We start from the raw sequence: 230,686 nt of genomic DNA, 5'->3' as shown, positions 1-230,686 counted from the left end.
TCGACACGAAGTAGTCGCCGAGGCCCCCGGTCGGCGCGCGCCCACTAAACTTGTTCGTCCTGACTTTTATCCAGGGGGGCGCGTGCACGAGACCGAACTGGACCGCGAGCGGCACGTCGTCGCCGAGCTCTACGACCGACTGGATGCCCTGCGGGACGACACCGCGCGGCGCCTGGCGGCCGTGCGCAAACAGGGTTCGGCGGGAACGCATCAGGCTCGTGGCGAGCGGGATGCCTACGCCCGGCTCTACGAGGATCGCCTCCTGCAGCTGCGGGAGGTCGATCCGCGGCTCGTGTTCGGGCGGTTGCAGCTGGCCGAGGAGCCCGCTGCGGTCCCTGAGCGAGCGCAGCGATTCGAAGGGCGTTCTGGCGGCACGGAGGGTGAGTCGATGTCGGAGGCCGCCTCTTCGACTCGCGCCGCTCGCGCCGGGAGCGCAGGGAGCGCGGCGGAAGACCGCGGCCCCGAGTCCGACCCCCTGCGCGATCTTCGGCTGCGCTACGTCGGCCGCATCGGCCTGCGCGACGACGACGAGCACACGGTGCTGCTCGACTGGCGTGCCCCCCAGTCGAGCGCGTTCTATCAGGCGACCGCCGCGAACCCCGTCGGCATGGCCGCGCGGCGTCGGCTGACGATGCGGGAGCGGAACGTGCTCCGCGTGGATGACGAGGTGTTCGACGCCGACCTCCTGGCGAAGGCGGGTGTGCGACCAGAAGAGGTCTCCGGCGACGCCGCGCTGATGGCGGCACTCGTGGCGCAGCGCACGGGGCGCATGAACGACATCGTCGCGACGATCCAGTCCGAACAGGATCGGATCATCCGTTCCGAACTCCGTGACGCGCTCGTCGTGCAGGGCGGACCGGGCACCGGAAAGACGGCCGTGGCGCTGCACCGGGCCGCCTACCTGCTGTACGCGCATCGAAAGAAGCTGCAGGCATCCGGAGTGCTGGTCGTGGGACCGACCCGCGCGTTCCTCACCTACATCGAGGAGGTGCTGCCGTCGCTCGGCGAGACCGGTGTGGTCATGCAGAGCCTCGGCGAGCTGTTCCCCGGCGTCACGGCCGACGTCGACGACCCGGTCGCGACGGCGCAGCTGAAGGGCTCGAAGCAGATGGCGAGCCTGCTGAAGCGTGCGGTCGAGTCCCGGCAGAAGACTCCGGGCGAGGCGTCGACGATCGAGGTGGACGGCGAGCGAGTCGTGGTGCGGCCCGCTCTCATCGCGGATGCCCTCCGTCGCGCCCAACGCACCGGCAAGCCGCACAACGTGGCCCGCGTCACGTTCGTGAAGCACGCGCTGTCGGCGCTCACCCAGCAGCTCGCGCAGCAGCTGCGCCGCCGCGGTCAGACGCTCGACGAGCAGGATCTCGCGGTGCTGCGAGAGGATGTGCGCACCAGCTACGACACGCGCGTGCTTTTGAACACCGCGTGGCTCCCGCTCACGCCCCAGAAGCTCCTCGCCGACCTGTACGCGCGCCCGGCCTGGCTCGCCGAGCTCACCCCGCGGTGGAGCGAGGAGAAGCGCGCGCTGCTGGCGCGGCCGCGCGACGCGGCGTTCACCATCGGCGATATCCCGCTGCTGGACGAGGCCGCCGAACTGCTCGGCGAGACCCCGGATGCCCACGACCAGGTCGCGCAGAAGGCCGCAAAGGAGCAGCGCAAGCGCGATCTGCGCGTGGCGAGGGCGGCCATCGAGGACGCCGATGCCGGCGCCTTCGTCACGGCGGAGCAGTTGGTGGACTCGGCCGACTCCCGAGGCGACGGGCTCACGACGGCGGAGCGGGCGGCATCCGATCGCACCTGGGTCTACGGGCACGTGGTCGTCGATGAGGCGCAGGAGCTCAGCCCGATGCAGTGGCGGCTGCTCGTGCGGCGCTGCCCGATGAGGTCGTTCACGATCGTCGGCGACATCGCGCAGTCGTCGTCCGCGAGCGGCGGACGCAGCTGGGAGGATGCCGTCGGCCCGTTCTTCCGTGGCCACTGGCGTCTCGAGCAGCTCACCGTGAACTACCGCACGCCGGCGCAGATCGCGCGCGTCGCCGAGGACTTCGCTCGGTCGCGAGGGCTGCCGATCACGCCGGCGCGCGCCGTGCGCGAGGGCGACTGGCCGGTGCGCGAGGTGGGCGCCGTCGGGCCGGCCGGCCTTTCTGCCGCGATCGTGGATGCCGTCGCGCACGACCGCGCGATCGACGACTCAGGCACGTTGGCGGTGATCAGCCCGGTCGCGCTCGCCGACGACGTCGCGGAGGCGGTGGCGGCCCGGTTCGGCGGGGACGCCGGGCGCGGAGCGGCCGGACTCGTGAAGCCGATCGTCGTGTTGACCGCTCAGGATGCGAAGGGCCTCGAGTTCGACGCGGTCGTGATCGCTGATCCGGATGGCATCGTCGCCGAGTCGCCGCGCGGGGCATCCGCGCTCTACGTCGCCATGACGCGGCCGACGCAGCGGCTCGCCCTCGTGCGTCCCTGACCGTGTGCTGCCGATGGGCTGCGGGTGGCACATGATCGGCGCCTGTTCTGAGGAGGTGCACACCCGGCGGCCCAAGCGGTCCGGCGGAGTTGTGCGGTGGGGCAGTGCGGCGGCGCAGCGCGGTGGGCGGTCCGGTCGGATGGGAATCCCGGTCCGACCGTCTCGGTACGATGACCAGGTGAAAACGCCGCTCGCCCCCGATGCTCCCACGCAGCAGCCCTATGAGGTGCGGTTCGACTGGGGACGCGACGGATTGCGAGGCATCGCCCAGGGCGCGGGCGTGATCGTGGTCGTCGACGCCATCTCGTTCACCACCACCGTCGAAATGGGCGTGACGCTCGGCCTCGAGGTGCAGCCTTTCGACGGGCTTCGGCACGAAGCGGAGCAGCAGGATGCCGTCGGCGCGTTCGGCGACGCCCGTCTCGCGGGCAGGCGCGGCGATCCGGGCGTCTCGCTGTCGCCCTCGAGCATGACGGAGCAGAATGTCGCCGCCTTCGGCGCGGCTCGCGCCGTCGTCCCGTCGCTGAACGGATCGCGGCTCACCGCGCTCGCCGCCACGTTCGGCGTGCCCGTGCTCGCCGCAAGCCTGCGCAATCGCACGGCGGTCGCGCAGTGGATCATCGACTACCAACGCCGCCTGGGCCGCCGCGCCATGGTCTCGATCGTCGCCGCCGGTGAGGTGCGCGCCGACGAGACGCTGCGCTTCGCCGTCGAAGACCTGCTCACCGCCGGTGCCGCGGTCGACGCTCTCGGCAAAGTGGGTGTGGATGCCTGCTCACCGGAAGCTGCAGCCGCGTGCGCCGCCTACACGGGGCTGGCGAGGGGCATCCGTCACATGTTCTCCGCGTCGGTCAGCGGTGTCGAGCTGCTCGAGGACGACCAGCGCGCCGACATCGAGGTCGCCTTCCAGACCGACGTCTCCACGACGGTGCCGGTGCTCGTCGATGGCGTCTACACGGATGCCTCGCCGCACGACATCGCGGACCGCGCCGCATCCGAGCGCTAGTGCTGCCGCCTCCGCTGCGCCGGCCGGCTCAGGCCGAGGCGGCCTTGCCCGACCAGTCGATCGACTGGAAGACGGCCTTGCCGTTCTCGAAGCCGAGGATCTCACCCGCGACGGCGACCGACACGGGCGACGGCGAGACGAGGGTGCCCGTGCGGCCGTCGGACGCGGTGGCGTTCGCCTTGTAGGTCGCCGATCCGAGCGTCTGGGTGGTCACCGTCCATCCGGTGCCGTCCCAGCCTCCGACCACGAATGTCGGCCGGGTCACGAGCGTCCACTTCTGGTCGGACAGTTGGATGTCCTGATACGGGTTGATGAGGCGGAAGCTGCAGCCCTCGGGCTCGTACGTCGCCTGCGCGATGCACGCATCGACCCAGTCGTCGACGGCCGTCGCGGCCGCCTTCATGCCCGTGTCGGTCAGTTCGGCCTTGAGCGAGACGGCGTTGGTGGAGTTGGCGACCGCCGTGAGAGAGGTCACGGTGACGCTATCGCCTTGCGCCTCGAAGTCGTCGCTGTCTCCGAGCTCGACGTCGTACCTCCCCGGCAGCGCGCGGAGCTCGGCGTCGCCGTGCACCGAGAGCCTCGCTCCGTTGACCTCCACGGGAGCGTTCGCCGGCCCGTCGACCGACACCCGCACGGTCGGCAGCGTGACGGGCGCGAGCTTCCACTTCGGGAAGAACAGCAGGTCGGTGCCGACCTTCTTCAGCGACAGCGACGAGGTGTGCGTCGATCCAGCCTGCGTGTACCTCACGGAGACCGTGGCCGTCGTCGCGTTCGTCTCGAGCGTCTTCAGCCCGAACGCCGTGATGCGGTCCTTCGTCGCCGCGTACGCGCTCTTCGTGACCAGCGGACTGGACGTGTCGATGCTTCCCAGCTTGACCGCCCGCGCGACGTCGCCGTGCGCGAGCGCCTCGAGGTACGGTGCCGCCGCGGCCTTCGGGCTGTGTGCGTTCGACTGCACCGAGAACCACACGACGCTGCCGATGATGAGCGCGAGCAGTAGTGCTCCGCCGCCGATCAGCCCGACGAGCAATCCCGTGCGCCTCGTGCGGGACCTCTCACCGGATGCCCGACCCTGCGACGACTGCACCCCCGGCTGCCCCTGAGGCGGTTGCCCGTTCGGTCTGCCGGCCGGCCGCTCCACGGGAGGTTGCTGCACAGGAGGCTGCTGCTCGGAAGGCTGCGGAGCGGGAAACTGCGGGCCGGACTCGGTCATGACGCCTCCGTCGTCGGCCGCGGAACGGTCACCGCGGGCGTGCACAGCCTAACGAACGGGGTGGCCGACCCACGATGGGAGAGCGTCCGGGTCACAAGGTCCGGCTTCCGCGTGTCACGGGACCACGACGGCGCGCACGCCGGCACGCGAGGCGTCGGCCCAGGCATCCTGGATGCGTGCCAGCGGGTAGGTCTGCGCGGGCACGACGACCGTGCCCGCGGCGATGAGGTCGAGGTACGCCGGCAACTGACGCAGAAGATCGGCCATCGACGAGCTGCCCGCGCCCGAGCCGAGAAGGCGGATGCGTGTGCTGCGCAGCAGCGATGCGGGCACGGATGCCTCGGGCGCGGCGAAACTTCCGATCTCGACATAACTCGTGTCGTCCTCGTCTTCGGTCAGGCCCCGTCGCGCGAGCGCGGCGAACGCCGCCTCGGCGGGCGCGCCCCAGACGAAGTCGAGCACGATCGACGGGTTGCCCTCTCCCAGAGCGGTGCGGAGGGCGGCCGCATCGGCTGCGCGGTCACCGGTGAGGGCGACGGCCTGCGCGCCGAGCTCGCCGGCGGCGCTCAGCCGCTCGAGGTCGCGGCCCGCGCCCACCACGCGGTCGGCGCCGAGCGCGAACGCGTTCTGCACGGCGAGCAGCCCGGCCGTGCCGGTCACCCCGATGATGAGCACGGTGCCGAGCGAGCCGAGCTCGTCCTTGCGCGCGACCAACGGCATCCACGACGAGAGCCCGGGGTTCATGCCGGCTGCCACCTGCACCGGGTCTGCGCCGGCCGGCAGCGGCAGGCGAAGTGACGCCGGCACCGCCATGCGCTCCGCGAACGTCCCGTAGGGTGCCGCGACGTAGCCGGTGTAGAGCAGTGTGTCGTCGTCGGCGCGCGCGACGGCGTCGACCCCCGGGATGAGGGGCCACCTACCCGTTGACCCGTAATGGGCGCCCGACGCGAGCCCGCGCACGATGGGATGGATGCCCGCGGCCACCAGCGAGACGACCTCGCGGCCCTCGTCGACGACGGGCTCGGCGAAGTCCGCGTAGTGCGGAGCGCTGCCCGCGGATTCGATGACTGCTGCCTTCATGACAAATCTCCTTAACGTTGTTAAGGGCAATCTTTCCTTAACGGCGTTAAGCTGTCAAGCGAGGCCGTCTCGAAGGGTCCAGTTCTCGAAGGGTTCGGGTCTGGGAGGGTCCAGGTCTCGAAAGGCCCAGGAGAACCCACCGCCTTAGTCGGTGCGACGATCGGAGTGCAGATGGCGAAAGGGCTGACGCGGGCAGCGATCGTGGATGCTGCGCTCGATCTGCTCGACGACGTCGGCATGGAGGGGCTGACCGTGCGAGCGCTCGCCGCGAAGCTCGACGTGAAGGCTCCCGCGTTGTACTGGCACGTGCGCGACAAGTCCGAACTCCTCGACGAGATGGCCACCGAGGCGTGGCGGCGCATCGGCGGCAGGCTGGTGGAGCTGCCGCACGACGCGTCGTGGGAAGAGGATCTCCGCAGCTTCGCAGACGTCTTGCGTGCGGCGCTGCTGGAGCATCGCGACGGTGCGAAGGCATTCAGCGGCACGTACCTGACCGACGCCACGGTGCTGAGCTCGCGCGAGGCCGGACTGCAGCGCTGGCTCGATCAGGGCTTCTCCTTGTCCGACACCGTGCGCGCGTTCGCGCTGGCCAACAGCTTCGTCGTCGGCTTCTGCATCGAGGAACAGGCCGTAGCACAGGCGGATGCCCGCCAGGACTACGACCTGGAGACGCGAGCCGAGCGGGTGGGCGCGCAGGAGCATCCGCTCGTCGCCGCCACGGGGCCGGAGGTGTTCGGCGACAAGGACGTGCAGTTCGCGTCGCTGATGGACCTCGTGGTGGATGCCGTGGGTCGCCTCCGCACCGGGGCCTGACGCTTCGCCTCGTCGCGGCTCGGCTCATTGCGGCTCGCCTCATTGCGGCTCGCCTCATCGCGGCTCGGCTCACTGCGCCTCGGCTTACCGTGGGCCGGCTCGCCAGCGCGGTCCAGTCAGCGCACCAGGCTCAGCGCACCAGGCGCGCCACCTCGCCGACGTGCCCGAGGTAGGCGGCGAGGTCGGGCTCGTCCGACGGGGGCAGAAGCACGACGTGGTCGACGCCGGCGTCGGCGAACCGACGCACCCCGGCGGCGACCTCGTCGACGGAACCGCCGAGCACGCGGTCGGCGGCGTCCGCCTGTTCTGCGTCGAACCACGCGGAAACCGCGCGCTCGACGCCGTCCGGACCGAACGCGGCAGCCACGTACGACACGATGTCGGGCGTGCCGTTCCGGCCGGCTTCGGCACGTCCGGCGCGAATGGCTTCCACGGCGCGAGCGACCTCCTCGACGGTGTGTTTGCTGTCGAGCACGGTGCCGTCGGCGACCGCGCCGCTCAGCGTCATCGTCTTCGGTCCCTCGGCCGCCGCATACACGGCGGGGACATCGCGCGGCGGCCACGCGAGGCGCACGCCATCGAGCGTCACATAACGTCCCCTGACCGTAACCTCCTCGCCGGCGAGCAGAGAGCGCAAGGCGGGCACGTATTCGCGCATGAGTGTGAGCGGTGAGGCGACCCGCGCGCCGACCAGCGCCATCCACTCGAGCACGCCGTGACCGACACCGGGCAGGAGCCGGCCGGGGAAGATCCGTGCGATCGTCGCGATCTCCATGGCCGTCGCGGCCACGTTGCGCAGCGGCATCGGCGCGATCCCGATGCCGATGTGCAGTCGCGACGTCACGGCAAGGGCTGCGGATGCCGCCGCGAACGCCGACTCGCGAAAGCAGTCCTCCCACAACCACAGCTCGTCGACCCCCGCCGCCTCGGCCGCTCGGGCGGCAGCGGGGAGCGCCTCGGGCGCGTTCGGATACGGGCTGAAGATGGCGCCGACGCTGGTCATGCACCGACTCTGCCACGGTCATCCGACAAACGCCGTCATCCGACAAACACGGTCATCCGACAAACAAGGGCATCCGACAAAGCCGAGAGGTCAGGGCGAGGTCGTTACAGGTGGCAGCGGGTGAGGCGCGAGACCATCGGCCTTCGCTTCGTCGCCCGCTCGGATGGATGAGCCCCTCAGGTGCCGAGCGGGACGCCACTTTTTTCGCCATGCTGCCAATTGCACAAAATGCGCATTTTGCGCAGCGACTTGTGCGTCGCGCTCTCGCACCAAGCTCGGAGGTTTGCTCTGGCTCGCACATCTCCGCCCGGGTTCAGACACCGCCGCACGGGGTTCGGGCGGCCCGCACGCGGTCCGGTGCCTCGCATCCGGTCCAGACGCCTCAACTTCCGGCGGGCTGCCCTGCGTCGCGGTGCCGGGCGCGATGCGCGCGCACCTTCGCCCGATTGCCGCAGCGCTGCATCGAGCACCAGCGACGGTTGCGGCTGCGCGACACGTCGAGATACACGAGCGAGCAGTCGTCGGCGGCGCACTCGCGGAGGCGGTCGCGGGCATCCGACCCGAACAGCGCGACAGCGTCGCGGGCGATCGCGGAGAGCGCCTGGGATGCACGGGCCCGGCCGCGGCCGGCCTGCCGGCCCCCGCCGGGCAGCACGGGCGGCAGGTCCGGCGTCGACGCGTAGAGGTTGACCACGTCCACGTCGCGAGCGGCGAGCGGATGCCCGCCCAGCGCCGCGTACGTCAGGTTCGCGATCGCCTCGCGCAGCGTGAGCGCGTCGCGCAGTTCGTGCTCGGCGCACGTCGCGTCGATCGCGGAGAAGCGCTCCCCGAGCCAGGCGGCGAGAGCGGCGGGGGAGCGCAGCAGCTCCCACTCGTCGCTCGTCGTGCGGCGGCCGTCCATCACCGGGGCGAACGCACCGGAGTAGGCGAAGTCGAGGCTGGGGCATCCCGGGTCGAACCACCAGCGCTGGTCGTCGGCGGTGTCGATCCAGCGCCCGACCGGGCCGGGGCGCATCGGCTCGGGTGCGGAGGAGGCGAGGGCGGCGCTCATCGTGTGGTCGGGCTCATCGTGTGGTCGGGCTCATCGTGTGGTCGGGCTCGGGTTCTTCGTGTTGTGGGACTCACCGTGTTGCGGTGGTTCATGGTGCGCCACCATCATGCCCGATATCGGCAACCGACGTCGGAGGTTACCCTCTGTCGGCGATGCCGGTGCGCAGCCGCTCGAAAGCCTGCACGCGCACACGGACGCGCTGCCGACGGATCTCAGCAGCGGGCATCCCGTCGGCGACAGCCTGGAACGGCCACCAGTCCACGAGGTGCACTGTCTGCGCGAGCAGCCAAGCCTCGATCTGCGCTTCGTGCCCGGGAAGAGAATCGGGTAGTGCCGAAGCGATCACGCTCGCCATGTCGGCGTAGTGCGCGTGCAAGCGCTGGGTGAGAGCGCGGCTGGGGAGAACGACGCCGGCGAACGCAGCCCAGGCATCAGCTGCCGGTGCTGAGTCACGTTCGGTCCGTGAGCCACGTTCGGTCCGTGAGCCACGTTCGGCCCGTGGGTCACGTACCCGTCGTGAGCCATCGGCGGCCAGCGAGTCACGTTCGGTCCGTGAGTCGCCTACGGCCTCGTCCGGCTGCGGCGCCCTCGCCAGCGCGCGTGACGCGCCACCCGAGTGCTCGCGATTCGCGCAGTAGCTCTCGATGGCGTCCACGGCGTCGTCGATGGAGGCGCATCCGGCCACTGCTGTACGCACCGCCACGAGCTCTGCCGCGAACTCGTCGAAGAGCAGATCTTCCTTCAGCGGGAAGTGGTTGGTCACGGTCATCTTCGAGACCTCTGCCGCCTCGGCGATGTCGGCGATCGAGACGGCGTCGAAGCCTCGGGCGAAGAAGAGAGCGGTCGCGGCATCCGAGATGCGCTGACGGCGGCGCTGCTTCGCCGAGGGCTCCGGCCACTTCTGCGCCGGAGCCTCCGCGGGGCCGGCCCCCACAGGTCCGCTGCCCACTCGTCCGGACCCCACGGCTTCAGCGCCCGAGGCGTCGGTCCCATTCGATCGGGCCCCCGACTCGCCGGTCCCATCGGATGCCGTACCCGTGCTTCTGGAGTCGGCCCTTGACGTCATGCGACGATCCTACCAAGATTAGGTCAAACATAAGAATAGGTTCGACATAATTCGGAACGCGCGAAGAGCGGGACCGAGAAGTGAAGAAGGTGGATCTCATGCACGACGTGATCATCGTGGGTGGCGGGCCGGTCGGTTTGATGCTGGCGCTGGAGCTTTCCCTGGCGAATGTCGACCCCCTCGTGCTCGAGGGGAGCGCGGCCATCGATCCGACCATCAAGGCAGGGTCGCTCAACGGTCCCGCGGCGGACACGCTGCGTCGGCGCGGCGTGGAGTTCGCGGCGGCCGCACCGGGCGGCGCGCCGCGATTCATCGGCCACGTGGCCGGCATGCCGATCCGTGCTGACCGGGTGCGATGGGAGCGGCTCGAGGGCTCGAGCGACACCGCGTTCGTCAGCCAGCAGCAGATCCAGGAGCTCGCCGAGGAACGACTCGCCGAACGCGGAGTCGAGGTGCGTCGAGGCATTCGCGTGATGGAGGTCGTGCCGCACGACGACCGGGTGAGTGTGGTGACCGACGCCGGAAAGCTCGAGGCCTCTTGGGTCGTCGGCGCCGACGGCGGACGCAGCCTCGTGCGCAAGAGCGCGGGATTCGCCTTCCCCGGCCTCGACGGGATCATGACCGGATACCAGATGCTCGTGCAGGGAACGGGACTCGACGACATCCCGATCGGGTGGCACACCACCGCCACCGGCGTGTTCCGGCGCATGCCGAACAACCTCATCCTCACCGCGGAGTTCGACGGCGCTCCTGCTGACCGTTCGGCTCAGATCACGCTCGATGATCTGACTGGGGCGATTCGGCGGGTGACGGGCGTGGATGCCACGGTGACGGCGGCACTCAGCGCCACGCGCTTCACTGACAACACCCGCGTGGTCGACAGCTACCGGCGTGGCCGCGTGCTTCTGGCCGGCGACGCGGCTCACGTGCATCCGCCGTTCGGCGGACAGGGTCTTTCGCTCGGCATGCTGGATGCCACGGCGCTCGGCTGGAGACTTGCCGGCGTGATCGGCGGTCGTCTGCCCGAGAGAGTCTTCGACGACTACGAGCGTGAGCGCCGCCCCGAGGCCGAGCGAATCCTGGAATGGAGTCGCGCTCAGGTCGCCCTGATGCGCACCGACGAACGGTCGCGAGCGGCCGGACGCTTGGTGCGCAGCCTCATGGAGACCCCCGACGGCGCCACCGAGGTCGCTCGGGTGGTCGCGGGAGGCGTCGTCAGTTACGCAGCCGGAGACTCTCCGATCGGCACGTTCGCCGCCGATTGGGCCGGAGCGGATGCCGACGGCGGCTCTCTCTTCGACGTCGCCGCCGACGGGTTCGCGGTTCTGGCGCACCGCAGGAACGCCGAGCCTCCGGCATCGCTCGACGGAAGAGTCCGCGCGTTCGCGACGGATGACGGCCCCGCCCCATTCGTGCTCGTACGACCGGACGGCGTGATCGCGTGGGCCGGTGCCGAGGCGTCCGGAGACGAGTTCGCCCAGGCGCTGTCGGGGCTCGGGCTCGTCACCGCACTGCACGCCGTTCCCACACGATGACGAACTCCTGGGAGAACCGCCGGGAGCAGGCGCCGCAGGACAGCGGCTTCGCGGGCATGCGGTACCGATAGTGCAGGTGGCCGCTCGGGCATCGCCCCACCCACGGAGCGAGGTCTTCGGCCACCGGTTTGTCGAGTGTGCGATTGCCGACGTAGCCCAGGTCGCGGGCGATCGTCTTCCAGCGCGCGCCGTGGCCCGCTCGCGGACCGGCCAGGGCGTGCGCGACCTCGTGCAGCAGCACCTGGTGGATCTCATCGTCGTCGAACCGCGCCGCCAAGTACTTCGAGACCGTGATGCGCTTCGCGCCGTGGTCGCACTGGCCGCCCCGGGTCTTGGCGTTGTCGAACCCGAAGCTCCAGACATCCGGATCGAGGTGCATGACGATGAGCGCCTCCGCCCATCGTCGAACCCGCACCAACTCAGCCACGTGACGAGGCTAGCGAGCACGGCCGTCACCCACCGACGCGCCCGGCCGGTCTGTGCACATCGTCGGCGGATGGCGGCGTGTGGACGACATCACTGCGTCGGCGCGACGTGCACGGCCAGGATTCGGTCGTCGCCCGGCTGCGGATTCCCACGGCCATCCGTGTTGTTCGTCAGCAGCCACAGCGTGTCGGCGCCGGCGGCGAGCGCCAGGCGAAGGCGACCGTACTCGCCGGCGTAATACGCCTTCGCCGTGACGGCGTGCCCGACACGCGCCGGGTCGATCACCCAGAGCCGTTCGCCGCGCAGCGAGGCCATGAAGATCGTGTCGTCGATGATGGCGATGCCGCTCGGACTCGCCGCGTCGGTGTGCCACTGGTAGACGGGATCGACGAACCTGCTGTCGTGGGCGATTCCCTCGACGAGGGGCCAGCCGTAGTCCGAGCCGGGCGTGATGATGTTCAGCTCGTCCCAGGTGTCCTGTCCGAACTCGCTCGCCCAGAGGCGCCCCGAGGAGTCCCACGCGAGCCCCTGCGGGTTGCGATGCCCGTACGAGTACACCGGGGAGTGCGGGAACGGATTGTCCGACGGGATGCCCCCGGTCGGCGTGACGCGCAGAATCTTGCCTCCCAGCGACTTCAGGTTCTGGGCGTTCGAGGTCTCGGTACCGTCGCCAGTGGTGATGTAGAGCATTCCGTCCGGTCCGAAGGCGAGGCGGCCGCCGTTGTGGAAGACGCCTTTCGGGATGCCCGTCACAAGCGGCTGCGGAGCGCCCAGCGTGCGGTGCCCGGCTGAGCCGGACAGAGGCATCCGCACCGCGCGGTTGTCGCTCGAGGTCGTCAGGTAGGCGTAGAGGTAGCGCGGGGACGGGACCGCCTGCACGGCAAGGCCGAGGAGCCCGCCCTCGCCGGAGTGGACGACGCCGGGCACCGTGCCGACGGTGTGCGTCGCGCCCGCGGCCGTGCGCTCGAGAACGCGGCCGGAGTCGCGTTCGTCGATCAGCGCCGACCCATCGGGCAGGAGCACGATCGACCACGGCGCGGCGAGCCCGTCGAGCACGGTCGTCGGTGTGCAGACGGGTGCGACCGGTCCGAGCACGGCCGTCGGTGCAGCGGTGGGATGCGGCGACGAGGCGGTCGCCGAGACCGGAGGGGTCGCCGGAACGGGGCCCTCCGGCACGCCGGTGCATGCGGTGAGCGCAGCCAGCGTCGCAGCCGTCGCAAGCCCGCCTGCGACGAACGGATGTCTCGTGCGGCGTGGTCGCGGCATCCAACGCCTCCTCGCGTGATCCCCACGGTGCCGGGGTGACCGGGGTCCTTCCACTGTGCGCACGCCCGGGAGGCCGAAGCAACCCCGGTCGGGATGCAATACCCAGCAACCCGGGCAGAATGAAAGGGATGCGTGCGATCGACCTCAACTGCGATCTCGGGGAGTCGTTCGGCGCCTGGAGCATGGGCGACGACACGGCGATGCTCGACGTGGTCTCGAGCGCGAATGTGGCGTGCGGCTTCCATGCCGGAGACCCGGCCACGATGCTCGCGACCTGCCGTGCGGCCCGCGACCGCGGCGTCGTCATCGGTGCGCACGTCTCGTATCGCGATCTCGCCGGGTTCGGGCGCCGGTTCCTCGATGTCGCCCCCGCGGAGCTGCACGCCGACGTGCTCTACCAACTGAGCGCGCTCGGGGGCGTGGCGGAATCCGTCGGAACCGAGGTGCGATACGTCAAGCCGCACGGAGCGCTGTACAACCGCATCGTGTTCGACGCCGAGCAGGCGGCAGTGGTGGCGGATGCCGTCGCCTCCTATCCCGCCGAGCTCGCCGTGCTCGGCCTCGCACACAGCGCCATCGAACGGGCGTGCGCCGACCGCGGCGTGCGGTTCGTGCGCGAGGCGTTCATCGATCGGGCGTACGAGGCCGACGGCACGCTCGTTCCGCGCGGTCGTGAGGGAGCCGTGCTCGCCTCCGGGGACGGGATCGCCGCGCGCGCCACGCGCATGGCATCCGACGGTCTGGTCGACACCATCGACGGGGAGACCATCCCGCTCGACGCGGTCTCGCTGTGCGTGCATGGAGACAGTCCGGATGCCGTCGCGATGGCGACCGCGGTGCGCGCCGCACTGGAGTCGGCCGGCATTCCGATCGAGGCGTTCGCGTGAGGTTCGCCGACCCGCAGACGGAGACAACGGACATCCGCGCGCTCGGCGACCGCGCGTTCCTCCTCGACCTGCCCGACCTGCACTCGGTGCTCGCGCTCGCCGACGCGCTACGGGCGTCGTCGCCCGCCGGAGTGCAGGACATCGTGCCGGCGGCTCGCACGGTGGCCGTGCTGTTCGACCCGCAAGAGCTGACTGCTGACGCGGCACGCACATGGCTCGGCCGCGTGGTGCGGGGCATCGGGGCTGGGGACGTCGGAGCTGGGGGCACCGGGGCTGGGGGCGCGATACATGCTGCGACCGCTGCCGACGGGACCACCGCCGGAGCCCGCGCCGAAAGCGCGCATCCCCGTGGCGCGCATGCCGAGGGCGAAGCAGAGTCGGCGGAGGTGATCCTCGACGTCGTCTACGACGGCGAGGACCTCGCCGAGGTGGCCGAGCTCGCCGGACTCAGCCCCGATGAGCTCGTGCGTCGTCACACGTCTGCCGGGTGGCGGGTGGCGTTCGGCGGGTTCGCGCCCGGATTCGGCTACCTCGTCACCGACGGCGACTGGCCCGAAGTGCCACGCCGATCCACCCCGCGCACACGGGTCCCGGCCGGGGCTGTGGGACTCGCCGGAGCGTTCAGCGGAGCGTACCCGCGAGAAGGCCCGGGCGGCTGGCAGCTGATCGGGCGCACGGATGCTGCGCTCTGGCGCCCGCGCTCGTCGCGTCCCGCGCTGCTCACCCCGGGCACCGCGGTGAGGTTCCGCGCCGTGCAGGCGCTCAGTGCCGAACCGGGCACCGCGACACCGGTCGCGACCGACGCGGCCGTGTCGGCATCATCGAAGCCCCGGGTCGCCTCCGGGGCGGCGCACGCTGGCGTCTCCGGCCCGGCCGACATGCCCGTCGAGAGGGCTGTCACGGTGCTCCGGGCGGGACCCCAACTGCTGGTGGAAGATCTGGGGAGGCCGGGGTGGGCATCCATCGGCGCGGGCCGATCGGGAGCGCTCGACCGCGGCGCGCTGCGCCTGGCGAACCGGCTCGTCGGAAACGGCGAAGGCGCCGCCGCGGTCGAAGTCGTCGTCGCCGCATCACTGCGCTTCGAACACGAGGCCTGGTTCGCGGTGACCGGTGCGAGGGGCGAGCTGAGCCTGTCCGCGCGGCAGGTCGAGCCCGACACCGCCGTACACGCCCGCGCCGGCGACGTGCTCGAGCTCGGACCGGCGACGCACGGCCTGCGGTTCGTCGTCGCGGTGCGCGGCGGCGTCGACGCGACGCTCGAACTCGGATCCGCCTCGGTGGACGTCGGGGCAGGCCTCGGCGAACCGTTGAACGACGGTGACACCCTCGCGACGGGACGTGCCGCGACCGGTGACATCCCGGCGGTCGACGCGCTGACCGTGTGGTCGCCGCCCGACGACGAGGTCGGCGTTCACGTGGTGGCCGGACCACGGCAGGACTGGTTCGCACCGGCATCCGTCGACGCGTTCTACGACACGGCCTGGGAGGTGACCGCGGCGTTGAACCGCGTGGGCCTGCGCCTGCGCTCGCCGGAGGGCGTCGTGCTCGAACGCGCCGCCGGCCGCGTGACGGCGGAACTGCCGAGCGAGCCGATGGTCCCGGGCGCCATCCAGGTGCCGCCGTCGGGGGAGCCGACGGTGCTGCTCGCCGACGGCCCGGTCACCGGCGGTTACCCGGTGATCGCCGTGGTCGCGGATGCCGACCTCGACCTCTTCGCGCAGCTGCGCCCCGGGCAGACCGTGCGTTTTCGCCACGCTCGTCGTGCTCGCTGACCTCTCAGCCGCGCAATTGGAAGATCGCCCGGCCCGGCAGCGGTGACGCGACGGCCGTGGCATCCGTCACGATCGGCGCACTGCCGACGAACTGCCGCAACTCCTCGCCCGCGACCGCCTTCGCCGGGTGGGGCCCGCTCGCCAGCAGCCGAGGCAGCCAGTCCATCGGCAACGGCGAGTTCGATCCGACCAGCACGATGTTGCCGAACCGCTTGCCCTTGAGCACCTGCGTCTCGGCGAGTGCGGCGACGTGCTCCGTCACGGAGGTGAGGGTGGATGCCTGTCCTCGCGCGAACGAGAGCGGCGGCCCGTCCGCGATGTTCACCAGCGCGACCCCGTCGGGCTTGAGCAGCGTGGCGGCCTCTCGGTAGAACTCCACGCTCGTGACGTGGGCGGGGGTGCGGGCGCCGCTGAAGATGTCGATGACGAGGAGGTCGACCGTGCCGCGCAGGCCGGCGGGCAGCTTGCGGACGACCTCGCGGGCATCCCCGTGTCGCACCCGGATCTGCGCCGATCGCGGCAGCGGCAGTTCGCTGCGCACCAGGTCGACGAGATCGCTCTCCAGCTCGATCACCTGCTGCCGAGAGCCCGGGCGGGTCGCTGCCACATAGCGGGGAAGAGTGAGGGCACCGGCGCCGAGGTGCACCGCCGTGATCGGTTCGCCGGGCTCGCGCAGCAGGTCGATCACATTGCCCATGCGCTGTACGTACTCGAAGAACAGCCGGGTGGGATTCTCGAGATCCACATGCGACTGCGGGGTGCCGTCGACGACGAGCTGAAACGCTCCCGGTACCCAGCGGTCGGGCTCGATCACAGCGCGCAGGCCGCTGTGCTTCAGAACGGCCGACGGGTACTCATCCACCGCCTCAGCCTAGGTGTTGTTCCCACTGACGGCGCGACTACCGGTGGCGCCCGCGACTGCACCCAAAGGACTCCGTTCACGCGAGCGGCCGCCAGTATTTCGGTGCACTTGCCATGGGGACCGGCAGGCGCACCGCTCGCGCTGCGCATCTCCGCCCTGCTTGCGCCCCGCATCTCCACCCTGCTCGTTCCGCATCTCCACCCTCATCTCCACCTCGGGGCGGTTCCCGGCCGGGCGGCGGCGGCCGAGAGTGGAATCACGGTTCGTCGTGCGGCGAGCCGAGGCATCCGCGACGAGAGAAGGAAGACGTGCCCCTCACCATCCAGCTCCTGACCAACGGGCTCATCATCATCGTGATCCTGGTGTGGGTCGGCTACCGCCAGCTCACCTGGAGGGCCGTCGATGCGGCCCGCATGTGGCGCATGCCCATCATTCTCGGCATCGTCGGGCTCGCCCTCCTCGCCACGACGTCGAAGGCGCACGTGCTCACCGGGGTCGACATCGCGGTGCTGCTCGTCGAACTCATCGTGGGGCTGGGGCTCGGGGCGGCGATGGGCATACTCGCGACGTTCCGGCCGATGACGGCCGACGGCATCCGTCTCTATCGGGAAGCGCACGCGGGCTCGCGCCGGCCGGTCGGCGACGTGACGCTGCAGACGCGCACCGGATGGCTCGGCATCGTGCTGTGGATCGTGCTGATCGCCGTGCGCGTCGGCGTCGACGTGCTGGCGGGAATGGCCGGATCGACACTCGCCGCCTCGACCGGCGTGATCCTCCTCATGGTCGGCGCCAACCGGCTGGCTCGGGTCGCGGTCATCCTGTACCGCGCCAACAAGGTGGCGGTGCCAGTGCTCTGAACGCGATCGGGCCGATGGGCTGAACGCGATCGGGCCGATGGGCTGAACGCGATCGGGCCGATGGGCGTCAGCCCGCGATGCGCGAAGATGGGCGGCGGAGCATCGAGAAGGGAACGCACGTGACGCAGCACGCCGCAGACATCCCGCGGCGCACCGGCTTCGCGCTGGCGCTGAATCTCGCGGGGATCGTGGTGGTCGGTGGCTACCTGCTGTGGTGGGAGTCCGGCGTCGTGCCGGCGTGGGCCGTCGTTCTCGGCGTCGTCTCCTTGCTCGCCTGGCTCGCGCTGCTGGTGCTTCCGACGAAGTGGCGCGTGCTCACGTTGACGCTCATGGTCGCCATGTCGCTCGTCGCGGCTCCGGGGGCGTGGCCGTCGAACGGTCTTCTCATCGTGCCGACGATCGCCGGCATCCTGCTCATGTTCGGATCGCCGGGCGTGCCGATTCCGCTCGGCTATACGACGGCGGTGGTCACCGCGGTCCTGGTCGCGGGCACGCCGCTGGCACTGGCGGCCGCCGGAGGAGAGCCGCCCACGGTCGAGTCGATCGTCTCGCTCGAGTTCGCCGTGCTCGTCGCGGTGCTCGGGGGCGTGAACAGACGTCAGGCGCGAGCACGCGACAGGGCGGCGCTGCAACTGGCAGAGAGTGCCGCACGCGTACGGGACGAGCAGGCGAGGGCATCCGCGCTCGCCATCCGCCAGTCGCTGGCACGCGACATGCATGACGTGCTCGCGCACAGCCTGGGCGGGCTCGTCATCCAGCTCGATGCCGTCGAGGCGCAGCTCGAGGCAGGACAGTCGGATGCCGCCCTTACTCGTCTGCACGACGCGCGTTCGATGGCCGCCTCCGGGCTCGCGGAAGCGCGCCGTGCGGTGGAGGCGTTGCGTGCCGACCCGGATGCCTCGTCTCGCGTCGCCTCCGCCGACCTCGCCGCCTCGCTCGTCGAGCTGATGGATGCCCATGAGCGGCTCAGCGGGAGCGTGGACTTCGCGCAACTCGGCACGCCGGCGGATGTCCCGGCGAGGGTCGCGACCGCCTTCCGGCGCGCGCTGCAGGAATCCCTGAGCAACGCGCGCAAGCACGCACCCGGCGAGCCGGTGCGGGTGCGGCTCGATTGGCCTGCGGGCGAGGTCGAATTGGAGGTGGTCAACGCCATGCCGAGCGGCGGGGCGGCTGCGACCGGCGGGGCTGCCACCGGTGGTGCGGCGGCCGGCGCGGCGGCGGCCGGCACGGCTGCGGCCGGTGGCGTGGCGGCCGGCATGGCTGCGACCCGTGAGGCGGCCGCCGCCACTGCGGTTGCGGCCGGTGGCGAGGCTACGGCCGGTGGTGCGGCTGCCACCGGTGGCGCGGCTGCGATGGGCGGCGAAGCTGCGACGGACGCTGAAGCTGTGACCGGCGGTGAGGCTGCGACCGGCGGTGAGGCTGCGGATCGCGCCGAGGCTGCAGCTGGCACCGAGGCGGGACGGCCCGCCGCCCTTGCCTCGACGGGTGGCGGGCACGGCCTGACGGGGATGCGCGAGCGCTTCGCCGAGTTGCCCGGAGGTGCGGTTGCGGCGGGGGCCGTCGGTGGCGAGTTCGTCGTGCGGGTGCGAGCCGCGATTCAGGGTGCCGACGGCACCCGAAGCAGCGACGGTCGGGACAGCGACGGTCGGGACAGCGACGGGCGGGACCGCGACCGGAGCGGTAGAGAACGGCGCGGCGGCGAACGGGGCGCCGACGACCGGAGTAGCGCCGACCGTAACGGCAGGGAACGCGGCGGCGACCGGGGTCGCGACGGTGGCCGCAGGGAACGGCGCGGCGATGACCGGAGCATCGACCGGAGCCGCAGCACGCGCGGCGTCGACGAACGAAGTAGCGACGAACGAAGTAGTGACGAGAGCAGCGACGAGCGGAGCATCCGATGACCGAACCCGATCTGATCATCCGCGTGGTCGTCGCGGATGATCAGGCGATCGTGCGCGACGGACTCGTCACGGTGCTCGACCTCCTTCCCGATATCGACGTCGTCGGCCAGGCGAGCGACGGCGAGCGCGCGGTCGCCGTGGTGGCCGAGACGCGTCCCGACGTGGTGCTCATGGACCTCCGCATGCCCGTGCTCGACGGAGCCGCGGCGACCGCGCGGATCGTGGCGGAGCATCCCGGAACGGCGGTTCTCGTGCTGACCACGTTCGCCGACGACGCCTCCGTGATGGGCGCTCTGCGCGCCGGCGCCCGCGGATACCTCACGAAGGATGCCTCGCGCGCAGAGGTCGCGGCCGCCGTGCGCTCGGTCTCGCGCGGGCAGACGACGCTGGCCGGTGACGTCGGTGCTCGTCTGATCGGCGGGCTGTCCGCGGGGGTGACGGGCTCCGCGCCGTCTGTGTCGTCTTCCGCCGCAACGTCTTCCGCCGCACGGTCTTCTGCCGCACCATCTGCCGTACCGCCTTCTGCCGTACCGTCTTCTGCCGCACCGTCTGCCGCGGGGCTGCGGACGCGACATCCGGAACTCACGATCCGCGAGGCGGAGGTGCTGGCTCTCGTCGCCGAGGGGAAGAGCAACACGGAGATCGCGGCATCCCTGTTCGTGAGCGTGGCCACGGTGAAGACCCACATCAACTCGCTCTTCGCGAAGCTGCACGTGCGCGACCGTGCCCAGGCGATCGCGCTGGCCCGGTCGTAGGCGACCTGACCCGGCCAGGCTCGCTCGGCAGCGTCCTTCGTGCGCTGCCCCGGTCGCGGCGGCGCTAACTCAGGCCATTTCCGGTCAGGACGCAGATATATGGATCTGACTCGATATGGCCTGAGTTAGTGCTCGTTATGGCCTGAGTTAGTGGTCGCGATACGGTCGCCGGCACCGATGGCGGCCCCTATTGGTCATTCGTCTGCGACAGCTCTCCGTCCCCGAGCAGCGGTCACCGGGGTCTTCTCCACAGATTCGGTTCTGGTGCCGACGCAGCGGCTGACTTTCGGCATCGTTGCTGACGTGCCCTTCCCTGAACCGAATCTCGGCATCATGTCCCTGGAGATGCTGCAAGCGAACGGAGCCGACCGGCGTGCGATCAACGACGCGCTTGCGGCGGGTGAGCTGTCGCGCGTACGCCGGGGTTGGTACGCGACGAGCGACGCCGATCCGGATGCGATCGCGGCCGTTCGGATCGGCGGTGTGCTGACAGCCACATCCGCCTCCCGGCACTACGGGCTCTGGACGATGGACGATCCACGATTCCATGTTCTCGTGGCCGGAAATGCGTCTCGCCTTCGAATCCAAGGCGCGCCGCTGCGCGTGCCGGATGGTGGGCGCATGCCGGATGGTGGGAGCGTCCCGGATGGCGGGCGCATGCCGGACGGCGGGCGAAACCAGATGGCCCGCGAGGTGTTTCGTCGCAGTTCGGCAGACCGGCCGGCTTTGTGTCTGCACTGGGCGTCAGCGAAGGTGCGCGAGCGAGTGGCGCTCGCAGACCCGCTGCAAACGATCAAAGATGCCGCGCACTGTCTCCCCCGACAGATGGCCGTTGCGCTCGCCGATTCCGCGTTGAACTCGAAGTTGATCCGCATGTATCAACTGCAAACCGCACTGCCCGATATCGCAGCAGCGTGCGATGCCACCTGCCAGTCGGGCACGGAGACTCTGGTGCGCGTTCGCCTGCGCGGGAAGCGCATTCGTGTGCGGACCCAAGTGGCGATCAAGGGTGTCGGCCGCGTCGACCTTCTCGTCGGCGAACGGCTGGTCATCGAGTGCGACAGCGAGCGGTTCCACGACGGGTATACCTCGGAGCGCGACTACGACCGCGACATCGCGCTGATCCGACGTGGGTACCTCGTGCTCCGACTCAAGTACAGGCACGTCGTCTACGAGTGGGATGAGATCGAGCAGATCATCCTCGAGATCGTCCGGGCGCGTCGCCACTACTGGCGGAGCGGCACGACTGGCTCAGTCATCTCTCTGTAAGTCGAGAAGCGTCTCTCCGCGAGTCGAGAAGCGTCTCTTGGTACGTCGAGAAGCGTCTCTTGGTACGTCGAGAAGCGCCTCTCCGCAAGTCACGAGAAGCATCTCTATGAGCCACGAGAAGCCTCGCCGTCCGGGGCCGCGGCGTGTAGTTGAAGACTCCGGGAGCCTGCCGCGGTCGGTGGCCGGCCGGGCGGGCCCGGGTGGGTGGGCCTGGCGAGCGGGTGGTGCCTTACCGTGCCTCGCCGGCGTTGCCTTGCCGGTGTTGCCTCGTCGACGTTGCCTCGTCGACGTTGCCTCGTCGACGTTGCCTCGTCGACGTTGCCTCGTCGACGTTGCCTTGCCGAGGTTGCCTTGCCTTGCTCGGCCTCGCCATCGAAACCCTCCGGGGCCTGTAGAAGACAGTCACGGGCCTTGACCCGAACCGCCGGAGGCCTCGCGGAGGGCGGCGGCGGGCCGGAGGGCGACAGCCGTCACTAACTCAGGCCATTTCCGATCAGACGACGGATATATGAATGTCATGTCTCAGGACATCGGTGACAAAAGTGCATCAGGACATCGGTGACACTTCTGGAGTGTTTCGTGGTGACACTTGCGCCCCTGAAACTGCAAGGTCGACGCATCACCGGCATGAGCCGTGTCGCTCGCGACGAATAGCGGTTGACGTCGAGGGCAAGGGCGGGCCCCGGCCCGCCCGCGGCAGGCATTCGCATACTTCGCGCACAGCCCACGACCGACGTCAGTCGCGCTCGGCAACACTTCCGCGCAATCATCACCCAGAAGCCGACTGTCACCGATGTCCTGACACACGAACTGTCACCGATGTCCTGATACAGAACCGTCACCGATGTCCTGAGACATCACACGACGGATATATGAACCTGACTCGAAATAGCCTGAATTAGTGCCGCGCAGGACCGTGTATCGGTACCACGCAGGACCGTGCGTCTGGACGTGTATCAGTGCCGTGCAGTACCGCGTGGAGTGGCGTACCGACGGCGTGAAATCTGCGAAAACATGGCCACTCTAGGCCCACGAAAACGCCGAGCGCGCGGGGCGCCCGCAAATACACGGGGCGCTCCAGATGCCCGCGCAAACACGGGGCGGACTGGACGCCCGCAGAAACGCGGGGCGCTCCGGAAGTCTGCGAAAACGCGGCGCGCTCTGGACGCCCGCGAAAACACGGGGGAGTAGCACGCTCGACGCCCGCGCCTACAGACCTGTACGCCTGCGCTTATACCCCTAAACGGCAACCAGGTCAAGAATCGACTGGACACGGGCGGGTCGAAGCGCATATACTCGTACTTTGCGCTCCCACACTCATGCCTTCATATTGCGGTCGGCTCTGCGTGGCTCCGGTGTGTGCATGGGCTGGGTCCTTCGTCTTCGACGGAGGCCGGTCAGATACGGGCACAACGGGACCACTTTAGCGGGAGTCCTCGTCCACACCACAACCTGACCGACAGTCACCCGTGGTCCCTTCCCGGGACCCCATGGAGGTTATTTCCTTGGCTGCTGCGCGCAACGCATCTTCCACTCCCACTCCCAAGAACGGACGAAACCACTCTCGTCTCTCGTTCGCCAAGATCACCGACACCCTGACAGTTCCGGATCTCCTCGCCCTGCAGACGGAGAGCTTCGACTGGCTGGTCGGCGACGACGCGTGGAAGGCACGCGTCGCCGAAGCCGAGGCCCAGGGCCGTCAAGATCTGCCCGCCCACAGCGGTCTGGAGGAGATCTTCGAAGAGATCTCTCCGATCGAGGATCTGGGCGAGACCATGCAGCTCTCGTTCACGAATCCCTTCCTCGAAGAGAAGAAGTACTCCATCGACGAGTGCAAGGAGAAGGGCAAGACCTACTCCGCGCCGCTGTACGTCGAAGCGGAGTTCATGAACCACATCACCGGTGAGATCAAGACTCAGACGGTGTTCATGGGCGACTTCCCGCTCATGACCGAGAAGGGCACGTTCATCATCAACGGCACCGAGCGTGTCGTCGTGTCGCAGCTGGTCCGCAGCCCGGGGGTGTACTTCGAGCGCACCCCGGAGAAGACCAGCGATAAGGATGTCTACTCCGCGCGCATCATCCCGAGCCGCGGTGCCTGGCTCGAGTTCGAGATCGACAAGCGCGACCAGGTCGGCGTGCGCATCGACCGCAAGCGCAAGCAGTCGGTCACGGTGTTCCTCAAGGCGCTCGGCCTGACCAGTGAGGAGATCCTCGAGGAGTTCAAGGGCTTCACCTCCATCGAGCTCACCCTGGAGAAGGACACGATCCTCACCAAGGAAGAGGCGCTCAAGGACATCTACCGCAAGCTGCGTCCGGGCGAGCAGGTGGCCGCCGAGGCCGCCCGCGCGCTGCTCGACAACTTCTACTTCAACCCGAAGCGCTACGACCTCGCCAAGGTCGGCCGGTACAAGATCAACCGCAAGCTCGGCCTCGAGGCCCCGCTGACGGATTCGGTGCTCACCACCGAAGACATCATCAAGACGATCAAGTACCTGGTCGCCCTGCACGACTCGACCGCACCCGGCGTGAAGCAGATCGGCGAGAACACCTACGCGATCGACGGCGTCCGCGGCGGCAAGGCCGCAGACATCCGTCTCGACGTGGACGACATCGACCACTTCGGCAACCGTCGTATCCGCGCGGTGGGCGAGCTCATCCAGAACCAGGTGCGCACGGGCCTGTCGCGCATGGAGCGCGTGGTGCGCGAGCGCATGACCACGCAGGACATCGAGGCGATCACGCCGCAGACCCTGATCAACGTGCGTCCCGTCGTGGCCGCGATCAAGGAGTTCTTCGGCACCAGCCAGCTCTCGCAGTTCATGGACCAGAACAACCCGCTCGCGGGTCTGACCCACAAGCGCCGCCTGTCGGCGCTGGGCCCCGGCGGCCTCTCCCGCGACCGCGCGGGCGTCGAGGTGCGCGACGTGCACCCGTCGCACTACGGCCGCATGTGCCCGATCGAGACGCCTGAAGGCCCGAACATCGGTCTGATCGGCTCGCTGGCGTCGTTCGCCCGCATCAACTCGTTCGGCTTCATCGAGACGCCGTACCGCAAGGTCGTGAACGGCAAGGTGACCGACCAGATCGACTACCTGACGGCATCCGAGGAGGACGACTTCATCGTCGCCCAGGCCAACGCGCCGCTGAAGGCCGACGGCCACTTCTCCGAGGACCGCGTCCTGGCCCGTCAGAAGGGCGGCGAGGTCGACCTGGTCCCCGCCGACCAGATCGGCTACATGGATGTCTCGCCTCGCCAGATGGTCTCGGTCGGCACCTCGCTGATCCCGTTCCTCGAGCACGACGACGCGAACCGTGCCCTCATGGGTGCGAACATGCAGCGTCAGGCCGTGCCGCTGGTGCGCAGCGAGTCCCCGAACGTCGGAACCGGCATGGAGGGCTACGCGGCCATCGACGCCGGCGACGTGCTCACGGCGGAGAAGCCCGGCGTCGTCGCGGAGGTGTCGGCGGATGCCGTCACCATCCAGCTCGACGAGGGCGGAACGCAGACCTACTATCTGCGCAAGTTCGACCGCTCCAACCAGGGCACGAGCTACAACCACCGCGTGATCGTCAACGCCGGGGAGCGCATCGAAGCCGGCGAGGTCATCGCCGATGGTCCCGCGACCGAGAACGGCGAGCTCGCGCTCGGCAAGAACCTCCTCGTGGCGTTCATGCCGTGGGAGGGCTACAACTACGAGGACGCGATCATCCTCAGCCAGAACCTGGTGAAGGACGACACCCTCTCCTCGATCCACATCGAGGAGTACGAGGTGGATGCCCGCGACACCAAGCTGGGCAAGGAGGAGATCACCCGCGACCTGCCGAACGTCAGCCAGGAACTGCTGGCCGACCTCGACGAGCGCGGCATCATCCGCATCGGTGCCGAGGTTCGCCCCGGCGACATTCTGGTCGGCAAGGTCACGCCGAAGGGCGAGACCGAGTTGAGCGCCGAGGAGCGTCTGCTCCGCGCGATCTTCAACGAGAAGAGCCGCGAGGTGCGCGACACGTCGCTGAAGGTGCCGCACGGTGAAGAGGGCACGGTCATCGGCGTCAAGGTGTTCGACGCGGTCGACGGCGACGACGAGCTCGGCTCCGGTGTGAACCAGCGCGTCGTGGTGTTCATCGCCCAGAAGCGCAAGATCACCGCGGGCGACAAGCTCGCCGGTCGTCACGGCAACAAGGGCGTCATCTCGCGCATCCTGCCGGTGGAAGACATGCCGTTCCTCGCGGACGGCACGCCGGTCGACGTCATCCTCAACCCGCTCGGTGTTCCCGGCCGTATGAACTTCGGCCAGGTGCTGGAGATCCACCTCGGGTGGGCCGCCAAGCAGGGCTGGAAGGTCGACGGCAACCCGGACTGGGCCGAGCGCCTGCCCGCCGTGGCCCGTGAGGCCGCGCCGGACACCAAGGTGGCGACGCCGGTGTTCGACGGCGCGCTGGAAGAGGAGATCGCCGGTCTGCTCGACTCCACGCTGCCGACCCGCGACGGTGAGCGCCTCATCGACCACACCGGTAAGACTCAGCTCTTCGACGGCCGCTCCGGCGAGCCGTTCCCGGAGCCGATCTCGGTGGGTTACATGTACATCCTCAAGCTGCACCACCTGGTCGACGACAAGATCCACGCGCGTTCGACCGGACCGTACTCGATGATCACCCAGCAGCCGCTCGGTGGTAAGGCGCAGTTCGGCGGTCAGCGCTTCGGCGAGATGGAGGTGTGGGCCCTGGAGGCGTACGGCGCCGCCTACGCGCTGCAGGAGCTGCTCACCATCAAGTCCGACGACATCCTGGGCCGCGTCAAGGTGTACGAGGCCATCGTCAAGGGCGAGAACATTCAGGAGCCGGGCATCCCGGAGTCCTTCAAGGTTCTGATCAAGGAGATGCAGTCCCTGTGCTTGAACGTCGAGGTCCTCTCGGCCGACGGCACGCCGGTGAGCCTGCGCGACACGGATGACGAGGCTTACCGTGCCGCCGAAGAGCTCGGCATCAACCTGTCCAGCCACTTCGAGTCTTCGTCCATTGACGAGATCTGAAGCACGCCAGTCCTTTACTGACACCTTTCTTACGAGGAGAGAAATTGCTCGACGCAACAACTTTTGACGAGCTGCGTATCGGCCTGGCCACGGCAGACGACATCCGTCGCTGGTCCCACGGTGAGGTCAAGAAGCCCGAGACGATCAACTACCGCACGCTGAAGCCGGAGAAGGACGGCCTGTTCGGCGAGCAGATCTTCGGACCGTCCCGCGACTGGGAGTGCGCCTGCGGCAAGTACAAGCGCGTGCGCTTCAAGGGCATCGTCTGCGAGCGCTGCGGCGTGGAGGTCACCAAGTCCTCCGTGCGTCGTGAGCGCATGGGCCACATCGAGCTGGCCGCCCCCGTGACGCACATCTGGTACTTCAAGGGTGTGCCCTCGCGGCTCGGTTACCTGCTCGACATGGCGCCGAAGGACCTGGAGAAGGTCATCTACTTCGCCGCCTACATGGTGATCGACGTGGACGAGCAGGGTCGTCACGACGACCTGCCCGGTCTGGAGAACGAGCTCCGCCTGGAGATCAAGACGCTGACCGACCAGCGCGACTCTCGCGTGGCCGACCGCCTCGCCAAGCTCGAGGGCGACCTCGCGGCGCTGGAGGAGGAGGGCGCGAAGGCCGACCAGAAGCGACGCACTCGCGACGGTGCCGAGAAGGAGATGTCGCAGATCCGCAAGAGCTACGACGAGGACATCGCCCGGCTCGAACGGGTCTGGGAGTCCTTCCGCACGCTGAAGGTGGGCGACCTCAAGCCCGAGGACGCCGACTTCAACGAGCTCGTCGACCGCTTCGGTCTGTACTTCACGGCCTACATGGGCGCCGAGGCGATCAAGAAGCGCCTCGAGGCCTTCGACCTGAACGCCGAGGCCGAGCTGCTCCGCGAGCAGATCGCGAACGGCAAGGGTCAGAAGAAGATCCGCGCCATCAAGCGGCTTCGCGTCGTCAGCTCGTTCCTGGCCACCGGCAACTCGCCGGCCGCCATGGTGCTCGATGTCGTGCCGGTCATCCCGCCGGAGCTGCGCCCGATGGTGCAGCTCGACGGTGGCCGCTTCGCCACGAGCGACCTGAACGACCTGTACCGCCGTGTGATCAACCGCAACAACCGTCTTCGTCGTCTGCTCGACCTCGGTGCCCCCGAGATCATCGTGAACAACGAGAAGCGCATGCTGCAGGAGGCCGTCGACGCGCTGTTCGACAACGGCCGCCGCGGTCGTCCCGTCACGGGTACCGGCAACCGCGCCCTGAAGTCCCTGAGCGACATGCTCAAGGGAAAGCAGGGTCGCTTCCGCCAGAACCTGCTGGGCAAGCGCGTGGACTACTCGGGCCGTTCGGTCATCATCGTCGGTCCGCAGCTCAAGCTGCACCAGTGCGGTCTGCCGAAGGACATGGCGCTCGAGCTGTTCAAGCCGTTCGTGATCAAGCGTCTGATCGACCTGCAGCACGCGCAGAACATCAAGGCCGCCAAGCGCATGGTGGAGCGCGCGAACCCGCAGGTGTGGGATGTGCTCGAAGACATCATCCGCGAGCGTCCCGTTCTGCTGAACCGCGCTCCCACGCTGCACCGCCTGGGCATCCAGGCGTTCGAGCCGCAGCTCGTGGAGGGCAAGGCCATCCAGCTGCACCCGCTCGTGTGCGCCGCGTTCAACGCGGACTTCGACGGTGACCAGATGGCCGTGCACCTGCCGCTGTCGGTGGAGGCGCAGGCCGAGGCGCGCATCCTGATGCTCGCGTCGAACAACATCCTGAAGCCGTCGGACGGCCGTCCGGTGACCCTGCCCGCACAGGACATGATCATCGGCCTGCACCACCTGACGACCGTGCGCGAGGGGGCTGCCGGCGAAGGCCGCGCGTTCTCCTCCGTGTCCGAGGCGATCCTCGCCAAGGACCAGGGCTCGCTCGACCTGAACGCCAAGGTGCGCATTCGTCTCGACAACCTCTACCTCGCGGAAGAGGACGCTCCGGAGGGCTTCGAGCAGGGCGGCACCGCGCTGCGCGAGACCACCCTCGGCCGTGCCATCTTCAACGAGACGCTCCCGGTGGACTACCCGTTCGTCGAGGACGTCGCCGACAAGGGCAAGCTCGCGTCGATCGTGAACGACCTCGCGGAGCGCTACCCGAAGGTGGAGGTCGCCGCCACGCTCGACCGCATCAAGGACGCCGGCTTCTACTGGGCCGCTCGTTCCGGTGTGACCGTCGCGCTCAGCGACATCGTCACGCCTCCGTCGAAGAAGGACATCATCGCCTCCTACGAGAAGAAGGCGGCGAAGGTCCAGAGCGAGTACGAGAAGGGTCTCACCACCGAGGCCGAGCGTCGTCAGGAGCTCATCAAGATCTGGACGGATGCCACCGACGAGGTCGCGAAGGCCATGCGCGAGAACTTCCCGGAGCACAACACCATCAACCGCATGGTGTCCTCCGGCGCTCGTGGTAACTGGCTGCAGGTGCGCAACATCGCCGGTATGCGCGGTCTGGTGAACAACCCGAAGGGTGAGATCATCCCGCGTCCGATCATCTCGAGCTACTCCGAGGGTCTCTCGGTGGCCGAGTACTTCATCGCGACGCACGGTGCCCGCAAGGGCCTGGCCGACACCGCTCTGCGGACGGCCGACTCGGGCTACCTCACCCGCCGTCTGGTGGACGTCTCGCAGGATGTCATCATCCGCGAGGACGACTGCGGCACGACCAAGGGCCTGGACATCACGATCGCGGCGCGCGACGCCGAGGGCGTGCTGGTGCGTGACGAGAACGTCGAGAACTCGGTGTTCGGTCGCAGCCTCGCCACCGACGTGGTCGACGAGAAGGGCACCGTCGTGGCGGAGGCCGGTCAGGACGTCGGTGACGTGCTGATCGAGAAGCTGATCGCCGCCGGTGTCGAGTCCATCCGGGTGCGCTCCGTGCTCACCTGCGAGTCCGCTGTCGGCGTCTGCGCTCAGTGCTACGGCCGCTCCCTGGCCACGGGCAAGCTCGTGGACATCGGCGAGGCCGTCGGCATCATCGCGGCGCAGTCGATCGGTGAGCCGGGTACGCAGCTGACGATGCGAACCTTCCACACCGGTGGTTCGGCATCCGCCGACGACATCACGCAGGGTCTCCCGCGTGTGCAGGAGCTCTTCGAGGCACGTACCCCGAAGGGTGCGTCCCCGATCGCCGAGTCCGCCGGACGCGTGCACATCGAGGACACCGAGAAGGCGCGCTACGTCGTGCTCACCCCCGACAACGGCGACGAGGAGCACCGCTACCAGGTGCTCAAGCGTTCGACGCTGCTGGTGGAGGACGGCGACCACGTGGAGCTCGGCCAGCAGTTCATCGTGGGCACGGTGGATCCGAAGGAGGTGCTGCGCGTGCGCGGCATCCGTGCGGTGCAGGAGCACCTCGTGGGTGGCGTTCAGGGCGTGTACCGCTCGCAGGGCGTGCCGATCCACGACAAGCACATCGAGGTCATCGTGCGCCAGATGCTGCGCAAGGTCACCGTGGTCGACCACGGCGAGACCGACCTGCTGCCCGGTGAGTTCGTCGACCGGTCGAAGTACAACGCGATCAACCGTGCCGCGCTCGCCGAGGGCAAGAAGACGGCATCCGCCCGCCAGGAGGTCATGGGTATCACCAAGGCCTCGCTCGCGACGGAGTCGTGGCTGTCGGCCGCGTCGTTCCAGGAGACCACGCGTGTTCTCACGCAGGCCGCCATGGAGGGCAAGCGCGACCCGCTGATCGGTCTCAAGGAGAACGTGATCATCGGAAAGCTGATCCCGGCCGGAACCGGTCTGCCCCGCTACCGCAACGTGGCCGTCGAGGCCACGGAGGAAGCGAAGGCCGAGCGGTACCCCAACCGCATCTTCACCGACGACACCGTGTTCAACGAGAACGACCTGAGCTTCGTCGACTTCGACAGCTTCAGCTCGGACGACTACACCCCGGGGACTTACAACTGATTGAGGGAGGGGAAAGCAAGCTTGCTTGCTTTCCCCGACCGATTGAAGTTGTCGAGCGGCGAAGTCGCGAACATAACTGATTGAGGGAGGGAAGAGCAAGCTTGCTTGCTTTCCCCGACCGATTGAAGTTGTCGAACGGCCGAGTCGCGACACAACCGAGTCCTCATGGATGCCTCACCGCCTGTCGGTGAGTGAACCACCGGAGCCCTGCGCCACCACCCGGCGCAGGGCTCCGTTGCGTCCGGCGCCGGCGCGATGCAGGCGGTGTGCCTCCGCGCGCCGGCGCGGGCACCTTGTTACCGTGGCAACAGCAGTGCACCGCCGACAGCAGGGGGCACCATGAGCAACGAAACACCGCAGTCTCCCGTGGATCCCGAAGAGCCGCGTCGCCACGGCGCCGATCCCGAAGACGTCACGGGCATCACGCCGCCTTCGGACGGCGAGGACCAATTGGCATCGGCCGAGCCGGGCTCGCCCGATGAGGCCGCTGTCCGTCCGGCATCCGGCGGGATGTCGGATGGTGCGCACGAGGTGCCGGATGGCGCGCACGAGGCGCCCACAGACTTTTCGGAAGAGTCGGCTGCGGCGACGGGAAACCTGACGGAGTCGCAGGAGCCCGGGACTGCCGCTGCCGACCTGCCGACGGGAGCTCCGGAGGTTGTGGCCGACGCTTCCGAGGTACCGACCGAAGCTCCCGAGGCGGGCACCGGTGCGGGCGCGGACTCGCACCTCCTCACCGGGACCGGACTGTCGGCGGCCCACGATGCGCCGGAAGCGGAACCTGTCCCCGCCGCCGAACCCGACCCTACCGCCGGATCGGCGCCGGCCACTGAACCGGCCCCTGCCGCTGAACCAGCCTCGGCCACCGACCGCACCCCGGACGCGTACGACACTTCCGTCGCAGAACCTGCAGACTCTGGGAACGTCGCGGAGACGCCGCTGCTCCTTCCGCCGGAGCCGTCCGGCATCGCAGCGGAGCCGGCAGCCTCCTCGCCGCCGGCCGCAGCACCCACTCCGGTGTTCGTCGTCGCACCGACGCCGCCGAAGGCGAGGGGCAACAGGCTGATGGGCATCCTGATCGATGTCGTCGCAACCGTCGCGTTCGCCATCGTCTTCGCCGCGGTCGCCCTGGGCCTCTACGCGCTCAACCGGCCGCACCTCGCGGTAGACCTCTGGGAGCGCTACCTGCAGACGCCGGGGTTCTGGGTTCCCGTCGTCGTCTTCTTCCTGGCCTACGCCCTGCTGATCGCCATCGTGAATCGTGGCCGCTGGGTCGCCTACATCGTCGGCTCGTTCTTCGTCGGCGTCATCGTCTACTTCGGCTACATCGGCGGCGCGCTTCTCACCGTGCACGCCTGGCAGCTCTCGCCGGAGAACGCGACGCAGTTCCTCGGCACGCTCTGGGCCAACCCGCTCACGCTGGCGGCTGCGATCGTGGCGCGCGAGGCATCCCTCTGGTTCGGCGCTTGGATCGCCGCGCGTGGCCGTCGTGTGCGCGCGGCTAACCTGGAAGCGCAGCGCGAGTACGACCGGCGCCTCGCCGCCGGACCGACCGGCGGGCAGAGCACGACGTCGTGAGCGGCGCGGTCCGGTGATCGTCGCCGGGCAGCCGCCGTTCGCGCACGGCGATCCTCGGAGCACCGGGATGCCGCGCGGCACACACCATGGATCTTCGCCGCTACGCCGCCACGCTCGCCGTCTTCGCCACGGGTCTCTATGTTGCGATGCTCATCGCGGCTCTCGGCGTGCTCAGCGTGGTACTGGCACGTGATCCGATCGACGACAAGGATGCCGGCATCTTCGCCGGTCCGATCGCCTGCGCTCTCGCCGCAGCGGTCGTGCTCACCGGTCTGCTCGTGCGGGCGTTGAAGCGCAACGTGCGGCGTCGCGATGTCGCGATCGGCACCGCCGTTCTGCTCGGCGTCGGCGCCTACGTCGGCTATGCGGTAGGCGGCGGCTTCGTCGTCGGGGTCGCGGATCCGTACCGGTTCCTGCCCTTCGTGGTGGAGCAGCTGATCGGTCCGTTCTCGGTGGCTGCGGGCATCCTGGCGCTGATCGTCGTGCTGCTCGACATGATCGTGCTGTCCGCGCGCATGGATGAGCGCGGCCGTCCGCGGTGGCCATGGGAGAAGAGCGAGCGCTGAGGCGCGTTCGCCGGCGCGCCGCTGCCGCCTCCCGCGCCTCATCGCCGGCGTGCCGTCGCGGCTCCCGCGCCCCACCGCGCTGGGCGCCGCTTCGCCGCCGCCCGTCTGCCGCGCCCCACCGGGCGCCGCTTCGCGCGCCGACCGCCGCCGATCGCCGGCAGACCGCCCGGTCCGTCCCCGCCCCCTCCGCCGGTAGGGTGTAGGGGTCGCGGCTGCCGATCCCGCGACGCCGGTCCCGACCTCTGACGGGAACCGCGCCGGTCCCGTACTGGAGCCCCTGCATGCGCCTCAAACTGACGCTCAACCGACCCTCGGGCGAGCCCGCCGACATCGTCGTCACCGCGGATGCCGCCGCCAGCATCTCCGAGATCGCCTCCGCCATCGCCCGCCTCGACCCCGCGTCATCGCAGGGGCACGCCGCCGCGCCCAGCGCCACAGCGCAGTCGCTCACCCTGCACGCCGCACTGCCCGGCCAGACCGAGTGGGTGCTGCTGCCGCCGGATGCCCCGGTCGGCGAAGCCTGGATCGCCAGCGGCGCGATCGTGCAGCTCGCCGACGCGGGACTGCACTACGCGCCGAAGAGCCTCGGCCGCGGCGCGCAGGTCGCCACCTTGACCGTGGTGACGGGGCCGGATGCCGGCACCGACTTCCCGATCACGCTCGGCACCACGGTGCTCGGCCGTGACACCGGCTGCGACATCGTGCTGCACGACGAACTCGTCTCGAAGAGGCACGTACGGTTCGAGGCATCCGATGCGGTCGAGGTGATCGACCTGGGTAGCGCCAACGGCATCGTCGTCGACGGAGGCATCGTCCCGCGACTACGCATCACCCGCGAGGAGACGCTTCTCATCGGAGACTCCGAGGTGCGGATCACCGTCACGGACCGGCAGGCGCTCGCCGGCGTGGCGCCGAAGGCCGGCCCGGTGTTCTTCAATCGGTCGCCGAAGGTCGAGGCGCGCTACGCGGGCCAGGACTTCGGGGCGCCCGACGTGCCGGCGAAGAAGGACCCGCAGCCCTTCCCGCTGCTGGCGATGATCGCCCCGCTGCTGATGGGCGGCGTGATGTTCGCCATCTCAGGCAACCCGGCCTCCATACTCTTCGTGTTCATGTCGCCGCTCATGATGGTGGGCAACGCGATGACGGCGAAGTCGCGAGACCGGCGCCGGCTCAAGAAGTCCATCGCCGAGTTCGACGAACGACTCGAGAGTCTCACCCAGGAGCTCGAAGCGGAGCGCATTACCGAGCACGAGGTACGCACGAAGGAGTCTCCGTCGACGCAGGATGCCATGGAGCGGGCGGTTCTGCGCGGCCCGTTGCTGTGGACGAGGCGTCCCGAGCACTGGTCGTTCCTCAACGTGCGGCTGGGCGTGGGGTCCATGGCGAGCCGCAACACCGTCAAGACGAGCGGTCGCGGTGAGATTCTGCGCGCCTACCAGGAGCGCCTCGACGAGGTGGTCGAGAAGCACAAGAACATCGACAACGTCCCCATCATCGACAACCTGTTCGACTCGGGCGCCCTCGGCATCGCCGGCTCGCCCCAACAGGCCATCGGCAGTCTGAACTCCATCCTCGTTCAGCTGACGGCACTGCACTCGCCCGCGGAACTGGCGGTGGCCGCGATCGTCGCCCCCCGGTGGTCGCAGGAGCTCGAATGGCTGAAATGGATGCCGCACACCTCGAGCCCGCAGTCTCCCATCGAGACGGTGCACCTCGCCGACAGCGCGGCAAGCGGCAGCAGCCTGCTCTCCGCTCTGGAGGGCCTGGTCGAGGAGAGGCTGGCGGAGGGCGCGGCGCAGCGACGAGGTGCGATCCAGACCGACACCGCAGCGTTGGAACGAGGCGCCGACGTCGGCAAGTCGGGAGCGACGAGCGGCACGCAGTCGCCGATCCCCGCGGTCGTCGTCCTCATCTCCGATGACGCCGCGGTGGACCGCGCGAGGCTCGTACAGGTGGCCGAACGGGCCGCGGATGCCGGTGTCTACCCGATCTGGATCGCATCCGACGTTCCCTCGCTGCCCGCGGTGTGCCGTACCTACCTCGAGCTCGGCGACGAGCCCGGCCGGGCCCGCGTCGGTTTCGTCCGTCTCGGCGAGACCGTCGATGACGTCTCGACCGAAACCGTCGATTCCGCGCAGGCGCTGGAATTCGCCCGTCGCATGGCGGCTGTGATCGACGCCGGAGCGCTCGTCGCCGACTCGTCGGACCTGCCGCGCAGTGTCTCCCTGGTCACCCTGCTCGGCCACGAGCTCGTCGAATCCAGCGATGCGGTGGTGGACCGTTGGCGGCAGAACAATTCGATCCACGATCGCAGCGGTGCCGTGCCCGCGCCGCGCCGAGCCGGATCACTGCGCGCGACGATCGGTTCCGGCGGCGTCGACGTGATGCATCTCGACCTGCGCTCGCAGGGCCCGCACGCCCTCGTCGGCGGAACGACGGGCGCAGGCAAATCCGAGTTCCTGCAGGCGTGGGTGCTCGGCATGGCCGCGGAGTACAGCCCCGACCGCGTCACGTTCCTGTTCGTCGACTACAAGGGCGGATCGGCGTTCGCCGACTGCGTCAGCCTGCCGCACTGCGTGGGACTCGTCACCGACCTCAGCCCGCACCTGGTGCGCCGCGCGCTGACCAGTCTGCGTGCCGAGCTGCATTACCGCGAGCACCTCCTGAACCGCAAGAAGGCGAAAGATCTCCTGGAGCTCGAGAAGCGCGGCGACCCCGACAGCCCGCCCGCGCTCGTGCTCGTGATCGACGAGTTCGCCGCGCTGGTCGGCGAGGTCCCCGAGTTCGTCGACGGCGTCGTCGACATCGCGCAGCGCGGGCGTTCGCTGGGCATCCACCTGATCATGGCCACGCAGAGGCCCGCCGGCGTCATCAAGGACAACCTGCGTGCGAACACGAACTTGCGTGTGGCACTGCGCATGGCTGACGAGTCGGACTCCGACGACGTGGTCGGCACGAAGGATGCCGCGCACTTCGACCCGGGGATCCCCGGTCGCGGAGTGGCGAAGACCGGGCCGGGAAGGCTGACTCTGTTCCAGTCCGGCTACGCCGGCGGCTGGACGAGTCGGGAACCGGAGCGCGCCGACGTCGAGGTCGCGGAACTGCGCTTCGGCGGCGAGGTGCGCTGGGAGGACGCGGGTCGCGCCGAGGATGTCGACCTCAAGCGGGATCCTGGACCCACAGACCAGCAGCGCCTGGTCGCGACCATGGTGGCCGCGCATGAGGCAGCGGCTATCCCCGACCCCCGCCGTCCGTGGCTCGATGAGCTCGCGCCCGCTTACGATCTGGGGCTCCTTCGCCAGCGCACCGACTCCGAGCTTCTCCTGGGCGTCGCCGACGTTCCGGAGCGCCAGCAACAGGTGCCGGTGTACTTCGAGCCCGACGTCGACGGCAACATCGCCGTCTACGGCACGGGCGGATCCGGCAAGTCGACAGTTCTCCGCACCTTGGCGTGTGCGGCCGCGGTCACGCCGCGCGGAGGACCCGTCTGGGTGTATGCCCTCGACTTCGGTGCAGGCAGCCTGCGGATGCTCGACCAGATGCCGCACGTCGGTGCGGTCATCAAGGGCGACGATGTCGAACGGGTGGTGCGCCTCTTCCGCATGCTCCGCGCCCAGCTCGACGATCGTGCGCCCCGATTCGCGGCGGCCAACGCGTCGAACATCACGGAGTACCGACAGCTCGCTGCGCGACCGGATGAGCCGCGCATCCTGCTTCTGCTCGACGGGTTCCCCAGCTTCCGCGAAGACTTCGAGGTGCAGGCCAACCGGTCTGTCTGGTACGAGGTGTTCCGCGACATACTGACCGACGGCCGTCAGCTCGGCATGCACGTCGCCTTCACCGCGGACCGTGCGGGTGCCGTGCCGAGCTCTGTCGCCTCCAGCGTGCAGCGCCGAGTCGTGCTGCGTCTCGCCGATGACGGCTACGGCCTGCTCGACGTGCCAGGCGACATCCTCTCGGCCGGCTCCCCTCCGGGCCGGGCGATCGTCGACGGCATGGAGACCCAGATCGCCGTGCTGGGCGGCACGTCCAGCGTGTCGGAGCAGTCGAACCGGGTGGGCAAGTTCGCCGAGGCCATGGCCCGAGCCGGCGTGTTGCCGGCACCGCAGGTCGGCGCCATGCCGACCGAGTACCCGCAGTCCTCCCTTCCGGAACGGGCCGCGGACTTTCCGGTGCTGGGCATCGGCGAGACGGACCTGCAGGCGGTCGGCTTCGACCCGGTAGGAACCATGGTGCTCGCCGGACCGCCGGCCAGCGGGAAGAGCACCGCCTTCCTCGCCATTGCGCAGGCGATGACACGCTTCGACCCGTCCATGCAGCTCTACTACCTCGGCAACGCGCGCTCGCCGCAGGTGCGGGCGTACCCGTGGGCGGACGTGGCGACGACCGTCGAAGACGTCGCCGGCATCGCGAAGGACCTGCTCGGCGCGATCACCGATCCGGCGTCACCGGACCGCTACGGCATCTTCATCGAGTCGATCGGCGACTTCCTGCAGTCGGTCGCCGATGCCCCGCTCGTGGAACTGATCAAGGCGGTGCGGCGCAGCGATCACTTCCTTCTCGCCGAGGGCGAGACGAGCGGCTGGGGCTCCAGCTGGGGACTGATGGCCGAGGTGAAGAACGGGCGGCGTGGATTCCTGTTGCAGCCGGAGAGCATGGAGGGCGACCTGCTGCTGAAGACGCCTCTGCCGCGATTCGCACGCAGCGAGTTCCCCCCGGGGCGTGGCATGTACATCGCCAAGGGCAAGTTCGAGCGCGTGCAGGTTCCCCTTCCCGACTAGTAGTCGAGTACTACTAGCGGGCATGGGGAGTCCTCCCCATCGCCTTCGATCACGGGTGCCGCATAGGCTTCTGATGCGCTCGGGATCGAAATCTCGAGATTCATCGCCCGGCGCACACGGCCACGGGCCGCCGGATCCACCGCCGACACACAGAGAGAAGCAGATGTGAGTGACCTGAAGATCTCCGACGGCATCCTCGACGAACTGCAGTCCGGGTTGAAGTCGATCGTCGACCAGCTGCGCGAGTCCAGCCACTTCTCCTCCTCGATCGGAGACCTCGTCGGACATGACGGTCTCTCTAGTCACGTGCACGACTTCGCGAACAAGTGGTCGGTGCACCGCGGCAAGATGATCGACGGCACGACGGGCATCCACGATTCGGTCGCCGTGATCAACAGCACGTTCACATCCACGGACAAGGATCTGTCGAAGACGTTCGAGGCGAAACCGGCCGAGACGAGCGGTAAGGGGGCGGGAAATGACTGAGCTCGTCGAGCTCCCGGGCGACCCGGTTGCGCTGAAGGCGAAGGCGGACGCCCTGGCCACGGCGGCCGAGCAGATCCAGAAGGCCATCAACCAGTTGCGTACGCTCGCGGACCGCGACGAGACGGTGAGCCTCGCCGTCGACAAAGTTCGCGGCAAGGCGAGCGATGTGGCCGACAACATCACGAAGGCGCACGTGCGGTACGCCGGAACCGCCAAGGCGCTGCAGGAGTACGCGCCCAAGCTGGAAAGTGCACAGGGCCGCGCGAAGCGGGCCATCGCCGCGCACAATTCCGCGGTGCAGACGGCGGGAACGGCGCAGACGCACCTGCAGAACCAGACGAACCAGTACAAGCAGGACCAGGCGAACGCGCCCAAGAACCCGTCCAGCGACGATGCGCCCACGAGCTTTGCCGAGACGCCTGCAGGGCGACGCGCGTCGCAGGCCGTCGACGACGCCAACCAGGCGGTCACGGATGCCATCAAGGAGTACAACGAGGCGAAGGCCGAAGTCGACGCGGCGGCCCAGACGGCGATCTCGGCGATCAAGACCGCCATCGACGACAGCGGGCTCAACGATGGGTTCTGGGACAAGCTCGGACACTGGGCGTCCGACGCGCTGCATACCGTTGCCGACGTTCTGCAGAAGTACGTCGCACCGATTCTCGATGTCATCCAGAGAGTCGCTGCGGCGATCGTCGATATCGGAACCTGGGTCTCGATGGTGCTCAACGTGCTTGCCGTGTTCATCCCGGTGCTCGCACCACTTGCCGCGGCCGTCGACATCATCGTGCTGGCGGCGGCCGCGATCTCCTTCCTGACCACCGCGGCGCTCGTCGTCTTAGGCGATCGATCGCTCGGCGATCTCCTCAACACCGGGATCACGCTCGTGGTGTCGGCGCTGCCGTTCAAGGCCGGTGCGGGCAGCCTGGGCAAGGGATTGTCCAAGGCGAGCGAAGAGATCGGCAGTCGCGGCGCGAGCAAGCTCACCGCGAAGTTCGGAGCCGGACTGGAGAGGGCCACCAGCAACAAACTCGGCGGGGCGCTGGAGACTCTCTCCAAGCCGTTGGACGCGCTCGCGAGCAAGGTCGGCGAGCGGGGAGCGGCGCTCGCCGAGAAGTCCGGCGTGCACGTGCTCGACCATTTCGGCGAGAAGACCGGAATGGACTTCGCCCGGCGAGCGCTCGACGGCAGCCTCGAACACGGCGCGACCATGGATCAGGCGTTGGCCAACGCGGCGAAGCAATACGAACACGGCGTCGCCACCGGCGTGGCCGATACCGTCAACCAGTTCGGACAGCAGGCGACGAACGCGCTGTCGGGGACGGTGGTCACGTCCGTCACGAACAACGTCACCGCACTGGCCGACAATCTCTACCAGGGGTCGTCGCTGCCCGGGTCGGACTACTTCGTCACCCACAGCAACGTCGACATCCCGACGCTGGTGCCGAACGTGCAGGTCATCCACTCGGACAGCAGCCCGCGATCGAGCTGGGGCGCGTTCGACGTCCACAACGACGTCGGTGCGTATAAGGCGATGTTCCACGACGTGCCCGAGGCCTGGCACAATGCGAAGTCCGGCACCGCAGTGCTGGGGTGAGCCGAGTGCAGAAGGCAGGCGCAGCGTTGGAGTATTCCTGGCTCGTTCAGGGGCAGTGGTTCGAGATCCCCCGTGCGAAGTCCGAACTCGCCGCGATCTCGGACCGGCTCGATGAGCTCGTCGACGGTGAGGATGCCCGTGCCCGGCTCGGCCGTGAGACGGAGCGATTGTTCCTCGACGTGGAGAACGACGATCATCCTGCCCGCCGCACCTGGGGTGGAGTGGGCGATCGGGAGTCCGGCTTGATCTCTGCGGTCATGGCCGTGGAGCCGCTGCGGGCGCGCGGACTCGACATCGATCAGTTCGTCGAGGCCTGGTCGCATGCCTCCGTCGACGAGGGCACCGACGTCTGGCTGCGTGAGTATCAGAAGAAGGAGCTCGCAGGCAGGCCGGCCGCCTCGGGGCACGAACTGCTTCAGCTTCCCGAGGTGGCCGGCGGTCAGCGACCCCTCACCGAGACGTATCGAGCGGTGATCTCCGCCCCCGCGCTGTCCAGCTTCGTGGTGATGTCGATCACCACCAGCGACCTCGCGGTGTTCACCGACATCGTCGGGTACGGGGATGTGTTGATGGGGACCATGGAGTTCTCGAGGGGAAAGAAGGCCGCATGAGTCGCGAGGCTTCGGCGCCGGGAGTGCAGATCGTGCTTCCCGGCAGCTGGTGGAACATCCCGGTTCACGACGAGGAAGCCTCGGCGCGCGCCATTCGGGCCCTGGCGAACAAGGTCACGAACCGCATGGACGAGTTCGCGCGCGTGCGCGGCGACCTTCGATCGGAGCTCACTGCACTGGCCGACAAGGCGCGCGAGGGCGGCACCGAACAGCTCTTCCTCGCTCTCGAGATCGTCCCCGGTGCCGTGCTTCCGATGTCGCTCGCCGTGTTCTGGCCGGATCTCGACCTGCTCGGGTCGCGACCATCGGATCCCCAGAGCGTGATCGACATGGTGCGTCGGTCGCTGGCAAGTCTTCCCGACAGCGACGAGTACGGTGATGACGAGGTAGCAGTGCTCGGCGACACGACCACCTACCGGCGGTGCACGACGATCGAACACCCTGCCGACGGCGATGTCGAAGCCTATGAAACGCTGGTCGTCGATTACTGGATCGCCGTGCCGAACACGCAACGGGTCGCCTTGTTGACGTTCTCGACGAACATCGCGGGTGAGCGGGAACTGCTGCTCCAACTCTTCCGAGTCATGGTCGAGTCGTTGCGCTGGGACGAAGATCCAGACCAGTAGTCCCGTCGCATATCCAGGGTCGTCTCCGCCCCTCTCGCGGGGAGCGAAGTCGATCGCCTGAGGACTTTCACATGTCGGCCGACCAGCTGATGTCGCATATGGTGGATGGGATGTTTGGCGCGCCGCCACTCCGATCGCTCAGAGGGTAGGAATCGACTCGATGGAGAATCAGGCCGACCGGCGGCGTCCGTCGCAGGGTGCCGCGGATGCGGTGACGAAGAAGAAGGCGGCCAAGCCGAAGCCCAAACGCCCGAAGGGCGACTACGGTTTCGTCTCCCCGACCATCTGGCTCGTGATCGGATTGATGTTCGTCATCGGCGGGGTGGTGCCTCTCATCGGCGAGATCGTCTTCACGTCGCATTCGGCCACGACCACGGCGACGGTGACCGGGTGGCACAGCTACGAGTCCAGCGGCAAGAACGGGTGTGGCGGAACGGCGTACGACCCCGTCGTCGCATTCACGACCTCGAACGGTCGTCACGCGACGGCGACCCTGTCCAACATGCTGATCTGCAACAAGCCGTCGAAGGGCTCGACGGTGAAGATCGACTACGACACGACGAACCCGTCGAACGCGCAGTTCCCGTCAGCCTCCGACAACTGGGGGTACTCGATCGGTGCTGTCGTGCTCGGTGTCGTGTTGCTCCTGCCGGCGATCGGGATGTATCGCAGCACGATCAAGACGCGAGCCCGCGGCAGAGCCGCCGCGTCGTCCGGCAAGGGCGGCAAGACCGGCAAGACCGGCGCGGGCGGCAACAGCAGCAAGGGCGGCAACAGCGGCAAGGGTGCACAATCGCGCCCCGGCCGTCAGAACCCGCAGCCATCCGATGCTGCACGCACGTATGTCGAGTCCCTGAAGGCGGAGTACGAGGCGGAGCACGGGGATGACCGTGGCTGAGAAGGCACGTCGGTCCCGTCGCCGACGCCGTTCGCCCGGCATCCTGACCCGCGACATAGTGCGGTCATGACCGATCCCGGATGGGCGTATGCCATCGGTGTGCCGATCGCGCTGGTCCTCTGCATCGGCCTGCCGCTCTGGTTCGTCTTCACTTCGGGTGTGCGTGAGCGTCGGCAGTCCGTGGTCATCCAGCATGGCACGATCACTGTCGTGGATTCCGTGTTCGGTCGAGGCAGGACTTTCGCCTCTGACCGGGTGGAGACGGCGGTGTATTTTCCGCCGAGCCAGGATCCTGTCGTGGTGGCTCCGGCGTTGTCCGCCGGCCTCGCGGTCTCCAACCAGGACTATCGAACGATGAGTGTCCGCGCACGTGGCGACGGCGGCAGCCTCTTCCGTTCGGGCGGGCTGATCCTCCTCGATGATCGAGGGCGGATGCTCGCGCACGTCGTTCATCTGGCGGGTTCGGATGCTCCGATCGAGAAGGTGTGGCAGCAGATCCCTGCCCGACGCCGTATCGAGGCTCCGTCCGCCGGAGCCGGCTACTCGCGCCGTGACTTCAAGAAGGCTTTCCCGCGCGCGCTGCGTTTCGGGCAGATGTGGGGTGCGGGGCGCTGGGCCGCGACGGTGGTGCTGCTGCTGTTCGTCGGCGTTCCCGTCACGACCGTCGTGGTCATCTTCATCCTCGCGTTCATCGTCACGGCGCTCTCGTACCTGTGACGCAGCATGGGGAGTACTCCCCATTTCACCCCTTCGCAACGCTGCGATAGCGTCGAGTCAACGAGGTCGGCCTAACGGGGTTGGCCGAAAGACCAAGGAGATACCCATGGCGAACATGAACGTCACCTACGGCGACATGACCAGCGCGGCGGGCCGCCTGACCAGCGGCAAGGACGACCTCATCTCGAAGCTCCACGAACTGCAGACGCTGGTCAACCAGCTCGTCAGCGACGGCTTCGTGACCGACTCCGCCTCCGGTGCGTTCCACGACTCGTACACGCAGTTCACCACGGGCACCACGAACGCGGTCAACGGTCTCGACGGAATGTCCACGTTCCTGACCAAGGCGGCCGACGCGCTGCAGCAGACCGACTCGTCGCTGGCATCCAGCATCGGCGGCCACTAGTCGTCGCCCCGGTTCCGTCAAGGGGCCGGGAAGAACACGAGAGCCGGGAAGCGGGCCGGGGGGATCCGCTCCCCGGCTCTCGTTCTGCCTCCGCGTCCGCGACACCGATGCCGTGCACGCTATCGTGTCGATGCACGAGACGAAGAGAGCCGAAGTGACCCGGAACGAGTCGTATGTCTGACCCCGGCGACGCCGCGAACGCGTCGGGCGAAGCCTGGCGCGAGGCGGGGCATCCGTCGCAGGCCGAACCCGTCCCTGAGGGCGTCAACCTGCTCCACACGCCCGAACGCCGCGAGGCGCGCCGCCACACTGATCGGCGGCGCTACGCCATCGGCCCTTTCGGGCAGACCTGGCTATGGACGCTCGGCGTCGTCCTGTCGGTCGCCGGCCTCTACAAGGTCATCGCCGGTCCTGCGCTGCTGGCGTCATTGCCGACGACGACGGGCACCGTGACGGGATGGGTCACGATTCCCGCCCGCACCATCACCTACGCTCCGAAGGTGATGTACGAGGTCGCCGGTCACACCTATCGCTTCATCGCCGGCACGACGGTCAACACCCTGACGGATGCGCCCACGAGCGTCGCGATCAGCTACGTTCCGTTCGATCCCTCGGTGGCGGCATGGAACGGTGGCGGCTGGTGGACGCCGTTCAGCGACGTCTACCTGATGGTCGTTCTCATCCTCGGCCTCATTCTGCTGAGCGTCGCCGTCTACCAGCGGCGCATTCGCGACTACTGGAACCCGACGGCGCAGCCGAGTCCCTCGGCCGTCCGGTGGATGCTCGGTCTCGGGGTCGTCGGTGTCGTCGCCGGGGGAGCGTGGCTCATCGCCGGCTACGCGGCCCCCGCGTCGTGGTTCATTCCGCCGAATCCGAACGCGATCGCCGCGGTGATCACGGCCTTCGGCATGGCATTGCTCGTGTCGGGTGCGCGACACCGCCGCGCGGAGTCGGTCAGCTCAGCGCGGGCATGACCTCCCGCTCGAACAGCTCCACTCCCGAGAGGTCGTACGCGAACTCCGGGAAGTAATGGATGCTGTACCCCAGCCCATGCTCGGCCCGCACGCTCAGACGCTCCACGACCTGCTCGGGCGTGCCGAAGGCATCCGAGGCGAGGTACTCCTGCTCGATCTTCGCGGTGCGCTCGTCGCCGAGGTGCGGGCGCAGGCGGGCGAGCACCGCGTCGAGCCGTTCGCGGGCATCCTTCTCGGTCTCGCCCACGATGGTGTTGAAGTTGGACGACTGGGTGATCTCGTCGGGGTTGCGACCGAGGTCGGCGCAGTGGGCGCGCAGCACGTCGCGCTTGTGGTCGAACTCGTCGAGGGTGCCCGTGAAGTTCGTGTAGTCGGCGTAGGTCGCGGCGATCTTCAGCGTGACCTTCTCGCCTCCGCCGGCGACCCAGATGGGGATGCCGCCTTGCTGCACCGGAAGCGGCCGCACGATCGCGCCGTCCACGTCGTACTGGCGCCCGTGCAGAGTGGCGGTGCCGGTCGTCCACGCCTGCTTCATGATGTCCACGCCTTCGCGGAGCATCCGCAGCCGCTCGGGTACCTGCGGGAAGCCGTACCCGTATGCCCGCCATTCGTGCTCGTACCAGCCGCCGCCGATGCCCATCTCGAGGCGTCCGCCCGAGACGTGGTCGACGGTGGCGGCGACCTTGGCGAGGTACGCCGGGTTGCGGTAGCCCATGCACGTGCACATCTGGCCGAGGCGGATGCGTGTGGTCGAGGCCGCGAACGCACTCATCAGGGTCCAGGTCTCGTGCGTCGCTTCCTCGCTCGGCACCGGCGTGGTGTGGAAGTGGTCGTAGACCCACAGCGACTCCCACGGCGCGGATGCCGCGGTGCCGTTGGATGCCGCAGCGCCGTCGAGCCGCTGAGCCAGTGCCCGCATGGTCGGCCACTGCTCGGCCGGGTCGATGCCGACGAGATCGAACCGCCAGCCTTGAGGAAGGAAAGTTCCGAAGCGCATGGCCACCACGTTAGCGAGTGCCCGCGCTCGTGGTGCGGCTCGTTTCGCGGTAGAGGTGTCTCGCGCTCCGCGGTCGTGGTGCGGCTCGCTCGCTACCCCACGCCTCGGACCGCCCCCTCCTCGAACACCGCGCCCTTCTCGAACGCCGCGCCCTTCTCGAACGCCGCGCCCTCCTCGAACGCCGCGGCGGTCGCGATCGCGTCGAAGAACTGCAGCATCACGTTCGCGATCTCGCCGAGCTGCGTCGTCATGCTCGCCAGCACGATCTGCTTCGTGCCGGGCACCGCGTACCAGTAGTCCGCACGCAGCCGCCGGAACGTGAGCTCCTGGCCGTCGTCAGCCGTGGCCACGTCGACGAGTCGATGCACCACGCGAAGGATGGCCGACCCCTCCACCTCCAGTCGCGTCGCGTCCTCGATGCCCTCCAGCTCGAGCTCGGTGAAGCTCTCGAGCAGCGTGGTGATCACGGCATCCGGCCGCGTACCGACGGTGGGCGTCATCCGCAGGCCGTTCGGCGCGTGGATCGTGATGGCGACCGGAACGGGCAGCCCGGAGATCTCATGGCAGAGGAAGACGCGCTGCGCCTGCGCCTCGCGGGCTGCGCTCAGCACACCGGCGAAATGCTCACGCACCTGCCGGCGGGCCTCGGCCGCCTCGTCGGCGGCACCGACGAGCTCGCGGGCGACGCGCTTCAACTGTGCGTCCACGTTGGCACCTTCACGGGGATCGAGCGACACCCACTGACCGGGAAGGCGGAGCATGAGCTGCGGAAGCGTGGCGGCCGGCGGTGCCGTCACCACGCGCGGTGTCGTCGCCTCATCCGGGATGCAGTCCGCCTCATCCGGAACGGCGCCCGTCACTTCTCCGCTGCAATCCGCTGGATGTCGGCGGGCGTCAGCGCGACGATCGTGCCGGGCGTGTAGTCGAGCCCGAGGCCGGTGAAGACGGCGCGCGGTATCTTCAGCTCCGGATCCGTCGAGCGCAGGTCGGGGTAGTCCGACGGCCTGCCCGGAATGACGAAGAACGAGACGTCGTGCTTCGCCGCGCTGGTTCCCGCGATGGCATCGGTGGCGGACCGGATCGCGGTCGCGATCGACTGCTCCGACTTGTCCGGGATGAAGAGTGTGACGAGCGTCTTCGTATTCCACGGCGCACCGGGGTGCGACACCTGCACGGTCGCCGCCTGCACACCGTTCGCCGATTCGATGCGCGACGTGACGGCCGAGGTGTCGATGGACGAGCATCCGGCCAGAGCCAGCAGTCCCGTGAGCGCGCCAGCCACCATGATCCCCCTGATCGTCTTCTTCATCATCGTGCGTACCTGTCGGTGTAGACCTGCTCGTAGGTGCCGTCGGCGTCGTTCGCGAAGAAGATCTCGTCGTCGTTGCGCACGGCCGGTGCCGTGGCATCCGCGCCCTGTTCGTACATTGTGCCGTCGTGGATGCGCGCGTCGGTGAACCAGTGAGTCTGCCAGTTCGCGCGGGGCGCGGTGTCGCCCGGTCCGAGTCCGAGGAATTCGAGGTGATGTACGGGGTCGACAGTGTTGTCGAACTGGGTGACGTCGACGCTCGAGCGGATGTCGCTGCGGTACTTGTCGATCGCGCTTCCCGCCGTGACGACGGAGGTCACCCGATCGGCGTACTGCGGGTTGGTCGCCATCGCGCCGGCCATCATGCCGCCGAGGCTCCAGCCGGTGAACATGATGGGAGCGTCGCTATGGTCGACGCCGGCGCGGTGCATGGCATCCAACACGGCCTTCTCGTACTCGCCCTGGAGACCCGGGAACATCGACAACGCGATGTCGGTGCTGAGGTCGTTGACGCCGCCGGCGTTGAACGGGCTCCAGTACTGCGTGCTGGGCAGCTGCACGCGCCACGACACGACGTTGCCATCGGCGTCGGTGATGGCGACGACGGCGATATCGGTGGCGTTCTTGCTGGTACCGGTGGAGTCCTGGCCGACGACCTGCCCGATGAGGTCGCCGTAGGTCTGGGCCACGTCGTCGCCGCGCCGCTCGGTCACGTTGGTGTGGCCGTCGGCTCCGCCGCCGAGGTGGGTCGGTTTGCCGAGCCACTCCTGCACGAGCACCTTCACCAGGAGCGCACCGACGGCGAGCTCGGCGAGCAGGGCGGCGACGGTCGCCAACGGCCCGAGCAGCGTGAGCACCACGCCGAGCACGGTGAAGACGAGCACGAGCTCCAACACGAAGATCAGCTCATGCATGAGCGTGTGGAGCGCTTTCTGTATGACGTCGACGATCGTGCCGACGACATCCGTCACCCACTTCGCGACGGCGGCGAGAGCCTTGACGACCTCGTCGAACTTCTGGTGCAGGTTGTCGAACCAGCTGTCCTTCTCGGCGCCGATGACGTTCTCGATCGCCGCGATCGCCCGGTCTGCGGCGTCGTCCCAGTTGCTGTCGTCGGTCTGCAGCGCGGTGATCGCGTCGTGCACGTTCGAGGTGGCGTTCTGCACGCGCTGCTGCGCATCGCGAAGGTCGTGGTGCGCTTTGTCGACGGCATCGGATGTCCCACCGCCGTACGTCTGCGTCCTCACGTCGGTCACCGCGTCGTCCACCGCGGCCTGCGCGGTCTCGGCCGACGCCGAGTCGCTCACCAGCTGGTCGATGTGGGTGCGGGCGCTGCGCTGGATCGGCTGCAGGTCGATCGCGTAGGTCTGGAGCGCGCTCGCCGTGCCCTGGTACCGGGAGTGCGCGACGGTGAGGTGGGTCGCGACATCCGTCGCCTTGCCGCGTAACGCGTCGACGGCGTCGCTGGCGGAGCCTTCGGTGAGGCTGTGCAGCGCGGCGGCGGCCTCGGAGATGGCGTTTGCGGTCTTCTGGAGCGTCGCAGCCTTGGTCTCGAGAGCGGCTGGGTCGCCCTGCAGCAGGTAGTCCCAGGCCTCGCGGATCGTCTGCTCGCTCACGGTTGCGGGTCCTGAAGCGATTGCGCCAGGCCCTGGTCCACCTCGGCGAACGTGTCGTGGATGGCCTGCAGTCCGTCGAGCACCGTCTGCATGCTCTGCACGAGCTTGCCGCGGTGGTAGTCCCAGTTGTCGGCGAAGTCGCGCACCTGGCCGGCGACCCGCGGGTTGCCGGTGAGGTCGGCGAGTTCGTGAGCGCTCAGGTGGGCGTTCTCGAACGCGGTGGTCGCGCTGCTCAGCCGGCTGCGCGCGGTCGCCAGCCCGTCGAGGTCGATCGCGAGGTCGCTCACCGGGTGCACTCCCGCCGGGGAAGGGATGCGGCGATGCTCGTCATGCGTCGTCCTCTCGCTCGGCACGCTGGCGCGTAAGCATCACCGTACTGGGTGGTCTACGGCGGGGCCATGGGGATGACTCCCCATCGTGGTCGCGACGCGTGCCAGCGGCGCCGTCTGCTCCGCCCCTACCGCACCCACCCCGGCGAGGTTTGTCGCGACACGCGGCATCGGGTAAGCTGATTCGGGTGTGCGCTCTATGCGCGCTTGAACCGTGCCCGTCGGCCGACGCGAGTCGATGGCGGTCAGGGAACCGGCTCGATGAGAAACCACACTGTTCCGGGGACTTTGCATTCGCTGGTCACCCCCACGGCATACCCACCATTCAACGAGGCCGCTGCTCTGCGGCATCCGGTGGGTCGCGATGTGAAAAGAATCATCAACGCTGTCACCGTGCAGCACAACAAGGAGAAACAGTGCCAACAATTCAGCAGTTGGTCCGCAAGGGCCGCACGCCGAAGGTCACGAAGACCAAGGCGCCGGCCCTGAAGGCCAACCCGCAGCAGCGCGGTGTGTGCACCCGTGTGTACACCACCACGCCCAAGAAGCCGAACTCGGCGCTCCGCAAGGTCGCCCGTGTCAAGCTCTCCAACGGCACCGAGGTGACCGCGTACATCCCGGGTGAGGGCCACAACCTGCAGGAGCACTCGATGGTGCTCGTGCGCGGCGGTCGTGTGAAGGACCTGCCCGGTGTGCGCTACAAGATCATCCGCGGTGCGCTCGACACCCAGGCAGTGAAGAACCGTCAGCAGGCTCGCAGCCGTTACGGCGCCAAGAAGGAGAAGAAGTAATGCCTCGTAAGGGCCCGGCTCCCAAGCGCCCCGTCGTCGCAGACCCCGTCTACGGCGCCCCCGTCGTCAGCCAGCTGGTGAACAAGATCCTGAAGGACGGCAAGAAGTCCCTCGCCGAGAGCATCGTCTACGACGCGCTCGAGGGTGTTGCCGCCAAGAACGGCCAGGACGCGGTCGCCACGCTCAAGAAGGCGCTCGACAACGTGCGCCCGACCATCGAGGTCAAGAGCCGCCGCGTCGGTGGTTCGACCTATCAGGTGCCCGTCGAGGTCAAGCCGCACCGCGCGAACACGCTCGCGCTGCGCTGGCTGACCAGCTACGCCAAGGCCCGCCGTGAGCGCACGATGACCGAGCGTCTCATGAACGAGATCCTGGATGCCTCGAACGGCCTCGGCGCCGCCGTCAAGCGTCGCGAAGACACGCACAAGATGGCCGAGTCGAACCGCGCGTTCGCTCACTACCGCTGGTAGAAGCCGCAGTCCGCTAGGTCGGCACCCCGCGGTCGCAGGCTGCAAGGTGCCGGTACCGTGCGGCACCTGTCGTACGGAACAATCGCAGCCTTTTTCGGGTTGTAACAGTCGGACGCGCGAGGCGGCTGGAACCCATACCCCGCCCCGCGCGCCGGCCGTCCGGCGCGGCAATCACACCAAATCTTTCTTTCTCCGAAAGGAATTCCCCGTGGCACAAGACGTGCTCACCGACCTGAACAAGGTCCGCAACATCGGCATCATGGCGCACATCGATGCCGGTAAGACCACCACGACCGAGCGCATCCTGTTCTACACGGGCGTCAACCACAAGATCGGCGAGACGCACGACGGTGCCTCGACCACCGACTGGATGGAGCAGGAGAAGGAGCGCGGCATCACGATCACGTCCGCCGCGGTCACCTGTTTCTGGAACAAGAACCAGATCAACATCATCGACACCCCCGGTCACGTGGACTTCACCGTCGAGGTGGAGCGCAGCCTGCGCATCCTCGACGGCGCCGTCGCCGTGTTCGACGGCAAGGAGGGCGTGGAGCCCCAGTCCGAGACCGTGTGGCGTCAGGCCGACAAGTACAACGTGCCGCGCATCTGCTTCGTCAACAAGATGGACAAGCTCGGCGCGGACTTCTACTTCACGGTCGACACCATCGTGAACCGCCTCGGCGCGAAGCCGCTCGTGCTGCAGCTGCCGATCGGTTCCGAGAGCGACTTCGTCGGCGTCGTGGATCTCATCGAGATGCGCGCGCTGGTGTGGCCGGGCGACGCCAAGGGTGATGTCACCATGGGCGCGCACTACGAGATCGAGGAGATCCCCGCCGACCTGAAGGAGAAGGCGGAGGAGTACCGCAACGCGCTCCTCGAGGCCGTCGCCGAGACGAGCGACGAGCTGCTGGAGAAGTTCTTCGGCGGCGAAGAGATCTCGGTCCCCGAGATCAAGGCTGCGATCCGCAAGCTCACGGTCAACAACGAGATCTACCCGGTGCTGTGCGGCTCGGCGTTCAAGAACCGCGGCGTGCAGCCGATGCTCGACGCTGTCGTGGACTTCCTGCCCAGCCCGCTCGACGTGCCGGCCGTTCAGGGCCACGACGTTCGCGATCCGGAGAAGGTGCTGGAGCGTCACGCGGATGCCGGTGAGCCGTTCTCCGCGCTCGTCTCGAAGATCGCGGTGCACCCCTTCTTCGGTCGTCTGACCTACATCCGCGTCTACTCGGGTCACCTCGACTCCGGCGCGCAGGTCATCAACTCGACCAAGCAGAAGAAGGAGCGCATCGGAAAGATCTTCCAGATGCACGCCAACAAGGAGATCCCGGTGGGATCGGTCACGGCCGGCCACATCTACGCCGTGATCGGCCTCAAGGACACCACCACCGGTGACACGCTGTGCGACCCGCACGAGCAGATCGTGCTCGAGTCCATGACGTTCCCGGAGCCGGTGCTGAAGGTCGCGATCGAGCCGAAGACCAAGCAGGACCAGGAGAAGCTGGGAACGGCCATCCAGAAGCTCGCCGAAGAGGACCCGACGTTCCGCGTCGAGCTCGATCAGGAGACCGGCCAGACCGTCATCGGCGGTATGGGCGAGCTGCACCTGGACATCCTCGTCGACCGCATGAAGCGCGAGTTCAAGGTCGAGGCGAACGTCGGCAAGCCGCAGGTGGCGTACCGCGAGACCATCCGCAAGACGGTCGAGAAGCTGGACTACACCCACAAGAAGCAGACCGGTGGTTCCGGCCAGTTCGCGAAGGTGCAGATCGCGCTGACCCCGCTGGAGATCACGGCCGAGACGACGTACGAGTTCGAGAACAAGGTCACGGGTGGCCGCGTTCCGCGCGAGTACATCCCGTCGGTCGATGCGGGCATCCAGGATGCCATGCAGGTCGGCGTTCTCGCCGGCTACCCGACCGTGGGTGTCAAGGCGACGCTCCTCGACGGTGCCTACCACGAGGTGGACTCCTCCGAGATGGCGTTCAAGATCGCCGGTTCCATGGCGTACAAGGAGGCCGCGCGCAAGGCGAGCCCCGTGCTCCTCGAGCCGCTCATGGCCGTCGAGGTGCGCACGCCCGAGGAGTACATGGGCGACGTCATCGGCGACCTGAACTCCCGCCGTGGCCAGATTCAGGCCATGGAGGATGCCCAGGGCGTCAAGGTCGTGCGCGCGCACGTCCCGCTGTCGGAGATGTTCGGCTACATCGGTGACCTTCGTTCGAAGACCTCCGGTCGTGCCGTCTACTCCATGTCGTTCGAGAGCTACGCGGAGGTCCCGAAGGCTGTGGCCGACGAGATCATCCAGAAGGCCAAGGGCGAGTAGTACGACTGAGGCCCTTCGACGAGCCCTGCTCCCTGAGCGAGCGAAGCGAGTCGAAGGGCCGAAGCCGGCCGAGTTGCCCACAGGGTTCAACCCGGCCGAAAGATCCCGTAACATATAACAGATCCCCGTAGAATGTCCGGTCGGTGAATGCCGCCCGCAGCTTCTACATGAGAGTCCTGAGGAGGACCCACAGTGGCTAAGGCCAAGTTCGAGCGGACTAAGCCGCACGTCAACATCGGAACGATCGGTCACGTTGACCACGGCAAGACGACCCTGACCGCGGCGATCTCGAAGGTGCTCGCCGAGAAGTACCCGTCAGATGTGAACGTCATGCGCGACTTCTCGTCGATCGACTCCGCTCCTGAGGAGCGTCAGCGCGGCATCACGATCAACATCTCGCACGTCGAGTACGAGACGCCGAAGCGCCACTACGCGCACGTGGATGCCCCGGGTCACGCGGACTACATCAAGAACATGATCACCGGTGCCGCTCAGATGGACGGCGCGATCCTCGTGGTCGCGGCGACCGACGGTCCGATGGCTCAGACCCGTGAGCACGTTCTGCTCGCCAAGCAGGTCGGCGTTCCCTACCTGCTCGTCGCGCTGAACAAGGCCGACATGGTCGACGACGAGGAGATCCTGGAGCTCGTCGAGCTCGAGGTTCGCGAGCTGCTCTCCAGCCAGAACTTCGACGGCGACAACGCGCCGGTCGTGCGCGTCTCCGGCTTGAAGGCTCTCGAGGGCGACGAGAAGTGGACGCAGTCCGTCCTCGACCTCATGGATGCCGTCGACGACTCCATTCCGGACCCGGTGCGTGACAAGGACAAGCCGTTCCTGATGCCGATCGAGGACGTCTTCACGATCACCGGTCGTGGAACCGTCGTCACCGGTCGTGCCGAGCGCGGCACGCTGAAGATCAACTCCGAGGTCGAGATCGTCGGCATCCGCCCGACGCAGAAGACCACGGTGACCGGCATCGAGATGTTCCACAAGCAGCTCGACGAGGCGTGGGCCGGTGAGAACTGTGGTCTGCTGCTTCGCGGTACCAAGCGTGAAGACGTGGAGCGCGGCCAGGTCGTGGCCCAGCCGGGTTCGGTGACGCCGCACACCCAGTTCGAGGGCACCGCGTACATCCTGTCCAAGGACGAGGGTGGCCGCCACAACCCGTTCTACGCGAACTACCGTCCGCAGTTCTACTTCCGCACCACCGACGTCACCGGCGTCATCTCGCTGCCCGAGGGCACCGAGATGGTCATGCCGGGTGACACCACCGACATGACGGTCGAGCTGATCCAGCCCATCGCCATGGAGGAGGGTCTCGGGTTCGCGATCCGCGAGGGTGGCCGCACGGTCGGCGCCGGTACGGTGACCAAGATCATCAAGTAGCTTCACGCTGCTTCGAGGGGCGCTGCTGCTGTCGTAACAGCCGCCCTATCGATCTCGAGAGGGGTCGGGCCGTCAGGCCCGGCCCCTCTTTCGGTGTGCGCTGCTGGGGTCGGGCCGTCAGGTCCGGCCCCTCTTTCGGTGTGTGCTGCTGGGGTTGGGCCGTCAGGTCCGGCCTCTCTTTCGGTGTGTGCTGCTGGGGTCGGGCCGTCAGGTCCGGCCCCTCTTTCGGTGCATGCTGCCGGAAGATCCCTCCGGCGCTCCGCTGTCACTTATGGCGGGTTCGCGCGGGGCGACTGCATCGACATTTGTGACAGCGGAGGGTGACGGTCGCCGAGCGTCGCCCCGCGGCGGCGCCGACGGCACGGAGCGCGGCGTGGTCACGGGAGGGGGAGTGCGGCAGTCTTGCCGACCGGCCACTCACGGCGGGTTGTTCATCGGGTTTGATGCCGGCCAACTCTCAGAGAGCGCATGAGTGATGCTCAGCTGTCATCTGGTTGAATTGCCCCATGTCCGGTCCGGCCGCCGCCCCTGCGCGCATGACGAAGCGCACGAGGCGGCGCATCATCGGGTGGTCGATCGTCGGCGTGGTCGTGCTGCTGCTCGCGTGCGCTGCGTGGGTGGCCGTCCGTGGGCTCCAGGCCAAGTCCGAACTCGAAGCGGCACTGCCGCTCGTGGACCGGGTCCAGTCGCAGATCGCGTCCGGTGATTCGCACGGTGCCGCGGCCACGGCTCGCACGTTGGCGCAACATCTCCACGTCGCACGCGACGACACCAGCGACCCGATCTGGCGGGCGGCGGAGATCACGCCGTTCGTCGGCTCGAACCTCACCGCGGTCCGTAAACTGGCCGAGTCCGCCTCCGACGTGGCGGACCACGCGGTCACACCCCTGACGCGGCTCGCCGGCACGATCGACCTGAAGAGCTTCACGCCGGTGGACGGCAGGGTGCCGCTGAAGCCGCTCCAGAAGGCGGCGCCCACTCTGACGAGCGCGAACACCGCGCTGCAGTCGGGTCTCGACACGGTGCGAAGCATCGACACCTCGAGCACGATCGGCGTGATCACCGACGCCGTGGACAAACTGACGTCCGCTCTCGAGAAGGCGGGGTCGGTGACCGACGCCGCGAGCCGTGCCGCCCGGCTCCTGCCCGGGATGCTGGGCGCGAACGGGCCGCGCGACTACGTGCTGGTCATCCAGAACAACGCGGAGGCGCGGTCGACCGGAGGGATCGTCGGAGCGCTCGCCCTGTTGCGGGCGCAAGACGGACGGATCTCGCTGGTGAGTCAGGCATCCGCGTCAGACTTTCCGCAGTTCACCAGCCCTGTGCGGCCCTTGTCGACAGCGACGAAGAAGCTGTACGGCGAGATCACGGGCGAATGGGTGCAAGACACGACGCTCACACCCGACTTCGCCACGTCGGGCGCGCTGGTGCGCGCGATGTGGGAAAAGCGATACGGAACGAAGGTGGACGGCGTGCTGTCCATGGACCCCGTCGCGTTGAGCTACCTGCTGAACGCGACAGGACCTGTCGACCTCGGCGATGGTGAACAGCTCACCAGCGAGAACGCCGTGAACGTGCTGTTGAGCGAGTCCTACGCGCGATTCAACCAGCCGAAGGAACAGGATGCCTTCTTCGCGGGGACTGCAGCAGCCGTCTTCGACAAGGTCGCGAGCGGGCAGTTCGATTCAGGCGCGATGCTCGCGGCGCTGACGCGGGCGAGCGAGGAGCGCCGCGTGCTCGTCTGGAGTGCGCACAAGCACGAGCCGTCGATCCTCGGTGGGACCACCTTGGCCGGCTCGCTTCCGGAGAGCTCGGGCGCCGAATCGCGATTCGGTGTCTACCTGAACGACGCGACCGGCGCGAAAATGGACTATTACCTGCACACCAGCATCGGACTGCAGAGTGCGAAGTGTCGCGCCGACGGCAGGGTGAACTATCTGGTGCGCGTCACGCTCTCGAGCGACGCACCCGCTGACGCCGCGACCTCACTGCCTTGGTACGTCACGGGTGCAGGGCTCTCGGGCGTGCCGGCCGGCGACACGCACACCACGGTCGCCGTGTACGCACCCCGGGGCTTCGTGGCGATCGGAGCGGCAAGCGGTGGCAAGGATGTCGTCGTCCAGCGCGCCACAGACCAGGGCCGCGCCGTCGCGCAGCTGCTGGTCAAGCTGACGCCGGGCCAGAGCGCGACATACGATTTCCAATTCCTGTCGGCACCGCTGTCAGATGGATCGCCCGGCTCGCCGCACGTGCAGTCGACCCCGGGGGTTTGGGCGACCGCGGTGCGGCGTGTTTCCTTCGGATGCTCCGACGTGCTGGGTTGACCGTGGGGTTCTGGAGCCTGGGGATAAGCGCCCTCTGACATCACACCCGATCGGGGGTGTGCGAGCGGCGGCTTGGTGAGGATAAACTGAGGTTTACCCGAAATTGCCTTCCAAACCCGAAAAGGTAGGCTCACCAATGAAACGCCGTATTCTGGCGTGCCTCGGCGGTCTCGGAGTGGTGGCTGCGGTCACTCTCTCCGCTCCACTCGCTGCGGCAGCCGATAGTTACGTTCCCGTAGACCCCTGCGAGACATCCTGCAGCAACGCCCCGGTCAGCGTGCCCGATGGAGGACTGGCCGACACGGGCAGCACGATATCGTGGCCTCTCATCGGTCTCGCCGGCGCTGCCGTCGTCGTAGGCGGAGGTGCGGTCGTCGTCACACGGCGACGCGCTCACCGCTCGAACTGACCAGCTCCCGTCCACGTCCGTTGGGCTGAGCGGGCTCGGCACAGGATTCGCTCCCATGCCGAGCCGTGGTGCCTCCGCACCCATTTTCTGGATGTCCCCACTTGGGGGATGCCCACAATTAGGGACATGAGAAATCCTCAGTACTCAATAGACTTCACTTAGTTGAGGCTTGCTCGTCTTTCCCGAGGGCTCCCCGAAAGCCCAGACGGGCAAGTCTCACTGCTCGTACCCGCTTACCCGAGGCGGAGGTGTGAAGTGCCTTCATCGAGCCTGGCGGCGCACAAACCCGAATTGTGCGCCGCCTCGATGAGCCGCAATGCGCGGCGCAGTCCTGTCATGAGCGTGAACCATGACTGAGCTGCACGACCGGTCGGTCGCTGTCGGCCGGCCCACGTTCGCGACCCACTCGACGAGCCGCTCCTCCCAGTTGTCGGCGGAGCAGCGCTGGAGTCGTGCATACCGCAGTCGCCTGGTGATGAGCGACGCGTTCATCGTCACGGCGTCGGTGGCCGCCGCTTTCGTTCTGAGGTTCGGATTCAAGAGCGACGACCTCGGCGGCCTCGATGAGCTGTACTGGCTCATCACGTTGGCCGTCGTCGCCACGTGGCTGATATTGCTGTCCGCATTCCGCACGCGCGATCCGCGCGTGATCGGTGTCGGGTTCACCGAGTATCGGAGGGTCGTCAGCGCGAGTGCCTTCGCCTTCGGATCCCTGGCCATTGTCTTTTTGGTGGGCAAGGTCGAGATCGCGCGAGGGTTCTTCGTGCTGACGCTCCCGATCGGTGTCGCCGCGTTGACGATCAGTCGGTGGCTGTGGCGGCAGTGGTTGTCCAAGCAGCGCGCGAATGGACGGTATCTCTCCCGAGCGCTCGTGGGCGGCTCCGCCTCCGACGTCGCCTATGTGATCGACCAGCTCCAGCGGAACAGCGGGGCGACCTACCACGTCGTCGGAGCCGCGATCGCCGATGCGGCCGAGGTCGACAGCTCACAGGACCTGGGCGCGCCCGTCGTCGCAGAGCTCTCCAACCTCGCGATGGCGGCCGCGAATCTGCATGTCGACACGGTGATCCTTGCGGGACAGCCCAGCGACGACCGCGGATTCGTGAGGGACCTGAGCTGGAAGCTCGAGGGTGCGGCGACCGACCTGGTCCTGGCAGCGGGACTCACCGACGTCGCCGGCCCGCGCATCCACTTTCGTCCGGTCGAGGGCCTCCCGCTGATCCATGTCGAGATCCCGCAGTTCGATGGCACGAAGCACGTGCTCAAGCGCGCATTGGACATCGTGCTTTCCGGCATTGCACTCGTCGTGCTGTCGCCGCTCTTCCTCGTACTCGCCCTGCTCGTCAGGATGGACAGCGCCGGTGGCGCATTCTTCTCGCAGCAACGTGTCGGCCGCAATGGCAACACGTTCACGATGCACAAGTTCCGCAGCATGGTGACATCGTCGGAAAGCGACCTGTCTCAGCTCGTCGCGGCCAACGAGGGAGCCGGGCTGCTCTTCAAGATGAAGTCCGATCCCCGCGTCACGCGCATCGGCCGCATCCTCCGCAAGTACTCCCTCGACGAACTGCCGCAACTCTGGAACGTCTTCGTCGGTGACATGAGCCTGGTGGGACCGAGGCCTCCGCTGCCGCGCGAGGTCGCGGCCTACGAGCACCACGTGCATCGGAGGCTGTTCATCAAGCCCGGTCTGACGGGTATGTGGCAGATCAACGGTCGTAGCGATCTGAGCTGGGATGAGAGTGTGCGGCTCGACCTCTACTACGTCGAGAACTGGTCGTTGATGGGAGACCTCATCATCCTGTGGCGCACGGTGAAGGTGCTCGTGAACCCCGTCGGGGCGTACTAGGGCCGCAGCCGCAGCCGCGTCCCGCCCGCCGTCTGTTCCGGCGCGCACGCGCCGGCAACGGCAGGGCGCGCGCTGGCAACAGTAGGGCGCCTCGAAGCGGATCGGTCATGGATCCGCGCACGCGATAATGATGCGGTGAGCGGAGTCGACGACGGCAAGAACGGGCGAGCCCGCGACGCGGTCACGACCGAACCAGCTCCCGGCGGATCCGTCGTGACGGCCTCTCGTGGGACGCCCTCCGCTGATGCCTCTGCGGATGAGGCGGACCGCACGCACGTCGCGACGTCGACGACGGTGATGCGGGTATGCATCCTCTTCGGGCTCTTCGGTGTTGTCTATGCGGCGTTCGTCCTCGCACCGGAGGGGCAGCGGCTCGATGCCGGTTCGTTCAGGATGCTCTCCTCGCTCAGCGGTCCCTTCGGGGCGGCCGCGTCCGTGTTCCGGCAGGCGATGCCGTTCGTGCTGGCGGCGGTCGTCCTGATTCTGGGAGTGATCGCGCTGTTGAGAGGGCGTTGGCGCGACACCGTCAGTTCAGCGGCGTTGGTCGCAGCGGCTCTCTTGGTTGCTGAGGGGCTCAAGTTCCTGCTCCCGCGTCCGGGCGTGGGCGACGTCGTCGGCATCGTCGGCAACAGTTACCCCAGCGGGCACGTCGCCGTGGCACTGGCGCTCGCCCTCGTCACCGTCATCCTGTCGCCGTCCGACGGATGGCACATCTGGCTCGCCTGGGGGAGTGGCACCGTGGTGATCGGCGTCGCGGTGTGCTCGGTCCTCTCCGAGGCGCATCGTCCGAGTGATGTGATCGGCTCTGCACTCCTCGTCGGATGCGTCGTACAAGCCGTCTTCTGGCGACGAGTCGCGATGGTCGACTCGCGTCCGGTGCTGGCGCGGACCTTCGTCTGCTGTGCCGGGCTCGGTGCGGTCCTTGTCGCTGCGGCGGCGGCGCTGGCGGGCTCGGGGGAGCGGGCAGGATCTCTGGCCGCGGGCATCCCGGGCTGGCTGCTGCTGTGCGCCGCTCCGGCAGCCTACGCCGTCATGCTGGCGCCCACCGGGCCGCTCGTGCCCGCGCTTCGCCGAGGCCCGAGCGCTCGAAGTTGAATCGAGATGTCGAAGGCGGGAGCGCTCCCGACGGATGTCTTCCCCTGGTCGCCGTCGATCACCGCGAGCCCGCGGGCTCTACCGCGTTCTCGCGCCGGGTGGCGGCGATGGCGTCGAGGCGGTCTCCGATGATCCTCATCGCCTCGTCCTGACCGGAGCTGACACGCAAGGAGTGGTCGGCGTTCTTGGCGTGGAGCACCCGGAACCGATCGGAAGACCACAGCGACCGGCCCCACGTCGCGCTCCACAGGCGAGGCGGGCGCACATCCAGAGAATCGTCGTCGCCGGCGATCAGCGTCACGTCTCCGCCCCGTCTCACTGCGTGCCTCAGCGTCCACAGGGAAGCGCGTCGCGGATCGAGAACGCTCCAGGCACGCCCGATAACCTGCGCGATTCGACGGTGGCGCACAGCGAGGTTCTCCAGCGAACGGGCGCGTCGGTGGAACACCGACCACTCGCGGGGCGTCGAGGATCCGGCACGAATCGTGAACGGGACGTTGATCGCCACGGCTTCCCGAAGCGCGTCGCGCTGCAACGCCTCCAGAGCGCTCGCCCCTGAGGAGCAGAGACCCACACCGACGACGTCGGGACGGGGTAGCGCGGACAGCTCAGCAGCAAGCTCCGGCACGTCCTGCAGCCAGTATGCGTCGCAGACGCGGTCGATCTGCTGCCCAGGATGCAGCCCGCTGTCGCCGGCGCCCGAATGATCCGCACGAAGGGAGCGGAAGCCCTGTCCGGCCCCACGGCGGGCCAACGTCAGCCAGCTTCGACCTTCGCCGACGTGCCTCTCCGCGGCGATGTTCAGATACAACACGACAGGCAACCGCGAATCCGTGGTGGGGGATGCCGTCTGCATCGCGAACAGGATGCCGTCGCGTCCGAAGAAGCCGGCAGACTCCTCGAGATCGACACCGGCCTCCACCCACCGCGCGGTCGGCTGCGTCTCCACCGAGACGGCCGTGGTGGTGCGAGGAGTCGTCGTCGTCAGCTCTTCGACCACCCGATACAGGCCGGCCTGGGGCACGGCGGCGCTGATCGTCGGGACGTCGAGAAGATTCGCCTGATCATCGACCTCCGCCCATTCGACGTTCTCGCCGGCGACCGCCTTCTCCAGGCGCGCATCCTTCTTGCGATCATTGCGTGTCAGAACGAGCATCCGTTCCGCCACGGGCGTCTCCGCCGAACGGATGGACAACGACCGCACGTCCGCAGCGGCCTCTGGCGTGAAGCGGTATGAAGGCGTCTCGACCCAGCCTTCGGGCGCGCGGTCCACGTCCGCGATCCAGGCCGCGTGGACCATCTGCCATTCTCGGAGGAAGGCCCGCCCCATCGCTACCGGATCCCACAGCACGAGGTGCTCGATCGTGGTGGACGACCTTGCGAGCGCCGTATGGGCGAGGGTCGCACCGAGCCGCATGCCGACCACGCTCACGCGGTCGACTCCGCAGGCGCGGACGGCATCGAGGGCGTGGTCGACGGAGGCCAGCCACGCCTGCGCGCGATCGTCGTCCTCGAACGATCCCGCGCTGTCACCCGTGCCGTCGTAGTCGAATCGGAGCGTCAGGAACCCTTCCTGCGCGAGCCGCTGAGACAGCATCCGGAACGTCCGATATGCCATGTTGCCCTCTTCGGCGAGTGGCTGGCACAGCACCACCCCACCGCGGACCTGCGTGTCTTCGGGATAGACGAACCAGCCGAACAGCGGACGTTCGGCCGGGCCGAACCACGTGGGCGCCTCGACGATCCCGTCGTGACGCAGCTCGACGCGCTCACCCATGAGCGGACCCGTTACGCGCCGCAACCGATGGTCGGCGGGAGGGGCCGGCACACTCTCTCAACAGCATTCCCTTCCACGTGTCCGACGAACGCGCCGTCCATTCTGCTGTCCGTGTCGGATCCGCACTGCGGTGTTCACGGCTCCCCGATAGGTTATGTCTTCCTCAGGAACCGCACACAATCCGCTCATCGAGCTGAAGGGCACACCGAAAAGGAGCAGGTCACCGCACTCACCTCGCCGTGACGACGACCCGATCGTAGAACTCTTGTCGAATCCGACTCGCCGAGGCGTGATCGGGTGCCGCGCCGAGGATTGCAGCGATGAACCCCGGCGTTCCGGTGCGCCAGCTGAACTCCTCGCCGGCTCGTAGCCCGGGGATCACTCGCTCGACACCCGGGATGTCCGCCACAGTGTCGAGCCCGTCCACGGCGACGATCGTCCGTGCGTCCGCATCGGGCTGGATCTCGAACAGAAAACCCACGTCGACCGGCCGGGGGAGATCGTCGAACGTCACCTGCTCGCCGATCGCCACTCGCATCGCCAACTGCACGACGTCGACTCCCAACGCACGCTGCATGAGGTCGCGGATGGCGCCGCCACCGGCGACGCCGTTGACCTCGATGATGACAGGCCCGTCATCGGTCAGCTTCACCTCGACGTGCAATGGACCGTCCTCCACACCGAGCGCTCGAGCCGCGTCGATCGCGGCGGCGATCGCCTTCTCGCGGACGTCTGACGAGAGGCCGGCAGGGAAGAGATACCCGGTCTCGCGGAACGGCGGAGCCAACGGCGGCCGTCCCGTTACGCCGAGCAGGCTGATCGTGCCCGCACTGGCCATGAGCTCGACCGACACGTAGGGCGCGGTTCCGGCGCTTGTCTGTGCGTCGGTGGGGTCCGGGATGTAACTCTCCACGAGCATCCGTCCCCGCGTGACGTTCGCCAGCGCCGTAGCGAGCTCATCGGCGGAACGGATCGCTTCGACGTCTTGGCTGGCGTGGCCCTGACGGGGTTTGAGCACGAGCGGAAAGCCGGCTTCGCGTGCCACAGCGTCGAGCGCGGAAGTGTCGAGCGCGGAGGCGTCGACGAGCTCGTCGGCATCCCAGAAGCCCGGAGTCGGGAGCCCGTGATCTCGCAGTGCCTGACGCTGCGCGAGCTTGTCCGTGAGGCGGTGCGCGGTCTCCGGGGTGAATGATCGCAGACCGAGTGCCTGTGCCAGTTCGGCCGCCCAGACGAGGTAGCTGTCGTTGAAACAGATCACTCCTTCGGGAGCGTGTTGTCCCAGCACGGCGGCGGCTTCGGCGGCAGGGAGCGAAGAGACGTCGACGACGTCGCCGAGGCCGCGCAGCATGCGCAGCACCGCGCGCGGCAGTTCGCGCGCATCCGGGAGAACCCAGAGAAGGGATGCCACGCCCTCGGCGGCTTCGGCGAGCAGGAGCGGCGGGTCCTCGGTGTTGAATCCGCTGTAGACGAAAGCGAGCCGCGGGAGCGCTGCGGGCATGTGTTACTCCGTTCCCTCGATCTTGATGGTGGACAGCACCTCGGTGCGGATGCGCTGCGCAGAGTCGTGGTCCGGTGCTGCTCCCGTCACCACGGCGACGCGGGAGAAGGTTCCCTTGCGCCAGGAGAACGCGTCTCCCACGCTCAGGTCCGGGGTGACCTGTTCGACCCCGGGAATCCGAAGCACCTCGTCGAGCCCGTCGATCGCCGTGATCCGCCGAAGGCGCGCATCCGGCTGGATGTCGAGTCGGAAGAGCACCTCGGACGGCAACGGGAGGCTCTCGTAGGCGATCCGTTCGCCGAGCGCCACGCGCATGGCCAGCGTGATGAGGTCGATGCCATGAGCCCGCTTCATGAAGTCGCCGGTGCTTCCTCCGCCCGGTCGGCCGTTCACCTCGATGACCACGGGACCGAGGTCGGTACACTTCACCTCGACGTGCAGCACTCCCGTGGTGATGCCGAGCGCCTCCGCCGCCGCCGTCGCCGCCTCGGCGAATGCCTCCGCCGCCTCGGCCGTCGTGTCTGCCGGGAAGTACTGGCCGGTCTCGCGGAACGGCTCGGCGAGCGGCGTACGTCCGGTCACGCCAAGCACGCTCGCCGTGCCGGCACTGACCAGAACCTCCACCGACACGTAGGGCGCGCTGCCGCGACCCGTGCACGGAACCGTCGGGTCGGGAATGAAGCTCTCGACGAGCATCCGTCCCGGCACTCGCGCCGCCACCGCGGCACGGAGATCGCTCTCCGATGCGATCGCTTCCGTGTCTTGGCTCGAGGTGCCGCGCCGGGGTTTGAGCACGACGGGATACCCTGCCGATCGGCCGACATCGGCGAGTGCGTCGTCGTCGGTGAGAGCATCGGCGTCCCAGAACGCGGGCGTCCGCAACCCGTGCTGAGTGAGGGCGAGACGCTGCTGCAGCTTGTCGGTCAGGCGATCGGCCGCCTCAGGGCTGTGGAAGGGCAGGCCCAGGCGCTGCGCCACATCGGCGGTCCAGGCGATGGTCTCGTCGATGAAGCAGGCGATGCCGTCGGGGTGGTACTCGTGTACGGCGTCGGCCGCCTCCGCTGGCGACAGCGCAGAGGCATTGACGACGTCGCCACGAATCTCACCCTCGGCTCGTAGCAAGCGGAGGGCAGAGCGCGAGTCCTTGCGATCGAACGGGAGCACCCAGAGAAGCCGACAGACCCCTTGCGATGCTTCCGCCAGGCGTTGCAGCGGCTGCTCCAATGAGAGAGAGCCGTAAACGAGCGCCAGCAGGGGCAGCGCGCGGTCTTCGACCGCTTCACCCACTGCGCTCGTTGCCGGAGGGCGCGCCGTCTCTCGGCCACTCGACTGACCGTCGGTCACGCTCATCCGGAGCCCCTTCCACGCGATCGATGATGCTCGGGTCACGCAACGTGCCATTCCACGGCGCTCGGCCGCGATCGTGGCTGTTCGGGACTCTCACGTTAGATCATGCCGTACACTGCCGACCCGTCGCAGTGAGACGCTGCGACGACGAGCCGTCGATTCAGGCGTTCGTCGTCGTGACAGACATCCGATCGTAGAACTGCTCGCGAACGCGATTCGCGGCCGCGTGATCCGGTGCCGCTCCGAAGACCGCGGCGATGAACCCGGTCGTACCCGCTCGCCAGCTGCACTCATCTCCCGCGCGCAAGCCCGGAATGACCCGCTCGACACCGGGAATGCGTGCCACATCGTCGAGCCCGTCCACGGAGACGATCCGTCGCGCGTCCTTGTTCGGCTGCATCTCGAAGAAGAAGCCCACCTCGTCAGGGCTCGGTGGCTCCTCGAAGACGATGTGCTCGCCCACCGCGAGACGCATTGCCAATTGCAGCACGTCCACACCGAGCCCGTGCTGTATCAGGTCGCGGATCGCCCCGCCTCCCGTCACGCCGTTGGCCTCGATCACGACGGGTCCGGTGTCCGTCGACTTCACTTCGATGTGAAGAGGGCCGGTTTCGACGCCGAGTGCGCGCGTCGCTGTGACGGCTGCCGCGATCGCGTCGTCGCGCGCCCGCTGCGACAGGTTGGCCGGGAACACGCATCCCGTCTCGCGGAACGGTGGTGCGAGCGGAGGGCGTCCGGTCACGCCCAGAACGCTGATGACGCCATCGCTGGCGATGACCTCGACGGAGACGTACGGCGCGCTTCCTGCGCTTTGCGACGCGCCGGACGGATCGGGAATGAACCCTTCGATGAGCATCCGTCCCGGCTCGATCGATGGCAGCGCGGCGCGGAGCTCGTCGGGCGATCGCAGAGCCTCGATGTCTTGACTGGAGCGTCCCTGCCGAGGTTTGAGCACCAGCGGAAAGCCCGCCCTGTGGGCGATGGAGTCGATCACAGCGTCGTCCACGAGTTCATCCGCGTCCCAGAAATCAGGCGTGGGCAGCCCGTGGTCGCGCAGTGCACGCCGCTGCGCGAGCTTGTCGGTGAGGCGGATCGCCGTCTCCGGCGTGAAGAATCGTGAGCCGAGCGCGTGCGCCACGTCGGCCGCCCAGACGAGATAGCTGTCGTTGCAGCACACGAGCCCCGTTGGAGCGTGCTGTCGTATCACCTCGGCCGCGGCCTCACCTCGAAGCCCGGTCACGTCCACGACATCGCCGAGACCGCGCAGCATGCGCAGCACAGCGCGCGGCAGTTCGCGAGCGTCGGGGAGCACCCACAGAAGGGACGCCACACCCTCCGCGGCCTCTGCAAGCAGGAGCGGCGGGTCCTCGGAGTTCCATCCGCTGTAGATGAACGCGAGGCGCGGGAGTTCGCTCCTCGTGCGGTCGCTTCGCATAGACAAGTCCCTTCTCGTGCCCTCGGCTGTCACGCGGGCACTGCTCGCCGGTGGGTCGGACGGCGGGACGCCTGTCCTCGAACCGACGGAGGCATCCGCGGCCTTGTCGTCCATCCGGCCATGATCTCATCCGTCAACGCGCGAGGGGCCTGTCGCGCCCCTGTTGGGCGCACAATGCGAGCGCCATTCCTCACGGATGTTCCCCCGGGGACAGCATGGAGGTCTAGTAGATGGGAGGATGATCGTGATCGGCCAGCCCACGAAGGGGAGCGATGACGACCACCATTGATCCATCAGAACTCGACCAGCAGCGTCGAACGTTCCGAGAAGAACTGATCGGGCACGGCTGGCTGCTCACCTCGCGGTCGACGGCGCTGCCCGGTCTCGGGCCCGCACCCGTCGCCGTCTACGACGGGCTCTCCGCGTTCATTGCGCGCATCACCCGACAGGAATACACGGCCGGCGTGACCCCGGTTCAGTTTCCGCACGTGTTCTCGGCACGCATGCTCGAACAGACGGACTACGTCGCGTCGTTCCCCCAGCTGCTCGGCACGATCAACTCGTTCCTCGGCGATCAAAAGGACTTCCGGCGCCTGATCGAGATCTACGACGCAAGGGAGGACTGGCAGGCGAGCCTCGCTCCCACCGGTCTTGCGCTCACCTCCGCGGCGTGTCATCCGCTGTACGCGTGGCTCGAGAACAGCACGGTGGACGATGCTGCCATCTACGAGCTCACCGGCGACTGCTTCCGCCACGAGCCCTCGGACGACCCCATGCGGTTCGTCACCTTCCGCATGCGCGAGTACGTGCGCCTCGGCACCGAAGAGCAGGCGAAGGCGCATCGGTCGACGTCGCTCGACATCTCGAAGGGCATCTTCGAGTCGCTGGGCCTGGATGTGGAGATCGTCGCCGCGAATGACCCGTTCTTCGGCCGCGGCGGCGTCGTGCTGGCCAACAACCAGCTCGCTGCGCAGGCGAAGTTCGAGCTGGTCACTGAGGTCTATCGCGGCACCGAGACCGCGATCGGCTCAGCGAACTATCACGACACGCACTTCGGCGACGAATTCACGCTCTCAGCGCCTGACGGCTCGACGGCGCACAGCGCGTGCTCCGCGTACGGTATGGACCGCATCGTGCTCGCGCTCGCGCGGCGTCACGGCTTCGATCTGGGCGCGTGGCCGCAGCAGGTGCGCTCCGCCCTCGCCATCGCCGACTGAGGTCTTCCGTCCGATGGGGTGCCTACGGGCGCCCCAGAGCGCGTTCGTTCGCCGACGGTTCGCGCATTTCGCTAAGCGGTCTCCTCGACCCCGCACGACAGCACGGCGTCGCGAAGTGCCGCGATGCTCGAAAAGGTGTCGCGCCGCAGCAGGGTGTCGGGCAGCTCGATGTCGAAGGCATCCTCGATGCCCATGAGCACGTTCACGGTGGCGTGGGATGTCAGCCCGCGCTGATAGAGATCGTCGTTCTCCCCGAACGTGGTGGCGTCTGCCGTCAGCCGCGCGACGTCATTGAGTACTTCGCGGATGGTGTCGGTCGTCGAGGGCATGGAGAACTCCTTCAGTCCTGCGTTTCGGTGAGCTGTGGCGAGGATTGCTCATCTCCATCATGCCCGTCAATGTGCACCAGGGTAGTCGTGGAGGCGATCAGATCGCGAAGTTCGTCGAAGTCGCCAACGGTGCCGGTCATGTGGAAGACGTGTGCTTCGGATCCCTCGCGCCAGTCGATGTGCTGCCCGGGCCCGCGCACGAGCACGATCTCATCGACTCCGTTCACAGCGGACAGATCGGAGAGCCCGTCGACCGTGTCGATCCACTCGACGTCGGTGGCGGGAAAGACGTACAAGAGGTAGCCGATACGGTCGGTCGGAACCGGTCCGTCGAGCTCGACGGGATCGCCGACGGCCAGACGCAGCGCAGTGCGCAGAATGCTGAAACCTCCTGTCGCGCGCTCCAGCATCTCGGACATCCCGCCGCCGGGGCGTCCATTGACCTCGATGACCACAGGTCCCTCGTCGGTGAGCTTGATCTCGGTGTGAAGACATCCGATGGTGATTCCCAGCGCGCGCGCTGCCACACCCGCGACGCGCAAAATCTCGCGTTGCAGGTCGGGCTCGATGGCGGTGGGAGTGCAGTATCCCGTTTCGCGGAACGGCCAGCGGAACGGCGTGCGCGAACTGATCGCGGCATGAGTGACGCGGCCGTGCTCGACAACGCTCTCGACCGAGACGAACGGGGCGAAGCCTTCGCCGCCCAACGGAGACGACGGGTCGGGCACGAACGACTCGAGGATGTATTCCTCCCGCGACTCCTGCCTGGATCGCAGCTCGGCGACGGTCGCCTCGAGCTCCTGCAGTGACGCGATCGGCAGCGTGTCGCGGCTGGACTGTCCCTCACGAGGCTTGAGCACGGCGGGATAAGCGAAGCCCGTTCCCGCACGAGTCACCTCGGCCGCCTCAGCGTCGGGCGGTATGACGCGGAACTGAGGAACGATGAGCCCTGCGGCCGCGAACGCCGAACGCTGCGCGTGCTTGTCGGTGAGCTTGACTGCGGTGTCGACGCTGTGGAACGGCAGATCGAGAGCCTCGGCGAGCCGTGCGGTCCACACGAGATCGGCGTCGTGCAGCGAGACCACGCCGTCGACTCCGAGGGTGCGTACCTCGGATGCGACCTCGCCGACGGACCGGCCGTTCGCATCGATGACAGTCCCGAGTCTGCGCAACAGCCGTTGCATCGAGGCGGCATCCGGATCGGACGTGTCGACGATCCAGACCAGCTCGCACACGCCGGCGGCCGCATCCCTGATCGACAGGGGCGCGAACGACAGTGGATGGTAGACGTACGCGAGTCGAGGCATCCGTGCAGGGGCATCGAAGGAGTTCATCCTGACCATCTTGCCCGTTGCGCTGCTCGTCCCGAACAGGGCCGTCGCCCGATGCGGTCAGGTTTCGGCGATGACGACCGCCACCGCGGCGTCCTCGCTGTGGCTGATGGACACCTGGAACTCCCGAAGACCCGCCTCGGCGGCGAGCTGAGCGGCGACGCCGTGCAGGTGCAGCGTGGGCCAGCCGCCTGCTTCCCGCACCAGTTCCACGTCTTTCCAGCCGGGTACGAGATCGTGCACCCTCAGCACCTTGAAGGCGGCTTCCTTCGCGGCGAATCGGGCGGCCAGGCTCGGTGCCGCGGCCGTCGGATCGGCGCCCCAGCCTCCGCTGTCTTCCACCTCGCGTTCCGTGAACAACCGAGAACGATAGCGATCGCCGAACCGGTCGAGCGAACGAGCCACATCGACCACGGGCTGGATGTCCACTCCCACGCGCATCGAACCCATTCTAGGAAGCACGGCTTCCGCAGCACGCTCCGCGACGCTCGACGGCCGCGCGGCGACGCTCAGGCGTCCGGCTCGCGGCGGTAGAGGCTCTCGTACTCGCTGACGACTCGGTCGAGGGAGAACAGTCGTGCGCGCTCAGAGCCGAGCCGGCTCAGCTCCGACCGCTTGTCGGTGTCGGACAGCACCTCTCCAAGAGCGACGCCGATCCGTTCGAGCGGCGCGAGTACGCCCGCGTGGCCGTCGTCCGTGACGTAACGCGCGCCGACATTCGGGGTGGCGACAACGGGGAGACCGCAGGCCATGGCCTCGGCGTACGGGATTCCGAACCCCTCATAATCCGAGGGCAGACAGAACGCCCAGGCCCGCTGGTACGCCTCGACGAGTTGCGCATCGGTGAGCTCTCCGAGCACGTGGATGCCGGGGCCAGGGTCGGCGGGAGCGTCTCGGCACACCATCTCGAGCCGCGCATCGGGAACGGTCGGCAGCACGTCGCGCTGGAACGCTCGCGCAAGGTCCGCGCCGCGCTTGCGGTTGTGCCAGGTGCCGACGAACAGCAGTGTGGGCGACGACGCCCGTTGCGCGTCGTCCGGCCGGAATCGGCCGGTGTCGACACCGTTCGGAATAACACGCCGCACCCAAGGCGTCCACCGGCGTGTGCGCGGCGAGACCACGACAGTCTCGTCGGCGACGACGCTGGCCAGCATCTCGCTGAAGCCGAGGGCGAGCATCCGCAGCTTCTCGCCGAACCCTTTGATGTGGATCGCCTCTTCGAAGCAGGAGCCGTGGATCGTGCGGATGTGCCGCGCCGCGCGCCGACGCCAGAGCCAGTAGTCGTCGCCGTGCGCGTGCACCACGTCGTAGGACGAGAAGTCGACTTTGCGCAGCTCGAGAGCGAAGCGGAAGGTGCGCATCCGCCCCGACAAGTGGATGCGATGGTGGCCGTAAACGGCGCCCTCGACGGGCGGGCACTCGCTGAAGACGTCAACGTGATGGCCGCGTCGCACGAGTTCGGTGGCGAGCTCGTGCACCTGATATCCGACGCCGATCTTGCTGCCGCTGGGCAGGTAGTACGAGATCATCGCGATGCGCAACGGGCGCCCCTGATCGGTCATCGCGCGGTCAGTCCGTCGCGCAGCGTGCGAAGCCATGCTCGGCCGTGCTCGAGATCCGGTTCGAGATAGTTCCCTTCCGCCCACTCGTTCCACGACTTGATCCAGAGCAGCCGTTCCTGCTCCGGGCGATCGCGGAGCGTGTCCGTCGCGGTGGCCACGTTCGCCGCGAAGGCGTCCGGGGAGGATCCGGTGAGCACGAGGCCCCGGGAACCGGCTCGCGGCGTGTTGTCCCAGTTCGGGTAGAGGCTGGGCTGGAGCCGCGGATTCGCTCTCACCGGGTCCCACAACGTCGGATCCGTCGAGTACGGATACGCTTCGGGACCGCCCAGCTTGCGCCGCGCACGCATGCGCAGCACGTCGGTCCTCGTGCGCCGTGCTGGAAGACGCACGTACACTCCGGCATCGAAGCCGTCTTCGGCGACACGCGTGTAGCGCGGCCCGCGGCCGAGCAGGTCGCTGATCTCGGCGACGAGATAGAGACCGCCGAGGCCGGCGGCGCGGGCCATGCTCTGCCAGCGGTCGACGAAGGCGGAGGCGTCGGGAAGCTCCTCCGGACGGAACACGTAGAACACGGGACGTCCGTTGACGCGCAGGTAGCGTTCGTCGCGGAACGCGTCGACGATCGTGTCGAAGTGAGCCTGATCGTCCTCCGGTCCGGGATAGGTCTGCTGCAGAAGGATGCGATCGGCGGCGCCGTGCCAGATTCCCGTCCAGGTCTGATTCGCCCAACCCAGGCAGAACGAGATCCCGGGCTCGCCGCGAGAGATCACCTCGGAGAACGGACGCTCGAGGATCCGCGAACCCGCACCGAACCAGTAGTGCCAATAGCAGAACGCCTCGACGCCGAACTCCTGCGCGAGGTCGCTCTGCGCCTGCCGGGACTCGGGAAGTCTGAGGTCGTAGAAGCCGAGGTCGGCTGGAAGGTGAGGCTGCCGATGCCCGCGGAAGAGGGGCCGAGCCTTTGCCGCGTTCGTCCATTCGGTGAAGCCCGGCCCCCACCAACGGTCGTTCTCGGGAATGGGATGGAACTGCGGCAAGTAGAACGCGACCGCTCGTGCGTTCGATCGGTCGCCGGTCACCCCGCCCACGATAGCCGATGCCCGGTCGCTCCGCCCCGCCCCTCGACCCCCAACCCGGGAGGGTATTCGCTCTGCGGAGGCGGGTAGGAGATGAGCCCCTGCTAGCCTCACAGAACCACCAACAAGCAAGCAGGTCTGCGAGAACGATCCAAGGGGCGCCGTTGATTTCCCTCGTCTCCGAGTGCCCGTGGCCCGGCTCAACGCAGGAGCGCCCATGAGCTCGGATGCCTCCGCCTCGGTGCCCGCAAGCGGACATCCCGAGATCGCCATCGCGGCGGTCGTCTTCTCGCTGAACGAGGCATCGCTGCTGCCCGCCTGCCTCGAGCGGCTCTCGGACTTCCCACAGCTCATCGTCTGCGACATGCACTCGGAAGATGAGACCGTCGAGGTCGCTCAGAAGTACGGGGCCACGGTGGTCGAGGTCCCTCGTGTTCCGATCGCCGAACAGGTGCGTCAGTTCGGCCTGGACGCCGCGAAGACCCCCTGGGTTCTCATGGTCGACGCCGACGAGTACGTGCCCGAAGGCTTCTACGGACGGCTCGTCGACTATCTCGCGGAGCATCCGGAACTCGCGGCGGTCAGCCTTCGTTACGACAATCTGAGCTTCGGCCGCCACGTTCCGCACTCGCTCGCGAACAGCCGGAAGTACGCCCTTGTACGTACTTCCGCGACACGGTACCCGTCGACGGAATCGCGGCCGCATCAGCACCCGCGGTTCGACGGCGAGGTCGCCGACGCCCCTGATGACATCCCCGAGATCGTCCACGACAACTTCCGCACTGTCGATCAAAGTCTCGAGAAGATGCTGCGGTACGGGCGCAACTCGAACGGCGAGGTAGAGCTCCTGGCGTCACCGTTCGCCGTTCCCAGGCTGTTCGTGCGCGGGCTCATCTTCAGCGGCTCGTGGCGCGATGGTCGTGCCGGGCTGGTGCTCACGATGCTGAATCTGATGGGTCGGCTCTACGGCGCCGCGCTCGCATGGGAACGTGCCGGCTATCCGGACTCGGGCTGGTCGAAGGCTCAAACCAGGACATTGCGAATGGTGACCGGAACGCAGCGTCGTCTCGTGCGTGCGCGGGACTTCGTCTTGAGGCGATCCAGATGACCACGCTCAGCGCGCGGCCGGCTACCGGGTTCCTCTATGTCACCCGGTTGCCGCCGAGCCCCAGCGGGGTGGCGCTCTACGCTCAAGATTTTCTGGAGGTGCTGAGGTCGTTGGGCCCGACGCGAGTCGTCATCATGCCGGCGCGCCCGGAGCGCTCTCAACGGTTGACCGAGTTCTTCCGCCTGTGGGGGAGGCTCCGCCGGGCCATCCGGGAACGCCCCGACGACATCGTGTTCCTGGAGCTCGCCGGCCGTGGACTGGCCGAGTTCTGGGGGGCCGTTCTTCTCGGCCGCAGTGGATCGACCCGGGTCTGGTTCACGATCCACGATGCACCAGAGATCAGCGGAGGGGCGTTCTTCTTCAGCCTTCTCGATCGCAAGGGCTTTCGACGCATCGCGGACGTGCTCTCCCGCACTGTCGGGCGCCGAGCGGAGCGATTCTTACTGCGCCACGGCGAGAAGGCGTTCACGCTCTCCGAAACGGGAGCGCAGGAGATCCGGAGACGCTTCGGCGATGTTCGACCGCGCACGGTCGCACACGTTGTCTCGCACCCGGCGCTTCCACTGGAGAAGAGGCCTTACATCTTCCTGCCCGGCTATGCGAGCGGCATGGCGAACATCGCTCCCGTGCTCGACGCGCTCGACACGGCTCCGCTCGAGTGGGAACTGGGGATCGGGGCGCTGGACGAACGCACCGCGCGCGAGCTCCGCTCGACGGTGGTGCGGCGAGGCCTCGACTCGAGAGTGCGGCTGCTCGGGTTCCAATCCGAACAGGAACTTCTGGACACATTCGCGCAGGCGAGCATCGTCGTGAGATGGCGAGCGGAGGGCTGGGCGAAGCCCGCCATGCCTCAGCACGGCGCCGTGAGCGGTCCGCTGATGCGGGCGATCGCCAATCGGTGTGCGATCGTGACCAACGACAACCGGGGGTCGGTGGCGTGTCTGCGTGACGCGGCCGCGATCCGGGTGGGTGACGGCGAGACGGGAGCACACGAGCTTCGCTCGGCGCTGTCGCGCCTGATCACCGACGATCGCCTTCTCGGGGAGTCCGCGGAGGCCAGTAGGCGACACTATGAGCGAGAGCACACTCCTCTCGCGGTTGCCCACCAACTGGAGTCATCATGACAGTTCGATCTTCGCTGCGCACGGGCCTGGAGCTCGCGTACAACCGCGTCATCACGCATGTCCCGTTCAATCCGCTGCGCATCTGGTGGCTGCGCCGACTGGGCGCCAGCCTCGGCGAACACGTCTACCTCTTCGGAGGATCGGAGGTTCTGAACGCGCGCGGGCTGGTCATCCCGAAGAACTGCCATATCGGGCGTCTCTGCCAGATCGATGCCCGAGGCGGTATCACGCTCGGCTCCAATGTGGTCATCGCGAGCCACTGTCTGTTGATCACGGCGGACCACGATGCTGACGATCCGGGATTCGGAGGTCGCTTGGGAGCCATCGAGATCGGTGATCGAGCGTGGATCGGCAGCCGCGCGATGATACTCAAAGGCGTGCATATCGGCGAAGGCGCTGTGGTCGCCGCGGGCTCGGTAGTGGTCGGCGACGTCGCTCCGTGGACCAAGGTGGGCGGGGTGCCCGCCAAACCGCTGGGGGAGCGGGACACGGACCAGCACTACACGATCGACTACGGGCCGACCTGGTACTAGGTCGCGTCGCACGGCCTGGGGGCCCGTGCGCGTTGCCTCAGATGACGTCCGCGAATCCGCGCTCGTAGCGCTGGAAGATCAGGATGCCGCCGAAGAAGACCACGATGGCGCTCACGGGCAGCGCGATGAGCTGCCAGAGCGGCGGTGCCTCCTGCCCGAGCGTCGACCACCGCACGAACTCCATGAGCCAGGTGAGCGGATTGATGTCGAACACCCAGCGGATCTGCTGTGGCACGGCATCGAGGGCGTACGCGATCGGAGTGGCGTACAGCAGAATCTGCAGCACCCACGGCAAGAGGTAGGTCACGTCCCTGTACTTGACGGTGATGGCCGAGGCCGCCACTCCGATGCCGCACGCGAGCATCAGAGTCAGCAACAACCACACGGGCGTGAGAAGCACGGGCCAGCCGGGGTTGATGCCGAAGATGATGAGCAGGATGACGAACATGACGAGTGCCACCGCGAAGTCCAGGATGACGGAGATGACGGCAGACAGCGGAACGAGCAGTCGCGGAAAGAACACCTTGGAGACGAGCGCCTGATTGGCCACGAGCGACGTCGATGCCCGGTTGACGACGTTGTTGAACGCATTCCACGCGAGCATGCCCGCGAAGCTGAACACGAAGTACGGCACTCCGCCGGAGGGCAGTTTCGCGACGCCCCCGAACACGATCGAGAAGATTCCGGCTGACATGAGCGGCTGCAGGATCACCCAGGCCACACCGATCGCGGTCTGGCGGTAGCGGAGCACGATGTCGCGGATGCCGAAGCGGTACAGCACCTCGCGCGCATCCCAGAGCTCGCGCCAGCGGGGAAGGTTGAACCGCCCGGGCGGACGGATGATCAAGCGGCTCATGATTCGACGCCGTACTGGAAATCCGCGAGCACGACGCCGTGGGACATCGCGTCATCGGAAGCGAGTTCGGGGTACGGCGACGACGGGAGCACCTCGAACACGTCCGCGCCCTCCCAGACGTCGAAGATTCCCGACTGGCACACGAACATATCGACCGTGTATCTGCCCGGTTTGAGCCACAGAGCCTTGATGGACAATGCTCCGCGCTGGGTCTCGCTCGGGTCGAACCAGGCCCCCGTCGAGCGCGAGTCGCACTGCACGATGGTGTTCCCGTCTGCGTCGTTGATGTGGCACGAGACGAAGTACTTGCCGACGACGGCGCGGTTGCCGCCGACCTCGAACTCGATGACGGTGTCGTCGATCGGGTCCTGGGTCTGCTCAGTGACCGCGACCCTGGTCAGTCGGAGTGCTCCGGTGCCCGGCCGGTTGGATGCCTCGCGCTGCGCCACCTGGAACGATTCGAAGGTGTCGCGATAACGGGTCAGTGCACCGTCGACGTCGCCGTAGTACGAGAGCCTGCCTTGCTCGAGGAACATCGCCGAAGTGCAGAGAGAGGTGACGGTCTGCGCCTGGTGGCTGACGTACAGCACCGTGCGGCCGCTCTGCGCGACCTCCCGCATCATGGCCAGTGACTTCGCCTGGAATTCGGCATCTCCCACCGCGAGGACCTCGTCGATCGCCAGGATCTCGGTCTCCAGGTGGGCTGCCACGGAGAATGCGAGCCGCACGTACATGCCTGACGAATAACGCTTGACCTGCGTGTCCAAGAACTTCGCGACACCCGAGAACTCGACGATGTCGTCGAACCGACGCTTGATCTCGCGCCGGGTCATCCCGAGGAGCGAACCGTTGAGGTAGATGTTCTCGCGGCCCGTGAGCTCGGGATGGAATCCGGTGCCGACTTCGAGCAGGCTGCCCACGCGCCCGCCCAGGTCGATCAGACCCGAGGTGGGCGCGGCCACCCGGGTGAGCAGTTTGAGCAGCGTGCTCTTTCCCGCGCCGTTGCGTCCGATGATCCCGACCGCTTCACCCCACGGGATATCGAACGACACGTCATCGATCGCTGAGAACGTCGTGTACCGGGACCGACGAAGCGGGTGGCGCATCCGCTCCATGACTGCTTCCGACACCCTGTTCGTGTGGGATGCGCCGTCGACGATGCGATAGCTCTTCGTCAGATGCTCGACGGTTATGGCGGTGTCACGCATGAATCTCGGCTTCGCCCTCGCTCGTGTCTACGCGGCGGCCGCCCGTACGACCGACATGATGCTATCAGCGGCACGGGTGCACGCCGTGTTGCGAAACTCGCGCTCGCCGCCCACTCCGTCGATGGGCTCAGCCGTCCGCCTGCTCAGGGGGCGCGGAACGGCGCGCGGCCCGCGCCCACGCGTCGGCCACGCGGTGCGCGCTGAGGCGGATGTCGAAGCGTTCGCGGGCACTGCGTCGCGCCGCCTCGGCCATGGATGCTCGCTCGACGGGATGCTCGAGCATCCAGTTCATGGCGCTGCTCAGGGCATCGACGTCGCCCGGGCGCACGAGGAGCCCGAGCGGAGTCTTCCGGACGCCGGCGACGCGTTCGCCGCCCCCACCACAGCGCGGGTCCTCGAGGATCTCCGGAACGCCGCCCGCGTCGGTGCCGATCACCGGGGTGCCGATCAGCATCGCCTCGACGAGCACTTGCCCGAATGGCTCCGGCACCGGCGACGCATGGACGAGCGCCGTCAGTGCGGACACCGTCGTTGCCGGGTTCTCGAGCCATCCCGTGAACTCGACCCGTTCGGCGATGCCGAGCGCCGCGGGCATGCCGCGCACGCCTTCCGCGAACGGCGCGTCGTTGAACAGTGCATCGCCGATGATCACGAATCGGACGTCCTGGTGAGTGGCGGCGATGCGTGCCGCAGCTTCGAGGAACTCGACCTGCCCCTTCGTCGGCGCGATCCGGCCGAGCAGCCCGAGCAGCGGTGGGCGGCCGTGATCCGCGAGCGGTTCGGCAGTCGTCGCGGCGCCAGCGACCATGTCGATGCCGGGGTAGGCGACGACGATCCTGTGCTTCGGGACGCCTGGCAGGGTCGCCCTGGTCGCCTCGGAGTTCGCGACGATCATGCGCGGGCCGAGCCGTGCGATCACGCGCATCGCCGCCACGAGAGGACGCGGGAGATAGTCGGGTGCGATTCGGTCGTGCAGGTGCCAGACCCAACGACGCCCGGTCGCCGGAGCGGCGAGCGACACCAGCACGGCGGCCTTGAGGGTGTTCGCCACCACGAGGTCGGCACGCGCCGAACGAATGGCTCTCATCAGCCGCGGCACGAGCGCGATTGTGCGTGCGGCGCTGCCGATCAGCCTCAACGGTGACGAGACGACGTCCTCGCGTCCGGCACCGGTCAGACGGTCGGATGCCGCGACCACCGCGACGGGGATGCCCAGCACCCGCAGACGCTCCGCCAGCGGCCCCTCTGCGAGCAGGAGCACACGAACGTCGAACCGCGTGGCATCCAGCTGGGCGAGCAGCCGCGCGAGCGCGACTTCACCGCCCGCGAGTTCGGCGGTGTGGTCGACGACGAGCACGCGAAGCCGTTCGGTCATGTCGCCTCCGTCCGCTCGGGGGTGGGTGTGTATCGGGGTGCCGGTGGACCAGGATGACGATCCGGCAGCGGCATGGGTCCAGCTGCGTGCACCCTGCGGGCTGCTCTCGCTGCGAGACTATCCGCATCGACAACGGCCCCTGCTCGATCCGGGCTGGGCAACCGGGCCGAGATCTTCCACAGTGCCCGGCGGTCGGCCGGAAGCCGTCGAGGCACTCGTCGCCTGCCGGCGCAACGCAACGATAGATACGATTCCCTCATGTTCCAACGTCGCGTGAGTCTCGAGGGCGTGCGGCCCGCGACGCTCGCCGTCGCCGTCGTCTCGATTCTCGTCGCAGTGCTGCTCGGCGTGTTGAGCGCAGAGACGTCGGGCTGGGCGCTCGCCGGTGCCATCGTGGTGCTCCTCGTGGGCGTCTCGCTCAGAGACCCCACGATCGTCCCGGTGCTCGCCGTGCCCGCGACATTGATCCAGGCTCGTGTCGGCGGGCTTCTGAGCGTCGCCGACGTGGTGCTCGCCGCGGCGACGCTGTTCGCGGTCTTCATGCTCCGCGATCGGGGCGCGGCGATACTCCGGCCGGTGCTGTGGGCTGGCACGTTCTATCTCGCCACGGCCATTCCGACGCTCATCCTGAACCGCTTCGCCGCGAACTACGTGGAGTGGGCCCATGAGGTCGTCCTCGTGCTCGGAAGCCTCGTCGTCGGGTTCGTGATCGGCCGCGAGAACCGGGCTCGCCTGGCGCTCTCGCTCTACCTCTTCGCCTGTTGCGGCATAGCCATCGCCGCCGCGATCGTGGTGGCGCAGTCGCTCGTCAGCACCGGGACCCTGGAACCGGCCTACCTCCCCGACCTGCAGAAGAACACGATCGGCGGGATGCTCGCGGCATCCGCCGTCATCGCCTTCGCGCGTCCCGTATGGCTGGGCTGGAGCAGATTCTGGGCGTACGGCGCATTCGCGCTGAGCATGCTCGGCGTGTTCGCGGCGCAGTCGCGGCAGGGCGTGATCGGCGCGATCATCGGGGTGCTCATCGTGAGCCTTCGGCCGAGAGCGCAGAACGGCAAGCGCGGGAAGCTGATCTGGTTCGCCTGCATTCCGGCCGTCGCCTGGGTGCTGATCTACCTGAACGCCCAGCTGAGTTCGGGCAACCAGTTCAATTCGGCGCACCAGCGCGTCGACTGGTACGCACAGGCGTGGCAGATCTGGCAGGAGTCGCCCCTCTTCGGCGTCGGCATGCGGTACTGGTACACGGATCGATTCGTCGGGGCCTTCGGGAACTTCCAGCCGCCGAACGCGGAGCTCGAGGTGCTGACCACCACGGGCGTGTTCGGTCTGATCGGATTCTTCGTGATGTTCGCGGTGGCCTGCTGGTACCTGTACCGGATGAATCCGGTCTACGGCACCGTGGGACTCGCGGTCGTCGCGACGCGCTTCGTGCAGGCGCAGTTCGATCTGTACTGGGTCGCCGGGCAGGCTTCGCTGCTCTGGATCGTCGCCGGCATCTGCTTCGGACTGCAGGCGAGGGAGAACGCGGGCCTGGATCCTGGACCGCCCGCAGGGTCGGCGATCGTGCGCGCGCCTTCGCTCGCTGCCCCTTCCGTGCCTGCCCGACGTCCCGTTCGGGGGACTGAACGCGCCGTCCCCTCGCGGATAAAGTGAGGGCGAATCATCCGAAGATCCCGAGAGTGAGCCGCGATGCACGTCCTTCGTGTTGCGCACCACGCGGTCGTCTCGGAATGGCGACAGCGCGAGCGTGAGCTTCGCGAGCAGGGCGTCGACGTCAGTCTGGTCTCGGCGAAGGTCTGGAACGAGGGCGGCCGCGACGTCGCCCTCGACGCGGAGGACGACGCGTTCGTCGTCGGCGCGCGCACCGTGGGCAAGCATCCGAGCGTGTTCGGCATGGACCCGCGGCCGATCTGGCGCGCCCTCGGGCGACAGCCGGATGTGATCGATCTGCACGAGGAACCCAACGCGCTCGTGACCGCCGAGGTGCTGCTGCTGCGCAGGATGCGCGGGGTCCGCGCCCCATACGTGCTCTACTCGGCGCAGAACATCGAGAAGCGCTACCCGATCCCGTTCCGATGGATCGAGCGTGCATCGCTGCGCTCCGCGGCCGCCGCGTACGTGTGCAACGCGGAGGCCGGCGACATTCTGAACGCCAAGGGCCTCGGCGGCGGTGCCGTTGAGATCCCGCTCGGTGTGGACGTCGGGATGTTCGCCCCCGCCGATCGCGAACCGCCGCGCGATGTCGCGATGCTCGGCTACATCGGACGGCTCGAGGAGCACAAGGGCGTCGACGTGCTGCTCCGCGCCCTCGTCGGCCATCAGGACTGGCGCCTGAGGATCACCGGCGACGGCCCCGAGCGGGAACGCCTGCGCGATCTGGCGCGGGAGCTCGGAATCGCGGATCGCGTCGAGTTCCTCGGCTTTGCGAGCGGGACCGCGCTCGCCGACCGGTATCGCGGCCTCGACGTGTTGGCCGTGCCCTCCCTCCCGCGGACCAACTGGCTCGAGCAGTTCTGCCGGGTGGCCGTCGAGGCGATGGCCTCGGGCGTTCCTGTCGTGGCCAGCTCGTCGGGGGCGATCCCCGACGTCGTCGGCGACGCAGGCATCCTGGTGCCGCCCGGCAATCCCGAACGGCTCGAGCGAGGCGTCCTCGAGGCGCTCGAACCGGCCCGCTGGAAGGAATTGCGTGCGCGCGGACTCGATCGTGCGCAGCGCTTCAGCTGGCAGAACGTCGCCGCACTCCAGCGCTCGATGTACGAGTCGATCCTGGCCGCTCCGTCCGTCGCCGCGGACCCGCACGTGCTGATCGTCGCTTACGGCGCGCCGGAGACGCTCGAAGGATGCCTCGACGCGCTCGGGAGCGGCCTCGCGGTCACCGTGGTCGACAACTCATCGCTTGCCCCGACCAGGGAGGTCGCCGAGCGCCACGGTGCCCGCTACGTCGACGCCGGGCGCAACCGCGGCTTCGCCGGGGGCGTCAACCTCGGCCTCGAGATCATCGAAGAGGCGGGCCACGGCGACCGCGATGTGCTGCTGCTCAACCCGGACGCGAGGCTCTCGGTCGAGGCGGCGCGTCGCATGCAGCGCGTGCTTCATTCGCGGCGTCGCCTGGCGGCGGTAGGGGCGACGCAGACGGAGCCCGTCAGCGGCGCGGGAGTGCGGGTCTGGTGGCCCTTCCCGACACCGTGGGGGGCGTGGATCGAAGCGGCCGGCCTCGGCGGCCTGCGACGTCGCCACGACTTCGCCATCGGTTCCGTTCTGCTCCTGAAGCGTGCCGCGCTCGACGACATCGGATGCCTCGACGAGCGCTTCTTCCTGTACTCCGAGGAGACCGACTGGCAGCGCCGCGCGCACGATCGCGGCTGGCGGATCGCGGTCGCCGATGTGCCAGCCACGCACGAAGGGGCGGGCACCGGGGGAGACCCGCGCGTGCGGGAACGGCACTTCTTCGCGAGCGCCGAGCGGTATATCCGCAAGCACTACGGCGCTGCAGGCTGGCAGATCTACCGGGCCGGCACGGTGGCCGGTGCCATTGCACGAGGCGCCGTTCTCCCGGGCGAGCGCGGCATGGCGGCTCGCAGGCGCGCGCGCATCTTCGCGCGCGGGCCGGTGGCCGGCGCGGAAGCGTCCTCGTGAGCAGCCTGCACGTCGTGCACGTGGTGTGCTCCGAGGCCTTCGCCGGCGTCGAACGCTACGTACTGGAGACCTCGCGCGAGATGCGCGCGCAGGGATGCCGCGTCACGGTCGTCGGCTGCGGACGGGAGTCGGTCGGGATCCCGCTCCAACGCGACGGCGTCGACTGGCTGCCGGGCGCCCGCCCCGCCGACGCCTTCCGGGCGCTTCGCAGGATCGAAGACATCGACGTCATCGACACCCACATGACGAAGGCGGACTTCGTCGGCGCCTCGGTCGGGTTCGTGCGACGCATCCCCGTGGTGAGCACCCGGCACTTCGCCGCACCGCGCGGGCGCGGCGGCGTCAACGGCGCGCTCGGAGGCATGCTCCGGGGCGCGTTCACCCGCCAGATCGCGATCTCCCGCTTCGTCGCCGAGCACATCGAGGGCCCGAGCACGATCGTGCACAACGGAGTGGCGGATGTGCCGAACGTGGACGATGCCGCGCGCGAGCCGTTCGTGCTCGTGCTGCAAAGGCTGGAGGCGGAGAAGCGCACGGACGTGGCGCTGAGGGCGTGGGCATCCGCCGAGATCCCCGAACCGTGGCGCCTCGTCGTCGCCGGACAAGGCAGCGAGTCGAGTCGTCTGCGCCAGCTCGCCCGCGAACTCGGTGTCGCCGCCTCCGTCGACTTCGTCGGATTCCGATCGGATGTCTCGTCGCTGCTCTCGCGGGCATCCGCACTCGTCGCGTCGCCCCCGCTCGAACCGCTGGGTCTCTCGGTGCTCGAGGCGATGGCGCACGGCTTGCCGGTGGTGGCGGCCGGCGGCGGCGGGCACGTGGAGACCGTCGGCGGGGTCGACGGGGCCGCGCTGTTCCCGCCTGATGACGTCGCCGCGGCAGCGCGAGCGCTCACCGAGCTGATCGGTGACGCCCGACGGCGACGGGACTACGGCGCACGCCTTCGCGAACGGCAGCGCGCCTCGTTCAGCCTGCCGGCGCAGACCACGGCGACTCTCGAGGTGCTGGGTGCCGCCGCGCGGCGCCGCACGACCGCCCCCTGATGGGGACTGTCGATCTCGACCTCGAAAGGTAGCCTGGTCTACGGAAAAAACTGAGTGCTGGTCAGGATGGGCGGTGACAGGCATGGACGGTGTTCGTAGAACGGCTCTGGTCACGGGGATCACTGGACAGGACGGCGGCCATCTGGCCCAACTGCTGCACGACAAGGACTATCGCGTCTTCGGGCTGATCCGCGGGCAGCACAATCCTCGTCGCGAAGAGGTCGAGCGCGATCTGCCGTTCGTCGAGTTGCTCGAGGGCGACATGACCGATCCCACCTCGCTGGTGCGCGCGGTCGAGACGTCGTCGCCCGACGAGGTTTACAACTTCGCCGCCATCAGCCACGTCGGGTACTCGTTCAACCATCCGACCCTCACCATGGAGGTCACCGGCAAGGGTGTGCTGAACCTGCTCGAGGCGGTGCGCTTGACGGGGCGCGCACAGCGCACCAAGATCTACCAGGCGTCCACCTCGGAGATGTTCGGCGGCCTCGACACGACCATGCCGGGCACCGGATACAACGAGGAATCCGGCTTCCACCCGCGCAGTCCGTATGGTGTCGCGAAGCTGTACGGACACTGGATCGCCAAGAACTACCGTGAGAGCTACGGCATGTTCATCTCGTGCGGAGTGCTGTTCAACCACGAAGGAGAGCGTCGCGGTACCGAGTTCGTGACCCGCAAGATCTCCCGGGCCGCCGCCCGCATCAGCCTCGGCCTCCAGGACGGCATCAAGCTCGGTGTGCTGTGGCCGAAGCGCGACTGGGGCTACGCACAGGACTACGTGCGCGGCATCTGGATGATCATGCAGCACGACGAGCCGGACGACTTCGTACTCGCGACGGGTGAGGCGCACTCCATCGAGGACTTCCTCTCCGCCGCGTTCGCGCAGGTCGGCATCGCCGACTGGCGCCCGTACGTCGAGTTCGATCCCGCGCTGACCCGTGCAGCGGAGGTGGACAATCTGCTCGGCGACGCGTCGAAGGCGGAGCGGGTGCTGGGATGGCGGCGGGAGGTCGGATTCGACGAACTCGTCAGGCTCATGGTCGCGCACGATCTGGCGGAACAGCGTCAATACGCCGGGCCGAGCACGAGCGCCGCCGTCGAAGGGTCGAGTGTGACGCCGTCGCGGGGGACGGTGCCGGAACTGCCATGAAATCGTTCGGCGCCGGTGCGGACAGGATCGTCGCGCGCCGTGTCTCGGGGCGTACCCGCACCACCTTCTGCTCGTCTCCCTGCACCACAGCCCTCCCCGCGACCGTGGCCTCGCTCTGCGCTTCCACACGCACTCCCCTGCACACGGTGCGACCATGACGCGCCGGCTGGTGGTGGCCTCGTTGGAGGCGTGGGACGGCGTGTGGCGCCGCAATCAATACCTCGTCGACGGCCTACTCAGGGCGGATGCCCGCCTCGAAGTGCTCTTCCTTGAACCGCCGTCCGACCCACTACACGACGCGCTGAACAGGCGCCGCCCTCGGCGCGGGCGTGGACTGCGCGTTGGAGGGTACGACGGCCGACTGTTGCTCCACCAACCCACGAAGGCGCTGCCGCGACTTGCCGGACCGGCGGCGGACGCACTGCTCGTGCGCAGCATTCGCCGAGCGGTGCGCCGGCTCGGCTGGGGCGACGGGGCGCTCTGGGTGAACGATCCCGGAGCCGCACCGCTGGCGGAAGCACTCGGCTGGCCCGTCGTCTACGACGTGACGGATGACTGGGTGCGGGCCGATCGTGGCGGGCGCGAACACGAGCGCATCGCCGCCGCCGACCGCCTGCTGCTGACAGGCAGCGCCGAAGTCGTCGTCTGCTCACCGGGCCTGGCGTACACGAAGGGAGTGAACCGCACTGTTCACTTGATCCCGAACGCCGTCGACGTGGAACGCTATCGCGTCGAACGGGCCCGACCCGCCGACCTTCCGGACGGCCCGGTCGCACTGTACGTCGGCACACTGCACGAGGACCGCCTCGACATCGACCTCGTGCTGCGCACCGCCGACGCCGCTCGCGCGGCGGGCGGCTCCGTGGCGCTCGTCGGCCCGAACGCGCTGAGCGTGCGCAATCGCGAACGGCTTGTCGGGCATGCGGGGCTCGTGATGCTCGGCCCGCGTGACCGCGACGAGGTTCCCGCCTACCTGCGGAGCGCTCACGTGCTTCTCGTTCCGCACGTCGTCACCGCGTTCACGGACAGCCTCGACCCGATCAAGCTCTACGAGTACCTCGCCGTCGGCAGGCCGATCGTGAGCACTCCCGTCGCGGGCTTCCGCGACGAAGATCGCGACGAACCCCGGCCGGCGGTCGTGGAGGCGGATGTCTTCCCGGCCGCGGTCGCGCGATACCTGAGCGCATGGCATCCGCCACGCGAGTACCGGAACGTGCCGGACTGGAAGGATCGGGTGAGCGCCTTCGACGCGGTGCTTCAGGCCGCGGGCGAGAGCGTCGCATCGGGAGCCGACGCGTGAGCGGCGTCATCGTGCACGAGTGGCTCGAGTCGGTCGGCGGTGGCGAGCGCGTCGCGGACGCGCTCGCGGCCGAGTTCCCCGACGCGTCGATATTCTGTCCGTGGGACGACGTCGACGGACGATACTCGGGACGGGTGAAGCAGAGCTGGCTCGCCGGCACGCCGCTGCGTCGGCACAAGGCCGCCGCCACGCCTTTCCTGCTCCCGTGGTGGCGCTCGCTCCCGGCATCCGACGCCGACTGGGTGCTTGTGGCCACGCATCTGTTCGCGCACCACGCCAGGCCGCGCGGAGCGGCACGAGACGCGCCGAAGTACGTCTACACCTACAGTCCGGCGCGATCCATCTGGGAGCCCGACGTCGATGAGCGCGGCAAGGGGCTGGTAGCGCGCGCCGCCTCCGGCCCGTTGCGCGCCCTCGACAGACGCCGAGCGACAGAGCCGGCCAAGATCGCCGCGGTCAGCCACTTCATCGCGGAGCGAATCGAACGCTGCTGGCACCGCGAGAGCACCGTGATCAACCCGCCGGTCGACGTCGCGGCGTATCCGGGAAGCGACGACGAGCTGACGGATGAGGAGCTGCGGCAGATCGAGGCACTGCCCGACGGCTTCGTCTTCGGGGCGTCTCGATTCGTGCCGTACAAGCGCGTCGACGTTGCGATCAGGGCTGGAGCGGCGGCCGACCTCCCCGTGGTGATCGCCGGCGACGGGCCGGAGCGGGCGCGATTGCGCGCCCTCGCCGACGAGCATCCCGGCCGTGTGACATTCGTGCATCGGCCGTCGGACGCCGTGATGCGCGCACTCTATCGCCGCGCGTCGGTCTATGTCTTCGCTGCCGTCGAGGACTTCGGCATCATGCCGGTCGAGGCGATGGCGGCGGGCACGCCGGTCGTCGGCAACGCCGTGGGCGGGGCATCCGAGACGGTGGTCGACGGCGAGACGGGAGCGCTGTTCCGATCGACAGATGCCGCCGAGCTCCTCCGCGTCGTCGAGGTCGCGTCGGCCGTCGACCCTGCCGCGTGCCGCGCGCGGGCGCGCCAGTTCGACGGCGCACGATTCGGCGCACGCATCAGGGAATGGATCGAGGCGTAGGCGCGAAGCCCATCGGCCCTCCGGCGCATCGGTGACGCTGAGCATCCCTCATGATTTTCGTGCGAGAATCGCCGCGTGGGGAGCGATGAGCGGGGACGGCCACTCACGCGCCGGCAGGTCCTTGTCGGTGTGGGGGGCGTCGTCGTCGTGGGTGCTGCCGGTGTTCTCGCGGCCTCTCGTCTCGGCAACGCGGGCGGTGCAACGGCGGGTCCGACCGGGTCCGGCAGCGACTCCTCGCGGTCGCTGCCGCAAGGCCGCGCGGTGCGTCCCGGACGAATGCTGCAGGCGAGCGCGTTCTGCGGCATCTACTACGGCCGGCCGACGATCACACTCTCGGGATCGTCCAACGCGCTGAACGAGTTCCGGCTCGGCATGACGATCGGCGCCACGAACTGGCAGGTGCTGGACGCCCGCGGGCTGCCTGTCGCGCGAGGGACGACCAAGCCGCATCACACCACGCTCACGGTCTGCGAGAACGGTGTGTGGCGAGGCGGTGCCGCGGCCGTGCCCGGTTACTACACAGTGCTGACGAACAGCGGCGATCATGGCGTCGTCACGGGCAACGTCGTGATCTGCCCTCCGACGAAGCTCCATGTTCCGACGAAGCAGCCGGCCATCGCGGCCTGGCTGGCCGTCGCACCCGATCGCGACCTCTACTCGTATGTCCCCGGCCAGATCGGGAATCTGGTGGATGTCGTCAGCCAGGATCCCTACTTCACCGGCGTGCAGGACCCGGCCCGGCCGAGAACGATGTGGGCTGCACCCCAGCCTCAGGCGCAGTCGCCCGAGCCGAGCCCGACGCCGCAGGAGTGGGGAGAGCTCGCGGCGGCGATGAGATCGGCGGGCCATTCCGGCGCGCACTACGAGTGTCCGACGAACGAGCCGGAGAACGGCGGCTGGGCGATGCGGGACCTCGTCTCGTACTGGAAGCAGTGCCGCAAGGCCATTCTCGCGGCGGATCCGTCAGCCCGGGTGATGGGCTTCGACTCCGCAGGAATCATGGACGCGACGTCGTCGGCCGCGCTGGGCGAGTTCCTGGCGGCCTGTCCCGTCGACGCCGTGACCGACCACCTGGAGAACTCGCACCAGAACCTCTCGAACATCGTCGCACTGCGGCAGCTGTTCGGTGCGATGAAGCGGCGCTTCGAGGCCTCGGGTCGTCCTGCGCTCGACCTCTGGCTCACCGAGACGGGCATCAACGGCGGTGGCTACAGCGTGCTGCAACCGCGCCGCGATGCCCGGCAACGCACGGTGCTGCGACTGGTCTTCGAGTCCTTCGGCTGGCCGAAGGAGCACAGCTACGACTTCCGCATCTTCGACGTGTTCGGATCCGGACTCACCACCTTCATGGTGGACGGTCAGAACGGCGGCACGACGGGCAATCTCCGCGCGGGCGCCTACGCGCTGCACGTCATGTCCGAAGCACTGCACGGCACGACGTGCACGCCACAGGACCCGCCGACGTCACTTCGGTTCGGACCGAAGGGCGAGCTGGGCGACAGCCTCTTCGCCGGGCTTCACTATCGAGGCGTGGAGCACGACGTCGTCGTGCTGGCAGCCAACGGCATGGAGAAGTCCGCCGTCGACCTCGACGTCTCCGCGTCGGGAGATGTCGAGGTCTGGGATGGTATGGGCGTGCGCTCCACTGCGCGCGTCACCGACGGCCGCGTGAGCATCCCGCTCGACGATCTGCTCACCTACGTCTTCCTGCCGTCCGGGAGCACCGTGAAGGCGGCATCCATGTGGTGGTCTTCCTCGACGGATGTCGCGCGCGGCAGAAGCGTGCACACGGACTCCGGAGATGCGAGCGTCCTCACCGCCGGCACGTTCGGGGCGAACCTGCAGGGCGGTTCGGTGCCGGTTCCCGCGGAGCCCTACGTCACGACGAAGCTGCCGGCGAAATTCAGGGTGCGCACGCGCAAACCGGCGAAGGGCTTCGCGCTGTTCACCGGTGGTCCGGCCTGGCAGAGTGTGGGATCGTCGCTCGTGGAGTTCGAGATCGCCGTCGACGGGAAGCGGGTCTATTCCTACCGGTGTCAGTCTGCGCAGACCCTGCCGGTCCCGTCGCCATCGTCGGCGAACAGCTCGGATCCGTGCCTTTACACGACCTATTGGACGGGGCCGTTCGCCTGGCTCGAGCGCGTCGACATTCCGGCTGGGATGGTGGAACTGACCGTGACGAAAGCGAGTTTCGGTGGTCAGCCCGATGAGCTGGGCTCGTCCGCTCCCGGAAGTGACTCGCCCGAGAAGGACAGTCAGGCCGTGCACCTCGCAGCGTGGCAGTTGCTGGCGTGATGCGCCGTCGGGTGCGCCGGACATGGCCGACGGGCTGAACGAGCCGCTTGAGACGCGTTATCGGCGTTCGAGCTCTTCCTCGATGACGGCACGAATCCGGGCGATGAAGCGTCGCTCGGAGAAGGTCTCCGCGTGAGTTCTGATGGCATCCGCGTTCCAGGTCACCGAGGTCATCCGTTCCAGGGCTGCGGCCATCGCATCGGGCTCCGGCACCTCGAAGAACACGCCCGACCTGCCGTCGACCACGGTGTCGAGGTAGCCCCCGTCGTGAAGCGCGGCCGTCGGCTTGCCGAACGTCGCGGCCTCGAGCGGGGAGAGCCCGAAATCCTCGTAGGAGGCGGCAACCAGGCCCAGGCAGTTCTCATAGAGCCACCGCAGCTCCCCGTCGCTGACCCGCCCGGCGAGCACGGTTCCGCCGATGCGTTGCGCCTGCTGCTCCAGTCGCGGGCGTTCGGGGCCGTCTCCGACGATGACGAGATCGACGCCCGGCACCCGTGCGACGGCGTCGATCACCTTGTCCACGTTCTTGTAGGGCAGAAGCCGCGCCACACAGAGCACGAACGCCTTCGTGACGGAGGCAAGTGGTTCGGGCGCGGCGCCCGCGACGAGATTCGCCGGAGGCGGAGGCAGGACCTCGGCATCGATGCCGTAGACCTCGGCGACGGCGCGTTGGATGACCGTTGAATTGACGATGTACCGGTCCGCCGACTGCGCGGCTCGCTGATCCCACTCCCGGAGGCCGGGCCCCAGCGCCCGCGTCACCGCGTTGATCGCGGCCGACCGGAGCGTCGTGCCGCGCTCGGCGCCGGCGTAGCGGTCGAGCTGGTAGAGCCATCGCGCCGGCGCATGGCAGTAGACGATCTTGCGGCCACTCGTCGGTATTCCATGGGCCCAGCCGCTCGAGCTCGTGAGAAGGACGTCCGCGTCGATCCGGCCGCGGTCCATCGCGCCGGCCAGGAACGGAAGCGCGAGGCGGTGGTGCCGTCTCAGCACGCGCCATCGATTGAGAGACAGGGGGCGCACATCCACGGAGTCGAACTCCGGGAATGTGGCTGACGGCTCATACAGGGCCGTGTGCACGGGGGAGGCGGGGAATGCCCTCGCGAGCGTCAGCACTACGCGTTCCGCACCACCGCGTTGCGTGAGGTAGTCATGCGCGAGCGCGACTCGCTGGTTGCCGATGCCGGCGGGTCCCTGTGTCATCGTCATCATCTTGCCGCATGGGCGGGAGAATGGGCGGCACGCCTCAGCTTCGCCGTGCCCAGGCCGGGTGCGAAACGTTGCGCGTGCGCGGGGCGAGATTGCCGGCTATCCGCTCGATGTAGCCGTTCAGCTCGCCCACGAGGTCGCGCCAGGCCTCCGGCGGGTCGTCGATCGGATCGGCGACGTCGTCGTCGATGTTCGAGCCGATCATGTCGGAGCGCGGCCGGTCGGCGGCCTCCTGTTCGATCCACTCGCGGATCAGCACGTGCCTGCGCGGCGGATGCTCGTCGAGCCAGCGAGCGAACTGGGGAACCGTGAACACTCGCGGCCAGAGCTCGCTGTCGGCGGCGACGAGCTCGCGGGTGTGTCTCCTGCTCATCGTGAGGATGACATCCCACCCGCGCAGGTTGCGCACGTCCGCTCGCCTGCTGATATGGCGAGATGTGTCGAAGCCCCATTCCTGCGCGACGAGAACGCCGTTCGGCGGTACCGGTCGTCCGCCCTCGATGAGCCCCGCCGACTCGAACACGAACGGAAGTCCCGCGAACCTGCGCTGCGCGATCGCTTCAGCCAGAACCGAACGGCACTGATTCGCGGTGCAGACGAACAGCACCGAAGTCACGTCGCGCCCGACGCCGGGGACCCCCACGTCGTCGTACGCCCCACCCTGCACGGTCAGACCTTTTCGTCCTCGGCCGAGCCCTGCCGGCGACCGGCGCGGCGTTCGGGGGCCGGCACGTCACTCGCCGAGTCGCCGGAGCGATCGTCGACGCCGTCGGCGCCGTTCGCGGCGTTGGTGGTCTGCTGGTCGTCGAACACCGTGTCGACGTCGATGAAGCCATCGTCGAACTCGGACGCGACCTCGTCGTTCGCGGCCTGCGCGCTGACCGCTCGGGGTGAGCCGGGCGAGGCAGATGCCTGCGGCGTTGCCTGCGCTCGCTCTGCTGCCGCGGTGCGGCGTCGATCGGCCGTGCCCGCGCCGTAGTAGGCGGAGTACGACCGGGGGATGCGCCGGCGGGAGCGGTTGGCGACGACGCCCAGCACGACGATTCCGTTGCCGAGAAGGGCGTGCACGGTTTCTGTCAGGCGACGACGACGGGTTCGCTTGACGGATGCCACGAGCACCGCGCCGTCGGAATGCCCGGCGAGCAGACTGGCGTCGACGAGGGCCAGCGCCGGGGGAGAGTCGATGACGACGACGTCGCACAGCGAGCGCAGTGAGGCGATGATGTCGCCCAAGGCGTCGACCGCCAGGAGGTCGGCGGGATCCCACGGGTCCCCGCCGGCGGGAAGGATGCGCAGGCCACGGAACTTGGTGGCCTTCAGACTCCCCGCGACCTCCTCGGTGCTCGGCGCGACGCCCCGAACGGCCGCCGCCTGCAGCAACTCCGTCAAGCCCTGCCCGGTCGCGACGTCGCCGAAGTACTTGTCGAGCCTCGGCTTGCGCAGATCGCCGCCCACCAGTACGACCCGCTTGCCGGTTCTCGCCCACGCCAACGCGAGATTGGAGGAGATGAACGACTTGCCGTCGCCCGGTTCGACGCTCGTGATGACGATGACGGCACTGTCCCGGGGAAGCAGAACCTGCAGCGTCGTACGCAACGCCCGAAGGCCCTCGTTGAGAGAGGTGCGCTTGCGTCCCGCGGTCGGCAGCCAGTCGCCTCGCCGCTGCATCCGCTTGTCGAGGCTGAGCTCACCGAGCGCGGGCACGCCGGTGAGCGTCTCGATCTCGGTATCTCCACGCAGTCGATCGTCGAACACGTCGGAAATGAGCGCGATGCCGATGCCGGCCACGAGCCCCGCCGCCAGTGCGACCAGCACGGCGATCAGGGGGGAGGTCCCTTGGAATTCACCCGGGGAGGCCGGCGTCGTGACGCTCAGCGGTTTGCCCGCGTTGTCGATCTTCTCGATCGTGGTGTTCGCATTCGACAGGGAGTTGATCGCGTTCGCGAGGTTCGACTGCGCGATCGAGTTCGCTGGGTTGGCGTTGACCTGAGCCTGATACGTCTGGGCGGCGGTGGTCCACTTCGTCACCTGTGCCTGCTCCTGGGACTTGGCCCTGGCCAGCTGGCCGGTGAGATAGGCGTCGTATGACGCCACGACGGCTTCGACGCGCTTCTGCGCCTGAGCCGCGCTGCCGCCGTCGGCGGTGATCGTGATCACGGTCGCCTTGGTGGCGGTGTCAGCGGCGCCGAGCGTATAGGTGACGTTCCACGCGGTGGCGTCCGACTGCGACTCGCCGAGCTTCTTCGCCGCCGGTCCCACGACGGGGGTCGAGGTGATGGTGGCCGGGTCGAAGTCGACTGTTGCCGTCCCGATCTGTCCGCTCGAGGACGCCGCGCTGGCCAGAGCGCTCATCCGCACCGTGGTCGACGACGTATAGACCGGCGTCTGACGGACCAAGAAGATGGCGGCCACCGCGAGGGTGACGACGAGCACCGCGACGACGATGACCCATCGTTGCCAGATGACGCTCAGAGCTTGGCGAAATGTCACTGTGTCTCCCGCTGGCGTCTCGACCGCCTGACAAGGATACCGGCGTTCATCGTGGGCATTCTGAAGATGGACTGGGACAACGGAGAACGGATCCTGTGTTGCCGGCGAACGCCAGGCGACTGATCGTGCCGCATCGTCATCCTTTACCTGGCCGGCGCTGCGACGGTTGTCGCGCCCGAATCGCCGGCCCGACGCGATCGCCGAAAGGTCGGACGACGAACGCCGATCGGACCTTTCGGAGAGGCGTGACTACAATCTACCGTCGCGGTGGCGGCACCGGCGCCCCATGCCGGAGAAGCCGGTGCCCGAGCGCGACACGCCCGAGTTGCAGACACCCTCGAAATCCGGCATACTTTTCTGGTTCAACATTTCGGTGCAGCGCGCCTGCGCGCCGTGCTCCGAATCACTGCCAGGTAGTGCATAGCCGCTCCGGGCCGGCGGATCCGCATCGGATCAGGTCCCCGAAGTTCAGGTTAGGCCGCGGGCAGAAGGACACAGCTTAATCGACACCCGATGCACATGGGCTATCCATGTGCCCGCGACGGCGACACGCCCGAGTGCGGGGGTCGGTTTCAGGCGAGGGATGCCAGTGCGCGAGCCCAAGCATCCGTCGCCCTTGACAGAAGAACAGCGGTGCGACACACGTGTGGTGCCCGAAGTGCGCGAAGGCGAGAGCCGAGCGCGACGCGTCCAATGCGGCTCTGACCGCCGTACGACGCCAGAACAGTAGAGAGAGAGTCAGATATGGCGGGACAGAAGATCCGCATCAGGCTTAAGTCGTATGACCACGAGGTCATCGACACCTCGGCGCGCAAGATCGTCGACACGGTGACCCGTGCCGGCGCTCAGGTCGTCGGGCCGGTGCCGCTCCCCACCGAGAAGAACGTGGTGTGTGTCATCCGTTCGCCCCACAAGTACAAGGACAGCCGCGAGCACTTCGAGATGCGCACCCACAAGCGGCTCATCGACATCATCGACCCGACGCCGAAGGCCGTCGACTCGCTCATGCGTCTCGACCTGCCGGCCGACGTCAACATCGAGATCAAGCTGTAGGGGTCGCCATGCCAAAGACCGTGAACAACACAGCGCAGAACAAGACCGTCAAGGGTCTGCTCGGCAAGAAGCTCGGCATGACCCAGGTGTGGGACGAGAACAACAAACTCATCCCCGTGACCGTCGTGGAGATCACGCCGAACGTCGTGACGCAGATCCGCACCCCCGAGGTCGACGGATACGACGCCGTTCAGATCGCCAGCGGCTCCATCGACCCGCGCAAGGTCAACAAGCCCGCGAGCGGTCACTTCGAGAAGGCCGGCGTGACGCCGCGCCGCCACCTCACCGAGATCCGCACCGCGGACGCCGGCGAGTACACCCCGGGCCAGGAACTGACAGTCGAGGGCACGTTCGAGGCCGGCCAGAAGGTCGACGTCGTCGGCACCTCGAAGGGTAAGGGCACCGCCGGTGTCATGAAGCGCCACAACTTCAAGGGTGTCTCCGCTTCGCACGGTGCGCACCGCAACCACCGCAAGCCCGGTTCGATCGGCGCCTCGTCGACCCCGAGCCGCGTGTTCAAGGGCATGCGCATGGCGGGCCGCATGGGCGCTGAGCGCGTGACCGTGCTCAACCTCACGGTGCACTCGGTCGACGCCGGCAAGGGCCTGCTGCTCGTCAAGGGCGCGGTTCCCGGTGCTCGCGGTCGCATCGTCTTCGTCCGCAACGCAGTGAAGGGAGCGTAGTCACATGGCTACCTCGATCGACGTTTTCGACGCCGCCGGCAAGAAGTCCGGTTCGCTCGAGCTGCCCGCGGAGATCTTCGACGTTCAGGTCAACGTCCCGCTGATCCACCAGGTCGTCGTCGCGCAGCTCGCTGCCGCACGCCAGGGCACGCACAAGACCAAGAACCGCGGCGAGGTCTCCGGTGCCGGCCGCAAGCCGTTCAAGCAGAAGGGCACCGGTCGCGCCCGTCAGGGTTCGATCCGCGCCCCGCAGATGACCGGCGGTGGCATCGTGCACGGCCCGACGCCGCGCAGCTACGCGCAGCGCACCCCCAAGAAGATGATCGCCGCCGCGCTCCTGGGTTCGCTCAGCGACCGCGCTCGTGGCGAGCGCATCCACGTGGTGGAGCAGCTCGTCGCCGGCGAGGCGCCGTCGACCAAGGCCGCCGTCGCGCTTTTGGATGCCATCGCCAGCTCGAAGAACGTGCTGATCGTCACCGAGCGCGGTGACGAGAACGGCGTCAAGAGCGTGCGGAACATCCCGACCGTGCACACGCTGACCTACGACCAGCTGAACGCCTACGACGTGCTCGTCTCCGACGACATCGTCTTCACCAAGGCCGCCTTCGACGCCTTTGTGGCCGCCAAGACCAAGAAGGAAGAGGTGAACGCGTAATGGCCAACATCAACAAGGACCCGCGCGACATCATCATCGCTCCGGTCGTGTCCGAGAAGAGCTACTCGCTCATCGACGAGGGCAAGTACACGTTCCTCGTCGACCCCCGCTCGAACAAGACCGAGATCAAGCTCGCGATCGAGAAGATCTTCAAGGTCGAGGTCGCATCCGTCAACACGTTGAACCGCCAGGGCAAGACGCGCCGTACTCGTTTCGGCGCCGGCAAGCGCAAGGACACCAAGCGCGCCATCGTCACCCTCAAGTCCGGTTCCATCGACATCTTCACGGCTGTCGGCTAAGGAGCAAGGGAACTCTCAATGGCTATTCGCAAGTACAAGCCGACGACCCCCGGTCGTCGCGGCTCCTCCGTCGCCGACTTCGCCGAGATCACCAGGTCGACGCCCGAGAAGTCGCTGCTGCGCCCGCTGTCGAAGACCGGTGGTCGCAACAACCAGGGCCGCATCACCACTCGCCACATCGGCGGTGGCCACAAGCGTCAGTACCGCGTCATCGACTTCCGTCGGCATGACAAGGACGGCGTGAACGCCAAGGTCGCGCACATCGAGTACGACCCGAACCGCACGGCGCGCATCGCGCTGCTGCACTTCGTGGACGGCACCAAGCGCTACATCATCGCTCCCGACAAGCTCAAGCAGGGCGACATCGTGGAGACGGGCGCCAACGCCGACATCAAGCCGGGCAACAACCTGCCGCTGCGCAACATCCCCACCGGTACTGTCATCCACGCCATCGAGCTCAAGCCCGGTGGTGGCGCGAAGATCGCCCGCTCGGCCGGCGCCTCCGTGCGCCTGGTCGCGAAGGACGGTCCGTACGCCCAGCTGCGCATGCCCTCCGGCGAGATCCGGAACGTGGATGCCCGCTGCCGCGCCACGATCGGCGAGGTCGGCAACGCTGAGCAGTCGAACATCAACTGGGGCAAGGCCGGTCGCCTGCGCTGGAAGGGCGTTCGCCCGACGGTGCGCGGTGTCGCGATGAACCCCATCGACCACCCGCACGGTGGTGGTGAGGGCAAGACCTCCGGTGGTCGCCACCCGGTCAGCCCGTGGGGCCAGAAGGAAGGCCGCACGCGTCATCCCAATAAGGAAAGCGACAAGCTGATCGTCCGCCGCCGCACCGCTGGCAAGAAGCGCAAGTAGGAGTTAGAGAAGATGCCTCGCAGTCTCAAGAAGGGCCCCTTCGTCGACGAGCACCTGCTTACCAAGGTGGTTCGCGCGAACGAGTCCGGCAGCAAGAACGTCATCAAGACGTGGTCACGTCGCTCGATGATCGTGCCGGCCATGCTCGGCCACACGATCGCCGTGCACGACGGCCGCAAGCACATCCCGGTCTTCGTCACCGAGACGATGGTCGGCCACAAGCTCGGGGAGTTCGCCCCGACCCGCACCTTCCGGGGACACGTGAAGGACGACAAGAAGGGTCGTCGCCGCTGACGCGGTGACATAAGGAGGAGAAAGACATGGTGGAGTCGATCGCACGCGTGCGACACATCCGCGTTACGCCTCAGAAGGCTCGTCGCGTCGTCAACCTGATCCGCGGCAAGCAGGCGCAGGAGGCCCTGGCCATCCTGAAGTTCGCCCCGCAGGGCGCAAGCGAGCCGGTTTACAAGCTCGTGGCATCCGCGATCGCGAATGCCCGGGTCAAGGCCGACGCCGTCAACGAGTACCTGGACGAGCAGGACCTCTACGTGAGCCGCGCCTTCGTCGACGAGGGCACGACGCTCAAGCGTTTCCAGCCCCGCGCACAGGGCCGCGCGTTCCGCATCAACAAGCGAACCAGCCACATCACCGTCGTGCTGGCCACACCTGACGAGGGGACGAAGTAATGGGTCAGAAGGTCAACCCCTACGGCTTCCGTCTGGGAATCACCACGGACCACGTGTCGCGTTGGTTCTCGGACTCGACGAAGCCCGGTCAGCGTTACGCCGACTACATCGCCGAGGACGTCAAGATCCGCAAGCTGCTGCAGACGCAGCTGGACCGCGCCGGCATCTCGCGCATCGAGATCGAGCGCACCCGTGACCGCGTGCGTGTGGACATCCACACCGCCCGTCCCGGCATCGTGATCGGTCGCCGCGGCGCCGAGGCCGAGCGCATCCGCGCGGACCTCGAGAAGCTCACCGGCAAGCAGATCCAGCTGAACATCCTCGAGGTGAAGAACCCCGAGCAGGATGCCCAGCTCGTCGCTCAGGGAATCGCCGAGCAGCTGAGTGCTCGCGTGGCGTTTCGTCGCGCGATGCGCAAGGGCCTGCAGGGCGCGCAGCGCGCCGGTGCCAAGGGTGTTCGCATCCAGGTCTCCGGTCGCCTCGGCGGCGCCGAGATGAGCCGGTCGGAGTTCTACCGCGAGGGTCGTGTGCCGCTGCACACGCTGCGCGCGAACATCGACTACGGCTTCTACGAGGCCAAGACCACCTTCGGCCGCATCGGCGTGAAGGTCTGGATCTACAAGGGCGACATCACCAACAAGGAACTCGCTCGGGAGCAGGCCAACGCGAAGTCGAGCCGCCCCGACCGGGACCGCCCGCGCCGTGCGCCTCGCGCGCAGCAGGCTGAGGCCCCCGCGCAAGAAGGAGCCAGTGCATAACCATGTTGATTCCCCGCAGAGTCAAGCACCGCAAGCAGCACCACCCCGGCCGTAGCGGCCAGGCGACCGGTGGCACGCAGGTGACTTTCGGCGAGTACGGCATCCAGGCCCTGACCCCCGCTTATGTGACGAACCGCCAGATCGAGTCCGCTCGTATCGCCATGACGCGTCACATCAAGCGTGGCGGCAAGGTGTGGATCAACATCTACCCCGACCGTCCGCTCACCAAGAAGCCGGCCGAGACCCGCATGGGTTCCGGTAAGGGCTCGCCGGAGTGGTGGGTCGCCAATGTCAAGCCGGGCCGCGTGCTCTTCGAGGTCGCCGGCGTCGACGAGACGCTGGCCCGCGAGGCACTCACCCGTGCCATCCACAAGCTGCCCCTCAAGGCACGCATCATCAAGCGCGAGGAGGGCGACGCGTAATGGCGATCGGATCCAAGGAGCTTGTCTCCGCTGAGCTCGACACCTTCGACGACGAGAAGCTCGTCGATGAACTGAAGAAGGCCAAGGAAGAGCTGTTCAACCTGCGCTTCCAGTCGGCGACCGGCCAGCTCGAGAGCCACGGCCGGCTGCGCGCGGTCAAGCGCGACATCGCCCGCATCTACACGGTGATCCGCGAGCGCGAGCTCGGCATCCGTGCGACCCCGGCGCCGCTGGAGGTTCCGGCGAAGTCGAAGAAGAGCACCAAGAAGGCTTCCGCCCCTGAGGCCGAGGCCGAGACGAAGGAGGAGGCGGAGTAATGGCTGCCACCAAGGCACAGACCGCCGAGGCTCAGTCCGAGAAGGCTCAGGCCTCGAAGACCGAGACCGCCGCCGCCGGTCACGAGCACGCCGCGCACGACGTCAAGGATGCGAGCGCTCGCGGTTACCGCAAGTCGCGTCGCGGCTACGTCGTCAGCGACAAGATGGACAAGACCATCGTCGTCGAGGTCGAGGATCGCGTGAAGCACCCGCTGTACGGCAAGGTCATCCGCCGCACCAACAAGGTGAAGGTGCACGACGAGAACAACACGGCCGGCATCGGCGACCTCGTGATCATCAACGAGACCCGCCCGTACAGCGCCACCAAGCGCTGGCGGCTGGTCGAGATCCTCGAGAAGGCCAAGTAAGCCACCGGCTTGCTTGTGACAAGGAGATAGAGAAGTGATTCAGCAGGAATCCCGGCTCAAGGTCGCCGACAACACCGGCGCCAAGGAGCTGCTCACGATCCGCGTTCTCGGTGGCTCGAAGCGCAAGTACGCCGGTCTCGGGGACACGATCGTGGCGACCGTCAAGGACGCCATCCCCGGCGGCAACGTGAAGAAGGGCGATGTCGTCAAGGCGGTCATCGTTCGTACCGTGAAGCAGACGCGCCGCGCAGACGGCTCGTACATCAAGTTCGACGAGAACGCCGCAGTGATCTTGAAGAACGACGGGGACCCGCGTGGTACCCGCATCTTCGGACCGGTCGGTCGCGAGCTCCGCGACAAGAAGTTCATGAAGATCATCTCGCTGGCGCCGGAGGTGATCTAGTCCATGGCGAACATCAAGAAGGGCGACCTGGTCCAGGTCATCTCGGGCCCGAGCCAGGCCCGCGGCGGAGACCGCGGCAAGCAGGGCAAGGTCATCGAGGTGCTGGTCGAGCAGGACCGCGTCGTGGTCGAGGGCGTGAACTACGTCACGAAGCACGTCAAGGTCGGGCAGACCCAGCGCGGCTCCAAGACCGGTGGTCGGGAGACGCACGAGGCGCCGATCCACGTGTCCAACGTGGCGTTGGTGGACCCGGAGACCAAGAAGCCGACTCGCGTGGGTTTCCGCGAGGAGAAGGTGACGAAGGACGGCGTGACCAAGACCGTCCGCGTCCGCTATGCCAAGAAGTCAGGTAAGGACCTCTAATGACCGACACCGCAACTGCCGCGCAGGCTGGCGCGCCCTCGAACGAGAGGGTCCAGCCGCGCCTCAAGCAGAAGTACAAGAACGAGGTCGCGCCGGCGCTCAAGGAGCAGTTCGGCTACGAGAACGTTCACCAGATCCCCGGCGTCGTGAAGGTCGTCGTGAACACCGGCGTCGGCGACGCCGCGCGCGACGGCAAGATCATCGACGGTGCGGTCGCCGACCTCACCAAGATCACCGGCCAGAAGCCGCAGGTCACGAAGGCCCGCAAGTCCATCGCGCAGTTCAAGCTGCGCGAGGGCCAGCCGATCGGTGCGCACGTCACACTGCGCGGCGACCGTGCGTGGGAGTTCCTCGACCGTCTGCTCTCGCTGGCGCTGCCGCGCATCCGTGACTTCCGCGGACTGTCCGACCGCCAGTTCGACGGTCACGGCAACTACACGTTCGGCGTGCAGGAGCAGTCGATCTTCCACGAGATCAACCAGGACAGGATCGACCGCGTGCGCGGTTTCGACATCACGGTCGTGACCACTGCCAAGACGGATGACGAGGGTCGTGCGCTGCTCAAGGCGCTCGGCTTCCCGTTCAAGTCGAACGACTGACAACGGAAAACTCGGCCGGGGCGAGCCTGCCTCGCCCCGGCGTCCCACTGCCGGCCGCCCGGTCGGCAGACCATCGATGGTCGTTGTTCTTGTAAAGGGCCGCGAAACCAGGTGAACGAAGGAAACAACCCATGACCATGACAGATCCGGTCGCAGACATGCTGACCAGACTGCGCAACGCGAACTCGGCGTACCACGACAGTGTGTCGATGCCCAGCTCCAAGCTGAAGTCGCACATCGCCGAGATCCTCAAGAACGAGGGCTACATCTCCGGCTGGGAGGTCACCGACGCTCGAGTCGGCCAGACACTGACCCTGAGCCTCAAGTTCGGCCCGAACCGCGAGCGTTCGATCGCGGGCATCAAGCGAGTCTCCAAGCCCGGCCTCCGCGTCTACGCGAAGTCCACGGAGCTTCCTCGCGTGCTCGGCGGCCTCGGCGTCGCCATCCTGTCCACCTCCTCCGGCCTGCTGACGGACCGCGAGGCCGAGAAGAAGGGCGTCGGCGGGGAAGTCCTCGCCTACGTGTGGTAGCAAGATGTCCCGAATCGGAAGACTCCCCATCGACATCCCCGCCGGCGTCGACGTCAAGATCGACGGCCAGGATGTGACTGTCAAGGGCCCGAAGGGCGAGCTGTCGCTCACCGTGGCCCACCCCATCGCCGTCAAGCTCGAGGACAACCAGGTTCTCGTCAGCCGTCCCGACGACGAGCGCAACTCGCGTTCGCTGCACGGCCTCACCCGCACGCTGATCAACAATCAGATCATCGGCGTGACGCAGGGCTACACGAAGGGCCTCGAGATCGTCGGAACGGGTTACCGCGTGGCGCAGAAGGGCTCCTCCGTGGAGTTCGCGCTCGGTTTCTCGCACCCCGTCACGGTCGAGCCGCCGGTCGGCATCACGCTGACCGTCGAGGGCAACAACAAGCTCACGGTGTCGGGTATCGACAAGCAGGCGGTCGGAGAGACCGCAGCGAACATCCGCAAGATCAAGAAGCCGGAACCGTACAAGGGCAAGGGCATCCGCTACGCAGGCGAGATCGTCCGCCGCAAGGCCGGAAAGGCTGGTAAGTAAGCATGAGCGTCAAGAGCAAGTCAGCGGCACGCGACCGCCGGCACTCGCGCCTTCGCAAGAAGGTCGTCGGGACCGCCGATCGCCCGCGTCTGGTTGTGACGCGTTCCGCGCGTCACGTCTTCGTGCAGGTCGTCGACGACGCCCAGGGTCACACCCTGGCATCCGCGTCGACGCTGGAAGCGGACCTGCGGGCCTTCGACGGTGACAAGACCGCCAAGGCGCGCAAGGTCGGCGAACTGGTCGCCGAGCGCGCCAAGAGTGCAGGCATCGAGGAGGTCGTGTTCGACCGTGGCGGCAACAAATACGCCGGTCGCGTCGCTGCGATCGCCGAAGGAGCCCGGGAAGGTGGGCTGAGCCTGTGAGCGACAACGAGAACAAGAAGGAGCAGGACGTGGCCGCAGAGCAGACTGCCGAGCAGACGACTGCGGAGAAGCCGGTCGAGACCGCAGCAGGCACCGACACCACGAGCCGCGACGCCCGTGACGGTCGTGACGGCCGTCGTGGCGGTCGTGACCGCAACCAGGGTCGTGACCGTGGCAGCCGTGACTCCGACAAGAACCAGTTCCTCGAGCGCGTGGTGACCATCAACCGCGTCTCGAAGGTGGTCAAGGGTGGTCGTCGCTTCAGCTTCACCGCTCTGGTCGTGGTCGGCGACGGCAACGGCATGGTGGGCGTCGGCTACGGCAAGGCCCGTGAGGTTCCGCTGGCGATCTCCAAGGGCGTCGAGGAGGCGAAGAAGAACTTCTTCCGCGTTCCGCGCGTCGGCAAGACCATCCCGCACCCGGTGCAGGGTGAGGCGGCCGCCGGTGTCGTGCTCCTGCGTCCGGCCGGCGCCGGTACCGGTGTCATCGCCGGTGGCCCGGTGCGCGCCGTGCTGGAGTGTGCGGGCATCCACGACGTGCTGAGCAAGTCGCTCGGCTCGTCGAACACCATCAACATCGTGCACGCGACCGTCGAGGCGCTGCAGCAGCTCGAGGAGCCTCGTGCCGTTGCCGCCCGCCGTGGACTCGACTTCGACGAGGTCGCTCCCGCGCGTCTGGTGCGTGCCGAGGCAGAGGCGGCCGAGGCCGCCCGCAGCGCGAAGGCTGGTGCATAATGGCGCGCCTCAAGGTGACCCAGATCAAGTCCAAAGTTAGTGAGAAGCAGAACCAGCGCGACACCCTTCGCAGCCTGGGTCTGAAGCGCATCGGTGATGTCGTCGTTCGTGAGGACAACCCGCAGAACCGCGGTTACGTCAACACGGTCGCTCACCTGGTGAAGGTCGAGGAGATTGACTAATGGCCCCGAAGAACGAGTCTGGCGACTCCGAAAAGGTGACCACCGCAAAGGCTGAGGCCGGCACGGCCGAGGCGTCGAGCGCAGCGGCCGACAAGGCCGCCGCGAAGAAGAAGAGCACAGCGGCCAAGGCGGAGAAGACCTCTGACACCAAGTCGGAGAAGGCCTCTGCGCCCAAGGCCGAGAAGTCCGACGCGAAGGCCGGCAAGGCCGACGACGCGAAGGCCGAGAAGCCCGCCGCCAAGGCCGCCGCGAAGAAGAAGACGGATGCCGTGGAGAAGCGCGAGCCGGTGCTCAAAGTGCACCACTTGCGTCCCGCCGCCGGTGCCAAGAAGGACCGCACGCGCGTCGGTCGCGGTGAGGGCTCGAAGGGCAAGACCGCGGGCCGCGGTACCAAGGGAACCAAGGCGCGCTACCAGGTGCGTCCGGGATTCCAGGGCGGCCAGCTCCCGTTCCACATGCGTTCGCCGAAGCTGCGCGGGTTCAAGAACCCGTTCCGCGTCGAGTACCAGGTGGTGAACCTGGAGAAGCTGGCCGAGCTGTACCCGACCGGCGGCGACGTCACCGTGGGCGACCTGGTCGCCAAGGGTGCCGTGCGCAAGAACGAGAAGGTCAAGGTCCTGGGCAACGGCGAGATCTCGGTCAAGCTGAATGTCGCGGTCGACAAGGTCTCCGGCTCCGCGCAGGAGAAGATCGTCGCCGCAGGGGGCACTGTCAAGTAGCCTGACACCTGTCGCGTCCTCCTGCGGAGGGCGCGACAGGTGGTCGCGGCGCGATCAGTGAACTGCGCGATGCGACGCGGCCGGTGTGAGGCATCCCCCACCACTTGAGTAAAGTGGTCCAGTCGGGGTGGCCCCCGCCCGACCACCCGAGACGACTCCTTACCGGAAAGCAGGACGTCACTTGTTCAACGCCGTCGTGCGGATCCTCCGCACCCCGGATCTTCGCAAGAAGATCGGTTTCACGATCGCGGTCATCGCGCTGTTCCGGCTGGGGTCGTTCATCCCGGCACCGTTCGTCGACTTCAGCAACGTGCAGGCCTGTCTGTCGGCGAATCAGGGCACGACCGGCCTCTACGAGCTGGTCAACCTCTTCAGCGGCGGAGCGCTGCTGAAGCTCTCCGTCTTCGCGCTGGGCATCATGCCGTACATCACGGCCTCGATCATCGTCCAGCTGCTGCGGGTCGTCATCCCGCACTTCGATGCCCTGTACAAAGAGGGACAGTCGGGCCAGTCGAAGCTGACGCAGTACACCCGCTACCTCACCATCGCCCTCGGCGTGCTCCAGTCGACCACGCTCATCACGGTCGCCCGCAGCGGCGCACTCTTCGGCTCGAACAGCACGTCGCAGTGCTCGCAGCTGATCACGGATGACTCGTGGTACGCGGTTCTGCTCATGGTCGTGACGATGACGGCCGGCACCGGCCTCATCATGTGGCTCGGCGAGCTCGTGACGGAGAAGGGCATCGGCAACGGCATGTCGCTGCTGATCTTCACTTCGATCGCCGCGCAGTTCCCGAGCTCGCTGTGGGGCGTCGAGCAGACGCAGAGCTTCGAGGTCTTCCTCATCGTCATCGTCATCGGCCTCTTCATCGTGGCCGCGGTGGTCTTCGTCGAGCAGTCGCAGAGACGCATTCCCGTGCAGTACGCCAAACGCATGGTCGGCAGGCGCACATACGGCGGCAACAACACGTACATCCCGATCAAGGTGAACATGGCCGGTGTCATCCCGGTGATCTTCGCTTCGAGCCTGTTGTACCTACCGGCGCTGATCGCGCAGTTCAACCAGCCGGCGCCCGGAAAAGAACCGGCACCGTGGGTGAGCTGGGTCACCGACTACCTGACCAAGGGCGACCACCCGCTCTACATGGCCATCTACGCGTTGCTGATCATCGGCTTCACCTACTTCTACGTCGCGATCACCTTCAACCCCGAAGAAGTCGCCGACAACATGAAGAAGTACGGCGGCTTCATCCCCGGCATCCGCGCCGGGCGTCCGACCGCGGAATACCTCGACTTCGTCCTCACCCGCATCACACTGCCCGGCTCGCTGTACCTCGCGATCGTCGCGCTGATCCCGCTGGTGGCGTTCTCGATGCTCGGCACGAGCCAGAACTTCATGTTCGGCGGCACGTCGATCCTGATCATCGTGGGTGTCGGTCTGGAGACGGTCAAGCAGATCGACTCGCAACTGCAGCAAAGACACTACGAAGGGTTGCTCCGTTGAGTGGTTCGCCAGAAGAGAGAAACCGGGAACGAGGAGCACGGCTCCTGATCATGGGCCCTCCCGGGTCCGGCAAGGGAACGCAGGCGGCGTTCATCGCCTCCGCGTTCGACGTTCCGGCCATCTCCACCGGCGACATCTTCCGTCACCACATCAGCGAGCGCACGGAGCTCGGCGTCAAGGTCAAGGCCATCGTGGATGCCGGCGACTACGTTCCCGATTCCCTCACGAACGAGCTGGTCGCCGACCGGCTCTCCCAGCCCGACGCGGCGAAGGGCTTCCTTCTCGACGGCTACCCCCGCACGCTCGACCAGGTTCGGTTCCTCGACGAGCTGGTGGCCGCGGACGGCAAGCTGGAGGCGGTCATCCGCTTGACGGCCGACGACGAAGAGCTGATCTCCCGCCTCACGCACCGGGCGCACGAGCAGGGGCGCGCCGACGACACGGAGCAGGCCATCCGACACCGCCAGAACGTGTACAACGAGCAGACCGCTCCCATCCTCGAGGTGTACCGCGAGCGCGGACTCCTCGTCGAGGTCGACGGCATCGGCACGGTAGACGAGGTCGCCGCCCGCATTCGCGAGTCGCTGATCGCCCGCGGCATCGGCGAGGCCGGCGACACGGCCGCAGCCTAGACGGGGCGCGAGTGGCAGGCATCCGGCGGTCGATCTACAAGTCGCCCGCGCAGCTGAGGCTCATGCTGGAGCCCGGTCTGGCGACGGCCGACAGCCTGGACGCTGCGCGCGCCGCGGCGAAGCCGGGAGCCACGACGCTGCAACTCGACACGCTCGCCGAGCAGGCAATCCAGGCGCGTGGCGGCAGCTCGAACTTCAAGCTCGAGCCGGGCTACCGTCACACGATCTGCGCGTCGGTGAACGACGAGGTGGTGCACGGCATCCCGGGAGATCGCGTGCTTGCGCCGGGAGACATCCTCTCGGTCGACTCCGGCGCGATCCTGAACGGCTGGAACGGGGATGCCGCGTTCACGCTTGTTCTCGACGATCCGGCACGCCCCGATCTCGTCGCCGCCCGACGCGCGCTGAGCGACGTGACCGAGCGGTCGCTGTGGCACGGCATCGCGGCCCTGGCGCGCGCATCCCATCTGAACGGGGTGGGAGACGCGATCGAGGCGTACATCCTCTCGCAGGGGGAGTACGGCATCCTCACCAACTACATCGGGCACGGCATCGGCCGTCGCATGCACGAGGCCCCGCCCGTGTACAACTACAGCGTGCGGCAGAAGGGGCCAGAGGTGCGGCCCGGCCTGGTCGTGGCGATCGAACCGATGGTGGTCTCGGGGTCACCCGACACGTACGTGCGCGACGACGGCTGGACCGTGGCCACGGAGGACGGATCGGCGGCAGCGCACTGGGAGCACTCGGTGGCGGTGCACAAGGACGGCATCTGGGTGCTGACGGCGCACGACGGCGGCGCGGCCGGCCTGAAGCCGTTCGGGATCACTCCCGTACGCCCGGCGTGACGCAGCGCTGCGGTACGCGATCGACGACGGCGATCGCTGGGGCGCACACCCACGGCGCTCGCAACACGGCTTAGGCTCGCTGTCGTGCCCGTCTTCATGATCGACGTTCTGCCCGCGGATGCCCCGCCGACCGATCTCGACGCCACCGTGCGTCGTGTGGACGACGGTGTCGCCACCCTCGACGTGCGCGACCTCGGGCCGTCGCGCGGTGACGGGATCTTCGAGACGATTGGTGTCATCGGCGGCCACCCGCAGGCGCTGGACGCTCACCTTGCGAGGCTTGCGAACTCCGCCGCGCTGCTCGATCTGCCGGTACCGCACGAAGCGCAGTGGCGCCGTGCGATCGGCCGCGCGGCCGCCTCGCTTCCCGCAGATCGCCAGGGCGGTCTCAAAGTGGTCCTGACGCGGGGGCTCGAAGGGCCAGGTGCGCCCACCGGCTGGATCGTGGCGACGCCGGCGGACGGCGACTTTCCCGAGCGCGAGACGGGCATCCGGGTCGTCACGCTCGACCGGGGCTATGCGAGCGACGTCGCGGTACGCGCTCCATGGCTGCTTCCGGGTGCGAAGACTCTGTCGTACGCCGTGAACATGGCCGCGCTACGCGAGGCGCGGCGCCGTGGGGCCGACGACGTGATCTTCCTCACTTCCGACGGCTTCGTGATGGAGGCGCCGACCTCGACGGTGATCCTGCGCTTCGGGGACCGCATCGTGACTCCGCGAACCGATATCGGCATCCTGCCCGGTACGAGTCAGCTGAGCGTCTTCGCGTTCGCCGCCGCGCGCGGGCTGCACACCGTCGAGGCGAAGATCCCAGTGGCGCGTCTTGCCGAGGCGGATGCCGCCTGGCTCGTCTCCAGCGTGCGTCTCGCCGCGCCGATCACCCACCTCAACGCCGCCGCCATGGGCGTCGACGTCGAATTGACCCGGGCGATGAACGACGCTTTGCTGGCACGCCAGGCCTGAGGGCGGGTCCGAGGGTCGGGGCTCAGCGCCGGGGCCTGAGGGCCGGGGCTTGAGTGCGAGGCGTGAGGGTGGGTCCGATGGCCGGGGCCTGAGTGCCGGGGCTTGAGGGCGGGTCGGAGGGCCGGGGCTGGAGGGGCTGCGGTCTGAGGCCCCGGGTTCGCCCGCGAGGCCCGGCACGAGTGCCCGCTCGGTCCGGCAGGAGCGCCCGCGAGGCTCGGCACGAGCGCCCGCTCGGTCCGTCACGTCACTATTTCAGGCCATATCGCGCCAGATCGATATATGTGCGGTCTGGTTCGAAATGGCCTGAGTTAGGAGCAGCGAACGGATGGTCTCAACCCGAACGGGCGGTCTCGACCCGAACGGGCGGTCTCAACCCGAACCGGCGGTCTCAACCCGAACCGGCGGTCTCAACCCGAACCGGCGATCTCAACCCATGCGGCGGGCCCGGGCGAACCAGGGCGGGTCACGCGGCGCCGCGGAATGATACGTCGTCGCCCCGCGTTGCACCAGTAGCCACGCGTGCACCGAGTGGCGAATCCTGGCCGGATGGCCTAGGATAAATCTTTGGTGTCTTGCACCCGTTTCACCGGTGTGCATCCGCCGAGTCTCCGTGAGGTGACTCGCGGGTTCGTTCGGCACCGTCATCCACCGCACGACCGGCACTGGAGTGCCTGAAGCGATAGTGAGGCTATGGCCAAAAAAGACGGCGTAATCGAGATCGAGGGATCTGTCATCGAGGCGCTGCCCAACGCGATGTTCCGCGTCGAGCTCACCAACGGACACAAGGTACTCGCCCACATCTCGGGCAAGATGCGTCAGCACTACATCCGCATCCTCCCCGAGGACCGCGTGATCGTGGAACTGAGCCCCTACGACCTCACCCGTGGCCGCATCGTCTACCGCTACAAGTAAGCCAGTCGCACGGAAAGTAACGGCCCGCGGCGTGGTGCTCGAGGCACCGTCGCGTCGTGGCGCACGACGACAGCGATAAAGGAAACATCATGAAGGTCAACCCCTCCGTCAAGCCCATCTGCGAGCACTGCCGCGTCATTCGCCGCAACGGCCGCGTGATGGTCATCTGCTCTTCCAACCCGCGCCACAAGCAGCGCCAGGGCTGACGCCCCGGGGCTGGCCGTGGCGCAGGCAGCTGCGTCCATCGCCCGAGATCGCGAGCGATTTCGGGCACGCAGCGCCAGACGGCTCAGACGGCCCAACGGGCAACGAGCTTCCGGATGCCCGGCATCCGGAACACAACTCAACATCGCGAACGACAGCAGCATCATCAACCCGCGAGAGCGGGGGACACCTCGGGCTGGAGGCCCGGGCACCGATGCTGTTCCACACCTCCACCTGATCAACAGGAGAAGCCGAAATGGCACGTCTAGCAGGCGTTGACATCCCGCGCGAGAAGCGCGTGGAGGTCTCCCTCACCTACATCTACGGAATCGGCCGCACCCGCGCGCTCGAGACGCTGAAGGCCACCGGGATCTCCGGCGACATTCGCGTGAAAGACCTCACCGACGACCAGCTCGTGGCTCTGCGCGACCACATCGAGGGCAGCTACAAGGTGGAGGGTGACCTTCGCCGTGAGGTGGCCGCCGACATCCGCCGCAAGGTCGAGATCGGTTCGTATCAGGGCCTGCGCCACCGTCGCGGCCTGCCCGTGCGCGGTCAGCGCACCAAGACCAACGCGCGCACCCGCAAGGGACCGAAGCGCACCGTCGCCGGCAAGAAGAAGGCCCGCTAGGCCACCGCCAGCGCTTCGAGGATCTCAGGAGTAGGAAAACATGGCAGCACCCAAGTCGGCTGTTCGCAAGCCGCGCAAGAAGGAAAAGAAGAACATCGCCGTGGGCCAGGCCCACATCAAGTCGACGTTCAACAACACGATCGTCTCCATCACCGACACCAACGGTGCGGTGATCAGCTGGGCCTCCTCCGGCGGCGTCGGCTTCAAGGGCTCGCGCAAGTCCACGCCGTTCGCCGCGCAGCTGGCCGCCGAGTCGGCCGCTCGCCAGGCGCAGGAGCACGGCATGAAGAAGGTGGACGTCTTCGTCAAGGGTCCGGGATCGGGCCGCGAGACCGCCATCCGCTCGCTTCAGGCCGCCGGCCTCGAGGTGGGCTCGATCAACGACGTCACCCCGCAGGCGCACAACGGCTGCCGCCCGCCGAAGCGTCGTCGCGTCTAGTTCTCTTGTGTGTTACGGATGCCTGGACCACAGGCATCCGTAACGCATCGCGTGCATAACTCAAAACCTGTACAGAGCAAGCGTCATATAGCGGACGCTTAGCCGAAAGGAATCCATAGTGCTCATCGCACAGCGCCCCACGCTCACCGAAGAGAACATCTCCGAATTCCGCTCGCGGTTCGTGATCGAGCCGCTCGAGCCGGGCTTCGGTTACACCCTCGGAAACTCGCTCCGTCGCACGCTGCTGTCGTCCATTCCGGGCGCGGCGGTCACGAGCATCCGCATCGACGGCGTGCTGCACGAGTTCACGACCATTCCGGGCGTGAAGGAGGATGTCACCGAGATCATCCTGAACATCAAGGGTCTTGTCGTCTCCAGCGAGCACGACGAGCCGATCACCGCGTACCTGCGCAAGACGGGCAGCGGTGAGGTCACGGCGGCCGACATCTCGGCACCTGCGGGCGTGGAGATCCACAACCCGGAACTCGTCATCGCCACGCTGAACGAGAACGCCCGCTTCGAGGTCGAGCTGACCATCGAGCGCGGTCGCGGCTACGTCTCGGCGCAGCAGAACCGCAACGAGTACAGCGAGGCCGGTCAGATCCCGATCGACTCGATCTACTCGCCGGTGCTCAAGGTCACCTACCGCGTGGAGGCCACGCGCGCAGGTGAGCGCACTGACTTCGACCGTCTCGTGGTCGACGTGGAGACCAAGCCGGCGATCAGCCCGCGGGATGCCATCGCCTCCGCCGGTCGCACGCTGGTTGAGCTGTTCGGGCTGGCTCGCGAGCTCAACTCGCAGGCCGAGGGCATCGAGATCGGCCCTGCGCCGGTCGACGCCGTGCTCAGCTCGGAGCTCTCCATGCCCATCGAGGACCTCGAGCTCTCGGTTCGCTCCTACAACTGCCTCAAGCGTGAGGGCATCAACAACGTCAGCGAACTGGTCTCGCTCTCCGAGACGCAGCTCATGAACATCCGCAACTTCGGTCAGAAGTCCGTGGATGAGGTGAAGGACAAGCTGACGGAGATGGGCCTGTCGCTCAAGGACTCGGTCCCCGGGTTCGACGGCACCCACTTCTACAGCGCCGGCGACGACGAGTACCGCTGATTCGTCGCGCACAGGCACACACCACTGAACTGACAACGGAGAAACACAATGCCTAAGCCGACCAAGGGTCCCCGCCTCGGAGGCGGCCCTGCCCACGAGCGCCTGCTGCTCGCGAACCTGGCTGCTGCCCTCTACACGCACAAGCGCATCACGACGACCGAGACGAAGGCCAAGCGCCTGCGTCCGCTCGCCGAGCGCCTGATCACGTTCGCCAAGCGCGGCGACCTTCACGCACGTCGCCGCGTGCTGGCGGTCATCCACGACAAGGCAGTGGTCTACGAGCTGTTCGATGTGATCGCGCCCCAGCTGGCCGACCGCGAGGGTGGCTACACGCGAATCACCAAGATCGGCAACCGCAAGGGCGACAACGCCCCGATGGCCGTCATCGAACTGGTGCTCGAGCCGGTGACTCCGAAGCGCAAGGCCCCTGCCGCCCCGCCGTCGCCGGCCGCCAAGGTCGCCGCTGACGAGGCAGCCAAGGCTGCCGCCGACGCAGAAGCCGCCGAGGAGGCGACCGATGACGCCGCCGCGGTCGAGGCCGAGGAAGCCCCGGAGTCCGACGCAGTCGAGGCCGAGGCCGCCGCTGAAGCCGAAGAGGCCGTCGAGGCCACCGACACCGACGACGAGTCCGTCGACGCCGGCGAGTCCGACGAGAAGTAACACCTAGCGCACGACGCGGCCCCCGTGCATCCTGATGGATGCCGGGGGTCGCGTCATTTCGGCGGCATCTGCTTTGCCCGTTCGTCCGCTCGCACGTCCGCACGTTCGCCGGCTGCGCCCGCCGGCTGCTCTTGCTGGCTCGTTTCGTCTTCCCGCCGGCTGGCTGCTCTTGCTGGCTCGTTTCGTCTTCCCGTCGGCTGGCTGCGCCCGCTTGCTGCGCCAGCTTGCTGCGTCTGCTGGCACGTTTCGTCTGCCCGCCTGTTATCGCCCGCCTGCTGTCGCCTGCCGGCTCGTCTTGCCTACCTGCCGGCGTCGCCCGCCCGCTCGTTCTCCCGTCGGCCCGTTCCGCTCGAGCGCCGCCTGCGCGTGTGCCGGCTCGTCTCGCCCAGGCGCGTGCTCGTCGCGCGTGCCCGCTCGCCTGTGGCGGTTTCGAAGTCAAGAAATGCGAACTTGCGCGAGTGTTTGTGCATTATTTGACTTCGAAACCCGGTTGGCTCGTGCTCGTGCTCGTGCTCGTGCTCGTGCTCGTGCCCATGCCCATGCCGATGCGCGTGCTCGTGAGGGTCGACGGTCATGCCTGCCGCACTACATCCCTGCGCGATCCCTAGAATGGGCCGAGTGATGGAGGGGGTCGACGCAGCGGTGACGGATGCCGCCGAGCCGGCCACACGCATCCGCCTCGGCATCGCGTACGACGGCACGAACTTCAACGGCTGGGCACGGCAGCCGGGTCTGCGCACGGTGCAGGGCGTGCTCGAGCAGGCGCTGCACACGCTGTTCCGGCGTCACGAACCGCCGCCCACGCTCACCGTGGCGGGCCGCACGGATGCCGGGGTGCACGCGCTCGGCCAGGTCGCGCACGTCGACCTGAGTCCGCAGCAGGCGGTGGCGCTGCTCAACCCGCGCAAGCCACGGAACGCCGCCCGTGACACGGATGCCGCGGCAGCCTTGCGCAGGCGGCTCACCGGCATCCTGGGTGCGGCCGACTCCGATGTCGTTGTCACGGGCGCCGAACTGGCCGAACCCGGATTCGACGCCCGCTTCTCCGCACTGTGGCGACGCTACGAGTACCGGGTTGCAGACGCGGCGGCGCCGAAGAATCCGCTGACGAGGTTCAACACGGTGTGGCATCCCGCCGCTCTCGATGTCGACGCCATGGATGCCGCGTCCTCCACCCTGCTCGGCCTCCACGACTTCGCCGCGTACTGCAAGCCTCGTGAGGGAGCCACGACCATACGCACACTGCAGGCTTTCGCATGGCGACGCGGGGCAGACGGCGTCTTGACGGCGTCACTGCAGGCGGACGCCTTCTGCCACAGCATGGTGCGTGCGCTCGTCGGCGCGTGCGTGGCCGTGGGGGAGGGGCGGCTGCGCATCGAGGATCTCGCCCTGCTGCGTGATGTGGGTCAGCGCACCAGCGCGTTCAAGGTGATGCCCGCCAAGGGGCTCACGCTGATGGAGGTGGGGTATCCGCACGGAGCCGAGCTCGCTGCCCGAGCGGAACAAACCAGAGCCAGGCGGGTGCTCGAGCCTCGATTGGACGGGCGTGGGGGTCTGACGTAGGATTGGCTCTTGGTGTCCGCCTACTGCGGCGGAGCATCCGTAGTTGAGCCCTCCACCTGTGGCGTTCTCACGGTTCATCGAACCGGAACACCCGACCGGAGTGGGATTCACGACCAACCCAACCGCGAGAGAAGAAAGCAGCCACTACTGTGACGCGCACTTTCAGCCCCAAGGCAACGCAGATCCAGCGTGACTGGATCATCATCGACGCCACCGATGTGGTGCTCGGCCGCCTGGCCAGCCACACCGCCGCCATCCTGCGCGGCAAGAACAAGCCGACGTTCGCTCCGCACGTCGACACCGGTGACTACGTCATCATCATCAACGCCGACAAGGTCGCACTCACCGGCCAGAAGGCGCTGCAGAAGAAGGCCTACCGCCACTCCGGCTACCCGGGTGGTCTGAAGGCCGTCAGCTACTCCGAGCTTCTCGAGAAGAACCCCGTTCGCGCCGTCGAGAAGGCCGTGCGCGGCATGCTGCCGAAGAACACCATCGGCCGCGCCCAGCTGCGCAAACTCAAGGTCTACACGGGCAGCGAGCACCCGCACGCCGCTCAGCAGCCCACGCCGTACACCTTCGACCAGGTCGCCCAGTAGCGCTCGGTCCCCACACACTTCTCGACGCACAAGACAAGGACAGACTCCATCGTGGCGAAGATCTCCGACCAGCTCGAGGCGCAGGACGTGCCTCAGAACTTCACGACCGAAACCCCGGCCAGCGAGGCGCCCGCCGCCGCGCCGCGCCAGATCCTCAACGTTCCGGGTGCGGCCGTCGGCCGTCGCAAGCAGGCCATCGCCCGCGTGCGCCTCGTTCCGGGCTCCGGCAGCATCACGGTCAACGGCCGTGAGTTCGCCGACTACTTCCCGAACAAGCTGCACCAGCAGCTGATCACCGACCCGTTCAAGGTGCTCGACCTGCTCGGCAGCTACGATGTCATCGCGCGCATCACCGGCGGCGGCCCGTCCGGCCAGGCCGGCGCGCTGCGCCTGGCGATCGCCCGTGCACTGAACGAGATCGACCGCGAGAACAACCGCCCGGCACTCAAGAAGGCGGGCTTCCTCAGCCGCGACGCTCGAGTCATCGAGCGCAAGAAGGCTGGTCTCAAGAAGGCCCGCAAGGCTCCGCAGTACTCGAAGCGCTGATCCTGTCCGCACAGGCTCGCATCTGATATGGCGCGGCTATTCGGTACGGACGGCGTTCGCGGGCTCGCGAACGGCGTGTTGACGGCGGACCTCGCCCTGGGCATCGCCCAGGCGACGGCCGTCGTGCTCGGCCAGGGGCGCTTCGCCGAAGCGCGACGCGCGCAAGGCAAGCGCCTGGTGGCCGTGGTGGCGCGCGATCCGCGCGTCTCCGGTGAATTCCTCACGGCCGCCGTGGCCGCGGGTCTGGCGAGCTCCGGCGTCGACGTCCTCGACGCCGGGGTCATCCCGACTCCGGCCACGGCGTTCCTGATCGCCGACATCGGTGCCGACTTCGGTGTCATGCTGTCGGCGTCGCACAACCCGGCACCCGACAACGGCATCAAGATCTTCGCGCGCGGCGGCACCAAGCTGCCCGACGTGGTCGAGGATCGCATCGAGGCGGCGCTCGACAAGCCGAAGCTCACGCCGACCGGCGCCGACGTCGGCCGCGTTCGGCGTTTCTCCGACGCCGAAGACCGTTACGTTCTGCATCTGCTGGGCAGCCTGCCGCACCGGCTCGACGGCATCCATGTGCTCATCGACTGTGCGAACGGGGCAGCCGCCGGCATCTCGCCGGAAGCGTTCACGGATGCCGGCGCTCGCGTCACGGTGATCGGCGACGATCCCGACGGCATCAACATCAACGACGGTGTCGGGTCCACGCACATCGACAAACTCGCTGCGGCCGTCATCGAGCACGGCGCCGACGTCGGCATCGCCCACGACGGCGACGCGGACCGCTGCCTCGCCGTCGATGCCGAGGGCACCATCGTCGACGGCGATCAGATCATGGCGATCCTCGCCCTGAGCATGGCCGAGCGCGGCGTGCTGAAGAACGACACGCTCGTGACCACCGTGATGAGCAACCTGGGCTTGCGGCTCGCGATGGCCGAGCACGGCATCCACGTCGAGCAGACGAACGTCGGTGACCGGTACGTGCTGGAGCGCATGAACGAGCACGACTACTCGCTCGGTGGCGAGCAGTCCGGCCACGTGATCATGCGCGAGTTCGCGACGACGGGCGACGGCATCCTGACCGGGCTCCACCTGGTGAGCGAGATGGCACGCAAGGGCAAGAGTCTGCGCGAGCTCGCGTCGTGCATGACCGTGTACCCGCAGATCCTCGTGAACGTGCGCGGAGTCGATCACCACCGCTTGAAGGACGACCGCGTGATCGCGCAGGCCGTTCTGGATGCCGAAGACGAGCTCGGCGAGACCGGTCGCGTGCTCCTGCGTCCGTCCGGCACCGAGCCCATGGTGCGCGTCATGGTCGAGGCGGCCGACCAGGCCACCGCCGATCGCCACGCGCAGGCGCTCGCCGAGGTCGTGCGCGTGCAGCTGGCGCTGTAAGCGCTGGCGTCGTAGGCGAGTTCCTACAGCTTGCGGAGCAGCACGGACGAGACCGTGTGGTCGCTGTCCTTGCGCAGCACGAGCTTCGCTCGGGAACGGGTCGGGCGCACGTTCTGGCGCAGGTTCGGCTCGTTGATCGCGCGCCAGATCGACCGCGCCTGTGCGCGCGCCTCGTCCTCCGTGAGGCTCGCGTACCGGTGGAAGTACGACTTCGGATCGGCGAACGCGCCACGCTGCAGCTTGAGAAAACGCTCGACGTACCAGCGTTCGATGTCGGAGGTGCGGGCATCCACATAGATGCTGAAGTCGAAGAGGTCGCTCACGGCGAGCAGGTTGCGACCGCCCGGTGGCTGCAGCACGTTGAGGCCCTCGACGATGAGGACGTCGGGATGCCGCACGACGACCTGCGCGTCGGGCATGATGTCGTAGCTCAGATGCGAATAGAACGGAGCCCTGGCCTCGAGTGCGCCGCTCTTGATGGCGGTGATGAAGCGCAGTAAGGCGCGACGGTCGTACGACTCGGGGAATCCCTTGCGGCTCATGAGCCCGCGGCGCTCGAGCTCGGCGTTCGGATACAGGAAGCCGTCTGTCGTCACGAGCTGCACGTTCGGCGTGGTGGTCCAGCGGCTCAGCAGCTCGCGCAGCAGGCGCGCGATCGTGGATTTGCCCACGGCGACCGAGCCGGCGACGCCGATGACGAACGGGGTGCGCGCGGCGCGCTCGCCGAGAAAGTCGCTCGTCGCCCGGTGCAGTCGCTGCGTGCCTTCGGCGTACATGCTCAGTAGCCTGCTCAGCGGCAGATAGACCTCGGCGACCTCGCGCATGTCGAGGGGATCGCCGAGTCCGCGCAACTGCACGATCTCGGTCTCCGACAGCGGCTGCGGGGTGCTGCGGGCGAGGTCGGCCCAGTCGGCGCGGTCGAGTTCGACGAACGGGGAGATCTGCGCGGCGGACTGCGCCGCACCGTTCCCTGACATGGGCACCAAGTCTAGGACGTGTCGGGCCGCGATCCTGTGCCGGCGGCGGCGCTGCAGCGCTGGTCGACCCGTCGTGGTCTCGCCGAGCCACCCTGAAGTTGTCGGGCCACCCCGCTGTTTGCGCGAATAACCGGGTGGCTGGGCGGCAACGGGGTGGCTGGGCGGCAACCGGGTGGGCGGCCGCCACGTGGCGTGATCGGTCAGCGGGCTCTCGTAGAATCGGTGCTCATGTGCGGAATCGTCGGATACGTCGGCAGCGACCGGTCTCTTCAGGTGCTGCTCGGCGGTCTGAAGCGGCTGGAGTACCGCGGATACGACTCCGCCGGCGTGGCAGTGCTCGACGCCGAGACGGGCGCGCTGAACGTCGCCAAGCGCGCAGGCAAGCTGAGCGTGCTCGAGGATGAGTTGCAGCGGCATCCGATCGGCAACGGGGCGACGGGCATCGGGCACACCCGCTGGGCGACGCACGGCGGTCCGACCGACCGCAATGCGCATCCGCATCTGGGTGACGACGGCCGGCTCGCGGTCATCCACAACGGCATCATCGAGAACTTCGCCGCCCTGCGCGACGAGCTGGCCGGCGAGGGGCACGAGTTCACCAGCGAGACCGACACCGAGGTCGCGGCCGTGCTGCTCGGCCGCGAGTACCGCGCCACCGGCGACCTCGTCGAGGCGTTCCGACGTGTGGTCTCCCGTCTCGACGGCGCATTCACGCTGCTGGCGCTGCACCAGGACCAGCCCGGCGTCGTCGTGGGCGCTCGCCGCAACTCACCGCTCGTGATCGGCCTCGGCGACGGCGAAAACTTCCTCGGTTCGGATGTCGCGGCCTTCGTCGAGCACACCCGTCGCGCCGTTGCGATCGGCCAGGACCAGATCGTCGTGATCACGCCCGAGGAGGTCGTGGTCACCGACTTCGACGGCGAGGGTGTCGAAGTCGAGCCATTCGACGTGGCCTGGGACGCCGCGGCCGGCGAGAAGGGCGGTTGGCCGAGCTTCATGGCCAAGGAGATCGCCGAGGAGCCGGATGCCGTCGCCAACACCCTGCGCGGGCGCGTGCATGAGGGAGCCGCTGTCATCCCCGAACTGGGCGACCTCGACGACCTGCTGCGCGGCATCGACCGCATCACGATCATCGCGTGCGGCACCGCGTCGTACGCCGGACAGGTCGGTGCCTATGCCATCGAGAAGTGGACGTGTGTGCCTGTCGAGGTGGAGCTCAGCCACGAGTTCCGCTACCGCGACCCCGTGATCACGCCGTCGACGCTGGTCGTCTCGATCAGCCAGTCCGGCGAGACCATGGACACTCTGATGGCCGTCAAGTTCGCCAGGGCCGCAGGCGCGAAGACGCTGTCCATCTGCAACACGCAGGGTGCGACCATCCCACGCGAGTCGGACGGCGCCGTGTACACCCACGCCGGCCCGGAGGTCGCTGTGGCGTCGACGAAGGCATTCGTCGCGCAGATCACCGCGCTCTACCTGTTCGGCCTGCACCTGGCGCGGCTGCGCGGAACCCTCAGCGAGGCCGAGCAGGCGGAGAACCTGGCCGAGCTCGCCGGCATTCCGGACAAGCTGGCGAGAGTGCTGGAGTCCGGCGACGCTGTGGCGCAGCTGGCGCACTGGATGAGCGACACGCGTGCGGTGCTGTTCCTCGGCCGGCACGTCGGGTTCCCGATCGCCCTCGAGGGCGCGCTCAAGCTCAAGGAGCTCGCATACATCCACGCGGAGGGGTTCGCCGCCGGCGAGCTGAAGCACGGACCGATCGCCTTGATCGAGCCGGGCCAGCCCGTGTTCGTGGTCGTTCCCAGCCCCCGCGGGTCGGACGAGATGCACAAGAAGGTGGTCTCGAACATCCAGGAGATCCGGGCGCGCGGCGCGCGCGTGCTGGCCATCGCGGAGGAGGGCGATGCCTCGGTGCTGCCGTTCGCCGACGAGGTGGTGCGCATTCCGCTCGCGGCGCCGCTCTTCGAGCCGCTGCTGGCGGTGATCCCGCTGCAGATCTTCGCCATGGAACTCGCGACCGCCAAGGGCCTCGACGTCGATCAGCCGCGCAACCTGGCCAAGTCGGTCACGGTCGAGTGAGCGCAGTGGAGTAGTGATGTACACGTGATCGCGGGCATCGGAGTCGACATCGTCGACCTTGAACGCTTCGACCGCGCCGTTTCCCGAACGCCGCGTCTGCTCACCAGGCTGTTCGCCGAGAGCGAACGGCATCTACCCATGCACTCTCTTGCTGCGAGGTTCGCCGCGAAGGAGGCCGTGATCAAGGCGCTCGGTCGGGGCGACGGCGTCGCGGCGATCGACATCGTGGTCGTCTCGGACGAGCACGGCAACCCCGACCTTCAGCTCTACGGAGCGGTGGCGAAGGCGGCGGCCGCGCGGGGCATCCGGCGCTGGCACCTCACCATGACGCACGACGCCGGAGTGGCGTGCGCGTTTGTGGTCGCGGAGACGCTCGACACGATCGAGCAGACGCCGGCTCGCGACTCGGGACAGGCATCGTGACCGGCACGACTCCGTTGCGCGAGGCCGTCATCGACCTCGGCGCCGTCCGCGACAACGTGCGCACCCTGCGCGAGCGCGTCGGCACGGAACACGTGTTCGCGGTCGTGAAGGCCAACGCGTACGGGCACGGCGCCGTTCCTGTCGCGCGTGCCGCACTGGCCGGCGGAGCCGACAGGCTCGGCGTCGCCGACCTCGCGGAGGCGCTCGAGCTGCGCTCGGCGGGCATCGTCGCGCCCGTGCTCGCGTGGTTGCACGACTCGGAACCGGACTTCGAGAAGGCGCTGCGGGCGGACATCCAGATCGGCATCTCGTCGCAGGCGCAATTGGATGCCGTCGCCGAGGCCGCCGAGCGCGCCGCACGTCCCGCGGCCGTGCACCTCAAGCTCGACACCGGCCTCAGCCGCAACGGCGTCTCACCGGATGCCTGGCCCGCGGTCGTGCGCGCCGCCCGCGCCGCCGAGACGGCCGGCCTCGTGAGGGTCGCGGGGGTGTTCAGCCACCTGTCGGGCACCTCTGCCGAGGCCGACACCGTGCAGGTCGACGCGTTCGATCGAGGACTCGCGGAGGCCTCGCGAGCCGGGCTCGACCCGGAGTTCGTGCACCTGGCCGCCAGCGGCGCGGCGCTCACGCTGCCACGCGCCCGGTACAACACGGTGCGGCTCGGCATCGCGATCTACGGGCTGTCGCCGTTCGGAGACCGGGAACCGAGCGAGTTCGGCCTGCGGCCCGCCATGACACTGCGCTCGCGGGTGATCGCTGCGCGCCGGATTCCCGAGGGCCAGGGCGTCTCGTACGGGCACACGTACCGCGCGCCGACTCCCACGAACCTCGCGCTCGTGCCCGTGGGGTACGCGGACGGCATTCCGCGCCAGGCATCCGGCCGGGCCGAGGTCGCGATCGGCGGCAGACGGCATCCGGTCGCCGGACGCGTGGCCATGGACCAGTTCGTGGTCGCCGTCGGCGAGAACGGCGTGGCGGTCGGCGATGAGGTGGTGCTGTTCGGCGACCCGGCGCAGGGCGTGCCCTCGGCCGAGGACTGGGCCCGCGCGGCCGACACGATCGGCTACGAAATCGTGACCAGGCTCGGACCGCGAGTGACGAGGCGGTACATCGGTGAGTGAACCGGCCGACGCGCAAGAGGGCTCGGAGGTGGAACGGATGCCGTTGGTCGGCATCCGGAACGTGCCGACGTCGGATGCGATGGAGGATCTCGGCCGCGAGCTCGGCGGCCTCCTGCGCGCCGGCGACCTGGTCGTGCTCACCGGTCCGCTCGGGGCCGGCAAGACCACGCTGACTCGCGGCATCGGCGAGGCGCTGCACGTGCGCGGTCCGGTGACGAGCCCCACGTTCGTGCTGGCGCGCACGCATCCGTCACTCCACGGCGGCCCGCCGCTGGTGCACGTGGATGCCTATCGGCTCGCCTCCGCCCTGGAACTCGACGACCTCGACATCGACTTTGCGCGATCGATCGTGGTGGTCGAGTGGGGCAGCGGCATGCTCGACGGCGTCGCCGAGTCGTGGCTCGACGTCGAGATCGCGCGGCCGACGGGTGCCTCTGAGGGCGTCGCGACGGTCGGTTCGGGCGGCGGCGCTCCGCGAGCCGACGATCCAGATGATGATGATCCCGAGGCCGGGGATCCCGACGCCGAGGATCCCGAGGCCGAGTATCGAGAACTCGGGGATACCGCGCCCGAGGAACCCCGCACCGTGACGGTGACGCCGCACGGTGGTCGCTGGAGCTGACCATCGTGCGGCGCCATGCGCGTCCGGTTCGGGGGGCGTCTCCGTGCCGGCCTGGTGCCGTCAGCCCTCGGCCATCGCGAGAGCCTCTTCGGCGCGCTCGGTGCTGCCCTCGGCGAGTCCGCGCGTGATCCCGCGCTGATTCACCAGCCACAGCACGATGGCCACCACCAGCACGAGAACCTCGGTCACCGTGAGCGCCCAGATGATGCCCGTGAGCCCGAACCACAGGTTCGCGAGGATGACGACGGGGATGAACAGCACGCCCTGGGTCATCGACAGCACGATCGCGGCGGTGCCGCGTCCCGTGGCCTGCATCAGCGACGTGATGAGTCCGGTGAATCCGTTGCCGATCATGGCGACGAGCTGCGCGGTCAGGATCGTGACGCCCACGCCGAGCAGCGAGGCGTCCGACGAGAAGATCGAGAAAAGCTGGTCGCGGAACAGGAACACCACCACGAAGAAGAACGTTCCGATGCCTCCCACAGCCACAGCCGACGCGCGCACCGATGACCAGAGACGCGGGCCGTCGCCTTTGCCGAACGCGTAGGCGAGCAACGGAAGGACCCCGATCGTGATGCCCATGATGAGGAACTCGGGCACCTGCGCGATGCGCACCGCGACGCCCATGGCGGCGAGAGGCCCGTCGCCGTACTGCACTGCGAGGTTGTTCAGCACCAGGCTGGTGACGATGAGGAACCCGGACTGCAGCAGCTCGCTCATGCCGACGCTGAACACAGGCTTCAGCACGGATGCCCGCAGCGTGAACCAGCGCGGTGCGAGGCTGACGTGCTCGCTTCGCCGCGTCAGCCATGCCGCGTAATAGATCACGCTGACCAGGTTGGACAGCCCGAGCGCGAGCGCAGCACCGGCGACGCCCCAGGGCAGCACCAGGATGAAGAGCACGTCGAACACGAGGTTTGCGATCGTCGAGGCGATCAGGCCGATCATCGACTGGCGTGCCGCGCCTTCGGCCCGCACCAGCTGCTCGAGGCAGAAGGCCACCGCGAGCACCGGCACGAAGCAGAGGAAGACGGCGACGTAAGCGCTCGTCGCGCCGGCCGCCATGGCGTCCGCACCGAGCACGGAGACGAGGGGGTGCAAGAAGATCAGCCCGAGGATGCCGAGCACGACGCCGACGATCACGGAACCCCAGACGGCGAACGACGACACCTGCTTGATGTCGCCTGCCTTCGAGGCGTCGTTCTCGGATGCTCCGAGCAGCCTCGAGATCAGCGCGCCGCCACCGACGCCGAACACGCCGCCCACCGCCATGACCAGGCCGAGCAGCGGGGTGCCGAACGTGATCGCGGCCAGCAGCACGGAGTCGTGCAGCGAACCGATGAAGCCGGCGTTGATGACGTTGTAGACGGCGCCGACGACCATTCCCGCGGCCATCGGCACACAGAGGTGCACGAGTGCGCGCACGATCGGCGCGGCGGAGAGATACCAGCGATTCGATCCGACGGCATTCGATGCCGGTGGAATTTCAACTTCGACGGTGCTCATGATTGCTCCCTTCAGGGCATGACGAGATGGCGCCGGAGACCGGCGCTTGAGATGTGGAAGAACTGGGCGGGTGGTCAGGGACGCTCGGGCTGCGGGAGCGACGCCGTCACCTTCTTCAGAAGCGTCTCGAGCTGGTCGCGCTCCGCCTCGGTGAGCGGCGAGAGGATCGACTCGTCGGCCGCGACCATGGCGTCTTCGAAACCGGCGATCAGCTCGAGCCCGGCCTCGGTCGCGTACACGCGCTTGCTCCGCTCGTCGCCTCCCTCGGTGCGCCGCTCGATGAGCCCCCGGCGTTCGAGGCCCTGCAGAATGCTCGAGACGCTGGCCGGAGTGGTGCGCGTCATCCGTGCGATGTCTTTCTGGATGGCGCCGGGCTCCTCCTCCAGGTAGCCGAGCACGAATCCCTGCTCGAACGTGATTCCCCGCTCGTGGATCCAGTCGTCGGCGGCCTTGCGCTGCGCCCAACCGATCCAGCGGAGCAGCTGGAGGCTGCTTCTGACGCCGAATTCCCGTTGCATGGTTAGTACTCTAATAGTTAGAGACCAAACTGTCAAACATCGAACTGAATGGAAGACTCGTGCGCCCGCCGACGCAGGAGCCCTGTGGAACCCTCGCAACCGCGCGGCGGTGCCGGCAGCGGCGCCGGGAGCTTGTGCCGGCACCGGCCGCAGGCGAGCGAGGGAGGGGCGGCCGTCCCGGCTACGCTGGAAGGATGCTCCTCGCGATCGACACTTCGGCCGGAACGTCCGTGGCCGTGGCCGACCGCGACGGAGGGGTGCTCAGCGAGGTCACCACGCTCGACACGATGCGGCACGCCGAGGTGATCGGTGAGATGATCCGCGAGGCGCTGGCACAGGCATCCATTGCGCCTGCACGTCTCTCGGGCGTCGTTGCCGGGATGGGGCCCGGCCCCTTCACGGGGTTGCGGGTCGGGATCGCCGCCGCGAAGGCGTTCGCCCTCGGTCTCGGCAAGCCCGTGGTGCCCCTCGTCAGCCACGATGGCGTCGCGCTCGAGCGCTATCGGGCGGGCCGCACCGGGCCGCTGCTCGTCGTCACCGACGCGCGCCGTCGAGAACTGTACTGGAGCGCGTACGGCGGCGTCGACGAGCTCGGCATCCCCCTCCGCATAGGCGGCCCCGGGCTGTCGAAGCCGGTGGATCTCCCGCACTCCGATCTGCCGAGATTCGACGCGGCGTCGGTGTCCGCCGGTCAGCTCGGGCTGCTCGCCGAGCGGCTCTACGCGCACGGCCGTCCCTTCGCGGAAGACCGCCCGCTCTACCTGCGTTCCCCGGACATCACTCCGTCGGCCGGCCCGAAGCGGGTGACACGGTGACCGGAACCGATGCCGACCGCACGGACGCCGGGGCAGCCACGGCCGAGCTGCGGTCGGCGTTGCCTTCCGCCGCAGGTCGCCTTCGCGTCGCGACCGAGGCGGACCTGGCGGCGATCATGGCGCTGGAGACCTCGGTCTTCGTGACGGATGCCTGGTCCACCGACCTCATGCGAGCCGAGCTGGTCTCGCCGCACTCCTACTACCTCGTGGCCGAGCGCGAGGGTGCGATCGTCGCGTACTCCGGCCTGCGCGCCGTGCAGGGAGCCGCGGACGCGGACATCCAGACCATCGCGGTGGCTCCGCAGGCGCGGCGCCTCGGGGTCGGCCGGGCTCTCATGCGCGCGATGCTCGCCGAGGCGGCCCGGCGCGGGGGGAGCGACGTCTTTCTCGAGGTGCGCGCCGACAACCCGCCCGCGCAGACGCTCTACCGCGATCTCGGCTTCGAGCAGATCGCCGTGCGTCCTCGGTACTACCAGCCCGACGATGTGGACGCACTGGTGATGCGCCTGACGCTGCGGTCGGAGCCGAACCGATGAGCGTTGCGGAACCTCTCGTGCTCGGCATCGAGACATCGTGCGACGAGACCGGCGTCGGGATCGTGCGAGGAACGCGGCTGCTGGCGAACGTGATCGCCTCCAGCATGGACGAGCACGCGCGTTACGGCGGGGTGGTGCCCGAGGTCGCCGCGCGCGCCCACCTCGAGGCGCTCGAGCCGACCATCACGGAGGCCGTGCAGACCGCCGGAATCCGGCTGCACGACGTGGATGCCATCGCCGTCACCAGTGGGCCGGGGCTCGCGGGCGCGCTGATGGTCGGCGTGGGCGCGGCGAAGGCGCTCGCGGTCGCGCTCGGCAAGCCGCTCTACGGTGTGAACCACCTCGTCGGCCACGTGGGGGCCGATCTGCTCGACGCCGATGGTGGCCCCGGCCGGGAGATCGAGCTGCCGACGATCGCGCTGCTCGTCTCAGGCGGACACACCTCGCTACTGCACGTGCGCAGCCTGACCGATGATGTCGAGCTGCTCGGCGAGACCATCGACGACGCCGCGGGGGAGGCCTTCGACAAGGTCGCCCGCGTGCTCGGCCTGCCCTATCCCGGAGGGCCGCAGATCGACCGGGTCGCGCTCGAGGGCGACCCGAGGGCCATCCGGTTTCCGCGCGGGCTCACGCTGCCGAAGGATCTGGCCAAGCACCGCTACGACTTCTCGTTCTCCGGCCTCAAGACCGCCGTGGCCCGCTGGGTGGAACAGCGCGAGGATGCCGGCGAGCCCGTTCCCGTCGCGGATGTCGCGGCGAGCTTCCGCGAGGCCGTCGCCGATGTTCTCCTGCGCAAGGCGATCGCCGCGTGCCAGGACCGCGGTGTGCCACGACTGCTCCTGGGCGGCGGGGTCGTCGCGAACGCGCGCATACGACAGTTGGCGCAGGAGCGAGCGGATGCCGCGGGCATCGTTCTCCGCATCCCCGCCTTGTCGCTGTGTACGGACAACGGCGCCATGATCGCGGCGCTGGCCGCCCAGCGCATCGCAGCGGGGTACGCGCCCAGCGGTCTCGGGTTCGGAGCGGACTCGACGCTGCCGGTCACGGACATCCAGGTCTGAACCGGGCCGCGTCCGCAGCACGACCTGGGGAAGCTGAGCACAGACTCAGGTCCGCGGCGCACGGAGCCGGAGATTTGTGACCGATCGCGACACGCCGCGCCCTCGGCGCGTTGACACTCCCGCGCGGGGGGTGAAAACATATCCTTACAGCGTTTGCTCAGGTTCTCTGCGCAGACCACAGGCTCCGGACCGCGGGGGCGGCCCGTCCATCGAAAGGATCCAACACATGTCCGATCCCCAGACTCCTCAGGACCCGTCGGGTCAGCAGCCGCCGGCTCCGCAGCAGCCTCCGGTGGCTCCGCCGCCGCCCGCCGCTCCCCAGCCGCCGGCCGCGCCGCAGTACGGTGCTCCCGCCGCGCCGGGCGCTCCGCAGTACGGCCAGCCCTACGCACCCGCGCCCGCGCAGAAGACGCCGATCCTGAGCATCCTGTCGCTGATCGGCGGCATCGTCGGCATCATCGGAGCGTTCTTCTACTTCGGTGGTCTGTTCGCCATCGCGGCGGTCATTCTTGGTTTCATCGGCCGTAACAAGGAGCGGCAGGCGAAGGGCTTCTGGCTGACCGGCATCATCCTCGGTTTCGTCGCCATCGCGCTCGAGATCATCGTGATCATCGTCCTGGTGATCGTCATTGCTGCGGCCAGCTCGCTGAGCTACAGCTCCTACTGACATCCCCGTCGTGAGGGCGGGCCGGTGCACAGCCGGCCCGCCCTCACGCATATCTCCCTCTCGATCCCGAGGGGATCAACGACAGCGGACATCGACACGGCTTCGCTCCGTGTACGTGGCCGGTGAGAAAGGAACCGCACGTGTCCGACTCGAACGCACCGCAGAGCCCCGACCAGGTTCCGCCGCCGGCGCAGCCGAACGTTCCGCCCGCGCCGCCGATCCCGCCGGCGCCTCCGCAGCAGCCTCAGCCGCCGCAGCCGTCGCAGGAGCCCCATGCTCCTCAGGCCCCACAGCAGCCGCAGCCGCCCGCACCTCCTGGACCTTCGGCGCCGTCCGCACCGCAACAGGCACCCGCGGCACCGTCGCCGCAACCGTACGGTGTGCCCGCGGCACCGCAACAGCCGCCATACGGCGCGGGCCAGCCGCCCGTGCCGCCGCCCGCGCCGGGTTACGGTGCGCCGCAGCAACCCTATGGAGCGCCGCAGCAGCCCTACGGCGCTCCGCAACCGTACGGTGCACCGCAGCAACCGTACGGTGCACCGCAGCAACCGTACGGTGCACCGCAGCAACCGTACGGTGCTCCCCAACAGCCCTACGGCGCCCCGGCCTACGGCCAGCCGTACGCGCCCTCGCAGCAGAAGACCCCGATCCTCAGCATCCTGGCGTTGATCGGCGGCATCATCGGCGTGGTCTCGCTGGGGTGGGCGGTGTTCCCGTTCGGTATTGCGGGAATCGTGTTGTCGTTCTTCGGCAGGTCTCGCGAGCCGCAGGCCAAGGGCCTCTGGCTCACCGGCATGATCCTGGGCTTCGTCTCGGTCGCCCTGATCCTGCTCTGGATCCTGTTCATCGTTCTCGGCGCGATCGCCTCGAGCGCGGACTACTACGACTACTCGTACTGATCCGTTCGCGATCGTCGTCACGCGAGGCCGCCCCGGAGTGGTCGGCCTCGCGGCGTTTCAGCCGCGAGCGACGCGCTCCACGAGCAGCGCTGCGTGCCGGGCACCGATGCGCGTGAGCACGAGCGTGGCGGAGCCGGCCCCCTTCAGACGCAACCGTTTGCGGAGCGCCGCGGGGTCGACATCCGCTCCGCGCTTCTTGATCTCGACCGTGCCGATGCCGCGTGCGGCAAGCGCGCTGCGCAGCTCCGACTCCTTGTAAGGCAGCTCCTCGATCACGCGGAACGCCGCAGCGAACGGTGTCGGCGTGAGCGAGTCGGAGGTGAGGTACGCGATGTCGTGGCGGAGCATCCTCGCGTCGAGTGAGCGCGCGAGGTCGCCGATCAGCCGAGCGCGGATGACCGCACCGTCGGGCTCGTAGAGATAGGCGCCGAGGTCGCCGACGGGCTCGTCCGCGGCATCCGACGGCCCTGTCAGTTCCGCCGCACCGTCACCGGTGATCACGAGCGCAGCACGACGGATGCCCTCCCGCGCCAGTGCGCGCGTCCACACGCCCGCCTCCACCACCTGGCCGTCGACCGAGACCCACTGCGCCTCCGCGTCGGCGGGCAGGAGGGCGTGGTCGACGGCGGGTCCGAGTTTGACGCCCACGGGCATCCGCTCAGACAGGCCGAAGGCGAAGTCGAGACCCGGCGACCACTCGGCGGGATCAGACAGTCGCCGGGTGTTGCCGTGCCCGCGGGTGCGACGTGCCGGGTCGAGGTAGACAGCGTCGTGGCCGGCGAGGTCGATCTCTTCTGCTCGGTCGTTTTCGACGCGCGCGTTCGGGAAGGGTGCGAGGTTGTAGCTGGCGATCGCGGCCGTGATCTCATCGGCGTCGACAGCTGTGACCTCGAGCTCGAGGGCGGCGAGCGCCAGCGCGTCACCGCCGATGCCGCAACCCAGGTCTGCCACGCGCGTCAGATCTGCGCCGGCGAACCGCGCAGCGTGACGTGCGGCGACGTTCAGTCGGGTGGCCTGCTCGAGGCCGGCCTCGGTGAAGAGCATGCGCGAGGCGAACGGGCCGAACTTGGCCTCGGCCTTCGCCCGCAGCTTGGACTGCGTGAGCACCGTCGCGACCAGGGATGCGGGATGCCCCTGCTTGCGCAGATCGCTCACCGTGCGCACCACATCGGCTGCGCTCCGATACGGGGGCAGCGAGTCCAGCAGCCTCAGTCCTTCTGGGCTGAGCAGCTCGAGGAGTTCCGCGCGTTCCACGGCGCCAACCTATCGCGGCGGCATCCGCTCGACCTGATCGCGGGCGGTGTTCGCCCGGGGCGTTCGCCCGGGGCGTTCGCTCGGCGCGACGGATGTTTGCACTCACGTTGCGAGAGTGCCAACCGAGCGCCTAGACTCATCGTTAGCACTCTCAGTGCTCGTGTGCTAACGGCGCGTGCGCCACCGGTTCGCGGGCGAACAGAGTGGGCTAACAACGTCTTCAGTACAAAGTACAGAAAGAGGTCAACCGTGTCGGTCTCCATCAAGCCGCTCGAGGATCGCATCGTTATCAAGCAGGTCGAGGCTGAGCAGACCACTGCATCCGGCCTGGTCATCCCGGACACCGCCAAGGAGAAGCCGCAGGAGGGCGAGGTCATCGCCGTCGGCCCCGGCCGCATCGACGACAACGGCAACCGCGTCCCGCTCGACGTCAACGTCGGCGACAAGGTTCTCTACTCGAAGTACGGCGGAACCGAGGTCAAGTTCGGCGGCGACGAGTTCCTCGTGCTGTCTGCCCGCGACGTGCTGGCCGTCATCGAGCACTGACGCTCACGTAGCGACTCGAATGGGGTCCGGATGCCTGGCATCCGGGCCCCTTCTGCGTCTCCGGTCGGCGTCGCCGCCTGGCCGCGGCGGGCCGATGTCGGGCGCTGATCCTACGATGTAGCGGTGTCCGAATCCGCTGTGAGCCCGCAGGCCGGTTCCCACACCGTCCGGGGTCTCGCGTACGCCGGCGGTGCGTACCTCATCTGGGGCTTCCTGCCCCTCTACTTCGTGGCGCTCGCCCCGACGGGCCCGTTCGAGATCGTCGCCTGGCGCGTCGTATTCTCCCTCGCGTTCTGTGCGATCGCGACCGCGGCGACCCGAGCGTGGCGGCCGCTGGTGGGCATCCTTCGCCAACCGCGCATCCTGCTCATCATGGGAGCGGCGGGCGCGCTCATCTACATCAACTGGCAGACCTACGTGTACGCGACGACGTCGGGGCAGGTGGTGCAGGCGGCTCTCGGGTACTTCATCAATCCGATCTTCACGGTGCTGCTCGGCGTAATCGTGCTGCGCGAGCGGCTGCGCATGGTGCAGTGGGTGGCCATCGGCATCTCGGTCATCGCCGTCGTCGTGATCACGGTCGGCTACGGGCAATTCCCCTGGATAGCTCTGCTGCTGGCCGCCTCGTTCGGCCTGTACGGGCTCGTGAAGAAGCAGGTGGGCCACCGGGTGGATGCCCTCAGCGGCCTCACGCTCGAGACTGCCTGGCTCACGCCGGTGGCGGTCGTGCAGCTGATCATCGTCGGCGCCGTCAGCGGGATCACGTTCGGGCACGTCAACGCGTGGAACACGATCGGCCTGCTCGGCGCGGGAGTCATCACCGCAGTCCCGTTGCTCTTCTTCGCTGCGGCGTCGCGGCGGCTGCCGCTGATCGTGATGGGCTTCATCCAGTACTTCACGCCGATCCTGCAGCTGATCGTCGGAGTCGCGCTGCTGCACGAGCCGATGTCCACCGAGCGCTGGATCGGGTTCGCACTGGTCTGGGTCGCGCTGGCGATGCTCACGATCGACATGGTGCTGGCCGTCCGACGCGACCGCCGAACGGGTGGCGGCCCCGCGGATGCGGGAGAGGCGGATGCGACCGAAGCGGCGGCATCCGATCCGCTGCCGGAGTGAGACCCGGAATGCTGGCAGGCGGTGCGGCGTTAATATGGAACATCCTTGCGGCGCCGATGCATGGGGGAGTGCAGCGCATTCCGCCGTCCCGACACCGAGGGTGACGGCGATGACAGGCGTGGCTGACGCGCGATTAACCCGCACACGCGGCGCGCAGACAGGGGAGAGATGGACCAGGCGGACCCGTTCGGCTTCATGGGACTGACGTACGACGACGTGATGCTGCTACCGGCGCACACCGACGTGATTCCGAGCGAGGCTGACACGTCCTCGCGTTTGACCAAGCGGATCTCCGTCGCGACGCCTCTGCTTTCCAGTGCCATGGACACGGTGACCGAGTCGCGCATGGCGATCGCCATGGCTCGCCAAGGCGGCATCGGCATCCTGCACCGCAACCTCTCCATCGCCGACCAGGCCGTCATGGTCGACAAGGTCAAGCGCAGCGAGTCCGGCATGATCACGAACCCCGTCACGACGACGCCCGAGGCCACGGTCGAAGAAGTGGATGCCCTGTGCGGCCAGTTCCGAGTCTCGGGTCTCCCCGTGGTCGAGGACGACGGCACACTGGTCGGCATCGTCACCAACCGCGACATGCGTTTCGTCTCGCCGTTCGAGAAGTCGACGACGCTAGTGCGCGACGTCATGACGAAGACGCCGCTGATCACCGCGCCGGTCGGCATCGACCCCGACTCCGCCGTCGCCATCTTCGCCCAGCACAAGATCGAGAAGCTCCCGCTCGTCGACGCCGACGGCAAGCTGCGCGGTCTCATCACCGTCAAGGACTTCGACAAGAGCGAGAAGTACCCGAATGCGACCAAGGACTCCGAGGGCCGCCTGCGCGTGGGCGCGGCGATCGGCTTCTTCGGCGACGCTTGGGAGCGCGCGATGACGCTCGTCGACGCGGGGGTCGACGTGATCGTCGTCGACACCGCCAACGGCGACAGCAGGGGTGTGCTGGAGATCATCCACCGTCTCAAGCACGAGCCGCGGGCCGCGCACGTCGACATCATCGGCGGCAATGTGGCCACCCGTTCCGGAGCACAGGGACTCGTGGATGCCGGTGCCGACGCGGTGAAGGTCGGTGTGGGTCCCGGCTCCATCTGCACCACGCGCGTGGTGGCCGGCGTGGGCGTGCCGCAGGTCACGGCCGTGTACGAGGCGTCGCTCGCGGCTCGTCCGGCGGGTGTTCCCGTGATCGCCGACGGCGGCCTGCAGTACTCGGGAGACATCGCGAAGGCGCTGGTCGCCGGCGCGGACAGCGTGATGCTCGGCTCCCTGCTCGCCGGCTGCGACGAGAGCCCGGGCGACCTGGTCTTCGTGAATGGCAAGCAGTTCAAGAACTACCGAGGCATGGGGTCGCTCGGCGCGCTGCAGACGCGCGGCAAGAAGACGTCGTACTCGCGCGACCGCTACTTCCAGGCCGACGTGCCGAGCGACGAGGCCCTGATCCCCGAGGGCATCGAGGGCCGGGTGGCCTACCGCGGTCCGCTCTCCTCCGTGGCCTACCAGCTCACCGGCGGCCTGCGTCAGTCGATGTTCTACGTCGGCGCCCGCACCATCGGCGAGCTGAAGGAGCGCGGCAAGTTCGTGCGCATCACGCCGGCGGGGCTCAAGGAGTCGCACCCGCACGACATCCAAATGGTGGTCGAGGCGCCCAACTACACGCGCTGAGCGGCGTCGGCGCGTCGGGCGCACGGCATCCAGTCGACGCCGATCAATCGGCGCAAGGCCGTCGAGAGCCGTTCCGATGGCCTACGGGCGGCGAGTGGCGTTTGTGAGTGGCCAGGGGCGACGCTATCGGCGTCGCCGGTACTCCGCGCCCGGACCGTAGATGATCGCGCCGACCGCCGGGATGAGCAGGAAGAACAGCCAGCTCCACTGCCAGCCGTTCCAGACGAAGCCGCCGAGAAAGAAGAGACCGAGCGCGAGGAACGGCATGAACGACATGATGGTCGCGCCCCAGGCTCCGCCGAGTGCGCGCGAGTGTCGGTACCAGTCGCCGTGGTCCCTGTCGTACCGGTCGTCACGCTCGGGAGCGTAGCCGGCGGCACCGGGGTGACCAGGTGCGAAGCCCGCTCCGCCGCCCGCAGCCGAGCCGGACGCTCCTGCCGCCGGCAGATCGCTGAACAGCGGCGAGAGGTCGCTCCATGTCGTGGCCGAGCGTGCGGTCGCCGACCGCTGCTCGAACTCGTCCGGGGTCAGGCGGCCTTCGTCGCGAGCGTGTGCGAGAGCGGAGACGGCGTCGGCCCTGTCACGATCGGCGAGGCGTTCGTGCGGGCGCAGAGGGTTCGCATAATCGACCATGACCTACAGCATCGTCGCTCGCACGTCGTGACGCCAGCGCCCACGCACGAGGACTACGGCATTCACACGGCCGGCGGGAAGCTGGTCACGTCGGCCGGAGACACCAACTATGGTGGCTAAACGCTGCCAGCAAATGACCGCTCATCCATCCGCTTGCGCCACAGTCGGGCGCAAGCGGATCGGGACGAGGAGTCCGAGGCGTGAGCGCCTGCGGGGAAGACCGGGCGCTACACCAGTTCAGCTGACCACGAGCGGCCTGAGTTCACGCTCGGTCCAGTCCCTGAAGGTTGTCGGCGACGCCGTCTGTGCGGTGCGCTCTACAGCGTTGTCGAGTCCTGCGTTCTTGGCCGACATCATCGTGACCATGCCGTCCGCCATCGCGGGCGACGCTCCCCGCGCGCGCAGTGCGGCATGGAACGTATCGAGGTCGACCGGTGTGTAAGTGATCGGACGGGCGAGGACGTCGGACAGGATCCCGGCGACATCCGACATCGAGAGATCTTCCGGGCCGAGGACCGGGCGATCCTGCTGACCAGACCACGACCGGTCGATCAGGAGGTCGGTGACGACATCCGCAATATCGTCGACGGCGACGAGTGGCGTCTTGAGGTCCGGACGCAGCACGCCGCCGAGGGTGCCGTCGCGCAGTGCCGAGACATCGTTGAGCAGGTTGTCGAAGAAGCCCGGCAGTGTGACAGCGCGGAACGCAGTGCCGGAGGCCGCGAAGATGTCTTCAACAGCGAGGGCGTGGCGCACGAGCCCGGACTCACCCGGGACGCCGCGGCCGAGGTTCGATGCCGCGACGACCTGGCGCACGCCGTGGCGGCGTACCGCATCGGCTGCAGGCCGGGCGAGTTCTTCCATGCCGTCCTCGAGCCGCTCGGCCCGCCAGGCCGGCGGGGTCAGCCAGAACAGGGCGTCGGCGCCGTTCAGCGCGGCGTCGATCACCCCGGGATCGCCGTGCGATCCAGCGATGATCTCCGCTCGGGAAGTGGCATCGGCGTGCAGCGCGCCGGGGTTGCGTGCGATGACACGCACGGGCTCGTCGGTGTGGGTCAGCACTCGTTCGAGTACGCGACGTCCGATGCGGCCGGTGGGGGTGGTGAGAACGATCATGACTTCACTTTTGGCGTCGCCGCCGTCCACCGTCCAATACTTTCTCGCAGGTCCCCGATACCCTCAGGGCATGGATCTCGATCTTCGCAAGCTGCGCTATTTCATTGCGGTCGCCGAAGAGCTCCACTTCGGGCGCGCGGCCGAGAGGCTGCTCATCGCTCAGCCGGTGCTGTCTCGGCAGGTGATGGCGCTCGAGCGTGAGATCGGCGTCGGATTGCTTGACCGCACGAGCCGTCGGGTGGCGCTCACCCCGGCCGGTGAGCGACTTGCTGACGAGGGTCGCGGCCTGCTCGCGTCTGCGACCACGGCGGTCCGTCGAGCGCATGAATCGGCTCGTGGTCTCGAGCGCCTGGTCGTGGGCTTCGCGCCCGGTCTGCGCGTCGCGCCGGCGGTGGCGGCGATCGGCGAGGCCGCGCCTGAGCTCGATGTCGCGCTGATCGAACTCGTTTGGTACGAGGGCGCCGACGCGGTGCGCGACGGTCGTGCAGATATCGCCGTGGTACGTGAGCCGTTTGGCGACGGCCTGATCAGCGTGCCGCTCGGCGCGGAGCCGAAGCTCGCCGTCCTCGCTACGCACCATCGCCTGGCCAAAAAGCGCCGACTGCGGCTGCGCGATCTGGAGGGCGAGGGCCCGTTCGAAGCAGATCGACGTTGCGCAGGAATCGAGGGAACCGTGGAGCTTGCGGCATCCGGCAGAGGCGTTGCGATGCTGCCGCGCAGCGTCGCAACTCTGTATGCGCGGCCGGGCCTCGTGCTGCGTCCGATCGTCGACCGTGAGCCGCTCGGCATCCACCTCGTGCGGATGTCGGGCGCGCACGACCGCGTTCGCGAGCTCTTCGAGATCGCAGCAGAAACGCTTGAAACAGCGCGATCCGCTTGACGTGGGCAGTGACGATCAGGTGGAAATCCGCCCGGCTCGATTGAACGATATCGATGCGCTCGTCAGTATTGCGCAGCGCGCATACGATCCCTACGTCGCGCGGATTGGGCGACGGCCTGCACCGATGGACGATGACTACCTCGCGCGGATCAACAACGGGCAGGTGGACGTAGCAGTGGTGGATGACTCGCCAGTGGGCATGATCGTCACAGTGCTCGAAGCCGACCATCTGCTTGTCGAGAACGTGGCGGTTGACCCCGCCCATCACGGACGGGGCATCGGCGGCGCGCTGCTCCGACACGCTGAGGATGTCGCTGAACGCGCCCAAGTTGGGGAAGTACGCCTCTATACGAACGCTGCAATGGTCGAAAACCTGGCGATGTACCGTCGGCTCGGATACCACGAGGTGAAGCGCCGCCGCAGCGACGGATTCGACCGAGTGTTCTTCACCAAGCGCGTTGTTCGGTAGCGGATCCGGCTTGCGGGCAGTTTCGTCTTCGTTGCGCCGACGACCGCGGGCACGTCGTCGGGGCAGAGTGGTACGATATTTTGTACCACTCGAGGGAGGTAATCGTGTCAGCCATCACCGCGTCGGAAGCCCGCAAGAGCCTGTTCGGTCTCATCCAGCAGGTCAATGACGACCACACCGCCGTCGAGGTCGTCTCACGACACGGCAACGCCGTCATCCTGTCGAAGGATGACTACGACGCGATGACTGAGACGGCGTACCTGCTACGCAACTCCGCCGGCGCCCAGCGGCTCGTCGAGGCGATCGAGCGCGCCCGTCGAGGCGAGTTCGAGCAGCACGATCTGCTCGACACGTGAGCCGCAGTCTCGCCTTCGACCGCAATGGCTGGGAGGATTACGTCTACTGGCAAACTCAGGATCGCAGGACGCTGAAGCGGATCAACCAACTCATCGCCGACGTCCTACGCGACCCCTTCACTGGCATCGGCAAGCCCGAACCCCTCAAGCACATCCTGACCGGTTCATGGTCACGTCGGATCGATGACGCTAACCGCCTCGTCTACTACGTCACCGACGAACACATCGTCATCCTGCAAGCACGGGACCATTATTAACCCGACGCTCATCCGACTGCCGAACACACCGCTAACGGATCCACTTGCGCGCGATGGGGGCTTCGGGGTCGCCTCTGCGGAAACGGTCGTCCGGCGACTCGTAGAGTCGGGTCATGCCGATGTCGCCCTACGTTCGTTCCCTGCGTGATCGAGTCGGCCATGATCTACTGCTTCTGCCAGGTGTGACAGCCGTGATCCGTGACGCAGACCGGTTCCTGTTGGCGCGACAGCGGGATACCGAACGCTGGAGCCTGATAGGCGGCGGCATCGAGCCAGGCGAGACGCCGCAGGAGGCGGTAGTTCGTGAAGTGAGCGAGGAACTGGGCGTGCGGCCCGTGATCCGTAGGATCGTTGGCGCCTACGGTGGGAGGCCCCTACAGACGACGCTACCGAATGGCGATGTCGTCGGGTATGTCACGGTTGCGTTCCACTGCGAGCTACCGAACGCTGCTTTTGTACTTGAAGACGCCGAGTTGATCGAAACTGGCTGGTTCACGCGCGACCAAAGCAAGGGCATCGCGCGGCACGAATGGATCGACGACGTACTCGACGATGCTGCCCGGTAAGGGATCGATCCCTCAGCGACCCCGATTGTCTTCGGTGGCTCTGCACGCAAGGTGTCTCGTTCGACCGTTGATCGTTCCGTAACGGGATGATAGAGGCGTGCCCGTTGATCGCTCCCATATCCGCGTGAAGGCGATGCTCCTCGCGCCGAGTGCCGATGGATGCAGCCATCTCGTCAGCTGTTTCGCGCCCACCAGCGAGAACCGGCTGGGCTACCACCGGCTCGCCGGCGGCAGTGTCGAAGTGGGCGAAACGCATCGAGAGACGATCATCCGCGAAGTGGATGAGGAACTCGGGGCCTCTATCCTCGACCTCACCTACCTGGGCATGATCGAGAACATCTTTCGCTACAACGGTGAACTTGGTCATGAGATCGTCGCTTTGCACTCAGGCACGTTGGATCCGGCACCCGCAGACGAGGGCGGGACGCTCACGGAGTCGGACGGCTCCCTGGCTCGTATTGTTTGGCGCCCCTTCGATGACGCCGACGTTCCAGTACCGCTCTACCCATCCGGGGCCAAGGCTTGGATCAGCGGTCCTCTCGCCCGAATCGGCGATCCTTACGCCTCATAGCCGAGCAGCGAAGGCCTGCCAGACGCTCGGCGCCGGCCGGGCTCCTTCGCGGCAGCCGCCTACGCGCCCGACCGCGCAGACGCGCCGGCGGCCGCTCGCGCCAGCCGGTCGACGGCCTCGGTCAGCACGTCGACGGAGCATCCGATGTTCAGGCGCACGAAGCCGGTGCCCTCGCGACCGAAGGTGGGACCGCTGTTGAGGGCGACCTTGGCGCGCTGCAGCGCCACGACAGAGGGGTCGTCGCCCCAGCCGAGCGATGACAGGTCGAGCCAGGTGAGGTAGCTGGCGCGGGGCTCGCGGTAGCCGACCGATGGCATCCGTTCGGCGAGCAGCGTGGTGAGCAGGCGACGGTTGCGTTCGATGGCAGCGATCACGCCGTCCAGCCACGCATCGCCGTGATCGAAGGCGGCGGTGCTCGCGATGCGGCCGAACAGGCTCGTGCGCTCCTCGACCTCGGGGGGCAGGCCACGCACGAGGGCGGACATGCGGTCGGATGCCGTCACGAACATCGCGCACTTCAGTCCGGCGAGGTTGAAGGCCTTGCTCGCGGAGTGCGCAGCGATGGCGTGCTCGCGCGCGGCATCCGACACTGTGAGATAGGGCACGAAGACCGCATCGGTGTGCGTCAGCGGGGCGTGGATCTCGTCGCTCACCACCGTGGCACCATGCCGCTCGACGATCTCGCTCAGTGCGGCCAGCGTCTCGCGCGAGTGCACCAGTCCCAGCGGGTTGTGCGGGCTGCACAGCAGCACCGCGCGCGCTCCGGCGGCCAGGGCCGCCTCGACGGCGTCGAGGTCGATCTCGTAACCGACGTCACCCGTGTCAGTGCTGCCGGTGCTCGCCTCGGCGGTGCGCTTCAGCGGCGCCTCGACCACGCGCCCGCCGGCCTCGGGAATCAGCTCGAAGAACGGCGGATAGACCGGCGGCATGATCACGACGCCGTCGCCCGGCTCGATGAGCCGGCGCAGCGCTTCGACGATGACGACGCTGACATCGGTGGTCGAGCGCACCCGGGCGGGATCGAGATCCCACCTCCAATGGCGGTCGGCGAACCTTGTGAACGCGCTCGCTGCGGCGCCGTGGTCGTGGCCGATGTAGCCCGTGTCGGAGCGATCGATCGCGGCGTGCAACGCGGATGCCACCGGCGCGGCGAGCGGGAAGTCGGACTCCGCGACGAACAACGGCAGCACGTCGGGCGGGTACGCCGTCCACTTCTCGCTGGTGCGGGTGCGGAGTTGTTCCAGTTGCTGAGCGACGACGCGGTCCATGCCGCTCAGCATGCCACGCAGGTGGAACCGGCAAGCGATCACGGGCGACCGCGGTTCGGCCGGAGGACGGCCCATGCCGGCGGCGGAGGCGCGGCCCGCGGTGCCCACGAAACCTTTGTCGAGACAACCCACCACCCGGAGTCGATGGATGCGATCGTCCTTTCGTCGTCGCGCCATCCTCACTCTGGCGGTTCGGCTCCCGCAGTGCGGCAGAGGAGGTTGATGCGATCCCCGACGGCGATCGTGATGTGCGGATCGGGTCGGCGCAGACGCGGACCTCGCACGAACGAGACGGGCAGGTGACCGGGCGGCCAGGCGACGGCGCCGAGTTCCTTGCCGAGCACGGGCGATGTGCGGGGGATGGTGACTTCAAGCAGCTGATAACCCGTGAGCGGCGTGGCTGGACCCCGAGGCGCGTTTCGCCGCGAGCCGCCCGTGAACGAGTCCGCGGACGTGAGAGCGACGTGTCGCCCAAGTTCTCGGGTGATGGCCTGGATCGCCGAGTGGTTGGTGATCCAGCCCTGTATGCGACGACCGTCTTCGGTGAGCACGGGAAGCCCATCGCGTCCGTATTCATCGAGCTGCCGGAGCACGTCGGTGATCGATTCCGTGGCGAACACGGCCTGCGGCTCGCGGACGTGAGTGACGGTGCCGGGGATGGCTGGCACGGCATCCGTCTGCTCCGTGCCGGCCGGCTTGTCGTCCGGCACGGCCCGGCGAGTCGTACCGAGGTCGATCGGGGTGGAAAGGCGTGCCATGACCTGGGCGGCGGAGAGATCGGTGAAGGCGCGCCACGGCGCAGCGCGGTCGATGTCCTGCCCACGACGCAGCAGCTTCGTGGTGTAGATCGTGCCGTAGCTGACGCCTCGGGAGACGGCGGCGGCGATCGCGACCGCGAGCATGACAGGCAGAGTGAGGGTGAAGTCGCCGGTCATCTCCACGACGCTGGCGAATGAGGTGAGGGGTGCCCGTGCCGCCGATGCGAAGACAGCTCCCATCCCCACGACCGCGTAGAGCGCGGGGTCGCCGGCGTCCGGCCCGAAGAGGTGGTCGACCACTATGCCGAAGACCATGCCGGAGGTGACACCGATGAAGAGCGAGGGGCCGAACACTCCGCCAGAGCCTCCGATCGCGAGGCTCACGCTGGTGGCGATGATCTTCCCGACGACGAGGATGAGCAGGAACCACAGCGCGTAGTCCCCGGCGACGATCTTGAACATGACGGGGTAGCCGACACCGTACATCTGAGGGAGCGCGAGCAGGATGAGGCCGAGCACAAGGCCGCCGACGGCGGGACGCAGCCACTCCGGGCGGCCCCTCCAGAGCTTGTCGGCGATGTCTTCGAGGCCGTAGAGCACGGTCTTGAAGAGCAGGCCGATCAGAGCGGCGACGACGGCCAGGACCGCGATGAGAATGTATTCGCGCGGATCGTGCAGGGCGATGCCGACGGGGAAATCGGAGAGGAACGGCTTGTCGCCGAGGAAGGGGATCGCCACGGCGTCGGAGACCATGGCAGAGAGCATGACGGCGAACAGGGCGTCGGCCGAGATCTCACGAAGGATGATCTCCACGCCGAAGAACACACCCGTGATCGGGGCGTTGAAGGTTGCGGCGATGCCGCCGCCCGCGCCGCAGGCGACCAGAATGCGCATTCGGTTCTCGGGCATCCGGATCCACTGGCCGAGCGTGGAAGCCAAAGCCGAGCCGATTTGCACGATCGGCCCCTCGCGTCCCACGGAACCACCCGTTCCGATCGTGAGCGCCGACGCGAGCGCTTTCACGATCGAGACCTGCGGACGGATGCGGCCGCCGTTCTCGGCGACCGCGATCATGACCTCGGGAACGCCGTGCCCCCGTGCCTCGCGGGCGAATCGATAGACCAGAGGACCGTAGATCAGACCGCCGACGACGGGAGCGACGATCAGGAATCCGAGACCGAGCCAGGGCAGGTGCGAGCTGCCGACGTAGCCGTTCTGTCCGAACTCGGTGTGACCCGTGAACACCCAGGTGAAGAACGAGATGAGGTACCGGAACGCCACGGCGCCGAGCCCGGACCCCGCGCCCACGGCGAGAGCAATCAGAAAGAGTCCGACACGAGACCCGCGCAGTCCTCCTGCCGTGCGATCGGTGAGACGGAGGAGCGGGCCCGGTATTCCGGCGGCGTCGTTGGTCATCGAAGTCCTCGCAGATGTGAGAGCTCGGCCCGGCCGCTGCTCGAAAGGCGGCTCGGGACGGGCCGCCGAGCAGAAAGTCGCGAGCCCAGAACGGGACCACGGAGCTTGCAATATTACAACAGTTGCAGGACCGAAACTAATGAGCAAGTGCAAATCTTCTAGTCGGCCGGCCGCCGGATGATCGTCGCCCGGAGGGAGCGGTTCTCGAACTGAGAGACGCCGGCGCTCAGAGGCCGAGTGGCAGCAGCTCCTCGACGGTTGGCTCACCCGCCGCGGAATTGAAGACCTCGAAGGCGGCGAGCACCTGGCGACGCTCGTTCGTCCCGAGCCGGGACAGGATGGCGCGGAAATCGGCCCGGCGCCGTTCGGTGACATCAGTGACGACGCGCTCGCCCTCTGCGGTCAACGCGACGATCACTTCGCGTCGGCTCCCGGGATTCTGCTCGCGGCGCACCAAGCCGCCCTGGACCATGCGATCGAGCGATCTGCTGAACGTGGAGAGATTGATTCCCAGACGCTCGGCGAGGGCGCCGATGCGCTGTGGTCCTTGAGAACTGAGCAGGACCAGCACGCGGAACTGTGGAAGGCTCACGGTCTCCAGGGTGTCCGCGACCGAGCGCGCCACGACGCCCAGCATCGCGCGCGACGCGGTCAGGATCGCTCTGACCGCGTCGTCGGCGGGGTCGGTGTCGGGGCGAGTCATGGCATCCTGAGTCCTTTCTCACCCTGGAGCGGGTGAAGCTTCTCCACTATCCCACCGCAGAGAATCACGGGTCGACGTGCCATGCAGGGCGTGCAACCTCTCAGGTGCGTATCGGGTCGACTTGCGACCATACAACTATTGTAAAAGCGCAAATAGCACGAGCCGTGAACGGGGTGGCCTTCATGCAGGTGGTCGTTTCCTGATGCCGAGTGCGATCCTCCTCGACCTGGTGAACGGCGCCCACTCGGCTCTGCTGAGCGCGGGTGGCGGCATGGGCGGTGGCGGCATGGGCGGCGGCGGCATGGGTGGCGGCGGCATGGGCGGCTCGGGCGACAGCCCCCTGTCGATGAACGGCCCGATGTGGATGCCCGACAAGCCCTACACACTCCTCGGCCTGTTCGCATATCACCCGCAGCCCATTCCGATCTTCCCCGTGCTCGGCCTCGTGCTCGCCGCGCTCTACATCGCAGGGATCGTCGTGCTGCACCGACGCGGGGACAGGTGGCCGATCGGTCGCACGATCTGGTGGATGCTCGGGGTCGCCACGCTCGAACTGATGACGGTCACGGCGCTCGACGGCTACGGCATGGACTTCTTCAGCGTGCACATGTTCCAGCACATGGTGATGGGCATGCTCACGCCGATTCTGCTCATGCTCGGCGCCCCGATCACCCTGCTACTGCGCTCGCTGCCCGCCACGGGCGGCAAACGGAGCCCGCGACGTCTGCTGCTGCTGTTCCTGCACTCGCGATTCGCTGCGGTGGTGGCCAATCCCGTCGTCACGGTGCTGCTGTTCCTCTTCAGCCTCTACGCCCTGTACTTCACGCCCCTGTTCGACTGGCTGATGAGCACTTGGTGGGGCCACAACCTGATGCTCCTGCACTTCCTCGCCATCGGATGCCTCTACTTCTGGGGCATCCTCGGTGTGGATCCGTCTCCGCGTCGCGGCGGAGGGCTGATGGGCACATTCTCGCGACCGGTGGTGCGCATCGCCGAGCTGAGCGCGACGGTGCCGTTCCACGCGTTCTTCGGCATCGTGTTCATGATGGCGACGACCGTGATCGTGAAGTACTACTCGACCACGCTGCCGTGGGCGTCCTCGACGCCGTTGTCCGACCAGCAGACCGCGGGCGGCATCGCGTGGGGGTTCACCGAGCTGCCGACTCTGCTTCTGCTCGGCGTGCTCTTCCTGCAGTGGCAGCGCAGCGATGCGCGCGCGGCGCAGCGCCAGGCTCGTCGTGTCGAACGGTTCGGAGACGTCGACCTGGATGCCTACAACGCGTCGCTCGCCGCTCTCGCCAAGCAAGACGAGGCCCTTTCGAGGCCTGACAGCGCACGATGACCGGCGGTCCGCTCGTCGCCTATGCGTTCGTCGTCGGGCTCACCGGCCTCATCAACCCTTGCGGCCTTCCTCTTCTCCCCGCCTATCTGACGTTCTTCGTCGACGACGTCGAACGGCCGTGGCCGACGCGGCTGATGAGTGCGCTGCGGTCGGGCGGATGCCTGAGCGTCGGCTTCGTCGCCGTGTTCGCGATCGTCGGGCTCATCGAAGCGTCGTTCGCCGCGGCCGTCGGTGCCTTCGCGCCGTGGCTCATGCTCGTGGTGGGCGCTGCAATCGCGGTGTTCGGCGCGCTCGCGCTGTTCGGCAAGGCACCCTCACTTCGCCTGCCGGCTCTGACGTTCCGGTCGGGGCGAGGCACCATCGCGATGACGGGCTTCGGCGCCGTCTACGCGCTCGGATCGCTCAGCTGCTCGCTGCCGGTGTTCGTGGCGGCCGTCGGCTCGGTTCTCACTGGCACGAGCCCGCTGCTCAGCGTCGCCGTGTTCGTGGCGTACGCGCTCGGCATGGGGTTGTTCGCGACCGCCGCCTCGGTGATCGCCGCATTCGGCGGCGCCGCCGTGCTGCGCGTGTTCCGATCGGCAGCACGGATTCTGCCCCGTGCGGCGGGTGCCGTGTGCGTCGTCGTCGGCATCTACCTGCTGGCCTACTGGGCCCACGCTCTGGGTGCGCCGGATGCCGCCGCTCCGATCGTCGGCGCGATCGATGGCCTGCAGTCGTCGGCCGTCGCGTGGCTCGACGCGTGGTGGCTGCCGGTGGCGGCGGCGTGCTGCCTCGCGGTGCTCGCTGCCCTGCTGGCGTTGGGGGCGGCCGGAGGTGGGCGGACGCGCGCTCACTCGAGCGGGGCATCCCTACGTCGGACAAGAGAAGGAGAACGTGAACGATGATGCCTAGCGACCCTGGGCCCACTGACCCGAGGCACGCAGACCCGAGGCACGCAGACCCGAGGCACGCAGACCCGAGTGCCGCCGATCGCACAGGCACGCCGGCGGCGACGCGGGTGCGCAGGCGGTGGCCCTTCATCACGGCGGCCGTGGCCCTCGTCGCCATCGTGGCCGCGGTGATCACCGTGGGAGTGCTCATGCCCGGAGCCGGCGCGACGACCCAACAGAACGACTATCAGGGCAGGGCGGGCATCAACAAGCCGACGGCCGATCTGCTCACCATGGACACGCTCTCCAGCGACGGCACCGTGCGCGCACCGAAGTTCGCGCTCACCAACGAGGACGGGAGTCCCCTCACCCTCGCGCAGTTCAAGGACGACGTCGTCGTGCTGACCTTCAACGATGATCAGTGTGCCGACCTCTGCGCCCTGTTCGCGCAGGATGTGATCGCGGCAGACCACGACCTCAGCGCCGCGGCCCGCAAGCACGTCGCGTTCGTCTCGATCAACGCCAACCCGTACTACCCCTCCACGGCCGACGTGCAGGCGTGGACGAACCAGCACGGCCTCGCGCACCTGAACAACTGGTACTACGGCACGGGAACACCGAAGCAGCTCGCCGCCGCCGCGCACGACTATGCGGTGAACATCCAGTTGGACCCGGCGACGAAATCCGTCGAGCACGGCACCGAGATCTTCATCATCACGCCGAACGGCACCGACGCCGACATCGCCGATTTCGGGACGCAGGATGCCGACACCGCGCCGTTCTCGCACGGTCTGGCTGTTCTGGCGAACGACGCCCTCCCCGCGTCGGAGCGGGGGCAGGTGGCAGGCAAGGACCTGCCGGCCGCGCTGCCGGGCGGCACCGGCATCGGTGACACGCCGTCGCCCGTCACCGGGCCTGCACTCCTCGACGGATCAGGCGACGCCTCGGGTGCGTCCGCCCGGGCCATCTCGAGCGCCTCCGACCACGGCCACTACACGGTGATGGACTTCTTCTCCAGCACCTGCACCGCGTGCGCCGGTCAGCTCGACGCAGCGCAGGCCGAACACGCCGAGCTCGGTGACAAAGTCGACTTCCTCGGCGTGGATGTCGACGACACGGCCTCGGCGGGAACGGCGGCGGCGAAGGAACATCACGTGACATACCCGGTACTGGCGGATCGCCAGGGAAAGCAGGCGGCCCGCTTCCAGGCTTCCGATCTGCCGTATACCGTGATCCTGTCGCCGAAGGGCAAAGTCCTCGTGCGGCATCCCGGTGTCTTCACCCAGGAGGAGCTCGATTACGTACTCCGCACCGTCGACAAGAAGCTTCCGATGCCCACCGACTGAATCGGCGGCGGTCCCGTCACGGAGGCGCCATGACTGATGCCGCTCTCACGACAGCGGACTTCCCGCTCTGGACGACGGTGGGCGCGTGGGTGCTCCTGGGCATCGCGGTGGCGTGTGCCGTCGTCGTCACTGTCGACGTCGTCGTGCGACCGCAGAAGATGGCGGTCATGGCTGCCGTCTGGCCGCTCGTCATGCTTTTCGGGAGCATCCTCTGGTTGTGGTTCTATGGCCGATTCGCCCGCGCGCCGCGTCGCGACCGGGATCAGCGGAACGCCCCGGCCTCACACGAGTCCGGCCACCGTCATGGCTTCGCGACGGCCGTCGCGATCGACACGAACCACTGCGGAGCGGGCTGCGCGCTCGGTGACCTTGTGGCGGAAGCGCTTCTGATGGTCCTGCCGGGGACTGCAGCTCTCGTGGGGCTCGGGTCGCTCTACGACACCCACCCGATCGCCGGATGGATCGTCGGAACCGTGCTCGCTTTCGTCTTCGGCATCGCGTTCCAATACTTCGCGATCGCGCCGATGCGGCATCCCGGCCTGCTCCTCGCCGTGAAGGCGGACGCCGCGTCGATCGCCGCCTGGCAGGTGGGGATGATCGGCACGATGGCCATCATCCAACTGGTCTGGCTTCCGTCGTGGCTCGGTGGATTCGCCTCGCCCGCCACTCCGCAATTCTGGGTGCTCATGCAAATCGCCATGGTCGTGGGATACGCCGTCAGCTATCCCGTGAACTGGTGGCTGGTGCGCAGTGGTGTGAAGAGCCCGATGTGAGCCCTGGCGCGGATTCGCTCGCTCCCCGCACGACCTCGCCTAGGCTTGACGGGTGAGCATGGAGATCGAGATCGGCCGCGCCAAGCGCGCCCGACGCGTGTACGCGTTCGATGATGTGGCCGTGGTGCCGAGCCGGCGTACCAGGGATCCGGAAGACGTGTCGGTGTCGTGGACGATCGACGCCTACACGTTCGAGATCCCGTTCCTCGCCGCTCCCATGGACTCCGTGGTCTCTCCGGCGACCGCGGTGATGATCGGCCGGCTCGGCGGACTCGGCGTTCTCGATCTCGAGGGCGTCTGGACGCGTTACGACGACCCGGAGCCGATCCTCGCCGAGCTGCGTGCTCTGCCCTCCGACAGGGCGACGATGCGCATGCAGGAGATCTACTCGGAGCCGATCAAGGCGGAGCTCATCCGTGACCGGCTGGCCGAGATCCGTGCCGCCGGCGTGACGGTCGCCGGTTCGCTCTCACCGCAGCGCACGCAGGAGTTCTACCAGACGGTGGTCGACGCGGGCGTCGACCTGTTCGTCATCCGCGGCACGACGGTCTCGGCGGAGCACGTCTCCAAAGGGCAGGAGCCGCTCAACCTCAAGAAGTTCATCTACGAGCTCGACGTCCCGGTCATCGTCGGCGGCGCCGCGACCTACACCGCTGCCCTGCACCTCATGCGCACGGGCGCGGCCGGCGTGCTCGTCGGGTTCGGCGGCGGCGCGGCGTCCACCACCAGGGCGACCCTGGGCATCCACGCTCCGATGGCGACCGCGGTCGCGGACGTCGCCGGCGCGCGCCGTGACTACCTCGACGAGTCGGGCGGCCGCTACGTGCACGTCATCGCCGACGGCGGGCTGGGCTCCTCGGGCGACATCGTCAAGGCCATCGCGTGCGGCGCGGATGCCGTCATGCTCGGCACCACGCTGGCTCGCGCCACCGACGCCCCGGGCGGCGGCTGGCACTGGGGTGCCGAGGCGCATCACCCGCAGCTGCCGCGCGGCTACCGCATGGAAATCGGCCAGACCGGCACGCTCGAGGAGATCCTCTACGGCCCGGCCCGCGTGGCCGACGGCACTGCCAACCTCGTCGGTGCCCTCCGCCGCTCGATGGCGACCACGGGGTACTCCGACCTCAAGGAGTTCCAGCGGGTCGAGGTCGTGGTGGCCCCGTACCAGAAGGTCGCGCGATGAGCGGTCGCGAGGCGATCGATCAGCCCTCCGGCCTGGGTCCGGAACAGCGCGCGGCCGCGATCGCGGCGCTGCAGGCCGAGGAGCTCGACGTGCTCGTCATCGGCGGCGGCATCGTCGGTGTCGGGTCCGCGCTGGATGCCGTCACGCGCGGCCTCAGCGTCGGTCTCGTCGAGCAGCGGGACTGGGCATCCGGCACCTCGAGCCGCTCCTCGAAGCTCGTCCACGGCGGCATCCGCTACCTGGAGCAGCTCGATTTCCGGCTGGTGCGCGAGGCGCTCATCGAACGCGGGCTCCTGCTGCAGCAGCTCGCGCCGCACCTCGTGAAGCCGGTACGGTTCCTCTACCCGCTGAAAAAGCCGCTGATCGAGCGCTTCTACATCGGCAGCGGCATGCTGCTCTACGACCTGTTCAGCTACACGGGGCTCCGGCCGCCGGGCGTACCGCATCACCGTCACCTCTCGCGCACCCAGGTGCGCAAGCTGGCGCCGTCGCTCGCGCCCGACGCGTACATCGGCGGCATCACGTACTACGACGCGCAGGTCGACGACGCGCGTTACACCGCCTCGGTCGCCCGTACCGCGGCGCAGTACGGCGCACACGTCGCCAACCGGGTGCGCGTCGAGGGCTTCATCAAGATCGGCGAGCGGGTCGTGGGCGTGCACGCGCGCGATCGCGAGACCGACGAGGTGTTCGAGATCCGCGCCAAGCAGGTCGTGAACGCCACCGGGGTGTGGACCGACGACACGCAGTCCATGGTGGGGGAGCGCGGCAAGTTCAAGGTGCGGGCATCCAAGGGCATCCATCTCGTGGTGCCCCGCGACCGCTTCCAGTCCGGATCCGGGCTTCTGCTTCGCACCGAGAAGAGCGTGCTCTTCGTCATCCCGTGGGGCCGGCACTGGCTGATCGGCACGACCGACACCGACTGGAAGCTCGACAAGGCGCACCCGGCGGCGACCGCAGCCGACATCGACTACCTGCTCGAGCATGTGAACGCCGTGCTGGAGGTGCCGCTCACGCGCGAGGACGTCGAGGGCGTCTACGCCGGGCTGCGGCCGCTGCTGGCGGGCGAGTCCGACCAGACGTCCAAGCTCTCCCGGGAACACATCGTGGCGCACGCGGTGCCTGGTCTCGTCGTGATCGCCGGCGGCAAGTGGACCACCTACCGCGTGATGGCGAAGGATGCCATCGACGCCGCTGTCAGCGCGCTCGACGGCAAGGTGCCGGCCTCTGCCACGGCCGAGATCCCGCTCGTCGGCGCCACCGGCTACCGGGCGGCGTGGAACAGGCGCGGGCGGATCGCGCGCAAGGCGGGCATCCACGTCTCGCGCGTCGAGCACCTGCTGAACCGGTACGGCACCCTCGCGCAGGAGGTGATCGAGTCGATCGCCGCGCGCCCCGAGCTCGCGGAGCCACTGCCCGGCGCCGACGACTACGTCGCCGCCGAGGTGGTGTACGCGGCGACGCACGAGGGCGCCCTGCACGTCGACGACGTGCTCGCCCGCCGCACCCGCATCTCGATCGAGGCGTGGGACCGCGGAGTCTCCGCGGCACCGGTCGTCGCCCGCCTGATGGGTGACGAGCTCGGCTGGGACGAGGATCGCGTCGAACGGGAGATCGCGTACTACCTGCGCAGGGTCGCCGCGGAGCGTGCTTCGCAGGAACAGCCCGATGATGCCTCTGCCGATCGGGTGCGCTTGGAGGCGCCCGACCTGGGCTGACCAGTGGTCGAATCGGGTGCGGAGGTCTCGAAACCGTAACGACGCGCATCCGGCGTCCTGACGCGGATCCGAACGACGCCCGGCCGTGGTGGGCGGTCGCAGAAACGTGCACGAGTGCACCGATCCGCACCGAATCTGATACGGTTCTGAACGGCCTTTCAGGCCGACAACCAGTCCGCGAACGCGTGAGCCTCCCGAAATCGGGGTGCCTGTGCGTGCGTATGGTCTGAGGATGTCCGATGCGGTCCCGACGATCGCGTCGCGACGCAACGTGAATCGCGGTGAGCCGTGGAGCCCCGCTTGATGGACGTTGTGCGCAGGCATTCCGACCCGGCCGTGATGTAGGAAAGCCGCGACCCGAGGCATCCGACATGCCTTCAGCGCGCGCTACGGAGACGACGTGCCCGAAACCCACGCAGTGGAAGCGTCCCATCTTTTCAAGGTCTTCGGACGACGCCCGAGCGACGTCGTCCGCCAGTTGCAGAGCGGAGCCACGCGCGCCGAAGTGGCGTCGAGCGGCACTGCCGCCGTGATCGACGCCTCGTTCGAGGTCGCCCGCGGAGAGATCTTCGTCGTGATGGGCCTCTCCGGCTCGGGAAAGTCGACGCTGATCCGCATGCTCAACGGGCTCTTGGAGCCCACGAGCGGCAGCGTGCGCATCCTCGGCACCGAGATCGCCGGCATCCCGGCCCGTGCCCTGCGCGACGTGCGCCAGAAGAGCGTGTCGATGGTGTTCCAGCACTTCGCGCTGCTGCCGCACCGCACCGTGATGGACAACGTCGCTTACGGCCTCGAGGTGCAGGGTGTGCCCCTGGCCGAGCGGCGCGAGCGCGCCGCCGCCATGGTCGAGCGCGTCGGCCTCGCCGGTTGGGAGGACAAGTTTCCTCGCCAGCTCTCCGGCGGCATGCAGCAGCGCGTCGGGCTGGCGCGCGCGCTCGCCGCCGACACCGACATCCTGCTCATGGACGAGGCGTTCTCGGCACTGGATCCGCTGATCCGTCGCGAGATGCAGGAGCAGCTGATCGAGCTGCAGTCCGAGCTCAACAAGACGATCGTGTTCATCACCCACGATCTCAACGAGGCGATGTTCCTCGGCGACCGCATCGCGGTGATGCGCGACGGTCGCATCGTGCAGGTGGGGACGCCCGACGACATCCTGACCGATCCGGCCAACGACTACGTCGCCCAGTTCGTGCAAGACGTCGACCGTGCCCGTGTGCTCACGGCCTCCGCCGTGATGGAGCCCGCCCGCTCGATGGTCACGGTCTCCGCCGGCCCGCGCGCGGCGCTGCGCACCATGCGCGACCTGCAGACCTCAGCCGCCTTCGTCGTGGGCAACGGCCGGGCGCTGCTCGGGGTTGTACGCGATCGCGACGTGATGAGGCTCGTGAAGCGCGGCGAACGCGACCTCACCGAGGCGATCGAGAAGGACCTGCCACAGGTCGAGAAAGACACCCGACTCGTCGACGTCTTCGAGTCGTCGGTGGAGAGCGAGCTGCCAGTCGCCGTCGTGGATGCCGCCGGTCGCCTTCTCGGGGCGATTCCGCGGGTCACGCTGCTCGCCGCTCTCGGCAATGTGCCGTCCAACACCGCAGAGCTCGCGGTCGTCGAGCCGCCTGCCACCATCCCCGTGGATGTCGTCACCGAGATTCTGCGAGGGACCACCGATTCGCCGGATGGCGAACTCGCCACGGAAGGAGGCGTGCGATGAACGGCTTCCGCATTCCGATCGGTGACTGGGTCGAGAGCTTCGTCGACGTCATCACGACCGCGCTCGGCGGGCTGTTCGACGTGATCAGCGCCATTCTCGGCGGGTTCTACGAGGGCGTCGACTGGCTGTTCGCCGCACCGCCGTTCTGGCTCGTCCTGATCGTCATCGTGGCGCTCGGCGTCTGGGCGCGCGGCTGGGTCTTCGGGATCGGCACCGCCGTCGGCCTGGTGCTCATCCTCGGCATGGACCAGTGGGAGAACACCATGCACACGATCTCGCTGACGCTCGTCGCGACGATCATCGCCGTGGCGATCAGCATCCCGCTGGGCATCTGGATGGCGCGTTCGCAGACCGCGTCGGCGATCGTCCGGCCCATTCTGGACTTCCTGCAGACCATGCCGGCGTTCGTCTACCTGATCCCCGCGATCATCCTCTTCAGCATCGGCGCAGTGCCGGGCATCGTCGCGACCATTCTGTTCGCGATCGCACCGGGCGTGCGGCTGACCGAGCTGGGCATCCGCGAGGTGGACAAGGAGGTGGTCGAGGCCGGCCACGCGTTCGGCGCCTCGCCGGGCCGTATCCTTCGCCAGATCCAGCTGCCGCTCGCTCGCCCGAGCATCATGGCCGGCGTCAACCAGGTCATCATGCTGTCGCTGTCGATGGTCGTCATCGCCGGCATGGTGGGCGCCCCTGGCCTCGGCAAGCCGATCGTGTCGTCGTTCCAGACGATCGACGTCGGCCTCGGCTTCGAAGCGGGCTTGAGCGTCGTGATCGTGGCGATTCTGCTCGACCGGCTCACGGCATCCCTGGGCCGTCCCCGTACTCATCGTCTGCTGCCGCGCGCCCGTGCCGAGCGCGTAGGCACGGCAGACGAGACCCCTGCCACCGAGGTTCCCCTGGAGCCGGGTGCAACGGTGCCGGTCGAAAGCTGACCGTCCGCCGTCCGTACCGCGGCGTTCGTCGCTCGCGGTGCGCCAACCCCGATCACCCCGTTCGCAATCGCGGGGTACGAAAGGAAACAGCATGAAGAAGCGTGCCCTCATGACCGTCGCCGCGGCGGCAGTCACCCTGCTCTCGCTGACCGCCTGCTCGGGCTCCGGCTCGGGCTCGAGCTCCGATGGCCCCGACAACGGCGACAAGGCCGATGTCACCATCGGCGTGTTCAGCGGCTGGGCCGAAGGCGAGGCCAGCTCCTACGTCTGGAAGCAGGTGCTCGAAGACAAGGGCTACGACGTCGACCTCGAGACCGCGACCGCGGGCCCGCTGTTCACGGCGCTGAGCAAGGGCCAGTACGACGCCACCTTCGACGTGTGGCTGCCCAACACGCACAAGGCGTACTGGGAGAAGTACGGCGACAAGCTCGAAGATCTCGGCTCGTGGTACCAGAACGCACCGCTGACCATCGCGGTGAACAAGGATGCCCCGATCGACTCGCTCTCGCAGCTCGCCTCCCACGCGAAGGACTTCGACAACACCATCGTGGGGATCGAGCCGGGCGCCGGCGAGACCGGCGTGGTGAAGGACAGCGTCATTCCGGCCTACGGCCTCGACAAGATGAACTTCGAGACCTCCTCGACCGCGGCGATGCTCTCCGAGCTCAAGCGCGCCACGAAGGACGGCGACAACATCGTCGTCACGCTGTGGGAGCCGCACTGGGCGTACGACGCGTTCCCGCTGAAGAACCTCAAGGACCCGAAGGGCGCCCTCGGCAAGCCGGACCACATCGACGTCGTCGGTCGTGACGGCTTCACGAAGGACTACCCGACGCTGAGCAAGTGGCTGAAGAACTTCAAGTTCGACGGCAAGCTGCTCGCCAACCTCGAGAACAAGATGTTCAACAGCGGTGCCGACGAGTCGAAGTACCCGTCGATCGTGAAGAAGTGGCTGGCGGCGCACCCGGACTTCGAGAAGTCGCTGACCTCGAAGTGAGCTGATCGCCACGTAATCGCTCTCGATTGATCGGTCACGACGTGATCGCTCAGGCCGCTGACACGTGAGCGACGTGACGTGCGAGGGGCGGGGTGCGCAGGCATCCTGCCCCTTCGCCGTTCGAGATGCTGTTCACGCTCAGCGGATGCCAGCGGGGCGGCGGGCCGCGGCGGCCCGGATACACTGATATTCGACGCAAACGCACGGGAGTCCTTGACGATGGTTGACGTTCGACGGGTGAAACTTCCCGGTGTCGGTGTGCTGCACACCTTCGTGACCGACGACGGCGGCAAGGTCGGCGTGATCGCGCACCGCTCCGGGCACTCAGACCTCATCACGTTCTCCGACAACGTCGACACCGCGAACGTCACGAAGGTGTCGCTGCGCCTGAACGAAGACGAGGCGCACACGCTCGCGGAGCTGCTCGGCGGCACTCAGATCACCGAGTCGCTGACCGCGCTCGACCAGATCCCCGGTCTGTCGATCGACTGGTTCACCGTGGACTACGAGGACTACATCGCCGGGCAGCGGCTCGGCAGTCCCGCCGAGATCGGCATGGTCGGTCTCACGGTCGTCGCCGTGGTGCGCGGTGACTCGACGAACCCAGGGCCGTCGGCCGACTTCAAGGTGTTCCCGGGTGACACGCTCGTGGTCGCCGGCTCACCCGAGAAGGTGGCGAAGGCGTTCACCTATTTCCGAACCGGAGAGGTGGCCAAGCCGGCTCTCGCTGACGCCCCGCCCGGGGCGTGACCCATGCCCGTCGCCGCCGCCGTGCCCGCCCTTCTCTCCACTCTCGGTGACGACGTCGTCGCTCGTGCCGCTGCTCATGCGACGCATCTGGATGCCCGCCTCACCACCATCCTGCACGCTCGCTCCCACGCGTCCGACAACCTCGCCACCGACCTCATGGTGCTCGGCGTGCTGTTCGTCATCGCCTACGCACTGGGGCGCCTCGGCAAGCTGATTCGCCTGCCCGCCATCCCGATCTACATGCTCGTCGGGCTGCTTGCGAGCCCGCACACCGGCTTCTTCCCACTGAACTTCGATTCGGCCGACATCGAACTGATCGCGATCTTCGGCCTGATCCTGCTGCTGTTCAATCTCGGCCTCGAATTCGATCAGGACGAGTTCTTCGGCAACGCAGGGCGACTGCTCATCTCCGGCGGCACGTACATCGTGCTCAACATGGGCGTCGGGTTCCTCTTCGGCGAGTTCGTGGGCTGGGGAACGCGCGAGGCGCTGATCATCGCGGGAATGGTCGGGACATCCTCGAGCGCGATCATCACGAAGATGCTCATCGAATTGGGCCGGCTGGCGAACAACGAGACGCCGGCCATTCTGGGCGCCACGGTGATCGGCGACGTGTTCATCGCCGTCTACCTGGCCATCGTCTCGGTCGTGCTGAGCGGGCGCACCGAGTTCTGGCCGGTGGTGCTGCAATTGAGCATCGCGGCCGCGTTCCTCGTTGTCATGTTCGGCGTCGCCCGATGGGGTGGTCGTGTCGTCTCACGGTTCTTCCGCACCCGTGACGACGAGCTGTTCACCATCCTGTTCTTCGGCCTCGCGCTGCTGTTCGCCGGCATCGGCGAACTGATCGGCGTGACGGACGCCATCGGCGCGTTCCTGATCGGCCTCGTGCTCGGCGCCACGCGGTTCTCCGGCAAGGTCGAGCGCATCTCGATACCGCTGCGCGACGTGTTCGCCGCCTTCTTCTTCCTGAACTTCGGGCTCGCCCTGAACATCGCCCAGTTCGGCAGTGTGGCGTGGCTGGTGATCCTCGCGATCGTGCTGACGATCGTGCTGAACGTGGTCTCAGGCGAGCTCATCGCGCTGTTCAACAAGATGGATGCCCGTGCCGGCCTCAACATCGCTGCCATCCTGATGAACCGCGGCGAGTTCACGCTGATCCTCGCCACGCTCTCGCTGGCGGCGGGGCTGGACGAGCGGCTGGAACCGTTCGCCGGTCTTTACGTGCTCATCATGGCCATCCTCGGACCCGTTCTCGCAGCCAACTCTGAGAAGATCGGTGCTGTCCTGATCCGGCCGCGTCGACGGGCGGTTCCGAAAGAGCACAACCCTGTTCTGGAGGAGGAGATCGCGCTCGTCGACGCCGCTACTCGCGGCCAGCAGTCGGAGGACAGCGAGGACGACCAGGCGACCCGTGAGGCGATCGACCGCATCGTCGACCAGGCGATGCGGCAGACCGATGACTCGGACACACGAAAGCAGAACTGAGATCACCACCGAAACCACTCCCGCGGCGAAGCCCGCGCCGCCGCGTACCGAATCACTCCTGCGCACCATGGTGCGCCCCAAGTGGATCGCCGCGCTGGTGCTCGCGCTCGCCATCGCCGCCGCGTTCGCTGCGCTCGGGCAGTGGCAGCTGGAACGCGCCGTGCGATCGGGAACCGTCGTGAACACCCCGACTGAGACGGTGAAGCCGCTGAACCAGGTCGCGACAGTGAACTCCGCACCGACGACGGCGGGAGAGGGCCAGCTCGTGCGCGCGACGGGCACGTTCTCGCAGAAGGACTACAGCCTGCTCACCGGCCGGCTGAACGACGGGGCCACCGGGTACTGGGTGGTCACCCGTTTCACGCCGAGTGAGCCCGACAAGAAGGGCAACACGGCGCAATTGGCCGTCGCACGGGGCTGGGCGCCGACGAAGGCGAAGGCCGAGCGGGCAATCGCCGCTCTTCAGGCGCAGCAGTCCGCGACTGTGACGCTCACGGGGCGACTGCTGCCCTCCGAGGCGCCGTCCGCGCCGGCAGCCGGTGGCGATCCCTTCGTGATGAAGGAGATGTCGGTCGCGTCGCTCGTGAACCGCTGGCATGGCATCGGCGACTCCGACATCTACAGCTCCTACGTCGTGGAACACGGAACGCCGCCCGCCGGGCTGACGAAGATCTATTCACCGCCGCCGAGCGAGAAGGCGACGGTCGACTGGCTGAACATCTTCTACGCCGCCGAGTGGGCGATCTTCGCCGGCTTCGCGCTGTTCCTCTGGTACCGCGTGGTCAAGGATGCCTGGGAGAAGACCCACGAAGACGCCGAGGCCGAGTACGAGCGTGCGATCGCCGAGTGGGCGGGGGAGTCGGTCGACGGTGGCGAAGCGGTGGGCGAGCCGGGCGAAGTTGAGCGCGTCCCGAACGATCGTGGGGCCGTCGCGGAGGATGGCGGCAGCTCGGCTCCCGGCGAGTCGTCACAGGGCCGCGAAGTAGACTGAACGACATGCCGAATCCCCCTCAGAACCCGGACGGCGGCAGCCTTCTTCAGCGCACGATCGAGCAGTTGCGGTCTGCGAACTCGGCCCGCCCGCGCACGGTGGACATCCCGAAGATTCCCGGTTCGCTGCGCTTCTATCAGGTCACCGCGTACATCACGGGTGTGATGCTGCTGCTGCTCGTGGCGGAGATGATCGTGAAGTACGGCGTCGGCTACTCGCTGTATGCGTTCGCCCCGGGGCAGGGCTTCCTCTCCTTCGTGCCGTATGACGGCGGCGAGAGCTCGATCGGCGGCGTCGATGTCTCCACGGGCATCCTCATCGCTCACGGATGGCTGTACGTGCTCTACCTGATCGCCGACTTCCGCCTGTGGTCACTCATGCGCATGTCGTTCACGAAGTTCGTGCAGATCGCGCTCGGCGGCGTCGTGCCGTTCATGTCGTTCATCGTCGAGCACTTCATCTCGCGGCAGGTGCACCGCTTCCTCGCCGAGAACCCCGTGACAACCCCCGAGCGCCCGGTGGAGGCATCCCATTAGCGAGCAGACCAGCACCGGCCCTTCGACTCGCGATGCTCGCTCAGGGAGCACTCGCGATGCTCGCTCAGGGAGCACTCGCGATGCTCGCTCAGGGAGCACTCGCGATGCTCGCTCAGGGAGCACAGACGCGCAGCGGGCGGGCGAGCACCCCGTGCTTGTCGTCGACTTCGGTGCGCAGTACGCGCAACTGATCGCGCGGCGGGTGCGCGAGGCATCCGTCTACTCGGAGATCGTGCCGCACACCATCACGGCGGCCGAGGTCGCGGCCAAGCAGCCGGCCGGCATCGTGCTCTCCGGCGGACCGTCGAGCGTGTACGAAGAGGGCGCCCCCGCGTTCGACCCCGCCATCTTCGATCTCGGCGTGCCCACGTTGGGCATCTGCTACGGCTTCCAGATGATGGCGAACGCGCTCGGCGGCGAGGTATCGAAGACGGGCGCGCGCGAGTACGGCTCGACCGCCGTGCGCATCGGTGAAGCGGGCAGCCTGCTGACCGAGCAGCCCGCGGAGCAGACCGCCTGGATGAGCCACGGCGACTCGGTGACGAAGGCGCCCGCGGGCTTCGACGTGCTGGCCTCCACCGCCTCGACCCCGGTGGCGGCGTTCGCGAACGACGAGCGGCGGCTCTACGGCGTGCAGTGGCACCCCGAGGTGAAGCACTCGGCGTACGGGCAGGCGGTGCTGGAGAACTTCTTGCACCGGGCCGCGGGCATCCCGGCGGACTGGAACAGCGAGAATGTCATCGAGCAGCAGGTCGCCGCGATCCGCGCCCAGGTCGGCACGGGCCGCGTCATCTGCGGTCTCTCGGGCGGCGTCGACTCGGCGGTCGCGGCGGCGCTCGTGCACAAAGCGGTCGGTGACCAGCTGATCTGCGTGTTCGTGGACCACGGCCTGCTGCGCCAAGACGAGCGCGCGCAGGTGGAGCAGGACTACGTCGCCTCGACGGGTGTTCGGCTGGTGACCATCGACGCATCGGATGTCTTCCTCACCGCGCTCGCGGGCGTCACCGACCCGGAGGAGAAGCGCAAGATCATCGGGCGCGAGTTCATCCGCACCTTCGAGCGCGCCCAGGCCGACCTCATCGCCGAGGCGGCCGAAGAGGGCGACCCGATCCGCTTCCTCGTGCAGGGCACGCTCTACCCCGATGTGGTGGAGTCCGGCGGCGGATCCGGCACGGCGAACATCAAGAGCCACCACAACGTGGGCGGCCTCCCCGAAGACCTGAACTTCGAGCTCGTTGAGCCACTGCGCACCCTCTTCAAGGACGAGGTGCGGGCCGTGGGTCGCGAGCTCGGGCTGCCGGAGGTCATCGTCTCTCGGCAGCCGTTCCCGGGTCCCGGACTGGGCATCCGGATCATCGGCGAGGTGACGCGCGAGCGCCTCGAGCTGCTTCGCCAGGCGGATGCCATCGCCCGCCACGAGCTCACCGCCGCCAGACTCGACGGCGAGATCTGGCAGTGCCCGGTCGTGCTGCTGGCCGACGTGCACTCGGTCGGCGTGCAGGGCGACGGACGCACGTACGGGCATCCGATCGTGCTGCGTCCGGTCAGCTCAGAGGATGCCATGACCGCGGACTGGACGCGCCTGCCGTACGACGTGCTCGCGCGCATCTCGAACCGCATCACCAACGAGGTCGAAGGCGTGAACCGCGTGGTACTCGACGTGACGTCGAAGCCGCCGGCGACCATCGAATGGGAGTAGCGCGCTACCCCTGCAGCCTCCGGTCGAGCAACGCGCACGCCGCAGCACCGAGCACCACGAACCCCGCGCCGGCCGCGAGCAGTCTCGCCTCCGGGTAGCCGAACGCGACGACGAAGCCGGCGACGGCGCCGACCGCTCCCGAACCCGCGGCGACGGCCAAGGTCGCACCGTGTCGGCGGTGCCAGCCGAGCCGCACCGCGGTGGCGACGAGCAGGAAGCCGGCGAGCACCGACATCCAGACGGTGCCGAAATTGAAGCCGTACCGCAACGGCAGAGCGGGCACGAAGAACAGGAGCAGGAACCACCCGAGCGACCGTGACGCCGATTCCAGGGCGGGCCCGTGAACCGCGGGGCGCCGCGCCCACCATCGTGCCGCGGCCAGGACTACCGCGGCGACGGCGACCAGCGGCAGCCAGGACGGAATGTGAGCCAGGTTGTACAACGTCACAGTGTCGTAGATCGCGAGGATCAGGCATCCGAGAGCGGCGGCCGAGGCGACGAACGGCGTCAGGCGCGTCGCCTCTGAGCGGCCGGACGCCAGTAGCGGCAGCAGGAGCGGGGTGAGCACCCCCGAGACGAGCCGGATCACGATGTCCGCGATCGTGTACGGGTTGCGCAGATCCCACTCGATCAGGCAGAACGTCAACGTGTACGAGGCCGAGACGAGCCAGCGCGCACCGATGGCGCGCCGGAAGATGTCCGCCGAGAACCACCGGCACACCAGAAGGTAGGCCAGCATGACGAACGGCAGCTCCAGCGCCGCCTGCACGTGCATCACCGTCCACGGCCATGCCGGCAGCCACGCGGAAAGTGCGCCGAGGTCGGCCAGGTCGAACCAGCCCGCAGGCAGATATCGCGTGATCCGTGAGGCGTCCCCGTGCCACGCCTGATCGACGAACGCCGTCACGAACAGCTGGTTCACGAGCATGAGTGCGACCACGATGACAAGCCAGGTGCCCGGATGCCGCAACCAGCCGCCGTCACGCGCGTTCCGTGCGCGTATGCGCGGCACCCACCAGACCCCTGCGACCGTGGCGACGGCGATCGTTGCCGCCAATGTCCAGTCGCTCACCGTTGCAGCCTATGAGGGGCCAGGTCAGGAGGAACTACCTAGGTCGCCGAGTACCAGTCGTGTGCCGCGCATCGGGCAAGGTCCGCCGACAAGACGTGCGGTGGGCGAGTCGAGGGTCGGAGTGTTTCGTGTCAGGCGAGCAGCGTCTCGATGCCGGCTCGGCGTGCCGCGTCGTTGAGAGCGCGGTCACTCGTGGCGATGGCGACTCCGGATCGTATCGCGAGCCAGAGATATGAGGCGTCGTACGCGGTGAGCGAATGGGCGGTGGCCAGCTCGATGAGCTCACTCATCGGGGCGGGCTGTCTTTCCACGTCGATCGGCAGACTCCCCAGCAGTGCGGCGAAGTGCGCGGACTGAGCTTCGGTGAGGCGTTTGCGGCGCCGAGTGAGGGCGAGCACGTTCGAGACCTCGAGCTCCCAGAGTGCGGGCACGATGGCCGTCTCATCGGTCAGGCGACGCAGGATGGCATCGGAGTCGTCGCTCGCCTCGTCGTCGAAGCACCAGCTCATCGTCACTGACGTGTCGAGCACGAATGTCACGCGCGCCCCTCCTCGATCAGCGCCCGAAGATCGCCTCCGAGTTCGATGCCGCGGCGTGCATCGATGATCGCGTCGATCACGCCCAGCGCGGGCGGCCGCTGCCCTCCGGCGGGTCCCAGCCGTGCCAGGGCACGACCGTGCTTGGCGATGATGAACTCTTCACCCGCAGAGGCCCGTTCCAGGAGCTCGGAGAGGTGCGTCTTCGCTTCGTACGCTCCAATTGTGGTCATGCGAATAAGACTAGTCGAAGACTGGTCGGAGTGGCAGTACGTCGCCCCTCTGCTCTGCACGAAACCGCCTGACGCACATGCGAACGAGGCCGCCCCGAAGGACGGCCTCGTCACGTCTGCTTGGCTCAGCTGCGGCCGCCACCGCCGGCGATGATGGCGAACAGGCGCAGGAATTCCACGTAGAGCCAGATCAGCGTCACGGCGAGGCCGAACGCGCCGTACCAGCCCATCACGCGTGGCGCGCGGTTCTTCACGCCGTTCTGGATGAAGTCGAAGTCGAGCACGAGCGAGTAGGCCGCGAGCAGCACCGCGACGATGCCGATGAGCACGCCGAGCGGAATGTTGAACAGCCACGGCACGTGCATGGAGTAGATGCCGAACGGGCCGCCGGTGGATGCCTGGCTGAAGCCGCCGAACATCATGACGACGATGTTCACGGCGCCGAACAGCACGTATCCGATCAGAGCGACCAGGAACACCTTGGTGGCCCGAGCGGAGGCCCGCACCTTGCCGTTGGCGAACAGGATCAGCGTCACCGTGAACACGGCCAGTGTGGCGAGCACCGCCTGGATGACGACGCCGTTCCACATCGACTCGAACAGCGCGGAGATGCCGCCGATGAACAGCCCCTGTGCTGCACCGTAGAGCAGGATGAGCGCGGGGGACGGCTTGCGCTTGAACGAGTTCACCAGACCGAGCACGAGACCGGCGATCGCTCCGGGAAGCATCAGGATCGGCAGGAACCAGCCGACGACGGCGGTCGCCAGGATGACCGCGAACAGCAGCACGGTCTTGACGATCGTGTCTTCGTAGGTCATACGGCCGGTGTCAGAAGACGTCGCGGACGGTGCCTCGTAGAGGGACTGAATGCCGTCGGCCGTTGCGAGCGCGTTGGTTTCGGTCGCCGCCGCCGTGCCCGCCGAATTGTTCGGCTTGAAGGCCGGATTGCGCGAGAACGCGGGGTTCGAGAGTGCCATGACCAAACGCTACCGGATCTGGCTGTGCAGACGGCTGGAGTTCTGCTGGGGAAACCGAGGGTGGGCATCCCGCACAGGCCCGCAGCCTAGGATCGCCGCATGTCGTCGCCCATTCCCGTGATCATCGGACACCGCGGGGCGCCCGGCTACCGCCCTGAGCACACGAGTGCTTCATACCGGCTCGCGTTCGCGCTCGGTGCCGACGCCGTCGAACCCGACGTGGTGGCGTCGAAGGACGGTGTGCTCGTGGTGCGGCACGAGAACGAGATCTCGACGACGACGGATGTCGCCTCCCGCAGCGAGTTCGCGCACCTGCGCACCACGAAACGCGTGGACGGCGTGGAGCGCACCGGCTGGTTCACCGAGGACTTCACGTGGGCGCAGCTGTCGACGCTGCGCGCCGTCGAGAGGCTACCTCGGCTGCGCCAGGCCAGCTCGACGTTCGACGGGCGCTATCCGCTGATGCGGCTGAGCGAGCTCTTCGACCTCGTCGATCGCGAGTCCGAGCGGCACGGGCGCTCACTCGGCCTGGTCGTCGAGCTCAAGCATGCGACGTATTTCGAACGTCTCGGCTTGCCACTCGACGAACTGTTCGCGGCGGAGCTGCGGGACTCCGCGTGGAACGTCGGTTCGGATCGCCTCGTGGTCGAGTCGTTCGAGCGCACCGTGCTCGGTCAGGTGCGCGCGCGCGGCGTGCGCGGCAGATCCGTCTACCTGATCGAGGCCTCGGGCGCTCCGTACGACAGGGTCGCTCGCGACGGGCGCGCAGCCCGCACGTACGCGCAGGACATCGACGGCGCCGGCCTGTACGCGCTGGCGACTGCCGGCGGACACGACGCCGTCGACGGCATCAGCGTCAACAAGACGCTGCTGATGGATGCCGCCGCCGACGGCGCGAATGACCTGGTCGATCGCGCGCACGGCGTCGGTCTGCAGATCTTCTGCTGGACGCTCCGGCCCGAGAACAGCTTTCTCGCCAAGCCGTTTCGTCGCGGCAAGCATCCGGAGAGTTTCGGCGACTGGCCGCGTGCGTTCCAAGTGCTGATGTCGACCGGCGTGGATGCCGTGTTCGCCGACCACCCGGATCTGGCGGTGGTCGCGCGCGACGCCCTCTGACGCGCCCGGCCGGCGGAGCACAGACGGTCGGAGCGCAGGCTGTCGGCGGAGCACAGACGGTCGGAGCGCAGGCGGTCGGCGGCGGCATCCGCGGTCCCCAGGGTCACACGGGACGCGCTCGCATCGCTAGAGTCGTCCCGGGTGGTTGGGGGAGGTTCGCCGATGGAGTGCGTGGAGGCAGCGCGGCTCAGCCGTGTCGTGCGTCTGCTCGTGTATTCACTGGCAGGAGCGGGTGCGCTCGTGGTGCTCGGGATCGCCTTCGGGTCGTTGTCGGCATCCGCGGCCGAGCCGACCGTAGCGTCGGCGGCGACCGGATCGAACGGGAGCTCGGGCTCTGTGCTTTCTGGCTCTGGGCTTTCTGGCTCTGGGCTCTCTGGCTCTGGTCTCTCCGGCTCCGTCGGATCGCTGCTCGGTGCCGTGACGACTCCGGTGGCGAACACCGTCGGAGCGGCGACGTCGACGGTCTCGTCCGTCGTGCACCCGCTGACGGCGTCGCTGCCTGCGCCGGTGCGGCAGGTGGTCGCACCCGCGACGGATGCCGTCGCCTCCGTCGCCAGGTCCGTCTCCGTCACCCAGACTCTCGCTCCCGTCACCACGGCCCTGGACGACACGATCGGCGGGGTGCCGCTCGTCGGCCCGGCTCTCGGATCGACCCTGGGCTCGATCTCCGGAGCGACGACACCGGTCGCGGGACTGATCGACAGCGCTGTCGGCGACGTCGGCGGGGCGGCCGGGAGCGCATTCGCACCTCCTGCCTCTCCGGGCGCCGATTCTTCGGGTGCCGATACCCTAGGCGCCGATGCACCGGGCGGGTCTTCGGGCGAAGACGCACCGTCCGCTCTCTCTGGCGCCGATGAGGCGGACGGATCGTCCACCACCGCACGCGGTGACCGTGTTCTCATCGATGCCGGTGGCGACATCGCCGGCAGCTCTCTCGATCGAGAGTGCCTCTCGCCCGCCCGCTCGTTCGGCCTGTCCCCACGAGCAAACGGCGCTGCGGCAGGCGAGAGCGTTGCACGTGAGGGTGTCGACGCGTCAGCGGTCCCGGATGTCGTCGCCGTGGCGCCGGGCGGAGATATCCGAGGATGCGCTTCGAGCGCTGATCCGCCTGGTGGATCCGCCATCGGTGTGGGACCCGATTGGTCGGGACCCGTTCTCGGGGCCGGCCATCGCATCCGTCCCCCATCGCACGACACTCCGCCGTCGGGAATCGCCGACGGTCGCGACTCCACTCCCGACTGAGCGCTCGGCGTTCACCTGCCGCTGCGCGGCGTCACTCGACGACGCTCGTCGGCAGGCCGCGCCTCGGCTGAGCGTCGACCGCCTCCTGCGGCTCGGCTCGGCCGTGCGTCGTCGGCCAGCCCGCCATCGTGGGCTGCCGACGAGGCGAATCTTCGAGTCGTTTCAGTGTCTATGGGGAGTATTCAGTGCACGAGCATCGGCTGGCACAGTCGGTTTCGTCGGGTGATTGGGACGCGGTCGCCGTCGCCCTCGACGAGAGTTTCTTCTTTCACCTGTTCACGGACCCCGATCTGATCGATCGGGTCTTCGACGGCGCTCCGTCGGAGTGGTACGAGCGATATCCCCGCGCGGTGATGTCGCGTGAGATCGCGAGGGCAGCACGACGTCCCGTCATGCTGCTCGACGCGGATGTCTCCACGCGGTTCGCCGCCTGGGTGCGGTCGCAATCCGCCCCGGAGGCGCGCGATGTTCTGGGCATGCGCGCCGCCGACATGCGCGGGCTGCTCACTGCCGGCCGGTACCGGGAGGCCGCTGCCGTGGCCGACGGGGCGGCCGATCTGATCCGCACGACGACGAGCACCGCGGGTTTCCCCGATGTGCTTCCCCTCGTGCTTCTCCAGTGCGGTACGGCGAAGCTGCTGGCGGCCGAACTCGAGGATGCCGTCTCGATGTACTCGGATGCGCTGCGGTGGGCGCGGGTGGGCGTCGAGCATCCGGCCGCTCGATATGTTCGGGAGCATCTGGCACTGGCGTACGCGCTGGCGGGAAGGTACCGCGAGGCGCGTCAGCTGCTGCCGGAAGTGGACGCGTCGGCCGACCTCGGGCCGGGGAACCTGCACTTCCACTACCGACAGGCCGGTCGGCTCGCCCGCGCGCTCGTCGCCGTCGGTGCCGGGGATGTGCGCGCGGGCGAGCTTTCCGAGCCGAATCGCGCGGACGTCGCTGCCGGTGTGTGGTGGTGGGTGCCGGCGCACGCACGCGCGCGTGCCGCGCTTGTTTCGGGAACACAGTGGGCGGCCATCCATGATCTCGGCAGCGTGCTGGTGGCCGAGCGCACGAGGTGCGGTTCCCGCTCGTTCGTCGGCGCGGTGCTCCGTGCGGACCTCGCCACGCTGCACCAGTCCGTCGGTGATCTGCGCCAGGCCCACAGGATCGCGCACACACCGGGGTTGCTGAACCGGTGGGGAGGCCTGGGCCTGGCGAGAGCGAGACAGGCGTGGCTGAGTGGCGATCCGGAGACCGCGATGGCGCTGCTGCGGGGGGACGAATCGGCCGATGGCATCCCGATCGATCACCCGGCGGAGCGCGCGGTGCTCTACGCGGCCGCGGAGCTCAGCGCCACTGGTTCGGTCGCCGAGCACACCATCGCGGCCGTGGCATCCGCCCTCGAGAGCTCCGAAGGATGGATCGGCCTCGCTCAGGCATCGGCGGCGTTGCGAGAATCGCTCGCACCACTGCTCGATGGCCAGCTCGAGCAGGTGCCCGTGAGGTTCGCGCCGCGATCGCGCCCCAAGCTGACGCGGCGAGAGCGCGAGGTGCTCGAAGGGCTCGCGCGGAGCGCCTCGATCCCGGAACTGGCACAGGCGCTCCACGTGTCTCCGAACACCGTGAAGAGCCACGTGCGAGCGCTCTACCAGAAGCTCGGAGCGCACACCAGGGAGGAGGCGCTCTGGCTGGGCCGAGAGATGTCGTGACCGCATGCGTCGTCGGTGCGTCCCGCCGTCTCGGGCTGCCTTGCGCTGCGCCGGCCGTCAGGGGTCGCACGTAGACTGTGAGGACCCATGACGACGCCTCTCGAATCCGATCTCGCACGCGAACCCGACGCCTTCCGGGCGGCCGCTCCCATCATCCTCGACGGGGTCGATGCCGGGATCGACGAGCGATCGTTCCGTCCGAACGCGAGCGCGGACTCGCTGCTCGACGGCCTGAACCCGCAGCAGCGCGAAGCGGTGGAGTACCGCGGCCCGGCACTGCTCATCGTCGCGGGCGCCGGCTCGGGCAAGACGCGCGTGCTCACGCACCGCATCGCCGGGCTGCTCGCGAACCGGGAGGCCTGGCCCAGCCAGATCCTCGCCATCACGTTCACGAACAAGGCGGCGGCCGAGATGCGCGAGCGCGTCGAGGCACTCGTCGGCGAGACGGCGCAGGGCATGTGGATCTCCACATTCCACTCGGCGTGCGTGCGCATTCTGCGGCGTGAGGCGGAGCAGTTCGGCTACAACCGCAACTTCACCATCTATGACTCCGGCGACAGCAAGGCGCTGCTCAAGCGGATCATCAAGGAGCTCGAGGCAGACACCTTCGGCTTCACGCCGGGCAGTGCGGCCGCGCGCATCTCGAAGCTCAAGAACGAGCTCACCGACGTCGACTCGTTCGCCCGCTCGGCCAACCGGTCGGATCCGAAGGAGGCGATGTTCCTCGAGATCTTCCGGCAGTACAGCCGCGACCTCCAGCGGGCGAACGCGTTCGACTTCGATGACCTGATCGGCCAGACCGTCTACCTGTTCCGCGCGTTCCCGCACATCGCGGCGCTGTATCAGCGCAGGTTCCGCCACATCCTCGTCGACGAGTACCAAGACACCAACCACGCCCAGTACGAGCTCATCCACCTGCTGACCAGGCCGATCGAGCCGGAGGAGGTGGCGGGCCTCGAAGACCACGGCTTCTCGATGCGCGGCCTCGTGGATGCCACGGGCCGAGTCCCCGGCGCATCGCTCACCGTCGTAGGCGACTCCGATCAGTCGATCTACGCGTTCCGCGGGGCGGATATCCGAAACATCTCGGAGTTCGAACGCGACTTCCCGGGGGCCAAGGTAGTTCTGCTGGAGCAGAACTACCGGTCGAGTCAGAACATCCTCTCGGCGGCGAACTCCGTCATCGCGAACAACTTCGACCGCAAGGACAAGAAGCTGTGGTCGGCCGGTGGCGACGGCGAGAAGATCGTCGGCTACACCGGCTACTCCGGGCACGACGAGGCGCAGTTCGTCGCCGACGAGATCGAGAAGCTGCACGGCGAGGGCGTGCCGTACAACGAGGTCGCCGTCTTCTATCGCACCAACTCTCAGACGCGTGCGCTGGAGGAGATCTTCATCCGGTCGGCGCTGCCGTACCGCATCATGGGCGGCACCAAGTTCTACGAGCGCGCGGAGATCAAGGATGCCTTCGGCTATCTCGTCGCCGTCGCGAATCCGTCAGACGAGATGGCGCTGCGTCGCATTCTGAACACGCCGAAGCGCGGCATCGGCCCGGCCACCGAGACCCAGCTGGCGTCGTACGCGGAGGCGAACGGGCTGAGCTTCCGGCAGGCGATGAGGGATGCCGCATCCCTCGGTCTCGGACCGAAGGTCACCAAGGCGATCCTCGAGCTGGCGACGCTGCTCGACTCCGGTGCCGAGATGATCGACCCCCAGAACCCGTCGGGGGCGGCCAAGGTCAGCGACGTGTTGGTGCATCTGCTGAAAGGGTCGGCGTTGGTGGAATCACTGCGCGCGAGCCGCGATCCGCAGAACGAGGCGCGCGCAGAGAACGTGGAAGAGCTCGTGGCGGTGACGAAGGAGTTCGAGCGCAACAATCCCGAGGGCGGGCTCGTCGAGTTCCTCACCGAGGTGTCGCTCGTGGCGGCGGCCGATGAGATCGACGATGCCAGCGGCACTGTCTCGCTGATGACGCTGCACACGGCAAAGGGCCTCGAGTACGACGCTGTGTTCATCACCGGTGTCGAGGAGGAGCTGCTGCCGCACCGCATGTCGGCGAACGAACCGGGCGGACCGGCGGAGGAACGACGGCTGTTCTACGTGGGCATCACCCGCGCCCGCAAGCGGCTCTACCTCTCGCTGGCGATGACGCGTGCGCAGTTCGGTGACGTCGCGGTGGCGCTGCCCAGCAGATACCTGCAGGAGATACCGGCCGAGCTCATCGACTGGCGGCAGTCGCCCGGGTTCGCCAACTCCCGAGGAGGCACGCAATCGCGCGCGCTGAACGCGAAGCGTCCCGGGCGCGGGCCGGATCGCGGACTCACCGGTGCCGGCGGCACGTTCGGCGCGAAGCCGGAGATCCCGGCGAACGCCTGGCCCAACCGCGTCACGGGGAAGGTGCGCGACAACGGTGACCTGACGCTTCAGGCGGGCGATCGCATCCGGCACTCCGATTTCGGTGACGGTCGGGTGACGAACGTCACGGGCGAGGGCGCCAAGAAGGTCGCGCACGTGCAGTTCGAGAAGGCGGGAGCCAAGAAGCTGCTGATCAAGATCGCGCCGATCGAGAAGCTGTAACGGGGTATGAGGCTGTCGGGTCTGGTGCCGAAGGCCCCGCCGGCACGGGCGCTCGACATCCAGGTCGGCTTTCGCGCTGCCGTCGCCATCGTCGTTCCGCTGATCGTGCTCGCCGTGATCGGCCGCCTCGACTGGGGTGCGTACGCGGCGTTCGGCGCGTTCACGGCGCTCTACGGCCGCAGCGAGCCGTACCGGCTGCGGCTGCGCAGCATGTCGGTGGCCGCGCTCGGGCTGGTGGTCTCGATCGTCTCGGGTACGTTGATCGCCGCGTTCGGTGCCCCGTTGTGGGTGACGACCATCGTGCTCGTCGTCGTGACGACCGGGGGAACCCTCGCGGCGTCGGCCTTCGACCTGCTGCCGCGAGGGGCGATCTTCTACGTGTTCGGCCTGCTGGTGTGCGCTCAGATCCCGACGCCCGTGCACGAGCTCGGCCTTCGGTTGTCGGTCGCACTGCTCACTACGGCGTTCGCTCTCGCGCTGGGTATGTCGGGTTGGCTGGTGCGGCGGCTGACCCCCGACCGGCTCGCAGGTCTGCATCGGCCGCTCGCTCGGGTGCCGCGGTTGTCATCCGTCGCGCGCCACGGCCGCACCTGGCTCGCGGTGGTGCAGTGCGGGATCGGCGCGCTCGTGGCCGGTGCCCTCGCGCTGGCGCTGCACACCGGGCATCCATACTGGGCTGTGGTCAGCGCGGTGGTGGTCATTCCGTCGCCTCGCGGCGCCCACACCACGCGCCGGGCCATCGAGCGCGTCATCGGAACCGCTCTCGGGTTCGGCACAGCATGGCTGCTGCTGTCGCCGAACCCGCCGACGTGGGTGCTCATCCTGGCCATCGGAGTCTGCCAGTGCGTCACGGAGCTGCTCGTCGGCTGGTTCTATGCGGGAGCGCTGCTCTTCATCACACCACTGGCGCTGGCGGTTTCGGAGCTCGGACAGTCGACATCCGTCGGGCTGCTGCTCGGCGACCGCCTGATCGAGACGGTGCTGGGCGCCGTGATCGGTCTCGTTCTCGTGCTGATCGGGAGGACGATCGTTCCGGACCGAGTTGCAACGGCGGCACCGAGCGGCGATCCTGAGGGGGCCGTAGCCGGCGGCGGGGCGATCGTCGGGGGAGCGGCATCGGGCGACCCGGGCCGAGCATCTCCCCGGCGGATGAGCGGCGCCGCGGAGGCCCCGGACAACGACGACGAGGAAGAGGACACATGAGCGACGACCGCGACGAACTGCGAGAACGACTGGGTTCGTTCGCGACCGAGAGCGTGAATCCCGACACGCGTGAGCTGGACCTGCTGCCGCTCGACGAACAGGTTGCCCTGATGTGCGCGCAAAACGCGACCGTCGCCGAAACGGTCGAGGCATCGGCCGCTCAGATCGCGGCGGCGGTCACGCTCGTGGTGGACGGCATGCGCGCCGGAGGCCGACTCGTCTACGTCGGCGCGGGAACGCCGGGACGTCTTGGCGTGCTGGACGCCAGCGAGATTCCTCCGACGTACGGCATGGACCCGTCGCGAGTGGTGGGACTGATCTCCGGCGGCGACCGCGCGATCCGCACTGCTGTCGAGAACGCGGAAGACGATGCTGCTGCCGGTGCCGCAGACATCGACGGGCTCGACGTGGGGTCGCACGACACCGTCGTCGGCATCTCCGCCTCTGGCCGCACGCCGTATGTGCTGGGTGCGTTGAAGCGTGCTCGTGAGCGCGGGGCATCCACCGTCGGATTCGCCTGCAACGCCGGATCGGCGATCGGTGCGGCCTCCGATGTGGCGATCGAGACCGTGGTGGGGCCCGAGGTCGTCACCGGGTCGACGAGGCTCAAGGCGGGAACGGCGCAGAAGCTCGTGCTGAACGCCATTTCGACGCTCGCCATGGTGCGGCTCGGCAAGGTGTACGGCAACCTCATGGTCGACGTGCGGGCCACCAACGAGAAGCTGCGGGCGCGTTCGGAGCGCATCGTCATGCTCGCGACCGGAACGGATGCCGCCACCGCAGCCCGCGCGCTCGCTGCGGTCGACGGGTGGGTCAAGGCGGCGATCCTCGTCGTTGTGACCGCGCTCGACGGGGCCGACGCCGTGCGCGTGCTGAACGAGCACGACGGGATGCTACGCGATGCAATCGCGGCGGCCGGCTGACCGGGTCGTTCTTGGGCGTGCTCGTCCTGTGTTCGCTGCGCCGCTCCACATGCGCGCCGTGTTCTCGCGGCTGCGCTGCTCCACATGCTCAATCGGCGTGCCTCTGAATGCAAGCATTCTCGGCAAGCCTCAATCGCATGTTCTCGCGGCTGCGCCGCTCCACATGCTCAATCGGCGTGCCTCTGAATGCAAGCATTCGCGGCACGCCTCAATCGCATGTCAGTGGTGAGTCGGAGCATGGAGACATGAGGCAAGACGAGCTGTTCATCATCGAGAACGCGGCGGCGGACGACGACCTCGACGTGCTGCTCGCGACGCACCGCTGCGCGGACTGCGCCGAGTACGCTTTCCTGTGGGTCAGCGTCGACGACGGCGCTGCTGAGGCATGGTTGTGCGAGACGTGCGCGGACGAACGCGAGGCCGCCGTCCGCTCCGAGAGAGCGCAGCGCGACCGCGCGGCCTGACCGGTTGGCCTGACCGGCTGGCCCGATCGTGCGGCTCAGCCTTCGGCGGTGTTCGTGAGCACGCCGGCCGACAGCAGCGCGGTGTAGACCGCGCCGGCGGTTTGCGTGAACGCGTTGTCGATCTTGCTCAGCCCCCAGACGCCGCCCTTGAAGAAGCCGACAGCGGTGTTCTTGTCCAGGCGCGCGACGAGCCGGCCCGCGGCATCCACGAAGAACTGCACGCCGAAAGTGATCTGGAAGTTGTCGCCCGCGAACGCGCCGACGAGCATCGTCGTGCTCATGTTGCCGCGGCGCGCGTACCAGTTGCCGTCTGGCTGCACCTCGACGAGGAAGCCCTGTGAGTTGAGCGCATTCGCGATGATGTGCTTCGCGGACTCGTGATCGCCAGCGATGAAGCAGTCGTAGTAGGAGGACACCTCGGGCCTTTCGTCGTGGGCCGTTGGCGCGTCGGGCGAGCGCGGACCCCGTGGGCGAAATCCTAGGGGCAGGCGCGGCGCGGGCACCATCAGGCCGGCGTGCGCAGGCCGCGGAGTCTACGGAGCAGCCGATCGCGCACGAGATGACGGATGCCCATCGGCAGCCGCGGATAGATCGCCGCGAACAGCGTCATCATCCGTTCATAACGGTGCCGATTGCGTGGGGTGAGCACGAGTCCGAGCTGCGCGCGCACCGCGTCGGGCAACAGGGCGACCGTCGCCAGCCGTGCCCACGGCATGATCGCCCGCACCCACAGCGGGGCGTGCTCGGCGCGCAGCAGGTCGCGGGCAACGCGGCCCGCCTCGGGCAGCACGAACAGGTCGGCCATGGCGCCGCGCCAGTACTTCTCGAAGTCGGCGCGCGTCGCCGGCCACGAGGTCGGCGGCAACTGCAGCGTGGTGCCGATCGCGCCGAACTCGCGATACAGGCGGTCGGCGGCACGGGCATCCAGCGGTCCGAACACGCGCTCGCGCACCCGTTCCGCCGTCCAGTAGAGGGTCGCAGCCACCCACAGCTGCAACTCGTGGTCGTACGCGGAGTAGGCGTCGGTGTCGTCGTTCGCCTCGCCGTGCACCGGCGCGTGCGCACGGCCGACGATGCGGCGAACCGTCTGGATGTCGTCGGCCGTTCCGCACGCCACCGCGGTCACGTAGGTGAGGGTTCCGAGAAGGCGGTCGTACGGCCGTGCGGCGAAGTCGCTGTGCTCGGCGACGCCACGACCGATGGCCGGGTTCGCGATCTGCAGCAGGATGGCGCACCCGCCGCCGGCGAGCATGATCCACTCGCCGCCGACATCCGCGATGCCCTGCGGGTCGTGTTCGCGGTTCCGGGCCATGGCCTCACGGTAGCGGCCGCGGCTGGAGGCATCGTCGGCGTGGAGGGAGCCGCTACCAGCCTCGGGTAGGCTGGTGGGTGGCAATTTATCTCGGCGTCGAGCTATCTGACTGAAGTGCCCATCAGCCCAGTCCCCTCAAGACGGGGCTCGCACCGACTGCCATTTCACTCGCGAATTGATTGGGAAGCAGTGGATCTTTACGAGTACCAGGCACGTGACCTGTTCGAGAAGTACGGGGTCCCGGTACTGCCGGGCATCATCGCAGACACGCCAGAGGCGGTGCGCGCGGCGTCCGAGAAGCTGGGCGGTGTGACCGTCGTCAAGGCCCAGGTGAAGGTCGGAGGCCGCGGCAAGGCCGGCGGCGTCAAGGTCGCCAAGACCCCGGACGACGCGGAAGAGGCGGCCAAGGCCATTCTCGGTCTCGACATCAAGGGGCACGTGGTGCGCCGTGTCATGGTGGCCGGCGGCGCGAACATCGCGCGGGAGTTCTACTTCTCGGTGCTGCTCGATCGTGCCGACCGTTCCTACCTGTCGCTCGCGAGCGTCGAGGGCGGTATGGAGATCGAGCAGCTCGCCGTGGAGAAGCCCGAGGCGCTGGCCCGCATCGAGGTCGACCCGCTGACCGGCATCGACGAATCGAAGGCGAAGCACATCGCGAAGGCGGCCGGGTTCCCGGACGACCTGGTCGAGAAGGTCGCGCCCGTGCTCGCGAAGCTCTACGACGTGTACAAGGGCGAGGACGCCACGCTCGTCGAGGTGAACCCCCTGGTGCTCACCGGCGAAGGTGACATCATCGCTCTCGACGGCAAGGTGTCGCTCGATTCCAACGCGGACTTCCGCCACCCCGAACACGCCGAGCTCGAGGACAAGGCTGCGGCCGACCCGCTCGAGGCGAAGGCCAAGGAGCACGACCTCAACTACGTGAAGCTCGACGGACAGGTCGGCGTGATCGGCAACGGCGCGGGCCTCGTGATGTCGACGCTGGATGTCGTCGCCTACGCGGGCGAGAAGCACGGCGGGGTGAAGCCGGCCAACTTCCTCGACATCGGAGGCGGGGCATCCGCGTCGGTCATGGCGGCCGGGCTCGACGTCATTCTGAACGACCCGCAGGTCAAGAGCGTGTTCGTCAACGTGTTCGGCGGCATCACCGCGTGCGACGCGGTGGCCAACGGCATCGTCGGCGCTCTCGACATCTTGGGCGCCGAAGCGACCAAGCCGCTCGTCGTGCGGCTGGACGGCAACAACGTGGTCGAGGGTCGTCGCATCCTCACCGACTACAACCACCCGCTCGTCACGCTCGCCGAGACCATGGATGCCGGCGCCGACAAGGCCGCCGAGCTGGCCGCCGCGTAGGACTCAAGGAAGAAGAAGGAACCCAGAATGTCGATCTTCCTCAACAAGGACTCCAAGGTCATCGTCCAGGGCATCACCGGTGGCGAGGGCACGAAGCACACCGCGCTCATGCTGAAGGCAGGCACCCAGGTCGTCGGCGGGGTGAACGCGCGCAAGGCCGGCACCACGGTGTCGCACACCGCGGCCGACGGCTCCGCCGTCGAGCTACCCGTGTTCGGCACGGTCGTCGAGGCGCTGGAGAAGACCGGGGCCGATGTCTCGATCGTCTTTGTGCCGCCGAAGTTCGCGAAGGATGCCATGCTCGAGGCCATCGAGGCCGAGGTGCCGCTGCTCGTGGTGATCACCGAGGGCATTCCGGTGCAGGACAGCGCCGAGGCGTGGGCCCAGGCGAAGGCCAAGGGCAACAAGACGCGCATCATCGGGCCGAACTGCCCGGGCATCATCACGCCGGGTGAGTCGCTGGTGGGCATCACGCCGGCCACGATCACGGGCAAGGGTCACGTCGGCCTGGTCTCCAAGTCGGGCACGCTGACCTATCAGATGATGTACGAACTGCGTGATCTCGGCTTCTCCACCGCCATCGGCATCGGAGGAGACCCGATCATCGGCACCACGCACATCGATGCGCTCGCCGCGTTCGAGGCCGACCCCGAGACGAAGGCGATCGTGATGATCGGCGAGATCGGCGGTGACGCCGAGGAGCGTGCCGCCGAGTTCATCAAGGCGAACGTGACGAAGCCGGTCGTCGGCTATGTCGCCGGGTTCACCGCGCCCGAGGGCAAGACGATGGGCCACGCCGGTGCCATCGTCTCGGGCTCCTCCGGAACGGCACAGGCCAAGAAGGAGGCACTCGAGGCCGCCGGCGTCAAGGTCGGCAAGACGCCGAGCGAGACCGCGTCCCTCCTCCGCGAGTTGTACGCCGCCCTGTAGGCGGCGTAAAGGGAAGCACTGTCGCCGCCCTGTAGGCGGCGTAAGGGAAGCACTGTCGCCGGTCTGTAAGCGGCGTGAAGAAAGCCGCCCCGTTGCCCTCCGGCAGCGGGGCGGCTTTTCGTGCGCCGGGCGCTCGTCATCTGTTGTGGATGATCCCCGCACAGGGCGTGCCGGCGGCGCTCGCCTCCGCCATAGAGTCGCCGAGGGGCCGCTCGGCGCGGCGACACGAGCGTGGGGGGATGCCATGGCGCGCATGACGAACGAGCAGCTGCAGCAGGAGCTGGCCCGATTGCGGACCGAGGTCGAAGCGGCGCGCGCCGAGGCGGAGGACGCCCGATCCGATGCGGAGTCCTCGCGCGCGGCGGCATCGGCGGCCCGTGCCCGTGCGGAGGCGGCCGAGGCAGCGCGGGCCGCGGAAGCGGCGACGCGCGAAGGCGAGGTGTTTTCGAGGACGAAGGGTGGGGCATCCACCGCGGCGAAGAAGAAGCGCGGCTGGGGCTGGACCGTGCTGGCCACCGTGCTCGTCGTGATCGGCGCGCTCCTGGCTCCGGTCGCTGTCGTCTCCACCTGGGCGCAGCGAGAGCTCACCGACACGAGCTACTTCGTGGACACGTTCGCGCCGTTGGCGAAGAAGCCCGCGGTGCAGGATCTCGTGGTGAGCGAGACGGTGTCGGCGATCGAGGCGAACGTCGACATCGAGGGCATCACGTCCGACGTGTTCGACGGACTGGACGGGCTCGGGTTGCCGCCGCGAGCATCCGGTGCGCTGAACGCGCTGCAGGCGCCGCTCGTGGCCGGCATCAAGAGTCTGATCACCTCGAGCGTCACCAAGTTCGTGCAGTCGGATGCCTTCTCCCAGATCTGGACGCAGGCCCTCACCACCACGCACAAACAGCTCCTCGCCACACTGAGCGGCGACAAGAACGCTGCGGTCACGGTGGGCCCGAACGGCAAGATCGGGCTGCAGCTGGGGCCGATCATCGAGACGATCAAGAAACGTCTGGTCGATCAGGGGTTCACGTTCGCGAAGAGCATCCCCAAGATCGACAAGACGATCGTGATCGCCCAATCGAGTGCGGTGACCCTCTACATCGGGCTGTACAACCTCGTCGTGGCGGTCGGCATCTGGCTGCCGTGGGTCGCGCTGGTGTTCCTGGCGGCCGGGGTGCTGGTGGCGCGCAGACGCGTCATCGCGCTCGTCTGGGCATCCGCCGCGCTCGGCGTGACGATGGTGCTGATGGGGACGGGCATCACCATCGGCCGCACCGTGTTCCAGCTCTCGGTGTCGAACGTCATCCCGGCGGATGCCGCCGGCGTGATCTATGCGAGCATCCTCGGTTTCGTGCAATCCATCGTCGTCGCCGTGGCGGTGCTCGCCTTCACCGTGCTGGTGGTCACCGTGTTCAGCGGGCCCTTCCGCTGGGCGCGGGCCCTGCGCCACTATGCAGGGAACGGCTTCGATCGCGCCCGGCGGGGAGCGGAGAAGTACGGCATCTCGACGGGCGCGACCGGACAGTGGATCTACCGGCAGCGGGTGCTGTTGCGCGTGCTCGTGGCGCTGATCGCGGCGGCGATCGTGCTGTTCGTGCGTCCACTCACCGGGCCCCTGATCGTCTGGACCGCCGTCGTGGCGGTGCTCGTCGTGGCTGCGCTGGAGCTCGTGGCCCGACCACCGGCCGACGGCGACGCTGCGGCCCCGGCCGCCGACGGCACGACCTCGGTCGACGCCGCCGTCTGAGCGGCGCCTGGGCCCTGGCGCGCCCACCGGGCCGCGGGTCGTCGCGCCGGTAGGGTCGATGGCGCATGAACCGCATCACCGTCTCCCTGCTCGCCGCGCTCGACGCGGTGATCACGCTCGGCGTGGGCGTGGCGATCCCGCTCGTTCCGCTCACGGTGCTGTGGGGTCTGCGCTTCGACGTGACGGCCAGCTGGCTGCCGTACTGGCGGGGCGCGGGTGACATCTGGCTGCTCGGACACGGCGTCGACGTGACCGCCACGCTCGACCCGTCGATGTCGGCGCAGTTCGGACTGGCCGGCACCACGGTGTTCACGGTCTCGATCGCGGCACTCGGCATCGCGCTGCTGACCGCGGTGCTCGGGTCGCGCACGGGACGTCGGGCCTGGGCCACCCCCCACCCGTTCACCGCGTCGGTCGCGGGCATCGTGACGTTCGCCGTGCTCTCGGCGCTCGTGACGCTGAGCGCGCACACCGGCGCGATCGTGCCGTCGCTCCTGCAGGGCTCGCTGGTTCCGGCCGCCGTTTTCGCGCTCGGCATCGGTGTCGGCCTGGCCGCGGCCGAGACGCAGGACCGAACGGATGCTCCGCGCGGCGACCGCAGTCTCGCGGACGGCAGTCTCACGGGCCGTGTGCTCGGCGACCGCAACGCGACGGGCCGAGCACTCGGCGACCACGGACGGGACGGTCGGGACGACCGCGGCGACGCGCGCGTCCTGATGTGGCCCTTCGATAGGTGGAGCCCGGCGACGCGCGCGGTACTGGCGGCCGGCGTGCGGGCGGGAGTGGCGGCATCCGCTCTCATCATCGCAGCCGGTGCCGTGTTGTTCGCCGCGCTCCTCGTGATGCACTACGGACGGATCATCGGACTCTACGAGAGCCTGCAGCCTGGCGTGCTCGGCGCGGCTGCTCTCACGATGGCGCAGCTGGCGTTCCTGCCGAACGCCGTGATCTGGACCGCGTCATGGCTCATCGGACCGGGTTTCTCGCTCGGCACAGGCACGGCCGTCGATGTGACACAGACCACGCTCGGGCCGCTTCCGAGTGTGCCGCTGTTCGGCGCGCTGCCGCAGAGCGACCCCGCCTTGGGAATCGTCGCCGTGCTTGTGCCTGTGCTCTGCGGAGCGGTGGCCGGCGTGCTCACCCGGCTGCGCCTTCAGCGGATGCCCGCACCGCGCTCCTCATCCACGCTCGCCTCCGTAGACGGCTGGAGTTCGAGCCGGCTCGCACTCGTGGTGGTGGTGACGGCGGCCACCGCGGCCGGCATCCTCGGCCTGCTGGCCTGGTGGTCGTCGGGCGCGATCGGGCCCGGCCGACTGCAGCAGGCGGGACCGAACGGCCTGTTCGTGGGCGGGCTCGCGGGTGCCGAGGTGCTGGTGGGCGCCGCCATCGGCATCGCGGTGCGGCGTCGACCCGACGAGGCGGACGTGCGGCTCAGCCTTCGCGAGCGCCGGGCGGCCGAGCGCGCGCCCGAGCGTGCGAGCGCCTATGTGCCCGCCCGGCGCCCGTCCACCGCCTCGATCGCGTCGATGGTCTCGGCGGTATCGGCACGTGCGGGGGTCGCGGATGCGGATGACACCTTCGACACCGAAGAACTCCGCGGCGATCGCTCCTCTTCCGCCACGTCGGTGACGGAGCCGGTGGAGCTGGCGTCGCTGATCGAGGCCCGAACCCGGTCGAGGGACGACGGCGGCGCGGATCGCGAGAGGCCCGACCCCGACGATCCGGCCTGACCCTGTTCCGGGTTCCGGGTTCCGGGTTCCGGGTTCGGGGTTCCGGGTTCGGGGTTCTGGGTTCCGGGCTTCGGGCTTCGGGCTTCGGGCTGACCCTGTTCAAGGCTCAGGCTCAGGCTCAGGCTCAGGCTCAGGCTCAGGCTCAGGCTCAGGCTCCGGCCCGGCCCTGCTTCGGTCCGGCCCTGCTTCGGTCCGGCCCAGCTTCGGTCCCGCCCAGCTTCGGTCCGGCCCAGCTTCGGCCCGGCGCTGCTTCGGTCCGGCGCTGCTTCGGCCCGGCGCGGGCCGGCCCTGCTTCGGTCCGGCCTCGACGCCCTCCGGACACTATTTCAGGACATATCGGGTCACATCGATATATGTGTCGTCTGACCCGGATATTTCCTGAGTTACGCGCGGCGGCCGCAATGCGGACGGCGGCCGGCGCCAGACGGCTCGGCGCGCATCTGAGCACCGGTAGGCTGAGCACGTGCTCTCGCTCGTCGTGCTGGTCTCCGGCCAGGGGTCCAACCTGCGTTCGCTGCTGGAGGCATCCCAGGATGCCGAATTCCCCGCTCGCGTCGTCGCCGTGGGCAGCGACCGCGACGACGCCGGCGGCCTCGAGGTCGCCGAGGAGTTCGGCGTTCCCACCTTCACCGTGGCGTACTCGTCGTTCGACGACCGTGCCGAGTGGGGCGACGCCATGCTCGAGCAGATCAGGCAGTGGTCGCCCGACCTCGTGATCCTCTCCGGCTTCATGCGGCTGTTCCCGCCGCGGGTGGTCGAGGCGCTGAGTCCCGACATGATCAACACGCACCCCGCGTTCCTCCCGGAGTTCCCCGGAGCGCACGGCGTGCGCGACGCGCTCGCCGCCCGCGTCGATCAGACCGGCGCGAGCGTCATCATCGTCGACAACGGCGTCGACACCGGCCCGATCATCGCGCGCGAGCGCGTACCCGTGCTGTCCGACGACACCGAGGCCGCGCTGCACGACCGCATCAAGATCGTGGAGCGGCGCCTGCTCATCCAGGCCGTGCTCGACATCGCCAACGGACACATCGACCTCAAGGAGCTGGCCACCGCATGAGCGCACCGCATTCCGCTGGACCGTCGGCCGCCGACGCGAGCCTCTACCGCGAACGCGATGTCGTGCCGGTGCGGCGCGCACTGCTCTCGGTGACAGACAAGAGCGGCATCGTCGAGCTGGCTACGGCGCTCGATGTCGCCGGAGTGGAGCTCGTCTCCACGGGCAACACGGCCCGCGCGATCCGCGAGGCCGGCATCGCCGTAACCGACGTGTCGGAGCTCACCGGCTTCCCCGAGTCGCTCGGGGGGCGCGTGAAGACGCTGCACCCGGTGGTGCACGCGGGGCTGCTCGCCGACCTGCGTCTGGAAGACCACGAGAAGCAGCTGGAGGAGCTGGGCATCCGCCCGTTCGAGCTCGTCGTGGTGAACCTCTACCCGTTCGCGCAGGCGGTGGCGGCGGGGGAGGACCCGCTCGAGATCGTCGAGCAGATCGATATCGGCGGTCCGGCCATGGTGCGCGCGTCGGCGAAGAACTTCGCGAACGTCGCGGTCGTGACCTCGCCGTCGTTGTACGGCGAGGTGGCGGATGCCGTCACCTCCGGCGGCACCTCGCTCGCCTTCCGCACGCGACTGGCTCGCGACGCCTACCGCCACACGGCCGCCTACGACGTGGCCGTCGCCACCTGGCTCGGCGGGCAGACGCCGGACGACGCGGTCGCCGACGACGACGCGCCACTGCCCTCCTGGGTCGGCGCGACCTGGCAGCGCAAGGAGGCGCTGCGCTACGGCGAGAACAGCCACCAGCGCGCGGCGCTCTTCGTCTCCGCAGGCGGCAACGGCATCGCGCAGGCCGAGCAGCTCGGCGGCAAGGAGATGTCGTACAACAACTTCGTCGACGCGGATGCCGCGTTGCGCGCCGCGTACGACTTCTCACGTCCCGCCGTGGCCGTCGTCAAGCACGCGAACCCGTGCGGGATCGCCGTCGCCGACGATGTGGCCGAGGCGCATCGCCGGGCGCACGAGTGCGATCCGACCTCCGCGTTCGGTGGCGTGATCGCCACGAACCGCATCGTCACGCTCGCCATGGCCGAGTCGGTCAAGCCGATCTTCACCGAGGTGATCGTCGCTCCGGACTACGAGTCGGCGGCGCTGGAACTGCTGCAGACGAAGAAGAACCTGCGCATCCTCAAGCTGCCGGCCGGCTTCGCGCCGGCCGAGACGGAGATCAAGCAGATCTCCGGCGGCATGCTGCTGCAGGATGCCGACCACAGCTTCACGCCGACCGCGGACTGGACGCTCGTGTCCGGCGAGCCCGCAGACGCCGCGACGCTGGCAGACCTGGAGTTCGCGTGGACCGCGTGCCGCGCGGTGAAGTCGAACGCGATCCTGCTCGCGTCGGGCGGGGCATCCGTCGGCGTCGGAATGGGGCAGGTGAACCGCGTCGACTCGTGCGAGCTGGCGGTGAAGCGCGCCGGGGACCGTGCTCGCGGATCGGTCGCGGCGTCGGATGCCTACTTCCCGTTCCCGGACGGACCGGAGATCCTCATTCAGGCCGGTGTGAAGGCGATCGTGCAGCCCGGGGGATCCATTCGCGACGGACTCGCGATCGAGGCGGCGAACGCCGCGGGCGTGACGATGTACTTCACCGGGGAGCGCCACTTCTTTCATTGAGACCCCCTCAGCGATCGCATAGCATCCGCTCCAGTAACCTCGGAACCATGACTGTCGCCTGGAGCCGCAAGATCGTGGCATCCGTTCTCACCGGTTTCCTCGTTGCGCTCCTCGTGCATCTCGCGACGGTGGTGTTCTCGAACGAAGCGTTCCTCGGCGCCTCGAGCGCCGGCTGGGCGGCCGTCGTGTCGCTGAGCGGCTACTTCACGCTCGCTTCGGTGTTCACGTTCGTGCTGCTGACGGTCGCCGCCCTGTTCGACCTGCTCTACACGTGGTGGGTCGCCCTGATCACGGGCGTCGTCGTGGGCTTCATCGCCACGGTGCTCGACACGATGATCTACTTCTTCGTCAACGGCCAGAAGCCGACCATCGCCTACCTGTGGAGCATCACGGGCGAGCGCAACCTTCTCTTCATCGCGCTGGTGACGGCACTCGTGCCCACCTTCGGCAGGTGGCTGTATCGCACGATCGCGCAGTTCGACACGGCGGCCGTGACAGGTCGTCGGGTGGCGCTGGTGCGCATCCCCGCCACGAACCTGGCCGACGGAATCGTCACCAACATCGAGCGCACGCCCGTCGACCCGGCGAAGGCCGATGAGCAGTGGGACTCCTACGTGGCTGCGCTCGCCGAGAACGGCTGGGACACCGTCGAGGTCGGCTCCGCCGAAGTGCTCCCCGACTCCGTGTTCGTGGAGGACACCGCGGTGGTCATCGGCAACCGCGCCGTGATCGCCCGGTCCGGCGCGGAGAGCCGCCGCGGCGAGACGCCGGGCACCGAGGCCGTGCTGACCAATCTCGGCCTGCGCGTCGACCGCATCCAGGAACCCGGAACGCTCGACGGCGGCGACGTGCTGCGCGTGGGCACCACGCTCTACGTGGGACGCAGCTCGCGCACGAACCCCGAGGGCGTGCGGCAGCTGCGGGCCATCGCCGATGAGGAGGGCTATGCGGTCGTCGCCGTGCCGGTGGCCGGCGCCCTGCACCTCAAGTCGGCCGTGACGGCACTGCCCGACGGAACGGTGATCGGCAATCCGGCGAACGTCGACACGAGCGTGTTCGACAGGTTCCTGGCCGTTCCCGAGCCCGCGGGTGTCGCGGTCGTCGTGCTCGCACCGGATGCCGTTCTGCTGTCCGCCGCGGCCCCGGCGACCGCCGCCCTGCTGGCCGACCTCGGCTACCGCGTGGTCACCGTCGACATCTCGGAGTTCGAGAAGCTCGAAGGCTGCGTGACCTGCCTGAGCATCCTGGTCGGCTGAGCGCGCCGGCACTCAGACCCTCCGCTCGCCCACCTGTCCATCTCTGCCGCGCCACCCGTCGCCGACGAGCGCAGCCCCACCGTCGCGAGCGCACGCCCGCCGGTCGCCGACGAGTGCACCCGAATGCGCTGGGGGCACAGGGTGGACAGAGTCGTGTGGGCGCACTCGGCAGGGCCGGCGCACTCGGCGGGGCGGGCGCGAGCCCGCCATGGCAGGATGGGAGCGTAAGCCCCGCCCATGAGGCGGGTGTTCGTCTGTGACACACCACCCCGTTGCCACGGCCCACGCGAAGGAGACAACGATGTCCGCCATGCCCGAATTCGTCGATGCGTTCGGAACCGAGCTTCCGCACGAGACGCTTCTCATTCGGAAGGGCGGGCGAAGCGGACTCACCATCAGCGTGGCCGTGCATTCCACCGTGTTGGGCCAAGCGCTCGGCGGGTGCCGCGTCTGGACCTACGACGACTGGACCGAAGCGGTCTACGACTCGCTGCGCCTGGCCGAGGGCATGACGTACAAGAACGCCGCAGCCGGACTGCAGCGCGGCGGCGGCAAGACGGTGATCTACCTGCCGCGCGGAACGCAGCTGGATGCCGAACGCAAGCGGGCGGCCATGCTCGACCTGGGCGACGCGATCGCGAGCCTCGACGGTGCCTACATGACGGCAGAAGATGTCGGCACCAGCGCCGCCGACATGGCGGTCGTCGCCGAGCGGACCACCAACGTCTGCGGCCTACCCTCCGACAAGGGAGGCGTCGGTGAGCCCAGCGAGGCGACCGCGCAAGGCGTGTACGCCGGCATCCTGGCCACGCTCGAGGCCGTGTTCGGCGACCGCGGGGTCGCGGGCCGGCGCTTCACGGTACTCGGCCTCGGCCACGTCGGATCCCTGCTGGCGACGCGTCTCGCCGGCGACGGCGCGGTGCTCACAGTGACCGACGTGAACCCGGCCAAGCGGGAGCTCGCCGTACGACTCGGCGCCACCTGGACGGAGCCGGAGACCGCCGCGCGCATGCCCGGCGACGTGTTCGTGCCGGCGGGGGTGGGCGGCATCCTGACGAGCGAGGTCGTCGAGTCGTTGCAGGTTCGCGCCGTCGTCGGACCCGCGAACAACCAGCTCGCCGAGCGGAGCGCCGCCGAGCTGCTGCAGCGCCGTGACATCGCCTGGGCGCCGGACTTCGTCGTGAACGCCGGCGGCGTGATCTTCCTCGACACGCTGTCGCGGGCGGGCTCCTCCGCCGAGGCGACCCGTGAACGGGTCGAACGCATCGGCGACACGGTGACGGAGATCTTCCGGGATGCGCGTGAGAACGACACGACGACCCTCGCGGCCGCCGAGTCCCTCGCTCTCGCCCGGCTCGAGCGGGCGGAGCCCGCACTGGTCTGACCGGCAGGAGCCCGGGCGGGGCGCCTGCGTGGTCGCAGGTGCGCTCCTGTCGCCGGCACGCCGCCGGTGCACTGCCGACCAGCGGCACGGAGGTGCCGGACGGCGACGACGGCCGTAGCATGCGGTCATGGCCGCCAGTGCAGACGGCGCGATCTTCGGGCGCGCACCGGAACTCGCCGTCGTGCGCGACGCGGTGGCCGAGTCGGCCGGCGGCAGCCCGGTGTACCTCGAGTTCTGCGGTGTGCCCGGAGCAGGGACGACGCGGTTGGGCCGTGAGGCGGCGGCGGAGGCGGCCCGATCGGGCTTCGCCGTAGTGGCCGCTCGGGCGGGCACGGGCGTGAGAGCCGGATCGGCGACGCGAGGCGCGCCGTTCGCGCCCTTCGCGGCTGCGCTCGGGCCGAGCGTGCGCGGGCCCGGCGGGCCGGAGCTCGTGCACGGCTTGAACGCGCTTGCCCTCGCGTTCGGCGGAATCGACCTTGCGGAGCCGGTCGCGCTCGGCGACCCCGGGCTCGAGCGAGGACGGCTGCTCGACGCCTTCGCGCGCGTCGTCGAGCGGCTCGCCGCCCGCGGGCCGCTCGCGATCCTGCTCGACGACGTGCACCTTCTCGACGAGTCGAGCCGAGAACTGCTGCACTACCTGGCGGCCGTGCTGGCGGACTCCACGGTGCTGCTGGTGACGACCGCGCACCCGGGCGACGCCGACGCCGATCTCCACGGCGACAGAGCGGCGTGCGCACAGGCATCCTGGCGCGTGCACCGATGCGAGCTGAAGCCGCTGGTCGACGCCGATGCCCGTGCGCTACTGCTGCACGCGGCGGGCCGTCGACTCGACGACGAGACGCTCCGTCGTGCAATCGAGCACTGCGCCGGTCGTCCGCTGTTCCTCGTGGGCGTCGGACGGGAACTCGCCCGTCCGCCACTGCCCGGCCGGGCGCTTCCGATGCCGGACGAGCTCTCCGCACGCGTGCTCTCCCACGTCGCGATGCTCGACGAGGTCGCCCACGATGTCGTGGAGCTGCTTGCGGTGGGCGGCGCTCGTGCAAGCGATGTGCTCGACCTGGCGGCGCAAACACCTCACGCGGCGATCGCCGCGGCGATCGACACCTTGACTCTGGCGGGAATGGTCGAGACGGATGCCGGTGGCCGGTTCGCGCTCGCCCACGGCGTGCTTCGCGACGCGGTCGTCGCCGAACTGACACCGGCACGCGCGCACGCCCTGCATCTGCGGCTGGCACGCGCATATGAGCAGGTCGCTCCCGACGGACCGGACCGCGCCGCCGAGCTGCTCGCAGCGGGGAGTGGTGTGAACGTGGAGGAGCTGGCATCCGTGGTGCTGGCGGCCGCGCGGCGTCTGCTGCGGTGGGGATCCACCGATGAAGCGCTGCGGCTGCTCGCCGGTGTCGCGCAGCGATGCCAGGCGATGCGTGTGTCGACACGCGCCGAGGTGCAGGCGGAGTACGGCAGCGCACTGCGTCGGGCGGGCCGGAGCCACGAGGCGCGGCGTCAGTGGAACGCGGCTGTGCAGGACTACGCGCAGGCCGGCGATCGTGCGGGGCTCGCCGTCGTGGAGCGTGAGCTCGCCGACGCGGACTGGGCGGCCGGCGATCTCGACGGCGCGAGGGCGCGGCTGCGTGCCGCCGTCGACGGGTTCGCCGGCGAGGAGCCGACGGATTCCTACGCCGAGCTCGTGCACGCCCAGGCGGTGAACGCGGTGCGCGTGGGCGACGCCGAGGAGCTGCGCGCGGCATCCGATCGACTGGAGTGGATGGCGGACCGGATGCGCTCGCCTCTGCTGGCTGGACGGGCCGCGCTCGTGAACGGAGCAGCGGCGCTGATGCGCACGGACTTCGTGGGTGCCGAGACCTTGTGTGCGCGCGGGCTCGCGATCGTGGCCGGTCGCGGGGAGATCCTGCTCGAGATGCGCGCACACGACCAGCTCGCCATCGCGGCCGCCGCCCAGGGCGACATGGCGACACTGCGCAGGCACAGCGAGGCGAGCGCGGAGCTGGCGGCGGGCATCCCGGTGCTCATCGCGTGGCCGCGCACCAGGATCGCGATCGCCGAGCTGACACGTGGTGATGGCGATGCGGCGTTGCGAATGACCTCGGATGCCGTGGACGTGGCGACCCGAGCCGGAGAGCCGCGCAGCATGGTGGCCGCGCTCAGTGCCCACGCTCTCGTGCTGGAGCATGTGGGCCGCGTACGTGCGGCGCACGCCGCGGTCGTGGAGGCGTTGCAGCACGCCGACGACCTCGAGAGCGACCGCAACGTGTTCGCGTTGGTCGAGCTGGCCGAGGTGACCGTCGCGCTCGCCGAAGGCGGCGCGCCTGGTGCGGCCGATCTGTGGGAGCCGGAGCCGGTGCGACGGCCGGACGCGAGGCCGCGCCGGCTAAGAGCCCTCGGTGACCCGGTCGCGGGATGGCTGCCCCTGATCGGGATGGCCGTGCTCGGGGAGGCGCTGGCGCGTTCCGGGCACGAGCGCGAAGTGGACGTACTTGAGGAGCGGGTGGCCGGCATCCTCTCATGCCGTACTGCGCTCCCCGCTGCACTGGCCGCATGGCTGAGGGCCTGGCGGGGGAGCGCGGGCGAGGCAGCGCGTGCGGATGACTTCGATCTCGCCGGCGACGGCTTCGTCGAGCTCGGACTGCTGAGGGCAGCGGCGCGGGCACGGCTGGAGTCGGCCGCATGCCTGCGGGAGCACTCCGCACGGGCCGTCGCGCGCCTGCGCGATGGCGCGGAGCTCGCGGGCCGGGCAGGAGCGGTGGCGGAAGCGCGGCGAGGACGGGCGCTGCTCGCCGAGTTCGGAGAGACGCCCCGGGAACGAGCTCGTGCCGGTGTGGATTCCGGTGCCTCCGATGCCGGCGCACTCAGCCCTCGCGAGCTCGACGTAGCGCGCCTCGTGGCGGCGGGGCTGAGCAACGCCGAGGTCGCGAACCGTCTGTACATCAGCCCGCGCACGGTGACCACGCACCTGCAGCACGTGTACGCGCGGTTCGGCTTCCGGTCGCGAGTGGGCCTCACGCGCTACCTCGTCGACTCGGGGCTGGTCGACTCGGGCTCCGTCGCCTCGCGCCCAGCAGCGGATACGTAGAACTACGGATGTACGCCGCCCGCCGCCGCGAGAAGAATGCGGATTGAGGGAGGCACCATGACTCCAGCGCAGCAGACTTCGCAGCCCGCATCGCCGTCGCAGCCGCTCACGGTCACTCTGGCGGCGGCCTGCGACCATGGCACGGCGCTTGTCGGCTCGAAGGCGGCGGTGCTGAGCGAACTCGCCCGCGACGGATTCGCCGTACCCGAGGGCGTCGTTCTGACGACCGCGGCGTTCCGTCGCGCGGCGGCGTGGTCGCGTGCCGGCAGTCCGCTCATCGGCGGTCAGCACGCCGCGGGCTCTCGCGCGGTGGTCGCCGACGGACCGGGGCACCGGTCGCGCTGGCTCACGGGATGCGACGATCTGCCCGCCGACGTGGATGCCGCGATCGAGTCGATCGCCGCCGCGCTCGGCGACATCACCCTCGCGGTGCGGTCCTCCGCGGTCGCCGAGGACCGCGCCGACGCCTCGTTCGCCGGGCAGTACGAGAGCGTGCTCGGCGTACGCGGGCCCGTGGCGCTGCGAGCCGCCGTGCTGCGGTGCTTCTCGAGCGCGTTCGACGCGAGGATCGGGGCGTACGGGGGCGAGGCATCCGCTCCGCTGGCAGTGCTCGTGCAGCGTCAGGTGCGTGCGAACGTCGCCGGCGTCGCCTTCACCGCGAACCCGGTGACCGGTGCGCGCGACGAGGTGCTCGTGTCGGCGGTGCCCGGCGTGGGCGAGGCGGTCGCGCAGGGAACGGTGCAGCCCGACGAATGGACGGTGACCGACGACGGGGCGCGCGCGGCCGCGGTGTCGCTGGGAGCGTTGACGTCGCAGCAGGCGAGCGAGGTCGCGCGGCTCGCCCAGCGCATCGAGGAGCACAGGGGCGCTCCGCACGACGTGGAGTGGGCGCTGGTCGACGGCGGCCTCGTCGTGCTGCAGGCGCGGCCGATCACGGCGCTGCCGATCGAGCCCGTGCGAGACCTGCCGACCGGGCGCACCTGGATCAAGGACGCGGAACGCTACGCCGACCCGTTCACCGCTCTCGGCGCCTCGGTGGCATGTGACCTGGTGGCCACCGGTCTCACGGATGCCTTCGCCTCCGCCGGAGCGCTGATCGACCGTGTCGAGGCGCGATCGATCGGCGGGGAGGTCTACCTCTGCATGCACACGCCGGGCCATGCGGGCGACGCACCGCCGCCCTGGTGGCTCCTCGCCGTGCTCGCCCGCGTGCAGCCGTCGTTGAGGCAGTCGTGCCGACGTGCCAGGCGCGCCGTCTCCGACCATGCCATCGACGCGGCACTCGCCAGGTGGCGCGACGAGATCGGGCCGGAGTGCGACCGAAGGGCCTCCGAGCTGCGCCAGGTGAGACTCGATGCGCTCACCGATGCCGAGCTCGCCGACCATCTTCAGGCGGTGCACGAGGGTGCCGAGTGGGCCATGGCGCGTCATTTCGCGCTGACCGTGCCGGTCACGGTGCGGATGTACCACCTCGCGTCGTTCTGCGACCGCACGCTGAACTGGCCGGAGCCGCGCACGATGGAGCTGCTGGCCGGTGCCTCGCCGGCCAGCGCGGCTCCGACTCGAGCGCTCCGTGAGCTCGCGGCGGCCACGAGCGAGGGGGAACGTCGTGCCGTGCTGGCTCTGTCCCCGGGGGAGGTGCTGGACCGCCTGAAGGATGCCGCGCCACGCCTCGCCGCGCGACTGGCCGGCTGGTGCGAGCGGTACGCCTTTCTCGGCATGAGCGACGACCCCGGCGCACCGGTGTTCTGGGAACGGCCCGCGCTGCTGGAACGGCTGCTCGTGGACGCCCTGAACAGAGACGGCCGCGAGACGGCCGATGCTCCGAGCGCGACGGCGGCCGAGGCGGAACGCTCGGCGCTGCTGACGTTGCGGGAACCGGAGCGCGCTCGGTTCACGCGGATCCTCGAGCGGGCACGCGCGGCCTACGGTGTGCGCGACGACGTGGCGCAGCGCACCGGTGCCGCGTTCGGCGGCCTTCTGCGCCTGGCGGCGCTGGAGGCGGGCAGGCGGCTCGTCGCCCGTGGCGCGCTGGGTCGGCGCGAGGACGCCGTTCAGCTCGACTTCGACACTCTGTGCGCCGCGATGAACGGGACGGCGACCGCGTCCGCCCGCGCCGAGGACCTGCGTGGTCTCGTGGCGCGCGCGGCAGGAGAGCGCGCCTGGGTGCGCGCGCATCCGGGTCGGGATGTCGTCGGTCCGGTGTCGCCGGCACCCGACCTGCGCGGGCTCCCCGCGGGCGCACGCGAACTCAACCGCGCCCTGTTGTGGGCGCGATCGGACGCGGGACCTGGCGCCGGAGCCCGCACGCCGTCACCGGTCGCCCCTGCCCGACGGAACGGGGAGTCGGGTCGTGAGAGCCGTGAGGAGCAACCCGCGCCGGCACCTGTGCTGAGCGGTGTACCGGCGTCGCCTGGCCGGTGCACCGGTGTCGTGCGCGTGCTGGCGGACGCCGGTTCCGCCGGCGACCTGCGGGCGGGCGAGGTACTGGTGTGCCGCACGGCGGATCCGGCGCTCTGCGTGGTGTTCGGCATCGCCTCCGCGCTCGTCACCGACCGCGGGGGCCCGCTGTCGCACGCGGCGATCGTGGCGCGGGAGAACGGCATCCCGGCCGTGCTGGGCACCGGGAGCGCGACGACGACGCTGCGCACCGGCATGTCGGTGACGGTCGACGGTTCGGCGGGGCGCATAGAGGTGTGCGACGCCGGGAGGCAGGAGCCGCCGAACGGCTCTTCACGAGGATCACGGGAAAGGTGAGCAGATCATGAGCACGACAACGAGGGAAGGAACGGCCCGAGTTCAGGAGCGGGACGCGCGCGTGCGCCCGTACCGCATCGTCGCCGACCGTGTACAGCGGATCGGGGCGATCGTCGGCATGGCGGTGTGCGCGGTGCAGGTGGCGTTCGCCGCCTACGGGTTCTGGCTGGGAACGGAGCACGCCGGCGACGAGGCGGCGGACCGCGCGGCGTTCGTGCCGCACGCGGTCACGGGACAGGTGCTGCAGTACCTGGCGGTGCTCCTGCTGATCTGCGGGCTGATCGCGTGGGCGGGCTGGAAGTCATGGGTGATCCCGCTCGTGCTGGCCGTCCTGCTCTTCGTGGTGCAGGGCATGCTGGTCGGGCTCGGATTCGGCGTGAATCCGTGGTTCGGCGCGCTGCACGCCTTCGACGGCATGGTGATCACTGGGGGATTCGTGTGGCTGACCATCGACAGGGTGCGGCATCCGCTGCGCTGAACGGATCGGAGAACACACCGGCGACGGCCGGCGAGACGCGGTGAACGTGACTCGCCGGCCGTCGCCGCGTCCAGTTCTCGCCACACCCAGTTCTCGCCGCACCCGGTTGCCGTCGGGCCGGCTCGTGTTCCCGTCCGGCAAAGAACGGTCGTTGCAACGCGCCCGATGACGGGTATAGCCTGATCTGCTGTCGCTCTTCGGCCCCACGGCGTCGTCGCCGGGTCGCATCCGCTTTGCGGGTGGCCGCGGAACCGTGAGCGGCATCCGGAGAGCTGACCGTGGCCGGGCAGCGTGCGTGATCACGCTGTGCAAGGGCACGGAGGCGGAAAGAAGAGGAGGGCGCCATGTTGACGAAGACCGAGATCACGCCGCAGCTGCGGGCCGGAATCGCGGTACGCGTCGCACCGACGGGCTCCTCGACCGTCTTCGGCAGGGCGCTTCCGGAAGCGCCCTCTGTGCGGCGCAGGGTCGTCTCCGGGGTCATTCGGGGGCATGTCGTCCTGGGGATGGTGCCGGCCGCGATCGGCTAGCGCACCGCAGGGCCGGAGCTCCCGGTCCTTTCGAGCACCTCAGCACACGACACCGACGGCGCGGAAGCCCCACGACCGCGCGTGAAAGTCCGGCCCGCCCTGGGCATCCGCCGATTCGTCGGACTCTGCGGCGGCACGGACCTCTTCCTCGGGCGAGCAGCACGAGTCTCGCCTTCACCGCGGCGAATCGATTCGACCACCGGCCCCATCACCGGTACGACTCTCGGTCCGACCGCCCGTGGATGCCGTCAGAAGGCTTTCCACGAATCGCACACCATCCACCTTCCACACGAAACGGTGAACCATGTCTGCCTCTCAGGCACAGAACCAGGCACCACCCGAGCAGCCGGGCCGGGCGCCGCAGACCCATCCCCCCTCGCCGGCCGATGCGGTCACGCACGCCGATGCGGCCACGCACGCCGGCGGAGGCCGGCGGCTGAGCACGTTCGCGTCGCTCGCGCGCATCTACCCGTACGCGAAACCCGCCATGTCGCGCATCTACCTCGGCATGGTGGCGGCGATCGGCGCGTCCATCGTGGCGCTGCTCATCCCGATCGTGCTGCAGGCGCTCGTCGACGGGCCCATGAAGGACGGCGACCCGTCCGAGGTCATCCCCTCCGCACTGCTCGTGCTCGCGCTCGGCGTGGCGGAGGCGGTGCTCATCTCGCTGCGCCGCTGGTTCGTGCTCACGCCGGGCACGAAGGTCGAGGCCGACCTGCGCAACTCGTTCTACGCGAAGCTGCAGGATCTGCCGGTGAGCTTCCACGACGGCTGGCCCTCGGGCCAGCTGCTCAGCCGTGCCGTCAGCGACCTCAACCTGATCCGGCGCTGGCTGAGCTTCGGCTTCGTGCTGCTCTTCGTCAACATCATGACGATCATCGTCGGCTTCATCGTGTTGCTGGCCTGGAACTGGCTGCTCGCCGTCATCTTCATGGCGTGCTCGGTGCCGCTCTGGATCTACGGCTACGTGTTCGAGAGCCGCTACTCGGTGATCGCCCGGCGCAGCCAGGACCAGGCGGGCGACCTGGCGACGGCCGTCGAGGAGTCGGTGCACGGCATCCGCGTGCTCAAGGCGTTCGGCCGTGGCCGTCACGCCCTGCGCAACTTCGAGAAGCAGGCGAACGACCTGCGGGGCACCGAGATCGCGAAGGCGAAGGCCGTGGCCGGCATCTGGCTGTGGCTGCTGCTGGTGCCCGACGTGGCGTTCGCGGTCTGTCTCGTGGTGGGCGTGTGGCTCGTCTCGACGAACTCGCTCACGGCGGGTCAGCTGCTGGCGTTCTTCGCGACTGCGACGGTGTTGCGGTTCCCGATCGAGTCGATCGGCTTCCTGCTCTCGATGACGTTCGACACGCGCACGGCCGCCGACCGGTTCTTCGACGTGATGAACACGGCGAACACCATCGGCGACCCGCAAGCTCCGAAGACCGTCGTGAACCCGCGGGGCCGGCTGCAGTTCCGGGATGCGCACTTCCGCTACCCCGACACGCCCGCGGGCTACCCCGACCTGCTCGACGGCATCGATCTCGAGCTGCAGCCCGGCGAGACCATGGCGCTCGTCGGTCTCACCGGCAGCGGCAAGTCGACGCTGACCGCGCTCACCACCCGCCTCTACGAGGTCACGGGAGGCTCGATCGTGCTCGACGGGGTCGACATCAGGGAACTCACGCGCAACGAGCTGCGCACGCACATCGCGATGGCGTTCGAGGACGCGACGCTGTTCTCGGCGTCCGTGCGCGACAACGTGCTGCTCGGCCGTGCCGAGCTCGCCGGCGACGATCCTCAGACGGTGAAGGCGGCGGATGCCGTGCTCACCGAGGCGCTCGAGGTGGCCCAGGCGGGGTTCGCGTACGACCTGCCGCAGGGCGTCGACACACTGGTCGGCGAGGAGGGGCTCAGCCTCTCCGGCGGCCAGCGGCAGCGACTCGCGCTCGCCCGCGCGGTGGCCGCGAACCCGGAGGTGCTCGTGCTCGACGACCCGCTGTCGGCCCTGGATGTCGACACCGAGGCCCTCGTGGAGGCCGCACTTCGGCGTGTCCTCGCGTCCACCACCGCGCTGATCGTGGCGCACCGCCCGTCGACGGTGATGCTCGCCGACCGGGTCGCGTTGCTGCAGGACGGCAGGATCACGGCAGTCGGCACGCACAGCGAGCTGCTGGCATCCGACGAGCACTACCGGTTCGTCATCTCGAGCCTCGAGGACGACGAAGAAGACGAGGAACTGCAGGAGGCCACGGTCGGCGGCTACGGCGCCGACCGGTTCGAGGAAGGGCACAGCCTGTGAGCACCGCAACCGTTCAAGGAGTCGCGGGCGAGGAGCGCGACGACTTCTCCCAGGAGGAGTCCCGGCAGATCCGTCGGCGGTCGCTGCGCCTGCTCGGCTCACTGCTGCGTCCGTTGCGCGGCCGGGTCGTGTTCGCGATGGTCGTCATCGTCGTCTCCACGCTCGCGCAGGTGATCGGGCCGACGCTGATCGGCATCGGCATCGACCAGGGCATCTCTGCGCTGAAGACGCAGGACTGGTGGCCGATCGCGTTGACCGGCGTCGCCTATCTCGTGACCGGCGTGGTCGGTGCGGCGACCGTGTCGTGGTACACCGTGATGTCCGCGCGCATCAGCCAGGCGATCCTGTTCGAGCTGCGCAAGCGGGTCTTCCTGCACACGCAGCGGCTGAGCCTGGAATTCCACGAGTCGTACACGTCGGGCCGCATCATCTCGCGGCAGACCAGCGACCTGGACTCGATTCGCGAACTGCTCGACTCCGGCATCAACCAGCTCGTGCAGGGCGTGCTCTACTCCGGCTTCATCGCCGTGTTCATGTTCTTGAACGACTGGGTGTCGGGCGTCATCCTGTTCTGCTCGCTGGTACCGCTGTACTTCCTCACGCGGTGGTTCCAGAAGCGCTCGCAGGTGCTGTTCCGGTACTCGCGTGTGGCGTCGGCGAAGCTGATCGTGCACTTCGTGGAGACCATGACGGGCATCCGCGCCGTCAAGGCGTTCCGCAAGGAGAAGCGCAACGAGAAGGAGTTCGGCGATCTCGTCGAGGACTATCGCGACGTGAACGCGAAGACCATCCAGCTGTTCGGGATCTTCGATCCGGGCCTCGTGCTGATCGGCAACGTGACGGTGGCCGTCGTGCTGCTGGTGGGCGGCTTCCGGGTGGCGACGGGAGCGCTGCCGATCGGCATCCTGCTCGCCGTCATCCTGTACACGCGGCGGTTCTTCGATCCGATGGAGGAGATGGCCATGTTCTACAACTCCTACCAGTCGGCGGCGGCGGCGCTCGAGAAGATCTCGGGCGTGCTGGAGGAGGAGCCGAGCGTGCCGGATCCGGCGAAGCCGGTCGACCTGTGGCAGGCGACGGGCCACGTGCGCTTCGACGACGTGACGTTCGCGTACAAGAAGGACAGGGTCATCCTGCCCGAGTTCACGCTCGACGTGCCGTCGGGGCAGACCATCGCGCTGGTCGGCTCGACGGGGGCGGGCAAGTCGACGTTGGCCAAGCTGATCGCACGCTTCTACGACCCCACCCAGGGGTCGGTGACGCTCGACGGCGTTGACCTGCGCGACCTGCACCCGAAGGACCTGCGCCGCGCGATCGTCATGGTCACGCAGGAGGCGTACCTGTTCTCCGGAACGGTGGCCGACAACATCGCGCTCGGCAAGCCGGATGCCTCCTCCGACGAGATCCGTGCGGCCGCCGAGGCCGTCGGTGCCGCCGAGTTCATCGAGGGTCTGCCCGACGGGTACGGGACCGACGTGAACAAGCGCGGCGGCCGCGTCTCAGCGGGGCAGCGCCAGCTGATCTCGTTCGCGCGGGCGTTCCTGGCCAACCCGGCGGTGCTCATCCTCGACGAGGCGACGAGTTCGCTCGACATCCCGAGCGAGCGTCTGGTGCAGGATGCCCTCCAGACGCTCCTGAAAGACCGCACCGCGCTGATCATCGCGCACCGCCTCTCCACGGTGGCGATCGCGGACCGGGTGCTCGTGATGGAGCACGGAAAGGTGGTGGAGGACGGCTCGCCTGCCGACCTCATCGCCGGTACCGGCCGCTTCGCCCAGCTGCACGCGGCCTGGCGGGACTCGCTGGTGTGAGAGGACGAAGGCCCCGGGCGCACGCCCGGGGCCTTCTTTCGCGGTGAGACCAGCCGCGCAGCGCTAGCCGCGCACGCTCAGCCGTTCACCCGGCTGCGCACGCGGCGACGCACCAGCACGAGTGCGGCACCGGCCAGAAGCAGGACGACCCCGCCGGCGAGGAGCCCGCCGAGGTCGCTGCCCGTGGAGGCGAGTGCCGCGTCGGACGTTCCCGAGCCGTCCGCCGTCGTTCCGCTCGCATCGGATCCGGCGCCGCTCGTGCCGCTGTCACTCGTGCCGCTGTCACCCGACCCGCTGTCACCCGACCCGTCGTCACCGGAACCCGCCGCCGCGGTCACCGTGATGGCGGTGGTCGCCAGCACGTCGCCGTCCACGGCGGCCTGCAGCGTGTGGTCGCCTGCTTCGACGCCGGCAGGGACTGTCGCCTTCAGGGTGCCTGTCCCGTCGTCGCCGACCGTCACCGAGCCGAGGTCGACGGGATCGGAGTGCAGCGTCACCTCCACCTTCGCTCCGGCGGTGAAGCCGCTGAGCTTCACGGTGAGCGTGTCACCCGCTGCGACCGAGCCGGCGGCGTCGATGGCGGGAGTGGCGTCACCGCCGGTGCTCGGGGCATCCTCGAATGCCATCGAGAACACGTGCAGCATGGGCACGGTACTCGGCGTGGCCGGCGAGACCTTCGGGAACGTGATGCTGGTCACCGTCTTGTCCGCGTCGAGGTCGAAGCCGAGGTAGTACACGTGCGCCGGGTGGTCGTACTGCGTGTTGCCCGCCCGGTTCTCGTACGCCGGCTGCAGCGCGACGGTGGTGCCGTCGAGCGGCGTCGCGCTCCAGTCCGCCGCGTGTAGCGTGATCTTCTTCGTGGAGCCATCGGCGTAGTGCACGATCGCGTCGCCGGAGACCTCACCGCCGGTCGGCGCGTACGTGCCGGTGATGAGGAACCCGACGCGCTTCGCCTTCTCGCCGACCGTCACGGTCTGGCCCGCGCTGATCATGTTGTCGGGCTGCAGCGAGCCCGACTCCGGCCACGCGAAGTCGAGTCCGTCATAACTGACGGTCTTGCCCGACTCCGCGCCGACCGCGGCCAGTGCCTGCAGCGACATCGACGCGCTCCCGCCGCCGTCGATGTTGCCACCGGTCGTGTTCGCGTCGTCGGTGATCGCCACATTGTCATAGCCGTCCGCGAGCGAGTCCAGCGGCTCACCGGGACCCGGGATGCCGATCGTGCGCGAGCCGAGCGTCTTCACCTTGTTCGCCGTGGTGCCGCTGACGGCCGCGAACTTCTGATCCGTGGTCGGGGAGGCAGTGCGCTCGATGACGTAGCTCGTGCCCTTCTTCGCCTGGATGCTCAGCGTCGCGTCGGTCGTGGCCTTCACGACCTCGGTCGTCATTCCGCCGGACACCGCGAGCACGTGCACGCTCTCGCCCTGCCAGGGGCTGCGCACCTTCAGGGTGGTCGACGCGTTCGCGTCGACCACGGCCGTCGTCACGTTTCCTCCTGTGGTCTGCACGTGCGCGGTACCTCCGGGGATCTGCAGCGATCCCGAGACCGTCCAGTCGCTCGGCACCGCCGGTGCTAGGCGCACGGTGCCGTCGTAGCTCTGCACGAGCGACTCCTGCACGCCGAGTGCGACCGCCGTCGCCTGCTCGACGTACGTCTCCTTGCCGACGGATCCATAGAGGTTGCCGAGGCCTGAGGGAAAGACCTGGTACTTCTTCGTCAGCTCGGTCAGCGCCGCCTCTGTCTCGTCACGCAGCCCGAGGCGCGCCGCCTGCACCGCGTCGAACGACCAGTCGTTCACGTACTTGTTCGGACGGTTCTCGTAGGTACGGGTCGCCAACGCCGTGGCATCCCCTGAGTCGTCGCCGATAAGCCCGTACGGCCACACCGGTTCGAGACCAATGTTCTCGCTGTTCATGATGCCGGCGCTCGGGTCGTACGAGTCGGCGATCACGTCGCTTCCGGCTGAACCTGTCGTGGCGTAGTCGGGAATGCGGTCCAGGTCGCCCTTGAGGGTGGAGACCAGGTCGGCATCCTTCCCGAGGACGGTCGCGGCGTCGATGACGGCAGGAAACAGCGACTTCATCGCGGCAAGGTCGGTGGTCGGGTCGTGCACGTCCCACTGCGTCTCGTGCGCGTTCGAGGGGTACGTGTGCAGTTTGCCGTCGTCTCCGACCGTGGCGTACGACACCAGGAACTTCGCGGCCTGCTCCATCAGCGGATAGTTCTGCTGCAAGAAGTCCTCGTCACCGGTGAGCCGGTAGCGCAGCCACACGTTGAGGCCGACCTCGGCACCTGTGGTGATGGTGCGCTTGTTGTAGTAGCCGCCCGACGAGTCGTCGCAATTGAGACCGGGGGAGCCCAGCCAGGTCTCGTTCTCGTAGCCCTGCCCGCTGAACCGCATGGTCTCAGGGATGCAGATGCCGTCGTGACCGGTCATGTGCTCGCTGGTCCAGTCTTCGATGGCCTGCAGGTCGTTGCGGTACAGCGCGAAATACGAGTCGGTGAGCTCGGTGTCTCCGGCGACGAGGAGTGCGGCGGTCTGCGCCCGGATGTTCCAGTGCCAGTACGCCGACGGATCCCACTGATGCGAGTCCTCCGAGTAGCTGAAGAGGTCGGCGACGCCGGCCTGGGAACCCGGGATCGAGCTGCGCTCCTCGGATGCCGCGGCGTACAAGGCCACGTTGCGCACGTTCTCGATGTACTGCGCCGAGCCGTCGGAGCTGTCCATGGTGATGACCCCGGTGTTCGCCCAGAAGTCGTGCCACCACTTCAGGTGCGGCATGGTCAGGTCGCTCAGCGGCGCGGTCGCGTCGGAACCGAGTACGTCCGCGGCCGCCTGGATAGCGTCACCGCCAACGTAGTGCGGGGAGGCGACGACGATGCGGAACGAGCCGTCGGCTTTCGGCGTGAACGTCATCCGCACCGTCTTGTCATCCACGCGGCTCGCCCTGACGTCGCGTCCCGACGCCGTGATGCCGGCGAGCGTGCCGTAGGTGTCACCCGTCGCTCCCTCGCCGCGGGTGTCCTTCCACGTCTCGGCGAGCGTGCCGAGCGTGCCGTCGGCGCTCGCGGTGGGCGTGCGGCCGTCCCAGAGCTTCAGCGTGGCGGTCTGTGCTGTGTCGGGATCGGCGCCGGTGACGTCGATGACGAGCTCGTCCTTCTTCGCGGAGACGAATGTCGTGGCCGTCATCCCGTCGCCGGACTGCACGAGTGTGCCGTCGTAGAGCGACAGACGCCCGGTGTAGTCGGCAGCGCCGGTGAGCGCGGCGAGTCCGGGAACGACGACCTGCCCCGGCGATTTGCGGTCGGGCATGGTGTCGACGCGGTTGAGCTGTGCGGTGAAGCCGTCCCCGTCCCACGCGGCCACGCCGAGCGTGCCGTTGCCGAGCGGCATCGACTGCGTGTCCTCGGTCGGGGCCGAGCCGAGCACGATGTCCGAGCGCGAGAGCGCGCCCTTGGTGTCGACCTGGAACGAGGAGCCGTCCCACGCCGTCGTGGTGGCGGTCGCGGCGCTCGCGGGAACGGCACCCACGGCGGTGACCGCCCCGAGGCCGAGGGCGAGCGCCGCCCCGGCGGACACCAACGCGCTCGCGGCGCGTCGTCTCGAATTCACGTGCTTTTCCTTTCGTCGTTGAAAGCGTGGAGGTCGTGCACAGCGTCAGCTTCGGGCCGCGGCGAACCGTCGTCTCACACGGGTCGTGCTCAGCGCAGACGGCGTCGTCCTTCGGGCGTGAGGACACTGTAACCGTTCTGGCATCGATAACACCAGGCTTCACCACCCGGTGATGCAGCCGAGCGCGATTTTGATTATGTCGACCTTGTTGACGTCATTTTTCCCGGCGTTTAGCATCGCCACACGGGTGGTGTTACCGGGTCGCGTTCCCGCTGCAGCTCCTGTTAGCGATAGCACCCAGTCCGCCCCACGGCCCTTCGACGAAGAAAGCACGACCCCATGTCAGACTTCCCCTCGACCGGACGCCGCTTCCCGCGTCAACGCCTTTTCCTCGCACTCGCAGCGCTCGCCACTGCGGCGGCCGTGGCGTTCGTGACGGCGCCGGCGGCAAGCGCAGCGCCCGTCGGTGAGCACGCCGCCACCGGCGGGGGCGCGCCCGTGAACCTCGCGCTGACCGGCACCGCCAGCGCGTCGTCCGTCGAACTGGACCGAGCGGACTTCGCCGCCTCGATGGCGATCGATGGCGACGCGTCCACCCGGTTCTCCTCGGGCTACGACGACGACGCATGGTTCCAGGTGAAGTTGGCCGCTCCGTCTGCCGTGGACCACATCGTGATCAATTGGCCGAACGCGTGCGCCAAGTCGTTCATCGTGCAGACATCGACCGACGGCAGCACCTGGACGGACCGTAAGACGTTCACCGACGAGTCCACCTGTCCCCGCGTCGACACCATCCAGCTCGGCATCACCGATCCCGTCTCGTACGTGCGCATGCAGGGCCAGAAGCGATGGTCCACCTACGGCTACTCGATCAGCGAGTTCGAGGTCTACGCCGCACCCACTCCGAAGCAGCTGGCGCTCGTGCCCGAGCCCGTGTCGGTGGAGCGGGGGGACGGCGACTTCAGCATCACCTCGACGACGCAGGTCGAGGCATCCGGTGACGCCCTCCAGCCTGCGACCCAGCTCGCGAAGCAGCTGCGCGCCGCCACAGGCTACGACATCCCGGTCGTCGCGAAGGCGAGCGCGGCCGACCCGATCCGCGTCGTCGTCGCCGACGGCGAGGCACCGACCGGTCACGCCGACGAGGGCTACACGCTGAAGGTCACCTCCGGTGCCGTGCGCATCGGTGCGGACACGGCGCACGGCGCGCTGGACGCGGTGCAGACGCTACGCCAGCTCGCTCCTGAGTGGATCGACTCCGATCATGTGGTCGACGTCCCGTGGACGATCCCGGTCGTCTCGATCTCCGACTACCCTCGATTCGCCTATCGCGGGCTCATGATCGACACGGCGCGGAGCTTCTACACCGTCGACGAGGTCGAGAAGCTGATCTCGGAGGCGGCGCGCTACAAGATCGACGCCGTGCACCTGCACCTCACCGATGACCAGGGCTGGCGCATCGCGATGGACACGCCGAAGGACAACCCGTCGGGCATCGACTACTCGCTGCTGACGTCCGTCAGCGGATCCACGGCGATGACGAAGAACGACCAGGGCCAGCAGATGGGCACCGAGGTCGGCCACACCGGCTTCTACACGAAGTCCGACTACAAGGAGATCGTCGACTTCGCGGCCGAGAACGGCGTGACCATCGTGCCGGAGATCGACATGCCCGCCCACACGAACGCGGCGTTGCACGCCATCCCGCAGCTGAACGGCGGCGGCTCCGCGCCGGCGCCGACCTCGGGCGAGCCGACGGTGCCGGCGAATGGATCGCCGGACGTCGGATACTCCGGCCTGGGCGCCGACAACCCGGTGACGTACGAGTTCGTCGAACAGGTGCTGAGCCAGCTGGCGGCGACGACCCCCGGCCCGTATGTGCACGTGGGCGGTGACGAGGCCGCGGTGATCTCCTCGTCCGACTACACGAAGATGGTGAACGCGGCGACGGCCGATGTCACCGCCGATGGCAAGACCGTGATCGGCTGGAACGAGTACGCCGGCACCGACCTGCCCGACGGTGCCGTCGTGCAGTACTGGAACGGATCCGGCGCCGCGGTCGCCGCGGCCGTGCAGAACCACGGCGCGAAGGTGATCCTGTCTCCGGCCAGCAAGGCCTACTATCCGCAGAAGCAAGACAACGCCCAGCCGCAGGGCGGCACGTGGGCGTGCGGCGGCGCGTGCACGTTGGAGAACGCCTACGCATGGGATCCCGCGACCACGATCTCGGGCGTCGACGAGTCGCACGTGCTCGGTGTGGAAGGTGCGGTGTGGGGCGAGTTCATCCGCGGGGTGAGCCAGGCCGAGTACTACGCGTTCCCGCGTCTGCTCGCCACGGCCGAGGTGGGCTGGAGTGCTCAGTCCGACCGCAACACCTCCCAGTTCCTCGACCGGGTCGCGCAACTCGGCGGATCGATGCAGCTGCAGGGCGTGAACTTCTTCCCCACTGCCACCGTCGACTGGGCCGTTCAGGTTGCGGGTGCGGTGGACGGCTCCTCCGGAGCAACGGCCACGGTGCGCACCGCGGCCGACGTGACCGCCGTGACCGACGACACCACGTCGACGAGCGTCGACTGGACCGTCACAGCGCCTGGCGGCTCCACCGACGATCTGACGGCCATGATCTCGTGGGACGGACAGGATGCCACGCCCGTCTCGCTCGCGGGCACCTCCGTCGCCGACATCGCGGCCATGACGCTGAACTCGCCGTTCACCGCCACGACGACGGCCGATCTCGCGCCCGGCGACCACACGGCGGTGCTGACTGTCACACCGGAGAACGGTGCGGCGGTCACGGCGACCGTGTCGCTCACGGTGCCGTCGGCCACTGACCCGGGTGACGGCGGCGGCAGTACCGGGGGAGACGATGGCGGCCAGACCGGCACAGGCGACTCCGGCGCGAGCGGCGCGGGCACCGGATCGGGACAGTCCGGGGCCGGGCAGTCCGGCACGGCAGGGGATGTGGCATCGACGGGCGACCCCGCGTCGCTCGCCTCGACGGGCTCGTCGATCGACGCCGCGCTCGCAGGCTCCGGAGCCGTGCTCGTGCTCGGCGTCGTGTTCACACTCCTCGGCACGCGGCGTCGCCGCCGAGTGTGATCGACATGCACTGCCGCGTACGCCTGTTGTCACGAACGGTGAGTGTGGCCGTGCTCCTGGCATCGCTAACAGAGTCTGCGGCGCTGGACGTCCACGAGACAAGGATCGCCATCCGCCCGCGATTTTCCACGTATTGACGCCGACACCCACGCCCTCTAGCATCGCCGGAAAGTCCTACTTATGCCCCGGTGACCGCATCCACTGTTAGCGATAGCAGAAAGACTCCTCAACGATGAGAACCCCCACCATCACCCCGCTCGCCGTCCGACGTGCTGTCGCGGCGCTCGGTGTCACCGCCGTGACCGCAGCCCTTCTCGCCGTGGGACTCGTCCAGGCATCGGCGGCCCGCGCCGCGGACGTCGATGCCGGAACCGACGTCGCGCTCGCCAGTGCGGGAGCGACCGTCACCGCGTCCGGCCAGGAAGTGGCCGGCAAGTGGGGTCCCGACCAGGCGATCGACGGCGACACCACTACGCGGTGGTCGTCGAACGCGGCCGACGATGCGAACATCACCGTCGAGCTGGCGCAGCCGACCACGATCGATCACGTCGTCATCTACTGGGAGGACGCCTGCGCGGCGAAGTACAAGCTGCAGGTGTCGAACGACGGCACCACGTTCACCGACGCGACCGACACCATCGCGCCGACCTGCGCGACCAAGGACACCGAGACGCTGACGAAGGTCGACGCGTCGACGCCCTACCGGTACGTGCGGATGCAGGGGATCGACCGCACGCCCATCGGCGGGCAGAAGTACGGCATGTCGCTGTACGAGTTCCAGGTGTGGGACGGACCCGAGCCCGTCGCCTCCACCTCGACGGCTGACGGCCTCACGCCGAAGCCGCAGAACCTGACAGTGCACGGCGACGCCGCGCCGTTCGAGCTGACGAGCACCGCGCGTATCGTGGCGCCGGCGGCACTGCAGCAGAGCGCGACGTTCCTCGCGACGACGCTGCGGGCATCCACCGGTTTCGACCTGCCGGTCGTGACCGTCGGGGCGGCCGACGGCGACATCGTGTTCACGGCAGGCGACATCGACGGCTTCAGCGACCAGGACGAGGCGTACGGACTCGAGTCCGACTCCGCGCGTGTGACACTGACTGCCTCCACCGAGCACGGTGCCTTCGACGCGGTGCAGACGCTGCTGCAGCTGCTGCCCGCGTTCGATGAGTCGGCCATCGTGGTGCAGACCGACTGGAGCGTCCCGTCGGTCTCCATCAGCGATGCCCCGCGCTTCGCCTACCGTGGCGTGATGCTCGACTCCGCCCGCTCCTTCCAGACCGTGGACGAGGTGAAGTCGTTTCTGAACGAGATGGCGCAGTTCAAGCTCTCCGTGCTGCACCTGCACCTCGCGGATGACCAGGGCTGGCGCATCCAGATCACGAACGACGGCAAGGACGCCGGAGACCCGATCGACTACTCCCTGCTCACGAAAGTCTCCGGCGCCACCGGCATGACGATGGACGGCTACCGGAACGAGCTCGGCCACACCGGCTTCTACACGCAGGCGCAGTACCGCGACATCGTGCAGTACGCGGCCGACCGGCAGATCACCGTGATTCCGGAGATCGACGCGCCGTCGCACACCAACGCGGCGCTGCACGCCATTCCGCAGCTCAACACCGCGAACACGCAGCCCGGGACCGATGCCGGCGGCACGACGCCGGCCAACGGCACCGGCGATGTCGGCTACTCGACGCTGGACGCGAACTCGGATGTCACCTGGACGTTCATGACACACGTGCTCACGCAGCTCGCCGCGATGACCCCTGGCGACTACATCGACGTCGGGGGAGACGAGTCCGCGGTCACACCGGCCGCCGACTACAAGACCTTCATCACGAAGTCGGTGCAGATCGTGCACGACCTCGGAAAGCAGGCGATCGGCTGGAACGAGGCGGCGGTCGGCGGCGTCGGGACCGGCGACGGGATCCAGTACTGGACCGGCGGAACCAGCGACACGCTGAACGCGATCAAGAACCAGGGCGCCAAGCTGATCGCCTCGCGCGGCAGCAGCGCCTACCTCGACATGAAGTACAACGGCACGACGCCGATCGGCCTGACCTGGGCCGGAACCGGTGACTTCGACAAGTACTACGACTGGGACCCGGCATCGGTCGTGCAGGACAATGGTGTGAACCTTCCGGACTCCGACCTGCTGGGCGTCGAGGGGCCGATGTGGTCGGAGACCATCCGCGGCGGCTCGCAGGCGCAGTTCCTGGCCTTTCCCCGCGCGATCTCGCTCGCCGAGATGGGGTGGACCGACCAGTCGAAGCGCAGTGTGAGCGACTTCACGGCGCGCATCGCCTACGTCGGCCAGCGTCTGCTCGCGGCGGGCCAGAACTTCTACGACGGCAACAAGGCGACGTGGCAGTGGTCGATGGCCGGGCTGCCGGTCGCCGTGTCGCCGGGGCACGACCTCACGCTGTCGGTCGGAGAGGTCTCCGCGCCAGGGACGAAAGCCGCGGCGAACGGTGACGGCATCGCGGTCGACACGACCGACGATGCCGATGGCGTCAGCTCGTCGACGCTGCGCGGCGACCTCACGGCGACCGTCGACTTCGGCGACGGCAGCGCTGCCGTGCCCGCCTCGTTCCGCACCGACACGGCCCGCACGTCCCTGACGGCCGGCGGCTTGTACACGCTGCGGGCCGAGCACACCTACGCCTCGGCGGGCGCCTACACCGGCACGGTCACGGCATCCGACGGCACCACGACGACGTTCACCGCCACCGTGGCCGACGGCACGCCCGACCCCGTCGAGCCGTCCGGCTGGGACTCCACCCAGACGCCGTCGCTGAGCGTGGATGCCACGGTCGACGCAGGTGCACGCCTCGCCGGAACACTGAGCGGCTTCGAGCCCGGCTCGTACGTCACCATGACGGTCGGCGACACCGCGCTCGGCACCGTGCGGCCCGGATCCGACGGCACGCTGGCGCTCTCGCTGCCGATCGACCCCGGCACCTACGCCGGCGACTACAGGGTGACCGCCACATCGGGGGAGCGCACCGCGAGCGACACCGTCACCGTGAGGTCGTCGATCGTGCCGCTGAGCGACCCGATCGACCAGTCGACGATGTCGGTCGTCAGCGCGGATTCGCAGGAGACGTCGGGCGAGAGCGCCCCGGCGACGAACGCGATCGACGGTGACCCGTCCACGTACTGGCACACCCAGTGGTCGGGAGCCTCGCCCGCATACCCGCACTGGATCGTCATCGACCTGGGCGCCGAGTACGACGTGAGCGGGCTCGCATACACGCAACGCCCCGGCCAGTCGAACGGCCGCATGAAGGACTACGAGATCTATGTCGGCGACGACCCCGCCACGGGGGCGGACGACCCGATCGCGAAGTGGGGCGATCCGGTCGCCACGGGCGCCTTCCTCGACGTGACGCGGGAGCAGGTCGTCGAGTTCGATACCGCCAAGACCGGGCGCTACATCATGCTGCTCGGCCGCGACTCGATCAACGGGAACAACTTCGGCGGTGCCGCCGAGATCCGCGTCGGAGGAACACTTCACACGGCGACGCCGACGGTCACGCTCTCGGCGACCACGGTGCAGGCCGGTGACACGCTGACGGTCGACGCCGAGCACTTCGCACCGTCGACTGAGCTCACCGTCTCGCTCGAGCAGGCTGCGGCCTACTCCACGCAGGGCCTGCGGCTGCTCGACGACACGGCGACGGTGCTGGCTGATCAGCTCGGCACGGATGCCGACGGCGCCGCGCACGCGGACGTGACGGTCCCGACGGCGACGGCGGCCGGGGCGTACGACATCGTGGTCAGCTCCTCCGGTGCCGACGCCGCGACCGGATCCGCCCCGCTGACGGTCACGGCGGCCGACGGTGGCAGCACCGATCCGGGCGACGGCGGAAGCACGGACCCTGGTGACGGCACGCACCCTGGTGACGGCACGGGCACGGGCGGCACCGGGACCGGCTCGGGCGACACCGGGGCCGGCGACCCGGGCGCCGTCGGCACCACAGGGTCGGACGGCACTGACGCGAGCGCGACGGGCACCGATGACGCGGCGCTGGCATCCACGGGGTCCGATCTGGGCGCACCGCTCGCGCTCGCGCTGCTCGCCTTGCTGGCCGGGGCCGGAGTCGTCGTGCTCCGCCTGTGCCGACGAGCCCGCCGCTGACTCTGCCGGCTTCTACGACCATCGCCTGATCGAGGGAGATCGACCGACATGAAGAAGAGAGCCATGCTGACCGCGCTCACCGCGGTGGCGACGGTGGCGGCGCTGACGATCGCTCCGGCCTCGGCCGTGGCCGTGAGCGCAGGAACGGCGGCGAGCGTGAGCCAGGCGGCCAAGGCCGCGGCCGACTCGCAGGTGGCCGTGCACTTCCCGGGCAATGACGGCGCGTCGCACAAGGTCACCTACGACTCGAAGTCGATCAAGGTCGACGGGCAACGGCTGACCGTGTTCTCCGGCGAGTTCCACTACTGGCGCGAGCCGTCGACCAGCGACTGGCGCGACGTGTTCCAGAAGATGCGTGCGGCCGGGTTCAACGCGGTCTCGCTCTACTTCTTCTGGGGCCTGCACTCGACCAAGCCCGGCGAATACGACTTCACGGGCATCAAGAACATCGATCTGCTCCTCACGATGGCCCAGCAGGAGGGCCTGTACGTCATCGCTCGCCCCGGGCCGTACGTCAACGCCGAGATCTCGATGGGCGGGTTGCCCGCGTATCTCACGAACAGCGGCGCCGGGTCCCTGCGTTCGATGGATGACCCCGATGTCGTGCAGGACCAGAAGGACTGGCTGCACGCATTCGACGAGATCGCGAACAAGCACCTCGTCACCGACGGCGGCGGCTCCGTCGTGCTGTATCAGGTCGAGAACGAGATGATCAGCGACGGCGGCACAGGGCCGGCCTACATGAAGCAGCTGACGGACCAGGTGAAGAGCGACGGCATCGACGTACCGCTGTTCGTCAACGACTGGGGCATGGGCGGCCGCTTCGCGCCGGGCAAGGCCGGTGCAGCGGGAGACATCGGCGTCGACATGTACGGCTACGACAACTATCCGCTCGGGTTCACCTGCAACGCCGGCCGCGGGCAGGTGCCCGACAACGAGACGGCGTTCCGGGCGATCACGAAGGACGGCCCCGAGTTCATCCCCGAAGGCCAGGGCGGCGCTTTCACACCGTGGGGTGCCTCGTTCAACACCGACAAGTGCGCGGACTTCGTCGACGCGGACTTCACCCGTCAGTACGGCGTGAACAACATCGCCAACGGCGTGACGCTGTTCAACTACTACATGGAGTACGGCGGCACGAACTGGGGCTGGACCGGGTCCCCGTCGTCCGGCTTCACATCGTACGACTACGGTGCGGCGATCGACGAGAACCGGCAACTCACGCCGAAGCTCGCCACGCAGAAGGAGATCGGCTACTACCAGGAGGCACTGCCCCAGCTCGCCGACATGATCCCGCAGACGGCGCCCACGGTGTCGGTCACCGGCGGCAGCGGCAGCGTGAACGCCTACGAGCGGATCGCCACCGAGAAGCTCGAGGCGACGTCGGTCACGGGCAACGGCACGCGCATCCTCGGATTCCGCAAGAGCGACAGCAACGACACCTCGGACGTCTCGTTCACCGTGCCGCTGACGCTCGATGCCGCCTCGGCACCGGTCACGACGAGCTACACCACTGACGATGCGGACACGAGCGCCATCTCGTACACCGGCGGCTGGACGCACCACTCAGGGACCGCCGGCGACTACAAGACCACGGAATCCTGGTCGAACGGCGTCGGAGACTCGCTCTCGTACACGTTCACGGGTACAGGAATCCAGATCATCGCCCCGCAGGCCGACAACCACGGCTACGCCGATGTCTACATCGATGGCGAGAAGCAGGACACGAACCTCGACACGTACAAAGGCCAGAACGCCGCGTACCAGGTGATCGCCTTCCAAAAGGATGGTCTCAGCGATGGCCAGCACACGCTGAAGATCGTCGTGAACGGGCAGAAGACCTCGGGATCGGCTGGCAGCTTCGTCTCGATCGACGCGGTGAACGTGCTGAACGCGAACACCTACACCACGAACGACACCGACACCGCGGCGATCACGTACGCCGGTGCATCCCACGACGGCAAGGGCGATTGGGAGCAGGCCTCGGGCAAGAACTGGACCGCCGGCGACTACCACGGCGATGAGACGTTCTCCTCGACCCCGGGCGACTCCGTGACGTACTCCTTCACGGGCACCGGCATCCAAGTGATCTCACCCGACTCCGTGAACCACGGCAAGGCGGATGTCTACATCGACGGTGACAAGGTCTCGACCATCGACACTTACGCCTCGGTCGCGACACCGCAGCAGCTCGTCTTCGAGAAGAAGGGCCTGAGCAACGGCGAGCACACGATCAAGATCGTCGTGACGGATCAGAAGAACCCGGCCTCTGAAGACACCTTCTTCTCGGTGGACGCGTTCAACGTGCTGACCGGGGATGCCGGTGGAGCCGACTCCGACACCGTCTCGTTCGCGCGCGTGCCGCAGAAGGCGGGGACGTCGCTGACGCTGCACGGCCGCGACGCACTGCTGGTGACGGCTGACGACAAGTTCGACGACCACGAGCTCTACTACACGACCAGCGAGCTCGTCGGCACGCAGCAGACCGCCGACGGCGATCTGCTCACGCTCGACGGCTACCAGGGCGACGCGGGCGAGACCGTGTTCCACTACGCATCGGAGCCGACGGTGTCCACGGTGATCGGCTCCGATGTCGAGCACACCTGGGATGCCGCGACCGGCACGCTGCGCCTGAACTACACGCACTCAGATCCGACCGTCGTGAAGATCACCGGGGGTGGGGCATCCGACCTTCTCGTGAACATCACGAACCGGGACGCCATGGACACCACGTGGCAGGTCACCGGAACCGACGGAGACGACAACGCCACCGTGCTCGCCGCCGGCGTGGAGCTTCTGCGCCACGTGAACGTGTCGGGCGACACCGCCGAGCTCACCGGCGACACGAAGACCGCCGGCACGCTCACCGTCTACGTGCCGAAGGGCGTCACGAAGCTCACCTGGAACGGCGAGGCTGTCGCGACGACGACCGACGCGGCAGGTGCGCTCGTCGCCTCCGTCGGCGGAGCGCCTGCGGCACAGCTGCCGACGCTGACGAACTGGGTGACGGCATCCGACGGCCCGGAGGCGAGCGCGGACTATGACGACTCGTCGTGGACGACCGCCGACGACACCACCGCCGACAACACCAGGCAGGGGCCAGGGCCGAGGCAGGGCGTCGTGCTCGACACCGACCACTATGGCTTCTACGAGGGCGACACCTGGTACCGGGCGCACTTCACTCCGACGACCGTGCCGTCCAGCATCTCGCTGACGGGCCAGGGCGGCAGCGCGGCGAACATGCTCGTCTGGATCAACGGCGTGTACGCCGGCGCGACCTCCGCGAACGGGAGCGCTCAGACGGTCACGGTGCCCGCGGGATCGATGCAGGCGGGCACGGCGAGCGTCGTCTCCGTCCTGGTGTCGAACAGCGGCCAGAACCTGGACTGGAGCGACAACGGGCTCTCGCGGCAGAACCGCGGACTCTATGACGCCGATCTCGGTTCGACGGGCGCGGTGACGTGGAAGATCCAGGGCGCGAAGGACAAGGCCGACCCGGTCGACACGGCGCGCACGATCTACAACGTGGGCGGACTGTACGGGGAGCGGGCCGGCTGGTATCTGCCCGGCTACCCGGACGACGACTGGACGAAGGCAGATTCCTTCAAGCCCGCGCAGGCCGGAGTCACCTGGTACCGCACGACTTTCGACCTCGACGTGCCCGAGGGGGTCGACACCGCGTATGCGCTGAAAATCAACGACGCGGCGTTCGAGAACGGACGGAACGACTACGCGCGAGCCGTGATCTACGTCAACGGCTGGAACACGGGCTACTTCGTCGGCAACGTGGGGCCGCAGCAGACCTTCACGATTCCGCGTGGCTTCCTGAACATGAACGGCAGCAACGACATCGCGATCGCGCTGACCACGGAGAAGGCGAGCCAGGGACCGGACTCGATCCAGCTGGTCGACGCGGGAACCGTCGCGGGCGGGATCGCCAGCGCTGAGAACAAGGCGCCCGCCATGCCGGACGCGAAGGTGGACGCCTCCCTGCCCGACACGTCGGTCACGCCCGGCTCCACCGTGAAGGTGACCGCTTCCGCGTCGCTGCCGAAGCTCATCGACGGCGCCACCACGCGCACCGTCGTCGACTGGGGTGACGGCTCGACGCCGCAGACGCTCTCTGCGACGAAGTCGCTGCGCATGCTCGCCGCGACCGACGACGGGGTCTCGGTGACCCACGAGTACGCGGACGCCGGCGCTTACTCGCCGACGGTCAGTGTTCTGGACTCGGTCTCCGACAGCGTGCTCGGCACGACGACGCTGTCGCTGAAGGTCGCCGCGGACGACTCCGGAACCGGTTCGGGCGATGACGGCTCCGGCACCGGTGACACGGGAGGTTCCGGCACGTCGGGCTCGGGCGCGTCGGGTTCGGACATCACGGACCCGGGTGCTCTGAGCACTGCGGACAGCGACCTGGCCGCCACCGGGTCCAATGTAATTGAGGGTCTGCTCGCGGTCGCTCTGCTCCTGATCCTCGGCACCGCGATCCTCGTGTTCCGCCGGTTCCGTCGCCCACGCATCCAGCACACGACCGAGAAAGAAAGTCAGCAATGAGACAACATCCGACACGGCGCCGTCGCGTGACGGTGCGAACCCTGGTGGGACTGGCCGCGCCGGCGCTGGCGCTCGGGCTCGTGCTCACACCGACCGCGCCGCACGCAGCGCAGGCGGCTGCGGCAGATCAGTCGACCGACACCGCGGTCCCGACCACCGACGCCGGAGCGCCGCAGACGGTTCCCGGGCTGGCGACCTGGACGGCGGGCAGCGGAAAGCTCACGGTGACCGACGCCCTGCGCGTGGACTCCGACACGGCGTCCGCCGACAACGCGAAGGTCCTGATCGCCGGGCTGAGCGAGAAGCTGGGCCGCGCGGTCGAGGCGGGGTCGGCATCCGCTGCCGGCGACGTCGTGCTGAACGAAGACGCGAGTCGCGTCGGCGAGCTCGGCACCGAGGGCTACGAGCTGACCGTCTCCGACCGCATCAGCGTCACGGGTGCGACCGACACCGGTGTGTTCTACGGCGTGCAGACCGTCATCCAGATCCTGTCGGAGGGGAACGTCGTTCCGAAGGGCTCCTCGATCGACACCCCGGAGTACGCCGAGCGAGGCGTCGGCATCTGCGCGTGCCAGATCACGGTGAGCCCCGAGGTGATCGAGCGCGCCATGAAGGAGATGGCCTACCTCAAACTGAACCAGCTCTGGATGGAGACCAAGGTCGAGTCGGATGCCTACTCCAAGGCGAACTTCTGGGGCTACTTCACCAAGGCACAGGCCAAGGAGCTGAACGCCACCGCGAAGAAGTACCACATCACGCTGGTGCCCGAGGTGAACTCGCCGGGCCACATGACGCCGTGGCTGAAGAACTACCCGGACCTGCAGCTGGTGGACAAGAACGGCAATCGCGATGCTGATCGTCTCGACATCACGCAACCGGCCGCCTACAGGATGATCACGACGTTGTTCGACGAGTACATGCAGGTGTTCGACACCCCGTACTGGCACATGGGCGGCGACGAGTACATGCTCGGGTCGGCCTACGCGAACTATCCGCAGTTCCAGCAGTACATCGATGCCAACCCCGACATCTTCCCGGCCGGGTCGACGCCGACCGACGTGGTCATCAACTTCATGAACCGCATCGACGACTATGTGCGCTCGAAGGGCAAGACGCTGCGAATCTGGAACGACAGCATCCTGGCCGGCACGAAGCTGTCGCTGAACAAAGACATCATCGTCGAGCACTGGTACAGCTCGAGCGGGGACGTCTCGCCGCAGCAGCTCATCGACGATGGCAACAATCTCGAGAACGCGTCCGACGCCCTGTATCTCGTGCGCAGCTCGGGCAACGACAGCGTGAACGTGCGTTCGCTGTGGAACAACAACTGGAACCCGCGCCAGTTCTACGGTGCCGGCACGGTGACCGACAGCGCGACGGGCGGCAAGGTGCTCGGCGCCAAGGTGATGGTCTGGCCGGACAACGCGCCGGCGGACACCGAGAACCAGATCGAGTCCGCACTGTTCGCCCCGGAGAACTTCGTCGCCCAGGCCACCTGGGGCTCGCCGCGGCCGGCATCGAGCTACGACGACTTCGCGGCACTGACGACGGCGCTCGGCCATGCTCCCGGCTTCGACGACGTGGATCGCACCCCGGTCGGCGACGGTGCCTTCACGCTGAGCACCGACGGGGCGGCGATCACGACGGCCGACGGTGCCGGAGCCACGCTCACTGCCGGCGGGGACGGAACCCCGCTGACGTTCGCGAAGACCGCTGACGACTACTACACGATCACGTCGCCGGCAGGGGAGTGCCTGACGATGACCGGAGGCTCGCTCACGCTGAACGCGCCGCTCGACCAGGGTCTGGCCGCGAGCTTCGCCGACTGCAAGGCATCCGACAACCTGCAGAAGTGGCAGGTGCGCAAGGTCTCCGGCGGCTTCACCGTCGAGAACGCGATCACGCTCGAGCCGCTGGTCGTCGCCGACGGCACGCTCGTGCAGCAGGCGCCCGACGTGCAGGCGCCCGCCGTCTTCACGTTCGCCGGCACGTTCAACGCCTCGCTCTCGCTGCCCGCGAACATCGGGCTCGGCAGCACCGTGAACGCCACGCTGACGATCGCGAACTGGCTGCCGGATGCCGTCTCGAACGTGAGCGCGCACCTCACGCTCCCGCAGGGCTGGGGCGCCGACTCCGACACGGTGAAGATCGGTGACGTCGACGCGGCCGGAACGCAGGCCGAGACGGTTCCGATCACGGTCACCTCGTACGCGGCACTGGCGGATCAGACCGTGAAGGCGACGGTGCACTACACGGATGCGTCGGGTGCGGCGCAGAGCGTCGACGTCTCGGCGTCCACGGCGGTCACCTGCTCGGCGGCCGCGGTCAGCCCGAAGGCGCTCGTGCGCGTCGACAGCCAGGAGATGGATTATGAGCAGACTCCGGGCACGAATGCGATCGACGGCAACCCGAACACGTTCTGGGGAACGCAGTGGTACAAGGCGAACCCGACGTATCCGCACGAGATCACGGTCGACCTCGGAGAAGGAGCGTCAACGTGCGGCATCTCCTATCTCCCCAGGGCGGGCAACACCAACGGTGAGATCTCGAAGTACGAGGTCTACGTCAGCGACAGTCCCGACTCGCCCACCGGCGATCCGGTGGCGTCGGGCACCTTCGGCAGCGGTCTCGGCCTCAAGTCGGTGACGTTCGGCAAGGCGGTCGACGGTCGCTACCTGACGCTGAGGTCGCTCGGCGAGGGTGGATCGGTCACGACGAACACGACGACGGTCGCCGAGCTCACCGTCGATCCGGCGACGGAGACGCCGGCCGCGGTGTCACCGACGCTGTCCCTGGGCGCATCGTCCGGCCGGCCCGGTGATGAGGTGACCGTCTCGATCACCGGCGCGAAGCCGTACTGGCAGTACGGTCTGCAGTTCCACTCCGATCCGGTGGACCTGACGATTCCGCGCACCGATGCGAACGGCGACCTGGATGCCACGTTCACGGTCCCGGCGGCCGTCGATGCAGGCGACCACAGCGTCGTGCTGCTCGACGGTGACGACACCGTGACGCAGCAGGCCTTCACCGTGCTCGCCGCGGATGACGGTTCAAGCGGTGACGGTTCAGGCAGCGGCGACGCGGGAAGCGGATCCGGCACCTCCGGTGACAGCGCGACGGGCGGTGGACCGGGTTCGTCGAACGCGGGAGACACGGCGGGGCTGGCTTCGACCGGGTCCGACCTTCTCGCGCCGATCGGGGGTGGCGTGCTGGTGCTGCTGGCCGGAGCGGCCCTGCTGCTGACGCGCTTGCGCAAGCGTCGTCTGCAGGGCTGACGCGACCCATCCGCTCACGAGAATCCGCCGCCGTCCGCACCCGGAAGGGTCGCGGACGGCGGCGGATCGCTGCCGTCCGCCAGCTGTTGTCAGTTCGCTGCCGCCTCAGCCAGCCGCCGTCAGTTCGCTGCCGTCGGTTCGCCGTTGTCAGCTCGCGGCGGCGGGCGCCCCGGTGCTGGAGCGCACGATGAGCGTCGGCTCGATGAGCTCGGTCTCCGCCGGGGTCTGGGGGTCGTCGATGGCGGCGATCAGCCGCTCGACGGCGCGTTCGCCGATGAAGCCGAAGGGCTGCGCCACGGTGGTCAGTGAGGGGGAGCAGTACTCGGCGAGGGGGATGTCGTCGACCCCGATCACCGAGATGTCTTCCGGCACGCGCTTGCCCAGTTCGTGCAACGCCCTGATGACGCCGAAGGCCATCTCGTCGCTGGCCACGAACACCGCGGTCACGTCGGGGATGCGGCCGAGGATCAGGCCGTTCTGGTAGCCGGATGCCGGCGACCAGTCGCCCTGCAGCGCGGGCGGCACGAAGCGGCCGGAGGCCTCCAGGGTCTCGCGCCAGCCCTGCGTGCGGCCGCCGGCCTCGATCCAGCTTTCCGGTCCGCTGACGTGCCACACGGTCTCGTGACCGAGCGAGAGGAGGTGCTCGGTCGCCATCCGTCCGGCCAGGTGCTGGTCCACCGTGACCACGTGCGTCGACGCGGTGCGCGATCCGTCGGTGCAGACGGTCGGGATGGCGCGGGTCAGGTCTTCGATACCCTTGTTCACCTGCACGAGCGGCAGCGCGAGGATGATGCCCTCCACGTTGTGCTCCGACAGGCGGGTCATCGCGGCCTGGATCGCCGTCGAGTCCATCGAGGCGACCGTCACGGCGCTCACCGTGTATCCGGCGCGGTGCGCCGCCGTCTCGACGCCGACCGTCGCTGCCGAGCGCGAGTAGAACATGGTCTCGAACACCACGATGCCGAGCGTGTGGCTTCGACCCGAGGAGAGCACCCTGGCGGCGTCGTTCTTGCGGTAGCCGAGCTCCTCGACCGCGGCGAGGACCTTCGCCTTCGTGTGCTCGCGCACGTTCGGATGCCCGCTGAGCGTGCGCGAGACCGTCTGCGCCGAGACCCCGGCGAGCCGGGCGACATCGGCCATTCCCGGCCGGGTTCCATGGGGCTTCTCGTCCATGCGCTGCCTTTCGCTGTCGCTCGCCGTAGCACACCAAGGTTATCGATATCTCGCGCGCAGCTGCGTGGACGCGCCCGCGAAGGAGGGAGAGCGCTGTCGCGCCGTCCTGGCCTTGATGATAGAGGATGTCCGACAACTGTCCCTGAGACTCTTCGAACCTTTGCGACGACTTCGGATGATGCTCGAATGATATGGATATCAACCTATGCCATGATGAACGTCATGCTCTTCTCGACGACGTCCGTCTGCAGCGCCGGCTGATGACCATCGAACTGACGCCGACCACTCAGACTCTCTCGTTCCCCGACGGCCGTCTGCTGCGCGACGGCAAGCAGCATCGCATCCTCTCCGGGTCGGTGCATTACTTCCGCGTCCACCCCGATCAGTGGAGGGACCGGCTGCGCCGGATCGTGGGCATGGGGCTCAACACCGTCGACACGTACGTGCCGTGGAACTTCCACCGGCCGCGGCAGAACGCCGGGGCGCGCTTCGACGGCTGGTGCGACGTGGAGCGGTTCATCCGACTCGCCGGTGAGGTCGGGCTCGATGTGATCGTTCGACCCGGACCCTACATCTGCGCCGAATGGGACAACGGCGGCCTGCCCGCCTGGGTCACGGCGATGCCCGGGGTGCAGCCGCGCTCCTCGCAGCCGGCCTACCTGGCCGCTGTCGAGGAGTGGTTCGACGAGCTCATTCCGCGTCTGGTCGAGCTCGAGCGCCGAGCCGGCGGCCCGATCGTGGCGTTCCAGATCGAGAACGAATACGGCAGCTATGCCGACGACGACGTCTACCTGCGCTGGATGCATGAGGCGCTTCTGACGCGCGGCGTCACCGAGTTGCTCTACACCGCGGACGGGCCGACCGAGCTGATGCAGGACGCCGGCAGCATCCCCGGCGTCCTGGCGGCCGCGACCCTCGGTTCGAAGGCGGGCGAGGCTCGGGACCTGCTGCGCGGCCGTCGCGGCGATGAGCCGTTCCTGGTCGCCGAGTTCTGGAACGGCTGGTTCGACCACTGGGGCGAGAACCACCACATGCGTGCGCCGCAGAGCGCGGCGGCCACGGCGCAGGACATTCTGGACGCCGCCGGCTCCGTCAGTCTGTACATGGCGCACGGCGGCACGAACTTCGGCCTCTGGGCGGGGGCGAACCATGACGGCGAACGGCTGCAGCCCACCGTGACGAGCTACGACTCCGACGCGCCGGTCGCAGAGAATGGCACGCTCACGGAGAAGTACTTCGCCTATCGCCGCCTGTTACTCGGCTCCGACGCTCCCGAGCTCGACCTCGAGGAGCAGCCGGCCGTGCTGTCCGCGCGCACGCTGCCCATCGATCGCGCCGCGGCATTGCTGCCTGCCCTTCGCTCCGCATCCTCCGGCGTCAGCTCGCCTGCCCCCGCCACGTTCGAGCAGCTCGGGCAGGCTTCGGGCCTGGTGCTCTATCGCGCCGAGGTGCTGCTGCCGGCCGGACGCCACACGCTGGCGCTGCACGGCGCGCACGACCGTGCCCTGGTATATCTCGACGGCGTGCCGGTCGGGGTCGTCGAGAACGGCAACGCCGAGTTCGCGATCGACGGTGAACGACGGGTGGCCGGCCTCGAGGTTCTCGTCGAGAATCAGGGCCGCATCAACTACGGTCCGCTGCTGGGACAGGGCAAGGGCATCCTCGGCCACGTGCAGGTCGATCGGCGGCTCGTGCTCGGCTGGGAGAGCATCCCGCTCCCACTCGACGAGTGGGACGGCGGCCATCTTGCGGCGCTGGGTACCGCGGCGGCGGGCACCAAGGCAGCGCCGGCGAGCAGCGGCATCGCCAGCGCGGTGCTCGACGTGGACGAGCCCGTGGATGCCTTCCTCGCCTTCCCGGGCTTCGGCAAGGGTTTCGTGTGGGTCGGCGACTTCCTGCTCGGCCGGTACTGGGAGATCGGCCCGCAGCGCACGCTCTACGTGCCCGCCCCGCTGCTGAAGCGCGGCAGGAACGTCATCACCGTCCTCGAGCTCGAGCGATTCGGCGACGCGGTCGAGGTGCGCGAGCACGCCGAGCTCGGCCCCGCCGAGGAGTACGTCGAGGAGTTCTGACCTCGCGTCCGAGCATCCGTCGTGGCGGCTACCTCCCGGGACCCGGCCCGGCGTCACGGTGATCGCTCAGCCGCGGGCTAGCCTGTGCGCGTGGCGGACACTGTGGTGGACACCGTCGCGGACAGGGTCCGCGAAAGTGTCCGCACGCTTCCGCCCGCGTACTTCGCGTTCGTCATGGCCACGGGCATCGTCTCCATCGGCATCGGCGCCGCGGGTCAGCACGTCATCTCCGCCGTGCTGCTCTGGGTCGCCGTGGCCGGGTACCTCGTGCTCCTCGTTCTGAGCATCTGGCGCCTCATCGCCTACCCCCGGGACTTCATCGCCGACGTCGGCAGCCCGGCCAACGGCTTCGCGTTCTTCACGTTCGTCGCCGGCACCGATGTGCTGGCCGCGCGTCTGATCGGAGACGTGGATGCCGCGGTGCCGATCACGCTTTTCGTCGTCGCGGTGTGCGTGTGGCTCGTGATGGGGTATGCCATCCCGTGGCGCGTCGTGCTCGATGGCTCCCATGACGGAAACGTGCTCCTTGGCGTGAACGGCACCTGGTTCGTGTGGGCCGTCGCCAGCCAGTCGATCGCTGTCGTCGCCTCCGAGCTGGAGGCCGAGTCCGGGCGATTCTCGGAGGCGCTCGCCATCATCGCCGTGCTCGCCTGGTCGATCGGGGTGGTGCTGTACGGAGCGATCGGTGTCGTCGTGGTGATCCGTGTGCTGATCCGCGGCATCACGCCCGCCGAGTTCGGCGCGCCGTACTGGATCACGATGGGCGCCGCGGCCATCACCGTGCTCGTCGGGTCCCGCATTCAGAAGGTCGAGGACATGCCCGTCGTCGGCGCCGCGCACGGACTCATCGCCGGAGCGGCCGTGGTCTTCTGGTCGTTCGCGAGCTGGCTGATCCCGGCGCTGATCGCGGCCGGTTGGTGGCGGCACGTCGTGCACCGGGTCCCGTTGCGCTATGAACCGGCCCTGTGGAGCATCGTCTTCCCGCTCGGCATGTACTCGGTGGCGAGCATGAGCCTCGGCGCGGCCGACGGCCTGCCGATCATCGCGAACATCGGCGCCGTCGCCGTGTGGGTAGCGCTTGCTGCCTGGGTCGTGGTCGCGGTAGCGCTGCTCGTCCGCATCGTGCGCAGACTGACCGGGGCGCGCGGACTCTGAGAGCTACGGCCGGTACGCTCCGGCCGACGGCGCAAGCGGCTCTGGCGGGCCGGGGCCCGGCATGCGCCCCTCACTAGGCTGGGACTGTGCTGGAGGAACAGCGCCACGGATTGAGCGAAGCGGTGCGCACGCTGTCGCCATCGTATTTCGCCGTGGTGATGGCCACCGGAACGGCCTCTGTCGGTGCCGGACAGATCGGGCTCGCCCTGATCTCGTGGTCGCTGCTCTGGATCGCCGTCGCGGCCTACGCGGCGCTGGTGGTTCTCACGGTGTGGCGGCTGGTCGCGTTCCGCAGCGAGATCGTCGCCGACTTCACTCGCGTGCGCACCGGCTTCGCGTTCTTCACCTTCGTGGCCGCCACCGATGTGCTGGCGGTGCGGCTCATCCCCGCGCTGGGAACCGGCCTTCCGTCGGTTCTGCTCGCCGTCGCGTTCGCGGCGTGGTTGGTTCTCGAGTACGCGATTCCCGGCGGGGTGGTGCTGTCCCATCCGTGGCATATCGACGCTCTGCGAGACGTGAACGGAACCTGGTTCATCTGGCCGGTGGCGAGCCAGTCGGTCGCGTTGGTGGCCGCGTCGCTCGAACCGATGACGGATGTCTTCGCCGAGCTTCTCTCGATCGTCGCTGTGCTCTCGTGGTCCATCGGTGTGGTGCTCTACGGCGTGATCGGGGTGGTCATGGTCGTGCGCATGCTGACCCAGGGCATGCCGGCGGGCGAGCTGGGACCGGACTACTGGGTGGCCATGGGCGCGGCTGCGATCTCGGTGCTCTCCGCGTCGAAGCTGATCGAGATGACGAACATGCCGATGGTCGCCGCGAGCAGGGGAATGGTCGCCGGTGTCGGCGTGGTGCTGTGGTCGTTCGCGACCTGGCTCATCCCGGCACTGGTCGGCATCGGCTGGTGGCGTCACGTGGCACAGAGGGTGCCGCTGCGCTACGAGTCGGCGCTCTGGGGCATGGTCTTCCCTCTGAGCATGTACGGCGTCGCCAGCCTCTACCTCGGCCGGGCCGATCGTCTGCCGATCCTCGGTGGCATCGGGGCGGCCGGCATCTGGGTCGCGCTCGTCGTCTGGTGCATCGTCGCCGTGTCGATGGCCGCGCACGTCGTGCATCGTCTCTGGCCGGGCGACGGCTTCAGGCGCCGGCCGGACGCCGCAGCGAGGCGCTGACCGGCGGCCGCAGCGCGGCGAACTGAATCGCCGACGCGGGTCGACCTGCGGCGTCACACGATGCGGAGAAAGTGCTTGCACTCTGCAATACTTGCCTAGTGCAAATGAACGACCCCTCGACTTCTCCGGACGCGTCCGATCCGGATCTCCGGCTCTCGTCGCCCGGCGACCGCACGCCCGCGGGCGCGGACCGCGGCACGGCGCCGTCCGACGACGAGATCGCCGCGTTCCAGGTGGCGACGCGGGATCTCATCGACGTGGCCGTCCGCAGTGTCGAAGTGGTGGCTCCCGGCCTCTCCCTGCCCCAGTTCCGGCTCATGCTCGTGCTCGGCGACCTGGGCGTGACACCGTCGACCAAGCTGGCGAGGGAGCTCGGCGTCTCGCCGTCGTCGGTGACGCGCATGGCGGACCGGCTCGTGACATCCGGGCACGTGAGCCGCGAACGCGACGCCGAGAAGCGCTCGATCGTGGCGCTGGCGCTGACCCCGCACGGCGTCGAGACGGTGCGCGAGGTGCTGTCGTGGCGCCACGTCGAACTGGCGCGCATCCTGCACTCGATGGAGCCGGGCGACAGGGCCGTGACGGCCCGCGCGTTGACGACGTTCCACCTGGCGGCCGCCAGCCGCCCGGAGCACTCTCACCTGGGGTGGCTGCCGCTGTGAGAAAAGAACAACACGCGCCCGGCTCCGGGGGCGCTTCCACAGCCGTGCGCGCTCGCGGACTCGTCCTCGGGGATTTCGCGGTCGATCGCCGCATGCTCCTCATCACGGCGCTCGCCCTCCCGATCGGCGCCCTCGCCGGCCTCGCCGCCTTCGTGCTGCTCCGGCTGATCGGTCTGGTCACGAACCTCGTGTTCTTCGGCCGCATCGACACCGCCCTCGTCGCCCCGAGTGCGGCGCACGCGCCGTGGTGGCTCATCCTGTTCGCCCCGGTGCTCGGCGGCCTGATCGTCGGACTGATGGCCCGGTTCGGCTCGGAGAAGATCCGCGGCCACGGCATGCCGGAGGCGATCGAGGCGATTCTCACCGGCGGCAGCCGCGTCTCGCCGAAGGTGACGGTGCTCAAGCCCATTTCCGCTGCGGTGAGCATCGGCACCGGTGGACCGTTCGGCGCCGAAGGCCCGATCATCATGACCGGCGGCGCGCTCGGCTCGCTGCTGGCGCAGCTTCTGAAGCTGACGGCCGACGAGCGCAAGACGCTGCTCGTGGCGGGCGCGGCCGCGGGAATGGCCGCCACGTTCAACTCCCCGCTGGCGGCGGTGCTGCTGGCCGTGGAGCTGCTGCTGTTCGAATGGCGTCCGCGCAGCTTCGTGCCGGTCGTCGCGGCGGTCGCCGTGGGCACGATGGTGCGCGGCGTGCTGCTCGGCACCGCACCGGTGTTCCCGGTGGATTCCTCGAACCTGCACCTGTCGCCGCTGATCTGCGGCATCGCGGCCGTCGTCGGCCTCACCGGAGGGCTTCTCGCGGTCGGTGCCACGTGGCTGGTCTACAAGGCCGAGGACGGCTTCACCCGGCTTCCGATCCACTGGATGTGGTGGCCGGCCATCGGCGGCCTCATCATCGGCGCGGGAGGCCTCATCGTGCCCCAGGCGCTGGGCGTCGGCTACGACGTGATCGACCAGCTGCTGACCGGGCGAGCGACGATGTCGCTGATTCTGGGCATCCTCGTGGTCAAGACGCTGATCTGGTCGCTCTCGCTCGGCTCTGGCACCTCGGGCGGCGTGCTCGCGCCGATGTTCATGGTGGGCGGTGCCCTCGGCGCGCTCGAGGGCACCGTGCTGCCGCAGGTCATGCCCGGGTTCTGGGCCATGTGCGGACTGGCCGCCGTGCTCGGCGGCGTGATGCGCTCGCCCCTCACCGGCACGGTGTTCACACTGGAGCTCACGCACGCCTGGAACGCGCTGCCGGCGCTCCTGCTGTCGGCGACGGCCGCCTACGCGCTCTCGGTGCTGGTGCTGAAACGATCGGTGCTCACGGAGAAGATCGCGCGTCGCGGACTTCACCTCACCCGCGAGTACTCCACCGATCCACTGGAGACGTTCTTCGTGCGCGACGTCATGCATCCGATTCCGCCCGGCGATGCCGTGCGAACGGGCGACGGCTTCACCGTGCGGGAGCAGCTGACCGTGCGCGCCCTGGCGTATCGGTTCGCGGAGAACGGATGCGCCGAGGCAGACGTCGTGAACGCCGAAGGTGTCGTGGTCGGCCGGGTCGGGATCGCCGATCTGCTCCAGCCGCGCCTGCACGACCTCACCGAGGAGCACCATCGGGCGCGGACCCTCCGGTTCCGTTCCGATGATCCGTCGGCACAGACGTCGGTGGCGAAGCGGGCGAGCCGTCGAGGCTCCGGCACACGGGCGAACGCTGCGAGTGCGCGCCGCGTCTCCCGGCTCGCCGGGCGACCGGGTCAGTCGAACTCGGGCGACCAGCGGGCGAGCACGAGGTCGACGCGGTAGCTGCCGGCGGCATCCTCGCGTGACGCTCGCTCGGTGCTCATGCCCTTCAGCGGCGTGGATTCCTCGAGGTAGTGCTGCAGCGCCCTTCCCTCGTGGCAGGCCGGCGGCTCACCCGAGGCGCGGATGACGCGCCACCACGGCACGTCGGAGCCGTAGCGAGCCATCACCTGGCCGACGACGCGAGCGCCGCGAGACCCGAGCACTGCGGCGATCTGGCCGTACGTCATCACGCGCCCGGGCGGGATGTCGCCGACCACCTCGAGAACGGCTTCGACGAATGACTCGCCAGGGTCGGGCATGGCTGGGAACGACTCGTGTCGGCGACGGGAGGGGATGACGCCTCAGAGGTCCATCGAGCCGATGGTCTCGCCGTACTGCGTCTCGCCGACCGGGGTGAAGCCGGTGCGCAAGAAGAAGCTCTCGGGGCCGAGCTCGCCGGTCTCCCAGATGACGAAGAGCTTGTCGATGCCGCGTCGGCGGGCCTCGTCGGCGAGAGCGTCGACGGCGAACCGGCCGATGCCGCGCCCCTGGTCGGAGGCGTCGACATTGATGCGCCACAGAATGGAGCGGAACTCGTCGTCGGCGTGCGGGTCGAAGCTTCCCATGATGAAGGCGACGACCTCATCGCCGTCGATCACGACCCGCTGCCACGTCATGTTCGGATCGTTCACCGCGGCGGCCGCCGAGTACGAGACCGGGGTGATGAACTGTTCCTGACCGGGCTTGAGTGTGAGCGCGTTCGCCGCGGAGATGTTGGACGCAGACAGTTCCTCGAGTCGCAGCTCAGCCATGCCCTCAGCGTATCCGACGGCCTCGCCGGTGGTCCACTGAGCCCCTCATGCGTTCGCCGAGGGCCTGGGTCGAGCGCGGTCTCGCACCACGAGAAGAGGGCACGGGCATCCGTCGTGGGATGCCCGTGCCCTCGCCATCGGGTCGGGTGCGTCAGAACGCGGCGAGCGCCTCGTTGAACGTCGCGGACGGGCGCATCACGGCGCTCGCCTTGGCCGGGTCCGGCAGGTAGTAGCCGCCGACATCGGTCGGGGATCCCTGCACCGCGATCAGCTCGTCGACGATGGTGGACTCCTGCGCGGTCAGCGTCTCGGCCAGGCCGGCGAACTCGGCGGCGAGTTCCGGGTCGTCGGTCTGCTTCGCGAGCTCCTGCGCCCAGTAGAGCGCGAGGTAGAAGTGCGAGCCGCGGTTGTCGATGGTGCCGAGCTTGCGGCCAGGGCTGCGGTCCTCGTCGAGGAACGTCGCCGTTGCGCGGTCCAGCGCGTCGGCCAGCACCTGAGCGGCCGGAACGCCCGCCGCCTCGGCGTACTTCTCGAACGACGGCACGAGTGCGAAGAACTCGCCGAGCGAGTCCCAGCGCAGGTAGTTCTCGGCCAGCAGCTGCTGCACGTGCTTCGGCGCGGAGCCGCCCGCGCCGGTCTCGAACAGACCGCCGCCGGCGATCAGCGGGACGATCGACAGCATCTTGGCCGACGTGCCGAGCTCGAGGATCGGGAACAGGTCGGTGTTGTAGTCGCGCAGCACGTTGCCGGTCACCGAGATGGTGTCCTCGCCCTTGCGCATGCGCTCCAGGGAGTAAGCGGTGGCGAGCTCGGGCGCCAGGATGTCGATGGTCAGGCCCGTCGTGTCGCCGACCAGTTCGGCGTCGTCGAGGTAGGCACGCACCTTGCGGATGATCTGGGCGTCGTGGCCGCGCGTCTCGTCCAGCCAGAAGATGGCCGGCGTGTGTGTGGCGCGCGCGCGGCCGACGGCCAGGCGCACCCAGTCGCGCACCGGGATGTCCTTGGTCTGGCAGGCGCGCCAGATGTCGCCGGCGCCGACCTCGTGCTGCAGCAGCACCTCGCCCGCGGAGTCGAGCACCTTCACGACACCGTCGGCGGGGATCTCGAACGTCTTGTTGTGCGAGCCGTACTCTTCGGCCGCCTGGGCCATGAGGCCGACGTTCGACACCGAGCCGATCGTGGCCGGGTCGAGCGGGCCATTCTTCTTCACGTCCTCGACGACGGTGGCGTACACGCCGGCGTACGACGAGTCGGGGATCACGGCGAGCGTGTCCTCCTCGCGACCCTCACCGTCCCACAGCTTGCCGCCGTTGCGGATGAGCGCCGGCATCGATGCGTCGATGATGACGTCGGAGGGCACGTGCAGGTTCGTGATGCCCTTGTCGGAGTTCACGTACGACAGGCGGGGGCCGCCGGCGAGGGTGGTGTCGATCGCCTCGCGGATCTCGGCGCCGTTCGGCAGCGCATCGAGTCCGGCGAGGATGGCGCCCAGGCCGTCATTCGCCGACAGCCCGGCGGCCTTGAGGTCCGCGCCGTACTTGTCGAAGACATCCTTGAAGAAGGCGCGCACGACGTGGCCGAAGATGATCGGGTCGGAGACCTTCATCATGGTGGCCTTCAGGTGCACGGAGAACAGCACCCCCTCGGCCTGCGCCGTCTTGAGCGCGTTGGCGAGGAAGGCGTCCAGGTACTCGGCCGAGAGCACGGTGGCATCGACGATCTCGCCGGCCAGCACGGGAAGCCGCTCGAGCAGAACTTTCTGTTCGCCGTCAGCGGTCTCCAGCACGATCGTGAGGGTGTCGTCGGACGCCAGCGTCACCGACTTCTCGTTGCTCTTGAAGTCGTGCTCACCCATCGTGGCGACGCGGGTCTTCGACCCCTCGCCGAACGGTTTGTTGGTGTGCGGATGCTTCTTCGCGTACGACTTCACCGACAGGGGAGCGCGGCGGTCGGAGTTGCCCTGGCGCAGCACGGGGTTCACGACGGAGCCGATCGCCTTGAAGTACTTGGCGCGCACGGCGGCCTCGTCGTCGTTCGCCGGAGCATCCGGGTAGTCCGGAATGTCGTAGCCCTTCTCCTGCAGTTCCTTGATCGCGGCCTTCAGCTGCGGGAGCGAGGCGGAGATGTTCGGCAGCTTGACGATGTTCGCCTCCGGGCTCTCGGTCAGCTCTCCGAGCTCGGCCAGGGCGTCGTCCGCGAGGCCGAACTGGGCCAGGATGCGTCCGGCCACCGAGATGTCGCGCGTCTCGAACTCGATGCCCGCCTTCTGCGCGAAGGCGGAGACGATCGGCAAGAAGGAGTAGGTGGCGAGGAGCGGAGCCTCGTCCGTGTGGGTGTAGATGATCTTGGCCATCTCGCTCCAATCGGCGGGAAGAATCGGCGAAATAATCTTGACGTCGAGATAAATTGTCGCCTCTCACGATACCCGACGGTGGCGATGGGGCCGAAAAGCGATCGACCACCGGGTGACCTGTTCGGCGAGGCGATAGTCTCGTGCAGACCGGCGACGCCGTCGTCGTCCGGGTGGCAGTGAGGATGGGCCGATGCGGGCGGGCACGAACCTTCCGGCCGTCGGGGGGTACAACCAGGCGGTGGTCCTGGATGCCGTGCGCCGGTCCGTCGACGGAGTCAGCCGTGTGGAGGTGGCGGCCAGCACCGGCCTGTCGGCGCAGACCGTCACGAACGTCGTGCGCCGGCTGATCGACGACGGGCTGGTCGCGGAGGCGGGAACTCGCGCGGGCGGGGTCGGCAAACCGCGCACCATCGTCAAACTGCAGCCGCGCGGCCGTCTCGCCCTCGGCGTGCACCTCGACCCGTCCGTGATCACCGTGGTGCTGCTCGACCTCGCCGGGTCCGTCGTCGCCGATCGAGCCATCCCGACGCCGCCTTCGGCGACGGCTCCGAAGACGCTGCAGCGCATCGTGAAGGTCGCTTCCGCGCTCGTCTCCTCCGTCGGCGTCGACTCCTCGCGCATCATGGGTGTCGGCATCGCAGCTCCCGGTCCTGTCGACGTCGAGGCGGGCGTGGTGCTCGACCCGCCGCTTCTGCCCGGCTGGCGCAACGTGCCGGTGCGCGACGAACTCGCACGGCGACTCGGCATGCCCGTGCTGCTGGAGAAGGACGTCACCGCCGCCGCCGTCGCCGAACTCTGGATGGACACCGCGGGCGAGCGCAGCGACATGATCTTCTTCTACTACGGCACCGGCGTGGGTCTCGGGCTCGTCATGAACGGGGAGGTGATCCGCGGCGCCTCGAACAACGCGGGCGATGTCGGCGGGCTCGTCGTGGGTGGTGGGCCCGCGCGGCCGGAGCATCACCGCTGGCGCCTCGGCGACGCGGTGCTGCCGCGTCATGTGGTGGCGGACGCGATCGCTGCCGGGGTGCTGCGCGGCGACGCCGCGGCGATGACGACGGCCGACGTGCGCGCAGCTTTCCCCGTGATCACGGATGCCGCGGCACACGACGAGCGCGCGGCATCTCTGCTCGACGGTGTCGCCGACGACATCGCCGTCTCGCTGGTGTCGCTGGTGAACGCTCTCGACGTGGATCGCGTGGTGTTCGGCGGTCCGTTCTTCCCGCCTGTGCGCGACGTGGTGCTGAGGCGGGTGCCGCCGGCCGTGAACGAATCGCCGCTCATGGTGATGCCCCACGAGATCGTGTTCGGCGAGTCGGCGATCGGCGACGACGTGGCGGCGATCGGCGCCGCCTGCCTCGTGCTGGATCACGCGCTCTCGCCGCGGCCCGCCGGCCTGCTCATCCGCCGCTGAGAAATCTCTTGACGCGGATAAATCAAAATGATTTAGTAATGCAGTCCGGGTCGGCACCCGTTCGAGGCACGACGCGAGCCTCGTCGAGGATCACCGAGCACCCGGCATCCATGCACCATGAGGCAAAGGAGCATCATGAAACGGATCCTCTCCGCGCTCGCGATCGGCGCCGTCGCCGCAGCGGCTCTGTCGGGCTGTTCGGCGGGTTCGGGAAGCGACAAGGTCATCAAGGTCGCCTACCAGAAGTTCGGCAACTTCACGCAGATGGACACCCAGATGAAGTCCGTCGCCAAGCAGTTCGAGGCGCAGAACAAGGGCTACACGGTCAAGCTCGTCCCCATCCAGGCTTCGGAGAACGACTACTACACGAAGCTCTCGCTCATGAACAAGGCGGCCTCCACGGCGCCGGACGTGCTGTACGAAGACACCTTCCTCATCAAGTCCGACGCGGATGCCGGCTACCTCGCTCCGCTGGACTCGTACGTCAAGGACTGGAGCGACTGGAGCAAGTTCCCCGACAACGCGAAGCAAGCCGGCGAGGGTGAGAACGGCAAGCTCTACGGCATCTCGATGGGCACCGACACCCGAGCGCTCTGGTACAACAAGGACCTGCTGAAGAAGGCCGGCGTCGAGGTGCCGTGGCAGCCGAAGTCCTGGCAGGACGTGCTCGATGCGGCCAAGAAGGTCAAGGCGGCGGAGCCCGGCGTGACGCCGATCAACATCTATTCCGGCAAGGGCGGCGGCGAGCAGTCGACGATGCAGGGCTTCGAGATGCTGCTCTACGGCACGCACGACACGCTCTACGACTCGTCGTCCAAGAAGTGGATCGCCGGCTCCAAGGGATTCGTCGACTCGCTCGACGTGATCAAGGAGATCTATCAGGGCGGTCTCGGGCCGTCGGTGCAGAACGCGCTCGACCCGAACTTCGGCAACACGGTCAGCGGTCAGCTCCTCCCGCAGGGCAAGCTCGCGATCGACCTCGACGGATCCTGGCTGCCGCAGAACTGGATCAAGAGCGGTGCCGCGCCCTGGTCCGACTGGAACAAGGTGATGGGCGAGGTGGCGATGCCGACGCAGGACGGGGCATCCCCGGGCACGACGAGCATGTCGGGCGGCTGGACGCTCGCCCTCGGCTCGAAGTCGAAGAACAAGGATGCCGCCTGGGACTTCATCAAGCTCGCGCTGAACAAGAAGAACTCGCTGAAGTACGACGTCTCGGCCACGCAGATCGCCGTGCGCACCGACGTGGCGAGCGATCCGACGTACACGGATGCGAACCCGACGAACAAGTTCTTCTCCGACCTGGTGAAGGTGACTCACTTCCGGCCGGCGACGTCCGTGTATCCGAAGGTGTCGAACAACATCCAGGTGGCGATGGAGTCGGTGATGACGGGCCAGGCGACGCCGAAACAGGCGGCGAAGACCTATGACGATGCGCTGCCCGACGCGGTGGGCGGCGCGAAGCACGTGACCACGAAGTAGGTTCCATGTCGTCGCTCACGCATCCCGTGACGACCGGCACGCGCGGGCGGGGAGGGCCATCCTCTCCCCGCCCGCGTCGTCTCGGCCGCACCATCGGCCGGTCCGCGCCGCTGATCCCGTCGATGGTGCTCGTCGCCGTCTTCCTGCTCGGCCCGGTGATCTCGTCGTTCTACGGCTCGTTCACCGACATGTCGCTGACCGGCAGCGCCGCCGCCGGCGCGAAGTTCGTCGGTTTCGACAACTACGTGCAGCTGTTCCAGAACCCGGACTTCCTGCAGTCCGTCTGGCTGACCGTGCTCTTCCTGGTGGGCAGCGCGATCATCGGCCAGAACGTGCTCGGCATGGGGCTGGCCATGCTGATGCGGCACGGCCACGCCGTCGTGCGGGCCGTCGTGGGCACCCTCGTCGTCACGGCGTGGATCCTCCCGGAGATCGTCGCGGCATTCGCCGCCTACGCGTTCTTCCATGACAAGGGCACGCTGAACGAGCTGCTCGCGCTGGTCGGCATCCACGGGCCGAACTGGCTGTACGCGCTGCCGATGATCGCGGTCATCCTGGCGAACGTGTGGCGCGGCACCGCGTTCTCCATGCTCGTCTACTCGGCGGCGCTCACCGACGTGCCCGACGACGTCACCGAGTCCGCGGAGATCGATGGCGCGGGTGGCGTGAAGCGGCTGATCTACATCACGCTGCCGATGATCAGGCGCAGCATCTCCACGAACCTCATGCTCACCACGCTGCAGACGCTCAGCGTCTTCACGCTCATCTACGTGATGACAGCCGGCGGACCCGGCACGAAGAGCTCGACGCTGCCGATCCTCGCGTACCAGGAGGCGTTCAAGTTCTCGCAGCTCGGTCTGGGCACGGCGATCGCGACCATCCTGCTCGTGATCGGAGCGATCTTCTCGATCGTCTACATCCGCGCACTGAAGCCGGAGGTGGACTGATGGCGCGCACGATAGGGCTCACCTCGCCGTCGGGCCGAGCGTTGCGCGGTGTCTCGAACACCGTGCTCGTGCTCATCGGTCTGTGTTTCGCGCTGCCGCTCGCCTGGCTGCTGCTGGCATCCTTCGACCCGACTGCGACGCTGACGCTGAAGTGGCCGTCCGGCTTCACGCTCGACAACTTCACGTCGGTGCTCACGCCCGACCTGGCGTGGCTGCCGCTGTGGAACAGCGTGCTGCTCTCGGGCGGATGCGCGATCATCACGGTCATCGTCGCCGTGCTCGCCGCCTACCCGCTCTCCCGCTACCGGCTGCGCATCAACAAGCCGTACCTGTACGGCATCCTGTTCGGCACCTGCCTGCCGATCACGGCCATGATGGTGCCGGTCTACAGCCTGTTCGTCTCGCTCAACCTCATCGACTCGCTCTGGGGGACGATCTTCTTCATGGCCGCCTCGAGCCTGCCGATGGCGATCTGGATGATGAAGAACTTCATGGACTCGGTGCCGATCGTGCTCGAAGAGGCGGCCTGGGCCGACGGCGCTTCGATGATGACGACGCTCACCCGCGTGGTCGTGCCGCTGATGCGGCCGGGCATCGCGGTGGTCTTCATCTTCGTGTTCGTGCAGGCGTGGGGAAACTTCTTCGTGCCGTTCGTGCTGCTGCTCAGCCCCGACAAGCTTCCTGCCGCAGTCAGCATCTTCGCGTTCTTCGGTCAGTACGGAGCCGTCGCGTACGGCAAGCTCGCGGCCTACTCGCTGATCTACTCGGTGCCGGTGCTCGCGCTCTACGTCTTCACGTCCCGGGTGCTCGGTGGCGGGTCTGCGCTCGCCGGAGCCGTGAAGGGGTGAGCATTCGGTGAGATGACGCGCTGACCCGTGACGCGCCGACCGACGACGCGCTGACCGGCGGCGGCGGCCGGCAGGCGCCCTTGCAGCCCGACCGCACTGACGTAACCCGACCGCACTGACCTAAGAAGAAGCACACAAGGAGTACCGTGCACGACGATTCGCGCCTCGTTCTCGAGCGCATCCACCGATTCCTGTCCGAGCGCATCGCGCCGGCCGTCTACCGGCAGCGCGTGCCGCTGAGCCTTCGGGCGTGGGAGGCCCCGGGCGAGCCGGTGCCGTTCGACGGGGCCATCGCCGAGACGTTCTCGCCGTTCGCCGTAGGGTCACCGTGGGGCAAGCCCTGGGGCACGACGTGGTTCCACGCGACGGGAGAGGTCCCGGATGCCTGGCCCAGCGCATCCACGGATCCCGCCTCGGTGGAGGCGGACCTGGCCGTCGAGCTCGTCGTCGATCTCGGCTTCACGCCGGCTCAGCCCGGCTTTCAGGCGGAGGCCCTCGTCTACGCGCCGAACGGGACGGTGGTGAAGGCGATCGAGCCGCTCAACGCGACGGTGCGACTTCACGCGCTCCGATCCGCCGGGGCTGTGGGCCCGACCGGTGCCGTCGACTTCTATCTCGAGGCGGCATCGAACCCGGACGTCGGCTTTCCGTGGGACTGGCAGCCGACGCCGATGGGCGACGTGACGACCGCCGGCACGGCGTCGCTCTACGTGCTGCGCGCGCTGGAGCTGGGGCTGCGTGACGTCGCGGTGTGGGAGCTCGAGCAGGATGTCATCGCGCTGCTGGGGCTGCACGCACAACTGCCACCGGCATCCACTCGGGCGGCGCAGATTCTGCGCGCGCTGGAGCGGATGTGCGACGTCATGGACCCGCACGACGTGGCGGGCACGGCGCACGCGGGACGGGATGCCGTGGCGGGCGTGCTCGCGGTGCACGCGGCGTCCGGCGCTCACCGCGTCACCGCGGTCGGACACGCGCACATCGACTCCGCCTGGCTGTGGCCGGTGCGCGAGACGATCCGCAAGTGCGCCCGCACGTTCTCGAACGTGCTCGCGCTGATGGACGAGCGCGACGACTTCGTGTTCGCGTGCTCGTCGGCGCAGCAGTACGCCTGGATGAAGCAGTTCTATCCCGAGCTGTTCGAGCGCATCCGTGCGCGGGTGGCCGAGGGGCGCTTCGTGCCGGTGGGGGGCATGTGGGTCGAGTCGGACACGAACATGGTCGGCGGCGAGGCCATGGTGCGGCAGTTCGTGACCGGGCAGGGGTTCTTCCGGCGCGAGTTCGGCCAGCGCGCGGTCACGGGCTGGCTGCCCGACTCGTTCGGCTACACGGGCGCGCTGCCGCAGCTGATGGCCGGTGCCGGCATCGAGCAGTTCGTCACGCAGAAGATCTCGTGGAACGACACCGACAGGTTCCCGCATCACACGTTCTGGTGGGAGGGCATCGACGGCACGCGTATGTTCACGCACTTCCCGCCGATGGACACGTACAACTCCGTGCTGTCGCAGGAGGAGCTCGCGCGCACCGACCGGCAGTACGCCGAGAAGGGCGAGGCCAACTCGTCGCTGGCGCTGTTCGGGCACGGTGACGGCGGGGGCGGTCCGACGCGCGAGATGCTCGCCTCGGCGGACCGCGCGGCCTCCCTCGACGGAGCGCCCACGGTGACGCTCGGCACACCGGAGTCGTTCTTCGAGCAGGCGAAGGCGGAGTACGAGCATCCGCCGGTGTGGTCGGGCGAGCTCTACCTCGAGCTGCATCGCGGGACGTACACCTCGCAGGCGCGCACCAAGCAGGGCAATCGGCGCAGTGAGCACCTGCTGCGGGAGGCGGAGCTGTGGGCCGCGACCGCGGCGGTGCGCACCGGTGCCGAGTACCCCTACGAGGAGCTGGATGCCGCGTGGCAGACGGTTCTGCTGCAGCAGTTCCACGACATCCTGCCCGGTTCCGCGATCGCGTGGGTCTACCGGGACGCGGAGCGCAACTACCGCGAGGTCGCGCAGAAGGTCAGCGCCCTGATCGAGCGGTCGCTGACGGCGCTCGGCGGCGTGCTCCTCGAGCGAGCGGAGCGAGTCGAAGGGCAGCAGCACGCGGAGGGAGTCGAAGGGCAGCAGCACGAAGCGCGCACTGCGTCATGCGACTACTTTCTCAACGCGTCCCCCGTCCCGGTGCGCGGCGTGCCCGCGCTGGGAGCGGGCGTCCCTGCGGCAGGCAGCGAGGCATCCATTCACCGCGACGGCACCACTGTGATGCTGCAGAACGCGCGTGCTCGTTTCGTGCTGGATGCCCGTGGTCGGCTCGTCTCGGCCGTCGACCTCGCCACTGGTCGCGAGGCGATCGCGCCCGGGGAGTCCGCGGGGTTGCAGATCTTCCGCGACACTCCGACCAAGTGGGACGCCTGGGACATCGATGAGCACTATCGCCGCCATGAAGAGGACCTCGATCAGGACGTGACGCTCGAGGTCGATGAGCAGGGCGGAACGGTGCGCACGCGGCGCATCGTGGGGGATTCGGTGATCGAGCAGGAGTTCTCGCTCGCGCCCGACACACCGACCCTCGAGGTCACGACGCGGGCCGACTGGCACGAGCGGCAGCGCATGCTGAAGTTCGCGTTCCCGCTCGATGTGCGGGCGGAGCGCGCGGCGAGCGAGGTGCAGTTCGGGCACGTGTTCCGGGCGACGCACGAGAACACGTCGTGGGACTTCGCGCGCTTCGAGACCGCGGCGCACCGCTGGGTGCACGTCGGCGAGCCCGGTTTCGGGGTGGCGGTGGCGAACGATTCCACCTACGGACACGACATCTCGCGGCGCACGCGGCGCGGGGGCGGCACGAGCACGCTCGTGCGGCAGTCACTGCTGCGGGCTCCGCTCTTTCCTGACCCGGATGCGGACCAGGGCGAGCACGTGCTCCGCTCCTCGCTCACGGTGGGGGCGCAGATTCCGGATGCCGTCGCCGCCGGCTACGCGCTCAACCTCCCTCTGCGGGCGATCGCCGCCCCGATTGCGCCGCTGGTGAGCGTGGTCGGCGCCGGGGCAGACGGCGACACTGGCGTGCTCGTCGAGTCGGTGAAGCTGGCCGAGGACCGCTCGGGCGACGTGATCGTGCGCCTGTACGAGTCGCTGGGTCGACGCACGAACGCGACGGTTCGGTTCGGGTTCGAGACGGCGTCCGTGGTGCAGACGGATCTGCTGGAGGACGAGCTGGCCGAGCCCGACGGCGTGGAGGCATCCGACGCGGCGGAGGTGCGGCTGAGCGTGCGGCCGTTCCAGGTCGTGACGCTGCGGGTGGCGCGCAGGTGACGGGAGCGGGAGGTAGCGGCGCGTCGCGCGGGGCGGCCGGCGCGAGGCAGCGCCCGGCGCCCGCCGCCGTCCGGCGCCCGCCTTCGGCGCCCGCTTCCGGCGCCGGTGAGACATACCGTTTCGAATGAGACCGCCCGCACGGAGGCATGTCTCATTCGAAACGGTATGTCTCACCGCCACGGGCGGCTGCTGACGCAACGCACTCCTCGTGGCTTCCGCCCAACCCGCTGCCCCATCGCGGGCGCTCGCCCACCGGGAGTGACGCTCGCCCACCGGGGGTAGGGTCGTGCCCATGATCGGTCGGATCGGGCACGCGGTGGGCGTCTTCCTCGCGTGGGTCGCCCGTGTGGTGATGCGGGTAGGGGGCGTCCTGAACGGCGGTCGCAGCGCCGACGAGTACGCGCGCAAGCTCTACGAGCAGCCGCGTGACGACTACCGGCCGTGAGGGGCGGACGCCGGCCGAGGCGCTTCCTCGCCTACAGCGCGATCTGGTACTGCACGAACCCGGTCTGCTTCGCGACCCGGTCGTAGAGCGAACGGGCCGTCGCGTTGCTCTCTGCAGTGAGCCAGTAGACCTTGACGGATCCGTGGCCCGCAGCCCACGCGCGCACGTGCTCGATGAGCGCGGCGCCTGCGCCCGAGCGGCGTGCGTCGGGCGCGACGAAGAGGTCTTCGAGGTAGCAGTAGTCGGACCTCGTCCAGGTCGCCGAGTGCGTCAGCCAGTGCACGAGCCCGATCGCGCGCCCGTCGTCGTCGCGGGCCAGTGCGCCGTGGATGTCCGAGCCAGGGTCGACCACGCGGGCGAATGTCGCGTCGATGGTCGCGTCATCCAACTGCGCCTCGTAGAAGGTGAGATAGCCGTGCATGAGTTCGAGCCACTCGGCGCGGTCTTCCGGCCGGACGGGGGCGATGGTGACCATGGGGGGAGTCTATGGGGCTCTCGCGAGGCGCCCCCGCCCCGCTGCCGGGGCCGCGCACCTACCCTCCCACCCCCTGAGCCCCACCCGCGGGCCGCTGAGACATACCGTTTCGAATGAGACAGCCCGCGAGGAGGCATGTCTCGTTCGAAACGGTATGTCTCACCGCGCCGGGCCGCCCGCCCCCGCGCCGGGCCGCCCGCCCCCGCGCCGCGCCGCGCGCCACCGCACCGCGCCGCGCGCCCCCGCACCGCACCGCACCGCACCGCGCCGCGCGCCTCCGCGCGCGTACGCTCGGACCATGTCGACGCCTCCCGGTGCTCCCAGCAGCTCCTGGGTGCACGAGCTCGTGCGCACGAAGCGCGCAGCCATCCCGTGGGATCTGGCCGTACTCACCGCCATCGCGGTGACGGTGCCGGTCGGCATCTCGCTGCTGCTCATGTCGGGCGACGCGGCGATTCTCGGACTCGGCGTGCTGACCTCGATCGGCGCGCTCGTGGCATCCATAGCGGACCGCGGCGGCCCCGCCGTCGATCGGGTTCGGCGCATCGTGGCCAACGCGGTGGCGGGCGCCATCGGCATGGCCGTGGGCGCCCTGGTGCTCGGCAACGAGCCGGCGACAGTGATCGTCATCGTCGTCGCATCGCTGCTCTCCGGCATCGCCGGCGTCGTGAGCGGACTGGTCTCGGGAGCGGCCCTGCAGTTCCTGGTCTACTCGATCGTGGGCAGCGGCATCGACTTCGGACTGCGTCCGCTGTGGCTGGCGCCGCTCATCCTGCTGGTCGGTGCCGCCTGGCGGTTCGGCCTCACCTGGATCGACATCGCGGTGGGCAGCGGGCGCCGCCGCGCCCCGGAGCGGATGGCCGTGGCCGCCGTCTACTCGTCGCTCGCGGCCCACCTCGACGCGCTGGGCACGGCCGAATCCGAGGCGGCGCGCCGCGACGTGACCACGGCGCTGAACCAGGCGTACGACCTCATGATCACCACCCGCACCTCGTTGGCGGGCAGGGATCCGCGCTGGCGTCGCATCGTCACGCTTCTGAACGCGACGACGCCGCTCGTGGAAGCTGTGACGACGGTCGTCGTCGAGGGCGACCCTCTGCCGGCGGAGGTGCCGAACGCGTTGCGCGCCATCGCCCGCTCGATCGAAGATCCGCACGCGCCGCCTCCGACGCTGCCGCCGCCCGACCGATCGACACCGGGACGCGCGGCACTCTCATCGGCGCTTCGCGTCGTCGGATCGCTGCTCGACGGCGACGACCCGGCGACCACGACCGTGCCCATTCAGCGTCCGGATGCCGTCGGCCTGCCCCGCCCCTCGGCTCGCGATCGCGTCGCCGGCCTTCGCGACCACCTCCTCGGCGGCGGCGAGACGTGGTTCGCCGTGCTCCGTCTCGTGGTCTGCGTCGCCATCGCCCAGGCCGCGAGCGTGCTGCTGCCGCTGGAGAGGCCGTACTGGATCACGCTCACCGTCGCGGTCGTCATGAAGCCGGACTTCGGGTCCGTGTTCGCCCGGGCGGTGCAGCGCGGACTCGGAACCGCGATGGGCGTCCTCCTCGGCGCCGCGGTCGTGGCGCTGCTCCCGGGCGGCTGGTCGCAGATGCTCGCGCTGGCCGTGTTCGCGGCCGGAATGCCGATCGCCATTCGTCGCAACTACGGCCTGTTCGCCACGTTCATCACGCCCGTCATCGTGATCCTGCTCGAGCTCGCGCACGGCGGCGACCCCGGCATCATCGTGAGCCGAGTGCTCGACACTCTGATCGGCTGCGCGATCGTGCTCGTCTTCGGTTATCTGCCGTGGCCGTCCACCTGGCGCTCGGCGCGCGAGCTCGGCGACCGAGTCGCGCAGGTCACGAGCGACGTCGCCGAATACCTGTCGGTGGCGCTCGGCCCGAACGCGGCGGACGTCGTCGCTGCCGTTGCCGCACGCGACGGCGACGACGAGACGGATCCTGCGGCGAAGCCCGCCCGCGAGGAGAACGACGACCGGATCGTCGAGCAGGCCCGCTCCCGTTCGTCGGCCCGTCGTGCGACGTACCGCAGCCTCTCCGATCTGCGCACCCGGGTACAGCAGACTCTCGCGGAGCCGCCGCCGGTGAGCACCGCGGCAGCGGCGTGGTGGCCGCAGATCGTCTCACTGGAACGAGTCACGGATGCCATCACCTCCACGGCGATCCGCGCCGCCCAGTCCCGCGCCCAACCGGATCAGCACGACGTGGAGCTGCTGCATGCCGCGCTGACGGAACTGAGCGACGCGATCCGCGAGCGGCGCCCTCCCGAGACGCTCGATCTTCCCGATGACGCTCTGCTGAACTCGGTGGCCGACGAGGTGGGCGCGGCGCGGGCCGTGCTGGCCGCCTGAGCTACTGTGCTTGACATGCCCACGATCGACATCATCGGCCATGACAGGGCGATGGCGCTCATCAGGTCCAGCGTGATTCCGGATGCCGCGGCCCTCGCCGACGCGCTCGTCGCCGGCGGCATCCACGCCATCGAGTTCACGTTGACGACCCCCGACGTCGAGGCGCACATCGCGCGCGCTCTGCGACGCGACACCGGTGCCGTGATCGGCGCCGGCAGCGTGCTCACCCCCGCACAGG

The 230,686-nt window shown here is 68.4% G+C and carries 197 protein-coding genes (2 of these 197 only partly in view); 148 read left to right on the top strand and 49 right to left on the bottom strand.

Annotation, left to right across the window (positions count from 1 at the left end; translation table 11 throughout):
• From H623_RS0111075 to H623_RS19340, 3 genes are all read left to right on the top strand, one after another.
• Positions 1 to 14, top strand: partial view of an alpha/beta hydrolase family protein gene (locus tag H623_RS0111075; protein WP_022901004.1) — the end only. 955 nt of this gene lie to the left of the window's left edge; only the last 14 of its 969 coding nucleotides appear in the window; the start codon falls outside the window, past its left edge; it ends in the stop codon at positions 12 to 14.
• A gap of 68 nt (positions 15 to 82) precedes the next feature.
• On the top strand, positions 83 to 2,461 hold the full coding sequence (locus H623_RS0111070; RefSeq protein WP_022901003.1) for an AAA family ATPase: 2,379 nt from the start codon (positions 83 to 85) through the stop codon (positions 2,459 to 2,461).
• Between the two features lie 178 nt (positions 2,462 to 2,639).
• Positions 2,640 to 3,467, top strand: a complete 828-nt coding sequence (locus tag H623_RS19340) for a 2-phosphosulfolactate phosphatase (RefSeq protein WP_022901002.1) — start codon at positions 2,640 to 2,642, stop codon at positions 3,465 to 3,467.
• Positions 3,468 to 3,495: 28 nt separating this feature from the next.
• Here the strand turns inward: H623_RS19340 and H623_RS0111060 are convergent, their stop codons facing one another.
• Together H623_RS0111060 and H623_RS0111055 are read right to left on the bottom strand one after the other, a co-directional pair.
• Positions 3,496 to 4,680 carry a zinc ribbon domain-containing protein gene (locus H623_RS0111060; RefSeq protein ID WP_157560952.1) on the bottom strand — a complete coding sequence of 395 codons (1,185 nt, stop codon included), beginning with the start codon at positions 4,678 to 4,680 and terminating at the stop codon, positions 3,496 to 3,498.
• A 114-nt stretch (positions 4,681 to 4,794) separates the two neighbouring features.
• Positions 4,795 to 5,760, bottom strand: a complete 966-nt coding sequence (locus H623_RS0111055) for a quinone oxidoreductase family protein (protein ID WP_022901000.1) — start codon at positions 5,758 to 5,760, stop codon at positions 4,795 to 4,797.
• 171 nt (positions 5,761 to 5,931) lie between these two features.
• On the opposite strand from H623_RS0111055, the gene H623_RS0111050 reads away from it, so the two are divergent.
• Entirely contained in the window at positions 5,932 to 6,573 is a 642-nt protein-coding gene (locus tag H623_RS0111050) for a TetR/AcrR family transcriptional regulator C-terminal domain-containing protein (protein WP_022900999.1), read from the top strand.
• A 130-nt stretch (positions 6,574 to 6,703) separates the two neighbouring features.
• Here the strand turns inward: H623_RS0111050 and H623_RS0111045 are convergent, their stop codons facing one another.
• The 3 genes from H623_RS0111045 to H623_RS21100 form a co-directional block, all read right to left on the bottom strand.
• The gene (locus H623_RS0111045; protein WP_022900998.1) at positions 6,704 to 7,576 is read right to left on the bottom strand and encodes an LLM class flavin-dependent oxidoreductase; all 873 of its coding nucleotides are present in this window, start codon (positions 7,574 to 7,576) and stop codon (positions 6,704 to 6,706) included.
• A 382-nt stretch (positions 7,577 to 7,958) separates the two neighbouring features.
• The gene (locus H623_RS19335; protein ID WP_022900997.1) at positions 7,959 to 8,627 is read right to left on the bottom strand and encodes a CGNR zinc finger domain-containing protein; all 669 of its coding nucleotides are present in this window, start codon (positions 8,625 to 8,627) and stop codon (positions 7,959 to 7,961) included.
• 136 nt (positions 8,628 to 8,763) lie between these two features.
• On the bottom strand, positions 8,764 to 9,693 hold the full coding sequence (locus H623_RS21100) for a TetR/AcrR family transcriptional regulator (protein ID WP_084485910.1): 930 nt from the start codon (positions 9,691 to 9,693) through the stop codon (positions 8,764 to 8,766).
• 98 nt (positions 9,694 to 9,791) lie between these two features.
• Between H623_RS21100 and H623_RS19325 the strand changes: the two genes are divergently transcribed.
• On the top strand, positions 9,792 to 11,228 hold the full coding sequence (locus tag H623_RS19325; protein WP_157560951.1) for an FAD-dependent monooxygenase: 1,437 nt from the start codon (positions 9,792 to 9,794) through the stop codon (positions 11,226 to 11,228).
• Here the strand turns inward: H623_RS19325 and H623_RS19320 are convergent.
• Positions 11,197 to 11,655 (bottom strand): SprT-like domain-containing protein, encoded by a 459-nt coding sequence (locus H623_RS19320; RefSeq protein ID WP_033371799.1) that lies wholly within the window; start codon positions 11,653 to 11,655, stop codon positions 11,197 to 11,199. The two genes, H623_RS19325 and H623_RS19320, sit on opposite strands and share 32 nt — an antisense overlap.
• Before the next feature lie 89 nt (positions 11,656 to 11,744).
• Positions 11,745 to 12,920, bottom strand: a complete 1,176-nt coding sequence (locus tag H623_RS0111020; protein ID WP_022900993.1) for a PQQ-dependent sugar dehydrogenase — start codon at positions 12,918 to 12,920, stop codon at positions 11,745 to 11,747.
• A gap of 128 nt (positions 12,921 to 13,048) precedes the next feature.
• On the opposite strand from H623_RS0111020, the gene H623_RS0111015 reads away from it, so the two are divergent.
• Entirely contained in the window at positions 13,049 to 13,807 is a 759-nt protein-coding gene (locus H623_RS0111015; protein ID WP_022900992.1) for a LamB/YcsF family protein, read from the top strand.
• A complete protein-coding gene (locus H623_RS0111010) occupies positions 13,804 to 15,579 on the top strand; it encodes a 5-oxoprolinase subunit B/C family protein (protein ID WP_022900991.1) in 1,776 nt (591 codons plus the stop codon). Before H623_RS0111015 ends, H623_RS0111010 begins: the two co-directional genes overlap by 4 nt.
• 4 nt (positions 15,580 to 15,583) lie before the next feature.
• On the opposite strand, the gene H623_RS0111005 is transcribed toward H623_RS0111010, so the two are convergent.
• Positions 15,584 to 16,441, bottom strand: coding sequence for a spermidine synthase (locus H623_RS0111005; RefSeq protein WP_022900990.1), 858 nt, complete (start codon positions 16,439 to 16,441; stop codon positions 15,584 to 15,586).
• A 308-nt stretch (positions 16,442 to 16,749) separates the two neighbouring features.
• Between H623_RS0111005 and H623_RS0111000 the strand changes: the two genes are divergently transcribed.
• From H623_RS0111000 to H623_RS0110915, 17 genes are all read left to right on the top strand, one after another.
• The gene (locus H623_RS0111000; protein WP_022900989.1) at positions 16,750 to 17,298 is read left to right on the top strand and encodes a hypothetical protein; all 549 of its coding nucleotides are present in this window, start codon (positions 16,750 to 16,752) and stop codon (positions 17,296 to 17,298) included.
• Positions 17,299 to 17,417: 119 nt separating this feature from the next.
• Complete coding sequence (locus H623_RS21095) at positions 17,418 to 19,199, top strand: sensor histidine kinase (protein ID WP_157560950.1); 1,782 nt, start codon at positions 17,418 to 17,420, stop codon at positions 19,197 to 19,199.
• Complete coding sequence (locus H623_RS0110990; protein WP_022900987.1) at positions 19,196 to 19,954, top strand: response regulator transcription factor; 759 nt, start codon at positions 19,196 to 19,198, stop codon at positions 19,952 to 19,954. The genes H623_RS21095 and H623_RS0110990 overlap by 4 nt, the downstream gene beginning before the upstream one ends.
• A gap of 555 nt (positions 19,955 to 20,509) precedes the next feature.
• Positions 20,510 to 21,223 (top strand): endonuclease domain-containing protein, encoded by a 714-nt coding sequence (locus tag H623_RS21090; RefSeq protein ID WP_169514915.1) that lies wholly within the window; start codon positions 20,510 to 20,512, stop codon positions 21,221 to 21,223.
• Between the two features lie 1,505 nt (positions 21,224 to 22,728).
• Positions 22,729 to 26,256, top strand: coding sequence for a DNA-directed RNA polymerase subunit beta (gene rpoB, locus H623_RS0110980; protein ID WP_022900985.1), 3,528 nt, complete (start codon positions 22,729 to 22,731; stop codon positions 26,254 to 26,256).
• Positions 26,257 to 26,300: 44 nt separating this feature from the next.
• Positions 26,301 to 30,182, top strand: a complete 3,882-nt coding sequence (rpoC, locus tag H623_RS0110975) for a DNA-directed RNA polymerase subunit beta' (protein WP_022900984.1) — start codon at positions 26,301 to 26,303, stop codon at positions 30,180 to 30,182.
• Positions 30,183 to 30,521: 339 nt separating this feature from the next.
• A complete protein-coding gene (locus H623_RS21085; protein ID WP_051143195.1) occupies positions 30,522 to 31,760 on the top strand; it encodes a hypothetical protein in 1,239 nt (412 codons plus the stop codon).
• 86 nt (positions 31,761 to 31,846) lie between these two features.
• A complete protein-coding gene (locus tag H623_RS0110960; protein WP_022900982.1) occupies positions 31,847 to 32,326 on the top strand; it encodes a DUF6121 family protein in 480 nt (159 codons plus the stop codon).
• A gap of 281 nt (positions 32,327 to 32,607) precedes the next feature.
• Positions 32,608 to 37,107 carry a type VII secretion EssC family protein gene (locus H623_RS0110955; RefSeq protein WP_022900981.1) on the top strand — a complete coding sequence of 1,500 codons (4,500 nt, stop codon included), beginning with the start codon at positions 32,608 to 32,610 and terminating at the stop codon, positions 37,105 to 37,107.
• Between the two features lie 165 nt (positions 37,108 to 37,272).
• Entirely contained in the window at positions 37,273 to 37,593 is a 321-nt protein-coding gene (locus H623_RS0110950) for a hypothetical protein (RefSeq protein WP_022900980.1), read from the top strand.
• Positions 37,586 to 39,190: a putative T7SS-secreted protein gene (locus H623_RS19300; protein ID WP_022900979.1), complete on the top strand. Its 1,605-nt coding sequence runs from the start codon at positions 37,586 to 37,588 to the stop codon at positions 39,188 to 39,190. The genes H623_RS0110950 and H623_RS19300 overlap by 8 nt, the downstream gene beginning before the upstream one ends.
• Complete coding sequence (locus H623_RS0110940) at positions 39,187 to 39,801, top strand: hypothetical protein (protein ID WP_157560948.1); 615 nt, start codon at positions 39,187 to 39,189, stop codon at positions 39,799 to 39,801. Before H623_RS19300 ends, H623_RS0110940 begins: the two co-directional genes overlap by 4 nt.
• Entirely contained in the window at positions 39,798 to 40,427 is a 630-nt protein-coding gene (locus H623_RS0110935) for a hypothetical protein (RefSeq protein WP_022900977.1), read from the top strand. Before H623_RS0110940 ends, H623_RS0110935 begins: the two co-directional genes overlap by 4 nt.
• 160 nt (positions 40,428 to 40,587) lie before the next feature.
• Positions 40,588 to 41,325 carry a DUF3592 domain-containing protein gene (locus tag H623_RS0110930; protein ID WP_022900976.1) on the top strand — a complete coding sequence of 246 codons (738 nt, stop codon included), beginning with the start codon at positions 40,588 to 40,590 and terminating at the stop codon, positions 41,323 to 41,325.
• Positions 41,326 to 41,391: 66 nt separating this feature from the next.
• Complete coding sequence (locus H623_RS0110925; protein WP_022900975.1) at positions 41,392 to 42,042, top strand: hypothetical protein; 651 nt, start codon at positions 41,392 to 41,394, stop codon at positions 42,040 to 42,042.
• A gap of 106 nt (positions 42,043 to 42,148) precedes the next feature.
• A complete protein-coding gene (locus H623_RS0110920; protein WP_022900974.1) occupies positions 42,149 to 42,448 on the top strand; it encodes a WXG100 family type VII secretion target in 300 nt (99 codons plus the stop codon).
• A gap of 173 nt (positions 42,449 to 42,621) precedes the next feature.
• On the top strand, positions 42,622 to 43,422 hold the full coding sequence (locus tag H623_RS0110915) for a hypothetical protein (protein ID WP_022900973.1): 801 nt from the start codon (positions 42,622 to 42,624) through the stop codon (positions 43,420 to 43,422).
• Here H623_RS0110915 and H623_RS0110910 read toward each other — a convergent pair.
• The 5 genes from H623_RS0110910 to H623_RS0110890 form a co-directional block, all read right to left on the bottom strand.
• Entirely contained in the window at positions 43,403 to 44,419 is a 1,017-nt protein-coding gene (locus H623_RS0110910) for an LLM class F420-dependent oxidoreductase (RefSeq protein ID WP_026940231.1), read from the bottom strand. The two genes, H623_RS0110915 and H623_RS0110910, sit on opposite strands and share 20 nt — an antisense overlap.
• Positions 44,420 to 44,511: 92 nt before the next feature.
• Positions 44,512 to 45,279 carry a hypothetical protein gene (locus tag H623_RS19295; protein WP_022900971.1) on the bottom strand — a complete coding sequence of 256 codons (768 nt, stop codon included), beginning with the start codon at positions 45,277 to 45,279 and terminating at the stop codon, positions 44,512 to 44,514.
• Positions 45,276 to 45,731 carry a hypothetical protein gene (locus H623_RS0110900; RefSeq protein WP_033371796.1) on the bottom strand — a complete coding sequence of 152 codons (456 nt, stop codon included), beginning with the start codon at positions 45,729 to 45,731 and terminating at the stop codon, positions 45,276 to 45,278. The genes H623_RS19295 and H623_RS0110900 overlap by 4 nt, the downstream gene beginning before the upstream one ends.
• Positions 45,728 to 47,344 (bottom strand): hypothetical protein, encoded by a 1,617-nt coding sequence (locus H623_RS0110895; RefSeq protein ID WP_022900969.1) that lies wholly within the window; start codon positions 47,342 to 47,344, stop codon positions 45,728 to 45,730. Before H623_RS0110895 ends, H623_RS0110900 begins: the two co-directional genes overlap by 4 nt.
• The gene (locus H623_RS0110890; RefSeq protein WP_245558977.1) at positions 47,341 to 47,697 is read right to left on the bottom strand and encodes a hypothetical protein; all 357 of its coding nucleotides are present in this window, start codon (positions 47,695 to 47,697) and stop codon (positions 47,341 to 47,343) included. The genes H623_RS0110895 and H623_RS0110890 overlap by 4 nt, the downstream gene beginning before the upstream one ends.
• 392 nt (positions 47,698 to 48,089) lie before the next feature.
• Between H623_RS0110890 and rpsL the strand changes: the two genes are divergently transcribed.
• From rpsL to H623_RS21080, 8 genes are all read left to right on the top strand, one after another.
• Entirely contained in the window at positions 48,090 to 48,464 is a 375-nt protein-coding gene (gene rpsL / locus H623_RS0110885; RefSeq protein ID WP_022900967.1) for a 30S ribosomal protein S12, read from the top strand.
• Positions 48,464 to 48,934, top strand: a complete 471-nt coding sequence (gene rpsG, locus H623_RS0110880) for a 30S ribosomal protein S7 (RefSeq protein WP_022900966.1) — start codon at positions 48,464 to 48,466, stop codon at positions 48,932 to 48,934. Before rpsL ends, rpsG begins: the two co-directional genes overlap by 1 nt.
• Positions 48,935 to 49,142: 208 nt before the next feature.
• On the top strand, positions 49,143 to 51,257 hold the full coding sequence (gene fusA / locus H623_RS0110875) for an elongation factor G (RefSeq protein ID WP_022900965.1): 2,115 nt from the start codon (positions 49,143 to 49,145) through the stop codon (positions 51,255 to 51,257).
• A 192-nt stretch (positions 51,258 to 51,449) separates the two neighbouring features.
• Positions 51,450 to 52,643, top strand: coding sequence for an elongation factor Tu (gene tuf, locus H623_RS0110870; protein ID WP_022900964.1), 1,194 nt, complete (start codon positions 51,450 to 51,452; stop codon positions 52,641 to 52,643).
• Positions 52,644 to 53,149: 506 nt separating this feature from the next.
• Complete coding sequence (locus H623_RS0110865) at positions 53,150 to 54,967, top strand: DUF4012 domain-containing protein (RefSeq protein WP_022900963.1); 1,818 nt, start codon at positions 53,150 to 53,152, stop codon at positions 54,965 to 54,967.
• Positions 54,968 to 55,103: 136 nt separating this feature from the next.
• On the top strand, positions 55,104 to 55,376 hold the full coding sequence (locus H623_RS22375; RefSeq protein ID WP_033371794.1) for an LPXTG cell wall anchor domain-containing protein: 273 nt from the start codon (positions 55,104 to 55,106) through the stop codon (positions 55,374 to 55,376).
• A gap of 349 nt (positions 55,377 to 55,725) precedes the next feature.
• Entirely contained in the window at positions 55,726 to 57,225 is a 1,500-nt protein-coding gene (locus H623_RS19285; RefSeq protein WP_022900962.1) for a sugar transferase, read from the top strand.
• 135 nt (positions 57,226 to 57,360) lie between these two features.
• Positions 57,361 to 58,320: a phosphatase PAP2 family protein gene (locus tag H623_RS21080; RefSeq protein ID WP_022900961.1), complete on the top strand. Its 960-nt coding sequence runs from the start codon at positions 57,361 to 57,363 to the stop codon at positions 58,318 to 58,320.
• Between the two features lie 58 nt (positions 58,321 to 58,378).
• Here H623_RS21080 and H623_RS0110850 read toward each other — a convergent pair whose 3' ends face one another.
• The 4 genes from H623_RS0110850 to H623_RS21070 form a co-directional block, all read right to left on the bottom strand.
• A complete protein-coding gene (locus tag H623_RS0110850) occupies positions 58,379 to 60,097 on the bottom strand; it encodes an alpha/beta hydrolase family protein (protein ID WP_022900960.1) in 1,719 nt (572 codons plus the stop codon).
• A 229-nt stretch (positions 60,098 to 60,326) separates the two neighbouring features.
• Entirely contained in the window at positions 60,327 to 61,595 is a 1,269-nt protein-coding gene (locus H623_RS0110845) for an ATP-grasp domain-containing protein (RefSeq protein ID WP_022900959.1), read from the bottom strand.
• Between the two features lie 3 nt (positions 61,596 to 61,598).
• The gene (locus H623_RS21075; protein ID WP_169514914.1) at positions 61,599 to 62,945 is read right to left on the bottom strand and encodes an ATP-grasp domain-containing protein; all 1,347 of its coding nucleotides are present in this window, start codon (positions 62,943 to 62,945) and stop codon (positions 61,599 to 61,601) included.
• Positions 62,946 to 63,102: 157 nt separating this feature from the next.
• Entirely contained in the window at positions 63,103 to 64,377 is a 1,275-nt protein-coding gene (locus tag H623_RS21070; protein WP_022900957.1) for an ATP-grasp domain-containing protein, read from the bottom strand.
• Positions 64,378 to 64,649: 272 nt separating this feature from the next.
• On the opposite strand from H623_RS21070, the gene H623_RS0110825 reads away from it, so the two are divergent.
• Complete coding sequence (locus H623_RS0110825) at positions 64,650 to 65,594, top strand: class-II aminoacyl-tRNA synthetase family protein (protein ID WP_022900956.1); 945 nt, start codon at positions 64,650 to 64,652, stop codon at positions 65,592 to 65,594.
• Positions 65,595 to 65,665: 71 nt separating this feature from the next.
• Here H623_RS0110825 and H623_RS0110820 read toward each other — a convergent pair whose 3' ends face one another.
• From H623_RS0110820 to H623_RS0110800, 5 genes are all read right to left on the bottom strand, one after another.
• Complete coding sequence (locus tag H623_RS0110820) at positions 65,666 to 65,923, bottom strand: acyl carrier protein (RefSeq protein WP_022900955.1); 258 nt, start codon at positions 65,921 to 65,923, stop codon at positions 65,666 to 65,668.
• Positions 65,924 to 65,934: 11 nt separating this feature from the next.
• Positions 65,935 to 67,257, bottom strand: a complete 1,323-nt coding sequence (locus tag H623_RS0110815) for an ATP-grasp domain-containing protein (protein WP_022900954.1) — start codon at positions 67,255 to 67,257, stop codon at positions 65,935 to 65,937.
• Between the two features lie 57 nt (positions 67,258 to 67,314).
• On the bottom strand, positions 67,315 to 67,695 hold the full coding sequence (locus tag H623_RS0110810) for a holo-ACP synthase (RefSeq protein WP_169514913.1): 381 nt from the start codon (positions 67,693 to 67,695) through the stop codon (positions 67,315 to 67,317).
• Positions 67,696 to 67,763: 68 nt separating this feature from the next.
• Entirely contained in the window at positions 67,764 to 68,816 is a 1,053-nt protein-coding gene (locus H623_RS0110805; RefSeq protein WP_033371792.1) for a glycosyltransferase family 4 protein, read from the bottom strand.
• Entirely contained in the window at positions 68,813 to 69,895 is a 1,083-nt protein-coding gene (locus H623_RS0110800) for a glycosyltransferase WbsX family protein (RefSeq protein ID WP_026940225.1), read from the bottom strand. The genes H623_RS0110805 and H623_RS0110800 overlap by 4 nt, the downstream gene beginning before the upstream one ends.
• Before the next feature lie 214 nt (positions 69,896 to 70,109).
• Here H623_RS0110800 and H623_RS0110795 point away from each other — a divergent pair, with 214 nt between their 5' ends.
• Genes H623_RS0110795 through H623_RS0110785 form a run of 3 tightly spaced genes read left to right on the top strand, consistent with a single transcriptional unit; the run spans position 70,110 to position 72,657 of the window.
• A complete protein-coding gene (locus H623_RS0110795; protein WP_022900950.1) occupies positions 70,110 to 71,000 on the top strand; it encodes a glycosyltransferase in 891 nt (296 codons plus the stop codon).
• Complete coding sequence (locus tag H623_RS0110790) at positions 70,997 to 72,124, top strand: glycosyltransferase (protein WP_022900949.1); 1,128 nt, start codon at positions 70,997 to 70,999, stop codon at positions 72,122 to 72,124. Before H623_RS0110795 ends, H623_RS0110790 begins: the two co-directional genes overlap by 4 nt.
• A complete protein-coding gene (locus tag H623_RS0110785; RefSeq protein ID WP_051143193.1) occupies positions 72,121 to 72,657 on the top strand; it encodes an acyltransferase in 537 nt (178 codons plus the stop codon). Before H623_RS0110790 ends, H623_RS0110785 begins: the two co-directional genes overlap by 4 nt.
• Before the next feature lie 37 nt (positions 72,658 to 72,694).
• On the opposite strand, the gene H623_RS0110780 is transcribed toward H623_RS0110785, so the two are convergent.
• The 3 genes from H623_RS0110780 to H623_RS0110770 form a co-directional block, all read right to left on the bottom strand.
• Positions 72,695 to 73,513: an ABC transporter permease gene (locus tag H623_RS0110780; protein ID WP_022900948.1), complete on the bottom strand. Its 819-nt coding sequence runs from the start codon at positions 73,511 to 73,513 to the stop codon at positions 72,695 to 72,697.
• On the bottom strand, positions 73,510 to 74,721 hold the full coding sequence (locus tag H623_RS21930; protein WP_022900947.1) for an ABC transporter ATP-binding protein: 1,212 nt from the start codon (positions 74,719 to 74,721) through the stop codon (positions 73,510 to 73,512). The genes H623_RS0110780 and H623_RS21930 overlap by 4 nt, the downstream gene beginning before the upstream one ends.
• Before the next feature lie 127 nt (positions 74,722 to 74,848).
• Complete coding sequence (locus H623_RS0110770) at positions 74,849 to 76,096, bottom strand: glycosyltransferase family 4 protein (protein WP_022900946.1); 1,248 nt, start codon at positions 76,094 to 76,096, stop codon at positions 74,849 to 74,851.
• A 258-nt stretch (positions 76,097 to 76,354) separates the two neighbouring features.
• Here H623_RS0110770 and H623_RS0110765 point away from each other — a divergent pair, with 258 nt between their 5' ends.
• The 7 genes from H623_RS0110765 (at position 76,355) to H623_RS0110735 (ending at position 86,608) form a co-directional block, all read left to right on the top strand.
• Entirely contained in the window at positions 76,355 to 77,749 is a 1,395-nt protein-coding gene (locus H623_RS0110765) for an O-antigen ligase family protein (RefSeq protein ID WP_022900945.1), read from the top strand.
• A gap of 36 nt (positions 77,750 to 77,785) precedes the next feature.
• Entirely contained in the window at positions 77,786 to 79,732 is a 1,947-nt protein-coding gene (locus H623_RS0110760) for a glycosyltransferase (protein WP_022900944.1), read from the top strand.
• Positions 79,729 to 80,772 carry a glycosyltransferase family 4 protein gene (locus H623_RS0110755; protein WP_022900943.1) on the top strand — a complete coding sequence of 348 codons (1,044 nt, stop codon included), beginning with the start codon at positions 79,729 to 79,731 and terminating at the stop codon, positions 80,770 to 80,772. Before H623_RS0110760 ends, H623_RS0110755 begins: the two co-directional genes overlap by 4 nt.
• Positions 80,773 to 80,854: 82 nt before the next feature.
• Positions 80,855 to 81,925 (top strand): GDP-mannose 4,6-dehydratase, encoded by a 1,071-nt coding sequence (locus H623_RS19260; protein ID WP_022900942.1) that lies wholly within the window; start codon positions 80,855 to 80,857, stop codon positions 81,923 to 81,925.
• Positions 81,926 to 82,079: 154 nt separating this feature from the next.
• On the top strand, positions 82,080 to 83,225 hold the full coding sequence (locus H623_RS19255) for a glycosyltransferase (protein WP_022900941.1): 1,146 nt from the start codon (positions 82,080 to 82,082) through the stop codon (positions 83,223 to 83,225).
• Positions 83,222 to 84,313, top strand: a complete 1,092-nt coding sequence (locus H623_RS0110740) for a glycosyltransferase (RefSeq protein WP_022900940.1) — start codon at positions 83,222 to 83,224, stop codon at positions 84,311 to 84,313. Before H623_RS19255 ends, H623_RS0110740 begins: the two co-directional genes overlap by 4 nt.
• 75 nt (positions 84,314 to 84,388) lie before the next feature.
• Complete coding sequence (locus tag H623_RS0110735; protein WP_033371790.1) at positions 84,389 to 86,608, top strand: hypothetical protein; 2,220 nt, start codon at positions 84,389 to 84,391, stop codon at positions 86,606 to 86,608.
• Between the two features lie 57 nt (positions 86,609 to 86,665).
• Here H623_RS0110735 and H623_RS0110730 read toward each other — a convergent pair whose 3' ends face one another.
• From H623_RS0110730 to H623_RS0110720, 3 genes are read right to left on the bottom strand one after another with little or no spacing between them, the layout of a single operon-like run.
• Entirely contained in the window at positions 86,666 to 87,811 is a 1,146-nt protein-coding gene (locus tag H623_RS0110730) for a glycosyltransferase (protein WP_022900938.1), read from the bottom strand.
• Between the two features lie 43 nt (positions 87,812 to 87,854).
• A complete protein-coding gene (locus H623_RS0110725; RefSeq protein ID WP_022900937.1) occupies positions 87,855 to 88,484 on the bottom strand; it encodes an arsenate reductase/protein-tyrosine-phosphatase family protein in 630 nt (209 codons plus the stop codon).
• Positions 88,485 to 88,486: 2 nt separating this feature from the next.
• Positions 88,487 to 90,307, bottom strand: coding sequence for a polysaccharide biosynthesis tyrosine autokinase (locus tag H623_RS0110720; RefSeq protein ID WP_022900936.1), 1,821 nt, complete (start codon positions 90,305 to 90,307; stop codon positions 88,487 to 88,489).
• A 744-nt stretch (positions 90,308 to 91,051) separates the two neighbouring features.
• On the opposite strand from H623_RS0110720, the gene rpsJ reads away from it, so the two are divergent.
• From rpsJ to glmM, 35 genes are all read left to right on the top strand, one after another.
• Positions 91,052 to 91,360: a 30S ribosomal protein S10 gene (gene rpsJ / locus H623_RS0110715; protein WP_022900935.1), complete on the top strand. Its 309-nt coding sequence runs from the start codon at positions 91,052 to 91,054 to the stop codon at positions 91,358 to 91,360.
• An 8-nt stretch (positions 91,361 to 91,368) separates the two neighbouring features.
• Positions 91,369 to 92,043: a 50S ribosomal protein L3 gene (gene rplC, locus H623_RS0110710; protein WP_033371788.1), complete on the top strand. Its 675-nt coding sequence runs from the start codon at positions 91,369 to 91,371 to the stop codon at positions 92,041 to 92,043.
• Between the two features lie 4 nt (positions 92,044 to 92,047).
• Positions 92,048 to 92,698 carry a 50S ribosomal protein L4 gene (gene rplD / locus H623_RS0110705; RefSeq protein ID WP_022900933.1) on the top strand — a complete coding sequence of 217 codons (651 nt, stop codon included), beginning with the start codon at positions 92,048 to 92,050 and terminating at the stop codon, positions 92,696 to 92,698.
• Positions 92,698 to 92,997 (top strand): 50S ribosomal protein L23, encoded by a 300-nt coding sequence (gene rplW, locus H623_RS0110700; RefSeq protein WP_022900932.1) that lies wholly within the window; start codon positions 92,698 to 92,700, stop codon positions 92,995 to 92,997. Before rplD ends, rplW begins: the two co-directional genes overlap by 1 nt.
• An 18-nt stretch (positions 92,998 to 93,015) precedes the next feature.
• On the top strand, positions 93,016 to 93,855 hold the full coding sequence (gene rplB / locus H623_RS0110695) for a 50S ribosomal protein L2 (protein ID WP_022900931.1): 840 nt from the start codon (positions 93,016 to 93,018) through the stop codon (positions 93,853 to 93,855).
• A 12-nt stretch (positions 93,856 to 93,867) separates the two neighbouring features.
• Positions 93,868 to 94,149 (top strand): 30S ribosomal protein S19, encoded by a 282-nt coding sequence (gene rpsS, locus H623_RS0110690; protein WP_022900930.1) that lies wholly within the window; start codon positions 93,868 to 93,870, stop codon positions 94,147 to 94,149.
• A 26-nt stretch (positions 94,150 to 94,175) separates the two neighbouring features.
• Positions 94,176 to 94,541, top strand: a complete 366-nt coding sequence (gene rplV, locus H623_RS0110685) for a 50S ribosomal protein L22 (protein ID WP_022900929.1) — start codon at positions 94,176 to 94,178, stop codon at positions 94,539 to 94,541.
• Complete coding sequence (gene rpsC, locus H623_RS0110680) at positions 94,541 to 95,299, top strand: 30S ribosomal protein S3 (RefSeq protein ID WP_022900928.1); 759 nt, start codon at positions 94,541 to 94,543, stop codon at positions 95,297 to 95,299. Before rplV ends, rpsC begins: the two co-directional genes overlap by 1 nt.
• A 2-nt stretch (positions 95,300 to 95,301) precedes the next feature.
• Positions 95,302 to 95,721: a 50S ribosomal protein L16 gene (rplP, locus tag H623_RS0110675; protein ID WP_022900927.1), complete on the top strand. Its 420-nt coding sequence runs from the start codon at positions 95,302 to 95,304 to the stop codon at positions 95,719 to 95,721.
• A complete protein-coding gene (rpmC, locus tag H623_RS0110670; RefSeq protein ID WP_022900926.1) occupies positions 95,721 to 96,038 on the top strand; it encodes a 50S ribosomal protein L29 in 318 nt (105 codons plus the stop codon). The genes rplP and rpmC overlap by 1 nt, the downstream gene beginning before the upstream one ends.
• Positions 96,038 to 96,406 carry a 30S ribosomal protein S17 gene (rpsQ, locus tag H623_RS0110665; protein ID WP_022900925.1) on the top strand — a complete coding sequence of 123 codons (369 nt, stop codon included), beginning with the start codon at positions 96,038 to 96,040 and terminating at the stop codon, positions 96,404 to 96,406. The genes rpmC and rpsQ overlap by 1 nt, the downstream gene beginning before the upstream one ends.
• 34 nt (positions 96,407 to 96,440) lie before the next feature.
• Entirely contained in the window at positions 96,441 to 96,809 is a 369-nt protein-coding gene (rplN, locus tag H623_RS0110660; protein ID WP_022900924.1) for a 50S ribosomal protein L14, read from the top strand.
• A gap of 3 nt (positions 96,810 to 96,812) precedes the next feature.
• Complete coding sequence (gene rplX, locus H623_RS0110655; RefSeq protein ID WP_022900923.1) at positions 96,813 to 97,172, top strand: 50S ribosomal protein L24; 360 nt, start codon at positions 96,813 to 96,815, stop codon at positions 97,170 to 97,172.
• The gene (rplE, locus tag H623_RS0110650) at positions 97,172 to 97,771 is read left to right on the top strand and encodes a 50S ribosomal protein L5 (protein WP_022900922.1); all 600 of its coding nucleotides are present in this window, start codon (positions 97,172 to 97,174) and stop codon (positions 97,769 to 97,771) included. The genes rplX and rplE overlap by 1 nt, the downstream gene beginning before the upstream one ends.
• Before the next feature lie 131 nt (positions 97,772 to 97,902).
• Entirely contained in the window at positions 97,903 to 98,301 is a 399-nt protein-coding gene (rpsH, locus tag H623_RS0110645; protein WP_022900921.1) for a 30S ribosomal protein S8, read from the top strand.
• Positions 98,302 to 98,305: 4 nt separating this feature from the next.
• On the top strand, positions 98,306 to 98,842 hold the full coding sequence (gene rplF, locus H623_RS0110640) for a 50S ribosomal protein L6 (RefSeq protein WP_022900920.1): 537 nt from the start codon (positions 98,306 to 98,308) through the stop codon (positions 98,840 to 98,842).
• A gap of 2 nt (positions 98,843 to 98,844) precedes the next feature.
• Positions 98,845 to 99,204, top strand: coding sequence for a 50S ribosomal protein L18 (gene rplR / locus H623_RS0110635; protein WP_022900919.1), 360 nt, complete (start codon positions 98,845 to 98,847; stop codon positions 99,202 to 99,204).
• 29 nt (positions 99,205 to 99,233) lie between these two features.
• Positions 99,234 to 99,938: a 30S ribosomal protein S5 gene (rpsE, locus tag H623_RS0110630; protein WP_026940221.1), complete on the top strand. Its 705-nt coding sequence runs from the start codon at positions 99,234 to 99,236 to the stop codon at positions 99,936 to 99,938.
• Positions 99,938 to 100,120, top strand: a complete 183-nt coding sequence (rpmD, locus tag H623_RS0110625) for a 50S ribosomal protein L30 (RefSeq protein WP_022900917.1) — start codon at positions 99,938 to 99,940, stop codon at positions 100,118 to 100,120. Before rpsE ends, rpmD begins: the two co-directional genes overlap by 1 nt.
• Complete coding sequence (gene rplO, locus H623_RS0110620) at positions 100,120 to 100,839, top strand: 50S ribosomal protein L15 (RefSeq protein ID WP_022900916.1); 720 nt, start codon at positions 100,120 to 100,122, stop codon at positions 100,837 to 100,839. Before rpmD ends, rplO begins: the two co-directional genes overlap by 1 nt.
• Positions 100,840 to 101,020: 181 nt before the next feature.
• Positions 101,021 to 102,343 (top strand): preprotein translocase subunit SecY, encoded by a 1,323-nt coding sequence (gene secY / locus H623_RS0110615; protein WP_022900915.1) that lies wholly within the window; start codon positions 101,021 to 101,023, stop codon positions 102,341 to 102,343.
• Positions 102,344 to 102,393: 50 nt separating this feature from the next.
• Complete coding sequence (locus tag H623_RS0110610) at positions 102,394 to 102,975, top strand: adenylate kinase (protein ID WP_033371787.1); 582 nt, start codon at positions 102,394 to 102,396, stop codon at positions 102,973 to 102,975.
• A gap of 11 nt (positions 102,976 to 102,986) precedes the next feature.
• Positions 102,987 to 103,820: a type I methionyl aminopeptidase gene (map, locus tag H623_RS0110605; protein WP_022900913.1), complete on the top strand. Its 834-nt coding sequence runs from the start codon at positions 102,987 to 102,989 to the stop codon at positions 103,818 to 103,820.
• Between the two features lie 84 nt (positions 103,821 to 103,904).
• Positions 103,905 to 104,783, top strand: coding sequence for an aminodeoxychorismate lyase (locus tag H623_RS0110600; RefSeq protein WP_026940217.1), 879 nt, complete (start codon positions 103,905 to 103,907; stop codon positions 104,781 to 104,783).
• Positions 104,784 to 105,473: 690 nt separating this feature from the next.
• Positions 105,474 to 105,695, top strand: a complete 222-nt coding sequence (gene infA / locus H623_RS0110595; RefSeq protein WP_011186713.1) for a translation initiation factor IF-1 — start codon at positions 105,474 to 105,476, stop codon at positions 105,693 to 105,695.
• 89 nt (positions 105,696 to 105,784) lie between these two features.
• A complete protein-coding gene (gene rpmJ, locus H623_RS0110590; RefSeq protein WP_022900911.1) occupies positions 105,785 to 105,901 on the top strand; it encodes a 50S ribosomal protein L36 in 117 nt (38 codons plus the stop codon).
• A gap of 254 nt (positions 105,902 to 106,155) precedes the next feature.
• Positions 106,156 to 106,530, top strand: coding sequence for a 30S ribosomal protein S13 (gene rpsM, locus H623_RS0110585; RefSeq protein ID WP_022900910.1), 375 nt, complete (start codon positions 106,156 to 106,158; stop codon positions 106,528 to 106,530).
• A gap of 40 nt (positions 106,531 to 106,570) precedes the next feature.
• Entirely contained in the window at positions 106,571 to 106,969 is a 399-nt protein-coding gene (gene rpsK, locus H623_RS0110580; RefSeq protein WP_022900909.1) for a 30S ribosomal protein S11, read from the top strand.
• A 118-nt stretch (positions 106,970 to 107,087) separates the two neighbouring features.
• Positions 107,088 to 108,077, top strand: a complete 990-nt coding sequence (locus H623_RS0110575) for a DNA-directed RNA polymerase subunit alpha (protein ID WP_022900908.1) — start codon at positions 107,088 to 107,090, stop codon at positions 108,075 to 108,077.
• Positions 108,078 to 108,125: 48 nt separating this feature from the next.
• A complete protein-coding gene (gene rplQ / locus H623_RS0110570) occupies positions 108,126 to 108,737 on the top strand; it encodes a 50S ribosomal protein L17 (RefSeq protein ID WP_022900907.1) in 612 nt (203 codons plus the stop codon).
• Positions 108,738 to 109,210: 473 nt separating this feature from the next.
• Positions 109,211 to 109,345, top strand: a complete 135-nt coding sequence (locus H623_RS22280) for a hypothetical protein (RefSeq protein ID WP_281169292.1) — start codon at positions 109,211 to 109,213, stop codon at positions 109,343 to 109,345.
• 13 nt (positions 109,346 to 109,358) lie between these two features.
• Positions 109,359 to 110,300 carry a tRNA pseudouridine(38-40) synthase TruA gene (gene truA / locus H623_RS0110555; RefSeq protein ID WP_022900904.1) on the top strand — a complete coding sequence of 314 codons (942 nt, stop codon included), beginning with the start codon at positions 109,359 to 109,361 and terminating at the stop codon, positions 110,298 to 110,300.
• A gap of 149 nt (positions 110,301 to 110,449) precedes the next feature.
• Positions 110,450 to 110,896 carry a 50S ribosomal protein L13 gene (gene rplM, locus H623_RS0110550; RefSeq protein ID WP_022900903.1) on the top strand — a complete coding sequence of 149 codons (447 nt, stop codon included), beginning with the start codon at positions 110,450 to 110,452 and terminating at the stop codon, positions 110,894 to 110,896.
• Positions 110,897 to 110,947: 51 nt separating this feature from the next.
• Positions 110,948 to 111,442, top strand: a complete 495-nt coding sequence (gene rpsI, locus H623_RS0110545) for a 30S ribosomal protein S9 (RefSeq protein ID WP_022900902.1) — start codon at positions 110,948 to 110,950, stop codon at positions 111,440 to 111,442.
• A 27-nt stretch (positions 111,443 to 111,469) separates the two neighbouring features.
• Entirely contained in the window at positions 111,470 to 112,831 is a 1,362-nt protein-coding gene (gene glmM / locus H623_RS0110540) for a phosphoglucosamine mutase (protein WP_022900901.1), read from the top strand.
• A gap of 23 nt (positions 112,832 to 112,854) precedes the next feature.
• Here glmM and coaA read toward each other — a convergent pair whose 3' ends face one another.
• Complete coding sequence (gene coaA / locus H623_RS0110535) at positions 112,855 to 113,808, bottom strand: type I pantothenate kinase (RefSeq protein ID WP_022900900.1); 954 nt, start codon at positions 113,806 to 113,808, stop codon at positions 112,855 to 112,857.
• A gap of 228 nt (positions 113,809 to 114,036) precedes the next feature.
• On the opposite strand from coaA, the gene glmS reads away from it, so the two are divergent.
• The 4 genes from glmS to tsaE are packed head-to-tail and all read left to right on the top strand — an operon-like array spanning position 114,037 to position 118,053.
• Positions 114,037 to 115,887 (top strand): glutamine--fructose-6-phosphate transaminase (isomerizing), encoded by a 1,851-nt coding sequence (glmS, locus tag H623_RS0110530; RefSeq protein ID WP_022900899.1) that lies wholly within the window; start codon positions 114,037 to 114,039, stop codon positions 115,885 to 115,887.
• A gap of 24 nt (positions 115,888 to 115,911) precedes the next feature.
• A complete protein-coding gene (locus tag H623_RS0110525) occupies positions 115,912 to 116,310 on the top strand; it encodes a holo-ACP synthase (protein ID WP_022900898.1) in 399 nt (132 codons plus the stop codon).
• Complete coding sequence (gene alr, locus H623_RS0110520) at positions 116,307 to 117,431, top strand: alanine racemase (protein WP_022900897.1); 1,125 nt, start codon at positions 116,307 to 116,309, stop codon at positions 117,429 to 117,431. The genes H623_RS0110525 and alr overlap by 4 nt, the downstream gene beginning before the upstream one ends.
• The gene (gene tsaE / locus H623_RS0110515; RefSeq protein WP_425402088.1) at positions 117,424 to 118,053 is read left to right on the top strand and encodes a tRNA (adenosine(37)-N6)-threonylcarbamoyltransferase complex ATPase subunit type 1 TsaE; all 630 of its coding nucleotides are present in this window, start codon (positions 117,424 to 117,426) and stop codon (positions 118,051 to 118,053) included. The genes alr and tsaE overlap by 8 nt, the downstream gene beginning before the upstream one ends.
• Before the next feature lie 60 nt (positions 118,054 to 118,113).
• On the opposite strand, the gene H623_RS19250 is transcribed toward tsaE, so the two are convergent.
• Both H623_RS19250 and H623_RS0110505 read right to left on the bottom strand, forming a co-directional pair.
• Positions 118,114 to 119,559: an MATE family efflux transporter gene (locus H623_RS19250; RefSeq protein WP_022900896.1), complete on the bottom strand. Its 1,446-nt coding sequence runs from the start codon at positions 119,557 to 119,559 to the stop codon at positions 118,114 to 118,116.
• A gap of 74 nt (positions 119,560 to 119,633) precedes the next feature.
• A complete protein-coding gene (locus H623_RS0110505) occupies positions 119,634 to 120,077 on the bottom strand; it encodes a MarR family winged helix-turn-helix transcriptional regulator (protein WP_022900895.1) in 444 nt (147 codons plus the stop codon).
• Between the two features lie 194 nt (positions 120,078 to 120,271).
• Here H623_RS0110505 and tsaB point away from each other — a divergent pair, with 194 nt between their 5' ends.
• The 5 genes from tsaB (at position 120,272) to H623_RS21760 (ending at position 124,055) form a co-directional block, all read left to right on the top strand.
• Positions 120,272 to 120,892 carry a tRNA (adenosine(37)-N6)-threonylcarbamoyltransferase complex dimerization subunit type 1 TsaB gene (tsaB, locus tag H623_RS0110500; protein ID WP_022900894.1) on the top strand — a complete coding sequence of 207 codons (621 nt, stop codon included), beginning with the start codon at positions 120,272 to 120,274 and terminating at the stop codon, positions 120,890 to 120,892.
• A complete protein-coding gene (gene rimI, locus H623_RS0110495) occupies positions 120,889 to 121,428 on the top strand; it encodes a ribosomal protein S18-alanine N-acetyltransferase (RefSeq protein ID WP_342664582.1) in 540 nt (179 codons plus the stop codon). The genes tsaB and rimI overlap by 4 nt, the downstream gene beginning before the upstream one ends.
• Complete coding sequence (tsaD, locus tag H623_RS0110490) at positions 121,425 to 122,489, top strand: tRNA (adenosine(37)-N6)-threonylcarbamoyltransferase complex transferase subunit TsaD (RefSeq protein ID WP_026940212.1); 1,065 nt, start codon at positions 121,425 to 121,427, stop codon at positions 122,487 to 122,489. The genes rimI and tsaD overlap by 4 nt, the downstream gene beginning before the upstream one ends.
• A 226-nt stretch (positions 122,490 to 122,715) precedes the next feature.
• Entirely contained in the window at positions 122,716 to 123,156 is a 441-nt protein-coding gene (locus H623_RS0110485; protein WP_022900893.1) for a DUF4190 domain-containing protein, read from the top strand.
• 140 nt (positions 123,157 to 123,296) lie between these two features.
• The gene (locus tag H623_RS21760) at positions 123,297 to 124,055 is read left to right on the top strand and encodes a DUF4190 domain-containing protein (RefSeq protein ID WP_022900892.1); all 759 of its coding nucleotides are present in this window, start codon (positions 123,297 to 123,299) and stop codon (positions 124,053 to 124,055) included.
• A 57-nt stretch (positions 124,056 to 124,112) separates the two neighbouring features.
• Here H623_RS21760 and H623_RS0110475 read toward each other — a convergent pair whose 3' ends face one another.
• Positions 124,113 to 125,309, bottom strand: coding sequence for a THUMP-like domain-containing protein (locus tag H623_RS0110475; protein WP_022900891.1), 1,197 nt, complete (start codon positions 125,307 to 125,309; stop codon positions 124,113 to 124,115).
• Positions 125,310 to 125,558: 249 nt separating this feature from the next.
• Between H623_RS0110475 and groES the strand changes: the two genes are divergently transcribed.
• The 3 genes from groES (at position 125,559) to guaB (ending at position 128,642) form a co-directional block, all read left to right on the top strand.
• On the top strand, positions 125,559 to 125,855 hold the full coding sequence (groES, locus tag H623_RS0110470) for a co-chaperone GroES (protein ID WP_022900890.1): 297 nt from the start codon (positions 125,559 to 125,561) through the stop codon (positions 125,853 to 125,855).
• A gap of 123 nt (positions 125,856 to 125,978) precedes the next feature.
• Positions 125,979 to 126,971: an EamA family transporter RarD gene (gene rarD / locus H623_RS19240; RefSeq protein WP_022900889.1), complete on the top strand. Its 993-nt coding sequence runs from the start codon at positions 125,979 to 125,981 to the stop codon at positions 126,969 to 126,971.
• A gap of 168 nt (positions 126,972 to 127,139) precedes the next feature.
• Entirely contained in the window at positions 127,140 to 128,642 is a 1,503-nt protein-coding gene (gene guaB / locus H623_RS0110460) for an IMP dehydrogenase (RefSeq protein WP_022900888.1), read from the top strand.
• 123 nt (positions 128,643 to 128,765) lie between these two features.
• Here guaB and H623_RS0110455 read toward each other — a convergent pair whose 3' ends face one another.
• Positions 128,766 to 129,275 carry a DUF1707 SHOCT-like domain-containing protein gene (locus H623_RS0110455; RefSeq protein ID WP_022900887.1) on the bottom strand — a complete coding sequence of 170 codons (510 nt, stop codon included), beginning with the start codon at positions 129,273 to 129,275 and terminating at the stop codon, positions 128,766 to 128,768.
• A gap of 237 nt (positions 129,276 to 129,512) precedes the next feature.
• On the bottom strand, positions 129,513 to 130,391 hold the full coding sequence (locus tag H623_RS0110445; protein ID WP_022900885.1) for an NAD(P)H-binding protein: 879 nt from the start codon (positions 130,389 to 130,391) through the stop codon (positions 129,513 to 129,515).
• Positions 130,392 to 130,461: 70 nt separating this feature from the next.
• Here H623_RS0110445 and H623_RS0110440 point away from each other — a divergent pair, with 70 nt between their 5' ends.
• The 6 genes from H623_RS0110440 to H623_RS21065 all read left to right on the top strand — a co-directional run bounded on the left by H623_RS0110440 (position 130,462) and on the right by H623_RS21065 (position 133,490).
• Positions 130,462 to 131,271 (top strand): LysR family transcriptional regulator, encoded by an 810-nt coding sequence (locus H623_RS0110440; protein ID WP_022900884.1) that lies wholly within the window; start codon positions 130,462 to 130,464, stop codon positions 131,269 to 131,271.
• Positions 131,249 to 131,740 carry a GNAT family N-acetyltransferase gene (locus H623_RS0110435; RefSeq protein WP_245558976.1) on the top strand — a complete coding sequence of 164 codons (492 nt, stop codon included), beginning with the start codon at positions 131,249 to 131,251 and terminating at the stop codon, positions 131,738 to 131,740. Before H623_RS0110440 ends, H623_RS0110435 begins: the two co-directional genes overlap by 23 nt.
• A gap of 104 nt (positions 131,741 to 131,844) precedes the next feature.
• Positions 131,845 to 132,096 (top strand): type II toxin-antitoxin system Phd/YefM family antitoxin, encoded by a 252-nt coding sequence (locus tag H623_RS0110430; protein ID WP_022900882.1) that lies wholly within the window; start codon positions 131,845 to 131,847, stop codon positions 132,094 to 132,096.
• A complete protein-coding gene (locus H623_RS0110425; RefSeq protein WP_022900881.1) occupies positions 132,093 to 132,353 on the top strand; it encodes a Txe/YoeB family addiction module toxin in 261 nt (86 codons plus the stop codon). Before H623_RS0110430 ends, H623_RS0110425 begins: the two co-directional genes overlap by 4 nt.
• 113 nt (positions 132,354 to 132,466) lie before the next feature.
• Positions 132,467 to 132,919, top strand: a complete 453-nt coding sequence (locus H623_RS0110415; RefSeq protein ID WP_022900880.1) for an NUDIX domain-containing protein — start codon at positions 132,467 to 132,469, stop codon at positions 132,917 to 132,919.
• A 97-nt stretch (positions 132,920 to 133,016) separates the two neighbouring features.
• Entirely contained in the window at positions 133,017 to 133,490 is a 474-nt protein-coding gene (locus tag H623_RS21065; RefSeq protein WP_157560945.1) for an NUDIX domain-containing protein, read from the top strand.
• Between the two features lie 59 nt (positions 133,491 to 133,549).
• On the opposite strand, the gene H623_RS0110405 is transcribed toward H623_RS21065, so the two are convergent.
• From H623_RS0110405 to H623_RS19225, 3 genes are all read right to left on the bottom strand, one after another.
• Positions 133,550 to 134,866: a MalY/PatB family protein gene (locus H623_RS0110405; RefSeq protein WP_425402087.1), complete on the bottom strand. Its 1,317-nt coding sequence runs from the start codon at positions 134,864 to 134,866 to the stop codon at positions 133,550 to 133,552.
• A 71-nt stretch (positions 134,867 to 134,937) separates the two neighbouring features.
• Positions 134,938 to 136,932, bottom strand: a complete 1,995-nt coding sequence (locus H623_RS19230; protein WP_022900877.1) for a chloride channel protein — start codon at positions 136,930 to 136,932, stop codon at positions 134,938 to 134,940.
• A 226-nt stretch (positions 136,933 to 137,158) separates the two neighbouring features.
• Positions 137,159 to 137,635 (bottom strand): MarR family winged helix-turn-helix transcriptional regulator, encoded by a 477-nt coding sequence (locus tag H623_RS19225; RefSeq protein WP_022900876.1) that lies wholly within the window; start codon positions 137,633 to 137,635, stop codon positions 137,159 to 137,161.
• Between the two features lie 202 nt (positions 137,636 to 137,837).
• On the opposite strand from H623_RS19225, the gene H623_RS0110390 reads away from it, so the two are divergent.
• From H623_RS0110390 to guaA, 14 genes are all read left to right on the top strand, one after another.
• Positions 137,838 to 138,977, top strand: a complete 1,140-nt coding sequence (locus H623_RS0110390; protein WP_022900875.1) for a cytochrome c oxidase assembly protein — start codon at positions 137,838 to 137,840, stop codon at positions 138,975 to 138,977.
• Entirely contained in the window at positions 138,974 to 139,861 is an 888-nt protein-coding gene (locus tag H623_RS19220) for a cytochrome c biogenesis CcdA family protein (RefSeq protein WP_022900874.1), read from the top strand. The genes H623_RS0110390 and H623_RS19220 overlap by 4 nt, the downstream gene beginning before the upstream one ends.
• Positions 139,862 to 139,974: 113 nt before the next feature.
• Positions 139,975 to 141,192 (top strand): TlpA family protein disulfide reductase, encoded by a 1,218-nt coding sequence (locus tag H623_RS0110380; protein ID WP_022900873.1) that lies wholly within the window; start codon positions 139,975 to 139,977, stop codon positions 141,190 to 141,192.
• Positions 141,193 to 141,221: 29 nt separating this feature from the next.
• Positions 141,222 to 141,965, top strand: coding sequence for a DUF4396 domain-containing protein (locus H623_RS0110375; RefSeq protein WP_022900872.1), 744 nt, complete (start codon positions 141,222 to 141,224; stop codon positions 141,963 to 141,965).
• 58 nt (positions 141,966 to 142,023) lie between these two features.
• A complete protein-coding gene (locus tag H623_RS0110370; RefSeq protein ID WP_022900871.1) occupies positions 142,024 to 143,148 on the top strand; it encodes a GuaB3 family IMP dehydrogenase-related protein in 1,125 nt (374 codons plus the stop codon).
• Positions 143,145 to 144,866: a glycerol-3-phosphate dehydrogenase/oxidase gene (locus H623_RS0110365; RefSeq protein WP_026940206.1), complete on the top strand. Its 1,722-nt coding sequence runs from the start codon at positions 143,145 to 143,147 to the stop codon at positions 144,864 to 144,866. The genes H623_RS0110370 and H623_RS0110365 overlap by 4 nt, the downstream gene beginning before the upstream one ends.
• A gap of 400 nt (positions 144,867 to 145,266) precedes the next feature.
• Positions 145,267 to 146,577 (top strand): quaternary amine ABC transporter ATP-binding protein, encoded by a 1,311-nt coding sequence (locus tag H623_RS0110360; protein WP_022900870.1) that lies wholly within the window; start codon positions 145,267 to 145,269, stop codon positions 146,575 to 146,577.
• The gene (locus tag H623_RS19215; protein WP_084485894.1) at positions 146,574 to 147,509 is read left to right on the top strand and encodes an ABC transporter permease; all 936 of its coding nucleotides are present in this window, start codon (positions 146,574 to 146,576) and stop codon (positions 147,507 to 147,509) included. The genes H623_RS0110360 and H623_RS19215 overlap by 4 nt, the downstream gene beginning before the upstream one ends.
• A 91-nt stretch (positions 147,510 to 147,600) precedes the next feature.
• A complete protein-coding gene (locus H623_RS0110350) occupies positions 147,601 to 148,506 on the top strand; it encodes a glycine betaine ABC transporter substrate-binding protein (RefSeq protein WP_026940205.1) in 906 nt (301 codons plus the stop codon).
• Between the two features lie 219 nt (positions 148,507 to 148,725).
• The gene (locus tag H623_RS0110345) at positions 148,726 to 149,256 is read left to right on the top strand and encodes a cation:proton antiporter regulatory subunit (protein WP_022900869.1); all 531 of its coding nucleotides are present in this window, start codon (positions 148,726 to 148,728) and stop codon (positions 149,254 to 149,256) included.
• Between the two features lie 156 nt (positions 149,257 to 149,412).
• Positions 149,413 to 150,741, top strand: coding sequence for a cation:proton antiporter (locus tag H623_RS0110340; RefSeq protein ID WP_026940204.1), 1,329 nt, complete (start codon positions 149,413 to 149,415; stop codon positions 150,739 to 150,741).
• Positions 150,742 to 150,808: 67 nt separating this feature from the next.
• Positions 150,809 to 151,732 (top strand): SURF1 family protein, encoded by a 924-nt coding sequence (locus tag H623_RS19210; protein ID WP_051143191.1) that lies wholly within the window; start codon positions 150,809 to 150,811, stop codon positions 151,730 to 151,732.
• Between the two features lie 5 nt (positions 151,733 to 151,737).
• On the top strand, positions 151,738 to 152,268 hold the full coding sequence (locus H623_RS0110330) for a DUF3817 domain-containing protein (RefSeq protein WP_022900866.1): 531 nt from the start codon (positions 151,738 to 151,740) through the stop codon (positions 152,266 to 152,268).
• Between the two features lie 151 nt (positions 152,269 to 152,419).
• Positions 152,420 to 153,967, top strand: a complete 1,548-nt coding sequence (gene guaA / locus H623_RS0110325) for a glutamine-hydrolyzing GMP synthase (protein WP_022900865.1) — start codon at positions 152,420 to 152,422, stop codon at positions 153,965 to 153,967.
• Positions 153,968 to 153,971: 4 nt separating this feature from the next.
• Here guaA and H623_RS0110320 read toward each other — a convergent pair whose 3' ends face one another.
• The 4 genes from H623_RS0110320 to H623_RS0110305 all read right to left on the bottom strand — a co-directional run bounded on the left by H623_RS0110320 (position 153,972) and on the right by H623_RS0110305 (position 156,785).
• Positions 153,972 to 155,039, bottom strand: coding sequence for a hypothetical protein (locus H623_RS0110320; protein ID WP_157560944.1), 1,068 nt, complete (start codon positions 155,037 to 155,039; stop codon positions 153,972 to 153,974).
• Between the two features lie 131 nt (positions 155,040 to 155,170).
• A complete protein-coding gene (locus H623_RS0110315; protein ID WP_022900863.1) occupies positions 155,171 to 155,578 on the bottom strand; it encodes a type II toxin-antitoxin system VapC family toxin in 408 nt (135 codons plus the stop codon).
• Complete coding sequence (locus tag H623_RS0110310) at positions 155,575 to 155,808, bottom strand: type II toxin-antitoxin system Phd/YefM family antitoxin (RefSeq protein ID WP_022900862.1); 234 nt, start codon at positions 155,806 to 155,808, stop codon at positions 155,575 to 155,577. Before H623_RS0110310 ends, H623_RS0110315 begins: the two co-directional genes overlap by 4 nt.
• 125 nt (positions 155,809 to 155,933) lie before the next feature.
• A complete protein-coding gene (locus tag H623_RS0110305; protein ID WP_022900861.1) occupies positions 155,934 to 156,785 on the bottom strand; it encodes a Bax inhibitor-1/YccA family protein in 852 nt (283 codons plus the stop codon).
• Positions 156,786 to 156,884: 99 nt separating this feature from the next.
• On the opposite strand from H623_RS0110305, the gene H623_RS0110300 reads away from it, so the two are divergent.
• The 7 genes from H623_RS0110300 (at position 156,885) to H623_RS0110265 (ending at position 166,004) form a co-directional block, all read left to right on the top strand.
• Positions 156,885 to 157,901 (top strand): glycerophosphodiester phosphodiesterase family protein, encoded by a 1,017-nt coding sequence (locus H623_RS0110300; protein ID WP_022900860.1) that lies wholly within the window; start codon positions 156,885 to 156,887, stop codon positions 157,899 to 157,901.
• Positions 157,902 to 158,063: 162 nt separating this feature from the next.
• Positions 158,064 to 159,143: a hypothetical protein gene (locus H623_RS0110295; protein WP_157560943.1), complete on the top strand. Its 1,080-nt coding sequence runs from the start codon at positions 158,064 to 158,066 to the stop codon at positions 159,141 to 159,143.
• 185 nt (positions 159,144 to 159,328) lie between these two features.
• Positions 159,329 to 160,837 (top strand): helix-turn-helix domain-containing protein, encoded by a 1,509-nt coding sequence (locus tag H623_RS0110285; protein ID WP_022900857.1) that lies wholly within the window; start codon positions 159,329 to 159,331, stop codon positions 160,835 to 160,837.
• A gap of 87 nt (positions 160,838 to 160,924) precedes the next feature.
• The gene (locus H623_RS0110280; RefSeq protein WP_022900856.1) at positions 160,925 to 163,414 is read left to right on the top strand and encodes an ATP-dependent helicase; all 2,490 of its coding nucleotides are present in this window, start codon (positions 160,925 to 160,927) and stop codon (positions 163,412 to 163,414) included.
• Positions 163,415 to 163,420: 6 nt separating this feature from the next.
• The gene (locus H623_RS19205; RefSeq protein WP_022900855.1) at positions 163,421 to 164,617 is read left to right on the top strand and encodes an FUSC family protein; all 1,197 of its coding nucleotides are present in this window, start codon (positions 163,421 to 163,423) and stop codon (positions 164,615 to 164,617) included.
• Positions 164,614 to 165,540 (top strand): N-acetylmuramic acid 6-phosphate etherase, encoded by a 927-nt coding sequence (murQ, locus tag H623_RS0110270; RefSeq protein ID WP_022900854.1) that lies wholly within the window; start codon positions 164,614 to 164,616, stop codon positions 165,538 to 165,540. Before H623_RS19205 ends, murQ begins: the two co-directional genes overlap by 4 nt.
• Positions 165,541 to 165,785: 245 nt before the next feature.
• Positions 165,786 to 166,004 (top strand): hypothetical protein, encoded by a 219-nt coding sequence (locus H623_RS0110265; RefSeq protein WP_022900853.1) that lies wholly within the window; start codon positions 165,786 to 165,788, stop codon positions 166,002 to 166,004.
• 35 nt (positions 166,005 to 166,039) lie between these two features.
• On the opposite strand, the gene H623_RS19200 is transcribed toward H623_RS0110265, so the two are convergent.
• Positions 166,040 to 166,510: a hypothetical protein gene (locus H623_RS19200; protein ID WP_157560942.1), complete on the bottom strand. Its 471-nt coding sequence runs from the start codon at positions 166,508 to 166,510 to the stop codon at positions 166,040 to 166,042.
• Complete coding sequence (locus H623_RS0110255; RefSeq protein WP_022900851.1) at positions 166,510 to 167,316, bottom strand: oxygenase MpaB family protein; 807 nt, start codon at positions 167,314 to 167,316, stop codon at positions 166,510 to 166,512. The genes H623_RS19200 and H623_RS0110255 overlap by 1 nt, the downstream gene beginning before the upstream one ends.
• A gap of 189 nt (positions 167,317 to 167,505) precedes the next feature.
• Between H623_RS0110255 and sucC the strand changes: the two genes are divergently transcribed.
• The 14 genes from sucC (at position 167,506) to H623_RS0110185 (ending at position 189,325) form a co-directional block, all read left to right on the top strand.
• A complete protein-coding gene (gene sucC / locus H623_RS0110250; RefSeq protein ID WP_022900850.1) occupies positions 167,506 to 168,669 on the top strand; it encodes an ADP-forming succinate--CoA ligase subunit beta in 1,164 nt (387 codons plus the stop codon).
• A gap of 27 nt (positions 168,670 to 168,696) precedes the next feature.
• Positions 168,697 to 169,599 (top strand): succinate--CoA ligase subunit alpha, encoded by a 903-nt coding sequence (gene sucD / locus H623_RS0110245; protein WP_022900849.1) that lies wholly within the window; start codon positions 168,697 to 168,699, stop codon positions 169,597 to 169,599.
• Positions 169,600 to 169,852: 253 nt separating this feature from the next.
• Entirely contained in the window at positions 169,853 to 171,337 is a 1,485-nt protein-coding gene (locus tag H623_RS19195) for a hypothetical protein (protein WP_157560941.1), read from the top strand.
• 65 nt (positions 171,338 to 171,402) lie between these two features.
• The gene (locus H623_RS19190) at positions 171,403 to 173,067 is read left to right on the top strand and encodes a cell division protein PerM (protein ID WP_022900847.1); all 1,665 of its coding nucleotides are present in this window, start codon (positions 171,403 to 171,405) and stop codon (positions 173,065 to 173,067) included.
• A 463-nt stretch (positions 173,068 to 173,530) separates the two neighbouring features.
• Positions 173,531 to 174,127, top strand: coding sequence for a phosphoribosylglycinamide formyltransferase (gene purN, locus H623_RS0110230; protein ID WP_022900846.1), 597 nt, complete (start codon positions 173,531 to 173,533; stop codon positions 174,125 to 174,127).
• Entirely contained in the window at positions 174,124 to 175,737 is a 1,614-nt protein-coding gene (gene purH / locus H623_RS0110225; protein ID WP_022900845.1) for a bifunctional phosphoribosylaminoimidazolecarboxamide formyltransferase/IMP cyclohydrolase, read from the top strand. The genes purN and purH overlap by 4 nt, the downstream gene beginning before the upstream one ends.
• Positions 175,738 to 175,784: 47 nt before the next feature.
• Positions 175,785 to 176,993, top strand: coding sequence for a dimethylargininase (ddaH, locus tag H623_RS22275; protein WP_022900844.1), 1,209 nt, complete (start codon positions 175,785 to 175,787; stop codon positions 176,991 to 176,993).
• Positions 176,994 to 177,294: 301 nt separating this feature from the next.
• Complete coding sequence (locus H623_RS0110215) at positions 177,295 to 178,377, top strand: Glu/Leu/Phe/Val dehydrogenase dimerization domain-containing protein (protein ID WP_022900843.1); 1,083 nt, start codon at positions 177,295 to 177,297, stop codon at positions 178,375 to 178,377.
• 127 nt (positions 178,378 to 178,504) lie between these two features.
• Complete coding sequence (locus tag H623_RS21060; protein WP_022900842.1) at positions 178,505 to 181,468, top strand: helix-turn-helix transcriptional regulator; 2,964 nt, start codon at positions 178,505 to 178,507, stop codon at positions 181,466 to 181,468.
• 57 nt (positions 181,469 to 181,525) lie between these two features.
• Positions 181,526 to 184,225 (top strand): PEP/pyruvate-binding domain-containing protein, encoded by a 2,700-nt coding sequence (locus tag H623_RS0110205; protein ID WP_022900841.1) that lies wholly within the window; start codon positions 181,526 to 181,528, stop codon positions 184,223 to 184,225.
• A gap of 7 nt (positions 184,226 to 184,232) precedes the next feature.
• On the top strand, positions 184,233 to 184,703 hold the full coding sequence (locus tag H623_RS0110200; protein WP_033371785.1) for a hypothetical protein: 471 nt from the start codon (positions 184,233 to 184,235) through the stop codon (positions 184,701 to 184,703).
• 344 nt (positions 184,704 to 185,047) lie between these two features.
• Positions 185,048 to 185,233 (top strand): hypothetical protein, encoded by a 186-nt coding sequence (locus tag H623_RS0110195; protein WP_022900839.1) that lies wholly within the window; start codon positions 185,048 to 185,050, stop codon positions 185,231 to 185,233.
• Between the two features lie 487 nt (positions 185,234 to 185,720).
• Entirely contained in the window at positions 185,721 to 187,514 is a 1,794-nt protein-coding gene (locus tag H623_RS19180) for an ABC transporter ATP-binding protein (protein WP_245558981.1), read from the top strand.
• Positions 187,511 to 189,325: an ABC transporter ATP-binding protein gene (locus tag H623_RS0110185; protein ID WP_022900837.1), complete on the top strand. Its 1,815-nt coding sequence runs from the start codon at positions 187,511 to 187,513 to the stop codon at positions 189,323 to 189,325. The genes H623_RS19180 and H623_RS0110185 overlap by 4 nt, the downstream gene beginning before the upstream one ends.
• 77 nt (positions 189,326 to 189,402) lie before the next feature.
• Here H623_RS0110185 and H623_RS19175 read toward each other — a convergent pair whose 3' ends face one another.
• Entirely contained in the window at positions 189,403 to 192,939 is a 3,537-nt protein-coding gene (locus H623_RS19175; RefSeq protein ID WP_022900836.1) for a glycosyl hydrolase family 95 catalytic domain-containing protein, read from the bottom strand.
• A 339-nt stretch (positions 192,940 to 193,278) separates the two neighbouring features.
• On the opposite strand from H623_RS19175, the gene H623_RS19170 reads away from it, so the two are divergent.
• The 4 genes from H623_RS19170 to H623_RS21050 all read left to right on the top strand — a co-directional run bounded on the left by H623_RS19170 (position 193,279) and on the right by H623_RS21050 (position 208,014).
• Positions 193,279 to 196,038, top strand: a complete 2,760-nt coding sequence (locus tag H623_RS19170; RefSeq protein ID WP_022900835.1) for a family 20 glycosylhydrolase — start codon at positions 193,279 to 193,281, stop codon at positions 196,036 to 196,038.
• 232 nt (positions 196,039 to 196,270) lie between these two features.
• The gene (locus H623_RS21450) at positions 196,271 to 200,182 is read left to right on the top strand and encodes a family 20 glycosylhydrolase (protein ID WP_022900834.1); all 3,912 of its coding nucleotides are present in this window, start codon (positions 196,271 to 196,273) and stop codon (positions 200,180 to 200,182) included.
• 48 nt (positions 200,183 to 200,230) lie between these two features.
• Complete coding sequence (locus H623_RS21055) at positions 200,231 to 204,739, top strand: beta-galactosidase (protein ID WP_157560940.1); 4,509 nt, start codon at positions 200,231 to 200,233, stop codon at positions 204,737 to 204,739.
• Between the two features lie 26 nt (positions 204,740 to 204,765).
• A complete protein-coding gene (locus tag H623_RS21050; RefSeq protein ID WP_022900832.1) occupies positions 204,766 to 208,014 on the top strand; it encodes a family 20 glycosylhydrolase in 3,249 nt (1,082 codons plus the stop codon).
• 147 nt (positions 208,015 to 208,161) lie between these two features.
• Here H623_RS21050 and H623_RS0110150 read toward each other — a convergent pair whose 3' ends face one another.
• The gene (locus tag H623_RS0110150) at positions 208,162 to 209,187 is read right to left on the bottom strand and encodes a LacI family DNA-binding transcriptional regulator (protein WP_022900831.1); all 1,026 of its coding nucleotides are present in this window, start codon (positions 209,185 to 209,187) and stop codon (positions 208,162 to 208,164) included.
• Positions 209,188 to 209,447: 260 nt separating this feature from the next.
• Here H623_RS0110150 and H623_RS0110145 point away from each other — a divergent pair, with 260 nt between their 5' ends.
• From H623_RS0110145 to H623_RS19140, 5 genes are all read left to right on the top strand, one after another.
• Entirely contained in the window at positions 209,448 to 211,259 is a 1,812-nt protein-coding gene (locus H623_RS0110145; RefSeq protein ID WP_157560939.1) for a glycoside hydrolase family 35 protein, read from the top strand.
• Positions 211,260 to 211,349: 90 nt separating this feature from the next.
• Positions 211,350 to 212,414, top strand: a complete 1,065-nt coding sequence (locus tag H623_RS0110140) for a tellurite resistance/C4-dicarboxylate transporter family protein (protein ID WP_245558974.1) — start codon at positions 211,350 to 211,352, stop codon at positions 212,412 to 212,414.
• An 86-nt stretch (positions 212,415 to 212,500) separates the two neighbouring features.
• Positions 212,501 to 213,583 carry a tellurite resistance/C4-dicarboxylate transporter family protein gene (locus H623_RS0110135; RefSeq protein WP_051143189.1) on the top strand — a complete coding sequence of 361 codons (1,083 nt, stop codon included), beginning with the start codon at positions 212,501 to 212,503 and terminating at the stop codon, positions 213,581 to 213,583.
• A 104-nt stretch (positions 213,584 to 213,687) separates the two neighbouring features.
• Complete coding sequence (locus H623_RS19145; RefSeq protein WP_022900827.1) at positions 213,688 to 214,245, top strand: MarR family winged helix-turn-helix transcriptional regulator; 558 nt, start codon at positions 213,688 to 213,690, stop codon at positions 214,243 to 214,245.
• Positions 214,246 to 214,337: 92 nt separating this feature from the next.
• Entirely contained in the window at positions 214,338 to 216,038 is a 1,701-nt protein-coding gene (locus tag H623_RS19140; protein ID WP_084485933.1) for a chloride channel protein, read from the top strand.
• Here H623_RS19140 and H623_RS19135 read toward each other — a convergent pair.
• The 3 genes from H623_RS19135 to H623_RS0110110 form a co-directional block, all read right to left on the bottom strand.
• Positions 215,990 to 216,337, bottom strand: a complete 348-nt coding sequence (locus tag H623_RS19135; RefSeq protein ID WP_022900825.1) for an MGMT family protein — start codon at positions 216,335 to 216,337, stop codon at positions 215,990 to 215,992. The genes H623_RS19140 and H623_RS19135 overlap by 49 nt on opposite strands.
• Positions 216,338 to 216,379: 42 nt before the next feature.
• Complete coding sequence (locus H623_RS0110115) at positions 216,380 to 216,829, bottom strand: GNAT family N-acetyltransferase (RefSeq protein WP_022900824.1); 450 nt, start codon at positions 216,827 to 216,829, stop codon at positions 216,380 to 216,382.
• Between the two features lie 151 nt (positions 216,830 to 216,980).
• On the bottom strand, positions 216,981 to 219,182 hold the full coding sequence (locus H623_RS0110110) for an NADP-dependent isocitrate dehydrogenase (protein ID WP_022900823.1): 2,202 nt from the start codon (positions 219,180 to 219,182) through the stop codon (positions 216,981 to 216,983).
• Positions 219,183 to 219,372: 190 nt separating this feature from the next.
• Between H623_RS0110110 and H623_RS0110105 the strand changes: the two genes are divergently transcribed.
• The 6 genes from H623_RS0110105 (at position 219,373) to H623_RS21755 (ending at position 227,614) form a co-directional block, all read left to right on the top strand.
• Positions 219,373 to 220,596, top strand: a complete 1,224-nt coding sequence (locus H623_RS0110105) for an ROK family transcriptional regulator (RefSeq protein WP_022900822.1) — start codon at positions 219,373 to 219,375, stop codon at positions 220,594 to 220,596.
• A gap of 135 nt (positions 220,597 to 220,731) precedes the next feature.
• Positions 220,732 to 222,078, top strand: a complete 1,347-nt coding sequence (locus H623_RS0110100; RefSeq protein WP_022900821.1) for an extracellular solute-binding protein — start codon at positions 220,732 to 220,734, stop codon at positions 222,076 to 222,078.
• A gap of 5 nt (positions 222,079 to 222,083) precedes the next feature.
• Entirely contained in the window at positions 222,084 to 223,025 is a 942-nt protein-coding gene (locus H623_RS0110095) for a carbohydrate ABC transporter permease (RefSeq protein ID WP_022900820.1), read from the top strand.
• On the top strand, positions 223,025 to 223,873 hold the full coding sequence (locus tag H623_RS0110090; protein ID WP_022900819.1) for a carbohydrate ABC transporter permease: 849 nt from the start codon (positions 223,025 to 223,027) through the stop codon (positions 223,871 to 223,873). Before H623_RS0110095 ends, H623_RS0110090 begins: the two co-directional genes overlap by 1 nt.
• 146 nt (positions 223,874 to 224,019) lie before the next feature.
• Complete coding sequence (locus tag H623_RS0110085; RefSeq protein ID WP_022900818.1) at positions 224,020 to 227,169, top strand: glycoside hydrolase family 38 N-terminal domain-containing protein; 3,150 nt, start codon at positions 224,020 to 224,022, stop codon at positions 227,167 to 227,169.
• Between the two features lie 292 nt (positions 227,170 to 227,461).
• Positions 227,462 to 227,614 carry a hypothetical protein gene (locus H623_RS21755; protein ID WP_022900817.1) on the top strand — a complete coding sequence of 51 codons (153 nt, stop codon included), beginning with the start codon at positions 227,462 to 227,464 and terminating at the stop codon, positions 227,612 to 227,614.
• Between the two features lie 31 nt (positions 227,615 to 227,645).
• Here H623_RS21755 and H623_RS0110075 read toward each other — a convergent pair whose 3' ends face one another.
• Positions 227,646 to 228,089: a GNAT family N-acetyltransferase gene (locus H623_RS0110075; RefSeq protein WP_022900816.1), complete on the bottom strand. Its 444-nt coding sequence runs from the start codon at positions 228,087 to 228,089 to the stop codon at positions 227,646 to 227,648.
• A 298-nt stretch (positions 228,090 to 228,387) separates the two neighbouring features.
• On the opposite strand from H623_RS0110075, the gene H623_RS19130 reads away from it, so the two are divergent.
• Positions 228,388 to 230,448, top strand: coding sequence for an FUSC family protein (locus tag H623_RS19130; protein WP_026940197.1), 2,061 nt, complete (start codon positions 228,388 to 228,390; stop codon positions 230,446 to 230,448).
• A 15-nt stretch (positions 230,449 to 230,463) separates the two neighbouring features.
• Positions 230,464 to 230,686, top strand: partial view of a bifunctional 4-hydroxy-2-oxoglutarate aldolase/2-dehydro-3-deoxy-phosphogluconate aldolase gene (locus tag H623_RS19125; RefSeq protein WP_022900814.1) — the 5' end (the start) only. The gene runs 446 nt beyond the window's last position; 223 of the gene's 669 nt are visible here — the first part of the coding sequence; it begins with the start codon at positions 230,464 to 230,466; its stop codon lies beyond the right edge, outside the window.

Source organism: Humibacter albus DSM 18994, assembly GCF_000421825.1.
Taxonomy (GTDB): domain Bacteria; phylum Actinomycetota; class Actinomycetes; order Actinomycetales; family Microbacteriaceae; genus Humibacter; species Humibacter albus.
The sequence above is the reverse complement of the archived record's forward strand: the minus strand, read 5'-3'. Positions and strand labels throughout refer to the sequence as shown.

What these genes read in the sequence shown, in the direction of transcription:
- H623_RS0111060 (WP_157560952.1), bottom strand. Translation starts at nt 4,680, where the DNA reads ATGACCGAGTCCGGCCCGCAGTTTCCCGCTCCGCAGCCTTCCGAGCAG.
- H623_RS0111055 (WP_022901000.1), bottom strand. Translation starts at nt 5,760, where the DNA reads ATGAAGGCAGCAGTCATCGAATCCGCGGGCAGCGCTCCGCACTACGCG.
- H623_RS0111050 (WP_022900999.1), top strand. Translation starts at nt 5,932, where the DNA reads ATGGCGAAAGGGCTGACGCGGGCAGCGATCGTGGATGCTGCGCTCGAT.
- H623_RS0111045 (WP_022900998.1), bottom strand. Translation starts at nt 7,576, where the DNA reads ATGACCAGCGTCGGCGCCATCTTCAGCCCGTATCCGAACGCGCCCGAG.
- H623_RS19335 (WP_022900997.1), bottom strand. Translation starts at nt 8,627, where the DNA reads ATGAGCGCCGCCCTCGCCTCCTCCGCACCCGAGCCGATGCGCCCCGGC.
- H623_RS21100 (WP_084485910.1), bottom strand. Translation starts at nt 9,693, where the DNA reads ATGACGTCAAGGGCCGACTCCAGAAGCACGGGTACGGCATCCGATGGG.
- H623_RS19325 (WP_157560951.1), top strand. Translation starts at nt 9,792, where the DNA reads ATGCACGACGTGATCATCGTGGGTGGCGGGCCGGTCGGTTTGATGCTG.
- H623_RS0111020 (WP_022900993.1), bottom strand. Translation starts at nt 12,920, where the DNA reads ATGCCGCGACCACGCCGCACGAGACATCCGTTCGTCGCAGGCGGGCTT.
- H623_RS0111015 (WP_022900992.1), top strand. Translation starts at nt 13,049, where the DNA reads ATGCGTGCGATCGACCTCAACTGCGATCTCGGGGAGTCGTTCGGCGCC.
- H623_RS0110990 (WP_022900987.1), top strand. Translation starts at nt 19,196, where the DNA reads ATGACCGAACCCGATCTGATCATCCGCGTGGTCGTCGCGGATGATCAG.
- H623_RS21085 (WP_051143195.1), top strand. Translation starts at nt 30,522, where the DNA reads ATGAGCAACGAAACACCGCAGTCTCCCGTGGATCCCGAAGAGCCGCGT.
- H623_RS0110960 (WP_022900982.1), top strand. Translation starts at nt 31,847, where the DNA reads ATGGATCTTCGCCGCTACGCCGCCACGCTCGCCGTCTTCGCCACGGGT.
- H623_RS0110955 (WP_022900981.1), top strand. Translation starts at nt 32,608, where the DNA reads ATGCGCCTCAAACTGACGCTCAACCGACCCTCGGGCGAGCCCGCCGAC.
- H623_RS19300 (WP_022900979.1), top strand. Translation starts at nt 37,586, where the DNA reads ATGACTGAGCTCGTCGAGCTCCCGGGCGACCCGGTTGCGCTGAAGGCG.
- H623_RS0110935 (WP_022900977.1), top strand. Translation starts at nt 39,798, where the DNA reads ATGAGTCGCGAGGCTTCGGCGCCGGGAGTGCAGATCGTGCTTCCCGGC.
- H623_RS0110930 (WP_022900976.1), top strand. Translation starts at nt 40,588, where the DNA reads ATGGAGAATCAGGCCGACCGGCGGCGTCCGTCGCAGGGTGCCGCGGAT.
- H623_RS0110925 (WP_022900975.1), top strand. Translation starts at nt 41,392, where the DNA reads ATGACCGATCCCGGATGGGCGTATGCCATCGGTGTGCCGATCGCGCTG.
- H623_RS0110920 (WP_022900974.1), top strand. Translation starts at nt 42,149, where the DNA reads ATGGCGAACATGAACGTCACCTACGGCGACATGACCAGCGCGGCGGGC.
- H623_RS0110915 (WP_022900973.1), top strand. Translation starts at nt 42,622, where the DNA reads ATGTCTGACCCCGGCGACGCCGCGAACGCGTCGGGCGAAGCCTGGCGC.
- H623_RS0110910 (WP_026940231.1), bottom strand. Translation starts at nt 44,419, where the DNA reads ATGCGCTTCGGAACTTTCCTTCCTCAAGGCTGGCGGTTCGATCTCGTC.
- H623_RS0110900 (WP_033371796.1), bottom strand. Translation starts at nt 45,731, where the DNA reads ATGATGAAGAAGACGATCAGGGGGATCATGGTGGCTGGCGCGCTCACG.
- rpsG (WP_022900966.1), top strand. Translation starts at nt 48,464, where the DNA reads ATGCCTCGTAAGGGCCCGGCTCCCAAGCGCCCCGTCGTCGCAGACCCC.
- H623_RS0110865 (WP_022900963.1), top strand. Translation starts at nt 53,150, where the DNA reads ATGTCCGGTCCGGCCGCCGCCCCTGCGCGCATGACGAAGCGCACGAGG.
- H623_RS22375 (WP_033371794.1), top strand. Translation starts at nt 55,104, where the DNA reads ATGAAACGCCGTATTCTGGCGTGCCTCGGCGGTCTCGGAGTGGTGGCT.
- H623_RS19285 (WP_022900962.1), top strand. Translation starts at nt 55,726, where the DNA reads ATGACTGAGCTGCACGACCGGTCGGTCGCTGTCGGCCGGCCCACGTTC.
- H623_RS0110850 (WP_022900960.1), bottom strand. Translation starts at nt 60,097, where the DNA reads ATGGGTGAGCGCGTCGAGCTGCGTCACGACGGGATCGTCGAGGCGCCC.
- H623_RS0110845 (WP_022900959.1), bottom strand. Translation starts at nt 61,595, where the DNA reads ATGCCCGCAGCGCTCCCGCGGCTCGCTTTCGTCTACAGCGGATTCAAC.
- H623_RS21075 (WP_169514914.1), bottom strand. Translation starts at nt 62,945, where the DNA reads ATGAGCGTGACCGACGGTCAGTCGAGTGGCCGAGAGACGGCGCGCCCT.
- H623_RS21070 (WP_022900957.1), bottom strand. Translation starts at nt 64,377, where the DNA reads ATGCGAAGCGACCGCACGAGGAGCGAACTCCCGCGCCTCGCGTTCATC.
- H623_RS0110825 (WP_022900956.1), top strand. Translation starts at nt 64,650, where the DNA reads ATGACGACCACCATTGATCCATCAGAACTCGACCAGCAGCGTCGAACG.
- H623_RS0110820 (WP_022900955.1), bottom strand. Translation starts at nt 65,923, where the DNA reads ATGCCCTCGACGACCGACACCATCCGCGAAGTACTCAATGACGTCGCG.
- H623_RS0110815 (WP_022900954.1), bottom strand. Translation starts at nt 67,257, where the DNA reads ATGAACTCCTTCGATGCCCCTGCACGGATGCCTCGACTCGCGTACGTC.
- H623_RS0110810 (WP_169514913.1), bottom strand. Translation starts at nt 67,695, where the DNA reads ATGCGCGTGGGAGTGGACATCCAGCCCGTGGTCGATGTGGCTCGTTCG.
- H623_RS0110805 (WP_033371792.1), bottom strand. Translation starts at nt 68,816, where the DNA reads ATGACCGATCAGGGGCGCCCGTTGCGCATCGCGATGATCTCGTACTAC.
- H623_RS0110795 (WP_022900950.1), top strand. Translation starts at nt 70,110, where the DNA reads ATGAGCTCGGATGCCTCCGCCTCGGTGCCCGCAAGCGGACATCCCGAG.
- H623_RS0110790 (WP_022900949.1), top strand. Translation starts at nt 70,997, where the DNA reads ATGACCACGCTCAGCGCGCGGCCGGCTACCGGGTTCCTCTATGTCACC.
- H623_RS0110785 (WP_051143193.1), top strand. Translation starts at nt 72,121, where the DNA reads ATGACAGTTCGATCTTCGCTGCGCACGGGCCTGGAGCTCGCGTACAAC.
- H623_RS0110780 (WP_022900948.1), bottom strand. Translation starts at nt 73,513, where the DNA reads ATGAGCCGCTTGATCATCCGTCCGCCCGGGCGGTTCAACCTTCCCCGC.
- H623_RS21930 (WP_022900947.1), bottom strand. Translation starts at nt 74,721, where the DNA reads ATGCGTGACACCGCCATAACCGTCGAGCATCTGACGAAGAGCTATCGC.
- H623_RS0110770 (WP_022900946.1), bottom strand. Translation starts at nt 76,096, where the DNA reads ATGACCGAACGGCTTCGCGTGCTCGTCGTCGACCACACCGCCGAACTC.
- H623_RS0110765 (WP_022900945.1), top strand. Translation starts at nt 76,355, where the DNA reads ATGTTCCAACGTCGCGTGAGTCTCGAGGGCGTGCGGCCCGCGACGCTC.
- H623_RS0110760 (WP_022900944.1), top strand. Translation starts at nt 77,786, where the DNA reads ATGCACGTCCTTCGTGTTGCGCACCACGCGGTCGTCTCGGAATGGCGA.
- H623_RS19260 (WP_022900942.1), top strand. Translation starts at nt 80,855, where the DNA reads ATGGACGGTGTTCGTAGAACGGCTCTGGTCACGGGGATCACTGGACAG.
- H623_RS19255 (WP_022900941.1), top strand. Translation starts at nt 82,080, where the DNA reads ATGACGCGCCGGCTGGTGGTGGCCTCGTTGGAGGCGTGGGACGGCGTG.
- H623_RS0110730 (WP_022900938.1), bottom strand. Translation starts at nt 87,811, where the DNA reads ATGACACAGGGACCCGCCGGCATCGGCAACCAGCGAGTCGCGCTCGCG.
- rpsJ (WP_022900935.1), top strand. Translation starts at nt 91,052, where the DNA reads ATGGCGGGACAGAAGATCCGCATCAGGCTTAAGTCGTATGACCACGAG.
- rplC (WP_033371788.1), top strand. Translation starts at nt 91,369, where the DNA reads ATGCCAAAGACCGTGAACAACACAGCGCAGAACAAGACCGTCAAGGGT.
- rplD (WP_022900933.1), top strand. Translation starts at nt 92,048, where the DNA reads ATGGCTACCTCGATCGACGTTTTCGACGCCGCCGGCAAGAAGTCCGGT.
- rplW (WP_022900932.1), top strand. Translation starts at nt 92,698, where the DNA reads ATGGCCAACATCAACAAGGACCCGCGCGACATCATCATCGCTCCGGTC.
- rplB (WP_022900931.1), top strand. Translation starts at nt 93,016, where the DNA reads ATGGCTATTCGCAAGTACAAGCCGACGACCCCCGGTCGTCGCGGCTCC.
- rpsS (WP_022900930.1), top strand. Translation starts at nt 93,868, where the DNA reads ATGCCTCGCAGTCTCAAGAAGGGCCCCTTCGTCGACGAGCACCTGCTT.
- rplV (WP_022900929.1), top strand. Translation starts at nt 94,176, where the DNA reads ATGGTGGAGTCGATCGCACGCGTGCGACACATCCGCGTTACGCCTCAG.
- rpsC (WP_022900928.1), top strand. Translation starts at nt 94,541, where the DNA reads ATGGGTCAGAAGGTCAACCCCTACGGCTTCCGTCTGGGAATCACCACG.
- rplP (WP_022900927.1), top strand. Translation starts at nt 95,302, where the DNA reads ATGTTGATTCCCCGCAGAGTCAAGCACCGCAAGCAGCACCACCCCGGC.
- rpmC (WP_022900926.1), top strand. Translation starts at nt 95,721, where the DNA reads ATGGCGATCGGATCCAAGGAGCTTGTCTCCGCTGAGCTCGACACCTTC.
- rpsQ (WP_022900925.1), top strand. Translation starts at nt 96,038, where the DNA reads ATGGCTGCCACCAAGGCACAGACCGCCGAGGCTCAGTCCGAGAAGGCT.
- rplX (WP_022900923.1), top strand. Translation starts at nt 96,813, where the DNA reads ATGGCGAACATCAAGAAGGGCGACCTGGTCCAGGTCATCTCGGGCCCG.
- rplE (WP_022900922.1), top strand. Translation starts at nt 97,172, where the DNA reads ATGACCGACACCGCAACTGCCGCGCAGGCTGGCGCGCCCTCGAACGAG.
- rpsH (WP_022900921.1), top strand. Translation starts at nt 97,903, where the DNA reads ATGACCATGACAGATCCGGTCGCAGACATGCTGACCAGACTGCGCAAC.
- rplF (WP_022900920.1), top strand. Translation starts at nt 98,306, where the DNA reads ATGTCCCGAATCGGAAGACTCCCCATCGACATCCCCGCCGGCGTCGAC.
- rplR (WP_022900919.1), top strand. Translation starts at nt 98,845, where the DNA reads ATGAGCGTCAAGAGCAAGTCAGCGGCACGCGACCGCCGGCACTCGCGC.
- rpmD (WP_022900917.1), top strand. Translation starts at nt 99,938, where the DNA reads ATGGCGCGCCTCAAGGTGACCCAGATCAAGTCCAAAGTTAGTGAGAAG.
- rplO (WP_022900916.1), top strand. Translation starts at nt 100,120, where the DNA reads ATGGCCCCGAAGAACGAGTCTGGCGACTCCGAAAAGGTGACCACCGCA.
- H623_RS0110610 (WP_033371787.1), top strand. Translation starts at nt 102,394, where the DNA reads ATGGGCCCTCCCGGGTCCGGCAAGGGAACGCAGGCGGCGTTCATCGCC.
- infA (WP_011186713.1), top strand. Translation starts at nt 105,474, where the DNA reads ATGGCCAAAAAAGACGGCGTAATCGAGATCGAGGGATCTGTCATCGAG.
- rpmJ (WP_022900911.1), top strand. Translation starts at nt 105,785, where the DNA reads ATGAAGGTCAACCCCTCCGTCAAGCCCATCTGCGAGCACTGCCGCGTC.
- rpsM (WP_022900910.1), top strand. Translation starts at nt 106,156, where the DNA reads ATGGCACGTCTAGCAGGCGTTGACATCCCGCGCGAGAAGCGCGTGGAG.
- rpsK (WP_022900909.1), top strand. Translation starts at nt 106,571, where the DNA reads ATGGCAGCACCCAAGTCGGCTGTTCGCAAGCCGCGCAAGAAGGAAAAG.
- rplQ (WP_022900907.1), top strand. Translation starts at nt 108,126, where the DNA reads ATGCCTAAGCCGACCAAGGGTCCCCGCCTCGGAGGCGGCCCTGCCCAC.
- truA (WP_022900904.1), top strand. Translation starts at nt 109,359, where the DNA reads ATGGAGGGGGTCGACGCAGCGGTGACGGATGCCGCCGAGCCGGCCACA.
- glmM (WP_022900901.1), top strand. Translation starts at nt 111,470, where the DNA reads ATGGCGCGGCTATTCGGTACGGACGGCGTTCGCGGGCTCGCGAACGGC.
- coaA (WP_022900900.1), bottom strand. Translation starts at nt 113,808, where the DNA reads ATGTCAGGGAACGGTGCGGCGCAGTCCGCCGCGCAGATCTCCCCGTTC.
- glmS (WP_022900899.1), top strand. Translation starts at nt 114,037, where the DNA reads ATGTGCGGAATCGTCGGATACGTCGGCAGCGACCGGTCTCTTCAGGTG.
- H623_RS19250 (WP_022900896.1), bottom strand. Translation starts at nt 119,559, where the DNA reads ATGAGCACCGTCGAAGTTGAAATTCCACCGGCATCGAATGCCGTCGGA.
- H623_RS0110505 (WP_022900895.1), bottom strand. Translation starts at nt 120,077, where the DNA reads ATGCAACGGGAATTCGGCGTCAGAAGCAGCCTCCAGCTGCTCCGCTGG.
- tsaB (WP_022900894.1), top strand. Translation starts at nt 120,272, where the DNA reads ATGCTCCTCGCGATCGACACTTCGGCCGGAACGTCCGTGGCCGTGGCC.
- tsaD (WP_026940212.1), top strand. Translation starts at nt 121,425, where the DNA reads ATGAGCGTTGCGGAACCTCTCGTGCTCGGCATCGAGACATCGTGCGAC.
- H623_RS0110485 (WP_022900893.1), top strand. Translation starts at nt 122,716, where the DNA reads ATGTCCGATCCCCAGACTCCTCAGGACCCGTCGGGTCAGCAGCCGCCG.
- guaB (WP_022900888.1), top strand. Translation starts at nt 127,140, where the DNA reads ATGGACCAGGCGGACCCGTTCGGCTTCATGGGACTGACGTACGACGAC.
- H623_RS0110455 (WP_022900887.1), bottom strand. Translation starts at nt 129,275, where the DNA reads ATGGTCGATTATGCGAACCCTCTGCGCCCGCACGAACGCCTCGCCGAT.
- H623_RS0110445 (WP_022900885.1), bottom strand. Translation starts at nt 130,391, where the DNA reads ATGATCGTTCTCACCACCCCCACCGGCCGCATCGGACGTCGCGTACTC.
- H623_RS0110440 (WP_022900884.1), top strand. Translation starts at nt 130,462, where the DNA reads ATGGATCTCGATCTTCGCAAGCTGCGCTATTTCATTGCGGTCGCCGAA.
- H623_RS0110415 (WP_022900880.1), top strand. Translation starts at nt 132,467, where the DNA reads ATGCCGATGTCGCCCTACGTTCGTTCCCTGCGTGATCGAGTCGGCCAT.
- H623_RS19230 (WP_022900877.1), bottom strand. Translation starts at nt 136,932, where the DNA reads ATGACCAACGACGCCGCCGGAATACCGGGCCCGCTCCTCCGTCTCACC.
- H623_RS19225 (WP_022900876.1), bottom strand. Translation starts at nt 137,635, where the DNA reads ATGACTCGCCCCGACACCGACCCCGCCGACGACGCGGTCAGAGCGATC.
- H623_RS0110390 (WP_022900875.1), top strand. Translation starts at nt 137,838, where the DNA reads ATGCCGAGTGCGATCCTCCTCGACCTGGTGAACGGCGCCCACTCGGCT.
- H623_RS19220 (WP_022900874.1), top strand. Translation starts at nt 138,974, where the DNA reads ATGACCGGCGGTCCGCTCGTCGCCTATGCGTTCGTCGTCGGGCTCACC.
- H623_RS0110375 (WP_022900872.1), top strand. Translation starts at nt 141,222, where the DNA reads ATGACTGATGCCGCTCTCACGACAGCGGACTTCCCGCTCTGGACGACG.
- H623_RS0110370 (WP_022900871.1), top strand. Translation starts at nt 142,024, where the DNA reads ATGGAGATCGAGATCGGCCGCGCCAAGCGCGCCCGACGCGTGTACGCG.
- H623_RS0110365 (WP_026940206.1), top strand. Translation starts at nt 143,145, where the DNA reads ATGAGCGGTCGCGAGGCGATCGATCAGCCCTCCGGCCTGGGTCCGGAA.
- H623_RS19215 (WP_084485894.1), top strand. Translation starts at nt 146,574, where the DNA reads ATGAACGGCTTCCGCATTCCGATCGGTGACTGGGTCGAGAGCTTCGTC.
- H623_RS0110350 (WP_026940205.1), top strand. Translation starts at nt 147,601, where the DNA reads ATGAAGAAGCGTGCCCTCATGACCGTCGCCGCGGCGGCAGTCACCCTG.
- H623_RS0110345 (WP_022900869.1), top strand. Translation starts at nt 148,726, where the DNA reads ATGGTTGACGTTCGACGGGTGAAACTTCCCGGTGTCGGTGTGCTGCAC.
- H623_RS0110340 (WP_026940204.1), top strand. Translation starts at nt 149,413, where the DNA reads ATGGTGCTCGGCGTGCTGTTCGTCATCGCCTACGCACTGGGGCGCCTC.
- H623_RS19210 (WP_051143191.1), top strand. Translation starts at nt 150,809, where the DNA reads ATGGTGCGCCCCAAGTGGATCGCCGCGCTGGTGCTCGCGCTCGCCATC.
- H623_RS0110330 (WP_022900866.1), top strand. Translation starts at nt 151,738, where the DNA reads ATGCCGAATCCCCCTCAGAACCCGGACGGCGGCAGCCTTCTTCAGCGC.
- H623_RS0110310 (WP_022900862.1), bottom strand. Translation starts at nt 155,808, where the DNA reads ATGACCACAATTGGAGCGTACGAAGCGAAGACGCACCTCTCCGAGCTC.
- H623_RS0110305 (WP_022900861.1), bottom strand. Translation starts at nt 156,785, where the DNA reads ATGGCACTCTCGAACCCCGCGTTCTCGCGCAATCCGGCCTTCAAGCCG.
- H623_RS0110300 (WP_022900860.1), top strand. Translation starts at nt 156,885, where the DNA reads ATGTCGTCGCCCATTCCCGTGATCATCGGACACCGCGGGGCGCCCGGC.
- H623_RS0110295 (WP_157560943.1), top strand. Translation starts at nt 158,064, where the DNA reads ATGGAGTGCGTGGAGGCAGCGCGGCTCAGCCGTGTCGTGCGTCTGCTC.
- H623_RS0110280 (WP_022900856.1), top strand. Translation starts at nt 160,925, where the DNA reads ATGACGACGCCTCTCGAATCCGATCTCGCACGCGAACCCGACGCCTTC.
- H623_RS19205 (WP_022900855.1), top strand. Translation starts at nt 163,421, where the DNA reads ATGAGGCTGTCGGGTCTGGTGCCGAAGGCCCCGCCGGCACGGGCGCTC.
- murQ (WP_022900854.1), top strand. Translation starts at nt 164,614, where the DNA reads ATGAGCGACGACCGCGACGAACTGCGAGAACGACTGGGTTCGTTCGCG.
- H623_RS0110265 (WP_022900853.1), top strand. Translation starts at nt 165,786, where the DNA reads ATGAGGCAAGACGAGCTGTTCATCATCGAGAACGCGGCGGCGGACGAC.
- H623_RS19200 (WP_157560942.1), bottom strand. Translation starts at nt 166,510, where the DNA reads ATGGTGCCCGCGCCGCGCCTGCCCCTAGGATTTCGCCCACGGGGTCCG.
- H623_RS0110255 (WP_022900851.1), bottom strand. Translation starts at nt 167,316, where the DNA reads ATGGCCCGGAACCGCGAACACGACCCGCAGGGCATCGCGGATGTCGGC.
- sucD (WP_022900849.1), top strand. Translation starts at nt 168,697, where the DNA reads ATGTCGATCTTCCTCAACAAGGACTCCAAGGTCATCGTCCAGGGCATC.
- H623_RS19195 (WP_157560941.1), top strand. Translation starts at nt 169,853, where the DNA reads ATGACGAACGAGCAGCTGCAGCAGGAGCTGGCCCGATTGCGGACCGAG.
- H623_RS19190 (WP_022900847.1), top strand. Translation starts at nt 171,403, where the DNA reads ATGAACCGCATCACCGTCTCCCTGCTCGCCGCGCTCGACGCGGTGATC.
- purH (WP_022900845.1), top strand. Translation starts at nt 174,124, where the DNA reads ATGAGCGCACCGCATTCCGCTGGACCGTCGGCCGCCGACGCGAGCCTC.
- ddaH (WP_022900844.1), top strand. Translation starts at nt 175,785, where the DNA reads ATGACTGTCGCCTGGAGCCGCAAGATCGTGGCATCCGTTCTCACCGGT.
- H623_RS0110215 (WP_022900843.1), top strand. Translation starts at nt 177,295, where the DNA reads ATGTCCGCCATGCCCGAATTCGTCGATGCGTTCGGAACCGAGCTTCCG.
- H623_RS21060 (WP_022900842.1), top strand. Translation starts at nt 178,505, where the DNA reads ATGGCCGCCAGTGCAGACGGCGCGATCTTCGGGCGCGCACCGGAACTC.
- H623_RS0110205 (WP_022900841.1), top strand. Translation starts at nt 181,526, where the DNA reads ATGACTCCAGCGCAGCAGACTTCGCAGCCCGCATCGCCGTCGCAGCCG.
- H623_RS0110200 (WP_033371785.1), top strand. Translation starts at nt 184,233, where the DNA reads ATGAGCACGACAACGAGGGAAGGAACGGCCCGAGTTCAGGAGCGGGAC.
- H623_RS0110195 (WP_022900839.1), top strand. Translation starts at nt 185,048, where the DNA reads ATGTTGACGAAGACCGAGATCACGCCGCAGCTGCGGGCCGGAATCGCG.
- H623_RS19180 (WP_245558981.1), top strand. Translation starts at nt 185,721, where the DNA reads ATGTCGCGCATCTACCTCGGCATGGTGGCGGCGATCGGCGCGTCCATC.
- H623_RS19170 (WP_022900835.1), top strand. Translation starts at nt 193,279, where the DNA reads ATGTCAGACTTCCCCTCGACCGGACGCCGCTTCCCGCGTCAACGCCTT.
- H623_RS21450 (WP_022900834.1), top strand. Translation starts at nt 196,271, where the DNA reads ATGAGAACCCCCACCATCACCCCGCTCGCCGTCCGACGTGCTGTCGCG.
- H623_RS21055 (WP_157560940.1), top strand. Translation starts at nt 200,231, where the DNA reads ATGAAGAAGAGAGCCATGCTGACCGCGCTCACCGCGGTGGCGACGGTG.
- H623_RS0110150 (WP_022900831.1), bottom strand. Translation starts at nt 209,187, where the DNA reads ATGGACGAGAAGCCCCATGGAACCCGGCCGGGAATGGCCGATGTCGCC.
- H623_RS0110145 (WP_157560939.1), top strand. Translation starts at nt 209,448, where the DNA reads ATGACCATCGAACTGACGCCGACCACTCAGACTCTCTCGTTCCCCGAC.
- H623_RS19145 (WP_022900827.1), top strand. Translation starts at nt 213,688, where the DNA reads ATGAACGACCCCTCGACTTCTCCGGACGCGTCCGATCCGGATCTCCGG.
- H623_RS19140 (WP_084485933.1), top strand. Translation starts at nt 214,338, where the DNA reads ATGCTCCTCATCACGGCGCTCGCCCTCCCGATCGGCGCCCTCGCCGGC.
- H623_RS19135 (WP_022900825.1), bottom strand. Translation starts at nt 216,337, where the DNA reads ATGCCCGACCCTGGCGAGTCATTCGTCGAAGCCGTTCTCGAGGTGGTC.
- H623_RS0110115 (WP_022900824.1), bottom strand. Translation starts at nt 216,829, where the DNA reads ATGGCTGAGCTGCGACTCGAGGAACTGTCTGCGTCCAACATCTCCGCG.
- H623_RS0110110 (WP_022900823.1), bottom strand. Translation starts at nt 219,182, where the DNA reads ATGGCCAAGATCATCTACACCCACACGGACGAGGCTCCGCTCCTCGCC.
- H623_RS0110105 (WP_022900822.1), top strand. Translation starts at nt 219,373, where the DNA reads ATGCGGGCGGGCACGAACCTTCCGGCCGTCGGGGGGTACAACCAGGCG.
- H623_RS0110100 (WP_022900821.1), top strand. Translation starts at nt 220,732, where the DNA reads ATGAAACGGATCCTCTCCGCGCTCGCGATCGGCGCCGTCGCCGCAGCG.
- H623_RS0110095 (WP_022900820.1), top strand. Translation starts at nt 222,084, where the DNA reads ATGTCGTCGCTCACGCATCCCGTGACGACCGGCACGCGCGGGCGGGGA.
- H623_RS0110090 (WP_022900819.1), top strand. Translation starts at nt 223,025, where the DNA reads ATGGCGCGCACGATAGGGCTCACCTCGCCGTCGGGCCGAGCGTTGCGC.
- H623_RS21755 (WP_022900817.1), top strand. Translation starts at nt 227,462, where the DNA reads ATGATCGGTCGGATCGGGCACGCGGTGGGCGTCTTCCTCGCGTGGGTC.
- H623_RS0110075 (WP_022900816.1), bottom strand. Translation starts at nt 228,089, where the DNA reads ATGGTCACCATCGCCCCCGTCCGGCCGGAAGACCGCGCCGAGTGGCTC.
- H623_RS19130 (WP_026940197.1), top strand. Translation starts at nt 228,388, where the DNA reads ATGTCGACGCCTCCCGGTGCTCCCAGCAGCTCCTGGGTGCACGAGCTC.